This window comes from Enterobacter sp. JBIWA003 (assembly GCF_019968825.1).
In the GTDB taxonomy this organism is placed as follows: Bacteria; Pseudomonadota; Gammaproteobacteria; order Enterobacterales; family Enterobacteriaceae; genus Enterobacter; species Enterobacter quasiroggenkampii.
The window spans coordinates 2,172,289-2,400,067 of record NZ_CP074170.1 but is presented as its reverse complement, the minus strand read 5'-3'; the positions used below and the strand labels follow the sequence as shown (position 1 = coordinate 2,400,067).

The following is a 227,779-nucleotide window of genomic DNA, read 5'->3' as shown; positions in this document are numbered from 1 at the left end:
TTGCCGGCGAGAGCATTCACCTGCGCGGCGAAAAAGTGATTAACGGCGACCAGCGCATCACCCGCACGCCGCTGCTGGGCGCGTTATAGGGTATAGATCCGGCCGTAGATATTCACATCGTCAAAGCGGCCATTCAGGTATTCCGCTTCCCGCAGGCACCCTTCCAGCGTAAAACCGTTGCGCACGGCAACGCTGTTGCTGTGCTGATTCGCCACCCGACACTTGATCACAAAACGACGGATCTCACCGCGTTCAGCGTAGTAGCGCATAAACGCCTGCAGTGACTGAGAGAGAATGCCCTGACCCTGGTGAGCTTCATCCAGCCAGTAGCCGATGTAGCCGGCTTTGTTGGTCGGTTCAATGGTGTTGAACGACAGGACGCCAACCAGCGCATCATCCTTGAAGATCAGAAACATTTTGGCGTAGCCGCGCTGGTGCAGCATCTGGTTGCTCTGCACGTTGCGGCGGGTATCCTCTTCGCTGCCCACGTGCTGTGCCCAGTCAAAGGCGGTTTGCAGAAAGGCTCTGTTTTTGACGACGAGATTGTGCAGGTCGGCGGTGTAGCGCTCTTCGACAGCGCGAAGCTCGATATCCTGGGTGACGGGGATGATTTCTGAAGACATGGTGCCTCTCAATTGCCGGGTGGCGCTAGCGCTTACCCGGCCTACAGTATCGAAACACAGGCCGGGTAAGGCGAAGCCGCCACCCGGCACAATCCCACAAAAGTTAACGCATTACCCGGTCGTCAACATACTGACGTTTATCCGGCGCCGGTGGGAAATACTGGTACAGCCAGGTTTCACTGATGGCGTCGCCCTGGCAGCGCAGGAACAGGCGCATATCCACCGGTTCCGTCGAATCCGACGTTGGGTACCAGTCAAACAGAATGCGATATCCGTCAAACGGCTCAACGTAGAGGATCTCCACCTGCTTCGCTTCACCGCTGGAGAGCGTAATCACCGGCTCGATGCCTTTTGGCGCAGCAGCCTTCAGGTCGCCGCCGACGAAGTCGATGGCAAAGCGACGGGCCCACACTTTCGGGTAGTTTTCGCCCGGCGCCCAGCCTTCCGGGAAGCCGCCCATGCCGGTGCGGGTGGCGTAGACGTTGGCCAGCGGGGAGCGCACCGGCGGCATCGCGCTCCAGTAGAGGCGATATTTGAAGTCCAGCTCGTCGCCCGCTTTGACGGCTTTTTCCGGCTGCCAGAAGCAGACCACGTTATCCAGCGTTTCACCGGTGGTCGGGATCTCCATCAGGCAAACCGCGCCTTTACCCCAGTCGTTACGCGGTTCCACCCACAGGCTTGGACGCTTGTTGTACCAGCCCATCACGTCCTGATAGTGCGAGAAATCGCGATCGAGCTGCAGCAGACCGAACCCTTTCGGGTTTTTGTCCATATAGGCATTGAACTGCAGCTTCTGCGGGTTGTTCAGCGGACGGCAGATCCACTCCCCGTTGCCGCGCCACATCGCCAGGCGGTCGGAGTCATGGATTTGCGGGTGAATAGTGTCACACATGCGGCGTTCGTTATTACCGCAGCTGAACATGCTGGTCATCGGCGCAATGCCGAGCTGCTTGATGTCCTTACGCGCGTAGAGGTGGTTTTCCACCTCCATGATCACCTGGCTCTTCTCGCAGTGGATCACGAATTTATAGGCACCGGTGATGCTCGGGCTATCCAGCAGCGTATAGACGGTAAAGGTCGTGTCGCCGGGCTTGACGGTCTCAAACCAGAAGGAGGTAAAGTCCGGGAACTCTTCCGGCGTGTCGGTAAAGGTATCTACCGCCAGGCCGCGGGCGGAAAGGCCGTACTGGTAAGTGTCATCCACTGCGCGGAAATAGCTCGCGCCCAGGAAAGAGACGATATCGCGACGCGCCAGCTCCGGCGCCTTAAACGCGCGGAAGCCCGCAAAGCCGAGATCGCTTTGCCCTTCCAGCTGTTTGGTATCCACCCCCGTTTCACCGTAGCTGAACAGCTCCGGACGGAAGTGGATCTCGCGCGCCATAGCGGTGGACTGGTCCAGTGAGAACATCCGCACGCGACGGCGGAACCCCATTCCCATATGGAAGAACTGCACGTCCAGCTGACGCCCTTCAATGTTGTTCCACAGTGACTGCTTTTCATCGTAGCGGATGGCGTTGTACGCCTGCGGCGTCATCGTGGCCAGCGTCTCCGGCAGCGGGCGCGGCGCGCCACCCCACGGGGTTTTCGCCAGGTCATGCGCCATGGATTGCAGGACGGAGAAGTCAAAACGACGGCTCTGGCCGTCAGCAATGTCAGAGTCAGCAGCGTATGCCGCTTTGGAAAACAGGGAAGCAAGGCCGGATGTGCCGCTCAGGGCTGCCACTGCCAGCGAGCCTTTTAGAAAACGTCTGCGATTCATGCCTGGAAAAACGTCCTTATGGTCGTGTGAATGTGTTTCGCGCTCGGCGAAATGACGGCAAGAAAGAACGCACAGCCTAAACAAAAATGGTTAAGAATCCAATTGTTGGCCGGTGATTATCTGAACAAAGTGAGAAATATTTTCTGTCGACCAGAACGGCCCGAAAGTGGTGTAAAGAAAGCCTGGAAAATGTGTATAAAAATGCCCCGTCAGGACATCAGCTGACGGGGCGAATGAGGCGGTTATTTTACGCTGACATCGATACCCGGGAAGTACTTATCAGCGAGTTTGGCGATCGTGCCGTCGGCACGTACTTTATCAATTGCGGCATCAAGCTGCTTTTTGGTGGCCTCGTCACCTTTACGCAACCCAAAGCCGATCCCACTGCCGAGTATAGTGTCGTCAGACACCGGCTTGCCGATGAAGCCAAACCCTTTCCCCTGCGGCTTGCTGAGGAAACCTGCCTGTCCGGCCGCGGACATGACCAGCGAGGCGTCGATACGGCCATTCAGCAGATCGCCCCAGGCCATATTCTGATCTTTATACGACACCACGGTGACACCCTGCTTTTCCCAGTGCTCTTTGGCATAGGTTTCCTGAATGGAGCCCTGCAGCACGCCAATGGTTTTCCCCTTCAGCCCTTCTGGGGTTGCCTCAACCGCCGTGCCGGCCTTGCCGACCAGCTGCGACGGAATACGGTAAATCGGCTGGGTAAAATCAATGCTCTTGCGGCGCTGCTCGGTGATATTCATCGCCGAGTTGATGGCGTCGAATTTCTTCGCCACCAGGCCCGGGATCAGCGCATCAAACGAGGTTTCCACCCAGCTGCACTTCAGCGCTGCCGCTTTGCAGATGGCATTCCCCAGCTCAACGTCAAACCCTTCCAGTTCGCCTGCCGCATTGCGGCTTTCAAACGGCGGATATTCGGCTTCCAGACCGTAACGCAGCTCGGACGCCGCGAAGGAGGAAAAGGTACACAGCAATCCCATGCCGACAACTAGCGCGCGTATTTTCATCTCAAACTCCTCAGAGCCTATCTCAGCGTGGTTTAACCCGACACAGGGCTTGGGCACCTGCCCGTAACGTCGCCTCATCTTTCGCAAAAGAGAGACGAATCAATTTATTATCCGTACCGTCCGCATAAAACGCCGACAGCGGAATGGTAGCTACACCGTACTCAACGATAAGCCGTTTCACCAGCTCGCTGTCGCTCTCGTTGCTGAATTGGCTGTAGTCCGCCAGCATGAAGAACGATCCGGCGCTGGGCAGCAGCGTGAACGGCGAATCGGCCAGCAGACTCTGCAGCAGATCGCGCTTGCGCTGGTAAAACGCCGACAGCGACAGCCAGGTTTGCGGGTCGACCATATGTTCAGCAAACGCGTGCTGCATTGGCGTATCGGCAGAAAACATTAAAAATTGATGGACTTTACAAATCTCGTCCATCAGCACCGCCGGTGCAACACAGTAACCCACGCGCCAGCCGGTGACGTGATAGGTTTTTCCGAAAGAAGAAATAATCACGCTACGCTCCGCCAGCTGCGGGTGCGTGGCCATCCCGTGGTGCGGCTCACCGTCAAACACCACGTGTTCATACACTTCGTCAGACAAAATAATGATGTCGGTATTGCGCGTCAGCGCCGCCAGCTGCTGCAGGTCGTTGGCTGAAAAAACCTGGCCGCTCGGGTTGTGCGGCGTATTGATGATGATCATGCGCGTGCGCGGGGAGATGGCAGCCCGGACTTCGTCCCAGTTGACGGCAAAATCCGGCACGGTGAGCTTGATGGCAATCGGCGTTGCCCCCTGCAGACGGACAATCGGCGCGTAGCTGTCAAATGACGGCTCGAAGTAGATCACCTCATCACCCGGGTGCACCAGCCCGCTGATTGCCGAATAGAGCCCTTCGCTGGCGCTGGCGGTCACCAGCACCTCGCTGGCCGGGTCATAGCGCGTGCCGTATAGGGTGGCAATTTTATCGGCAATGCGCTCTTTGAGCGGCTGCAGACCGGTCATCGACGCATACTGGTTATGCCCCGCCTCCATTGCGCGGGTAACGCCCGCAACAAGCTTTGGGTCGCAGGAAAAATTCGGTGCGCCCTGAGAAAGGTTAATCGCGTTATGCTGCGCCGAGAGCTGGCCGATAACGGTAAAAATGGTGGTGCCCACATCGGGCAGTTTAGAGCGCGTTTGAACTGGCGTTCGTAAAGTCATCCTCTTTCCCTTCTCATGGACATTGCATAACTATTCAAACAACATCTCTGTTGTCGGGACAATCGAATTGTTGTCATAATAGCCATGAGAAAAATGCATAGCTGAGGTGTTTCCATGTCGCGCCGTTCGCTCCCGCTTAATGCCATCGACGCATTTTTAGTCACCGCGCGTCACCTGAATCTGACCCATGCTGCCGCAGAACTTTGCCTGACGCAGGGGGCCGTGAGCCGCAAGATAGCCTCCCTCGAAGCGTGGTTTGGCTTTCCGCTTTTTGAACGCCACGCGCGCGGCCTGCGTCTCTCCTCGCAGGGCAGCGCCCTGCTCCCGGAACTGCAGTCTGCTTTCGAACACTTGCTGACCGTGGCCGACCAGGCCCGCAGCCAGCAGACCGTGATCCGGCTCAAGGCGCCCACCTGTGCCATGCGCTGGCTGGTGCCGCGCCTGCTGGAGGTGGAGCGTGAGCAGCCGGATCTGCAGATCGCCCTGACCACCACCACCGATCACAACGTCAACTTCAAAACCGAATCTTACGACGCGGCCATCGTGTTCGGTACGCACATGAGCGCAGGCGACCTGCTGTTCGAAGAGGCGCTCACCCCGGTGATAAGCCCGGTACGGGCGGGTGCAGCGCTGGGATCGCTGACGTTCCTGCACCCAACAAGGGATAAGACAGACTGGTCGCTGTGGCTGACGAAACAGGAAGGTCCGGGCTTTGCCATGCACAAAAATCAACACTTCGACACGATGGATCTCGCCATCACGGCCGCCATTCAGGGGCTGGGCGTGGCCATTGCCGACGAAACGCTGGTGGCCGAAGATGTCCGCGCGGGAAGACTGATGAGGCCTTATGAAACCAGCATAAAAACCGGCGCGAGCTACCGGCTGGTGCTGCGCGAAACGCCAGGGGAGGAAAATGGACTGGCGGCGTTTCGCGCCTGTTTGCTTAATCGAGGCTGACGTGGTGCTTCATTACCCGTTTGAAGAGGCTCATGCGGGCGCGCATAAAGCGGTTTTCAAGCCGGAAACCTGCATGTTTATTCACGCCAATGCGTAACAAAACATCCCGCCCTTTTCGGCATGCGGGCCAGTGCGTCGGCCCTGGCAGGATCTCACGAGGCCCTGCGTCTCGCGCAAAGCTCACCCAGTAATCGGCCACGTGGGCAGCAAACTGTAAATCCCGTTCGTTGACATACTGGCGTGAAGGCTCCACCTGGCCGAGGGTATCGAAGACGTAGGGCACCTCATTGCCGTGCCAGGTGCCGTTGATATAGGTGGCATGTTCCGCTTCCGCGACATAGTCAAACCAGTATCGCCAGCACAGTCCGCAGACGCGCTGCTGCGCCTGCATCACGACGTAGCCCATCGTGGTGAACGCCATGTCGCGGCACACCTGCCTGCCCAACTCCTCATCGCCTTTGACGCCCGGATAGAGCAGCTTAATCAGCCCCAGCCCGAAGCGTCGCTCCCGGCGGAGCTTCTGGATTTGCCCGGCGAGATCGATGCCAAACACCGCCATCACGCTGGCCTCATCGCTGTTCGACCCAATCATCACCGGTACGGGATGCTGGCGGGCAGCGAAAAAGACGTCCAGCATCGCTTCGGGCAGAACGCAGTCCCCGACGATGGGCGCCGGGGCGACGTTCAGCGGCGCGGTTAACGGCCAGAACGCGTCCGGCGGAATGGCGCGCAGCTGCTCAGCAGTCTCCTTCTCCAGGCCAAAATGGGCGGCCAGCGCCTCCCCTTTTTGCTGCGCCTGTTCACGCGGCGTGTCCGGCAAGGTATACCCGCTTTGCACAATCGCCTTGTGGAACAAGCCAGCCGCCAGGGGTGATGCCAGCAGAGAGAGCACGCTGCGCGCACCGGCGGATTCGCCAAACAGGGTCACGTTAGCAGGGTCGCCACCAAATGCGGCGATATTGTCCCTAACCCATTCGAGGGCCGCGATCTGATCCAGCAGGGCAAAATTATGCACCACGCGATCTTCCTCGCCTTCCAGCGCGGGATGAGCGAAAAAGCCGAGATGGCCGAGACGGTAGTTGATCGTGACCACAACCACCCCGCGTGTCGCCAGCGCTTTGCCGTTATAAGGCGGCAGGCCGCCTGCACCAATCGTAAACCCGCCCCCGTGCAGCCAGACCATAACCGGAAGCGTCCCGGCGCGCTCTTTGGGGGACCAGACGTTCAGATAAAGACAGTCTTCCGAGAACTGACCGGGATCGCCCCCGCCCAGCTCCTGACAATATTCGCTGCTTTGCCAGCTTGAGGCCGAAAAGGTAGTAGCCTGGCGAACGCCATCCCACGGCTCAGGGGGCCGCGGGGAGCGCCAGCGCCACTCGCCCACGGGCGGTGCGGCGTAGGGAATGCCGCACCAGACGTGGACATTTTCATCGGTTAAACCAGACAGTGCGCCCTGGCGCGTTTCAACCACAGGGGCGGAAGGATTTTGCATAACGACCTTATTTTTTCCATCACACCCCAGCAGAGTAACGATTTCAGAGCAAACCGCAACGCTGTTTGCTGCGGGTTTCTGCCTCCTGGTAGAGCGTGAACTCGTCATACACCGGGCAGCCCAGCGCGTCTTCAAACGCATCGCGGCTGGCGTTGCCGTGGCTACGGGCCTGGGTTTCATTCCCGAGATTGGACTGGAAAATCCCCGCGGCGCTGACCGGGAGGAAATCTTCGTAGGTGATCGGCTGGGCGACCACCCATCCGCGCTCTATTAGCGGCTGCGGATCGTCTCCCGGCCGGAACGCATGGCGATGCGCTTCACCCGCTGGCGTCAGACGGTAGCGGAAATACGCCAGCTCCTGACGGCGCATTAGCAGTTCACTGTCCGGGAAGGCGCTAAAGATCTCCCGCAGATGCAGCTGATGCGTCAGGTTATCTTTGCCGGTACCGGCCTGGGAAAGCAGGCTATCGTACAGTTCACGCCCTTTCGGGGTCAGCGCCACGCCGCGCTGCTCAATCTCACCGAAGCGCGCAGTGTGGGTGCCCTTATGTTCCCCGGCAAACAGCACCGGCTCTTCCAGGGCTTTAAAGCTGGTTTGACGCAGCAGGACGGGCACCTCGCGACGCGGCGGGCCTTCAATCAAAATTTTCGGCTCGATACCGTACTTCGGCATCAGCTCCTGCACCCGGTCAATATCCAGCGTGCGCGGCGTGAGGTGGTTAATATGGCAGCCCGGGAAGCAGACCACGTCGGCAATCAGGCGATGCTCGTTATGCAGCGCCTGATTGGTTTCCTGATCGACCGTCGCATGACGGTGCCAGCGGAAGGTTTCCAGCGCTTCCTGCACAAATTCGTGCGCCTGTTCGTCAGTAAACTGCCCCTCAGATTCATACAGATCGAGCAGCGCCAGGCAGCGCGGGGTAAAGATGTTCCGGTGAGAGAGGATTTCCGCCGCCCGTTCGCGCAGCGCGACGTTGTCAATCAGCTCAAGGCGCAGCAGCGACGTAAAGATACGGAACGGATTACGGCACAGCGCCGCATCATCGATCGGGCGAAACGCCGTTGAGTGGACCGGCACCCCCGCCTGGGAGAGATCGTAATAGCTGACCGGGTACATCCCCATAATGGCAAACATACGACGCAGGGTTGAAAGTTCATGTGCTGTGCCAACGCGGATCGCCCCGTGACGCTCCACGTTCAGGCGCGCAAGCTCATCGGCGTTTGCCAGTTGTTCATGTAATAGTGGGTTATTTTCCAGCACCGCCAGGTTTACGTCCGCAACCAGTTCGAGCAAGGTGCCGTACTGCGGAACTTCCTGCTGGTACATCGCCGACATAGCCTGCGAAAAGTGTTCCCGAATGTCATCAGCCGTGATGGTGTTCGCCATGATGTCATGCCTCCAGTGAATATTACCTGGAGTGTAGAGAAACCCGTTCCTTCCGGGGGGAAGAATTTCTGATTTGTGATCTTAAGACGACAGTGGTCAAACCGTGTGCTACTAGCCCCTGAACAGGTCCGAACGAAACCGCCCTTTCGACCTGAACGCTTTTATCCAGGATTTTCCTTATAATTATTTAGGGTTTCGCTTTCTAGCTATAAAGGAGTATTTTTTATTTTCCCCTGACTACAAATCAACCAATTTGAGTTCGCCATTATTTTTATCCTCACCTTTCAAATTTTTAGCTCTAAGTTAGGATTAATCTGAATGGTTGTTTACAAGTCCTTCCTGCCTATCCATATTTCCATTTCAAGCGAAGCGTAAATTTACAAATATTTAAAAATAACGCAGCCGCAAATAGCAAAACGCATTTGACGGATGACGCACAGCGACTAGAGTTATTACTCGAACGACGAGTGATACGGAATATTTTCGTATCGTACTGACATAACCAATATATGACTATGAGGTTTAATATGGCAGAGCATCGTGGTGGTTCCGGTAATTTCGCTGAAGACCGTGAAAAAGCATCAGAAGCTGGACGTAAAGGTGGCCAGCACAGCGGTGGTAATTTTAAAAACGATCCGCAACGCGCATCTGAAGCGGGTAAGAAAGGGGGACAGAACAGTCACGGCGGAGGCCGTAAGTCTGATAACTCCTGATCTTATTTAGTACTCTTTTAATAAAACCAGAGAGCATGCTGCGGGCTGAAAAGCTCGCAGTACCCTTTCATTATTTTACCGGAGCGTAATTATTATGAATATGAAAAGTGTTGAGGATGTATTTATTCATCTTCTATCGGATACCTACAGCGCAGAAAAGCAGCTTACCCGAGCGTTAAGTAAACTTGCTCGTGCCGCCTCCAGCGAGAAGCTGAGTGCCGCCTTTACCGCACACCTTGAAGAAACGCAGGGTCAGATTGAGCGTATCGACCAGATCGTCGAGCAGGAAGACGGTATTAAGATCAAACGCATGAAATGCGTGGCGATGGAAGGCTTAATTGAAGAAGCCAACGAAGTCATCGAAAGCACGGAAAAAAATGAAGTGCGTGATGCCGCGTTAATTGCTGCTGCACAAAAAGTTGAGCATTACGAAATAGCCAGCTACGGTACCCTTGCCACATTAGCAGAACAACTGGGCTATAAAAAAGCCGTTAAACTTCTTGCCGAAACGCTGGAAGAAGAAAAAGAGACCGACCTTAAACTCACCGACCTGGCCGTTGGAAATATTAACCAAAAAGCGCAGAAATGACGCAATAACACAGGTTAAATAAAATGAGCATCAGTCCCAGGACAATTAAACGGTGCCATTTAACGGCAGCTATAATATGGTTCATACTCGCTATCCCTTCCGTAATATGGTGGAAGAACAGCGTGCTATGGGTCATTATCATCAGTATCTATGCCAATATTGTCGGCCATTTATCTGGCTACAGTGCTGCACGTGCCGATCAGGCTGCTGAAAGTGAGACCAAATAAGCGAACCCCTAATGAGGATACAATGATGAATCACGTAGAACATTACCATGACTGGCTACGCGATGCCCATGCGATGGAAAAGCAAGCCGAATCTATGCTGGAATCCATGGCCAGCCGTATCGATAATTATCCTGATGTTCGCGCCAGAATTGAACAGCATATTAATGAGACAAAACGGCAAATCACATTGCTGGAGGAAATCCTCGACCGTAATGATATTTCTCGTTCGGTCTTAAAAGACTCGATGAGCAAAATGGCGGCGCTGGGGCAATCCATCGGCGGCATGTTCCCTTCAGACGAAATCGTGAAGGGCTCGATCAGCGGATATGTTTTCGAACAGTTTGAAATCGCCTGCTATACCTCCCTGCTGGCAGCGGCCAAAAAAGCCGGGGACACCGCTTCGATACCCGCTATTGAGACGATCCTCGCAGAAGAGCGCGAAATGGCCGACTGGCTGATTCGCCATATCCCGCAAACGACGGAACAGTTCCTGCTGCGCTCAGACGCATCGGGTGTCGAAGCGAAAAAATAATCCACAGGAGAGTGCCTATGTTTCGACACGTCAAACAGCTGCAATACACGGTTCGCGTCGCCGAACCGAATCCCGGCCTGGCCAACCTTTTACTGGAACAATTTGGCGGACCGCAGGGTGAACTGGCCGCCGCCTGCCGCTACTTTACGCAAGGGTTGAGCGATGACGATCCGGGCCGCAAGGATATGCTGATGGATATCGCGACCGAGGAGTTAAGCCATCTCGAAATCATCGGTACCCTGGTCGGTATGCTGAATAAAGGTGCCAAGGGCGCGCTGGCGGAAGGGGTGGAAAATGAGGCCGAGCTGTATCGCTCCATGACCGAAAACGGCAATGACAGCCACATCACCTCCCTGCTCTACGGCGGCGGTACCCCGCTCACCAACTCGGCGGGCGTGCCGTGGACGGCGGCCTACGTCGACACCATTGGCGAGCCGACGGCGGACCTGCGCTCAAACGTGGCGGCCGAGGCCAGAGCCAAAATCATCTATGAACGGCTGATCAACGTGACTGACGATCCCGGCGTTAAAGATGCCCTGGCGTTTCTGATGACGCGTGAGGCGGCGCATCAGCTCTCCTTTGAGAAGGCGCTGCAGTCCATCCGTAATAATTTCCCGCCGGGAAAACTGCCGCCAATCGAGGAATTCACCAACAAGTACTACAATATGTCTGAAGGTGGAGAGGTTCGCGGAAGCTGGAACAGCGATAAACACTTCGATTACGTTGAGTCCCCCCAGCCTGCGGTGGATGGCGGCGATGGCAGTGCCAGCGTCACGCTCACAACCGAGCAGGCAACCCTGGTCAAGGCGATGTCTGCCCGCACGAAATCCGATCCACATTCCGACCCGCTGACCGGTGCCGAGCTGGGTGCCGGAAAGACTAAACCGTAATCGGTTTGCCGGGCAGGCCTGAACTGCCCGGCAATTCGCGTGCCCCATCGTCTCAGAGGTACGGACCATGTTCGAACTCGATGCGTTTCATCTGGCCAGAATTCAGTTCGCTTTTACCGTCTCGTTCCACATCCTGTTTCCCGCGATCACCATCGGTCTCGCCAGCTACCTGGTGGTGCTGGAGGGCATGTGGCTGCGCACCAAAAACGACGTCTGGCGATCGTTGTACCACTTCTGGCTCAAGATATTTGCCGTTAACTTCGGCATGGGCGTCGTTTCCGGGCTGGTGATGGCGTATCAGTTTGGCACCAACTGGAGCGGGTTCTCCCAGTTCGCGGGCAGCATTACCGGCCCGCTTCTGACCTATGAGGTGTTAACCGCCTTCTTCCTGGAGGCCGGATTCCTCGGCGTCATGATGTTCGGCTGGAACAAGGTCGGCCCGGGGCTGCACTTCTTTTCGACCTGCATGGTGGCGCTCGGCACGCTGATGTCGACCTTCTGGATCCTCGCCTCCAACAGCTGGATGCACACGCCACAGGGTTTTACTATCGAGAACGGCCAGGTGATCCCGCAGGACTGGCTGGCCATCGTCTTTAACCCTTCCTTCCCTTACCGTCTTATTCATATGGCTATCGCCGCGTTTCTGAGCAGCGCGCTGTTTGTCGGAGCATCGGGGGCATGGCATCTGCTGCGCGGTAACGATACGCCCGCCGTTCGCACCATGTTTTCGATGGCGATGTGGATGGCGCTGCTGGTCGCGCCCATTCAGGCGGTGGTGGGCGATATGCACGGCCTGAACACGCTTGAACATCAGCCAGCAAAAATTGCCGCCATTGAGGGCCACTGGGAAAATCCCCCCGGTGAGGCCACCCCGCTGCTGCTGTTTGGTCTGCCGGATATGGAGGAAGAGCGCACCAAATACGGCCTGGAGATCCCCGCGCTCGGCAGCCTGATCCTGACGCACAGTCTGGACAAGCAGGTCCCGGCGCTGAAAGACTTCCCGAAAGAGGATCGCCCAAACTCGACCATCGTTTTCTGGTCGTTCCGCGTGATGGTCGGGATGGGACTGCTGATGATTACTCTCGGTCTTGTCAGCCTCTGGCTACGCTATCGCCATCGACTTTACCAGTCGCGTCCGTTCCAGTGGTTTGCCCTCTGCATGGGGCCGGCCGGGCTGCTGGCGCTGCTCGCCGGATGGGTGACCACCGAAGTGGGGCGTCAGCCGTGGGTCGTCTATGGCTACCTACGCACCATCGACGCGGTATCGCTGCATAGCACCCTGCAGATGAGCATCAGCCTGCTGGCGTTCTTCGTTGTCTACTCATCCGTATTTGGCGTGGGCTATGTTTATCTCATCCGGCTGATTAAGAAAGGACCTCAGCCCGTCGAGACGCTGACGTCAAACACCTCGGGCACGCCTGCCCGTCCGCTGTCTGCCGCGGAGTCTGTTCCGGAAGAGGAGAGAATCTGATGGGCGTCGATATCTCAGTGATTTGGTTTGCCATTATCGTGTTTGCCACGCTGATGTACATCATTATGGATGGCTTCGATCTGGGCATTGGCCTGCTGTTTAACTTTGTGGGCGATGCGAAAGAGCGCGATGTGATGGTCAACAGCGTAGCGCCCGTCTGGGACGGCAACGAGACCTGGCTGGTGCTCGGCGGTGCGGGGCTGTTCGGCGCGTTTCCGCTGGCCTACGCGGTGATTATTGATGCGCTGACGATCCCCCTCACCGCAATGCTGATCGGTCTCATTTTTCGCGGCGTCGCCTTTGAGTTCCGCTTCAAAGCCACCCCCTCACACCGCCGGTTCTGGGACTACTCCTTTGCCGGCGGCTCCCTGCTCGCCACCTTTAGCCAGGGCGTGGTGGTGGGGGCGGTGATCAACGGCTTTGACGTGGAGGGCCGACGTTTTGTCGGCTCGGCGCTGGACTGGCTCACGCCTTTCAACCTCTTCTGCGGCATCGGTCTGGTCGTCGCTTACACGCTGCTGGGCACCACCTGGCTCATTATGAAAAGCGAAGGCGCGCTGCAACAACGCATGCGCGAGCTGACCCGCCACGTGCTGCTGGCCCTGATGGTGGTTATCGCGGTAGTCAGCGTCTGGACGCCGCTCGGCTGGCAGTACGTCGCCGACCGCTGGTTTACCCTGCCCAACTTCTTCTGGTTCCTGCCGGTTCCTCTGCTGGTCGGTATCTTCAGCGTGCTGATCTGGCGCCTGACCCGCAATCCGGACAGCCACTCTCGCCCTTTCCTGCTGACGCTGGGGCTGATTTTCCTCGGGTTTAGCGGGCTAGGCATCAGCCTCTGGCCAAATATTATTCCGCCGCGCATCACCCTGTGGGAGGCCGCAGCCCCGCCTGCCAGCCAGCTGTTTATGCTGGTTGGGACGTTACTGATTATTCCGGTGATCCTGGTGTACACCGCCTGGAGCTACTACGTTTTCCGGGGCAAGGTCTCGGATACTGAAGGCTATCACTGAGGAACGCTATGACGGACTGGCATACACGGGCCATTATTTACCAGATTGATACCGCACTCTTTTATGATTTGAACGGCGATGGCTGCGGGGACATCGCCGGGATAGCGGCCAAGCTGCGCTACATTCGCCGGATGGGGGCGACGGTTATCTGGATCACCCCGTTTTATCTCACCCCCTTTCTCGATGAAGGCTATGACGTCAGCGACCATCTTCAGGTGGACCCCCGCTTCGGAAAGCTGGCCGATATCATCGCCCTTATCGAACAGGCCCGCGAGCTGGGCATGCAGGTCATTATTGAGCTGCTGATCCAGCACACCTCCGACGCGCACCCCTGGTTCCAGCAGGCCCGCCGTAACCCGGCGTCACCCTACCGGGATTACTACCTCTGGTCAGATACTGACGAGGACGATACGCCCCCGATGTTTCCCGGCGTGGAGGAGAGCATCTGGAGCTGGGACGACGAGGCGGGACAATACTACCGGCACATGTTCTATCGCCATGAACCGGACCTGAACCTGACCTCACCCGCGGTGCTGAAAGAGATTGAGAACATCATCCTCTTCTGGCTCAAGCTGGGCGTATCGGGGTTCCGCCTGGATGCCGCCTCCCACCTGACCACGCAGGCGGGAAACGGTAATGAAAAAAAGGGTCTGTGGATCCTCGAGCATATGCGCCGTCTTATTGAGGAGCATAATCCGGAGGCGATCCTGCTGGGTGAAGTGGACGTCGAGGTGGAGGCCTATCAGGACTACTTTGGCAATAATGACCGCCTGAATCTGGTGCTCAATTTCTGGCTCAACAAGTATTTTTACGTCAGCCTGGCCCGCAAAAGCGCCCGTCCGCTGCGCAACGCGGTGAAGAAGATGATCGTCCCGCCCGATTCATGCTGTTTTGCCAACTGGCTGCGCAATCACGACGAACTGGATCTGGAGGGCATCAGCCAGAAAGACAAACAGTTTGTCCTCGATACCTTCGCCCCTGACGACGAGATGAACGTCTACCAGCGCGGGATCCGCCGTCGCCTGTCCCCGATGCTCAACGGCGATCTGAAGCGGCTGGCGTTCTGCCACGCGGTACTCTTTTCCCTGCCTGGCGTTCCGGTGATGCGCTATGGCGATGAGATCGGCATGGGGGATGACCTCGATCTGGAGGAGCGCTACGCCGTCCGCACGCCGATGCAGTGGGCGGGATCGCAAGGCGGCGGTTTTTCGGCAGCCGACCCGGAAAAATTTATCGCGCCGATTATCGACCGCGGCCCTTATCGCTATCAGAAAATCAACGTCGCCGATTCGCTGCTCCACCGCAACTCGCTTCTGCACCGGATCATTGATATCACCAATACCCGCTCGGAGTTCCCCGAAATCGCCGTTGCGCCCTTTCGGCTCCTCACGATCGATAGTGACGCGGTGCTGGGGATCTATTACGAGACCGAAGAACGCAGCATCCTGACCTTTGTTAACTTCAGCGACCAGCCGGTACGGTTCACCGTCAAGGGGATCCGCAACGCCACCTGGACCGCCTGTCTTGCGGACAAACGCTACGATGACGCGCTGGTTTGCGGTAAAACCGTCGAGCTCAGCCTTGGCGGCTACGGCTATCGCTGGTTCTGGACGCACCGCAGCGCGCTGCGCTGATTACGGTTTCCGGCGGGTGAGCAAACGCGTTAATACAATCCCCGCCAACGCCAGCCCTCCTAACGCCACTTTGCCCGGCATACCGGAGGTCACGGACGTCGCGCGGGTTTTCGCTTCGTCAGTGAAACGGCCATGGATTCTGTGCAGGTCGTTAACCGGCTGGTCGAGATAATCCCGGCGGTCCGGCGCGTTCAGATCGTCCGTCATCTGACCTTCCCAAGCTTTCTTCACCATCAGCCGGTCCAGAAACCCCGGGAAGAGGAACTGCCCGACAATCGACTGGATGGTGCTGCTGCCTACCCACAGCTCACGCACCGGCTTTTGCGCCACCCTGAAGATGGCGCTGGCGGCGACTTCAGGCTCGAACACCGGCGGTACCGGACGCATCGCCCACGCGAACTTGTTCCTTGCCCATTCAAACTGCGGCGTGTTAAGCCCCGGCATCTGCACCATCGAAAGCTGAACCCGGCTGTTCTCATGCATCAACTCGGTACGTACCGCGTCGGTAAACCCGCGGATCGCCGCTTTGGCCCCGCAGTAGGCGGACTGCAGGGGAATGGAACGGTAGGCCAGCGCGGACCCTACCTGGATAATCACCCCCCTGTCGCGCGGAACCATAAGCTCGAGCGCCGCGCGGGTACCGTTCACGTAGCCGAGGTACGTCACCTCAGTCACGCGACGAAACTCGTCCGGCGTAAGGGTGCGAAACGGCGCCAGCACAGCCCCCATGGCATTGTTAACCCAGACATCAATCGCACCGAGGCGATACTCAATGTCGTTAGCCGCGTCCACCACCGCCTGACTGTCGGCGACGTCAGCCTGCACGGCGTGTGCATTTACGCCGAAGCGGCGCAACTCTTCCTGGGTGGAGTGCAGGCTTGCCTCATCGCGGGCGATGAGGCCGACATCGTAACCTGCTTTTGCAAAGTGCAGCGCCGTGGCTTTTCCCACGCCCGCCGTCCCACCGGTAATTACTATGACAGCCATAGAACCTCCACGTGAAATCAACCGTTATGCCCGTCCGACAATGCTGTCACCAGCTCGGCTAGCGAAAAATGCACCGCTTTTTCCACCACGTCCTGACAGTCGCCGGAGAAAAGTACGGTGCGGGTTTGCGTCTCGCCCTGGATGTTCCACGCAAAGCAGACGGTCCCCGCCGCCGTGCCATCGTCGCCCCCTTCCGGGCCAGCATAGCCGCTGATGGCGATACTGATATCCGCCTTGGCGATGTCGCGGATGCTGGCGGCCATCTCGGTCACCGTCTGCTCACTGACGGCGGTATAGCGCGCGAGCGTCTCAGGACGAACGCCGAGGATCCGCGCTTTGGCTTCGTCGCTGAATACGACCAGGCCAACATCATAAAAATCGGCCGTGTTCTCTTCGGCGCAAAGTGCTACCGAGAGCTTTCCGCCGGTGCAGGATTCCGCCGTGGTTAAGCGAAGCCCGAGATCGGTTAATTTGCTCGCCAGTTTTTTCGTCAGTTCACCCACGGTATAATTGTTGTCGTGAAAAAGATTGCTCATCTTTTCGCCTCTTATTTCTCGAAAGGAATGATTGAAATATGTCCATTGCGCTCAAGTATGGCATATTTAATTTGGCTTATTTCGGTAATACCATTATTTTGACGCGCTGACACCAGAATATCATCGCAAGAGACATCGACCTTTTTGAGTTTATCCGCCAGGGGTACGCCGTTTTCCACCAGAATCACGGGAGTGCCGTCCAGAATATTCTCCACCGGGGAAAAATACTTCTTCATAAGGCCAAAAATAATATCCACCACCACCAGAGTGGTAATCGTAATCATCGCACCGGTGACGGAAAAATCTTGTCCGAGAAGCGCCTGCTGCGTAGCTTCACTAATTATCAGGAGCAGAATGAGATCGAAGCTGGTCATCTGTAGCAGCGCACGCCGCCCGGCCACTTTAAATACCACCACGAGGAACAGATAAATCGCCAGCGCACGAAAGACCATATCCATATCAGCCTCCTAGGGGTAAATAAATTGCCAGAGGGTTATCTCCGGTTCGTTGTTTACACGAACGGTCGTGTTCCATTTACCGGCTCTCGAAGGCGTGGTGAAAAGTAACACCGCGAAGCGGTCTGACTTTTTCAGGTTGTTATAGACAAAATAGAGGGTCTTGCCACGGCTGAACATGCTGTCCGGCTGCGGCCAGACGCTGCCAGGCTCGTAAACATCGCTGCTCTCGCTGGCCATGCTGAGAACATACTTTCCCTCTGTTCGCACCGGGAACGACAGCTCCATTCGCGTCTCCGTCTCCCGGCGGCCAAACCGTTCATAGCTTATGGTCAGTGATTTAGCGGAATTGGTTTTAACCGTATCGCTGACCCACCCGCTTGAAAACAGACCGGCGATAGCGGCGATGATAATAGCCAGCAGAACAATAAAACCCACCTGACGAAACGCGTATTCAAACGTCAGCAAGCGATAACTCTCATCTATCCCGGGCAACTTTTCATTTTCACGCTTCATGGTCATCGTCACCGTTTCGCTTATTATCCGATAAGTTTGATTTTTCACGCGAATGTTTTTAGGACTTATCACATTTGCCACATAAAGAAATAGCAACAATACTTAATAAGTCAAGACACCCAAAATGAAGGATATCCGATGAAATTATCGCTTATTTCCGCTTTTATGATATTTCTGGTTCCGGCCGCCTTCGCAGATAATAACGGCGGGTTACAAAAAGGTGAAGCTCCGCCGCCACCCCATGCGCTGGATAGCGGATATCGCGGAACCGATGATGCGCGTATTATGACCATCGATCAGGCAAAACAACTGCACGACGGTGCGACCATTTCATTACGCGGTAATCTTATTGATGGTAGCGGCGATAAGTTTGTATTTCAGGATAAAACCGGAAAAATCGACGTTATTATTCCCCAGGCAGTCTTCGACGGCAGAACGGTAAAACCCGACCAGATGATCAGTATCAACGGTTCGCTTGATAAAAAATCATCCCCTGCCGTCGTCCGTGTTGATCGTTTGCAGAAATAATTCAGCGAAGCGTTAACGCTGCAGTTATCCATCAAATCTCACCCCTTGGCTTAAGGAGTCAGCTATGAGTGATACTAAACAACGTACGAACGCTTACCCGCAGCCCCCGTTCCCGGAACAGCCACAAACGCCACCGGGACTGGCATCCGAAATGCAACCCGTACCCGACCACGGGGAAACCAGCTATAAAGGGCATGGCCGCCTGGCGGGCAAAAAAGCGCTGATCACCGGCGGTGACTCGGGTATCGGTCGCGCTGTAGCCATCGCCTATGCCCGTGAAGGCGCGGACGTGGCCATTAACTACCTGCCTGAAGAGGAAAAAGACGCCGCCGAGGTTATCGACCTGATCAAAGCCGAAGGGCGGAACGCCGTCGCGCTGCCGGGGGACGTCCGGGACGAAACCTTCTGCCAGGACCTGGTCGAAGAAGCCGTCTCGAAGCTGGGCGGGCTGGATATTCTGATTAACAACGCCGGTCGCCAGCAGTTCCGTGAATCGCTTGAAGAGCTGACCACCGAAGATTTTGACGCGACGTTTAAAACTAACGTGTACGCGCCTTTCTGGATCACGAAGGCGGCTCTGCGCCACCTGAAAGCCTCGTCCGTGATCATTAATACCTCCTCTGTTCAGGCGGTGAAGCCCAGCCCGGTGCTGCTGGACTACGCTCAGACGAAAGCCTGTCTGGCGGTATTTACCAAATCCTTAGCCAAGCAGCTGGGTCCGAAAGGCATTCGCGTCAACGCGGTCGCTCCCGGTCCCTACTGGACGGTGCTGCAGTCCAGCGGCGGCCAGCCGATGGAAAAAGTGAAGGAGTTTGGCGGAGATACGCCGCTGGGACGTCCGGGTCAGCCCGTCGAGATTGCCCCGCTGTACGTCACGCTGGCCTCGGATGAATGTTCATTTACGTCCGGCCAGGTGTGGTGTTCTGACGGCGGTGACGGGGTAATCTAACCGCATAACCCTTTCCCCTCAGCAATGAGCAATAAATGAACAAGGATGTTCGCTCTTATTCCCCTGCCGAAAAACATGTTGTAACTCAAACAGATCAAATGTTAAAAATATTTTGCTATCAGGTTATCAAAATTAAACAACTTAACTTGTCACCCGCATCGCTCTGTTTTTAACATCGCCTATGGAAAAAAATGGTCTGTTCAGTCAGCGCATACGCTTGCGCCATTTGCATACATTTGTGGCCGTCGCTCAACAGGGAACGCTGGGGCGTGCGGCTGAAACTCTTAACCTGAGCCAGCCTGCGCTCTCGAAAACCCTCAACGAGCTGGAACAGCTGACCGGCGCCCGTCTTTTTGACCGCGGTCGGCTGGGCGCGCAGCTTACCATCGTGGGCGAACAGTTCCTGACGCACGCCGTTAAGGTGCTGGATGCGCTCAATACCGCAGGCCAGTCCCTGCATCGAAAAGAAGAGCACAGCAGCGAGGTCGTCCGCGTCGGGGCCCTGCCTACCGCCGCGCTCGGCATTCTTCCGCCGGTGATTGGCCAGTTCCACAAGCAGCAACGGCATACCACGATCCAGGTTGCCACCATGAATAACACCATGCTGCTCGCGGGGCTGAAATCGGGCGAGCTGGATATCGGTATCGGCCGCATGTCCGACCCTGAACTGATGGGGGGTCTCAATTACGAACTGCTGTTCCTGGAATCCCTGAAGCTGGTGGTTCGTCCCGATCACCCTCTGCTGCAGGACACGGTGACGTTAAGCCGCGTGATGGAGTGGCCGGTGGTGGTGTGCCCGAAAGGGACCGTCCCACGTCAGACCGCCGAAACCTTGCTGCAAATGCAGGGGTGTACGCTGCCCTCAGGGTGCATCGAAACGCTGTCGGCCTCGCTTTCACGCCAGCTCACGCTCGACTATGACTACGTCTGGTTCGTTCCCTCCGGGGCGGTGAAAGATGATTTGCGCCAGGGCACGCTGACCGCTCTCCCGGTAACGGCCCCCGGCGCCGGTGAACCTATTGGTATTTTGACCCGGGTAGATACTCCACTTTCCACAGGCGCGCAGACGCTGCTGAGCGCCATCCGCAAATCGATGCCGGTCTAAAACCTTTTTGCCCTCCCCCTAACCCTCTCCCCTCAGGGTCGAGGGGGCTGTCCTGTGCGTTAATCAAATAATGCGGAATAAATCATTAACAATTGCGTAAAACAATTTAACAGTTTTATCATAGCGGCGAATTCACCAAATGGTTCGCTAATTATTTGACAGAAACGAATTCACCGGTATTAACCATCAATCCCACCGCATTTATTACCCAACTGGTACATACCCGACACGGCGGGGGATCTAAGGAGACAGAAATGGCATTTGGCAGCGCGCCGCGCGGGATACCTCGTATTCTGCAGTGGCTTCTTGCCGGACTGATGATGCTCATCGGTCTGGCCGTCGGCGGGTTGGGCTTAAAGCTCGCCACCGTGGGCGGAAGTAGTTACTTCCTGATAATGGGCGTGGTAATGGTGATTGCCGCGATCCTGATTTTCCTCAACCGCACCAGCGGGATCCTGCTTTACGGCATCGCGTTTATTGCCTCGCTGTTCTGGGCGGTAAGCGATGCAGGCTGGGATTTCTGGCCGCTCTTCTCCCGCCTGTTTACCTTTGCCGTGCTGGCGTTCCTGTGCGCCATCGTCTGGCCCTTCCTGCGCGCAGCAAACCACACTGCCCCGAACAAGGCGCCCGCCTTTGGCGTCGCGGCCCTGCTGGCGGTGGCCATGCTGGTCAGCCTGGGCTGGATGTTTAAGCCGCAAACCCTCGTTGCAGCGAACGAGCCCGTTCCGGTGAAACCCGTTGCACCCGGCGAGCAGCAAAAGAACTGGGAACACTGGGGCAACACCACCCACGGCGACCGTTTCGCCGCGCTGGACCAGATTAACAAGCAAAACGTCAACTCGCTGAAAGTCGCGTGGGTTGCGCACACCGGCGATATTCCGCAGAGCAACGGCTCGGGTGCGGAAGATCAGAACACCCCTCTGCAGATTGGCGACACGCTGTATGTCTGTACGCCGTACAGTAAAGTGCTGGCGCTGGATGTGGATTCCGGTAAAGAAAAATGGCGTTATGATTCGAAAGCCACCGCGCCGAACTGGCAGCGCTGCCGCGGCCTGGGCTACTTTGAAGATCATGCAAACGTGACGGCGTCACAGACCGGAACATCGCCAGCGGCATGCCCTCGCCGCCTGTTCCTGCCCACCACCGATGCCCGTCTGATTGCCATCAACGCGGATAACGGCAAGGTCTGCGACGACTTTGGCGACCATGGCATCGTGGATCTGAGCGTCGGCATGGGCGAGATCAAGCCCGGATATTATCAGCAAACCTCCACGCCGCTGGTTGCCGGGAACGTTGTCGTCGTCGGCGGTCGCGTCGCGGATAACTACTCTACCGGTGAACCGCCGGGCGTGGTGCGCGCCTACGACGTTCACACCGGTAAACTGGCCTGGGCGTGGGATCCGGGTAATCCGAACCTGACCGGCCTGCCGCCAGAAGGCCAGACCTACACCCGCGGTACGCCGAACGTCTGGTCTGCGATGTCTTACGACGCCAAACTGAACCTGATCTACCTGCCAACCGGCAACGCCACGCCAGACTTCTGGGCGGGCGAGCGTACCGCGCTGGACGATAAGTACAGTTCCTCCATCGTCGCCGTCGACGCGGCCACCGGCCAGGTCCGCTGGCATTTCCAGACCACCCACCACGACCTGTGGGACTTCGACCTGCCTTCCCAGCCGCTGCTGTACGACCTGCCTGACGGTAAGGGCGGCACCACGCCGGTGCTGGTGCAGACCAGCAAGCAGGGCATGATCTTCATGCTTAACCGCGAAACCGGTAAGCCGGTGGCGAAGGTAGAGGAACGCCCTGTCCCGGCGGGCAACGTTGAAGGTGAACGCTACTCCCCAACCCAGCCGTACTCCGTTGGCATGCCGATGATTGGCAACCAGACGCTGACCGAGTCCGACATGTGGGGCGCCACGCCTGTTGACCTGCTGCTGTGCCGTATTCAGTTTAAAGAGATGCGTCATCAGGGCGTCTTTACCCCGCCTGGTCTCGACCGTTCCCTGCAGTTCCCTGGCTCACTCGGCGGGATGAACTGGGGCAGCGTCTCGGTTGACCCGAACAACAGCCTGATGTTCGTCAACGATATGCGCCTGGGGCTGGCGAACTATATGGTGCCGCGCGCGAACGTGGCGAAAAATGCCAGCGGCATCGAGATGGGGATTGTTCCAATGGACGGCACGCCGTTCGGCGCGATGCGTGAACGCTTCCTGTCACCGCTGGGTATTCCGTGCCAGAAGCCGCCGTTTGGCACCATGTCAGCCGTCGACCTGAAAACCGGCAAGCTGGTGTGGCAGGTTCCTGTCGGCACGGTGGAAGATACCGGCCCGCTGGGCATTCGCATGCACATGCCAATCCCAATCGGTATGCCGACCCTTGGCGCGTCGCTCTCTACCCAGTCCGGTCTGCTGTTCTTTGCCGGTACCCAGGATTTCTACCTGCGCGCGTTTGATACCGCCACCGGGAAAGAGATCTGGAAAGACCGCCTGCCGGTTGGCAGCCAATCCGGCCCGATGACCTACGTGTCCCCGAAAACCGGTAAGCAGTACATCATCATTAACGCCGGGGGCGCCCGCCAGTCGCCGGACCGCGGTGATTACGTTATCGCGTACGCATTACCTGATAAGAAATAAGATGTGAAAAAGGGACCGAAAGGTCCCTTTTTTGTAGGTCAGTTTTTGTAGGTCGGGTAAGCGAAGCGCCACCCGACGCAACACGCCACTCAGAACGTCTCCCAGTTATCCCCGGAAACCGTCGCCGCCGGGCGTAAAGGTACGTTCTGCGGCACCGGCGCAGCCGTCACCACGCGGCCCTGCTTTGCGCTATTCAACCGAAACGCGCCAACCGCCTCGGTCAGACGCGCGCCCTGTTCTTCCAGAGACGCCGCCGCCGCGGAAGCTTCTTCCACCAGCGAGGCGTTCTGCTGGGTCACTTTATCCATCTCAGAAATCGCCTGGCTCACCTGCACAATACCGCGGCTCTGCTCATCGGACGCCGCGGCGATCTCCAGCATGATGTCGGTAACGCGTTTCACCGCGTCGACAATCTCATTCATGGTGTTACCGGCGGCCACAACCTCGCCGGAGCCCTGGTCGATCAGCGATACCGATTCGTTGATCAGGCTTTCGATCTCTTTTGCGGCATTCGCACTGCGGCTTGCCAGAGTGCGCACTTCACTTGCCACCACGGCAAATCCGCGCCCCTGTTCACCCGCACGGGCCGCTTCTACCGCCGCGTTAAGCGCCAGGATATTGGTCTGGAAGGCAATGCTGTTAATCACGGCGGTGATTTCAGAGATCTTCTTCGAGCTGCTGGAGATATTGCCCATGGTTTTCACCACGCCGGAGACCATCTGGCCGCCGCGGGTCGCTTTGCCGGAAGCATCTTCCGCCAGCTTGCTGGCATGATGGGCGTTATCGGCGTTCTGCTTCACCGTCGCGGTCAGCTGTTCCATGCTCGCGGCGGTTTGCTCGATGGCGGCAGCCTGCTGCTCGGTGCGGGACGAGAGATCGGTGTTACCGGCAGAAATTTCGCTGGTGCCACGGTAGATTTCCTCCGCCCCCTGACGTACGGTGCCCACGGTGTTTTCAAGCGAGTGCTGCATGGTTTGCAGATCGCGCGTCAGGCGACCAATTTCGCTGCGCCCCGCCACGTCGTCCGGCATCGTCAGGTCGCCCTTAGCGATATTCTCGATACGTTTCGCTGCCCGCTGCAGCGGATTGATTACCGTGCGGCGCAGCACGACAAAGGTCATCGCCGTCAGCACCAGCGCCAGCGCAAACGCGCCCACCATAAACATCAGGCCCAGCTGCGTGCGGCTGTGCGCCTGCGCCGTCAGCGCATTGGCACGGTCGGTACGGATCTTAATCGCCTTCAGCAGTACGGCGTTATAAGCGTCATCCAGCGGACGCGCCGTTTCGTTTTCGTGATTGATGATCGCTTCGAACATGCCGTTTTTGGCGAATTTGACCATCGGCTGCATGCCAGCGATATAGGCGTCGTAACGCGCCTTGAGATCCGCGTCCAGCGCTGCGCCCTCGGCGGTGCGCACGGCACGATTCATGTAGGCGGTAAAGCTCTCCTGGGACTGCTTAATGCGTGTTTCCGCCTCGCTGATGTTCTGCTTCATGGCGTCCATCTCCGCGATACGGCTTGCCGCACCGGCGTGGATCAGATTGATACGCGCGGTTCGCAGATGGTTTGAGCTGTTCGACAGCCCCATCCGCACCTGAATTTCAGCTGTGACATCCTGCTGATCGTTATCGGCCTGCAGCAGGAAATAACCCGCAAGACCCGAGCTCAAGGCAAACAGAAGAATAATGCCACCGAGAATGGAGGAAAACAGCGGAACCAGCCTGATGTGATGCAAGAAGCCCAGCTTGCGCTGCGCCAGCATCGAAGTAGTGTTGTCCATGACCGTCGACTCTCTTGTAGGTAAGATGCGTAAAAACACGCCTGTTAAATAGTCATCGGCACGGCAGAGATTTAGATTACGGCTAAAAACGCCGCACTGGTCACACTTTAGAGAAGATTATTAAAGAAATGCCAGCGGCGAAAAACCGCTGGCAGAAGAGTTACTTGTCGCCGAAATGGATAACGGTACGGATGGATTTTCCTTCGTGCATCAGATCAAACGCCTCGTTGATCTGCTCCAGCGGTAAGCGATGGGTAATGAACGGATCGAGCTGAATCTTGCCGACCATGGCATCTTCAACCATACCCGGAAGCTGGGTACGCCCCTTCACCCCGCCAAACGCGGAACCGCGCCATACGCGCCCGGTGACCAGCTGGAATGGACGGGTTTTAATCTCCTGACCCGCTCCGGCCACGCCAATGATGATGCTCTCGCCCCAGCCTTTGTGGCAGCACTCCAGTGCGGAACGCATCACGTTCACGTTGCCGATACACTCAAAGCTGAAGTCCACGCCGCCGTCGGTCATCTCAACAATAACGTCCTGAATCGGCTTCTCGTGATCTTTCGGGTTCACGAAATCGGTCGCGCCCATTTCACCCGCCAGCCTGAATTACTCCGGGTTAGTGTCGACCGCGATGATACGACCGGCCTTCGCCTGCACCGCGCCCTGAATCACCGCCAGACCAATGCCGCCGAGACCGAACACCGCCACGGTATCGCCCTCTTTGACTTTTGCCGTGTTATGCACCGCGCCAATACCGGTGGTCACGCCGCAGCCCAGCAGGCAGACTTTGTCCAGCGGCGCCTGCGGGTTCACCTTCGCCAGCGAGATCTCCGCGCAAACGGTGTATTCGCTGAAGGTGCTGGTGCCCATGTAGTGATAAACCGGCTCGCCGTTGTAAGAGAAACGGGTCGTCCCGTCCGGCATCAGCCCTTTCCCCTGGGTGGCTCGAACCGCCTGGCAGAGGTTAGTTTTGCCGGATTTACAGAACTTGCATTCGCCGCATTCCGCGGTGTACAGCGGGATCACGTGATCGCCCGGCTTCAGGCTGGTCACGCCTTCGCCCACTTCCACCACAATCCCGCCGCCTTCATGACCGAGCACTGCCGGGAAGACGCCTTCCGGGTCATCGCCCGAGAGCGTAAACGCATCGGTATGGCACACGCCGGTATGGGTGATTTTGATCAGCACTTCGCCTTTCTTCGGCGGTGCCACGTCAATTTCAACGATTTTGAGCGGCTGGCCGGGGCCAAATGCAACTGCAGCGCGAGATTTCATATGCCTTCCCTTTTTTGTCAGGTATGTGGATTTATTTTAGATAAGAGCGCAGTAAATGGCCGACTTCCGCCATGCGTACGGCTCGCTGATCCGGCGTGGTGTCCCCCGCTACCAGCTCATCTTTGAGGTGAATTTCAACCATTTCGCCCATCAGGCCATTGGCAGCCCCGCGCACGGCGGCAATTTGCTGCAGGATGGCCAGGCAGGGGTCGCCCGACTCCAGCGCGCGTTCAAGGGCATCAACCTGGCCCCGAATGCGACGGACGCGGGTAAGAATACGTTTTTTATCTTCGGGTGAATGCGGCATACGCCCTCCTGATACTATAGGGGGGTATGGTACCTATTTTGTTACCGCTGTGTAAACCTAAAGATTAGAGGGTTGAGGTTTTGTACAAAACTCGGGGGAGGCATTGAATACGCCAGATAACGAAGCAAAATAAAAAAGCGTAAAGTCTCATCCTGATAAGCCGATAAAAATAGGGTCTTTTTTTAATATAGGGATATTACATGCGTAAACTCATCTCCTCCATTGGGCTCATAGCAGGTATGGCTGTAGCCACACCCGCGGTTCACGCCAGCACGTTGACACAAACGTTGACCCGCTGCGACTCAACCTTTTTCAACGAGATTTATCATCAGCGAGCCAAACTCAGCCACGTAGCCCCCTTAACGCTAAACAAGCATTCGCAGGCCTGGTTCAAAGCCCCTGAAGACGGCAATCGCACCATCTGGTTTGCTCAACCGCTGCATGAATTAAATCTGACGGTATCGGGATATTACCTGCAAACCAGCAATCTCGATGAAATCAATTACGGTAAGTACTATTACTGGGGACTCATTTTCAAAGAGTCACAAGAAGAAGTGATGTCCAGACTTGATCATTTGTCCTGGAAAAAGGCGGGAGACGATTATGTTTCTCAGACGATGATTAAAATCAACCCAAACAGTGAGTGGGAAGATAACGCGCAGGCGGTGACAGGTATTGCTCCGGCAAAAGAAAGTACCGAAAAGCTGTTAATGCTCAGCAAAAGCAAAGACGGGACATTATTGCTCTGTACCGTTCAGGGAAATGTAACGCCTGACATGCTGACGACATTACGGCCTGATTTATCCGCAGGGGATGCGAAATGAAAAAGCTAACATGGCTGGTATTACTTATGCTGACAGGTTGTACCGGGACAAGTAAACCCCAGCCCCAGTCTACCCCCAAGCCACCGGCAGGCGTCATAAAAATCCTTGAAGATAAAAGAATTGCTTCGTATATCGATTTTCGGGTGATTTCAACTTATCAGGGTAACGATCACTTACGCCGCTTTTATTTCATCAATAACTACGCCGAGCAGACACTCATTATAAAAAATCCTCCCGTCTACATAGCGAGCTCACGGGCAATCGACGTGATTAACTGCGACAAAAACCAGCGTGCCGTTATGGCGCGAACCTATTTTTCGAAACCGTTCGCGGAAGGCGATGTCGTACATGTGACACAGGATGTGGGACAATGGGAAAGTTATCCGAAAGACTCTCTTTTTGGGACAATAGCGGAAAGCATGTGCAGTATTCCCGTTGAAAAACTCAAGCCAGAGCCAGCGAAAGATAATCGCATACCGTTATTAGATTAATACAGGTGAGGCAGAGACGCAGAGCGTAGGCTCTGCATCTCTATGTTATGGTTCACAATACAGTATTAAATTGCTGGACCAGATTGTGTGATATCCGCTCTGCCCCCACGTCATTAGGATGCAGATTATCCAGCGTAAAGACTGACAGGTTATACAGATTAACCCCGCTTTCATTAAACAGATCACAGACCGGTACGGAGAATAATGAGCAGACGTCTTTGATTGCTTGTACATATTCTATATCCTGCTTGTTTGGCGCACCAAATGGTACATAGTCTGAAGGCATTTCATTGCCATGCAGCACCATAAGCACATCAGCAGTGTTCAGCGGTGTGGCATGCATCCGAATGAAGGCCGCACTCGCTGGCGTGGTGAATGGCGTGTTGGTGTGAATGCTAAGAACATCAATGTTCTTCAGGTTCACATCGTAGCAACAGACCACATTACTGGCTTTATTGCAGATATACGTTGTTAGGGGAGCTACTTGGATAAAGTCCGTCACAAAATAGCTGGCGTTGCTTGTCACTGAGCCATTCGTTGACAGGGCATACCCCATCAGTACCTGGTCACGATTAACCAGATTGGCCCCCCGGGAAGTTTCTGTTGAACAGTTCAACAGTCTGTTGGTGGGATTTCAGATCCCGACTATAACAGCCACGCCAACCGTAACCCATATACACAGAAGGTTTACTGGTACCTTTGGTCAGCATCAGGGTATCCGCGCCGGTCGAAAGGCTTTGGGAAAAGCGGACAAAAAAAGCATCCTCAGGCGTCGAAAACGGCGTGACAGCCCCTACAACAGCATAGCTAATGAATTTCTTGTCAAAGCCATAAAATAGCTCCTTTTTCATGGATGCGCTTACCTCTGTGCAATGCATATACATTGCGCCTGAGGAATTATTGTAAATTATGAGTTAGCTATTACTCCGGTCTAAACCCGGGTTTACCATTTACTGCTCGCCATTCTTTGATTTCTTTTACAACCCCCTCAGGGGTATCTTCACGAGTTTTTGAAGGGTAAAAAATAAGGTCAGAACCATCTGGATGTTCTGTTATCTCTTCAAAATAAAGCACATTCTCAACGTCTTTACTTTCAGAGGAATTTGCTGGATTAAAAATTCCGCGAACAAACTCTAAAAACTCAGCTTCAGAATAATCAGTGATTCTTTTTTTATGGTCCATACCAGGTACCTCACTCCTTTTTATGAATTTCAACATGGCGCTTAGGTGTTAACACCCTTAAATTATCAATATCATATACCTCGCCACCATCTTGTATTGATTTTTTATGGTGAAGTTCATGTTTTAACCTCTTGCCCCTCGCTCGCCTTTTTTCACAAAAGTTGTTTTCCCTAATTTTGTCTGACCAAGATTAGCATTATTTAATTGCTTCGCTAATCCAACTTTATTCACGAGGTGCCGGAACACGCGCTGCAAACGGATATCTACCTGCCGTTAAATTGACGATCCGTTACAGACCGTCCTTTCTGCCGGGTGGCACTGCGCTTACCCGGCCTACCGTCCCCTACAGCCTGCGCCAGCATCTGCAGTTCCTCCTTCAGCCAGCGGGTCGCGCCCCGCTGGCCGCTGCGTTTATGCGAGTAAATTTTCACTTCAAACGTGCGTATCGGAAACGGTAACGCAAAAATCCTGAGATCCGCTGTCCTAATCAGCTTCTCCGCGGCATAGCGGGGGATCGCCATCAGCAGGTCACTTTCCGCTACGATAAACGGTGCGCTTAGCATCGACGGCGTTTTGATCGCGATTTGTCGGGTAAAGCCCAATTGTTCAAGCCGCACATCCAGAACGCCCTGCTTCTCATTCCACGGCGTCACCACCAGGTGCCGTGCCGCGAGATAATCCTCCAGCGTCAGCCGGGTCCGGCTTGCGTTGCTGATGACCACATACTCATCTTCAAACCAGCCGATCTCTTCCAGTTCCGGATGACGGATATCCTCCGGCGTGCTGAAGCCCAGCGCCAGATCCACTTCGCCCGCCAGCAGTTCCGTCAGCGCCGGGCTGTGCGGCAGATAGCGCAATTCAAAGCGTAAACCCGGGGCTGTAAGCTGCAGCCTGTGCATCGGAGCCGGAAAAATGCAAAGCGCGGTAAAGTCCGTTATCGCAATCTGCAGGCTCTCCGTACTGCTGGCTGCATCAAACTCCGGCTGCGGGGTCAGCTCATGATTCAGGAACGATAGTGCAGAAGCAATCGAAGGCGCGAGCTGAGAGGCATACACGCTGGGGGACATGCGATGCCCTTCACGAAAAAACAGCGGGTCATTCAGGGTGGCGCGCAGGCGCGACAGCGCATGGCTGAGCGCGGATGTGCTCATCGCCAGCTCGTCAGCGGCCAGCCGAACGGAACGGTGGCGGTATATCGCGTCGAAAACGGGCAGCAGGTTTAAATCAAGACGCCTCAGTACCGGATGCATAATATTCATCATTTGTTGATTTCATTGCACTTAATTCTTCAGACAATACGCCGTATGCTTAATGCCATCAATCAGGACACACGCTAAAAGCAGGTAAAACAATGAGTATCACCCTTCGCCAGGCCCGCCCCGAAGATGCGGCGGCCATTTACGCCATGATTTACGAGCTGGCGGTGTATGAAAAAGCCCCGGAAGAAGTGGTTACCACGCCGGAGGAGATCCGGGAAACGCTCTTTGGCGCAGGTACTAAAACCGAGGCATTGATCGCGGAGTGTGAAGGCAAGATCGCGGGCTATGCCGTGTTCTTCACCAGCTATTCAACCTGGCTTGGCCGCAACGGGATTTATATGGAAGACATGTACGTTTCTCCGGCGTATCGCGGCCTGGGGGCGGGAAAAGCACTGCTGAAACATATCGCCCAGCTCGCCGTACAACGGCAGTGCGGTCGCCTTGAATGGAGTGTGCTGGACTGGAACCAGCCCGCCATCGACTTTTACCTGAGCATTGGCGCGCTGCCGCAGTCCGAATGGGTGCGCTACCGTCTTGACGGAGAAGCGTTGCTCAAATTTGCCGAATAGCGGCACGCGCTACCCGAGAAGATCCCGCCCCGCGGGATCGCGCTTTCCTGCATCGCTCCCGTCTCAACAGTTTCTGAATTTATGCTACCCTTCCATAAATTTCATCAACATAGTGCAGAACGCCATGACGACAGCCCCTTTTATCCGCCCTCAACTCACCCTGCCCAACGGCGCTGACAAGCTGCTGCTTCACTCCTGCTGCGCCCCCTGCTCGGGTGAAGTGATGGAGGCTATCCAGGCGTCGGGCATTGAGTACACCATTTTCTTCTATAACCCCAATATCCATCCGCAAAAGGAATACCTCATTCGTAAGGAGGAAAATATTCGCTTTGCGGAAAAGCACGGCGTGCCGTTTGTTGATGCCGATTACGACACCGATAACTGGTTTGAGCGTGCGAAAGGCATGGAATGGGAACCCGAGCGCGGCGTCCGCTGCACCATGTGCTTCGATATGCGTTTCGAGCGCACGGCGCTCTATGCGGCAGAAAATGGATTCAGAGTTATCAGCAGCTCGCTGGGGATCTCCCGCTGGAAGAACATGCAGCAAATAAACGACTGCGGCCAGCGTGCGGCCGCGCGCTATCCGGGTATGGTTTACTGGGACTATAACTGGCGCAAACAGGGCGGCTCCTCACGCATGATTGAGATCAGCAAGCGGGAACAGTTTTACCAGCAGGAATATTGCGGGTGCGTTTATTCGCTGAGGGACAGTAACCTGCACCGTAAGTCTCAGGGTCGCCCGCTGATCCGCATCGGGAAACTGTATTACGGTCAGGATGACAATGAGAAATAACGGGTTCCCGGTATAGAGATATATCCGAAAACCGCCCTGTCAGGTGCCGAATTTAGCCTTGCGTCTCCCACATCCGCAAAGAGCGGCTATCCTTTAACTATCAACAAAAGGAGGCAAAAATGTCTGATATCGGTACTGATAAAAACACCCAGTTTGCTGAAGACAAGGCAAAAAATAAATTTGATGAACTTGCAGGTTCAGCGCAGCAGCAGTTTGGTGAATTCGTCGATTCACCAAAACATCAGGTTAAAGGTGCCGCGAAAAAATACGCCGCTCAGGCCAGCGATGCCGTTTCCGACGTCACAGAAGCGGTCAGAAATAATCCCCTCACCGGCCTCATCGCCGCGGGTGCTGTCGGTATTGTTCTCGGCCTGTTGCTGGGTCGAAAATAAATCAGAGCCCTTCGGGGCTTTATTTTTCTCATCAGCTAAATAACCGTACCATGCGGTCTAACTCATCCTCTTTCACGGCACGTGAAAGATAATATCCCTGAAAGTTTTTAACGCCCAGCGCGACGAGTTTCTCGAACTTTTCTTCGCTATCAACCCCTTCTGCAATACAGTCAGTGCCGGTCATGTCGCTATAAATCTGAATCGCTTTTATTAGATTGTAGTCATTGTCATTTGCCACAAAGTGATCGACGATGTCCCGATCCAGCTTGAGTCCATCGAAATGGACCTGGCGTACCGGGAACATAGTTTGATGGTTAGAAAAGCAGTCATCCAGAAATAAACGACACCCCGTTTTGCGTAAATGCCGCATGGTTTCAGGGATCCTTTTATCCTTCGTCACGTCAATATCCTCTGCAAATTCAAAGACCAGCTTTTCCGCCCACTGCGGTTTGAGCAGCATATCGATGGCCTTTCGTGCCATATCAGGCAAGGCATTTCCGGATGCCAGACGAGGCGGGATATTCACAGAAAAATAATATTTCCCGTTATACTTATTAATCCCTGAAACGGCAGCATGGATGACCAACGCCGTTATTTGCAACCATATTTCATGATTGGTAATATCCGTTAAAAAACTGGCAGGCTTGACAATTTTACCGTTTTTATTCCAGCGAATCAGTATTTCAAACCCAACACCTTTTTTATCCCGATCGGTAATGATCTGATATGCCGGAAATATTTCGCGATTTCGTAGAGCATTAAAAATGTCGGTTTCCTTCTCCGTAAGCCCCGTTTTTTGACGTGGGTGTTTAGCAGGCATTTCTGCTTTAAAATTATGCGGATCGTGTAGCCAACGCTTAATTAAGTGTAATTTAAGCACACCTTCCTTACGGTGGGTATACACCGTTTTATTCGACAAACCCATTCTATCGCACATTTCTTTTACGGACATGCCGCGGTAGAAACTTAATAATACGTCAATTTCTCTTCGTGTTAACCACTTGAGATTTTCTTGCGAGGAAATATCAATGTAGCGTTCGCGTAATGCGCGAGAGCGATCCTTAAAACTTTTGTAATGGGTATGAAAGCAGGCGATTACATCAGAAACGCTGGCTACGCGAATCAATGATAGTTGATAGCGGTTATTTAAAAGACTGCCCAGCGTGCGGTACAGCCAGCCATCGGGAATATCACCATACAGGGTGACGTGCCGAATGACGGGCAGTGCATTGAGTATGGATGCCAGTCGCTTCAGGCTTTCCAGGAGGTTGACCACGCCTTTCCCGAGAAACACCACGATATGCGCATCCTGATTTTTAAGGATATTTTCAATATCCTGTTGAGATGCCTCATCTCCGTTAAAGTGGATCCGGGTAGCATGGATTCCGTATTTATTAAGGATCGAACAATATCCCTGGAATGTGAAACCGCAGGCTGAGATGACAAACTTATGTTCATCGCACGCCCCATTTCTGAGAGAAATTTTGTGGGTCATAACCTGCTCCTGGGCACCAAAGCGCCATTTCCATTTGAGTATGCGTAAAATTTATTGCATCTGTTGCGAAGTATAATTTTACAGTAGCACTCAGGGTTAAGAAACTGTTATCAGCCTAATTCACCGGAACATCTTTGCGTTAATCACCCGCGTTTAAATATACTTTTCTTTTCAAATAACCACGGCAAATGTTTTATTCTCAGGGTATAATGAAAATTCCGAAAAAGAAGACTGGATACTTCATCTATCGGCTCATTCAAATACGAGAAAAATGCTATGGATAATCATATCTCATCCAGGGCCTTGCTACATCGAAGGGATGTCATAAAGAGCAATCCACGATTCGGTGAGGCAATATTAGAGCACTACACAATTAATGACACCATCTACAAAAAACAACCTTTGTTCTACAAGACAATGCTGCAGGAATCCCGGTTCAACATTATCCTCTCCATGTGTTGTTTTATTTTTGGAAATCAGGCCGAGTCAGTTTCTGAAATTAAAGAGTTATGTTCTCGCTATAAGATAGCCAGCCCCAACAGTGTTATTGCGATCATCACGATACTCAGAACTACCGGGCGCATCAGGACCTGGCGCTGTACGGAAGACAGACGCAAAACGAGAATCGCGCCAACCGAAAAAGGTCTGAATGAACTTAAGCGATATATGTCCGGCGCTTTTTTGCCCGTCAGTATTCTTTACCCGACATTCAATATTAACGTGAACCTGCTGGATAATGATATTTTGAGAAATAACTTTTTCCGCCGCGCGGCAGAATATCTTTTTCGGGGATTAACGTTCAGAAAGGTGTTGCCTGAAGTGGGATTATTTATCGATAAAGATGGTGGACGTATGATTATGCTTTATCTTTACCTGCAGGCTATGAAAAATAAATCTGCCCATGGTGCCGTCATCGACTATTCAGCCAGCACGCTCGCAAAAGAATTTTTTGTATCGCGTATCCACGTCAACCGGATTATCAAATCGGCTCAGGAGGCAGGCTATCTGAAAGATCGGGGTGATGGTCGGCTATCGGTCTATCCGGCGTTTATCGAACTCGTCGAAAATTATGCCGGGTTATATTTTGCGTATGTTACGCATTACATCAACGTTGTTCCTAAAGAGCGACGCCACGCTCACAACGTGACGTCAACTGTATAATCCACCAGGCGTTCGGTATCCCGAACGCCTTTCACTTATCTTTCCCGCAGCGCCTCTTTTGCCTTGTTCAGCGGTTTCAACAGATAATCCAGAATGGTTTTGCTGCCGGTTTTAATATCAACGGTGGCAATCATGCCCGGAAAGACCGGAAATTCCTGACCTTGCTTATTGGTCAGATGGTTACTGTCGGTACGAATATAGACGCGATAGTAATAAACATCTCTTTTCACCTCATCCTGCAGGGTGTCCGGCGAAATCATGGTCACTTCCCCTTCCAGCCCACCGTAAATGGAGTAGTCATAGGCCGTCACTTTCACCAGCGCCTTCTGGCCGGGATGGATAAACGCCACATCGCGCGGCGAAATTTTCGCTTCTACCACCATCTGATCGTCAAGCGGAACCAGACTCATCAGCTTGCCGTTCGGCGGGATGACGCCGCCCACGGTCGTGACGTCAATATCCTTCACGATCCCGCGAACCGGCGCATTGAAGGTCAGTCGGGTCAGGGAGTCTTCCCGACCCTTCATCACCGAACGCTGGGCTTCAATCTCCGCATTGGCTTTCGCCAGCTCTTCGCGGGCGCGGACGTAATACTGGTTTTTCATCTCGGTGATTTTATTCTCAAGCTCATTTTTTTGACGCTCAAGACGCAGCACCTCCACCTTGCTGGCCGCCCCCTGGGTCACCAGCGGACGGGTCAACGACAGCTCGCGCTGCACCAGCTCGGCACCCTGACGTAAACCCGCCAGCCCTTTTTCAAGGCTCTCGCGACGGGACTGATAGAGCGCCGTTTCCTGCTTAACCAGCTCAACGTCGTCATCCAGCTCCTCGGGAAACGTCAGCTCCGTGTCGTTAACTTCGGCCTTCAGGCGTGCCGCCGTGGCCAGCGCCGCATTCAGACGCGACTCGCTCTCCAGCACGCTCGACTCGGTTTTTGTCCGATCAAGCTGCGCGAGCTGCTGGCCGCGCTCGACGATGTCGCCTTCGCGCACCATCAGGCTGTGGATAATGCCGCCTTCCAGGGACTGGATGACCTGCTCATGCGAAGACGGTATCACCTTGCCGCTGCCTGTCGTCACCTCATCAAGATGGAACAGGCTCGCCCAGGCGATAAACACCACCAGCAGGGCGAACAGGGACCATGCCACCAGGGTAGAGCGCGGAAGGCGAGGCTCCTTCAGTCGGCTATTAAAACGGGAGAAATCATTCATGCCGCCCCCTCCTCTGCAACCGCCGCCGGTTTCATGGTCACGGTGCGCTGTGCTGTCTTTTGCGGCGCCATACCATGCTGGTGCAGGATGGCGTCGCGCGGGCCGTCCATCACCACCTTGCCGTTTTCCAGCACGATGATGCGGTCGACCAGGTCCAGAATCGGCAGGCGATGCGTCGCCACCACCAGCGTCCGGCGCTTACCCAGCCATGTGTGAAGATGCTGAATAAACTGCTTCTCGCTCATTTCGTCCAGCCAGGCGGTAGGCTCGTCCAGCAGCAGAATAGTCGGCGAGGTGATCAGGGCGCGCGCCAGCAGCAGCGCCTGACGCTGTCCGCCCGAGAGTCCCGTTCCGCCCTCGTTGATGATAGTGTTCAGCCCCATTTTCTGTTTGCGCACAAACTCCAGCGCGCCACTGTTGACCAGCGCCTGGTGAATCTCATCGTCGGTCGCCAGCGGGTTCCCCATCAGGATGTTGTCCCGCACGGAGCCAAAGAACAAACGGGCCTGCTGGCTCAGCAGCTGCATGTCGCGACGCACGTCGGCCGGATCAAGGTGATTGAGGGCAATATCGTCCAGCAGAATGCTGCCCTGCTGCGGCTCCTGCATGCCCGCCAGAAGCTGTAACAGCGTGCTTTTGCCGGAGCCATTGCGCCCGAGCACCGCCACGCGTTCTCCAGCGCGGATCTGCAGTTTGCTGATGTTGAGCACGGTGAGTTTCTCTTCCTCGTCGTAGTAAAACCCGATGTCCTCAAGGGCATAGTCGCCGCGCAGGTGGGCTTTGTGCACCTTCTTGCCGTGCTGCGGATCGTCAATCGGCCGCTGCATCAGGTCGTCCAGCCCCTTGCGGGCCACTTTTGCCGACTGCCAGCGCGAGAGCACGCCTGAGATCTGTGACAGCGGCGCAATGGTCCGCGACGCCAGAATCGAGGTCCCCACCAGCGCACCGGTGGTCATGTCGCCGCTGATGACCAGATAGCAGCCCACCAGCAGCACCACCGCGTAAACAATCGACTGCACCTCCTGGGTCCAGGTAAGCAGCAGGCCCGTCAGCCAGCGCTGCTTCATGCCGACGCTGGCGGCAACGTCGTTGGTGTTATTCCACTGATTCTGGAAACGCTGCTCGGCGCGCATCAGCTTGATGTCTTCAATGCCCTGCACCGCTTCCACCAGCGTGGCGTTACGAATGGCGGATTCACGCATCCCTTCGCTGGAGAGTTTCCCCAGCGGGCGCTGCACCAGCAGGCCCGGAATAAGCAGCAGCGGCACGGCGAGCAGGACCACCAGCACCAGCGGACCACCAATCATCCACAGAATGAAGACGAACAGCAGGAAGAACGGCAGATCGGAGAGGGCCGCAATGGTCGTCGAGGTGATCAGCTCGCGCACCGACTCCAGCTCGCGGATCTGCGCGATAAACGATCCGGTGGATTTCGAGCGTGCGCCGTTTTTAATCCGCAGCGCGTGGGCAAAGACGCGTTCAGAGATGCGCAGATCGGCGCGCTTCCCCACCACGTCAGAAATGTGTACGCGCAGCATGCGCATGATGAATTCGAACACGATGGCAATCATCACGCCGCCAAACAGCACCCACAGCGTGGCTTCTGACTGCGACGGTACCACCCTGTCGTAGACCTGCATGGAGAAGACCATGCCGGAAAGCGCCAGCACGTTGGCGACCAGCGCCACCAGCATAATGTCGCTGTAGCGTCGCCAGTCCTTCAGCGCCAGCTGCCAGAACCAGTTTTTCTCATACGGTTTGATGTAGTCATCCACGCGGGCATCCGGCGTGGACTCGAGCGGGCGCAGCACCATCAGGCCCTTTAATCGCGACCCGAGCGCCTCGCGCGTCAGCGTCGTCTCAAGGCCGCCGTCGCCGCTGAACTGCAGGCTGACGTTGCCTTCGTTGTCCATGCGGTTGATCACCGCAATCTGCCCGCCAGTGAATTCCGCCAGCAGCGGCAGACGCCACGGATCGAGGGAGACCGCTTCCGCCGCCACCACACGCATCCCCAGCCCAAGCTGGCGCGCCATCTCCTCCAGCACCAGCTGGCGAGGCGACTGGCTTTCATGGTTAATCGTGACCCGAACGTGCTCCACCGAAAAGTCCAGCCGGTAGTGCTTCGCGATGATGAGCATGCCCTGCAGCCAGGGTTCGTACTGTGGATGTGTCTTCATAATCTCCGGGTTAACGCAATTCGTGTAAAGAAACGCCAAAAGGCCGCGGGGATCGCTCCCCGCGGCGTTGTTTTACGCAATTAACAGTTGATGGTTCGCCAGCAGCGTCGCCAGATCCGTCTGCACGCCGTTCAGCGTCACCAGGGTGGTTGGCGAGAACTGACCGCCGGTACCGTCCAGGTCAACCTGGATCTCGGTATTGCTGCCGTTCTGCACCACGCGGATGTAGTCGCTGATATTGCCCGCGCTGCTGTCCAGCGTGGCCACGCCGTTCACGTAGCTCGCCGAGCCCGTGCCGGTATAGCCGCTGCCGGAAAGCAGATCGCGCAGGTCAATACGATCCGTGTCCGCCGTCCCTTCCCAGGTGCCGACCGTAAAGCCGTTCACCACGTCGTGACCGTTACCGCCCGTGGCATCCGAGGCGTTGATCAGCTTGTAGAGCAGCGTATCGTGACCGCCGCTGCCGATGTTGAAGGTGTCATTTCCGCCGCGGCCTTCGAACCGGTTATCACCACTGTTGCCGGTGATGACGTCGTCGTAATCCGAGCCGTTAATCCCTTCAATGTTCAGCAGACGCGTGGTGCCGAAGCCGGTGTTCTGCGCGGTTGAGAGGCGCAGATCCACGGTCACGCCAGAGGTCGCGTTGCGGTAATCCACCACGTCCATCCCACCGGTGTTGCTCCAGGTGTCATGGTCGGAATGGGTAGTCCAGCCGCCGGAACCGTTGTAGGTATAGGTACCCTGCTCTGCGATAAAGGTGTCGTTATACCCGGTCCCGGTAATGGTGCCGCTGTGGCCGCCGGTGGCCGCTTCGGCCGTCAGGACGTAGCCCTCCTTGCCGTTGCCCGCCTCCAGGCCGCTCCAGGTGACGTTATCCGACACGCCGTTGGTGATCTTCAGGATCTCGGCCGAATAGATTTCATTCGGATCCAGCCCGTAGAAACTCACCAGCGCGGAGGTGTCGTTCGACCCAATACCGGACTGGGCGTTAATGATCTGCGAGGCCACCAGCACACCCGCGGCGTTGTACAGGTTGACCGTATTGCCGTAGTAGGCGTTGATGCCCTCGCTGTCGACAATGTGCAGATGCATCGCGGTGCCATCAGCAATGGTTTTGCTGTTTTGCACCAGCACCACCTTGCCGTTCTGCTGAGAGACCAGCAGATCCTGCGCGCCGTCCCAGTTGTAGTCCACTGCCGCCACGCCGGTGGCGTAAGCAATGCCGGACGCCAGCTGGCTTGAGGTCCAGGTAGAGCCGTAGCCGTTGTTGGTGAACAGGGTCGCCGTCTGCGAGCCGCCGTAGGTGCTGAGCTTGACGATGTCCATCTGCCCGTCACCGTTCCAGTCCACCGCCACCGACAGATAGCCCGCCGAGGCGTTAGAGGCCTCGACCGCGCTCTTGGTGGCCGAGAGCTTCCCGGTGCCGTCGTTGTAGTAGATCACCCCGCCGTTGTTGTTGTAGCTGCTGCCCAGGTACAGATCCATGTAGCCATCGCCGTTGAAGTCTGCCCACGTCATGGACGCCGCCGTGGTGGTATTCGAGGCGTTAGCCACAAACACGTTCGTCAGGTTCTGACCGATGGATAACGTCCCGTTGCCGTTGTTGTTGATCACGGTTAACGAGTACGCGCCGCTGCGGTTGGTGTGCTGAACCACATCCACGGTGCCGTCATTGTTAATATCGACGCCGGAGATTTCACGCATGGTGGTGAACTGTCCCCAGAACCCCGCGCCGCCGTAGGTGCCGTCAGGCGAGAGTACCCCGTTGTTGTTGATCAGATAGGTAATGGAGTCCGCGCCGGAGTCACCGTACGCCAGATCCAGATACCCATCCCCGGTTTTATCGTACGCAATCACGCCGCCGTACCAGATGGTGGTCCCCATTGCCAGCTGACTGGCGTTATAGGTGCTGCCATCGTAGGTCCACATCACCTGCGTGGATCCTGAGTAGGTGGTCTCCGTGGCGAAAATGTCCTGCGTGCCGTTACGGTCAAAGTCGGCGGCGGTCTGGCTCACCACGTAGTAGTTACGGGTGTTAGTCAGCGTATTGCCGGCATAGGTCGAGCTATCGCTGCTGGAGTAAGACTGGCCGTTAGCGATGATATTCCACAGACCGCTGCTGTTCATGCCGAGGGTCATGGTGGAGTTGTTGCTGTTCCCCGCCGTGGTTGCCCAGTCGGTGTTCACCGAGGTGGTATCAATCACCAGGCTACCGGTCGCCGTACCCGTGGTATTGCCGTTACCCGCGCTGCTCTTCACCTGCGCGGTCACGCTGTAGCTCGCCACGCTCAGCACATCGCCGTCCGGGATCTGCAGATACCAGGTGTTGTGATCCGGGTCGACCACCACCGCACCGCCCGTCTGGGAGGTGTAGGTTTTGCCGTTCACCGTCACCACCAGATATTCACCGTTCACCAGGTCAGCGGAGACGGTACCGGTGACGATCGGCGTGGTATCAGACGTGGTCTGCGCGGTAATCGCCGCCGTGGTGGTCGGGATGCTGGTATCAACGTTCAGCACGAAGCCGTCGGATTCCGTGTAGTTTCCGGCCCTGTCGGTGACGCGCACGATGTAGGTGTGATTCCCGTCGCTCAGGCCGTTGTCCTGGAAGGACCAGCTTGCGCTGCCGTTCATGGTCACCTGGCCGAGCAGAACCCCGTCACGGTAAAGCTGCACGATCTCGCCGTCATCCGGGGCGCGGTTAAGCGTCCCGTTGATCAGCGGCGAGTTATCGTCCGTTGCCACCGCGCTGCCAAAGGTGCCCTGACGCTCGCCTTCGCCGTCGGTGTAGCTCACGACCGTGCCAACCGTGGTCGGCGGCGTGGTGTCTACCGTGACGACCTGAGACGCGGTGGAACCCACGTTGCCCGCCTGGTCGATAATCCGCACCTGGTAGGTGTAGTCCCCGTCAGGCAGATCGCGAGTATCGGTGTAGCTCCAGCGCTGGTTGGTGACCGTGGTATCAAGCCAGGTATTCCCGCCGTCGAGGCTGATCTGTACGCGCTCGTCGCTGGCCAGCGCGCTGCCCAGCGAACCGTTGATGGTCAGCGTGGTGTCCATGGTGATGAAATCACTGCCGGACTGGCCGGTATCTTCGCTGATGCTGTCGATGGTGACGCCATACTGCGGCGCCTGCGTATCCACCGTCACCGCCTGCGAGGTGGTGGCCCCAACGTTACCCGCCAGATCAACGACCCGCACCTGGTAGTTATGGCTGCCGTCGGTCAGGGTACGCGTGTCGCTGTAGCTCCACTGCGTACCGCTTACGGTGGCGTATACCCAGGTCGTGCCGCCGTCCATGCTCACCTGCACGAATTCACCCGCGCCGAGTTCTGCGCCGAGCGTTCCGTGCAGCGTGTACGAGGTCGAACTGGTCAGGAAGTCGTTATTATCGAAGCCGGTATCCACGGTAATGTTATCCACGGTCACCGTAATCGCCGCATCCGGGGCGACCGTATCGACAGTCACCTGCTGATGGGCGCTGGCCCCCACGTTACCGGCGGCATCCACCACGCGGACGTAGTAGTCATAGGTCTGGTTACCCAGCGTGCGGCTATCGACGTAGTACCAGGTGTTGCCGGTGACGATCACGTTCTGCCAGGTGACGCCGCCGTCGATGCTGATCTGGGCGTATTCGCCGTCGGCCAGCGTCGCGCCGAGCGAGCCGTGCAACGTCAGGGACGTGTCGCGAGTGATAAAGTCGCTGTTGCTCAGGCCAGTATCGTCGCTGATGCTGTCGATGGCGATCGTTTTGCTGGCGTCCGGCGCAACGGTATCAATGGTCACCACCTGAGAGGCGGTGGCGCTGATGTTGCCCGCATCGTCAATCACGCGCAGCTGGTAGTTGTAATCCCCGTCGGCCAGCGTACGGCCATCGACATACGTCCAGCTCAGACCGCTGACGCTGACGTCGGTCCAGGTGACGCCCCCGTCAAGGCTGATCTGCGCGTGGTCGCCGCTGCCCAGCGCCGCGCCCAGCGTCCCTTTCAGGCTGATCTGGTTGTCGCTGGTGATAAAGTCGCTGCCGGACAGGCCGGTATCCTGCGTAATGGAATCCACGGTAATGGTGGTTGCCGCAGGCTTCGTCAGGTCAATCACCACGTCCTGGCTGTCCGTGGCCCCCACGTTGCCCGCGTTATCAATCACGCGGACCTGGTACTGATACGTACCGTCCGTCAGGGTGCGGCCATCGGCGTAGCGCCACGTGGTGCCGGTCACGGTCAGGTCAATCCAGGTGACGCCGCCGTCGAGGCTGATCTGCGCCTTCTCGTTATTGCCGAGCTGCGCGGTCAGCGAGCCGTTGACGACGACCTGGCTGTCGTTGGTGATGAAATCCGTTGCGCTCAGGCCGGTGTCGTTTTGCAGCGAATCAATAGCGATACCCATCGACGGCGCAGTCAGATCGACCGTGACGGTATGGTTATCGCTGGCGCTGTTGCCGATGGTATTGCTGACCTGCGCGTTAATCACGTACGAGCCGCCGTCTGCCAGCGCGGTCACGTCAGCGCTTCCCACCGTGTAGCTCCAGGTACCGTCATTCTGGACGGTAGCCGCATAGGTTTTACCGTTCAGCGTGATGGTCACCGTCTGGCCTGCCGGCGCGTCGGTGGTGCCACTGATGACCAGCGGCGTGCCATGCTCGGCGGCGTTGACGATGTCGTCCTGCGCAAAGGTGTTAATGGTGATGGTTGGGACATCGCCATTCAGCGTCACGTCGTGCGTTGCGCTGCCCGGGTTGCCCGCCTTATCGTTCACCGAAGCGGTGATGGTGTACTCCCCGTCGCTCAGGCCGAGGAAATCACGGCCCGGCACGAAGACCGACCACGATCCGTCTGCCCCGACGGTCGCCTGGTAGCTGTGCCCGTTGAAGGAGACGGTCACCGTCTGGCCCTGTTCCGCCGTGGTGGTGCCGCGGATGGTCTGGCCCGCCTGCTGCTCCGCGTTGTTGACGATATCGTCATCGGCCACAGTGCTGATGGTTACGGTTGGCGCAACGGTATCCACCGTTAAGGTGTGCGTGGTCTGGCCGTTATTACCCGCTTTATCGTTGACCGAGGCAGTGACCGTCAGCGCGCCCTGGCTCAGGGCGGCCAGGTCGGCTGCCGGCACGTCGAGCGTCCAGGTGCCGTCGCTGCCGACAAGCGCAGTGTAGGTTTTGCCGCCCAGCGTCACGGTAACGGTCTGACCCGCCTCCGCGCTGGAAGATCCGTGCACGGTCAGCGGCTGCTGCGCTTCCGCGGCGTTCAGCATGTCGTCAACCGACAGCGTCCCAATGCTCACCACCGGCGCAGTAGTATCCACGCTGATGCCGTGCGTTGCCGACGCGCTGTTGCCCGCGCTGTCCTGTGCCGATACGGACACCTGATAGCGTGCACCATCGGCCAGGGCGCCCACGTCGGCGGCCGGTACGGTTGTCGTCCAGGTGCCGTCGTTCTGTATCGTGGCGGTATAGGTCTTGCCGTTCAGGGTCACGGTGACCTGGGTCCCGCTGGCGAACTGCGCGCTGGAGCCGTTAATCACCAGTGACGAACCGGCTTCAGCCGCGTTGATGACGTCGTCACCGCTAACGGTGTTCACCGTCAGCGCCACGGAGGCGGTGTTGACCACCACGTCATGGGTCTGGGTGCTGCTGTTACCCGCGCTGTCGGTAATGGTCGCGCTGAGGGTCACGGTGCCGTCGGTCAGCGCGGAAATCACGCTGGCCGGAACGCCCACGCTCCAGTTGCCGCTGGCGTCAACGGTAGTGGTGTACTGGTGCGAACCGAGGGTGATAACCACTTTATCCCCGACGTTCGCGCCGGTTGCCGACCCGCTGACGATCTGCGCCTGGCCGTGCTCCACGCTGTTAATCACGTCATCGCCCGCCACCACGTTAAAGCTGACGGTCGGCGGCGTGGTATCAAGCGTAATCGTCTTACCCGCGCTGCCCGGGTTCCCCGCCGCGTCGCTCACGCTCACCTGCACGGTGTAGCCGCTATCCGCCAGTGCGGCCAGATCGCTGCCCGGAACGTTCACGCTCCAGACGCCGCCCTGCTGCACCTGCGCGGTATAGCTCTTACCGCCCAGCATCACGGTGACCGTCTGCCCGGCTTCCGCCGTGGTGGTGCCGGAGATAGCAACGCCCGCAGCCGCTTCGCTGCCGTTAATCACGTTATCGCCTGCGACCGTATCAATGGTCACGGTTGGCGCAGTCGCGTCCACGCTGTACTCCCGGCCCGCCGTGGCGCTGTTGCCGTGCGCGTTGGTGACGCTCACCTGCACGCTGGCGTCACCGTCTTTCAGGCCCGCGAGATCCGCGGACGGCACGGTGGCCGTCCAGTTACCGTCAGCATCCACCTTCGCGGTGTACGTCTTGCCGCCGAAGGTAACCGTAACGGTCTGGTTTTCCTCCACGTTCGAGGTGCTGCCGGAGAGCACCAGATCCGCACCTTTCTCCGCCGCGTTAATCACGTCGTCGGTGGCAATCGCATCGATGCTGATAGCCACCGCCGCCAGATCGACGGTCACGTCATGGCTGATGGTCACCGGGTTGCCCGCCGCGCTCTGGCCTGCAACGGTCACGGTGACCGTACCTGCTGCGAAGGCCGCGACGTCTGCCGCCGGGATCGCCGCGCTCCAGGAACCGTCTGCCAGCACGGAGGCCGCATAAGTTTTGCCATTGACGGTCACGGTGAGCGTTGTGCCTGCCGCCAGCCCGTCGCTGGTGCCGGAGACGATCAGGTTTTGAGTATGTTCGATGCTGTTGATCACATCGTCGCCCGCCACGGTATCAACGCGCAGGCCCGGCAGGTTAGCGTCGATCGCGATGTCGCGCTCGCCGGTCCCGGTGTTGCCATGGCCGTTGGTGACGGTTGCTGACACGGTCAAATCGCCATTGCCCAGCGCCGTCAGGACGGACTCCGGCACGTTCACGGACCAGGTCAGATCGCTCTGCACCGTCGCGGTGTAGGTGTTACCGCCAATGGTCACGGTGACGGTATTGCCCGCTTCCGCGTTCGTTACCTTGCCGCTGAGGGTCTGGCCCGCGGCCACTTCCGCCGCGTTAATGACGTTATCGCCCGCCACGGTGTTGATGGTGACGCCCGGCAGCGCGGTGTCTACCAGCAGGTTCGCGGTGTTGCTCACGCTGTTGCCCACGCCGTTGGTGGCGGCCGCGCTCAGGGTGTAGTTGGCTTCGCCCAGGCTCGCCAGATCCGCCGCCGGGACCGTCAGGCTCCAGGTGCCGTCTGCCGCGGTCGTCGCCGTGTAGTTTTTGCCGTTCAGGGTCACGGTCACCACGGTGCCTTCCGCCAGGTTGGCGCTGGTGCCGCTCACGCTCAGATCCTGACCTTTTTCCACCGCATTCAGCACGTTGTCACCGCTGATGGCGTTGAAGCTGACCGATGGCAGACCGGTATCGACGGTCACGTTATGCGTGCCGATGCCGGTGTTGCCCGCCGCGTCGGTGACGGACGCAGTCACGGTCACGGTGCCGTCGCTGAGGCCGGAAATGACGCTCGCCGGAACGCCCACACTCCAGTTCCCCGCCGCGTCCAGCACGGTGGTGTACGTCTGGCCGCCGATGGTGACGGTCACCTTATCGCCCGCGGCCGCGCCGGTGGCGGTACCGCTGATGATGTGCGCCTGGCCATGCTCAACAAGGTTAATCACATCGTCACCCGCCACGCTGCTGATGGTCACCGCCGGAACGGTGACGTCCACCGTCAGGTTGTGATCAACGGACGCCGGGTTGCCCGCCTTGTCGCTTACCGATGCGGTCACGGTTACACTGCCGTCCGTCAGGGCCGCAACATCGGCCGCCGGAACGTTCAGCGTCCAGCTGCCGTCCGCGCTGACGGTGGTGGTGTAGTCTTTGCCATTCAGCGACACGGTCACCGTCTGGCCCGCTTCGGCAGAGCTGCTGCCGGACACGGTCAGTTCGCTATTCGCTTCGGCGGCATTGAGAATGTCGTCCGTCGCCAGGGTGTTGATGGTCACGCTCGGCGCGGTCGCATATACGCTGTACTCGCGGCCCGCCGAGGCGCTGTTGCCGTTCACGTTGGTGACGCTCACCTGCACGCTGGCATCGCCGTCCTTCAGGCCAGCCAGATCCGCAGACGGTACGGTACAGGTCCAGTTGCCGCTGTCGTCCACTGTCGCACTATAGATTTTGCCGTTCAGGCTGATGGTCACGGTCTGCCCGGCTTCCACGTTGATGACCGCACCGGACAGCACCAGATCCGCGCCCTTCTCCGCCGCGTTAATCACGTCGTCGGTGGCAATCGCATTGATGCTGATGGCAACGGTCGCCAGATCTACCGTCACATCGTGGCTGATGGTAATCGGATTGCCCGCAGCGCTGTCGCCAGTGACGCTGATTTTGACGGTGCCTTCCGGCCACGCGCTCACGTCGGTAGACGGCACAGCCGCGCTCCAGCTGCCGTCCGCCAGTACCGTGGCCGCATAGTCTTTGCCGTTGATGGTGACGGTCAGCGCCGTGCCCGGTGCCAGCCCGTCGCTGGAGCCGGTAACAATGAGGTTCTGCGCATGCTCAATGCTGTTGACCACGTTGTCGCCCGCCACGGTATCAACGCGCAGGCCCGGCAGGTTAGCGTCGATCGCGATCTCGCGCTCGCCGGTGCCGGTGTTGCCGTGGCCGTTGGTAACGGTCGCCGTCACGCTCAGGCTGCCGTTGCCCAGCGCGGTCAGCACGTCAGACGGCACGTTGACGGACCAGGTCAGGTCGTTCTGCACCGTTGCGGTGTAGCTGTTGCCGCCAATGGTCACGGTCACGGTGTTGCCCGCTTCGGCATTCGCCACGGTGCCGCTCAGGGTCTGGCCTGCGGCCACTTCCGCCGCATTAATGACGTTATCGCCCGCCACGGTGTTGATGGTGACCGTTGGCAGCGCGGTGTCTACCAGCAGGTTCGCGGTGTTGCTGACGCTGTTGCCCACCCCGTTGGTGGCGGTCGCATTCAGGGTGTAGTTGGCCTGACCCAGACCGGCCAGATCCGCCGCCGGAACCGTCAGGCTCCAGGTGCCGTCTGCCGCGGTTGTCGCCGTGTAGTTTTTGCCGTTCAGGGTCACGGTCACCACGGTGCCTTCCGCCAGGTTGGCGCTGGTGCCGCTGACACTCAGATCCTGACCCTTCTCCACCGCGTTCAGCACGTTATCGTCGCTGATGGCGTTGAAGCTGACCGAAGGCAGACCGGTATCGACGGTCACGTTATGGCTGCCGGTGCCGGTGTTGCCCGCCGCGTCGGTGAGCGACGCCGTGACGGTCACGGTGCCGTCGCTGAGGCCGGAAATGACGCTTGCCGGTACGCCCACGCTCCAGTTCCCCGCTGCGTCCAGCACGGTGGTGTACGTCTGGCCGCCGATGGTGACGGTCACCTTATCGCCCGCTGCCGCACCGGTGGCGGTGCCGCTGATGATTTGCGCCTGGCCGTGTTCTGCGATGTTAATGACATCGTCGCCCGCCACGGTATTGATGGTCACCGCAGGCACGGTCACATCCACCGTCAGGTTGTGGTCCACGGACGCCGGGTTACCCGCCTTGTCGCTGACGCTTGCGGTCACGGTGACGCTGCCGTCCGTCAGGGCCGCAACATCGGCCGCCGGAACGTTCAGCGTCCAGCTGCCATCCGCGCTGACGGTTGTGGTGTAGTCTTTGCCGTTCAGCGACACGGTGACCGTCTGGCCCGCTTCGGTGGTACTGGTACCGGACACGGTCAGATCGCTCTTCGCTTCGGCGGCATTAAGGATGTCGTCCGTCGCCAGGGTGTTAATGGTCACGCTCGGCGCGGTCGCATCCACGCTGTACTCGCGGCCCGCCGAGGCGCTGTTGCCGTTCACGTTGGTGACGCTCACCTGCACGCTGGCGTCGCCGTCTTTCAGACCCGCCAGGTCGGCGGCTGGCACCGTGGTCGTCCATTTGCCGTCGGCGCCTACGGTCGCGGTGTAGCTCTTGCCGCCGAAAGTGATGGTAACGGTCTGGTTTTCCTCAACGTTTGAGGTCGCCCCGGAGAGCACCAGATCCGCGCCCTTCTCGGCGGCGTTAATCACGTCGTCTGCGGCAATCGCATCGATGCTGATGGCAACGGTCGCCAGGTCCACCGTCACATCATGGCTGATGGAGACCGGATTACCGGCGCTGCTCTGGCCTGCCACGGTCACGGTGACCGTGCCTGCATTCAGCGCACCCACGTCCGCAGCCGGGATCGCCGCGCGCCAGGTGCCGTCCGCCAGCACGGTCGCCGGATAGGTTTTGCCGTTGACGGTCACGGTCAGCGCCGCGCCCGCCGCCAGCCCGTCGCTGGTGCCGGTGATAATCAGGTTCTGCCCGTGTTCGATGCTGTTGATCACGTCGTCACCCGCCACGGTATCCACGCGCAGGCCCGGCAGGTTAGCGTCGATAGTGATATCGCGCTCAGCGGATCCGCTGTTGCCGACGCCGTTGGTCACGCTGGCCGACACCGTCAAATCGCCGTTACCCAGCGCAGTCAGCACGTCCGACGGCACGTTAACGGACCAGGTGAGATCGCTCTGCACCGTTGCGGTGTAGCTGTTGCCGCCAATGGTCACGGTCACGGTGTTGCCCGCTTCGGCATTCACCACCTTACCGCTGATGGTCTGGCCGGCAGCCAGCTCGGCGGCGTTAATCACGTCGTCGCCCGCAATGGTGTTGACGATCACGCCCGGCAGAACGGACTCCACGTTTACGGTGTGCGACGCGCTGGTGCTGTTACCGACGCTGTCCGTCGCCGAGGCGGTGACGGTGTAAAGCGCCTCGCCCAGCTGACCGACTTCGCTCGCCGGAACGGTGGTGGTCCATTTTCCGTTATCGTCCACCTGCGCACTGTACGCTTTGCCGTTCAGCATCACGGTCACCACCGCGCCTGCCGCCAGGCCGGAAGCCGTACCGGAGAGGGTCAGGTCCTGGGTTTTCTCGGTGCTGTTGATCACATCGTCACCGGAAACGGTGTCAATGGTCAGCCCCGGCGCGGTCAGGTTCACCGCCACGCCGTGCGTGGCGCTGTTGCTGTTGCCCGCTTTATCGGTCAGCGCCGCGGTAATGGTGTAATCCCCGGCGGCCAGCGCGGTGACGTCCGCCGCAGGCACGCCCACGCTCCAGTTGCCGGAGGCGTCCAGGGTGGCGGTGTACGATTTGCCGTTGAGGGTGACCGTGACCACGTCGCCCGCCGCCGCGCCCGTCACGGAACCGGTGACAATCAGGGCCTGCGCATGCTCGGCGCTGTTGATCACGTCGTCGTCGGACACGGTGTGAATGGTCAACTGTGGAACGGTGGTATCCACCAGCACGTCGCGATCCGCGGAGGCCGGGTTGCCCGCTTTGTCCGATACGGCGGCGCTGACGGTGTAGTTCCCGTCGGTAATACCGCTCAGATCCGCGGACGGCACGGTCACGCTCCAGCTGCCGTTAGCCTGCACGGTGGTGGTATAGTCCACACCGTTCAGGGTCACGGTGACGGTCTGGCCCGCTTCGGCGTTGGTGACGCCGTTAATCACCAGATCCTGCTGCGCTTCAGCCGCATTGATGATGTTGTTGTCGCTGATGATTTCAATAGACACCGTCGGCGCGGTCGCGTCCACGCTGTACTCGCGGCCCGCCGACGCGCTGTTGCCGTTCACGTTGGTCACGCTCACCTGCACGCTGGCGTCGCCGTCCTTCAGGCTGCCCACGTCGGCAGACGGTACGGTAGCCGTCCAGTTGCCGTCGGCATCGACCGTCGCGGTGTACGACTTGCCGCCGAAGGTGATGGTAACGATCTGGTTTTCTTCCACGTTGGTGGCGGAGCCGGACAGCACCAGGTCCGCGCCTTTCTCTGCCGCGTTAATCACGTCGTCAGAGGCAATCGGGTTAATGCTGATGGCGACTGCCGCCAGATCCACCTTCACGTCATGGCTGATGGTCACCGGATTCCCCGCGGTGCTTTGCCCCTCCACGGTCACGGTGACCGTGCCCGCAGCCAGCGCGCTGACGTCTGCCGCCGGAATGGCCGCCGTCCAGGTGCCGTCCGCCAGTACGGTGGCCGCGTAGGTTTTGCCGTTGACGGTGACGGTCAGCGCCGCGCCCGTTGCCAGACCGTCGCTGGTGCCGGTGATAATCAGGTTTTGAGCGTGTTCGATGCTATTGATCACATCGTCGCCTGCCACGGTATCGACGCGCAGGCCCGGCAGGTTTGCGTCGATGCTGATGTCGCGCTCGCCGGTGCCGGTGTTGCCGTGGCCGTTGGTGACGCTGGCTGACACTGTCAGATCGCCGTTACCGATGGCGGTTAAGACCGAGGACGGCACGTTGACCGACCAGCTCAGATCGTCCTGAACCGTCGCGGTATAGGTATTGCCGCCAATGGAAATGGTGACAGTGTCACCGCTCGCCGCACCGCTCACTTTCCCGCTCAGGGTCTGTCCCGCAGCCACTTCCGCGGCGTTAATGACATCGTCCGTGGCGATCGGGTTGATGGTGACCTGTGGCAGCGCGCTGTCGACCAGCACGCTGTGGCCGGTGCTCGCGCTGTTGCCCGCGGCGTCAGTCACGCTCGCCGTCACGACGTAGCTCGCTTCGCCCAGCGCCGAGACGTTTGCCGCCGGAACGGTCACGCTCCAGTTCCCGCTGGCGTCGGTGGTGGCCGTATAGCTGATTCCGTTCAGGGTCACCGTAATGGTCGTTCCGTCCGGCTGGTTACTGGTGCCGGATACCTGCAGATCCTGGCCTTTCTCGGTCGCGTTGATCACGTCGTCAACCGCCAGGGTATTGATGGCAATGACCGGCGCGGTCAGGGAGACGTCAAATTCGTGCGTCGCGCTGGCGCTGTTACCGGCTTTGTCGGTGAGGGTCGCGGAGATCGTCTGGTCACCATTGGCCAGCGCGCCCACGTCCGCCGCCGGAACGCCCACGCTCCAGCTGCCGGACGCGTCCAGCATGGCGGTGTAGTCTTTACCGTTCAGGGTCACGGTAATCACGTCGCCCGCCTGCGCGCCCGTCACCTTACCGGAGACGATCAGCGCCTGGCCGTGCTCGGCAATATTCACGATGTCGTCGCCGGCAACGATGTTGAAGGTGATCTGCGGCACGGTGGTGTCCACCAACACCGAGGATCCTGCGCTGGCCGGGTTACCTGCTTTATCGGACACGGTCGCCGTGACCGCCGCGTTGCCGTCGGTAATGCCTGCCAGATCCGCCGCAGGCACGTCGAGCGTCCAGCTGCCGTCCGCCTGCACCTGCGCGGTGTACTGATTGCCGTTGAAGGTCACGGTGACCGTCTGGCCTGCTTCGGCCGTAGACGTCCCGCTCAGGGTCAGATCCTGCGCCGCCTCAGCCGCATTCAGCATATTATCGCCGCTGATGGTGTTGATGGTCACCGTCGGCGCGGTGGTGTCAACGCTGAATGCCTGCGCCGAAGATGCCGTATTGCCGTTCACGTTGGTGACGCTGACCTGCACGCTGGCGTCACCCTCTTTCAGGCCGCTCAGATCGGCAGCCGGAACGGTCCAGGTCCAGTCACCGTTGCTATCCACCGTCGTGGTATACGTTTTCCCTGCGAAGGTGATGGTGACGGTCTGGCCCGCTTCAACGTTGGATGTCGTACCGGACAGCACCAGATCCTGGCCTTTTTCCGCCGCGTTAAGCACGTTGTCGTCGGTCACGCTGCTGATGGTGATGGCGACCGGCGCGAGATCGACGTCCACGACGGTCCCGATGGTTACCGGGTTGCCGGAGGCATCTTGCGCGCTTGCCTTGATATCCAGCGAGCCATCTGCCCACTGGGACACGTCCGCCGCCGGTACCGCCGCCTGCCAGGTACCGTCCGCCAGCACCGTTGCGGAATACGCTTTGCCGTTGATGGTCACGGTCACGGCGCTGCCCGCCGCCAGATCGGTGCTGGTGCCGGACACAATCAGGTTCTGCGCGTGTTCAATCACGTTAATCACGTCGTCGCCTGCGACCGTATCAATACGCAGCCCCGGAAGCTGGGCGTCGATGGTGAAGTCGAGAGAAGAAGAACCGGTATTGCCGTGGCCGTTGGTCACGCTGGCCGATACGGTGAGATCGCCATTGCCGAGCGCGGTGAACTGACTCTCCGTTAACGGCAGGCTCCACGTGAGATCGTCCTGCACGGTAGCCGTGTATGTCTGACCGCCGAGGATAATCGTGACAGTGTCACCTGCCGTCGCGTTCGTCACCTTACCGGACAGGGTTTGCCCTGCCGCCACTTCCGCCGCGTTAACGATATTGTCGCCCGCCAGCGTGTTGATCGTCACCACCGGCAGCGAGCTGTCCACCAGCACATCGTGTGTGGCTGAGGCGCTGTTGCCTACGCTATCGGTGACGCTCGCCGTCACGGTGTAATTCGCTTCGCCCAGCGCCGAGACGTTTGCTGCCGGAACGGTCAGGCTCCAGTTGCCGCTGGCGTCAGCGGTGGCCGTATAGTGAATGCCGTTCAGGGTCACCGTAATGGTCGTGCCTTCCGGCTGGTTGCTGGTGCCGGAAATCTGCAGAGCTTCGCCTTTCTCAGCCGCGTTAATCACGTCGTCTGCCGCCAGCGTGTTGATACCGATGACAGGCGTCACGGTATTCACCACCACATCCAGCGAAGTGCTTCCGGTATTACCGGACCTGTCGGTCACAGAGACGTCGATGGTCCAGGTGCCGTCCGTCAGCCCCTGTACGACAGACGCCGGCAGGCCAAGGCTCCAGTTGCCCGCTGCATCCACCACGGTGGTGTAATCGACGCTGTTAATGGTAATGGTCACAAGGTCGCCCGCTGCCGCACCGGCGACGGAGCCGCTCAGGATCTGCGCCTGTGAATGGGCGAGCTGGTTAACGGTGTTAGTGTCGGTGACAAAGTCGTTAATGGTCACCTGCGGCACGGTCGCGTCCACCAGACCCACGCGGTCCGCACTGCTGCTGTTGCCCGCCACGTCGCTCACGGTGGCCGTCACGGTCACGATGCCATCGTTGAGGGCGCCGACATCAGCCGCCGGTACGATCAGCTGCCAGGTACCGTCCGTCTGGACCGTGGTCTGGTACGTTTTGCCGTTCAGCGTCACGGTGACCGTCTGGCCTGCTTCCGCACTGCTGGTGCCGCTCAAGGCTAAATCCTGCTGCGCCTCAGCCGCGTTGATGATGTTGTCGGCGGTCAGATTATCGAGCGTAATCGCTGGCGGCAGCGTATCCACCGTGACCACGCGCGACGCGTCGGCACTGTTGCCGTTGACGTTCGTGACGCTGACGCTCACCTGCGCGCGCCCGTCGATCAGGGTTTCCATGGCGCTGGCAGGCACGGTCAGGCTCCAGGAGCCGTCCTGCTGCACCTGTGCGGTAAAGGTCTGGTCGGCGAATTTCACCACCACGGTCTGCCCCGCCTCCACGCCCTGCGTCTGGCCGGAAAGGGTTAAATCGGCGCCTTTTTCTGCCGCATTCAGCAGGTCGTCGCCGGAGACGGTATCAATGGTGACCGCCACGGCGTTCAGATCGAGTTCAATCGGGTGTTCAGCCGCAACGGTATTGCCCCAGGCATCTTCAGCGCTGACGCTTACCGTCACCTCTCCCGCCGTCCAGGCCTGCAGGTCCGCGGCCGGGACGCCGATCTGCCAGTGGCCGCTGGCGTTCACCGCGGTAACGTACTCAACGTTATTGATGGTGACGGTAATCTGCGTGCCGGCAGCCAGATGGGTGCTGGAGCCGGTGACGGTCAGATCCTGCTGCTGCTCAATGGCGTTGACCACGTCATCGCCGGAAATGGTGTTCACGCGCAGACCCGGCAACTGCGCGTTGATGTTGATATCGCGTTCGCCGGTGCCGGTATTGCCGTGCGAATTGGTCACCGACGCGGTGAAGGTTAAATCGCCGTCGCCGAACGCCTTAAGATCCGCTGACGGGATTTTCACGCTCCAGGTCAGATCGCTGCCCACCGTGGCGGTGTAGCTCTTGCCGCCCACGGTGACAGAAACGGTATCGCCCGCCGCCGCGCCGGTGACGCGACCGCTGAGCGTTTGATCCACACCCGCTTCGGCGTTATTGACCAGGTTGTCCCCCGCAAAGGTGTTGATGATCACCTGCGGCAGCACGGTATCCACCAGCAGCGTCGCCGCGGCAGAGCCGCTGTTACCCACGCTGTCAGTACCGCTGACGCTGACGGTGTAAAGGGTGTTCGCCAGATTCAGGACGTCGGAAACCGGCACCTGGACCGCCCAGATGCCGTTTTCAACGGTGGCCTGATAGCTGACGTTGTTCAACGTCACGGTGATGGCGCTGCCGTCAGGCAGGTTGCTGGTGCCGGTCAGGCTCAGCGGCTGCATTGCCTCCTGAGCATTCAACACGTTGTCCTGGCTGATGGTATCAATCGTAAATTCTGGCGGGTTGCCGCTCAGCGTAATGCCGTGTGTGGCGCTGCCGGTGTTGCCTGCCGCGTCGGTCACGGAAACTGAAATCGTATGGTTACCTTCCCCCAGCGCGCCCAGCACGGACGCCGGAACGCCTACGCTCCAGCTGCCGTCCGCCAGCACCACGCCGGTGAAGGACTGGCCGCCAACGGTCACGGTGACCACATCCCCCGCGGCGGCGCCGTTTGCCTGCCCGGAGATAATCTGCGCCTGACCCTGCTCGCTGATATTGAGAATATCGTCGCCCGCCACGGTATCGATGGTGACGACCGGCGCGGTGGTATCCACCGCAAAATCGGCGGTGACAGACGAGCCGTTACCCGCTTTGTCGCTGACGTTCACCGTCAGGGTGTGATTGCCCTCGCTGAGCGCCTGCACGTCGTTCGCGGCAAGCGTGACGGACCAGGTGCCGTCGCTGCCCACCGTGGCGTTGTAGTTTTTACCGTTCAGCGTGACTGTGACGATCTGACCAGCTTCCGCATTCGTTTTGCCGGTCAGCGTCAGCGGCTGGCTGTGCTCGGCGGCATTAATGATGTTGTCCTGCGCGAGGGTATCGACAGAGAGGGTTGGCGCGACGGTATCCACGCCGATTGTCTGGCTGCCGCTCACGGTGTTACCCGCCGCGTCTTTGCCGCTGACGTTGACCGTCCAGGTGCCATCGCCCAGCGCCTGCGCGTCGGCCGCGGGTACGTTAACGCTCCACGTCCCGTCAGCGCCCACCACGGCCCCGTAGGTTTTACCGTTCAGCGTCACGGTAAGTTCGGTGCCCTGCGCCAGATTCTTGCTGGCGCCGGAGAGCGTAAAGCCTGCGGATTGCTCGCTGGCGTTAAGCACGTTATCGCCCGCCGTGGTGGCCAGCGTAATGGCGGCCTCGGCGGTCGAGACCGTTACGGTGATATTGCCCGCATCGGTAGTCTTACTGCCGTCGATCTGCACCACCGACCAGGTGTGTTCCCCGTCCGTCTGGGTCGGTAATTTTACCGTCCAGGTGCCCTCTTTACTCACCATGGCGCTGGCGATGGTGCTGCCGCTGCTGTCTTTAATCTGGATCGTCGCGCCCGGCTGACCGGTACCGCTAAAGGTTGGCGTGTTGTCATCCGTGATCGCGTTTGCTGTCAGCACGCCCTGCTTGTCGCCCGCTTTATCCGACAGCAGGAAGGTTGGCGTGGCGCTTTCCACCTCTTTCGTATTATCAATAACTTTTGTTTTAGTATCGCCGTCGCCGCCGTTTGCCAGCAGCGCCCCGATGGCACCGCCGCCTAATGCAGCTCCCGCAATCCAGCCCCACGGCGCATCGCTTAAGACGCTTTCCTGCTCCAGGAAAGGTTGAATGCTGCTAATCGGTGTGGCCTGCGCGGTTAACTCGGTCACCGCCACGCCTGATGCTTCCCCGGCATCGGCAAAAGAAATATGCGTCAGTTCCTGACGATCGTTGAATACCAGCTCTGACTGAGTATGCGTTTCAGGATCTTCAACAAAATAGTTATTGCAGCGAATCACGCTGCCATCTTTCATATAAATGAGGAGGTCTTTCCCCTGACGGACATAACGCGCCACATCCTGAGCAGAACCCTGGATTTCAATCACGCTCGGGGATGAAATAGAGACCGACAAATTCCCTTCGCCGGTTAATTTCGTTTTCTCCGCCGTTTTGCGAATGATGACATCAACAACCTTTATGTTACTCATATTTCTCTCCTTGCAGGTGTACGGATTCCTGTGGATATGTCCACCAGACGGATGTAGCTATCCCTGGGAAAAAACACCCATTATTTTCAGACTTATTTTTCGCGACAATACGCGTCTTTTTTTAACTCAAATCGGGTAGTTTTGCGGCAGCGTTTTTCTCTATTCCAATAAGCGGCATTAAATTATCAACCGCGGAAGCATAATTAATTGCCGAACTCCAGCCATCATACTCAGCGATTATTTTCGCCGAGGTGGCCTGCCAGACATCCTGCTCAACGCTGAGCAGATCGTTAATGCTCCGCTTGCTCAGGGTGTACTCATTTTTATAGACATCACGGGCGCGCAGGGCATTTTCCAGCTGCTGTTTCCCGGCCTCCATTCTTCCCCGTGCACCGGTCCAGTCCGCCTGCGCGACGGAGGCTTTTTGCAGGACATCGAAACGCGCCTGATCGACCTGAGAGGAAGCCATCGCCCGTGCTCCTTCAGCCTGCCGCACGCGTGCAGAGACCGCGCCGCCCTGATAAAGCGGTGCGTCAATGTTGAGCTGGATCTGGTCGTCCCAGTACGAACGGTTGTCCGACTCGTAACGGGTACGTCCGCCCTTCAGGCTTAAGGTCGGCCAGTGCTGGGACTTCGCCGTTTCCACGCCATACTGGGCTGAGCGCTCCATGTTTTGCGCGGCCATGACCGCCGGTATCAGCGAATAATCAATGCGGTTGAGCGAATCAGGCTCAACAGCGAGATTTGCGGGTACAGGCGAAAAGTTATCGGCCTGCATTCCGGTTAATACCGCGAGCCTTGCACGGGCGCTGTTTAAGGCGGCGTGATACTGCGCGACCGTCGCCTGCATGCCGGCAATACGCGTGCGGGTCTGGAGCTCATCGGAGGTCGAGCTCACGCCCGCGTCGGCGCGCAGCTTTGCCAGCTGCTCAACATTTTTTAGCGCCTGAACGTTCTCCTTTGCCGCCTGCAGCAGATCGGCATAGCGTTTGACCTCGACATAGCTCAGCGCCGTTTTTTCCGCCACGTCAGAGAGCGTGCTCATCAGCTGGTAGCGGTAGCTATCGCGCTGGGCGGAAGACTGGCTGATGCTGTTATTGGTCTTGCCAAAGTCATATATCAGCTGCGTCAGGCTCAGCCCCCACGCGGCTGAATTCTTCAGCGACCCGCTGGAATCGGTGGTCTGGCTATGGCCCGTGCTGCCGTTCAGCGATTCGGCGGTAAATGGGACCATAAGCAGCGCCTGTTTGCCGGAAGCGCCACCTTGTCCTTGCTGTCCCGCTATCGGGCAGATATTGCCATCCTCGGGGCGTGCGCCATTCATGCTGAACTCGGTTTGAGCGCCGGTAAAGAAGCGGATGCCGAGGTTAAACGCGCGATGCTGGACGCAAGCCATGCGCACTGGATTGTTGCCGACCACCTGAAAGTCAACCGCTGCGAGCCGTATCTGGTTTCCGGGTTATCCAACATTCAACAACTCTTTTTAGATCGTCCCTGGCCTGAGCTTGGGGACCCTGGCGCATTGCAGGTCACGGTGTGCGCGAATTAACGTGGAGAAGTTCATGAGTACAGTTCGAACAATTAACATTGCGCTGATCGGGTATGGATTTGTGGGCAAAACCTTCCATGCCCCGTTAATCCAGTCTGTGGACGGGCTTAAGCTGGCCGTGGTCTCTTCTCGTGATGAAGAGAAGGTTAAACGCGATCTGCCGCATGTAGAGGTGGTCGCCACCCCTGAAGAGGCTATTCAGCATCCTGATGTTGACCTGGTGGTGATTGCCTCCCCCAACGCCACGCACGCCCCGCTGGCGACGCTGGCTCTGAACGCCGGCAAGCATGTCGTGGTGGATAAGCCTTTCACCCTCGACATGCAGGAAGCCCGCGACCTGATTGCGCTGGCGGAGGAAAAGCAGCGTCTGCTCTCCGTCTTCCACAACCGCCGCTGGGACAGCGATTTCCTCGGCATTAAGCAGGTTATTGAGCAGGGCACGCTCGGCAAGATTAAACATCTGGAGTCACATATTGACCGCTTCCGCCCGGAAGTGCGCGTGCGCTGGCGGGAGCAGAACGTCCCCGGAAGTGGCTTATGGTTTGACCTGGGTCCTCATCTTATCGACCAGACGCTGCAGCTCTTTGGCCTTCCGCAGTCGGTTCAGGGGAATATCGCGACGCTGCGCGACGGTGCAGAAATTAACGACTGGGCGCACGTGGTCTTAAACTACCCGGAGCATAAGGTGATTCTGCACGCCAGCATGCTGGTGGCAGGCGGTACGGCGCGCTTTGCCGTCCACGGGGACAAGGGCAGCGTGGTGAAGGCCAGAATCGATCAGCAGGAAGCACAGCTGCTCTCTGGGGTGATCCCCGGCAGTGAGGCCTGGGGCGAAGACAGCGACAGCATGGTGTTCTTTGGCGCTGACGGTGCATCGCAGACGATCCCTACCCCGAAAGGCGATCAGCGTCAGTACTACATCAACGTGCGTGATGCGCTACGCGGGGAAATCGCCAATCCTGTCCACCCTGTTGAGGCATTAGCGGTGATGGCCGTGCTGGAAGCGGCGGTGACGTCGTCGGAAACGGGGTCAACGCAGACGCTGGCGTTAACGGCTGAAGAGCGTGCTCTGTTGGGTTAAAAAACAAGCCGGGTGACGCGTAGCGCTCCCGGCCTACGATTCTGGAATTGCATCGTAGGCCGGGTAAGGCATAGCCGCCACCCGGCAAGCGTTAAAGACTACGAACGCTTTTTCGGCATCATGCGCAGCAGGGTATTATCTTTCCAGAAATAGTGGTGCATCAGCGCCGCCGCGGCGTGCAGGCCAATCACAAAATAGCCCAGATTTGCCAGCGTCTCGTGCCACTCTTTCAGCATATCTACCAGGTCAAAATTGGACTCCGCCGCATGCGGCATCGCCAGGCCAAAAGCAAACCAGTCGCTGCCCCGGTTATACATCATCACAATGCCAATCAGCGGCAGCGCAATAAACAGCAGATACACCACCAGATGCCCCAGATGAGACATCCCCGTCACCATCGCTTTTGGCTTCGGTTGAATCGGTGGTGCACGGAATTTCAGGCGAACCAGCAGACGCGTCACCATCAGCACCAGGATACTGATCCCACATGAGACGTGGATCATGTTGATCGTCGGGCGCGCGGTGCGCGGGAAGAAACCTCTGAACTCCATGGCGCAGTAGGCGACGATGATTAACAGAAACACCAGCCAGTGGATGCCAATTTGCAGGCTTGTATATTTAGTGCGCATGTGATTTCTCGATTAAAAACAGTTACCGCGCCAACATAATCTCCTTTCCTTAAAAATTCATTAACTTTTCTGTATGGTTTTTCAAATACATCCTCCCGCATGAAGCATCTTCAATTGCCGCCCTGCCCGTGATGGTCTAAGCCTGGATGAGTTCAAACTGTCACATCGACACGTTTACAGGAGAACACCATGAGTAAAATTGGCATTAACGGATTTGGACGCATCGGACGTCTTGTTCTGCGCCGCCTTCTTGAAACCCAGGACAGTAATACCGTCGTCGCCATCAACGACCTCACCTCTCCCAAAGTGCTGGCCTACCTGCTCAGGCACGATTCCAACTACGGTGGCTTCCCGTGGAGCGTGGATTTCACCGAGGATGCGCTGATCGTTGACGGTAAAACCATCGCGGTGTATGCCGAAAAAGAGGCAAAGCACATTCCGTGGAAAGCCGCGGGCGTGGATATCGTTGTGGAGTGCACCGGCTTTTATACGTCTGAAGAGAAATCACGGGCGCACCTGGACGCGGGCGCGAAGAAGGTGCTGATCTCTGCGCCCGCGGGGGACATGAAAACCATCGTCTACAGCGTGAACGACGAGACCATTGACGCCAGTGATACCATTATTTCCGTCGCCTCCTGCACCACCAACTGCCTCGCCCCGCTAGCAAAAGCCCTGAACGACGCGTTTGAAATTAAGGTGGGCACCATGACCACCATTCATGCCTATACCGGTACCCAGGCGCTGGTGGATGGCCCGCGCGGGAAAGATCTTCGCGCCTCCCGGGCGGCGGCAGAGAATATCATTCCGCACACCACCGGCGCCGCCAAAGCCATTGGTCTGGTGATCCCTGCGCTCAGCGGCAAACTGAAAGGCCACGCCCAGCGTGTGCCGGTTAAAACGGGCTCCGTGACCGAACTGGTGGCGATTCTGGGCAAGAAAGTGACCGTTGAGGAGATTAACGCCGCGCTGAAAAAGGCCACTCAGGGCAATAAATCGTTCGGGTATACCGATGAAGAGATTGTGTCGTCAGATGTGATTGGCTCGCATTATGGTTCGGTGTTTGACGCCACGCAGACGGAGGTGTCAGAAGCGGGAGACCTTCAGCTGGTGAAAGCCGTTGCCTGGTATGACAACGAGTATGGGTTTGTGACGCAACTGGTGCGGACGCTGGATAAGTTTGCGGCGCTGTGATTTTTCCCCCTCACCCTCTCCCCAATGGGGCGAGGGGATTGTTCCGTGCCTAAATTATTTTACGTGCGCCCTTCAGGACAGGATCCTGCTGTAGCTGTTTCCACGCGGCGGTGACGGCCTCGGGGAATTCAACGTGAGCAATATAATCCCGCCCGGCCGGGCCATAGCCGTTGGCGTCATCATACAGGCGCGGCAGCTCCCCCATAACCAGTGAAAGGTAACGGTCAACGGGCCACAGTCCGGTGTGGCCCTCGCTGAATTCCACGCCCTCGTTACCGTTTTGCAGCGTCGGCGTAAACCCGGGATGGCTTATCCACTGCGGTGAATCGGGCTCATCACGACACACGCGGGCAAACGTCGCCATCGTGCGGCGCTGCATCGTCGGATCCTGCACCACCAGCACCCGCCCGGTCGTTCGATGATGCTGTTTCAGCATGTTCCAGCTAAAGCGCGCGTTTTCACCGCAGTTGGTGGAGCGATCCTCAACCCACAGACGCGCCTCGGGGATCTGCCAGAACGCCCGCGCAATGTCGGCAAGAATGCTCGCTTCGGCCCGCCCGGTGACCGGTACGGTGTGGTAACGCGGATGATTGCCAATGGCGGTATATAAAAAGGGGGTCGAATGGCCGATGCCGCCGCTGATCAGAAGCGGTACATCTCTCTGGGCGGCAATACGGCAGGCCGCGTCAATGGTGGGGATCACCGCGTTTCCGGCCAGAATCACCGCATCGACTTCCGGGAGCGGACGCGTCGCGCTCAGGTCGTCCTGCGCCAGCCATTCACCGACAGTATTGAAAGCCGCCAGCGTGGCATCCGCCAGAACGGGAAAATGGGGCTGAACCATGGTGAACTCCTCACGTTGTTGAAGCGCCGAATTTATCATTTTTCTGAAATAACCAGAAACATCCAAAAATCATCGGGTTGCACCTGCCTATTATGCTTTTGATTTCCAGCCCTACAAAACATTGTATTGTGCAGGCGTCATGAAAAAGCACCCAACGCTGCTTATTTCGCCGTGATCTGACCAGTTTTATCCCCCCTGCGCTTGCCAAAGACAACATCCAACCCTAAGTTGCTTAACAATTTCACAACCTTTTTTATCAACACAGGTTGCACCTGAAGCGCGCCAGGTGACACCTCTCTCATCATCAACGTGGCGGGGTTTCAGGTCATGACAGAACATGAAAGTACGACGACGGTGTTACGTAAAAATAAAAAGGTGTTAATCGCCAGCCTTACCGGGAGCGCCATTGAATGGTTTGACTATTTTCTCTACGGTACGGCGGCCGCGCTGGTCTTCAATAAGATCTTTTTCCCGATGGTCGATCCGGTGATCGGACTCATCCTCTCTTATCTCTCTTTCTCATTAACCTTCTTTATTCGCCCCATTGGTGGGGTACTTTTCGCCCACATCGGCGACCGCATCGGACGTAAAAAAACCCTCGTGCTGACCCTCTCTTTGATGGGAGGTGCAACCGTTATGATTGGCCTGCTGCCCACGTATGAGATGATTGGCCTCTGGGCGCCTGCGCTGCTGATCCTGATGCGCATCATTCAGGGGATGGGCATCGGCGGTGAATGGGGCGGCGCGCTGCTGCTGGCCTATGAATACGCGCCAGAAAAACGTAAAGGCTTCTTCGGCAGTATTCCTCAGGCGGGCGTCACCATCGGCATGCTGATGGCAACCTTTATCGTTTCGCTGATGACCCTGTTCAGCGAGGCGGATTTCCTCTCCTGGGGCTGGCGCATCCCGTTCCTGCTGAGCTCGGTTCTGGTGTTGCTCGGCCTGTGGATCCGTAAAGATATTGATGAAACGCCCGATTTTCAGCGAGTCAAAGCGTCCGGTCAGGTGGCTAAGGCTCCGCTGCGCGATACGCTGAAACATCACTGGCGTGAAGTGCTGATTGCCGCCGGTTTGAAGGTGGTTGAAACCGCGCCGTTCTATATTTTCTCGACCTTCGTGGTGAGCTATGCCACCAGCACGCTGACGTATCAGAAATCGCAGGCGCTGGAAGCCGTGACGCTGGGTGCGCTAGTGGCGACCATTATGATCCCGCTAATGGGGCTGCTCTCCGATAAGGTAGGCCGTCAGCGCATGTACGCGATCAGCGTCTTCGTGCTGGGCCTGTTTATCGTACCGTGGTTTATGCTGCTCAATACCGGCACCACATGGGGTATCGTGCTCGCGACGGTCATCGCCTTTGGCGTGCTGTGGGCACCTGTCACCGCGGTACTCGGCACGCTGTGCTCTGAAATCTTTAGTGCAAACGTGCGCTACACCGGCATTACGCTCGGCTATCAATTGGGTGCCGCGCTGGCTGGCGGTACCGCGCCGTTGATTGCCACCGGACTGCTGGCAAAATACGACGGCGACTGGGTGCCGGTGGCCTGGTATCTTGCCGTCACGGTGACCATTTCTTTAATCGCGATTTTCTGCGCCAGCCGCGTTAAGCGCGCCACTCTCATCCAGGCGCAGCCCGAACGTCTCTGACCCTTCCCGGCCCGTCCTGCGGGCCGCTCTTTTTCCTTAAATTTCCCTTCACCATTTGATTAACATGCGTAAATCATATTCACTTGAATTATCATTTGCGGGAGTCGTAGAATCGCTAGCCCGCTAATTATTCAATCATTTCTAAGGTAAACGACGTTATGCGCCTGCCCGAACGCGACCCTTATGCTCCTCGCGAGTGGCAGCCACATGAGAAACCCGCCCTGTTGGGTTCGCCCTCCACGCCCGAACACAGTACGCCAAAACGCATTGCCTACGGCGTCGTGGGCCTGCTGGTCTGCCTGACGGGGGCGCTGGGGAATGCGGTGGTGACCGCCAACCTGCAAAATTTGCAGGGGACTTTCGGGGCCTGGTCCACCGAAATCGCCTGGCTGCCCGCGGTCTATGTGATGACCAACATCTCCATCAACCTGCTGCTGGTGAAATTCCGCCAGCAGTACGGTTTGCGCGCCTTTACGGAAGGTTTTCTGGTGCTGTACGTACTGGTCACCTTCTTCCATCTTTTCGTAAACGATCTCAGCTCGGCGCTGATGGTTCGCGCCGCGCACGGCATGGTGGCCGCCGCGCTCAGCTCGCTGGAGATTTACTATCAAATCCAGGCCTGGCCTGCGAAGCACCGCCTGAAGGCGCTGACCATCGGCATCACCGGATCGTCGCTCGCCATCCCGCTGGCCCGCCTGTTTTCGACCGAGCTGCTGCAGCTGGACGAGTGGCGCGGGCTCTATTTCTTCGAGCTGGGGCTGGCGCTGATCTCCCTGGCCTGCGTGATAGCCTTAAAACTGCCGCCGGGCGACCGGCGCAAGGTCTTCGAGAAAAAAGACTTTATCACCTTCTTTTTAATGGCTCCCGGGATGGCCCTCCTCTGCGCCGTGCTCTCTTTAGGCCGTCTGGACTGGTGGTTCGAAGCGCCGTGGATCGGCTGGTCGCTGGCGCTATCGCTGGTACTGATTGTCGCAGCCATCGTCTTTGAACATAACCGCAGCAACCCGCTGCTGAACACCCGCTGGCTGTCGAGCGGCAGCATCGTCCGCCTGGGGCTAATTATGCTGCTGATCCGAATCGTGCTGGCCGAGCAGAACACCGGCGTCATCGGCTGGCTGCAGTATGTGGGCTTACAGAACGAGCAGATGACGCACCTGGCGTGGTCTATTTTCGCCGGGATCGTCTGTGGGATCGTCACCAGCTGTCTCACCATCAAGCCAACGAAACTGGCGTGGCCAATCATCACGTCTCTGGCGCTGATGATTGTTGCCTCGCTGCTGGACAGCCAGTCCAACAACCTGACCCGTCCGGATCAGCTGATGGTAAGCCAGTTCCTGCTGGGCTTCGGCAGCGCCTTCTTCCTGGCGCCCGCTATGCTGGCCGCCATTGGCGGGGTGATCGCCGACCCGCGTAACCTGGTCAGCTTCTCGGTAATGTTTGGCATGAGCCAGAACCTCGGTGGCCTGCTGGGCTCCGCGATCCTCGGCACCTTCCAGACCTGGCGCGAGAAGTACCACTCCAGCCTGTTGGCGGACCAGCTCACCACGCTCAACCCGCTGGTCAACGAGCGAATTCAGCTTTATACCCAAATGTACAAAAGCCTGATTGGCGACAGCGCGCTGCTGGGTACCCAGGCGATAACGCAGCTACAAACGGTCACCGCGCTGGAGGCGAATATTCTGGCTTACAACGATACTTATCTGCTGACGGCGAGCATCGCTGCCGCCACGCTGGTCTGGATTTTATGGCGCTTGCTGCGCCTGCGCATCACTGCCCGTCTGGCGCTGAAGAACGCCACCGGCAACAAATAATTGAAAGAGTTCTGGAGAGTTTATGAGTCAGCAGGATGCCGCCAAAGAGCAGGCCAACACCCGCAAAAATGTGCGCATTGTTTCCGTTTTCACCGCCGCAGCCATCGGTATCGTCGGCGTACTGGTGATCCTTTATGCGTGGCAACTGCCGCCGTTCACCCGTCACGCGCAGTTTACCGATAACGCCTACGTGCGCGGCCAGACGACGTTTATCAGCCCGCAGGTGAACGGCTATATCACCGAGGTGAAGGTTCAGGACTTTGTGCAGGTCAAAAAAGGTGACCTGCTGCTGCAGATTGATGACCGTATCTACCGTCAGCGCGTGCACCAGGCCGAGGCGCAGCTGGCGATGAAAATTGCCGCCCTGAATAACAACCTGCAGCAGCGTAAAAGCGCCGAAGCAACGATCGCAAAAAATGACGCGGCGCTGAAAAATGCCCGCGCGCAGAGCCTGAAAAGCCAGGCGGATTTAAAGCGGGTGAAAGAGCTGACGTCTGACGGCTCGCTTTCCATTCGCGAGCGCGACGCGGCGCTGGCCAGTGCCGCTCAGGGTAGCGCCGACATCGACCAGGCGAAAGCTGCCCTTGAGATGTCGCGTCAGGATCTGCAGACGGTGATTGTGAACCGCGGTGCGCTGGAGGCGGATGTCGAAAACGCCAAAGCGGCGCTGGAGCTGGCGCAGATTGACCTGCAAAACACCCGCATTGTGGCGCCGCGTGACGGTCAGCTCGGCCAGATCGCCGTGCGTCTCGGGGCCTACGTGACCGCCGGGACGCACCTCACCACCCTGGTGCCGCCGCAGCACTGGGTCATCGCCAACATTAAAGAAACCCAGCTCGCGGAGCTGCGCGTCGGTCAGCCGGTGAAATTCACCGTTGATGCCCTGAACAACAAAGCGTATCAGGGACGCGTGGAGAGCATCTCCCCGGCAACCGGCGTGGAGTTCAGCGCCATCACGCCGGACAACGCCACAGGCAACTTTGTCAAAATAGCCCAGCGTATTCCGGTGCGCATTGAGGTGCTCGGTAAGCCAGAAGACTCCGCGCTGCTGCGTCCGGGTATGTCGGTACAGGTGACCATTGATACGCGGGAGGCGAAGTAATGATCCTTCGCCCGATAGCCGTGCTGGTGGCGGCGGTCATGCTGGCCGGATGCCAGTCCGTTGACGTCAAGCCAGCGCAGCCGACGCTGCACATCCCCACCCAGTGGCGCACCGTCTCCGGCCCTGCCAGCCCGACGGAGCAGCTCTGGTGGCGTAATTTCCATGACAACCACCTGAACCGCTATGTGGACCAGGCGCTACAGCATAACAGCGACGTGCTGATCGCCCGCGAACGAATTAACGAGTATCAGGCGCGGGTCTATGCGGCCGACGGCAGCCTGTTTCCCTCGCTTGATGCAGGCGTAACCGGGACGCGCGCCCGTTCACAATCCGCCGCGACCGGGCTGCCGGTTTACGGCACGCTGTACAGAGGGAGCCTGACGGCGAGCTATGACGTGGATATCTGGGGCGTCAACCGCAGCACCTCTCGCGCTGCCGAAGCCTCGCTGGCAGCGCAAAAAGCCGCCGCCGCGGCCGCGGATTTGACCGTTGCCTCGTCCGTTGCATCCGGCTACGTCACCCTGCTCTCGCTTGACGAACAGCTGCGCGTGACCGAATCCACGCTGAAATCGCGCGAAGAGGCGTTTAATCTTGCGAAGCGTCAGTTTGAGACGGGCTACAGCTCGCGCCTGGAGCTGATGCAGTCGGATTCCGAGCTTCGCTCAACACGGGCGCAGGTGCCCGTGCTGCAGCACCAGATTGCACAGCAGGAGAATGCCCTGAGCCTGCTGCTGGGAAGCAACCCCGGCGACGTGGCGCGCAGCGCAAGCTTCGCGGCACTGACGCCGCTGACGCTGCCGTCGCAGCTGCCTTCTGCGCTCCTGAACCGCCGCCCGGATATCGTCCAGGCCGAACGCCAGCTGGTGGCGGCGGATGCCTCGCTCGCGGCGTCGCGCGCCAGCCTGCTGCCGTCGATCAACCTGACCGCCAGCGGATCGGTTCAGGATCGCACCCTATCCGGCCTGCTGGACAACCCGCTTCAGCTCTGGAGCGTCGGGGGCAGTATTCTCGCCCCGCTGCTGAACCGCCAGGCGCTGAATGCGCAGGTGGACATTTCCCAGTCCCAGCGTAACCAGGCGTTGTACGCCTATGAAAAAACCGTGCGTAACGCGTTTGCCGAAGTGAACAACAGCCTTGATGCGATAAGTCGCTATCAGGAACAGCTGACGGAGCTGCTTGCCCAGCAGGATGTGGCGCAGGAGACGCTGCGCATTGCGCAGAATCGCTATCGCAACGGTTATTCCTCCTATCTTGACGTGCTGGACGCGCAGCGCACGCTGTTCTCGGTCCAGACCAGCGTCGTGCAGGTGAAAAATAACCTGCTGCTGGCGCAGATTGATTTGTATAAAGCGCTGGGCGGCGGCTGGGTCAATGTCTGAAGGCGCTTAACGGGCCTGGATTTCGTCACGTAGGCCGGGTAAGGCGCAGCCGCCACCCGGCGATTCCCCCTCAGGAGACAATCTATGCAACAACAGTGGTCTGCAGTTGATAATTTCATGATTTCTTCGCTGATTCCTGACGATGACGTACTGCATCAGGTGCTGGAAAACAACAAACGCGCCGGACTACCCGAACACGATGTCGCGGCCAATCAGGGGCAGCTGCTGGCGCTGTTCGTGCGCATGACGCAGGCAAGACGCATTCTTGAGATTGGGACGCTGGGTGCCTACAGCTCAATCTGGATGGCGCGTGCGCTGCCGCCGGACGGTAAGCTGATTACGCTTGAGGCCGATCCGACGCATGCCGGGGTTGCCCGCCAGAATATTCACCTCGCGGGGCTAGACGAACGTATTGAATTAATTGAAGGCCCGGCCCTGAGCTCGCTGGAGAATTTCGGTGAGGTTCCGCCGTTCGACCTGATCTTTATTGATGCCGATAAGCCAAACAATCCCGGCTATCTGGAATGGGCGCTGCACTACTCCCGCCCCGGCACGGTAATTATCGGCGATAACGTGGTGCGTGACGGCGAGGTAATCAACGGGGAAAGCGACGACGCGCGCGTGCTGGGCGTGCGGCGTTTTATTGAGATGATGGGGGATAACCCGCGCTTAACCGCCACCGCGCTGCAAACGGTGGGGATTAAGGGTTGGGATGGGTTTACGCTGGCGATTGTAGAACGATAACCAGCCGGGTGGCGGCTACGCCTTACCCGGCCTACCCGTTCTCCCGTAGGCCCGGTAAGCGCAGCGACACCGGGCAAGGGTTTAACCGGAAATCTGCTCCATCGCCTGCAGGATACGCTTATCCGAAATCGGATACGGCGTACCGAGCTGCTGGGCAAAGAAGCTGACGCGCAGCTCCTCGATCATCCAGCGGATCGCCTGCACGTCTTCATCGTCGCGGCGCGCTGGCGGCAGCTTGTTCAGCCACTGCTGCCACGCCTGCTGCACGCTCTCCACTTTCAGCATCTGCGCACGGTCGCGGTGCGGGTCGATAGCCATTTTCTCCAGCCGTTTTTCAATCGCCTGCAGATAGCGCAGCGTATCGCCAAGACGATTGAATCCGTTGCCGGTGACAAAGCCGCGGTAAACCAGCCCCGCCATCTGCGCCTTCACGTCAGACAGCCCCAGCGCCATGGTCATATCCACGCGCCCTTTCAGACGCTTGTTGATATTGAACACGGTGGTGAGGATCTGCTCGACCTGTTTGGCAATCTCCACCACGGTGTCGTTCAGCTCCGCGCGCACCTTTTCATGCAGCTGGGCAAAGCCCTCTTCCGTCCAGACCGGGCCGCCCGCCTCGTGGATCAGTTTGTCCACGCCGCAGGAGATGCAGTCGTCAATCAGATCCAGCACTTTGCCGTACGGGTTAAAGTAGAGCCCCAGCTTGGCCTTGTTCGGCAGCTTCTCATGCAGATACTTGATCGGCGACGGGATGTTGAGCAGCAGCAGGCGACGCAGCCCGCGCCACATCATCTGCTGCTGTTCCTGCGGGTTATCAAACAGTTTGATCGCCACGCTGTCGCGCTCGTCCACCAGCGCAGGCCAGGCTTTCACCTTATAGTTGCCGCGCTTCTGCTCGTAGCTTTCCGGAAGTTGGCCAAAGCTCCAGATGTGCAGCCCGCTCTGCTCGATGCCGTCGTCGGCCACCGCAGAGAGCGTCTCCTGGACTTTGCCTTTCAGCGCCTCTTTCAGCTCGCTCAGGGAACGCCCTTCCAGCAGCTTTTTATTTTTATCGTCCACCACGCGGAAGCTGATTTTCAGGTGATCGGGCACCTGATCCCAGTTCCAGTCGTCGCGGTCGATGGTCGTTCCGGTCATGCGGCGGAACTCACGCTCCAGCGCGTCCAGCAGCGGCAGCTCCAGCGGTGTGACGCGGCCCAAAAACGCTTCCGCGTAGTTTGGCGCAGGCACAAAGTTGCGGCGAACCGGTTTCGGCAGGGATTTGATCAGCGCAATCACCAGCTCGCGACGCAGGCCGGGGATTTGCCACTCGAACCCGCTCTCATCCACCTGGTTTAACAGCGGCAGCGGAATGTGGACGGTCACGCCGTCCGCGTCTGCCCCCGGCTCAAACTGATAGGTCAGACGCAGCTTGAGGTTGCCCTGATGCCAGAAGTTCGGGTAGTCGAGTTTGCTGACCGACTCCGCGCCCTCTTTAATCAGCATGCTCTTTTCAAAGTTGAGCAGGTCCGGCGTCTCTTTGCTGGCCTTCTTCCACCAGCTGTCGAAATGGCGAGCGGAGATGACGTCGTGGCTGATGCGCTGGTCATAAAACTCGAACAGCGCTTCATCATCCACCAGAATGTCGCGGCGGCGCGATTTATGCTCCAGCTCTTCCACTTCAGCACGCAGCTTCAGGTTTTCACGGAAGAAGGCGTGGCGCGTCTGCCAGTCGCCCTCCACCAGCGCGTGGCGGATAAACAGCTCGCGGCACAGGGCCGGATCGATCTGACTGTAGTTGACCTTACGCGCGGCGACCACCGGCAGGCCGTAAACGGTCACTTTTTCGGTCGCCATCACCGCGCCCTGCGCGCGCTCCCAGTGCGGTTCACTGTACGAGCGCTTGAGCAGATGCTGCGCCACCGGCTCCACCCATTCCGGATCGATACGTGCGGCAATGCGTCCCCACAGGCGGCTGGTTTCCACCAGCTCCGCGACCATGGTCCACTTTGGCGGCTTCTTGAACAGTCCGGAACCGGGGAAGATGGCGAAACGGGCGTTACGCGCACCGGTATACTCCTGCTTCTCGGCGTCCTTCATCCCAATGTGGGACAGCAGGCCGGTCAGCAGCGCGATATGAACTTCGCGGTACTCCGCCGGTTCACTGTTGACCGGAATGCCCAGCTCTTTCACCACCTGGCGCAGCTGGGTGTAGATATCCTGCCACTCGCGCACGCGCAGGTAGTTGAGGAAATCTACGCGGCACTGACGGCGGAACTGATTCGAGGAGAGCGCCTTCTGCTGCTCGCCGAGGTAGTTCCACAGGTTCACAAAGGCGAGGAAATCGGACTCTTTATCGTGGAAGCGGCGGTGCTTTTCGTCCGACGCCTGCTGTTTGTCCATCGGACGCTCGCGCGGATCCTGAATGGAGAGCGCCGAGGTAATGATCATCGCCTCGCGCACGCAGCCGTGCTTTTGCGCTTCCAGCACCATGCGTGCCAGACGCGGGTCGACCGGCAGCTGGCTGAGCTGGCGACCCAGCGGCGTCAGCTTGTAGACCGTCGCCTGCTCGTCGGTGGTGATCGCCCCGAGCTCTTCCAGCAGACGCACGCCGTCCTGGATGTTGCGTTTATCCGGCGCTTCGACGAACGGAAACGCCGCGATGTCGCCCAGCCCCAGGGCGGTCATCTGCAGGATAACGGACGCCAGGTTGGTGCGCAGAATTTCCGGGTCGGTAAATTCCGGACGCGACAGGAAATCGTCTTCGGAATAGAGACGAATACAGATCCCTTCCGACACGCGGCCACAGCGGCCCTTACGCTGGTTAGCAGACGCCTGCGAAACGGGCTCAATCGGCAGCCGCTGAACCTTGGTACGGTAGCTGTAGCGGCTGATGCGCGCCGTACCCGGATCGATCACGTATTTAATGCCCGGCACGGTGAGCGAGGTTTCCGCCACGTTGGTCGCCAGGACGATGCGGCGTCCGCTGTGCGGCTGGAAGACGCGGTTCTGTTCGCTGTTGGACAGGCGGGCATACAGCGGCAGGATCTCGGTGTGGCGCAGGTCGCGCTTGCTGAGCGCATCGGCGGTATCGCGAATTTCGCGTTCGCCGCTCATGAAGATCAGAATGTCACCTGCGCTTTCGTTACCCAGCTCGTCAACGGCATCAAAAATGGCCTGCAGCTGGTCGCGCTCGGTATCATCCGCCTCTTCCACAATCGGGCGATAGCGCACTTCCACGGGATACGTGCGACCTGACACCTCGATAATCGGCGCATTGTTGAAGTGCTTCGAGAAGCGCTCCGGGTCGATGGTCGCGGAGGTGATGATCACTTTCAGATCCGGGCGACGCGGCAGCAGTTCTTTCAGGTAGCCGAGCAGGAAGTCGATGTTCAGGCTGCGCTCGTGCGCTTCGTCAATGATGATGGTGTCATACTGCATCAGCAGGCGATCCTGCTGAATTTCCGCCAGCAGAATACCGTCGGTCATCAGTTTGACCATGGTGTTGTCGCTAACGTGATCGCTGAAACGTACCTTGTAGCCGATGCAGCCGCCCGGCTCCGTCTGCAGCTCTTCGGCGATACGGTTGGCAACGGTGCGCGCCGCCAGACGACGCGGCTGGGTGTGGCCAATCAGGCCTTTGATCCCGCGGCCCAGCTCCATACAGATTTTCGGCAGCTGGGTGGTTTTCCCCGAACCGGTTTCACCCGCGACAATCACCACCTGGTGGTCGCGGACGGCCTCAAGAATGTCCTGTTTCTTCTGGCTGACGGGCAGGTTTTCCGGGTAGGTAATCGCCGGGCGCGCAGCTTCGCGCAGCACAACCTTCCCTGCTGCCTGTTCAATCTCTTTCGCCATCTCCTGGTAAATGGCCTGTTGTGCATCAGGATTTTTAACCTTCTTGACGCCGTGCAGACGGCGGGCGAAGCGCTGTTTGTCGCGCAGCGTCAGAGAATCGAGCTGTTGCAGGAGCATCGGGAAGGTGAATTTTTGTTGTTCTGTCATAGCGTTAAAGGGCCGTACACGCCCTGATAAACTCTCTTTTTAATGATTGCTATAGAGTACCACACTGACGCCTTTTGCGCCTTATTCAAAAAATTCGAACATAGGCTTCGATATATTGCGCTATCTCTGTGGCAGGATTGTGAATAGAGTGTCAACAAGCAACGGGGCAACCCCCTTCAATCAAATGCAACAACAGGAATCACCCATGAGCAAAGTATTAGTTTTGAAATCCAGTATTCTGGCAGGGTACTCTCAGTCTGGTCAGCTGTCTGATTACTTCGTTGAACAGTGGCGTGAACAGCATTCTGCGGACGAAATCACCGTGCGTGACCTGGCTGCAAACCCAATTCCTGTGCTGGATGGCGAGCTGGTTGGCGCGCTGCGCCCAAGCGATGCACCGCTGTCTCCACGCCAGCAGGAAGCCCTGGCCCTGTCCGACGAGCTGATTGCTGAGCTGCAGGCGCATGACGTTATCGTCATCAACGCCCCAATGTACAACTTCAACATCCCAACCCAGCTGAAGAACTACTTCGACCTGGTGGCGCGCGCTGGCGTAACCTTCCGTTACACCGAGAACGGCCCGGAAGGTCTGGTGAAAGGCAAGCGTGCGATCGTACTGACCAGCCGTGGCGGTATCCATAAAGACACCCCAACCGACCTGGTTGCACCGTACCTGAGCCTGTTCCTGGGCTTCATCGGCATCACTGACGTGAACTTCGTGTTCGCGGAAGGTATCGCTTACGGTCCTGAAGTGGCGACCAAAGCGCAGACCGACGCGAAAGCCGCCATCGACAGCCTGGTTGCAGCGTAAGACTTCACCCTCTCACCGCCCGGTGGGAGGGTTTTTCTTTTCCCCGCATTTCGTTATCATCCGCTCCCACTCTCCAGCCGGGCGGCCTGATGTCTGCGATTATTGATTCTTTTATTGCCCCACCGTGTCACGATGACATTCAGATCCTCTGGCAGGATGAACATCTGCTGCTGATCGACAAGCCTTCCGGCCTGCTCAGCCTCTCGGGCAAAAATCCGCAAAACCTTGATTCCGTCCATTATCGTCTGGTCCAGACGTTCCCGGGCTGCACGCTGGTGCACCGTCTGGATTTTGGTACGTCCGGGCTGATGGTGGTTGCGCGCAATAAGGCCATCAACGCGGCACTGTGCCAGCAGTTTAGCCAGCGCAACGTGGAGAAAGTCTACTGCGCCCTGCTTTGCGGCCACGTGGAAAATGATGAAGGGGTCATTGATGCGCCGATTGCCAAAGACCCGGCGCTGTTCCCGCTGATGTCGATCTGCGCCATTACCGGGAAACCCGCCCGCTCCCGCTACCAGGTTGTGGAACGGTTTTATCAGGGGGCGGGATTACCGTTAACACGGGTGAAACTGATCCCGGAGACCGGGCGAACCCATCAGCTGCGTATTCACTGCCAGCAACTGGGGCACTCGATTCTGGGGTGCGATCTGTATGGCGGTCTTGACGTGCCGGGTGCTGAGGAAGCGCCCCGGCTGATGCTGCATGCCTGCGAGCTGAATTTTATTCATCCCGTGAGCGGCGAGCCGGTTAACGCCCGTCACGCCGCCCCGTTCTGAACGCGGTTTACCACATCAAATCGTCAGGGATTTTGAAGTCCGCGTACGGATCGTCTTCGTCCTGCTCTTCCTGGCTGAGCGCGCTATTTAACACGATGCTGTCGGCATCGCGCTGGGCAATTTTATCGGCCACCACTGCCGGAATGATCGCGTAGTCGCAGTCACCGTTAGCATTGAGCACCAGGCGAGCAATCGCCAGACGGCCGTTGATCAGCTGGGTCTGCGTTTGCTTATCGACTTCAATCTTTTTAATCAGCGTACCGTCGGTAAAGTTAAAGCTGATGTTGCCTTTCGCCACGGTGATGCGGTTCATCTCAATCAGCTGCTTCACCTGCGCCTTAAACTCTTTCGCCAGCACGGCCTGCTTCTGCTGCTCGCTCAGCAGCTTATCACGCTCGATCTGCGCCTTCTTGTTCTCTTCTACCGCTTCCCGAGCCTCACGCGCCTGAACGCGTGATTTCTTTGCCGTACGCTGCACTTTCGCCGCTTTCTTGCTGCTGACGAGGCCCGCTTTCAGCATCTGCTCTTGTAAGGTGAGTTTTGTCATGATTGTTTCTAAACCGGTTGGAAATTTTGGGGATTATAGCGGGAATTGCAGAGCGTGTGCCAGAGCAGTAGGCATGGCGTTTTGCTGCCGGAGTCTGGTTCATTCTTCATGCAGCTTCTACGAATGGTAATGCGTGAATAGTGGTTAAAAATCACCAGGTCATTTTCTTAAAAAATGAGCCGTTCATAAATATGATGTGAGGTTTATATCTGTACCCACTACAGGCGTTGGCATATTCATAGCGCATTTCAGGAGACTGTAATTTACATTTTTTGTCTGCTTCTATTCATGATCAGCACTGAATTGTTGAATATTCACTGTGTTCATCGGTTGATTTTTAAACTGTCGAGGCGGAGAATCCACACAAAAATAAAGGATAAGGATTTCATATGTTTCGACTCTACAGGTCACATGAATTAACACGGCGATTAGACCCTGAAGATTTTCAATATATTCTGACGCCTGCGGGCTCGCTGAGAGAGGCATGTATTTATTACGATCTCTCTTATGAAGCGAACGGTCACAGTCTTACTTTTGGTCTCCCCAAGAAAAAATATAGCGTATCCCCACATCAAAGACCGTATGAACGCAGGTATCGCAGCGACGCAGATCCCATTTATGACGAAGTAAAACACGAGCTGAAAATTGGTTGGCTTGTTGGTGTGGATACCTCCAGGCGCTGGAGCAGCGACCGGAACCCATTTTATATCGACAATAACGGCGAGCTAATTTTTACCCCTACTTCCTCATCGTGGCATGCATGGTATAAGGACGAAATCCTGAGTGCCTACCGGCACGTTATTGCCGATCGGCAAGGCAGGAAGCCTGCTCCTACTCAACGGATGCATTATGATTATTACGCGCCAACCACTGCACCGTCGGAGAAAACGCTGAACAATAAAGCTGTTGGTCGTCTGCTCGCCGCGGGTGGTATTTATAACGGCAATATTACAGGGTTTCATGAAACCGCGCTGCAGCTTGGCGGAGATGCTCCAGCAGGTTATGAGCAAGTCATGAACAACAAAGGGTTAATCATTGCGAGCGCCTCCGTTGCAGCAGGATTAACAATGGGCAGGTTAAATCCTTTAAGCGAAATAGATGAAATATCGGGGTTCAGTAAAATACCAGCACTTGAGAGCCCATATGTAAAAGGTTTCACCTCTCAGAGCGGCACACTAGTAAATGCTGAACACGCGGTTGTCGACCCGAAAAAACTCGCGGCTTATGCTTTAGATTCAACACATCCTACTGGAGGACACAAAGCCCGAGTGTTTGAGTCAGCGCTGGGATACAACCCAACTAATGCAGATGTTTTAGCCGCAAGAATTCAGGAAGGCATATTATTGGCCCCAGCAAAAGTGTTACAGGCAAATAGTTACGGTCAAACAATGGCTGTCGAAATGCCCATTTTAGGTGTCAACGGTGAAACAGCGATCGTGCGTACTGGCTGGATGTATGAAACAGACGCGTTAGTTCCTCGCCTGACAACCCTATTCGTTAAATGAGAAAATACAAATGAAAAGAGCCGAATTAGACGTTGTGGTTTTAGGAGAGGATTTACCGAATGAAGGGCTGGTAAAGGGGACTATTGGTACGATTGTTATGGTGTTCAATACCCCGACGCTGGCCTATCTTGTCGAGTTTTGCGACGAAGAAGGAAGAACAATAGCAATGCCTGCTTTGCTTCCCGCTCAGTTGAAGAGTTATTTCACCCCAAATATCCTTAAAACATTGCTGGTTGACAATAATTTCCCCGTAGCGAACCCAGTAGATCCAGACGTAATAGCAGATTTGATGCGCAACGCCGCCCCTGCTGAATGGGATGCTCAGAAGAGAAGAGTTTACGAGGATATCCAACGCCTGATGATTAACCGGCGGGACTACTCTGGTATGTTCGCAATCATGGATGGGTTTGAGTATAACGGTTTGACGCTGTACAGCCTGGTGCAGGCGAAAAACGGTGAACCCGTATGGTCGAATATCTACATTCGAAACGTTGAAATACGTGACAACGACATCTATGTTGATCCAAACCTTACTGACAAGGTACTCATTGGTGAAGATGCTATGTCCGTGTTTGCCTACAACTTCAAAGATGACTGTTTCGAGATCCGTGATAAGGCATCTACCGAATTTGCCATTGAATCACATGTTAACTTCAGCGAATTGTTGTCCGCGCTGATTGATACAATGAACTGAAATCCGCAACATCCATTGCTGGTTGTAATTGCAACCAGCCTATTTCTTCCCAGCGCCGCCCGAACAATCACGAAGCAGATAACCATCGCAGTCCGTTCATGAACTTCCCTCATGTTGCATTGAAATTAAGTCACTTCCCCTGCGCCGCGGGCTCAGGCATAAATTATGCATTGGTAACTTCTTAGCAACATGAACTTAGGATGCATAACCACAATGAGCAAAGCTTTCACATATACCCTTAAGCGCAGTTGCTTCGATGAGAATTACAACCCGTCAGAAAATACGCGTACGACCACCAACTTCGCCAACCTGGCCCGCGGGGAAAAGCGTCAGGAGAACCTGCGCAATACCCTGGTGATGATCAACAACCGCTTTAACGCTTTAGCGCGCTGGGATAACCCAAACGCCGATCGCTATGCGGTTGAGCTTGAGATCATCTCTGTCGATTTGAATATTGGCGCGGAAAAGCCGTTCCCGGCCATTGAGATACTGCAAACCACCATTGTCGACAAGAAAAACAACCAGCGTATCCCTGGCATTGTCGGGAATAACTTCTCGTCTTACGTGCGGGATTATGATTTCAGCGTCCTGCTGCTGGAGCACAACAAGAACCAGCAGCACTTCAGCATTCCGGAAAAATTTGGCGAACTGCACGGCAATATCTTCCGCCATTTTGTGAGTTCACCGGAATACAAAGAGAACTTCACAAAAGGACCGGTGATTTGCCTGAGCGTCTCCAGCAAAGATATCTATCGCCGCACCGGTAACCAGCACCCCGTGCTGGGCGTTGAGTACCAGCCGGATGGCGAATCGCTTACGGAGCAGTACTTCGCGAAGATGGGCCTGAGCGTGCGCTACTTCATGCCGGAACACAGCGTGGCGCCGTTCGCGTTCTTCTTTACCGGGGATTTACTGAGCGACTACACCGATCTCGAACTGATCGCCACCATCAGCACGATGGAGACGTTCCAGAAGATCTATCGCCCGGAAATTTATAACGCCAACTCGGCGGCCGGACTGTGCTACCGACCGGATCTGAACCAACAGGATCACTCCTTAACCAAAATTGTGTATGACCGGGAAGAGCGAAGCCGTCTGGCGATTGAACAGGGTCGATTTACCGAAGAGTACTTCATTAAGCCTTACAAACACATTCTTGAGCAGTGGTCTGATAACTACACGCTTTAATACATCAAAAAAGGTCTTTTATTATGAAAACATTGCTCCCGACTTCAACGGCTGGCAGCCTGCCTAAGCCGACCTGGCTTGCGCAACCTGAAACGCTCTGGTCACCCTGGAAATTGCAGGATCAGGAACTGCTGGCAGGCAAGCAGGATGCGCTGCGCCTGTCTCTGGATGAGCAGATCCGCGCGGGAATCGATATCGTCAGCGACGGGGAACAGACCCGCCAGCATTTCGTCACCACCTTTATTGAACACCTGAGCGGCGTCGATTTTGAGAACCGCCAGACGGTGCGCATTCGTAACCGCTATGACGCGAGCGTGCCAACCGTGGTCTCCGCCGTCGCGCGCCAGAAACCGGTCTTCGTCGACGATGCAAAGTACCTGCGCCAGCTCACGGACAAGCCGATCAAATGGGCTCTGCCGGGGCCAATGACCATGATCGACACCCTGTACGACGCGCACTATAAAAGCCGAGAAAAGCTGGCCTGGGAATTCGCCAAAATCCTCAATCAGGAAGCGCGAGAGCTAGAGGCCGCAGGCGTGGATATTATCCAGTTCGATGAACCGGCGTTTAACGTCTTTTTTGATGAGGTCAACGACTGGGGCATCGCCGCGCTGGAGCGCGCCATTGAAGGGCTTAAGTGCGAGACCGCGGTCCACATCTGCTACGGCTACGGCATCAAGGCCAATACCGACTGGAAAAAGACGCTCGGATCCGAGTGGCGCCAGTACGAAGAGGCCTTCCCTAAGCTGCAGACCTCTAACATCGACATCATCTCCCTGGAGTGCCACAACTCTCGCGTGCCGATGGATCTGCTTGAGCTGATCCGCGGCAAAAAAGTGATGGTTGGCGCGATTGACGTAGCAACCAACACGGTTGAAACGCCGGAGGAAGTGGCCGATACGCTGCGTAAAGCGCTGCAGTTTGTTGACGCAGACAAGCTGTATCCGTCAACCAACTGCGGCATGGCTCCCCTCTCCCGTCAGGTGGCCAACGGCAAGCTGAGAGCCTTAAGCGCGGGCGCTGAGATTATCCGCAAAGAGCTTGGCGCGTAATCCCCTTACCTTTGCCAGTAAAGCGGCGTACCAAAACGCTCGACGTAATAATCAATGACCGCCCTGACGTTCAGGGGCGGATGTCGGGCATCGGGGTAGATCGCCGCGATCGCCTGCTGTTCCGTATTGATGGCACACTCCAGCGCGGGCAGGAGCGGAATCAGCTCACCGCGCTGGAGCGGCTCGCTCACCAGCCAGTCCGGAAACAGCACAATCCCCATCCCGCCCCGCGCCGCAGCCAGCAGCGCTTCCGCATTATTCGAGGTCATCAATGGCGTCACGGGATAGTGTATCCACGCCTCGCCCGCCCTGCGCAACAGCCAGCGATTAGGCCCTGACGATCCGCGATAGACAAGACAGTGATGGCGATTCAGATCGTCCGGCCCTTCAGGTGCACCGTGTCTACGCACGTAATCTGGCGACGCGGCCAGATGATACACCTGCTGCCCGAACACCCGCGCCCGAAACGAGGAGTCCGTCAGTACGCCAATGCGGAAGATAAGGTCTGCCGCATCCCGGTGGGGGTCAATAAAATCATCGGTCAACGTCAGCTCTACGTTCAGGCGGGGATAGCGTTCCGACAGGCCGGGAAGTCCTGGAGCTATATGCTTCTGGCCGAAAAACACCGGTCCGTTAATGCGGATCGCACCGGACGGTTCCAGCGCACGCGCGTCCAGCTCCCGGCGCGCCTCTTCCAGGTTTTCCGCCATTGACCGGGCGTAACGGATAAACAGATGACCGCTTTCCGTGGGAATGACGGCCCGCGTATTGCGATAGAAAAGCTGCTGCCCGAGCGCATCCTCAAGCTGGTGGATCACGCGCGATATCTGCGAGGCCGATATCCCCTGCCGCCGCGCCACGACGGAGAAGTTCTGCGCTTCATACACGTCGATAAAGATCAGAAGCGCGCGGATGTTGATGTTGCTGGCGTCAACCATTAATGCATTTCCCGCAAAGGTGTTTACTGCATTATGGCATTTTTCTCATTGAACAACCCACGTAATCTTCTTCGCCTGAAAACGGAGGAAGAAGAATGCAGTTTGTTTTGATTTTACTGGTGATTGCTGGCGGGATGGGCCTCTCCGTCGAGGCGGGACTGCTGGGACCACTGGGGGGAAAGGTCGGGGATTTATGGGCGACGTTCAGCATTTTTGGCGTCGGCGCCGCGCTAACATTTCTGCTGATGCTGTTTTTCAGCCCGCGCAACAGCCCGTCGTTTTTCGCACAGCCCGGCTGGCAGCTGCTCGGCGGCGTGCTCGGTCCGGTATACGTGGTCATCCTGACCGTGGCGACACCCACCATCGGCATCGCCATGACCATGATTGGCATTCTGGCCGGCCAGGTCTTTAAAAGCCTGATCATTGATCATTATGGTCTGCTGGGTTCGCCGCACAGGAAGATAAACGCAAAGCGCATTATTGCACTGGGGTTCATTATTGCGGCACTGGTTCTGGTCGCACAGGGGTAGCGTATGACACTGATTATGATTCTTCTGGCCGTCTGCGGCGGCGCAACGCTAAGCATTCAGGCCGCCATTAACGGCCAGCTCGGCAGCAGCGTGGGGGTATTTAAAAGCGCGTTTCTGACCTTCTCCGTCGGCGCGCTGGTGACCGCCCTGCTGATTTTCTTCTTTGAGCCTAAGCAGGCCGTCAGCCTGCTGGACGTGCCGAAATGGCAGCTTCTCGGGGCAATGTTTGGCGTGCCTTATATTGTGATTATGGTCGTGGCGGTGCAGCGCATCGGTACCGCCGTCGCCACGGTGGCGGTGATCTTTGGCCAGCTCGCCATGAGCATGTTGATTGATCACTTTGGCTGGCTGGGTAATCCCGCCATTTCGTTCTCGCCGAGTCGTCTGGGGGCGGTAGTCTGCCTGGGGATTGCGCTTGTCTTTATTTACTCGGGTAGTAAAACCCGCACCGACAGGACATGAGATCGCATCTTTCGGACTGAGGGCTCCCCAGAAAATTTTTACCGAAAGCGATTAAGTTTTTTTAAAGTGAAGCAATTACTTGCAGCCATGCCCTGGTCCGGCTGTAAATCGCCGAAGCGTTTCCGTAAGGCCGGGGCGAGGCGCAGGGATGCGCCGAGAGGGCGTGGCCTGCAGGGATGCAGGCTCATGCCCGACCCGATAGCCTGAAGGAATAAGCTGAGGGTACCGCGAAGCGGCGATTTACCGCCGGGAGCCCGGGTCGCCAGGGTGGTGGCGACTGAGCCACCCTGGCACGTTCACCGGTCATGTCGTTACAGAGTAGCAAGGAACATAAAGTGAACGGAAATACCACCTTAGCCGTATGTTCCCCTCACCCTAACCCTCTCCCCATAGGGGCGAGGGGATTGTTCACTGCTCGTATCATCACTCTTTACGGGTAAAGAACAGCGTCACCGTGGCGACGGTGACGCCCAGTTTCTTCATCTCGGTTTTATTAAACAGATGGTTCTCATCCTGCAGGTACATCCAGTCGTCAAAGTTCAGTAGCCAGGTACAGCCGTTGGCCTTCACGTTCATGCTGTAATGCCAGTTGAAGGCGTTGCCTGCGGCCTGCCCAGTCGCAACCCCTTCGATATCCCCCGCCGTGCCCTCGTAGCGATCGTTCCCCAGGCGCCGGATATGCCAGACTCGCTGTTGCTTCTCGCCGTCGTCGTAAACGAAGTGCTCGTTCAGGGTCAGCGTATCGCCGATAACGTCCCCGGTAATCTCAACGTGAAAACGTCGGATCTGCTTGCCGCTGCGATCCTGCACCATCCCCCACGCTTCGGTTTTGCCCTGGAAGAAGTGGAAGATATCCAGCCGCGGCTGCTGGTGGCGGTATTCGGTCACCTCCGTGCTACAGCCCGCCAGCAGCATCGTTAATGCCAGCACCATCATCAGGAAACGTTTCATTTTTGGCCTCCGATTAACTGCTGACGCAGCTCAGGATATTGCGTACGGGGAGCCAGCCAGATGGCCAGAAAACGGGTACTGAACGCTTCTGACTGGCGTGGTCCCAGGGGAATAAAGGTTTTCTGAAGGGTCGGATCGCGGTACCAGAACTGCCCCTGCTGGTCATTAAGGACAAACGCCAGCTGTGAGCCCGGTCGAACATCGGGCCACAGCGACCGGAGCATCCGCAGCCAGGCTTCGCTTTGCGGTTCCTGCGCCAGGATCCCCTGCGCCTGCCACTGGTCGCGGGTCGCCTCGACCAGCTCATCGCGATCGATGTCGCGCGCATAGGTAATTATCAGCGCCTGATCCTGGTTCTCCCGACCGTAACGCCCGTCCGGCGTACGCAGCTGGGAGGTGTAGACGGTGAACGGCCCCCAGGTGAGCGTGGCATCGCCCACCTTACGCCACGCCAGCCAGTCGGCGGCCTGGGCCGCAGGCATCGCGATCAGCCAAAGCAGCAAAATCGCAGCTCTCATTTTTGTCTCCCCATCATCAGGTGGAAAAACAGCATCAACACCAGCCAACCCGGCGCCATCCAGCTGACGACGATAAAAGTCGGCTCCAGAAATGTGATGGCATCCAGCCGCTCGCCAATCAGATACGCCACCGGGCCACCCACGGCGGCCAGCAGGGTCAGCAGCCAGCCGGGCAACGTGGTGGTGCGCGTAAGCTGCGTCCAGACGGTGGCGAACATCAGCCACAATGCCACCATCCATAGCGGCATCAGGGAGTCGCCCGTGAAGGCTATCAGTCCCGTCAGCGCCCAGAGCGTATCCAGCAAACTGCCTGCCGCGGCCAGCCCGATGGCGTAAAAACGGTATACAGACGGCAAGAGCAGGCACGCCAGGATCGCCAGCGCGAGCCAGATAATCAGGCCCTTTTCGCGAAAGAGCACCACCAGCGCCCAGTAAAGATCGAACGCGACGGCCAGCAGAAAGACCTGAAGATATCGTTTCATACGCGCTCGGCGGTCAGCTGCACCACACTGATGGTGCGGGCGTTAAACCCGGCTTCGCAGTAGCCAAAGTAGTACAGCCACATGCGACGAAACCGCTCATCAAAGCCGAGCTTTTCAATCTCCTGCCAGGCGTGGACAAAGCGCTGTCGCCAGTGCGCCAGCGTGCGGGCGTAGTCCGGCCCCATGTCGAACAGATTGCGCACCACGAAATCGGTGTGGCGCGTCATCAGATCGTTCATCGCGGTGATGCTCGGCAGAAAACCGCCGGGGAAAATGTAGCGCTGGATAAAATCGACGCTTTTGCTGTAGTCGCGATAGCGCTGGTCCTGAATGGTGATGGCCTGAATCGCCATGCGTCCTCCCGGGCGCAGCCGCGCCTGGCAGGTACGGAAGAACGTGGGCAGATAGCGCTGCCCGACAGCTTCAATCATCTCTATCGAGACCAGCTTGTCATACTGCCCGGTGAGGTCGCGATAGTCGCAGAGCAGCACCTCGACCCGCTCCTGCAGTCCGGCGCGGGCAATTCGTTCGGTCGCCCAGACGTATTGCTCCTGCGATAGTGTGGTGGTGGTCACCCGACAGCCATAATGACGGGCCGCGTATTCCGCCATCGCTCCCCAGCCAGTGCCAATTTCCAGCAGATGATCGCCCGGTTTCAGCGCCAGCTGTTCGCACAGACGCGCCATTTTGGCCTGCTGGGCCGCCGTGAGATCCTGCTCGTCCTCTGTAAACAAGGCGCTGGAATAGAGCAGCTCCTTATCCAGAAAATGGGCATAGAAGGTGTTACCCAGATCGTAATGGGCGGCAATATTTTCACGCGCCTGCGCGCGGGAGTTTCGTCGCGTCCAGTGGCGTAGCCGCTCCAGCGGCCTGCCGAACAGACGGAACCCGTTTTCCAGACGGCCAAGCACCTCGCCGTTGAGCGCCAGAAGTTCCAGTAGCGGCGTAAGGTGCGTAGTTTCCCATTCGCCGTCCATCCAGGCTTCTGCCGCGGCAAGGCTCCCGCCCGTTAAGACGCGCCAGTAGACGCCGGGCGTCAGGATCTGTACGTCGGCATGCAGCGCGGAGGCTGACTCACCAAAATGAAAGGTCTGCGCCCCCTCTCGCAGCGTGAGCGAGCCACCGCGGATACCGCTTAACAGACGAAAAAGCAGCCAGCGCGCAAGGCGCACGTTGCGCGGGATATCGGGTTCTAACGCAAAGACGGGATCGGTCATGAGCGTTCACTCCTGCTGACGGGATGGTTATACAGCGGCACGCGCTTGAGCCACAGGCGCAGCGCCTGCCAGTAAATGGCGAAAACAGTTTTCAGGGTCATGAGCGGGATGCGCACCAAAAGCGAACGCAGCGCGGGGCGCGTCAGAGGCTCCCGGCGCAGCGCCAGCGTGGCGTCGAACACCTTCGCCTCCTGATGATTTTCAATGTGCATATGCAGCGTGTTATCCGGGTCGTTGAAGCGCCAGTGGTAGATCATGTCCATCGGGTTGAAGGGGGAAACGTGAAACGCTTTTTCCGTCGGCTGGGCATGTTGCCCGTCGACCGCGTAATAATGCCGCTCGTTCCACGGCGTGTTGCGGACCTCCGCCAGCAGCCAGCGCAGGGTACCCTTTCCGTCATAGCAGTAGTAAAAGTTGACCGGATTGAAATGGAACCCGAAATAGCGCAGCTGCGTCAGGAGCATCACCCGCCCGTCCGGACGTTCCCCGGTCAGGCTCTCCAGCCTGCTTAGCACGTTCTCTTTAAGCGGCGTGCCGAGCGGATAGTCCGCGTCATGGAAAGAGGCGGCAGCAAAGCGATTGCGCCGCACGCCGACGGACGCGAGCTGCGGCAGCTCATCGAGATCCAGCCAAGCCATAAACACGCTGTAGCGAAATTCATGGGTTTTCGGCTGCAGGCGGCGGTGGCGTAATACGCCGTGGTAAAGGCAGCTGTTCATCTCAGTTCCTCTCCCCGGCCGCTATCGCATTGACCACGTCCAGCGCGCTGCGCACCCCGTCCTCATGAAAACCGTTGTACCAGTAGGCTCCGCAGAACCAGCTCCGCCGGTGGCCGTTGATCTCGCCGCGCCGCGCCTGCGCCCGCCAGCTTTGCGGGTTAAACAGCGGATGCTCATAAACGAAGCGTTGCAGAACGAAGCGCTCATCCACCGCCGCGTCCGGGTTCAGGGTGACGCAGAACAGCGGGCTGCCCGCAGGCAGCCCCTGCAGGATATTCATGTTGTAGGTGACACAGGCGCTGGCCTGCGCCTGCTCGCTCAGGCGGTAGTTCCAGCTGGCCCAGGCGCGCGGCCGCACCGGCAGCCAGCGCGGGTCGCTGTGCAACACAACCTCGTTGCGCTGCCAGCCGATATCGCCCAGCACCTCGCGCTCTGCGGTGGTCGGGTCGTCAAGCATGGCCAGCGCCTGAGCGGAGTGGCTAGCAAATATCACCTGATCGAAGGTATGGCTGCCGTTTTCGAGCTGGAGCGTGACCCCGCGCTCGTGGCGGCTCACCCGCTGAACCGGCGTATTGAGATGCAGCGTCAGCCGATCGCCCAATTTGTCCAGCATCGCGCGGATATACTCCCGCGAGCCGCCCGGCACCACGTACCACTGCGGGCGATGGGTGATATCCAGCAGACCGTGGTTTTGGAAGAAACGTAAAAAGAGCGGCAGCGGGAAGCGCGTCATCTCCTGCAGCGACGATGACCAGATGGCGGCCCCCATCGGCAGAATGTAGTGGCGCGCAAAAAACGGCGTGAAGCCGTGCTGGTCCAGAAACGTCTGCAGCGTGGCGTTCGGATCCACTTCCTCGTCCAGCGCCTGTTTTGCCAGGCGGTTAAAGCGTACAATCTCGCCCAGCAGCCGCCAGAATGCCGGATTCACCAGGTTTCGACGCTGGGCAAACAGCGATGTCAGCGTGTGGCCGTTGTACTCAAACCCCGTCGCGGGGTCGTGCACCGAAAAGCTCATCTGCGTTTTTTGCCCGCTGATGCCCAGCTCGCTGAGCAGACCCATAAAGCGCGGGTAGGTACGGTCGTTGTAGACGATAAACCCGGTATCGATCGCGTATGTACCCTGTGGCGTCGTCACGTCAACCGTTGCGGTGTGGCCGCCCGGCGTGGATCCCGCTTCAAACAGGGTCACCTGATGGTGTCCGGCCAGCCGCCAGGCGCAGGTCAGCCCGGCAATGCCGCTGCCGATAATCGCAATGTTCATGAACGCACCATCCTGCGCAGCAGCGTGCGCTGAAGAAACGCAGGCAGCCCGGAGAGCAGCCGCAAAATGAAGCCAAACCCGGACGGAAACGCGATGTGCATTTTCCCTGCCGCCAGTCCGATACGGATCGCCTTGACCGCCTCGTCGACGGTCACCCTGCCCGGCATGGCAAAATCGTTTTTTTGCGTCAGGGGCGTATCGACAAAGCCCGGAGAGACAACCGTGATGGCAATCCCTTTTGGCTCCCAGTCCAGGCGCAAACTCTCGGCAAACCAGCTCAGCGCCGCTTTGGACGCGCCGTAGGCCTCTGCGCGGGGGAAAGGCAGCCAGTGGGCCATTGAGCTCACCAGCACCACACGGTTACCGGCAACCAGCTGCGATTGTAGCGCCTCAAGGCAGTTCACCGGCCCGAGGAAATTGGTGTTCATGACCCGCTCCACCAGCGCCGCATCCACCACGCCACCGTCGAGGTATTCGCAGGTACCCGCGCAGAGAATAATCAGGTCGGCGTAGCTGCCGGTCAGCGCCTGGCGACAGGCGTTCCTGTCCGTCATATCGAACAGGCGCACGGTGAGATTGGGGCAGATCTGATGCAGCGCTTCCAGACGCGCCGGATCGCGCCCGCAGGCAATCACATGGTAGCCGTCAGCAGAGAAGGATTTCGCCAGCCCGGCGCCAATCCCCGAGCTTGCGCCGGTAATCAACACCGTCTTCATGATTTCACCCTCCGCTTCACGCCGCGAACCGCCCAGCCCAGCAGAGGAAGATGTTCGTAGATCATCTCTCCCGCATCGTAGTAGTCCCGCTGGCGCGTGATGAGATCGTTTTCCGTCTCCACCACCGAGCACCCCGGCAGATCGAGCGGTTCGCCTCCGGCAATGCGCGGATGCGACCAGTGCATCACCCAGGTGACAACAAATCGGTTCCCGCTGCACAGCGGCGGATCGATAGAAAAACGGCAGTTCTCGACGTTGGCCAGCAGATGGGTGAAATAGCGCTGAAGCGCAAAAATACCGTTGTGCTCACCGAAGGGGTCGATAAGCGTGGCATTCGAATGATAAAGCCCCGCCAGCGCGGACGGCGGCTGGCTATCCAGTGCGGCGTAGTACTCGACAAACCGACTCACGACAGAGGGCAAAGTGCTCATGGGTCACATCCTGGCTGTAAACAACGTGGCGTAATCGCATAATTAAAACTTACACAATTAACGTTATTTGTCCAAGTTTGTGCGAATTTATTTTTTATTACTCAAAAATATCAATAGGTTGAAAGCTCATTCATTTGAAGGTTTTGTAGGCCGGGTAAGGCATAGCCGCCACCCGGCTTTCACTCACTTTCAGGTTATCCTTAAGGCAAATTCAGCGGTCATCTTCCAGGCTTATCCTTTTTATTCATAAGGATGCCTGACATGAAACGTTTCTTTCTCTCCCTATTCTCAAGCCCGGAATCCTTACTGCAGGTGATGAGTCAGCAGGAAATTATTGAAGCCGTGGAAGATGGCGACCGCATCATCATCGACCAGGACGGGAACGCCTCGGTGAACTACAAGAGCAACGAGGTGCGGCAGGACTTTCTGCGTCACGTTAACGCGCTGAAGAGGGCCTGATATGGGAACGGCGATATTTATGGTGCTGATGGTCTGCGGGTACTGGTACACCAGCCGCGACCTGTCGACCCGCTTTAAAATCAAGCGTTCCTTCGGCTGGGATGTCTATTTTCTCGTTGCGCTTTACGGCTGTATTTTCGTTCTGCAGGGGGTGATTGCCACGGGGTTGCTCTGGCTGCTGCTGCTTAGCCTTTCCGCCGCCAACAACGCTTTCCATTTTGCCTCACCGAAATACACCGACTGGCAAATCGACTTTATGAACTGGAGTTTTTTAGGCATTCAGGCGCCGGTGGTGGTAATGCTGGCGTTTGCCATCCTGTTTTGTCTCTACCGGTCTAACTGGGCAGGCAGCGCCAGGCTGGATGGCGAGAGTCGGAAAAAGCTCTACAAACGGCTTGCGCAGGCGAGCGGGATCGAGCAACTGCTCTATCAATGTATGGAGCAAGGCGAGCTGGCGCAGGTCACGCTCCGCTCGAGGCGGATATACGTGGGTATGATCCACACCGCGACGCTGGAATATGAAAAAACGGCCAATATCGTGCTGATCCCGATGTTGAGCGGGTACCGGGACGAGAAGACGATGAACCTGCGCATCGAGAATAATTACAGCCGGTGGTACGCCGAGCATGACATTACGCTCGACTCGGAACCCCGCAGCGCCATGTCATTCCGCAAGGTGATTTTACTCAATCAAATTGAGAGCATCTCGCTGTTCGATCCCGCCAGCGCCAGCGCGCTGTCGCTGGCACAGCGGGATGAGAGCCCTGGCCCTAAAGAGACATCCCCATAATTCTGAGTATGCTCTGCTGTGAGGCTGTTTCAAAAAGGACGTTCTTAATGCAGAGCATGCCCTGCTTCTGGTAGAACCGGTACGCTCCTCCGTTCTGCTCAAGCACTTCCAGCCAGAGATAGTCCTTTCCCCTGCTCCGGGCCATGTCGATAATTTTATTGAACATGTCCTGACCATAGTTCTTGCCGGTCTCGGCAGGATCGAGGTAGAGCTTGTTGAGGAGAACGCCCCTCTTGTCCGTTTCTGGAAGCATGGCGTCCCAGGTCACTTTCATGAATCCCACTGGCCGATCGGTCTCTGCAACATACCAGGAAACAGCGTTATCTTTCAGGCTCTGTTCAAGTACCGAAACGGCGTACTCGCCGTCCAGAAAGGCCTTCATCTCGGCGTCGGATACCCACAGATGCTGAAAATGGGCGGGGTATATGCGGTATCCAAGTTCACTTAAGAGCGCAGAATCGGCCCCGCTGGCCTGTCGAATTCGAAGAGTCATGGAAGGTATCCCTGGTCATCACCCGCGTTGGGCATGTTGATAGAGGTCCCAGCGGTTGCCGTAAATATCTTCAAACACCACCACCATACCGTACTCTTCCTCACGAGGTTCTTCACAAAAATGAACGCTTTTTGCTTTCATGGCATGGTAATCGCGCCAAAAATCATCCGTCTGAAGGAACAGGAAAACTCGGCCACCGCATTGATTACCGATAAAACCTTCCTGCCTCTCGTTAGACGCACGAGCCAGCAAAATATTGCAGTCGCTTTCCGGGTTGGGCGAGACGACTACCCAGCGTTTTCCCGGTTGGGGCGTATCCTCTACAAGGGTAAACCCCAGCTTGTCGGTGTAGTATTCAATGGCACGATCGTAGTCATCAACCACAATAGCCACGCAGCCGAGGCATCGTTTCTGTGTTCTCATTTCCGTTACCTTTACTCTAAATGGTTATGCTCAGCGCTTTTCCACTGAATACGCGCACATAAAAACAGCGATCGCATGCGTAACCCGACGAGCAATTTCTTCATCAGATAAGCTTTTTCTGGCGCCAAGCTTTATCTCAAGGCTTGTCATCCCGAGCCACAACCCGGCCAGGTCGTCAGCTGCTTCGCGCGGGGAGCACGCGATCAGTAAGCCCTTTTCAACGGCTTCACCGATAATTGTCTCCAGCATCTGCTGCGCCCTGCCGGGACCTGCCGCATAAAAACGCGCGGGTAACTCCGGATGACGAATAGCGGCGGAGGCAATTAAGCGGTCCCAGCCCGTCAGCTCGCGCTGGTTGATGAAGCGGACAAAACGGTTGCCAAACGCGGTTAAGACCTCGGTCAACGACAGATGATGCCGCTCGGAAAAATCACTGTCACTGATGGTCAGATCCGATTCCTTACGGAGTACGGCCTCAACAAGCAGATCTTTATCCGCGAAATTGGCATAAAGCGTGGCTTTTGCCACCCCGGCAACGCGGGCAATTTCTTCCGTCGTGACATCGAGGCCTTTCTCGAGAAACAGGCTTCTTGCGGCCTGCAGTATCGCCTGCTCCTTTGACGGATCTTTTGGGCGGCCTTTCTGCCGAACCTTTTCTCTCATCGTTTACGACCTGACAAAAGCATGCTCATCATGAGCCCCCCGATAACGGTTATGTGTTCAAGCGCGATATGAAACTCCTGGGTGCGCTGGGGCTCGCTAAATTTCCAGAATGGATGCCCCACCGGAATGGTGAGTAATGTAAACACAATCAGCATTGCCGATCCAATCCATCCGTAGCCCGCAAAATTCGAAATCACCAGAGCAGAGCCTACAAGCTGACAGAGAATGGTGCCTGTCGCGAATAAGACGGGCCAGGAGAGACCCACGTCCACCATTTCCAGCACAATCTCTCCAAAGTTGAACAACCCGTAAAAGCCTGCCATCCAGAAGAAAAAGGTCAGTAAAATTCTTGAAAGACAGAGTGTTGTGATAGATGACGTGATTTTTGACACTGAATTATCTCTTTGATCATTTAAAAGACTGGTGAGTCTACTTATTAATTAAAAGACCGACAAGTCTGATAAGTGCGATCAACGCCCTGACACACCAAAACGGGTGGGTGAAAATCAGTGTGAGAACGCGCTAGTCTGCCTCTGGTGAATGGATGGTGAGCGATGAAGACATATGGAAATTATTTTGATGCGCCACGGCGAACCCGAATACAGGGGCGCGGGAAAGGTGTCGTACAGGGAAATGGTGGGATGGATCGACAGCTATAACCGCTCTTCAACGGGCCGCGACAGACCTTCGGAGATGGCTCAAATCCTCGCGTGCCGCGCGCTGACGTTTCTCAGCAGCCCTCTCCCGCGAGCCCTTTCATCATTGAAATCGCTGGGGTGTGAACCGGGCTTAATCGATGAGGTTTTTCGGGAAGCAGAGCTGCCGGTGTTCCGTATTCCGGGGTTACGGCTATCGCCTTTTTACTGGACAGCGCTGTTTCGCGTTCTTTGGCTCTGCGGCCTGTCTGGCGAGTCAGAGCGCGTAAGCGCCGCAAAAGAACGTGCCGTTAAGGCGGCAGAAATCCTGGTGAATGTCGCGAAGGACTCTGACGGCCCCGTCTTGCTCATGGGGCACGGAATGATCAATCGGTTTATTGCGAAGGAACTGATCGCATCAGGCTGGAAAGAACAGACTTCCCCGGTAACCGGTTACTGGGGCGCGGGGGTTTACAGCCTTGTGTAAGGGCACATACTGACACCGAGGATTTTTTCATCCTCGGCGCTTGGGTCATAGCGTCTGGCCAAGGATAACGCGATCGAACAGACGGTCTCCCAACCAGAGACGCATGCGGATGAGCATCTTTGCATTCTTGCCGGCTGCATAACGTGTACGCGGATGAGGGCTTTTAACGGCGCTGGCAACCACGTCCGCAATCACCTTCGGGTCGCTGCCTCTGCCATTCCCGTATGCATTTTTGACCGATTTAGCCACCTTCTCCACGAGGCGAGCGTAAGGGCCATTTGCTGAGCGTTTAACTATATTGCCGCTGACCACATCACCAAAGCCTGTCTCGATTAAACCCGGTTCAACAATCACAACCTTAATGCCAAATTCTGCCACTTCAAGACGCAGACAGTCAGACCATCCCTCAAGCGCATGTTTCGTTGCGTGATACCAGGCTCCCAGAAGGGTGTAAATCTTACCCCCCATAGAGGTGATATTAATAATGTAACCGCTGCGTCTGGCGCGCATGGCCGGGATCAGCAGTTGCGTAAGGCGGGCCGCACCAAACACGTTAACCTCAAACTGATAGCGAGCTTCATCAATACCGATCTCTTCTACCGGTCCATAGAGCCCAAAACCCGCGTTGTTGACCAGCACGTCAACCCCACCTGTCTGCGACATGATGGTATTCACGGCAACCACAATGTCTTCATCACGTGAGATATCCATCCGCAGAGGGTACGCGCCAAGCTGGGCGAGATCGTGCATTTTCTCAACGCTACGGGCAGCAGCGTAAACCTGATAGCCATCCTGAATAAGACGACGGGCGATGGCTTTGCCCATACCTGACGATGCACCGGTGACCAGCGCAGTTTTTTTGTCCTGAGTAAACATAGATACCTCGGTGAGTAGACTGTGGCTAGTTTGCTCTCCTTTGACCTCATGTTAACTAGCGTATCGCGCCATTTGACTCGCAAACTGCGCCATCAGAGCGATAAATACGCACGTGTTTACTCAAGACGCATGGCTGTCCTGGCCGCTTCAGGAGTCTGGCCCGTCCAGGTCATAAATGCGCGATAGAATGAGTTAGGATCTTCGAAACCCAGCAAAAACGCGATCTCATACCCGGAAAGACGCGTATTGCGAAAATAATGACGGGCCAGGTGTTCTCGACACGCGTTGACAAGGTTGCGAAAGTTTTCCCCTTCCTGCTCAAGCCTTCGCTGCAGCGTGCGTTTGCTCATCCCCAGACGCTCAGCCGCTTTTTCAATAGTCGCTTCGTTACCGGGAACTAGCTCCAGGAGTACCGCTCGTACGCGCTCGGCGGTTGAAGCCCGTTCATTTAACTGACCGAGACGACGCTGCAGTTCCGGTTCAAATACCTGCCACATTCCCTCATTGACCGTTAAAAAGGGTCGAAGCGCATCGGCTGCGGAAAAGCTGATGGCGGGCTGTTCTCCGTATTGCACGTCAGTACCAAAGAAACGCGAAAAGTGGCTGTTCTGAACCGATGACGGTAGCGCAGAAACGCAGATCCGTAAGGGGTTAACCGGTTCGCGCGTTCCCAGTCGCAGAAGCTTGAGCAGGAAGCCCAACTCTGCCACCTGGAGAAACGGCGGAATAGTTGTCGCAAAAAGCCAGCGCGGTGAGACGGTAAGGTTGCCGTTTTGGTCGACCGTTGTCTCCAGAACCATGGGAGCAATAAGCTGTTTATATCTGGCCAGACGCTGGACAGCCTGCATCATATTGCTGCTACACAGTGCGGCAAAAAGGGGCGGATCAAACACATCCGCAGAGATCAACTCAATGAGCGGGACGGGAAAGGCAGGATCGTTCGTTTCAGCCTCCAGCGCGTTCCAGAAGCGAATGTATTCATTCGTATCGAGTCCCCGCGCTTTTTGTAAAAAGAGATCGTCAGGTAATCCTGCCCTGCGGAGAATGCGTTCTGGCTCAAGCCCCGCGTCTTTCAGCAGCGTTTTCCAGCTTATATCGAGAGCGAAAGTACGGTTATAGGCCATTTGCTTATTCCGGTGTGAAGGTTATTCAACGCTTAGTGTTGTTGTGTTGCTGGCGTTTGTCAGTCGTCGCAGGTGTAAATATTATTTGCTTCCTAAAAACGCTGCTTCTAATGCCCTCTTCAACGACGTGATGACCTCATCCGTCTCCATGCCCATCTGCGCATGAATAATGGCGCCGTCAATGAGCAGCATGATTTCATTGACGACGCGCTCATCCGCGATGGTCGTCAGCGACGCAATAATATTCTTTGTTTCGATTTTATGATCGCGGCATATCGCTTTTATTTCACTTTCAATATCTTCGGATTTGGCTTCGGCGCTGGCATTAATAAACGCGCAGCCGTGGAACTCCGGCGAAATAAACCATTCACAGAGCGTTGCAGAAATCGCATCAGCAGGTATTTCGCCTTCATCGAGATGTCGGCGCAGCGTGGATTCAAACCAGTTAATCCATATTTCATGCCGATAGTGCAAATAGGCGAGAATAAGTAAACTTTTGCTCGGAAAATGGCGATAAAACGTCACCTTCGTCACTTTCGCCTCTTTAATCAGCGTATCAACCCCCGTCGCCCTGAAGCCCGTGGAATAAAACAGATCGTGCGCCGTGAGTAATATTTTATCCCGGACGCTAATTTTTGTTTCGTTGCCTGCGTGTTCGGTTTTCATTTTTTCGACAGCCTCAAAAAGGGTGTTGACAGCGTTATTTTTCAGGCATAGATTACCCCAAGTAGACAGACCTGTCTACATAAAATCACACTGAGGTAACCGCCATGAACACACGTCCTCCTTTACCGCCCTTCACCCGTGAAAGCGCCATCGAAAAAGTCAGGCTGGCAGAAGATGGCTGGAACAGTCGCGACCCGGCGAAAGTCGCGCTGGCCTATACGCTGGATACCCAATGGCGCAACCGCGCAGAGTTCGCCACCAACCGTGAAGAGGCCCGGGCGTTTCTGGAGCGGAAATGGAAAAAAGAGCTGGATTATCGTCTGATTAAAGAGCTGTGGGCCTTTACGGATAACCGCATCGCGGTCCGCTATGCCTATGAATGGCATGATGATTCAGGCAACTGGTTCCGCTCGTACGGCAACGAAAACTGGGAATTCGCCCCGGACGGCTTGATGAAGCGTCGTTTTGCCTGCGTAAACGATATGCCGATAAAAGAATCCGAGCGACTGTTCCACTGGCCGCTGGGCAGACGTCCGGACGATCACCCGTCGCTAAGCGATCTGGGCTTATAGGATTTTTGCATCACTCCGGGGCGCCCCGGAGTGATGGGTTTAGAGTGCGCCCAGCTGTTTCATCAGCGTCAGGTTGTCCTCAATATGCCAGTTTGCCGCAATTTTACCGTCGCGGACTTCATAAATATCCGTAGCGATGAAATCTATTTTCTGCCCTTTTCCTTTCAGCTTGCCGAATGTCCCGGTGAATGTGCCGTAAAAATGCAAATGCGAAACCACGCGAGTGCCTGAAATAATCATCTGCTCAACGTCGCAGCGCAAATCGGGCACGGCCGTGCGAAACGCACGCGAGGCTAAAATAGCGCCTTCAGGCCCCTGCTTACGACCTTCCGGGGGCGTTTTATCGATGAAATTCACCGCCAGCGCATCACGCGCCAGGGATTCTTCTCCCGTATTCCAGAACGTTGCATATTCTCTGGCAACGGCTTCATTCGCCCTTAATTGCGCCTGGGGCAAGCTCTTATCAACAATAAGCTGTTTCGGCTGAAGCCATTCCAGCTGCGCCGAAAATGTGGTGCCGGACAGACCGGCAAGAATAAGCGCCGCGATAGCGGGACGAAAACACGTCGTATATTTCATGATGTCTCTCAACAGAGTATTACGTTACCCGCAGACGATTTCCTGCGGTTCAAACCGGTGGGGGTTCAGTTAATTAACGCCCCGCCCTCAATATCAATGACCGACCCCGTGACAAAGGGATTGTCCATGGCGAAAAGATATCCTTGCGCGATGTCCTCCGCCCTTCCCCAGGCTTTGGCTGGCAGGGTTTCCGCCGCGCCGGCGAGCATTTTTTCCCGCGCGGCGGCGTCCATCCCCGCATACGCTTCCGTGTCGGTCAGCCCCGGACTCACGACGTTGACGCGCAGCGGGGAAAGCTCCTTCGCCAGCACTTTTGTCGCGGCCTCAATGGCGGCATTCATCGTGGTTTTTACGATGGCGCCCGCCACGGTGCGGCGCGCCACAAAGCCGCTGGTGAAGGTCAGCGTACCGCGGGGAGCGATGTTCCCGCTGAGATAGCGGGCGACATTGAGGCTTCCCCAGAATTTTGTATCAAAGGCATGTCTTGCCGCACGGAGATCCAGTCCGGAAAGCAGCCCGCCCGGCGCCTTTGAACCCGCCGTGACGACAATATTATTGACCTCGCCCAGCGTTTCACTGAGCGCAACAAGCTCTGCCTCACGGCTGATATCGAGCACGAGAGTGCTAACAGACGCGGCATGAGCGCTCAGTCGTTGACGTGCAGCGTCCAGTTTCGCGCTGTCGCGTCCCGCAAGAATAATCTCCTCGCCGCGCCCGGCAAGCAGGGTGCCCACGGCGAAACCGATGCCGGAAGCGCCGCCGATAATTAAGGTTTTACGGGTCATAACGTTTCCTCCTCCAGGGTGTACGTTGGGTAATCGGTATATCCCGTGGCGGTCCCGCCAAACAGCGTGGCGGGGTCGCGCACCTGGGCCAGCGGCAAGCGGTGCGCCAGCCGGTGAGGCAAATCCGGGTTGGCAATAAACGGTCGTCCGAAGGCAATCAAATCGGCATAGCCCGCCGCCAGAATTTCTTCGGCTTTGGCAAGGTCATAGTTGCCCGCGACGATCAGCGTTCCGCTGAAGGTCTCGCGAAGGGATTGACGGAAACGCTCGGGTATCTGCGGCGCGTCGTCCCAGTCGGCTTCCGCCAGGTGGATGAACGCAATCCCCTTTTGTTCGCACCAGGCCGCAAGCGCGAGTATGGCTTCAGAGACCTGCGGGTCGTTCATCCCGCGCTGGGTAATAAACGGCGAAAGACGGATGCCCGTACGTTCGTGACCAATCGCCTCGGCAATCGCGCTTAACACTTCCTGGGCGAAGCGGATCCGGTTAGCCACCGTACCGCCGTACTCGTCCGTGCGTTTGTTGGAGGTTTGGCGCAGGAACTGGTCAATCAGATAGCCGTTTCCGCCGTGGATCTCCACGCCATCAAACCCGGCCTGGACGGCATTCAAAGCGGCCTGGCGATAGTCCGCGACGATGTTCTGAATGTCCTTGCGTGAGAGCGTTCTCGGCTGCGGGCAGTCAACCATCTGGCCTTCCCCACGCTCATTCACCACCCACACCTGCGCGTCTGGCGCAAGGGCAGACGGGGCGACGGGCTGACCGTCCGGGTGAAAACTGGCGTGCGACATTCGCCCAACGTGCCAGAGCTGAGAAAAAATGACGCCGCCCGCCTGATGCACGGCCCCCGTCGTGAGCTGCCATCCTGAAACCTGCTCCGGCGAATGGATGCCGGGCGTCCAGGAGTATCCCTGACCCTGAGGCGAGATCTGCGTGGCTTCGGTGATGATTAACCCCGCGCTGGCCCGCTGCCGGTAATACTCGGCCATCAGCGCGGAGGGAATGTTGCCCGGCTGAAGGGAGCGCGCGCGGGTCATCGGTGCCATGACGATACGATTTTTCAGCTCTAACTGACCCAGCCTGTAACGTTCAAAGAGTGAGGTAGGTTTCATGTTTTCATCCCTTATGGTTTGGATGAAATCACTTTACAGTCGGCATCTGATTTTGATAATTACGCTAAAAATAGATGCACTTTTCGGAAAAAATGAATAATGGGTAAACTCGAAGACATGGCCTTACTGGTGGAAGTCGCCAGGGCCGGAAGTCTTTCCGCCGCCGGACGACGCCTGTCGCTTTCCCCTGCCACCATGACGGCCAGGCTGAAGGCGATTGAGGAGCGTTACCAGACGCGGCTGTTTCATCGCTCCACGCGATCCCTCACCCTGACCCGCGCAGGCGAAGAGTTTTACCACGCCGCGCTGCGCGTGCTGGAAGAGGTGCATCACGCCGAGTCGCTGCTGACGCAAAAAGAGGGCGTGCTCAGCGGCAACATTCGCCTTTCCTCTCCCTCGGACTTTGGCAGACAGTATCTCAGCCCTGCCGTGATTGAATTTTCCCGACGCCATCCTGCCGTAAAATTTTACATCTCGCTAAAAGAACACGTTGAGGATCTGGTTGCTAACCGGCTGGATATGAGCGTGCGTTTCGGTAACCTGCCGGACAGCAGCCTTGTCGTCAGAAACATCCGCCCGAACCATCGGGTGCTGGTTGCCTCCGGGGCGTATCTTAACGACCACGGCATCCCCGCCACGTTTGCAGATTTAGCCCGACACCGGTGCCTGGCGCTGGAGTCTCAGGGCGTGGTGATGAACGAATGGCGTTTTGAAAAAGAGGGAGAGGAAAACATTGTGCGCGTCGAGCCCGCCATGGTGTGCGACGACGGGGCAGTGCTTCGTCAGTGGGCGCTCAGCGGGGCCGGCATCGCGGGGAAATCGTGGTGGGACGTCAAAGACGACGTTGAGGCCGGAAGACTCACGGTGCTGTTTGCCGACAGCTTCACCGGCTTTAGCCGATACGATCGCAAAGATGTCGGGCTGCAGTTTGTTTATCCGCAGCGCAAGCTGCAGCCGCTTCAGGTTACAGCGTTCAGCCAGTTTTTTCTCGACTGGCTAAAAGAAAATTAATTTGTCGCCAAAATAAGAGACAGCGCCCATTTCGGTGCCCCCCTCAGGACTACCCTGAGAGCGGTTTTCAGGAGGAACAAAACATGAAAAAGCTTCTGATATGTTGTTTGTTTGGTAATACCGCAAACTCCCTCGCCAAAAAGATGCAGTCTCTGGCAGAACGCGAAGGCTATCCGCTGATGATTAGCGCTGTAGGGCTGGATAACTTCGCCAGCGTCGCTCCCGCCTTCGATGGGTTTCTCATCGCACCGCACATTCAGTACAAACTCGATGAAATAAAAGAAACGGTGGGTAATACGCGTTCACTCGCCATCGTTGAGAGTCTTCCCTATGCCTCTCTGGACGCGAGGAAGGTATTGGATTTCGTAAAGGAACAGATGCCTGAACTGGCTGCCTGAAATATAAGGCCGCATCGGTTCTGCGGCCTCCTCTCACCCGCCGATCAAAACACGGTTTCCTCGGACATTCTGATCATATTGCGTCCACTCTCGGCTTAAGCAAAAAACGTCTTTGTTCAGCGCAAGGGAACTGCGCTGAAACCCTCGCTTATCGTCGGCAGATAGATGCCTTCGTGCGTGAAAAACAGTGATACACTTACCCCACCGGGTTGATCGTCCCATCTGAAGGGCTCATGATCAATGACGGTAACCAAAGCACGAAATGGTCACTCGTTGTTAATCGTCGCCTGTCACGCTAAGCTTACATAATGACTAAAACTATGAACGCCCCATCAATACGTGGTCCACTTGACCATTCTGTCAGAGAGCAAATCGTCGAAGCGGCTTTTGAGCACTTCGGTCACTACGGCTATGAAAAAACCACCGTCGCCGAGCTGGCGAAATCGATCGGTTTTTCAAAGTCCTACATTTATAAGTTCTTCGATTCCAAGCAGGCTATCGGCGAGGTGATCTGCGCTAACCGCCTGGAGCTGATCATGGCGGCAGTGCTTTCCGCCCTTGAGGGTGCACCGTCAGCAAGCGAAAAATTACGCCGGCTCTTCAAAGCGCTTACCGAGGCAGGAAGCGAGCTGTTTTTCCACGATCGCAAGCTTTACGACATCGCCGCCGTCGCCGCGCGCGAGCAGTGGCCGTCGACAGAACGGTATGCTGAAAGCCTGATGAAGCTGATTGAGAGCATCATTATTGAAGGCAGGCAGGCCGGAGAGTTTGAAAGAAAAACGCCGCTGGATGAGGTCACTCAGGCCATCCACATGGTGATGTGTCCTTTTATCAACCCCGTTCAGCTGCAGTACAACCTTGAAATGGCCCCCGCTGCCGCGGTGCTTCTCTCCTCACTGATATTAAGAAGCCTGGCCCCCTAATTTGTGACCATTGACATTATTGGTCACTAGTCAGAGAATGCGGATACCGTCCTGTTACTTCAATAAGGTTTCCCATGCTCAGGCTCACTTCAGCCCGCGTTGCCGTATGTCTTCTGCCGTTTGCCCTTGGGGCGTGCGGCGATAATTCCGCGAGTGACGATCCGCGCACTAAGCCACCGCTTGTCAGATCCGCCTCCGTCGAGATGGCGAACCCTGCCGCCCGCGCCTTCACGGGCGTGGTGGTGGCAAGAACGCAAAGCGACCTGGGCTTCAGGGTTCAGGGAAAAATCCTCGAACGCCTGGTGGATACCGGGCAGACCGTCAGACAGGGACAGCCTTTGCTGCGTCTCGATCCTGTTGACCTGAAATTACAGGCCCAGGCGCAGCAGCGCGCGGTGGATGCTGCCCAGGCGCGGGCGAGAAAAGCCACCAGCGACGAGTCGCGTTATCGCGGCCTGGTGGCGTCCGGCGCGGTGTCCGCCTCGGAGTACGATCAGATTAAAGCGGCGGCCGATACGGCCCGGGCGGATCTCAGCGCTGCCCGCGCGCAGGCCAACGTGGCGCAAAACGCCACGGGCTATGCCGTACTGCTGGCGGATTCAGACGGCGTGGTGATGGAGACGCTCGCCGAACCCGGTCAGGTCGTTAGTGCCGGGCAGGTCGTCATCCGCCTTGCCAGAGCGGGACAGCGCGAAGCGCTCGTCCAGCTTCCGGAGACGCTGCGCCCTGCCGTCGGCAGCGAAGCGCAGGCCACGCTTTATGGCAGTGAACAACACCCGGTCACCGCGACGTTGCGCCTGCTGTCTGACTCCGCGGATGCCACAACCCGCACGTATGAAGCCCGCTACGTGCTGGATGGTCAGCTGGCGAACGCGCCGCTGGGGGCGACCGTCACGCTCAGCATTGAAGACGCGAAAACGGAAGGTCAGGCGATGCAGGTCCCGCTGGCCTCACTCTACGATGCGGGTAAAGGGCCCGGCGTCTGGCGCATTTCCGCCCAGCCAGAAAAGGTCACATGGACGCCGGTTAAGGTGCTGAGCGTGGGCGAAGATGCGGTCCAGGTCACGGGCGGCGTGAAGCCCGGGGAGAAGATCGTTGCGTTAGGGGCCCATCTTCTGCACGAAGGTGAAGTTGTCAGGCTTGCAGAACAGCGCCATGCCGCTCCGGCGGAGAACGCGCCATGAGCCAACGTCGCTTCAACCTGTCAGCGCTGGCCGTCCGCGAGCGTTCCGTCACGCTCTTTCTGATCGTTCTGGTGACGATTGCCGGTATTTACGCTTTTTTTGGACTGGGACGCGCGGAAGATCCGCCCTTCACCGTGAAGCAGATGACGGCGATCGCCGTCTGGCCGGGCGCAACCGCACAGGAGATCCAGGATCAGGTGGCCGAACCGCTGGAAAAGCGCCTGCAGGAACTCAAGTGGTATGACCGTACGGAAACCTACACCCGCCCCGGCATGGCGTATATCACCTTGTCACTGCAGGACAAAACCCCGCCTTCTGAAGTGCAGGAGGAGTTCTATCAGGCGCGTAAGAAGCTTGGTGATGAATCCCTGCGTCTTCCGGCGGGCGTCATTGGCCCGATGATCAATGATGAATTCTCGGATGTCACCTTTGCCCTCTTTGCCCTGAAAGCAAAAGGCGAACCGCAGCGGCAACTGGTACGCGATGCCGAAGGCCTGCGACAGCAGCTTCTGCACGTTCCCGGGGTGAAAAAAGTGAACATTATCGGCGAACAGGCCGAGCGGATATATATCGCCTTCTCCCATGACCGTCTGGCCACATTGGGCCTCTCACCGCAGGATATTTTCAATGCCCTCAACAGCCAGAACGTCCTGGCCGCGGCGGGTGCCATTGAAACCCGGGGCGCACAGATTTTTATCCGCCTGGACGGCGCGTTCGATGAACTGCAGAAAATCCGCGATACGCCTTTAGTCGCCCAGGGCAAAACGCTCACGCTGTCTGATGTGGCAACGGTTGAACGAGGCTATGAAGATCCCCCGACGATGCTGATACGCAATCAGCATGAACCCGCCCTGCTGCTGGGCATTGTCATGCGTGAGGGCTGGAACGGCCTGGCGCTGGGTAAAGCGCTGGATGCGGAAACGGCGAAAATCAACGATAGCCTGCCGCTTGGCATGACCCTGACCAAAGTCACCGACCAGTCCGTGAATATCCGCTCGTCTGTCGATGAGTTTATGATCAAATTCTTCGTCGCCCTGCTTGTGGTCATGGTGGTCTGTTTTGTCAGCATGGGCTGGCGAGTGGGGGTGGTGGTTGCCGCGGCGGTACCGCTGACGCTGGCGGTCGTTTTCGTGGTGATGGAAGCCGCGGGAATAAACTTTGACCGCGTCACGCTGGGCTCCCTGATCCTCGCCCTCGGTCTGCTGGTTGACGATGCCATTATCGCCATCGAAATGATGGTGGTGAAGATGGAGGAAGGTTACGACAGAATCAAAGCCTCGGCCTACGCCTGGAGCCACACCGCCGCGCCGATGCTGGCCGGTACCCTGGTGACGGCCATTGGCTTTATGCCGAATGGTTTTGCCCAGTCGACCGCCGGGGAATACACCAGCAATATGTTCTGGATTGTCGGCCTCGCCCTGATAGCCTCATGGTTTGTGGCGGTGGTGTTCACACCGTATCTTGGGGTGAAGATCCTGCCAGCGATCCCCAAAGTGGAAGGGGGTCATGCCGCCATCTATAACACGCCTCGCTATAACCGTTTTCGCCAGCTGCTTGGCCGCGTTATCGCCAGAAAATGGCGCGTGGCCGGGTCCGTGGTCGCCATTTTCATTCTGGCCGTGCTTGGCATGGGGCTGGTAAAAAAACAGTTCTTCCCGACCTCCGATCGCCCGGAAGTGCTGGTTGAAGTACAGATGCCTTATGGCACCTCGATTGCGCAAACCAGCGCCGCAACCGCAAAAATAGAAGCATGGCTGGGCCAGCAGCCGGAAGCCAAAATCGTCACGGCCTATATTGGTCAGGGCTCGCCCCGTTTCTATCTGGCAATGGCTCCCGAGCTGCCCGATCCCTCTTTTGCGAAAATCGTGATCCTGACGGACAGCGAGACGTCACGCGAGGCGCTTAAATTCAGGCTCAGGGAGGCCGTCGCCAGCGGTCTTGCGCCCGAAGCCCGCGTGCGGGTAACACAGCTGGTGTTTGGCCCCTACTCGCCCTTCCCGGTTGCCTGGCGCGTGTCGGGGCCGGACGTCAAACAGGTACAGGACATCGCCGAACGGGTGAAAGCCGTGCTTCAGGCAAGCCCGATGATGCGAACCGTCAACACTGACTGGGGGTCACGCGTTCCGGTATTGCATTTCACTCTCGATCAGAACCGTCTGCAGGCGACCGGCTTAACCTCCAGCGCCGTTGCCGAGCAGCTTCAGTTCCTGTTATCAGGCGTACCTGTCACCTCCGTGCGGGAAGATATTCGATCGGTAGACGTCGTTGCCCGCGCGGCGGGTGATATCCGCCTTGACCCGGCAAAAATCGAAGGCTTTACCCTGGTCGGCAATGCGGGACAGCGCGTGCCGCTGTCTCAAATCGGCAGGATTGAGATCGGCATGGAAGACCCGATCCTGCGCCGCCGCGATCGCACCCCCACGATTACCGTACGGGGCGATATCGCCGACAATCTTCAGCCGCCGGACGTGTCGGTCGCCATCATGAAGCAGCTCCAGCCGATCGCCGATGCGCTACCGGCCGGCTACCGTATCGACATGGCGGGTTCGATTGAGGAATCGGGTAAAGCCACGCAGGCCATGTTACCACTGTTCCCGATCATGATTGCCCTGACGCTACTGATCATCATTTTGCAGGTGCGCTCACTCTCCGCGATGGTCATGGTGTTCTTAACCGCGCCGCTGGGGCTGATTGGCGTCGTGCCGACCCTGCTGATATTTAATCAACCGTTTGGCATCAACGCGCTGGTCGGTTTGATCGCCCTCTCCGGCATTCTGATGCGCAATACACTGATTCTGATCGGTCAAATCGATCATAACCAGAAGGACGGCCTCGATCCGTTCCAGGCGGTGGTCGAGGCGACGGTCCAGCGAGCGCGACCGGTCTTACTCACCGCCATGGCGGCCGTGCTGGCGTTCATTCCCCTGACGCATTCGGTGTTCTGGGGAACGCTGGCCTGGACGCTGATCGGCGGTACGCTGGGCGGGACGATCATTACCCTCGTCTTCCTGCCCGCGATGTATGCGATCTGGTTCCGGATCCGCCCGGTTGAACAACGCGTTCAGCACGGCACGGAAAACGTGTAAACTACCATTGGTAGATAACTAATCTGAGGAAAGCATGGTTGTTAAGCGCTTAAGAAAAGAGGACCGCCGCGTGCAGCTGCTGGAGGTTGCGCGTGGAATCGTGCGTCAGCAAGGCACCGAGGCGTTGACCCTTGGCTATCTGGCAGAACGGGCCAACGTGACCAAGCCCATCCCCTACGACCACTTTGGCGATCGCGAAGGGCTGCTGATGGCACTGTATCAGGACTATAGCGATCGGCAACTGGCGAAATTCCGCGAGACGCTGGCGGTTGACAGCAAAACGCTGGAGAAGACGATCCGCTTTTTCAGCGCGGCCTATATCGACTGTGCCATTGCCGCCGGGCCTGAAACCGGGCCAATCGCCGCGGCGCTGTCCGGTTCTCGTGCGCTGCAGACGTTCCGGGAAGCATGCGTGGCCGAATGTGCCGACTGCCTGCGCACCGCGCTTTCGCCTTTTATCGTCTTAAAAGGCGTTCAGGGAGAAGCGGTACTGACGGCCATCATTGGCGCGGCGGAGGCGCTCAGCACCGCGGCGGGCAACGGCGTGCTCGCCCGAAATGTGGCAGAAGATACGCTCAGCGGCGCCATGACCGGCGTGCTTGCGACCTACGCGAATAGCACAAAATGATCGCCGGGGGTGGATTGACACTTAAGTTACCAATAGTAACATAGGCATCTCTTCTCCCCCATTTTGAGGTTGCTATGTCTGCTACAAACGCCATGAGTAACGCGCTGATCGTGACGGCTCACCCTATCGACACGTCCTTGTCCCATTCACTGGCCACCCGCATTGCCGGAAAATTACGCGAGGAAGGTATGCAGGTTGAGTTCGCCGATCTGCATGCTGAAGGGTTTAATCCGGCCATGTCTCGCGCCGATCTTGACTTGTATCACGGGGATCCGAGCGCCCTCCCCGACGATATTCTGCGCGAGCAGCAGCGCGTCGAGCGTGCGGATATGCTGGTGTTTGTCTTCCCGGTGTACTGGTGGTCGGTTCCCGCGCTGTTGAAAGGCTGGTTCGATCGCGTGTTAACCCTGAACTGGGCGTATAAGGTGGCTGACGACGGCCGGATTGTGGGCAACTTACGGGATGTTCCCGTCCGCCTGATTGCCACTGGTGGTAGCGATCTCACCGGATTTGATAAACACGGCTATTCGACGGCGATTCAGACACAGATAATCGAAGGGGTATTTGGCTTCTGCGGGTTGAAGAACGTTAAGCTCGATATCCTTTACCAGGCAGACACGGCGACGCCCGAGCAGGTTGACGAATTTCTGAGCGAGATCGGCAACCTAAAATAATATCGGCTATCCATCCAGCAACGGCGTGCCTCCTTCGCCATAAGGAGGCACGAGTTCTCGATGTTACTAACCGTCAGGGATCCTGCTGGCAAACCGGAACTCTCTTTCTTGTGATTATTCAAAAAATAACGAGAAAAGGCCTATCGTCATCACTACACTCATAATCACCTGAATCAAAATAATAAAAAAAGCGATCCCACCTAATACCGTGATTTTTCGACGCAGAATGAAAGTTATGCCCGAAAGTACAGCACTGAACAGAATGGCTTTAAGTATATAGGAAAGCGGCATCATGGCCGGATGACCGGTCTGCACTCCAGCAAGCCCAATGAGACCCAGTAGAAAATTACCGCAAATTCCCCATCCCCAGAAAGTCATCGGTAAGCTCATCTGTCCCGCGACTAATCTTTTCAACATTCGCACATCCTTTTTGTGATTTTTTATCGAAACACTACGGTTTTTATCCAGTCTCTCGCACAGTTGGATTGTGCAATAAGTCGAGCCGACAAATACGCAACTACCAAATATGCTGATATGATTTTGTTCATCTTTACATGCATATTGATGGTATTGAAAAGAACTATCGGCAGCAAATTTTTAAAGTTTAACGGCTCGTCCGGATATGATTTAAAAGATATATCAGCGAAGGTCATAACATGTTTACGTCAGTTCAGCCAACAACCACCCTCACCACCACCGGACCCTTCGGCGGTGAGAGCGTATCTGTAGTGAACGACTGACAAACAGAACCTCAATCCCCGCCGACATGGACGGGGAAATCTCTCTCCGTTCACCACCCTCTGAATGGAGAAAGAAAATGGTTTCATCTGACAATGCTCTCTTGATTATCGACATGCAGCAGGGCCTCTTTCGGGGCCCGGTTTCCCCTCGCTCCGCCGATGCCGTTCTGGCCAATATCCGCTTGTTAATCGCCAACGCCCGAGACGCGCAGGTGCCCGTCTTTTTTGCCCGCCATATTGGGCCTGACGACTCCCCCTTCTCAGAAAAGGGGCCGTTAACACAGCTGATACCTGAACTGGACGTGAAGGAGCAGGACGTTGTTTTCACCAAGCGCTATCCCAGCTGTTTTCGGGATACGGTATTGCTGCGAGAACTTAATCAGCGAGGTATTAAACAGCTGGTCATTGCCGGGATGAAAACAGAGTTTTGCGTCGATACGACCTGCCGGGCCGCACCGGAGCTGGGTTTCAGGACGGTATTAATTTCAGATGCGCATACAACAATGGATAATGACTATTTATCCGCCAGCGACATTATTGCCCATCACAACAACACACTGGCAGGCCCGTTTGTGACGCTGTCGACTGCTCGTGACTGGCTTTTTAATACGGTGAGTTGACTCGCGTGAGCGCTTATCTCTTTACCCGGCTCGCCTTTCCGCGCGCCGGGCACATAAGAGAATAATTACAGGGTAAAACCACCGTCACCCACCTGTGCCTGAGCGTACCATTGCATCAGCTTCTCGGTGCCAGGCTCGTTTTCTGCCGGTGACCAAGGGGCGGTATCATGCTCGGGCACGGGCTGATACCCCCCGTGTTTAACCTCAAAAATGACGCCACCTTTATCCAGCGACAGCACGGCATGCCAGGTTCCGGCATCCATCTCCAGCACTTTACACTCTTCACCTAACACCACACGCCGGGTCACGTTGCCGCTGTCGTCAAAATTCAGCACCAGAAAGCGACCGCTCAGCGCCGTCAGCAGTTCAAAGGTGTGAGGATGGCGATGGGGGCGAACATAGGTACCAGGTTCCATTGCAATGGCCAGGCGCTGCACCGGGTCGCTCAGTTCAGGGTGTAAATTACGATGGGCGCGTAAGCGAGGAGAATGTGCGGCCTGCTCGCTTTGCTGCTGCAGGTCACTGAAAGTAATTTGTTTCATATACACCTTTAGGAATGTGGGCTGTCTACGGCAACCCGATTGCCGCAAGACGTTATACCATCCTGAACGGTCGAGGAGCGATGGGATTTGTGAAACAAATCGCTGCCTGCGTTATCGCCCCGAAGGCTGATATAAGGCATTAAAGAGATGAGACGGACTCTTCAAGCCAATCAGGGAGGTGTTTTCTGTACCAGTTAAGGTATAGATTCAAATCAGGCTTTTTCCTTTCGTGCAGTAATAACACCACTTCTGTGACAATCCATGCTTTGGCGATAGTGATTTCCCTGGCTAGTTGATATGCATCAGAATGCGTGGCAAAAAAACAGTAGCGCTCGGCAAGTTGTAAAATGCTTTGTTTTGAGCCCATCCCCTGAACCAGCGGAGCAAGGTCGATAGCCGGACTGCCAGTACCGAATCTTTCCCAGTCGAAAAGGATCACATCGCCGTTTTCTCTTCTGCCCCAGTTACCCGCATTGGTATCACCAGAAATTAAACATTCCTGACTAAACAAAACGCAGGCCGCTTGTTGAAAACATCGCATCTGCTGCTCAGCACGCATGGGTAATTTCAAAAGAGACAAGGATTTTTCAAGCGCTGACTCAGACCAGGTATGGGTGTGATAAATCCATGCAGGATCGGCAGGATAATCATGAAGGCGGACAAGGCGTCTCAATATCTCATCCCCGGAAATCTCATCCTGAGAGAGCTTATGAGGAACATATTCGATCCTCAGGCAGCGTCGATGCGGGTCGGCGTGCAACAGTCGCGGGGATTCAACAACGCGACGTAGCGGGTCCGCAGCACGCTCATAAAAGCCGTATTCAACATCGCTAACAGGGTATTTTTCTATCAACGTATTGTCATGTTGATCCATCACCTGGCGGACTTTTGCAGCGCCCATTCTGGATAAATTCTCGGCGGTCATACCATCCTCATGCCACGCGTTCGGTTTCAGGGCGTAAGTATAGTGTGGTTGTTCAACATTTGACGTTGAGTAAAACTCACATTGATTCCCACTATTTCTCGTTTTTCAAACCCGATCGCATTGAAATACCATCCCTTCATTCCCAATCTCTTCCTGACCTGGAACAGAGAGCGAAATTCAAAAAATAAATACACCTGCATGCATATGGAGTACGTATGACACTCGATGTTTTATTTCATCTAATGAAAATGATCTCACCTGAAAAAAACATCGCGGGTGAAAATATACATGCGTTAATAACGTTACTTTCGTCAGAAGACGATAGCACTGAGCTGCTTTCACCCTTTATTCATCGCCTGCATCTTCTGTCTTTCGCCCAAAGCAATCCGGGTAACGCCGAAGAGTTGCTCTCAGCACATTTGCCCAAAGAAGATGGGCTCCTTCCGCTTCTGGACTTCGCGGACTGGCCCCGGGTGCGCTACGCCGCTTCAGGCGAAGTTCAGACGCCTGAATCTGAGGAGTACTTCCGTGAAATGACATCGGCTACCAATCTGTTACGTTCTGCGCTGATCGAAGCTGAACGCGCAAAGGGAACGCCCGCTCTTTATATACTGGATAAATTACTCAATCTGAACAGCGCCCTGCCGGAAAGATATAAAAAGATGGCAAATATTCCCTACGCATAAATACGTTCACTATGCGGAATATCTCCCTGTTAATATTCCGCTATTTATTAAATCCGCTTTTCATTGAAATCAAGACAGACAATATCCAAAGAGGGCACCACTGGTGCATTAAGGTTAAGCCAGGTCAGCAACCGTTCAATACTCTGTCCTCTGAGCGAATTTTTCGGCCAGACAAGGTAGTAACCATCTCCTGTTGCTATCGCCTCCCTGAAGGGCAGCGCGAGAAGGCCGCTTTTCAACGCGTCGAGCGTGAGCCGGAGATCGGCCATCGCCACGCCGTGTCCGTGCATGGCCGCAAGGCTTGCCTGCTCCAGGGTGTCGAACACGATCCCACCGCTCATGTCGAGGCCGGGGAATAAGCCCGTCCTTTTCAGCCAGCGCTTCCAGTCCCGTCTGTCCGGTGACGGATGAATAAGATCGCATTCTGGAAGCTGATGCCGGGCAGGCTCCAGTAAAGACGGCGTACAAACCGGAATAAGCCATTCGCTGAACAGCAGTCGACTCTCAGTTGACTCGCCGAAATAACCGTTACCGAGGAGGATCGCACAATCGTAGGGCTCGCGGCTGAAGTCAACGGTGTCGAAGTCCATCCAGACGCTGGCGATTTCGATTTTCGGCTTCGCGTGGTTCTCGCGAAAGGATTTAAGCACATTGAGGAGCCATCGCATCGTCAGGGTGCTGGGGGCTTTGAGGCGCAGAAGGTGGTTTTCACTTTTGAATGCGCGACAGGCCCACTCAATATTCGAGAAGCTTTCGCTAAGCTGCCCGGCCAGCATGCGCCCGGCGTCGCTGACCTCCACTCTCGGACCCTGCCGCTTAAACAGCTCGCAGTCAAACCACATCTCAAGCGTCCGGACATGCCTGCTGACCGCCCCCGGCGTGATGTTCAGGGCTTCAGCCGCTTTGCTAAAGGAGTTCAGCCGTGCGGCAACTTCAAACGCGCGCAGCGCATACAGTGGCGGTAAAGACATACGTTCCCTTTTTGTCAGGTGTAATCATGCAGTTTTTGTATTATCGGCACTCGGTGACGTTTCACCCCATTCCTCAGCCGGAAACGTTAGCAGCAGCCCTCTGAGCAGAGATTCAAGCTGCGCGCGCTGCGCCTCAGAGAGGTTTCTCAGCAGCGCATTTTGCGTTTCCGTGTGCACGAGTAGCGCCTGTTCGATACGAGCCTGCCCGTGCGGCGTCAGGCTGACGAGCGAGCTGCGCTTGTCATCAGGATCGGCGATCCGCCTGATAAGGCCTTGCTGTTCGAGATGGTTGAGCCGGTTCGTCATCGCCCCTGAGGTGATCAACAGGGATGTATACAGCTGCGTGGGCGAAAGGCAGTACGGCTCCCCGGCGCGACGCAGCGTGGCGAGGACGTCAAACTCGCCCTCGCGAAAGCCAAACGGCGCCATGGCCTGCGCGCGTTCTTTTCCCAGGTGCTTCATCAGCCTGAGCATTCGGCCAAAAATTTTCATCGACGAGGCGTCCAGCTCAGGCATGGCGCTGCTCCACTGGCCGACAACGAAGTCTACATGGTCTTTCATCTTCACCCCGGATAGCGTGGGAATTTATCGAGTTGTGCGGTACATCTTACACAAAAACAGATTTTATCTTAACGTTAAGATAAATGCTCGCGGCAATTTGCCTGGGCCATTCACAACCGAAAAGGATGCCATGTTGAAACGCACATCACCGTTACTCTTCGCCGTTATCGCTTTTATCGTCGGGCTGAACCTGCGCCCCATTCTGGCCTCGGTCGGCCCTCTTTTCTCCGTGCTGCAGCGCGAAGCGGGGCTGACCGCGACGCAATTCAGCCTGCTGACTACCCTGCCGGTGGCGATGATGGGACTGGCTGCCCTGTGTGGTCCCTGGCTTTTAGCCAGGGTCGGTGCCGTCAGGGGAATTATGCTCGGGCTGTTCATCCTGCTGGTAGCCTGTTCATTACGCGGTTTTAGCACCTCGCTGACGGGTTTGATGGGTACCGCGTTACTGGGTGGGGCCAGCATCGGCACGATCCAGGCGTTAATGCCTGCCCTGATAAAAAAGGCGTATACGCAAACGGCCAGCACGATCATGTCGCTATTCAGCACGGGCATTATGGCCGGTGCGGCAGTCGCCGCCGCCAGCGCCGAGCCGCTGTTTTCATGGCTCACGCTCAAACCCGCGCTGGCTATGGCAGGCGTGCTTGCGCTGCTGGCGCTGATGCTGTGGTTACCCCTGGTTAAGCAGCCTCAAGGGGAACAAGCAGCACATGAATCCGTTACGCTCTCTTCCTCCCGGACTGGACTCCTTCTGCTCTTTTTTGGCGTGGGGACGGGTGCCTACACGCTGGTCTTAGCCTGGCTGCCCCCGCTCTATATTCAGGCAGGATGGTCCGCACGCAGCAGCGGCTATATGCTGGCCTGGCTGACCTTAACCGAGGTGGCCGCCGGGTTTGCCGTCTCCGCGCTGATCGGTAAATTCCCCGACCGCCGTGTTCCGCTGATAACAGTACTGTTACTGCTGCTGGCGGGATTACTGTGTCTGGTCTTTGCGCCGGGCACCACGCCGGTCTTATCAACCTTGCTGCTTGGCATCGGTATCGGCGCCCTCTTCCCGCTGTCGCTTATCGTCACGTTCGATCATGCGCGAACGCCCGCGCAGGCCGGGAAGTTACTGTCTAAAGTTCAGGGAGGAGGATATATGATCGCCGCGCTCATGCCGCTAGTTGCAGGGATCGTTCGCGACAGTTCGGTCTCGCTGACCAGCGCCTGGCTGGTGATGAGTGCAGGAGTCGTGCTGTTGATCGTTATCGCGTTCACTTTCAAACCCACCGTGAACGTGCAGGCGCGGTGAATGCGATACCATAATTGAGAGTCGTATTTCAGACGGCTCTACGCTAAATTCCATCATTTCAGGCTATTAAGGAGTGGATATGTCGCAGACGTTACCGGGAATTGATGTCATGTTCGTCGCCGGGTTCGGGCCCATTTCACAGGATACAGCGTCCAGCACCGCGTTTTATATCCAGACTCTCGGACTGCCGCTGAAGCCGATGGAGGGCAATGCCGATTATCTGCTCACTGAAGAGGGACACTTACCGGGCGTGAAGCATTTTGCCGTCTGGCCGCTGTCACAGGCGGCAACGTCCTGTTTTGGTGAAGCGCAGTGGCCCGTGGAGCATCCGATACCGCAGGGATGGATTGAATACGAGGTGCAGGATCTCGATTCCGCTACCCGTGTTCTGAGTGAAAAAGGCTATCGGTTATTGGTCGCCAACCGCACAGAACCGTGGGGGCAGACAGTCACTCGCCTGCTCAGCCCGGAAGGTTTGCTGACCGGTCTGACGATTACGCCGTGGCTGCGTGGATAGAGGATGTTATAAGGTGCTGGCTTATATCACGATAGGGACAAATGACTTTCAGCGCGCCGTGAACTTTTATGACGCTATTTTTAACGTACTGGGCTATTCACGTCTGCCCGCCTGGACTGATAGCTGGGCGATGTGGGGAAACGAAAATCATCCGGATGACGAATTTAGCTTCTGCATTTGTCCTCCTTTTGACCAGCAACCCGCGACGGCGGGAAACGGGACAATGTTCGCATTCAGAGCCGATAACGCGGAAATTGTCAGACGCTTCCATGCAGCGGGCCTCCGTGCGGGAGGAAAGGATGAAGGCGTGCCCGGTACACGAACCGCCTACGGCCCCGATTTTTATGTTGCCTATCTGCGCGATCCTGACGGGCATAAACTGGCATGCGTTTACCGGAATTATTCACCTGATGCAGATACGCTCTCAGGAGAGGAAGAGTCACGTCACTAATAAAGTTTTAAAGTATGGTCCGCTTTTAGCGAAGGGCGGACCTAAAGAACTTGTGTCAAACATCTGATGATTGATCCCCCACCAGGTTTCAAAAGGACCGGTAGACACCCCGTCCTGCGGAGAGATCACTTCAGCTCCAGCATGCTTATCACATGGGCAATATCCGCGATATCACCAGCTGACAATGGTTGCAGAGGTCGAGGCAGGCAATCCATGTCGGTAAGCCCAAGCACACCAGCAGCAGCGGCAATAACGCGAATACTTCCCCCATGTTTCCGGAAGAGCGACCACAACGGCTCGAGGCGGGTTGTCAGGGCTGTAACGCGTTGATGATCGTTTGCCGCCGCAGCTTCGGTGATTTGTTTCGCCATCTCAGGGAACAGACCGCCACACACGGAATACCACACTTCACAACCGGCGTTTAATCCCAGCCCCGCATAAGCGTCGCCACTAATACCGATTGTTACGCCAGGGCGCAAATGTTGACGTAACGTATTCACCCGCTCAATCGCTGCAGCGGGGCTATCCGGGACGCCAGGGATCTTGACCGAGCGAACCCCCTCAAGTGAGGAGAGACGACCGTGGAGTTCATCCGTAAAGGTAAAATGCGTAGTGCCCGGATTATCATAGATACACACCGGTACAGAAACGTGCCGGGTAACGGTCTCAAAGAGTGAGAAGACTTCTTCGTCACGGAGTGGCTGGTAACTGACCGCCGGGAGTAACAGCGCATTCGCACCAGCTGCCTGTGCATCATCTGCCAGATGCAGAATGGCATCGGTACTGACCGCTCCCACACACACCATAACGGGGATGTTCCCTGCATGCTGTTTTGCCAGCGTTGCTACGCGCTTGCGCTGCTCCCGGGTCAGATAGGCGTAGCTTCCGGTTGACCCCAGGATGCCCATAGAATCAACCCGAGCGTCTGTAAGACGGGAAAGAATATGGCTGAAACCCTTTTCATCCACGCCGCTGGCAGTGACTGGGGTTAATGGAAACGCCGACAAACCGGTAAACATAACTGTTTCTCCTGAAGGGTATTACTGCTGTTGTTCTTCGATGAGAGCAACTTCAAACCACAGACCGGGCATCATTTTTTCCAGGCCGTCGGTCAGCATCTTCCCGGCTTCGTGAAGTCTATCCAGCGGCATCTGCGGGAGACTCTCCAGAATAAACCACATTTGCTGAGCTTCCAAGCCTAAGCGGGTTCTGATCCCCTGTCGCCAGTTCCAGCGACGGCAGGTCACGCCGATATCATCACACCAGATAACCTCGCCTTGTGAAGGATACTCAACGGTGGCCTCTCCCTCTTTGACGGTATCAAAAGGCTCTGTTCCTTTTGCCACAGTCAGACGCGGCGCCCCCTGATAGGCAGAGAGATTCTCTCCACCAACCGGAACGGCATAGCGGAGACTAACGGCATTATAAAGATCAACGATAGGATCGAGCGCTGGCATCGTTCCGTCACGTAACACGCGCTTGCGTAACGCATCCGCTGAGCAAGGAGTGCGTTTAGGTTTAGCACCAAACTTTTGAAAAACGTCGGCCCATGCCGCCAGATGAGAGTCCGCCCACTCTGGTTCACCGGCCAGAACGGCTTCACAGGCTTCACGCAGCGCCATTTCTCCAGTGTCGGGATTAAGCACTGGCGCAGCTTTTACGCAGATGCTGAGTGCCCGAAAACCGGGAGCAATACGATAAATTTCAGGGGCAATTGACGGCGATACTGTTAGCACGTGATAATCCTGTAATGACCACTTTATTCCATGATAATGACCAATGACCAAAAAAGTCAATTTAATGACCGATGCAATTTCGATCGCCAGTTCCGTGAATGAAGCCGTATCGCAGCGAATAAAACTGTATCGTAAGCAAAAGAAAATCTCCCTTGATGAACTCTCGCGTCGGGCAGGCGTCAGCAAGGGAGCGCTGGTTGAGATAGAGGGATGCCGGGCGAATCCCAGCATTGCTCTGTTATGCCGCCTGGCTGCCGCAATGGGGGTTTCGGTGGCTGATTTTGTGGATGTCAGTTCAAAACCGACCGTGCATCTCATCGCTGAAGATGAGATCCCTGAATTGTGGGAAGGTGAAAAAGGCGGGAGAGCAAGATTGCTCGCAGGGTCAGGTGGCCCTGATATGACCGAGCTCTGGATGTGGGAAATGCAGCCGGGGGAAAAATTTGCGTCCCCCGGCCACACGGAAGGTACGCTTGAACTGTTTTATGTGCAGTCGGGCACGCTCACACTCGGCGTACAGGAACACGTGTATCGGGTAAATACTGGCTGTTCGGCAACCGCCAGAACGGACGTTCCTCATTTCTATGAAAACCAGGGGGAGAACCCGCTGGTATTTATCATGACAGTACATGAAAAAGCATCCTGAGCATTCCCCGGCACCGAAACGTGCTCCCAGCCTTCCCCTTCGCTGGCGATAACAGTGAGGTTTTGCTTCGAGCCGTTCCCGCGCGGAATGACGAAAAGGCCATTGTTACCATCAGCTGCAGACGTGCCCAATGGGCCGCTGGAAATACGAAAACTTTCAGGAACCTTCATAAGCTAACTTCTTAATTTTGATTAAAAAATATCAGGTCATTATCTGAAAATGACAATTCTGGTCATAAACATGATCTGGTTAGTACTTCGATGACTGTTACAGGCATAGGCTTGCCTTCAATAATCTCATTGAATGCATGGAATATGAATGAAGATTTCAAGCGCGGTAATGGCACTGGCGCTGCTGGTGCCGGTAGCAGGGAATGCAGCGAAAGATCACTCGATTGAGCTGAAGTGCGAGAAGATAAAGGTGACGCTGTACGACAAAATGAGACCAATACGCTCTTACGAATGTTCGAACCCAGTCGAGAAGGTGCAGGCCATGCCTAACATCCAGTCCATCGGTGAGATGAGATGCCAGTAAGCTTGGCCCGAGTATGGATAGAGGTGGTTGACGGTGGTAATGCAGGCACTTGTCCGTAGAGCGGTGAAGACGGTCTGCTTTATCGCGTTATCCCTCCCTGTAGGACGCGCGCTGGGCCCCGCTGACGGGTGGTTTAGCTATATCTGGGCTAACCGTATTGGCGAGGTGTTGTATGGGCCCGACGAGATAGGCCAGGACAGTTTATACGAGATCTATACTTATATCGGAATGTTGAACATTCTTCTCATTACGACGGGTATATATCTCCTGACAATCACGTTATTGAACGAGATAAGGAAATAGGGAAATGGCTATACCAGCTTACTTATGGCTTAAGGACGACGGCGGCGCATTAATCAAAGGCGGGGTTGATGTCCAGGACAGAGATTGCAGTATCGAGGTGAAAGGGTTCCACCACAACCTCATGATCCCAACAGATAACGCCACCGGCAAAATAACCGGCACCCGCATGCACTCGCCTATGCTGATCATCAAAGAATTCGACTGCTCAAGCCCATATCTCTATAAGGCTGTGGCCACCGGTCAAAGTCTGGTGTCAGCTGAAATAAAATGGTACCGGATCAACTACCACGGGCAGGAGGAAGAGTACTTCAACATGCTGCTTGAGGGGGTACGGATTGTTTCTATCTCCCCTGCAATGGCACCAGGCGATAACCCGAACGAAAACCACATGGAGACGGTGGAGCTGCGTTACGAGAAGATCACCTGGAAGCATAACGACGGGAACATCATCTTCAGCGATGCCTGGAACGAACGCCAGTCTGCGTAGAGAACGTAAGGGGCGCTAAGCCCCTTAATCATACAGCCAGCGCCCCGCTTTGGCGGACTCAATAATCATTTCAAGCGTTAGCGGCTTGTACTGCCGATCACGAAACTTCTTTCTAAGCCCAAACTGGAACCAAAACAGCTCAGGCTCAAAGTAGTTATCCAGGACAAAGTTGCTGTGCTCTATTCCATACCGGGTGAAAAGGTCGAGTAGCATGTCCTCCAGATCTTCAGGGACGAGGTTGAAGTGCTCCTGAAAGGTCCAATCCTTCCTGGCGGGTTGCTTACGCTCACTGTAGTTCTCAGTGATGTAATCTAAAAACTCTTGCTCATCAGGCAACAACATTAGAAATATGTCCAGGCGATCCGATGTTCCGGTCGTGCTATGAGGTTGTACTTGTTCCGGGTTTCTCTGGCCACAATGGCAAAGACAATCACTGCCTGAGCATAACCAATATACGGAACGGCTCTTCCTACTACCGCCCCTACGCTGTTCGTGTATCGTACTTTACCCACACCGATAATGGTCTCCACCCTCACCCCAGAAGAGAAGCGTACGCCCTTCAAAATACGACGAGCTACTTTGGAGGCAATGCTTGTGCGGGAGCCTGACGCCCCCAGCACCTTACGCTTGGGAATAATAGGCTGTCCTGCGAGAATCGTAGCAGCTGTCTCCACGGATATTCCCGTATGGTCTGCCAGACATTCAGCGAAGATTAGCATGAAGAGCTCATGCTGGGTTAAGTTCTCGTTACCGTGATAATTGTATGTCCCGCCCTGTTCACCTAATGCGCCCATTGCTTAATCCCTTGGTCAAATAAGCGCAAGGTTAAACCCTTAATATTTTTAAGAGGTAATGCGGATGTACCACTTTCGAAAAATTCAGAATAAAGCCCGATGTGACCGGGGTACGAACACCTTTAACCCAGTTGGGCCCTATCCTGACATACAGCATGAAAAAAACTGTTTTAACTCGTTGGGTCAACCACTGGGAAACCCACGGTTTCGGAAACTGGGCAATCTCTTTGAAGGATAGCCCTGATAGAATCATTGGTTTTGGCGGTCTGAGTATCAGCAGTTATGCTGATATAATAATTAATAACTTAGGATATCGTTTCGCCACAGAGGCATGGGGAAAAGGTCTGGCGACAGAGTTCTCGAAAAACTCTGTCAGATATGGTTTTTGTGAGTTAAAGCTGACCGAGATCTCTGCCGTAGTTAGAGGTAACCACGTGGCATCGCAGAAAGTTCTTCAAAAAGCTGGGTTGAAATACATAAAAGAGATTTATGATGTGAAAGACGCGCCGCCGAGCCTGCTTTTCTCTCTCACGCATAGTGAATGGTTAAGACAATCAATGTGAGAGTACTTACTCTACATCATTTAAATAAAAGAATCATTCTGCGGTGTTCAGAAAAAAACCAATGTACGTCACTGGCACTGAGCGGACATGCTAACTGAGCTAAAGGTCAGCGGTGAGCAAGAATCGGATCTTTAGTTTTCGAATTGAACGTATGTGATGGGTATTATATGCTCATCCATATACACTACAAAAAGAGACTGTTAATGACCACGTTCGGTGCTATTTTAAAAGCCCACCACATTGACTATAAACCTACTAATCGTTCATCTTTGGATGAGTGGTTTTATTCTATTTTGGATATACCAATCGATGAGCTCAGTATTTTTGACATATCCAGATCAATCAGACAAGATGTCTTTTTGGAGTATGTTTTACCAAGAGCTGAGGTTTTTTTATACGAAGATCCTTTAGCTGGAGATTATGACGGGCAACTTCTTTACGATATTTCGATGCTGACTGAAGCACAGCCCCCTTCGATAATGGCGATTTTGAAGCGGATTAGCACCTATTTGAGTCAGTTGGATAAGCATAATTTTGACAGCCAATCAATTAAATCTATTGAAAAAATATCAGCACTTGCTCACAATTGATATTTTTAAGCATTGAGAGAAATTCATCCATAATTAAGATGTTACAATGTTAGCAAAATCTGCTTCTGCCAATTACTGTGGGATAATTACTTCTTCAAATCAGGATACCCGTTTTAAGGTCAAGCTTAAAAGGTTCCCAGCCTCCTGGCGGGTCCCACTCTCCCTGTCCAAGCACTGTATCATTCTCTATTGATGTTATGATTACACCATCAATGGCACACTGCCTGGATTTCCAGATAACGCCCGCAGCAATATCCACGAGGAAAACGTGGCAGTAAGTGGCGACCAGAACCCGGTCATGTAGCTTGTCTGCATGGATGTCAGGAACTGAATAAATATGTCCAACGTAATCATCTAGTGGATGGCTTTTGAACATGTGTGTGGCCATGTCAAAAACATGAAAATGGTCGCCACAAATAATAGCCACGTGAGATTCATTCAGAAGAAACTCAGAAAAGGCGCTGGAAATAAGCCAGCCATCCTCATCTGCACGTATATATAACTGTAAAATCAGAAGGGGCTCGCCGTCGTTACTCATTAGCAACCGCCGATCTTTTTCTCCCTTAGAGCCAAAAGGATTGACGTCTATTATCGAAACACCTTCCGTTTCATCGCCGGGCGTGGCCTGTTCAAGATAAGTCGCTTGTAATGTCATGGAGTATTCCGAGTGTATAATGCAGAAGTATTCATACTACTTTACAAGCTGAGGTCATGACAGCAACATATCCCCAACAAACGGATGGCTCTGGCGACAAAATACTCACCTTCCCAGTGCCGCAACAATTGCCCCCTCCATTTTCTCTGGCGTAGTCATTGGTGCAAAGCGCTTGAGGGGTTTACCGTCACGCCCGACAAGGAACTTGGTAAAGTTCCACTTAATCCGCCCACCCAGCACGCCGGACAATTCGTCTTTCAGATAACGAAACATCGGATGTGCTGCGGCACCGTTAACCTCGACTTTCTCGAACATGGGAAAGCTGACGCCGTAGTTAATGTAACAGGTCTTTGAGATGTCGTCGGCTCCGCCAGGCTCCTGCTTACCGAACTGGTTGCAGGGGAAGCCAAGCACCACCAGCCCTTGATCGGCGTATTTTTTGTACAGCACTTCAAGACCCGCATACTGGGGCGTAAAGCCGCACTGGCTGGCCGTATTAACAACCAGAACCACCCTACCCGCATAGTCGGCCATAGAGATCGGTCGGCCATCAAGGCTGGTAGCGGTAAATTCGTAAAAGCGCGTCATCTGTGTGGTACCTGTTCTGCTAAATCGAGAGGTGGATACAAAAATACGAGGTTCAGGACTGACATTCCAGATCTTCGCGAGTGGGCCCCTGAAAGTAGACGGTACCAATATGGCAGCTACGGGGCTGAGTCAGCACAAAACGCACCGTTTCCCAGACAGATCGTCCATTCATTAAGCGCTCCCCCATTCGTGAGCGATCGTCGACAAGCGCGTCTAACCCGGTAAGTTCAAAATCGGGTGGATACAAGCCGGTCACCCTTATATTTTCCCGGGACAATTGTTTTGACAGTTTGGTGATAAAGCCGCTCATTCCATGTTTGCTGGCAAAAAAAGCGGGATGGGCAATGGAATCTGTAAAGTTCGGAATACTGCATGCGGATATAATCGCAATGATGTCTGCGCCGTCTGAACGTCGCAATCCTGAAAGCAAAGCCTGGGTGAGCAGGATTGAACCTGTCAGGCCTGAACTGACGGTATTGACGATTTCTGTGCTCGATTGTTCGTCTAGAGTCCCTGACAGCCACTGAGCAGCATTCAGTAGTAAAATATCAATTGGCCTGTCTGCATGTAAGACCTGCGAAGAGAACTGAGAAACGGATTCCGGCTGGGCTAAATCGCAAAGATACCCTCTTGCCACACCCCCTTCAGCCGCGATGAGGGCGCAGGTTTTTTCTATATCCTCGACCCGACGGGCGCTAAAATCCACGTCAACGCCCTCTCGCGCCAGCCAGACGCACAGCGCCTGACCAAATCCCCCGCCGCCACCCGTGATAACAGCGCGTTTTCCTCTCAGCATAACTCTGCGTCCTTTATCGTGATGAGTCTGTGTCGGAGGATTTATAGCATGACGGGGCGGGGTAACATCTTCCCGTTAGTGCCGTGGCGCGAACTTCCCGTCCTACACCGCCGACTTCGGCCGTAAATTCTCGTCAAACGTCAGCCTCTTGCGTTCAGGCTCAACCTCGCGCAGTGGCTCTACCTGATGCATCGTCAGCTTGCAGCGCTCCACCAGTACCTGATATTCCCGCGTGCCCTGCTGCTTCCAGGCCAGCTCCTGCTCGCTCAGCTCACGGATCGCCTTTGCCGGGCTGCCGATGATCAAATGGTTGGCAGGCATCTCCGCTTTGGCCTTCACGAACGCCGCCGCGCCGACGATGCTGTTTTCACCAATGACCGCCCCGTCCATCACCACCGCGTTCATGCCCACCAGCGCATTGCGGCGGATCACGCAGCCGTGAAGAATGGCGCTGTGGCCGATGTGCCCGTCCTCTTCCACCACCGTGTCCTGCTCCGGGAAACCGTGCATCACGCAGTTATCCTGAATGTTCGCCCCGTCTTTCACCACGATACGGCCAAAATCACCGCGCAGGCTGGCATTGGGACCGACGTAAACGCCTTTGCCCAGAATCACGTCGCCAATGAGCACCGCTGTGGGGTGAACATAGCTCTCGTCAGGCACGACCGGCGTCAGGCCGTCAATTTGATAAACAGGCATCTTCCCTCCTTATGCGCTTGTAAGACCACCAAAGCGTTGATAGTAGAGCGTGCCGGGCACGGGCAGTTCGCCGACAGAGGTTTCGCCCTTCTCGCTGACAAACGCCAGCGCCCCCGGCGCGACACGCTGATAGATATTAATGCAGAGCTGTCGGGCGCTTTGTCCTGCCCAGTGCGCAGGCAGTAACTCTTCCGGCAGCAGCGGGTCCTTCAGCACCACGCGACGATAAAAGTGAATCAGCAGCAGCTGGATCTGGAAGCAGCGTTCCGGCGTCAGCTCCTCCGGCGCGGCCTCTTTCAGCAGCGGCAGCAGCGGCCGGAACGAGCTGATAAACGACTCGTACATCGCGTTTTGCTCGGTTAACTGCCAGCACTCTTCTACGCGTGAACGCAGCGCGGCGCGCGAGAGCGCCAGCGGCGAGTGGGCTTCAAAGAAAATCACGTTTTCCGCTACGCCGGCATCGTGAAGCAGGGACTGCACGTCCGCCAGATGCTGTGACGGCGAGGCCATCAGGCTCGGCGCCAGCGTGCCAAACCCCTGCCAGATCAGCTGCTTTTTAACGTCGGCCAGGGTGGTTTTATCCAGCCCCTCGGAGAGCAGCAATAACCATTTACCGTCCCAGGCGGGCAGTTCCGCGCGGTAGATCTTATTCTCCGCGCGACGCGTCAGGCGCAGCCCCTTATCGCTCAGGCGGTAAAAGCTGCGTCGCCCGATGCGCGAAACGTCCAGCCAGCCCTCTTTGTTGAGGCGAAACAGCGCGGTACGCACGAACCGTTCGCCAAACCCCATGCCTTCCAGTAAGGCAGCCAGGCTGCCGAGCCAAATCTCACCGCCGCGATGGGAAAGCGCGTCACCGTATAACGAGGAGATAAGCGAGGTCCCGCTGACGGGAACGGAGCTGACCGCGTGCTGGATAAAGGCGTCGAGTTTATTCATGTGATTCATTCTGTTGTTATTTTTGTCCTGGATGAATCATAGCATAGGACCCTCACCCTGACCCTCTCCCCAGAGGGGAGAGGGGAAAATGCCACACCGAGCAGTCCCTTCGCCCTTTCTGAGGAGGCAAAAGACCGCACCGTACCGTCCCTTCTCCCCTTCGGGGGGAAGGCCAGGATGAGGGGGGTGTTGTTTTAACCGTTGGCCGCAACTTTACGCAGGTCAAACACCCGGCAGGCTTTGCCCTCCGAGCGCGGGATGCTGCCGCAGTTCACGATTGTCACGTCGGTGGAAATCCCCACCATCGACTTAATACGGTGGCGCAGCTGGTGGCACACCTGGCAACGCTGCTCGTGCGTCAGCATCAGGCTGCTCTCTTTCAGCTCCACCTTCACAGAAAGTGAATCAAGATGTCCGCGACGGTTCACCTCAAGCTGGTAGTGCGGAGAAAGGTGTTCGAACTTCACAATCTCCTCTTCCAGCTGCGACGGGAAGACGTTGACGCCGCGAATGATCAGCATATCGTCGCTGCGGCCGCTGATCCGATCCATACGGCGCATGCTGCGCGCGGTTGCCGGGAGCAGACGCGTCAGGTCGCGGGTGCGGTAGCGGATCACCGGCAGCGCCTCTTTGGTCAGCGTAGTGAACAGCAGTTCGCCCTGCTGACCGTCATCCAGCGGCGTGCCGTCGTTCGGGTTGACGATCTCCGGGTAGAAGTGATCTTCCCAGATGGTCGGGCCGTCGACGGTTTCGATACACTCCATCGCCACGCCCGGCCCCATCACTTCGGAGAGGCCATAGATGTCCAGGGCCGTAATGCCTAAGCGTTTTTCAATTTCACGGCGCATGGCCTGCGTCCACGGCTCGGCGCCGAAGACGCCCACGCGCAGGGAACAGGTGCTGGCATCGCCGCCCATCTGACGTTCCAGCTCCTCAATCAGGTTGAGGCAGTAGGATGGCGTCACCATGATCATGTCCGGCTGGAAATCGCGGATCAGCTGCGCCTGTTTCTCCGTCTGGCCGCCGGACATCGGGATCACCGTCGCGCCTAAACGCTCGGCCCCGTAGTGCGCCCCCAGCCCGCCGGTAAACAGGCCATAGCCATACGCCACGTGAATTTTATCCTTCGCACTGCCGCCCGCGGCGCGCAGGGAGCGCGCCACCAGGTTGGCCCAGTTGTCGATGTCGCCCTGGGTGTAGCCGACCACCGTCGGTTTGCCGGTGGTGCCGGATGATGCGTGAATGCGCACCACCTGCTCCATCGGCACGGCGAAGGTATCGAACGGATAGTTATCCCGCAGATCCTGCTTGGTGGTGCACGGGAACTTACGGATATCCGCCAGCTCTTTGAAATCGTCAGGATGAACGCCCGCAGCATCAAACTTGCGTTTGTACATCGGCACGTTGTTATAGGCGTGATGCAGCGTCCATTTCAGACGCGTGGTCTGCAGCGCCTGTAACTCGTCAAGGGAGGCCGTTTCAATCGGATCAAGCTTTGTTGTATTTGTCATTGTAGGGTACTCACATTGTTTTTATGCTCAAACACGCTCAAGGATCATGGCAATGCCCTGACCCACACCGATGCACATCGTACACAGCGCGTAGCGCCCGCCGCGTCGGTGCAGTTCGTTACTCGCGGCCAGCGCCAGCCTGGCGCCGCTCATGCCCAGCGGGTGGCCCAGCGCAATCGCGCCACCGTTCGGGTTGACGTGCGCGGCGTCATCCGGCAGGCCCAGTTGACGCAGCACGCCCAACGCCTGCGCGGCGAAAGCTTCGTTAAGCTCAATGACGTCCATATCGTGAATACTGAGTCCGGCGCGCTCCAGCACCCTGCGGGTGGCCGGCACCGGGCCGAGCCCCATCAGACGTGGCTCCACGCCCGCCGTCGCCATCGCCACGATCCGCGTGCGAGGAACTACCCCCTGCGCCAGCGCCATCTTCTCGCTGGCGACGATCAGCGCCGCCGCGCCGTCGTTAACCCCGGAGGCATTTCCGGCCGTGACCACCCCGTTTTTACGGAACGGCGTTTTCAGCCCGGCAAGCTGTTCGAGCGTGGTGTCCGCGCGCGGATGTTCATCCACGCTGAACTCAGTGATCGCCCCTTTTTTACCCGGCACCGGCACCGAGACAATCTCCTGCGCCAGAACGCCGTTCTGCTGCGCCTGCGCGGTACGCTGCTGGCTGCGCAGCGCGAAGGCGTCCTGATCGGCACGGCTGATATTTAACAATTCAGCTACATTCTCTGCCGTTTCCGGCATACTGTCAGTTCCGAATTGCTGATGCATGAGCGGATTCACAAATCGCCAGCCGATGGTGGTATCGAACATCTCCGCCTGTCGCTGAAACGCCGCGGTAGCTTTGCCCATCACAAACGGCGCGCGGGACATCGACTCCACGCCGCCCGCGATCAGCAGGTCGCCGTCGCCCGCCTTAATGGTGCGCGCGGCAAAACCAATCGCGTCCAGCCCGGAACCGCACAGGCGGTTGATCGTCGTGCCGGAGACCGTCTGCGGCACACCGGCCAGCAGCGACGACATGCGCGCCACGTTGCGGTTATCTTCCCCCGCCTGGTTGGCGCAGCCGAAAATCACGTCGTCAATCCGCTCCAGGTCGAGCTGCGGGTAGCGGGCCAGCAGCGCGCGCAGCGGCACAGCACCGAGATCGTCAGTTCGAACAGCGGAAAGCGCGCCGCCGTAACGGCCCACCGGGGTTCGAACGCCATCACAAATAAATGCGTCACGCATCAGGCCTCTCCTGTCACGCTGCCGCCGATGCGGTGAGATTTTCCGCGAAAAAGGGCGACGGTTTTCTGTTGTTGGTTATGGATTTCAATGTCATACACGCCGGTCAGCTTGCCCTGATGCTTCACCCGCGCGGTGGCGGTGAGCGTGTCCCCGGCGAAGCCCGGACGCAGAAAGTCAATCGAGCAGCCGGAGGCTACCGCCGCCAGCCCCTGACTGTTGCAGGCGTAGGCAAAGGCGGTATCCGCCAGCGAAAACAGCTGGCCGCCGTGGCAGGTCTTGTGGCCGTTCAGCATCTGCGGGGTGATGGTCATGGTCACCACCGCGTAGCCCTCGTCCATCTCGACAATGTCCATTCCCATCGCCTGCGCACAGGCGTCCCGTTCGTACATGGCGCGGGCGTTATGCCAGGCGTTATGACTCATAGCTACTCTCCAGAAGCGCGCGCTGGCGCAGCAGTGAACAGGGGCGATAGCGCTCTTCGCCGTAATGACGCTGCAGGTTCTCCAGCAGCGTCAGCAGGCGCTGCCAGCCCAGACGCTCGCCCCAGGCGATCGGCCCGCTCGGGTAGTTCACGCCCAGGCGCATGGCCGTGTCGATGTCCTTCTCGCTGGCGACCCCTTTTTGCAGGGCATCCAGCGCCTCGTTGGCAATCATCGCCAGCGTCCGCCAGATCAACAGGCCGGGATAATCGGCAATTTGCACCACCCGATGCCCCTGCTGCTGCAGGTAGCGGATGACTTTTTGCGTCGCGGAATGCGGGTTGCTGGCAGCGGCGGCAATGACCGCCACGTCACGCTCAATCCGGTCGACCACCACCACCGGGCCGTTGAGCCGCAGCGTCAGCGCCTGCGCAGTCTCGCCCTGCGTTTCAACCAAATAGACATCATCTATTTCCGTGACACCGTCACGTCTTTTTTCCACGCGCATCGGGCTATAGCTGTCGTTCACCGACTCAACCCACTGCACGTCAGGTTTTTCACCCTGCCAGTCGTACACGCCCTTCCCGCTCTTTTTGCCCAGCCTTCCTGCCAGCACCAGTTCCTGCTGAACCAGCGAAGGCAGAAAACGACGCTCCTGCCAGAAGGCGTTAAATACCGAGCAGGTCACCGCAAAGTTGACGTCCTGACCAATCATGTCGGTCAGCTCCAGCGGCCCCATCGGGAAGCCGCCACCTTCACGCAGGGCGGCGTCAATCACCTCCGGCGGAGCGACCTGTTCTTCCAGCGCGCGCCAGGCTTCGGAATAGAACGGACGCGCGACGCGGTTGACGATGAACCCCGGCGTTGACTGGCAGCGAACGGGCTGTTTGCCCCAGTTCAGCGCCAGCTCGCACAGCGCGTCGGCCACTTCCGGGGAGGTCGCCAGCCCGCTGACCACCTCCACCAGCTTCATGACCGGCGCCGGGTTAAAGAAATGCAGGCCTGCGACGCGTTCCGGGTGGTGGACGTCCGCCGCAATCGCCGTGACGGAGATGGAAGAGGTATTGCTGGTCAGCACCGTCTGCGGCGGGCAGATCTCCGCCAGCTGGGCAAACAGCGCCTTTTTCACCTCCAGCCGCTCCGAGGCCGCTTCAATCACCAGATCGACCGCGGAAAGCGCGTCGATATCGGTGACGGGAACCAGCCGGGCAAGGATTTGGCTCCCGGCATCGGCGGAGAGCTTTCCGCGCGTTACACGGGAGTCCAGACGCTGGCGGATCCCGTCGATGGCACGTGATATCGCATCGCTGGAGATGTCGTAGATCAGCACCGGATGACCATGGCTGGCGGCGACTTCGGCAATCCCTGCGCCCATCGTGCCGCTGCCGATCACGGCGACAGTCCGTATGTTCAGCATCTTATTTCCCCGTAAAGTTCGGCGCGCGCTTCGCGAGGAAGGCGCTGACGCCCTCGCGGTAGTCGTCGCTGCGCCCGGCCAGGCGCTGATAGTCGCGCTCGAGATCGAGCTGAGCGTCCAGAGTATTGGTTTCCGCAGCGTTGATCGCCTGCTTGATCAGCCCCAGGCCGAAGGTCGGCTGCGACGCAAAATGCAGGGCCATCTGCTGTGCCGTGGTGGAGAGCTGCTCGTCATCCACCACCTGCCAGATCATGCCCCACGCCTGCGCCTGTTCAGCGCTGAGTTTGTCCCCGAGCAGCGCCAGCCCCATAGCGCGGGCGCGTCCGGCCACGCGCGGCAGCAGCCAGGTGCCGCCGCAGTCTGGCACCAGGCCGAGCTTGCTGAATGCCATCACGAAGTTGGCCGAACGGGCGGCAATCACCATGTCGCACCCGAGCGCCAGCGTGGCGCCCGCGCCCGCCGCCACGCCGTTAACGGCACAGATGACCGGCTTCGGCAGCTTTGCCAGACGGCGCACCAGCGGGTTGTAGAAGGTTTCAACGGACATGCCCAGATCGGGCGCCGGGCCGTTGGGGTCGACGTTGCGGTCATTCAGGTCCTGACCGGCGCAAAAGCCGCGTCCTGCGCCGGTGAGCAGCAGACAGCGAACGGTGTCATCGCGCTCGGCCTGTTTCAGGCACTCGGCCAGCTGCTGATGCATCACGTCGTTAAAGCTGTTCAGACGCTCCGGACGGTTCAGCGTAATGGTCATCACGCCCTGTTCTACATGACTGAGAATAAATTCCACAATTAGCGTCCTTTAAAGTCGGGGGTGCGTTTTTGTAAGAAGGCGTCGATGCCTTCCCGGCGGTCTTCAGTGGCGGAAAGCAGCGTAAACAGCTGGCGCTCCTGGGCCAGACCGGCCTGGAGCGGCACCTCCTGTGACTGCCGCAGCGCCTGTTTGGCCGCCTGCAGCGCCAGCGGCGAGTGGCGCGCCATCAGGGCCGCCTGCTTCAGGGCATACTCCAGCGTCAGCGCCGCCGGGAAAACATCGCTCACCAGCCCGGCGTTCAGCGCCTGCTCGGCGGAAATGCTCTCGCCGGTCAGCACCATTTTGCTGGCCAGCGATTTCCCGACGCTGCGGATAAGGCGCTGGGTGCCGCCCGCGCCGGGCATGATGCCGAGCGTGATTTCCGGCAGGCCGAAACGGGCGTTGTCACCGGCAATCACCACGTCGCACAGCAGCGCCAGCTCGCAGCCCGCGCCCAGCGCGAAGCCGTTTACGGCGGCGATCAGCGGTTTAGGAAAAGCGTTGATACGCGCCCACAGCTGCGGGCGAATATCGTTCAGGGTGGCAGGCAGGTCTTTCTCCGCCATCTCATTGAGATCGGCCCCGGCGGCAAAGCAGCGCTCGCTGCCGTAAATCACGCAGACGGCGATGTCGGCATCCACAGCGGCGGCCTCAAGCTGTTCCGCAAGCTGGGTCAACAGCGCGTTGTTGAGGGCGTTGCGCGCCGCCGGACGGTTTAGCGTCAGCTGCAGCACGCGGCCATGACGGGTAACAGTCAGCTCGCTCATGCCATCCCCTTCGCGTCGAAGTCGACGATCACGTCGGCGGTTAACGGTAAAGACTGGCAGCTCAGCACATACCCGGCGGCCAGCTCGTCCGGCTCCAGGCTGTAGTTGGTCGCCATGTCCACCTTCCCGCGCAGCACTTTGCATTTGCAGGTGGCGCAGACGCCGCCCTTGCAGGCATACGGCAGATCTGCCCCCTGACGCAGGGCGGCATCAAGAATGCTTTCGTCGTCCGCCGTCAGGGTAATTTCACGGTCGCGCCCGTCCTGGCGAACGGTCACTTTCTGTCCGCCCGCCTGCACGTGTACCGCGCGCTTAACGGTGATTCCGGAGGTGTTAAAGCGCTCAAGGTGAATGGATTTGTCCGGCATCCCCAGCGCCTTCAGCGTGGCTTCCGCGTCATCCATCATTGCGGACGGGCCGCAGATAAAGGCCTCGTCATACTGGCGGAAGTTGATCAGGGTTTTCGCCAGTGCCTGCAGTTTTTCCCCATCGATGCGGCCATAGAGCAGATCGCTGTCCAGCCGCTCCTGGCTGAAGATGGAGACCAGCTGCAGCCGCTGCGGGTATTTGTCTTTCAGGTCCGCCAGCGCCTGGCGGAACATCATGCTCTGGCTGCTGCGGTTGCCGTAGATCAAGGTGAAATGGCTGTTGGGTTCGGTCGCAAGCGTCGCGGAGATAATCGCCAGCATCGGGGTGATCCCGGAGCCTGCCGCAATTGCCAGGTAGTGGCCTTCGCGTTCGGCCTGTGGCTGGTAGCCAAACTGCCCCTGAGGAACCATCACCTCCAGCGCCATGCCCGCTTTGATCTCATCCCGGGCATAGCGGGAAAAGCGCCCGCCGTCGATGGCTTTGACCGCCACGCTGATTTCGCCCGGAGCGGTACTCCGGCAGATGGAGTAGCAGCGGCGCAGCTCGTCTCCGCCAAGCGTCGTTTTTAACGTCAGGTGCTGGCCGGGACGGAAGCGGTAGGCCTCCTGCAGCGCCTGCGGCACCGCAAAGGTAATGGTCACCGCGTCGCGGGTTTCGGGTTCCACTTTTGCCACTGTTAATGAATGAAACGTTGTCATGGCAGCCTCAAATACATTTGAAATAGTCGAAGGGCTCACGGCAGGAATTGCAGCGGTAGAGCGCTTTGCAGGCCGTCGAGCCAAATTCACTGATAAGCGAGGTGTCGGTGCTGGCGCAGCGCGGACAGCTCACCTCCACCGGCGTGTGCGCGTGACAGCTATGCCCCACCGGCGGACTGATGCCGTACGCCCGCAGGCGCCCACGCGCGTCGGGGGTCATCCAGTCGGTGGTCCAGGCGGGTTCAAGCTGGAGCACAATGTGCACCGGAGTAAAGCCGTGCGCGGTCATCGCCTCGCGGATAGCCCCCAGCAGATGTTCCGTCGCCGGACAGCCCGAGTAGGTTGGTGTGAAGCCAATGACCCAGCCTTCCCCCTGCGCCTTCACGCTGCGCACCATGCCTAAATCGGTGATGGTTAACACCGGCACTTCCGGGTCCGGGATCTGGCTGAGCAGCGCCCAGATCTGCGGGATTTGCGCGGGCGCGATGTCGACGAGGCGTTGCATAGCGTTCTCCTTTACCACTGCTGACCGGGATACGCGCGCTGGAGATACTGCATTTCCGCCAGCATCGGACCCAGATGTTCGGTATGCAGCCCCTGCTTGCCCCCGGTGCGGTACGCCACCTCGGCGGGCACCTGCAGGCAGGCTTCATTCAGACCGGCATACACTTCGCTTTCCCACGGCTGACGCAGGAGGCGCGGGTCAACCGCCACGCCGGACTCAATCAGCTCCCGCTCGACCTCGTCGGCCTCAAACAACTCGGCCGTAAAACGCCACAGGTTGTCGATGGCCTGCTGCATTTTTTGCGCAGACGTTTCGGTCCCGTCGCCCAGACGCACCAGCCAGCCGCGGCTGAAGCGCAGGTGGTAGCGCGCCTCTTTAATCGCTTTGGCGGCAATGGCGGCAAGCTGGCCGTCGCGGCTTTGGATCAGGCGTTCATACAGCGCCACGTTCCAGGCATCCATCAGGTACTGGCGGGCAATCGTGTCGGCGAAGCTGCCGTTCGGCTGCTCCACCAGCAGGACATTGCGGAACTGGCGCTCATCGCGGCCAAACGCCAGCGTGTCTTCATCGCCCTGGCCTTCCCGCTCCGCGGCATAGGTCAGGAAATTGCGCGCCTGTCCCAGCAGGTCGAGGCCGATATTGGCGAGCGCGAGATCGATCTCCAGCTCCGGCGCGTGGCCGCACCAGGCGCCGAGACGCTGGGAGAGGACCAGACCGTTATCGCCCAGACGCAGGGCATAGGCAGTGACTGAATTCATTCTTTGCCTCACATGTGCTCGATGCCGTCAGGGATGGTGTAGAACGTCGGATGGCGGTAAACCTTGCTTTCCGCCGGGTCGAAGAATTCGCCGCGCTCTTCCGGCTGGGAGGCGACAATCTCGCTCGCCTTAACCACCCAGATAGAACAGCCTTCGCTGCGGCGGGTGTAGGCATCACGTGCATTTTCCAGCGCCATGCGATCGTCGGCGGCATGCAGACTGCCCACGTGACGGTGGGATAACCCTTGTTTGCTGCGTACGAACACTTCGTACAGCGGCCAGTAGACATTGCTCATCGTGATTCCTCTTAAGCCACTTTGCGGGCGTGTTGTTTTTCCGCGTGCGCCAGTGCGGCTTCCCGCACCCACGCCCCCTCTTCCCAGGCTTTACGTTTGGCGGCCAGGCGTTCGTGGTTGCAGATGCCGCGCCCGTTAATGACCTCGTCAAACTCGTGCCAGTCGATCTCGCCGAAGCGATAATGACCGCTCTCTTCATCAAAACGCAGGTCGGGATCGGGCACCGTCATGCCCAGCATCTCCACCTGCGGCACCGTGTTGTCGACAAAGCGCTGGCGCAGCTCGTCGTTGCCGAAGCGTTTGATTTTCCACGCCAGGCTGCGGGCGCTGTTCGGCGAGTTGTCGTCGTTCGGCCCGAACATCATCAGCGCCGGCCACCAGAAGCGGTTGATGGCGTCCTGCAGCATCTGGCGCTGGGCTTCACTGCCCTGCGCCAGCGCAATGCAGGCTTCAAAGCCCTGACGCTGGTGGAAGCTCTCTTCTTTACAGATTTTCACCATCGCGCGGGCATACGGACCGTAGGAGGTTCGGCACAGCGCCACCTGGTTGACGATGGCCGCGCCGTCCACCAGCCAGCCGATTACGCCGATATCGGCCCAGCTCAGGGTCGGATAGTTGAAGATGGAGGAGTATTTCATCTTGCCGTCGAGCATCTTCTGGTAGATGTCTTCCCGTGCGCAGCCCAGCGTTTCCGCCGCGCTGTAGAGGTAAAGCCCGTGTCCGGCTTCGTCCTGCACCTTCGCCAGCAGGATTGCCTTACGGCGCAGCGTCGGGGCGCGGGTGATCCAGTTCCCTTCCGGCAGCATGCCGACAATTTCGGAGTGCGCATGCTGGCCAATCTGGCGGATCAACGTCTTACGGTAGGCGTCAGGCATCCAGTCCTGAGGCTCAATCGCCGTCTCCTGCGCTATGCGCTGCTCAAACCGTTGTTCTTGCGTCACGTCATCACCTTTATGATTCGTTAGTTTGCAAATCAAAGCGTAATGTTGAATCACTTTGTTTTTTAAAAGTTACACAAAGGTTAAATATAACCCCAAGAATTGTTTCCTGATTATGTGACGTTGCTCGCAAGGCTTTTACTACAGGCACGCTGAAGAGCGTCCTGGCGCGCCGCGTTTCATCAGAGCGGATCACAATGTTAACAATTCATTAAAACTCAGCTTGATTTTTATGATTCATGATCAAACTATTAATGGGTAAATTACGTAACATTTGGAGATAAGCGATGCAGCAGTTAGCCAGCTTCTTATCCGGTACCTGGCAGTCTGGCCGGGGCCGCGAACGCACTATTCATCACGCCATCAGTGGCGAAGCGCTGTGGAGCGTGACCAGCGAAGGGCTGGACATGGCGGCCGCCCGTCGCTATGCGATTGAGCGCGGCGGCGAAGCGCTTCACGAGATGACCTTTATCGAACGCGCGGCCATGCTGAAGGCGGTGGCAAAGCACCTGCTTAGCGAGAAAGAGACGTTTTATGCCTTATCCGCCCAGACCGGGGCGACAAAATCAGACAGCTGGGTCGATATCGAAGGTGGGATCGGCACCCTCTTCACTTACGCAAGCCTGGGCAGCCGCGAGCTGCCGGATGACACCGTGTGGCCGGAAGACGAGCTGATCCCGCTGTCAAAAGAAGGCGGCTTTGCCGCGCGTCACGTCCTGACCTCCAAATCCGGGGTGGCGGTGCACATCAACGCCTTTAACTTCCCCTGCTGGGGAATGCTGGAAAAACTGGCCCCGACCTGGCTTGCCGGCATGCCCGCCATCATCAAACCCGCCACCGCCACCGCACAGGTGACGCAGGCGATGGTGAAATCCATCGTCGACAGCGGGCTGGTGCCGGACGGCGCCATCAGCCTGATCTGCGGCGGCGCGGGGGATCTGCTCGACCAGCTCGACAGTCAGGACGTGGTGACCTTTACCGGCTCCGCCAGCACCGGGCAAAGCCTGCGCGTGCACCCGAATATTGTGGCGAATGCCATTCCGTTCACGATGGAAGCCGACTCCCTGAACTGCTGCGTGCTGGGGGAAGACGTCACGCCGGAGCAGCCAGAATTTGCCCTGTTCATTCGGGAAGTGGTGCGCGAGATGACCGCCAAAGCCGGGCAAAAATGTACGGCCATTCGCCGCATTATCGTCCCGCAGAGCCAGATTGACGCCGTGAGCCAGGCGCTGGTTGCCCGGCTGGAAAAGGTCGTGGTGGGCGATCCGGCGCAGGAAGGGGTAAAGATGGGCGCGCTGGTCAACGCCGAACAGCGTGCGGACGTGCAGGAGAAAGTGGAGCAACTGATCGCCGCAGGCTGCCAGGTCCGCCTGGGTGGCAAAGCGGATTTGCAGGCCGCTGGCGCGTTCTACCCGCCGACCCTGCTGTTCTGCCCGCAGCCGGATGAAACTCCGGCAGTGCACTCAACCGAAGCCTTTGGCCCGGTTGCGACGCTGATGCCGTATCGCAACGCGCGCCACGCAATGGAGCTTGCCCGCGCGGGCGGCGGCAGCCTGGCGGGTACGCTGGTCACCGCAGACCCGGACATTGCCCGCCAGTTTATTACCGGTGCAGCGCGCGCCCACGGGCGTATTCAGATCCTCAACGAGGAAGCCTCGAAAGAGTCCACCGGCCACGGTTCCCCGCTGCCACAGCTGGTGCACGGTGGCCCGGGGCGCGCGGGCGGCGGCGAAGAGCTGGGTGGCCTGCGCGCGGTGAAGCACTACCTGCAGCGCACCGCCATTCAGGGCAGTCCGACCATGCTGGCGGCCATTGGCAAGCAGTGGGTGCGTGGCGCAGCGGTGCAGGAAGATCGTGTGCATCCGTTCCGCAAATACTTTGAGGAGCTGCAGCCGGGCGACAGCCTGCTGACGCCGCGCCGCACCCTGACGGAAGCGGACATCGTGAACTTTGCCTGCCTGAGCGGCGACCACTTCTACGCCCATATGGACAAGATTGGCGCGGCAGAGTCGATCTTTGGCGAGCGCGTAGTGCACGGCTACTTCCTGATTTCCGCCGCAGCAGGGCTGTTTGTTGATGCGGGCGTCGGGCCGGTGATCGCCAACTACGGCATGGAAAACCTGCGCTTTATCGAGCCGGTTAAACCGGGCGATACCATTCAGGTGCGTCTGACCTGCAAGCGTAAAACGCTGAAGAAACAGCGTACCGCCGAGGAAAAACCAACCGGCGTGGTGGAATGGGCGGTTGAGATCTTCAACCAGCACCAGCAGGCCGTGGCGCTCTACTCCATCCTGACGCTGGTGGCGCGCCAGCAGGGGGATTTCTGACACCTTCCCTTCACCGCCTTTCCTGCCGGGTGGCGCGATGCTTACCCGGCCTACGACGACCAGCCGGGGTGTGACATCGCCCCGCTCTTTTTTTAACCAGGCAAGACTGGCAAATAATCTGGCAGATGCAGGCAAACGCTTTTCTCAGGCGCCTGTCAGGATAAGGCTGTCACAACACAATAAACACAACAAGATGAGGTCTACGATGGGAAGCAATTCTTCTTTTTCTGCCCGTAGAACGGCGCTGGCTATGGCCGTTGCGCTGTGTTGCGCCTGGCAATCCCCTGTTTTCGCCCACGGCAGTGAGGCGCATATGGTCCCGATGGACAAAACGCTGCAGGACTTTGGCGCCGACGTTCAGTGGGATGATTACGCACAGATGTTCACCATTGCGAAAGACGGCGCCTTTGTGAAGGTCAAACCGGGCGCTAAAACCGCCATCGTCAACGGGAAAACCCTCAAGCTCGAGGTGCCGGTGGTGATGAAAGGCAAAAAAGCCTTTATCTCTGACAGCTTCATCAACGATGTTTTCCAGTCCGGTCTTGACCAGACTTTCCAGGTTGAAAAACGCCCTCACCCGCTAAACGCGCTGACGGCAGACGAAATTAAGCAAGCCGTTGAGATTGTCAAAGCCTCAGCGGATTTTAAACCGAATACCCGCTTTACCCAGATTGCCCTTGCTGAGCCAGAGAAAGCCAAAGTGTGGGACTTTGTGCTTAACGGTACGGCGGTGGATGCCCCGCGTCAGGCAAAGATTGTGATGCTCGATGGAAAGCACGTTATCGAAAGCCTGGTGGATCTGAAGGATAAAAAAATCCTGCGCTGGGAGCCGGTGAAAGATGCGCACGGCATGGTGCTGCTGGATGATTTCACCGCGGTACAGCAGATCATCAACGACAGCACGGAGTTTGCCGAGGTGCTTAAAAAACACGGCATCACCGACCCGAAAAAAGTGATTACCACGCCGCTGACCGTCGGCTATTTCGACGGTAAAGATGGCCTGAAGCAGGAAGATCGCCTGCTGAAAGTGGTGAGCTATCTGGATGTCGGCGACGGCAACTACTGGGCGCACCCGATTGAAAACCTGGTGGCCGTGGTCGATCTTGAGCAGAAGAAAATCCAGAAGATTGAGGAAGGCGCCGTTGTTCCGGTTCCGATGACGCCGCGCCCCTACGATGGCCGCGACCGTATAGAGACGCCGAAAAAACCGCTCGACATCATTGAGCCGGAAGGCAAGAACTACACCATTACCGGCGATATGGTGCACTGGCAGAACTGGGACTTCCACCTGAGCCTGGACTCCCGCGTCGGCCCGATGATTTCAACCGTCACCTATAACGACAACGGCAAAAAACGCCAGATTATGTATCAGGGGTCGCTCGGCGGCATGATCGTTCCTTACGGCGATCCGGACGTGGGCTGGTACTTTAAGGCCTATCTTGATTCCGGCGACTACGGCATGGGCACCCTGACCTCGCCGCTGGTGCGCGGTAAAGACGTGCCGTCCAACGCGGTGATGCTCAATGAAACCATCCCGGACTACACCGGCGCGCCGATGGAGATCCCGCGCGCAATCGCCATTTTCGAACGCTACGCAGGCCCGGAATATAAGCATCAGGAGATGGGCCAGCCTAACGTCAGCACCGAGCGCCGCGAACTGGTGGTGCGCTGGGTGAGTACCGTGGGCAATTACGATTACATCTTCGACTGGGTGTTCCATGAAAATGGCACCATCGGCATTGACGCCGGTGCGACGGGTATCGAAGCGGTGAAAGGCGTGCAGGCGAAAACCATGCACGATGCCACCGCCAAAGACGATACAAAATACGGTACGCTGATCGACCACAACATCGTGGGCACCACGCACCAGCACATCTACAACTTCCGTCTTGATATGGACGTGGATGGTATCAACAACAAGCTGGTGGCCATGGATCCGGAAGTGAAGCCGAATACCGCCGGTGGCCCGCGCACCAGCACCATGCAGATCAATCAGTACGATATTGATACCGAGCAGCAAGCAGCGCAGAAGTTCGACCCGGGCACGATTCGCCTGCTGAGCAACACCCGTAAAGAGAACCGCATGGGCAACCCGGTATCGTACCAGATCATCCCTTACGCGGGCGGCACGCACCCGGTGGCAACCGGCGCGAAATTTGCCCCGGACGAGTGGATTTACCATCGCCTGAGCTTTATGGACAAACAGCTGTGGGTGACCCGCTACCATCCTGATGAGCTCTACCCGGAAGGAAAATTCCCTAACCGCTCCGTGCACGACACCGGCCTGGGGCAGTACAGCAAGGATAACGAGTCGCTCAACGATCAGGATGACGTGGTCTGGATGACCACCGGCACCACCCACGTGGCACGTGCGGAAGAGTGGCCGATCATGCCAACGGAATGGGTGCATACCCTTCTTAAACCGTGGAACTTCTTCGACGAGACGCCAACGCTCGGAAAGAAAAAAGACGAAAAATAACCATCCACCGGGCAATTGCCCGGTTTTTTTTGCCCTGAAGTTTGAGGATCGCCCTGGCTTGCTTATAGTTACTGATATCTCACCTGCATGATTTATCCCCCGGACGGGAAAGGCCTTTATGGAAAAAAGAAAACAACCGACGCTGGAATGGGCAACCTGGTCCACGCGCCATGCCATGGTCATGCATGGGCTGGCGATGAACCTGCCGTGGCTGGCCTTCGTCAACGTCAGTTTCGCGGTGATGATCCTGCTGCGACACATCCTGCTTAAGGCCAGCGATCCCCTTTATCCCCACTCGCCGCAGCTGACGAGAATGGTCGATGCCTCCATGCTCGGCATTATTATTCTCTCTGCTGCGCTGATCCTGATGGCCTGGCGGCGTATCGCCGGAATCAGCGTGGTGTTATTTATCTGTAGCGCCATCTGGTCGGTCTCCTGTTTCTGGTTCATCACGCAATTGCTGCTGCCCCACGTCTGGCCGCTGTGCGTCATTCTGTTACTCGCCGGGTTAACGGCGCTCTATTTTTACCCTGAGGGGCTGCTCGCCTTTGTGCTCCCGCTCTGGATCACCCTGCCGGTTGCAAGCTGGGTACGCAATGATGGCCTAAACCTGCACTTCATCATCATCTGGAGCGTGTTTACGCTGATCCTGGTCTGCGGGCGTTTCATTCTGCTGAGCTGGTTTGACGAAGCCTGGCGACGTAACCAGCAAAATCAGCTGCTGATATCACGGCTGGACGCGCTGGCGCACCAGGACCCGTTAACCAAGACCGCCAATCGCCGGAAAATGGAGGTGGTGCTGGAGAACGCAGTTGAGCAGAAAAAAACCTTCTCGGTGATCATGCTGGATATCGACTACTTCAAGCGCTACAACGATACCTACGGGCACCAGGCAGGCGACGACTGTCTGACCCGCGTGGCGCGCGTGCTAAAGCAGTCGGTGCGCACACCTGATGATGTGGTGTCACGCTACGGAGGTGAGGAGTTCGTGGTCATCCTCTTCAATTGCCCGGCAAACATCGCGGAAAAGGTTGCCCTGCGTATTCAGGACGGCCTGCGTACGGAAGCCATACCGCACGACGCCTCCACGGTCAGCGACCATGTCACCGTAAGCATGGGGATTGCGAGCATGGCGGAGGGGCTGGCCGGCACCGAGATCATCGCTCGCGCCGATGCGGCGCTTTATCGCGCGAAAGAGGCCGGACGGGATCGGTGGTCGCTCTAAATAAAAGCCGGGTAACGCTGCGCTTACCCGGTCTACGGTTCGAGGTGTTGTAGGCCGGGTAAGGCGTAGCCGCCACCCGGCTTGCTTTTTAATACCGTACGCAAACCGACTTGGTTTCACACCAGCCGTCCAGCCAGTCCGGACCAAAGTCGCGCCCTGTCCCGGACTGCTTCATGCCGCCGAACGGCAGGTTGGCGTCGATCAGCGTATGGCTGTTGACCCAGACGGTGCCCGCCTGCAGCCGGTCGGTATATTCCAGCGCCTTGCTGATATTCTGCGTCCAGACGCTCGCCGTCAGGCCATAGTCGCTGTCGTTTGCCAGCTGCAGCGCATCTTCCCCGTCGGCGACGCGCACCACGTTGACCACCGGGCCAAACACCTCTTCGCGGGTCAGGCGCAGCGAGGCATCCGGGTTCACCACCAGCGTAGGCGAAACGTAATAGCCTTTGCCTTCCGGCCCACGGTTACCGACAATCAGCTCCGCGTTGCGCGACTTCGCCTCATCGAGGAAGCTCTGCACCTTGTCACAGTGCGCACGCGACACCAGCGGGTTGATAAACGCCTCCGGCGACATGCCCGGCCCGACGCTGAGGGATTTCACCGCCTGTTCAAACCCGCTGACCAGCGTGTCGAACAGCGGCGCTTCAATATAGATGCGGGAACTTGCCGCACACACCTGCCCCTGGTTCAGGAAGCTGCCGGTCATCAGGCCTTCGATTACCCACGCCGGGTCCGCATCCTTGAGCACAATTGCCGGGTTTTTCCCGCCGAGCTCCAGGGTCACGCCGGTGAGCGTGTCCGCCGCCGCGCGGGCGATTTGCTTACCCGTCGCCGTTGAGCCGGTGAAGCTCACCTTTGCAATATGCGGATGCGAGGTCAGCGCTGCGCCACACACCGCGCCGCTGCCGGTCACCACGTTGAACACCCCGTCCGGGATGCCCGCTTCACTGGCCAGTTCCGCCACGCGCAGCATGGTCAGCGGCGTGGTTTCAGACGGCTTGATGACAATAGAGCAGCCCGCGGCCAGCGCTGGCATCACTTTCCACATCCCGATCATCAGCGGGAAGTTCCAGGGCACAATCCCGGCCACCACGCCAACCGGCTCTTTTCGCGTCCACGCCTGATAGCGGGCGCCCTGCGGTAACGGGATGGAGAGGTCGAGGGTCTTACCCGTAATTTTGGTGGTCAGCCCGGCGGTATAGCGCATCCAGTTCAGGGTGCAGCTGACTTCAAACATACGGGAGATGTTGATGGATTTGCCCTGTTCCAGCGTTTCAAGCTGGGCCAGCTCCTCGCTGTGCTGTTCCACCAGATCGGCGAAATGGAGCAGGATCCGCTCGCGCTCCGCCGGGAGTTTTCCGGCCCAGGTACGGGCCACAAAGGCGCGCCAGCCGGACATGACGGCACGATCAACGTCGTCGACGCTGGCGTCGGCAGTCGAGGCGATGACCTCGCCCGTGGCCGGGTTGTAGACATTCAGCCGCTTTTCACTGTCCGATGCGGCCTGACGCCCTTCAATCCACAGGCCATGCTGTCGGTCTAAAAATTGTTGCACGGCAGGCTGAATAGCTACCAGTGATTCAGACATAGGATACTCCTTCGTTATTCTTCGCAGGGTGTTCATCCAGTCTAAGTGGGGTTTTGCATTCTCGCTTTTGTCTCTGTGACATTCGCTTTGCCACCTGTGACAGGCTCCGCAAATCGCGATAATTGCCGCTTATATCGCTGTTACCGGTGAGTGTTCTTTCCTATAGTCAGCCTCATAGCTCTGACAAAATGCAACACAAATGCAACAATGCGAAAACGTTGACGGTGCAGTGAGAGAAACGATGGCGTGTGCAAGCGAGCAGGAACAGTATCAGCAGTGGCTGGCGCAAATTAATCAGGTTTGCGGGCGTTTTAACGCACAGCCCACCGAGGGAAAATTCTACGGCGAGCTGGAGACCAGCTATGCGCGCAGCCTGAAGCTCAGCACCGTCACCGCCGGCGGCGTGAACCTGTTCCGCTCCCGTCAGGAGATCAAACAGAGTAACGATGCCTGGTTCTATACCGTGTTCCAGCTCGAAGGGAGTGCGGAAATTGAGCAGGATGACCGCCGCGCGGTACTCAGAACCGGTGATATTACGCTGATTGATGCCTCACGCCCCTGCTCGATCAACTGGCAGGAAAAATCCCGCCAGATTTCGCTCCTGGTTCCCCGTCAGATTATTGAGCAGCAGTGCCGCTTTCAGGAGATAAGCTGCGCCACCGCTCTTTCCCGCACGCTGCCCACGGTCCAGCTGAGCCATCGCCTGTTGATGGAGAGTATGAGCAATACCAGCCTGAGTGACCGGGAGAGCGAAGCGGCGCTCGAAGCGATGATCTGCCTGCTGCGCCCCGCTTTCCAGCAGCGCGAAATCATTCAGCCGCGTAAGGAACGCCAGTTCCAGCATGTGGTGGCGCTGATTGACGACCACATTCAGTCTGAATCGCTGCGCCCGGAATGGATTGCCGCCGAGAGCGGTATGTCCGTGCGCAGCCTTTACCGCATGTTTGCCGAGAAGGGGCTGGTGGTTGCACAGTACATTAAAAACCGCCGTCTGGATCGCTGCGCAGAGGTGCTGCGCGCTGCCGGTGATGACGAAAAGCTGGCGGGCATTGGCTACAGCTGGGGGTTCACCGACCATAGCCATTTTTCAACGGCGTTTAAGCAGCGCTTTGGCGTTTCGCCGGGTGAATACCGCAAGCGCTACCGCTAGCTATTTTTTGAGCCACTTTCCGTTAATGCCCTTCACGTACTCGCCCGGCTGCGCGCGGGCAACCAGTTTCTGCCCTGCCATTTTGGCCACTTCATCGACCGGCAAATTATTGCTGTCAGCCAGCTTCTGGTAGCTTTCCGTGCGTGCCGCGTTGATGCGATTAACCAGCGCCAGCGTTTCGGCGTCCTGTTGAATCGGGGCGAGATAACCGCTGAGGGTTTCCCCCACGCGCCCCTGTGCCCGGGCGTCATTTAGGGTGAGCGTAGCCGCCTGCACGTTCATCCCCAGCGCCAGTAAAATCAGAGCTACTCGTTTCATGGCGTCCTCAGAACAGATCGCTGCGCGTTTTCAGCAAAGTTTCAACGTCTTTATCGACCTTAATGTGGATCTCATGTTCGATTTTGACATTCATATTGATGGTAATCGGCTCCTTTGGTGCAGCGACTTCAATGCGCGGCGTACAGCCGGACAGTAGCGCGGCAACGGCAACGGTGAGCGCACCAGCCATCTTTTTCATTGTTGTTCCTCACTTTCCTTGCCAGTCGAACTGCGGAGACCGGGTATCGCCGCGTGTTGCTCAAACCAGGTTTGCAGATTGTCTCCAAAACGCAGGCTGCGCCAGAGGGTAAAGACATTCTCGTCATGGGTATAGTTCAGGTTAACGGAGCTGCTCTTGCCATCGACCCGGCTGGTCCCCTTGATGGTCGCCTGCATGGTTAATTCACCCAGGTTATCTAAATTGATTCTCGTCCACGAACGCGAAATTTCCATGTAGCGGAGCCAGTTAATCGCGGCGCCCGCGACCATATTGTCTTTGACGATGGCGTCGGCCGTATCTTTGTCGATGCGCAGCGTCATTGGGCCCGGGTTAGTCAGCCAGCCATCCTTAATGATCCATTTTTCGTTGTCCAGCCAGAACGGCAGCGCCCCGCTGACGGGACCCGACATGGCAAACTGTTTTGGATTGACGGCGCTAATCAGCTCGCTCGAAGAGATATTGTCCACCCGCAGCAGGGCCGGATCGTGCTGCGGCATCCGCAGCTGCTGCATGGTGATCTTCCCGCCGAGGGTTTCCACCTTCACGTTGGTGAGCAGCAGCGGATTGTCCTCCGTCCAGGGATAATCGCCCTGTAAATCCGCGGTAATGTTGCGCGCGGTCACCAGGTTTACCACTTCGCCAATGCGCAACGTGACCGGTCCGCGCTTGCCCAGAGACCAGGTTCCCTCGCTGAAGCGGAACGGCAGCACAAAATCGACGCCATTAATCTGGTTGTCCGGCATCCAGGCGCTGCCGGATTTCAGTACCCCGTGACCACCCGCTTCAAAGCCCTGATCGGCCGCCGCCGAGAAGGCAACCTGCGCATAAAGCTCACCGTCGCGCAGCGTCATTTTCCAGTCCGGCGGAATAAGCGGCTGGAATACGGTGAGGGACTGTTTCGGCCACCAGGCCTGCCCGCGAAGGCGCACGCCATCCCACCTTCCGTTGACCTGTACCGGGCCGATGTTGTCCGCATGGAGGTCGCCCTTAAACTGAAAAATTGTCGGGTCGGTGCCGTCGACGCTGAAGGTCAGAACCGAGGGAGGCAACACGCTGCCGCCGGAGAACCGGGTTTGCCCGGCTTTCAGCGACAGCGCGCCGCTGAAGGCCGGTTTTTCGGCATCGCGCAACCAGCGTACAGGCTGATCCAGCACCAGACGCGGCTTGCTGACCTCCATCGTGCCGTACTGAAGCTTGTCAAAACCGGTGGAGAGCGCCGTCAGCTCAATAAGGTTGTCGCGCCACTCGCCTTTCCCGGCGACATCCCAGCGGGCATGCATCGGCGTAAAGCCGCCTTTCCCCCAGTATCGCCACTGCCACAGGCCGTTATCAGGTAAAAAGTCGTTGGCCTGACCGTCCAGGTGGAGTTCAAAATCGCCCATCTCGTTTTCATGAGCGCGCAGAATCGCCTGTAAACGACCGTCCACGCCCTTCTGGGTGAGCTTCACGCCCGCCAGTGGCCAGCGGATTTCATCGATATCGAGTGAGTTAATGATGCGTCCGCGCGAGCGAAGCAGCGCGCCCGGCTCAAAGGCCAGCTGCGGTTCATACAGGCTGCCGGTCAGCGTGGCGGGCAATTTGGCGTAAAGAATGAGATCGTTTTGCTTCGCCTCGCCGCTCAGATGCAGCGGCATGTCGCTGTTTTCCATGCTGAGCCTGCCGGGCCCGATATTCAGTACCGCGTTGCCTTTCCCCGCATCGCCTTGCGTCAACACGTTCAGTCGTCCGGTCAGGGTGGCTTTCTCCAGCCCCTGCTGCCAGTTGTCGGCGCGAAGGGACACCCGCCCGCTCAGCGGCATACCCGAGAGATCCCAGTTCCAGCGTCCGTCGCTGATGTTCAGCTGTTCCGCCGTGATCTGCCACGGCAGGTCGAGAAGCGGATCGGGGTTGTCTCTCGCCATCACCACCAGCTGTCCCTGATTGTCTTCCCAGTCGAGATCGGCATCGACCAGAGACGTTAACTGTGGCACGTTAAAGGTCGCCACCGCGTGGCCTTTCACCGGCACGCCGTCCGGCACCAGCGGCAGGGTAAACTCGCCCACCAGCTTAACAGGCTGCGGCTGGTCAGGGAGCTGAACATCGAACTGGCTGACCGAGAGCGTCTGACCGCGAAGCGTGCCTTTAATGCTGACCTGCTCGCCTTTATAGGCGATCTCCTGGCTGGACGGGGTCAGGGACGCGTGAAGCTCACCCTGCCACTGCTGCCAGGGCGACAGCGTCAGGCGGTGAACCGTAAGCCAGGTATTGGGCAATACCGCCTGCCATTCCGCCAGCGTTTTCGGGGCGACCGTTGAAGGCGCTGACTGGGGAATTTTGCTCAGGCAGACGGAGTTAAGATCCAGTGCGCCGATATCCAGCTTCCAGCGGCTGGGATGTGACAGCGTCACGTTATCGATGCGGGCAATTTCGCAGTCTTCCACCAGATAGCGAAGGTCGGGGATTACCAGCGCGTGGCGAGTCAGTTTCGGGCTCTCTTCGAAAGCGATGCGCGTCCCGACGGGAAGCCAGATCCCAGCGAGCGTCGGCACCCACTGGGCGAGCGTCATCAGCAGCGTCAGCGGCAACAGTATGAACAGCAGTAAAAGCGCAAGAGCGGCTTTGTATTTACCCTTCATGGGCAGTTAATATCCTGATTTAGCGAAAGAATTAAGCCAGCAGTGCCGATCATTGTCGCATGTTTAGCGGTTGAGTTGAAGTTAACGCCAAGATTAAGGATAGATGCTGTAAATAGTATGAGGTAACTTTTTTGCTATGCGTAACCTAAAGAACACAATTTAGATTCAGTGGGTTACGCATAATTTCAGGCGAAGACGCCGGAATAACTGCGTAATTAATACCTGTTCCTAGGCATTGCCAGCAGGTAAAGCATTGCGAATATCAATGACCCCCAGTACACCGAGTCGTACCGCCAGGGATCAAAATCGATATGTAAAAAACCGCGAACAAAATCATAGCCGTTGGCAAAAACGTTAATCTGGATGGCTGCAATGGCTATCACAAACAGCGTATAGGCAATGAACAGTGGGTATTTTCGTAGCCGGTTAACCTTCTGTTTCCCGATATATAACAAGAAAAAAACTACTATAGATACAATGAAATAGTACAAAGCGGGCAGCATTGGCGGAGATAAGGACAACCCCAGTTGTTGCGACATGCATCATTCTCCCTCTTTATCAGAAACTCACCCGGTTCCTGATATCGTCCCATCACATCCAGAAGGATTGCAGTTTTCACACCCTCTTGCCATTCTTTAACGTAATTCAGACAGGCTTTTTTCGCATCCTCAACCCACTGTATTTTTCTCTACACGCCCTGAACAGATTCACGCCAAAGATTCCTCGTAGCAAGAATATCATGGAGTTAGGGTGGACATATGCTCTAGAATAATTGATAGAACTTATTGAATTCAATAATATTTTAGAAATTGTAAGATAATTTTAATCATGCTAACGTGAATGCAAAATCACTGGAGAAAGTCTTATGAAACTCGCGGTATACAGCACAAAGCAGTACGACAAAAAGTATCTGCAACATGTTAACGAGGCTTACGGGTTTGAGCTTGAATTTTTCGACTTTCTGCTGTCCGAAAAAACCGCTAAAACGGCGCACGGCTGTGAAGGCGTCTGCATTTTCGTAAACGATGATGGCAGTCGTCCGGTGTTGGAAGAGTTGAAAAAACAGGGGGTGAAGTACATTGCCCTGCGCTGCGCGGGCTTTAACAACGTGGATCTCGACGCGGCAAAAGAGCTGGGTCTGAAGGTGGTGCGCGTTCCGGCGTACTCCCCGGAAGCGGTGGCGGAACATGCGATTGGCATGATGATGTCGCTCAATCGTCGTATTCACCGTGCTTATCAGCGCACCCGTGACGCCAACTTCTCGCTGGAAGGGCTGACCGGCTTTACCATGTACGGCAAAACCGCTGGCGTGATCGGGACCGGTAAAATTGGCGTGGCTGCCCTGCGCATCCTGAAAGGCTTCGGCATGCGTCTGCTGGCATTCGATCCGTACCCAAGCGCCGCAGCGCTGGATCTGGGCGTGGAGTACGTCGACCTGCCAACGCTGTTCTCGCAGTCCGACGTGATCTCCCTGCACTGCCCGCTGACGCCGGAAAACTACCACCTGCTTAACCAGGCGGCATTTGACCAGATGAAAGATGGCGTGATGATCATCAACACCAGCCGCGGCGGACTGGTTGACTCCCAGGCCGCTATCGAAGCGCTGAAGACCCAGAAAATTGGCGCGCTGGGGATGGACGTCTATGAGAACGAACGCGACCTGTTCTTTGAAGACAAGTCTAATGATGTCATCCAGGACGACGTGTTCCGTCGCCTCTCTGCCTGCCATAACGTGCTGTTTACCGGACATCAGGCGTTTCTGACTGCCGAAGCGCTGATCAGCATTTCGGAAACCACGCTGGGCAACCTTCAGCAGTTAGAAAAGGGTGAACCGTGCCCTAACGAGCTGGCTTAAGAGCTACACCGGGTGGGGTTAAGCCTCACCCGGCGCGTTTGTTTCCCAACTCCGGTGCGCAACGCGCCACCAGAGCAGAACGGCGGCCAGGGCAATGGCGCTCAGGACACTGAATGCCGTCGCAAACGAGTAATGTCCGGCGATCGTCCCGGTTAACGCCGGGCTCATGGATGCCCCTACTCCCTGCATCAACATCACCACACTCTGCCCGGCATTGACGTGCCCGCTTCCACGCAGCAGCACCACAATAAACGACGGTACGACGACTCCCAGGATCCCAGCAGCCAGGCCGTCGAGAATTTGTACCGGGATCATCATTAACGGCGCGTCCGTGGATGCCGCCAGCGCCGCGCGCACCGGCATAACCAGCAGCGCCAGCATAATCAAGCGCCAGTAACCATAGTGTTCGATCCGGCGCGAGGCCCAGATGGCGACGGGGATCATCACGGCCTGAGAGATGATGACGGTACCGGCCGCATACAAACCGGGGTTGATCGCGGCAGGTGCCGCAGCAACCCTCATGCTTAGCATCGGCAGCAGCGCGGCGTTCGCCAGGTGGAACAGCAGCAGCGTCAGTCCGGTCACAAACAGCGCCCGGTTTTTTATTAGCACGGCAAAACCGGGGACCGGCAGGCTCGCTGAAGAGGACAGCCCGCGCGCCGCGTCGTTATCGATATCGCTGTTGCGAATGGCAAGCAGCGCACACAGCGTTAGCAGCGTGGTGCTGGTCATCAGCAGGAAAATCCCGCCCACGCCCCAGTACCACGCAATGCCACCCGCAATCAGCGCGGTGACAAAATTTCCGCCGTGATTGAACGCCTCGTTTCTGCCCATCTGCGCGCTGAAGCCGCTCTGCCCGGTCAACCCCAGCGTAATCCCGGCGATCAATGGCCCGACAAATGCCGCACAGATACCGGTGACGATTTGCGACACGGCGACAACGCCGCTCTGCTGGCTAAACCAGAGCAGAAGCGTGCTTAGTGTGATCAGAATGCACAGCAGCGCGAGTACAGCACGCTTGTTGCGGGAGGTGTCGGTGATGAACCCCGCCGGCAGCGTGGCCAGTAACCCCGCCAGCCCGCCGGCCGTCATCAGGATGCCGATATCATCCGGGGTCCAGTGGCGTTCGGTCAGAAAAATACCGAGAAAAGGCCCCAGGCCATCGCGGACATCTGCAATGAAAAAACTTGTCAGGCATAGCGCCCGCAGCGAACGAAGAGACATACTTCCTGCCTTGCCTGTTATCGCCTGAAAAAAAGAAAATGTAGTATACCGGGTATTTTTGAAAATCAGATGACGTCTTAAAAAACATGCCTTCCGAACTTAAACAATTCATAACGGACGATGTTTTTTCACTTTACTCATAATCGGCCCTGACTATACTGGCAATAAATTTTCACAGGAGTCCTTCGTTGGAAAGTTATTTTATCGTCGATACGAAGGTAAGCTGACGCGATTTTCTCGCTGCTTACCTTAAGGGTGGGCAGCAATCCTCTTGACGTGATTGCATCCCAATACATAAGAACGACCAAATTTTTGGGGCATCGCGATGTTCATGTTTCATCATTCACTCTTTCCACCGCCCTCGCGCTGACATGCTTTGCGTTTTAACGGCGTCCTACTGTGCTTTGTGAAGCGCTGACGCTTATCGTTTAATCATGTTAACAGGCGACAGGCTGATGTTCCCTTATATCTCTCATCTGCTCGCAGCGATGCTGCTGGGCGCAATTATTGGCGCGGAAAGACAGTGGCGCCAGCGTATGGCCGGGCTTCGTACCAATGCTCTGGTTGCAACGGGTGCGGCCGTGTTTATTTTAAGTTCCCTCTCGACCTCACCCGATAGCCCGGGGCGCATCGCAGCGCAGATCGTCTCCGGCATAGGTTTTCTTGGCGCAGGCGTTATTATGCGTGAGGGAATGAATATCCGGGGTCTCAATACCGCCGCAACGCTGTGGTGTTCGGCCGGAATTGGCGTGCTATGCGGATTAGGTCAATTCTGGAATGCCGGTATGGCCAGCGTGATTATTCTGTGCGCCAACATTCTGCTTCGCGAAGCTGCGCAGCGGATTAATCAACTGCCCGCGCTCCATGAAGGCGAAAAATGCTATGTCCTTAAAATCACCTGTAATGACGAGCATGAAGATGCGGTGCGGCAGAATATTGTCAACATGGCGAAAGAATTGACGTTAAGTCTGAAAGCCATTTATTGCGATACGGCGCAAGCAGAAGGTAAAACCGAAATACGGGCCGAGGTGATGACTCGTGAGGAATACCGGAAATTACTCGAGCTAATTATGGGTAATATTGGCGGGAATAAAATTATGGCATCCGTAAGCTGTCACGCAATATGAATACGATACCGGGCATTGCGCCCGGTTGAGGCTTTGCTGTTTTGCAGAAATGGGCAGTGACGCGGAGAGAATCATACAGAAGCGCTGATTCTGGCCAGACTTTTCATCATCTTCGTCGTAAGGCTAAGCTGCTCGCTGCCCATAAGTTGGGACAATTCCTGCTTAGCGGATTGCCATACCGGAATGACCTGTTCAAGCAGACGCCAGCCTTCCCCCGTCAACATGAGTCGTTTTCCTGAACGTCCACGCCCTCCAGTAGAGCCAATAATGCCTCGGGACTCCAGACTACGGATATTACGACTCAGTGTTGTCGCATCCACCCCTGCTCTGGCGGCGAGTTCCGCAACGGTTTCATTAGGAGAACCCCCGATGCCAACTATCAGACTGAACTGCTCAGCGGTCAGATCAAACGGTCTGAAGCAGGCGTTGTAATAGCGCGTAATAGCCCGAGCAGTAGCGCGCGCCTGAAACGCCGGGCAGACTTCCGGAATGGCCTTCAACAACGTCACATCAATGTTGCTCATCATTTCATCTCGACATTCAATGTTAAATTTAATACTGTATATACACTATTAAGCATGTTTGAGGATCGGTTATGCCAGCCTTTGTTCATATCAACTTACGCGTTATTGACCCAGCCAGACAGGCCAGCCTTGCCCCCCGCTTCACGTCAGCATTAGAGGAAGCAGGCGGTAAAATTGTTCATTTTGGTGCTGTCGCACAGGTACTGGAAGGTGATGAAGAGCCGTTACCCTATGCGGGCATTTTTGAATTCCCGACGTTAGATCAGGCCCTTGCCTTCTATCATTCGGAAAAATATGCGCCGATTAAGGCTGAACGCCAGCTCGCCCAGGAAGCAAGAATGTTCATTGTCACGACGGAATGACAGGCAGGTTCAACTGTACCTAAATCACAGAACCGAAATTTGTCCCCGTTATGACAACCTGCTCTCTGTTTTGCTGGAAATAACGGTTTACCCTGAGTTGTGCAAAAAATACTCAGGAGGGACACATGTACAATTCAATTTTGGTTCCCATTGATATCTCCGAGGATAGCCTGACGCACATGGTTATCCCTTTCGTTCAGGCACATACCGCACTTAACACGGCCAAAGTCCACTTTCTTACCGTTATTCCTTCGCTTCCCTATTATTCATCGTTAGGTTTGGCCTACCCCGTAGAAATGCCGAAGATGAAAGAATTCCAGCACGCGGCCTTGGTAAAACTGGATGAAATAGTTAAGCAATTCAAAATTCCTTCAGACAAGATACAGACGCATGCCGTGACGGGGTCTCCGAAGGATCAGATCCTTAAGCTCGCAGATACGATCGGCGCCGACCTGATCATCATTGCCTCCCATAAGCCGGGCATCTCGACCTATCTGTTGGGCTCAAACGCTGCGGCAGTGGTTCGGCATGCGAAATGCCCTGTGCTGGTGGTAAGATAAAAAAACCGGGCGTAACGCCCGGTTTTTCATTTACGCTTCCCTGAATGAAAGCACGCTTTAGAGATTTACGCTGTTTGCATTTAAATTTAGGTCCGTAATAGCGGCTGGTTTTCCCAGCAAGTAGCCCTGTACTTCATCACATTTATTTTTTTTAAGAAAAGAGAGCTGTTCGACGGTCTCCACCCCTTCTGCGGTTACCGCCATCGAATAGGCTTTACCCAGATCGATAATTTTCTCTACGACTGACTGGTTCTGGGGCGAATCGCCCAGGGTAAAAATAAAACTCTTGTCGAGCTTGAGCCCGTCAAACTGAAACTTCCGCAGATAGCTCAGGGATGCATAGCCGGTACCGAAGTCGTCAATCAGGATGCGGATGCCCATTTTTTTGAGAGCCTTCATTGTCTGCAAGGTTTTTTCAGGATCGGAAAGCGTGACATTTTCAGTCACTTCTATTTCCAGACGGTTAGGTTCAAGCCCTGTTTCGTGCAGTATCTCTTTTATCCTTTCGGCAAGATCGCTTGCCTGAAATTCGATGGCCGAAATATTTACGGATACCGATAACCCCGGCAATTTCTCTTTTGTCTCCGCACAGGCTGTGCGTATAACCCAGTTGCTGAGGTTAATAATCAGGCCTGTTTCTTCCGCCAGAGTGATGAACTGATCGGGCATCATCATCCCTCGCTGCGGGTGCTTCCAACGTACCAGCGCTTCGACGGCATCTATTTTCGAGTATCGGAGGTTATAACGCGGCTGGTATACCAGGTAGAGCTGCTCTTCACGAATTGCAGTCTTCAGTTCTAATTCCAGTTTTCTCCGTTCGGTCAACTTTTCCGACATATCCGGACGATAATAGACCCATCTGTTTCTACCGGATTGTTTCGCCTGGTAAAGCGCGATATCTGCATAGCGTAAAAGATCGTTAGCGCTGAGGCTATCCTGGGGAGCCAGCGCAATACCCATGCTTACGCCTATCGCCACATCATTGCCCTCAATGGAGAAAGGACGGTTAAGTTCTTGCACGATACGGTGACAGACCTCCTCAATTTGCGCTTTTTGGCTGCTGTTGCCGAGGAGCAGCATAAATTCATCTCCCCCCTGCCTTGCGACAAAATCACCTCGACGAACACAATTTTTTAGACGTAAAGCGACCTCGCCAAGCAGAGCATCGCCCGCGGAATGCCCAAAAATATCATTAACGGGTTTAAACTTGTCTAAATCGAGGCAAATCATGGCAAAGGGGTAATGACTGACGCCTTCTTTAGCGAACTGGCCTGCAAGAAATTCCTTAATATGATACCGGTTCGGCAGACCGGTTAATTCATCATGGCGTGAAAGGAACTCCACACGTTTTGTTGCTTCAACTTCCTGAGAGACGTCGGTTGCCGCGCCTCGCAAAACCACCGTTCCATCAGGTTGAGTCGAAAACTTTGCCAGAAGCGTGCAATAGGACGTGGAATGTTGCGCGTGTGTATAAGGACAGTTCTTAAATTCAAATCGTTCAGTTAACTCGCGGCGGCTGACACAGCCATGTAATAATGCGCTTGTCGAGGAAAAAAGGTCATCTAACTTACGGCCTATCCATTCGCTATTTTCATATCCCGTCACTGTAGAAAAACGACCTGAAAGCCAGGTAATCTTTAACGATAAATCTGTTTCCCAGAACCAGTCGCTGGTTGTTTCACTGACGTCCCGGAATCGTTTTTCACTGGTGATAAGATTCAACCGCGCCTGATCGAGGAGAAAGGTATTTTCATCAAGCATTCTTGCCTTCTGCATAATATGACGCATGAGAATAACCGTCATTGATACCGTCAGAATGACTGAAAGGATGAGTAATGGTAAAAAATAAACAATCAACGCCTGGCCGGGGTTTTCGCTGTCCCAGATAATTTGTACATCGCCATTCTGAGTCCTTAAGGTAAATGCTGTCTGATTGTTTATTGTAGAACTGATTATTGAGGGTGAAGTACGAACATTTTTGATTCCGGCATCCTGCCCAATCGTAAGGAGTTTTTCAGCCGTTAATTTGTCGATAAACACCATTGTCGAAGGTTTCCCCGGTAAGGGTTGCACGCTCGTATCATCGCCCGTCGTTATCCATTCTGCAGAAACAATGGCCGGAACGGAGTCGATGAGCACGAGCATAGAAACCGGCAATCCATTTCTTATGCTCACATCATGGAGTAAACGGTCTTTGGTTGATTTATCTAACCAGCGCTCAGGATCCTGAAGCTTCAGTTTCCCGTCAACCACGCTGTATCGCGTGGTGCCTGCCGGGGACAGAACAAACACCCCTTCGTAACCAAAGTTGTCATAAAGGGACTTACCCAGGTTTTGCTTATCCCATGCCCAGTGAACGTCAGTGTTCAGATGAAGATGTTTGTAGGCATCTCCCCACTCTGCATTGTCTTTCAAATGACTTCGCATGCTTTCCTGACGGGCATCCAGCGCTTTCCTTAACAAAAATTCATCATGTTTGTCGCTGATTTCATTAACATTATTTTTTATTATTAGCAGAGATATTATTGCTGCGATGAAAATACTAATCAACAGCGTTACTATATAGGTAAAGGTTTTATTTATCAGGCCTTTAGAAGGCTCGGTATCCGTGAAGCCCGGAGTGTTCAGAGGTAGAGTCATCTTTCGCCTTCTTAACAACTATTACGACAATTCTTATGCCACCTTCATTTATCGGCAAAAAATAATAAAATTTTATAGCTAAAAGCATGAAGCTAAAGAACATGTAATTTTTACAGTCAAGATCTAATTATTAATCATTAATTCTTTTACAGCCCAAACCCGGTTAATTAAATATACCGGTAAAAGTAACTGTTAACCTCAGCGGTTGTATTTCCTCAGAATGGATATTAAGGCTATTTTTGTTATCGTGGTCACAGGAACGATGAAACGTATAAAAAACCGGGCATAAGCCCGGTTCTGTTTTCTGACGAGACTGACTCTATTCGCTCAGCCCGCGATTCTCCAGCATCGGCTCAATCTGCGGATCGTGCCCGCGCCAGTTGCGATACAGTTCGGCTAAATCCGTGCTGTTACCACGGGACAAAATCGCCTCGCGGAATGTCTGCCCATTTTCACGGGTCAGGCCGCCGTGCTCAACAAACCACTGGTAGCCATCGTCCGCCAGCATCTGCGTCCACAGGTAGGCGTAATACCCCGCCGCGTAGCCGCCGCCAAAAATATGGGCAAAATAGCTGCTGCGGTAGCGCGGCGGCACGGCTGGCAGATCCAGCCCCTCTTTTTTCAACGCAGCCGCTTCAAAATCCTCCACGCTCGAAACGGCCTCGCCGATGCCATGCCAGTTCATGTCCAGCAGCGCGGCAGCCAGCAGTTCAGTCATGTCATAACCCTTGTTGAAATGGGTCGCGTTGAGCATGCTTTCCCGCAGCGCGTCCGGCATCGGCTCACCGGTTTCGTAATGGCGCGCATAATGGGTAAACACCTGTGGATGGCTGGCCCAGTGCTCGTTGATTTGCGACGGGAACTCAACAAAATCACGCGGCGTATTGGTGCCGGAAAGCGTGGCGAACCGCTGGCTGGCAAAGAGACCGTGCAGCGTATGGCCAAACTCGTGGAACAGGGTTATCACGTCATCCCAAGAGAGAAGCGCGACACCGCCATTCGCCGGTTTTTGATAGTTACAGACGTTGTAGATCACCGGACGGGCAGCAAACTCGAAGGATTGCTCGACGAAATTCCCCATCCATGCCCCGCCCTGTTTGGAATCACGGGCAAAGAAGTCACCGTAAAACAGCGCCATGCCCTCACCTGTGTGGTCGAAAATTTCCCATACGCGGACGTCCGGGTGATATACCGGGATATCGAATCGTTCGACGAAGCGAATGCCAAACAGCTGGCTGGCTGCCCAGAATACGCCATCCTGCAGCACGGTATTGAGCGCAAAGTAGGGCCTGATCTGCGACTCATCAAGGGCATATTTTGCCTGGCGCACGCGCTCCGCATAAAAGGCCCAGTCCCAGGCCTCCACGGTGAAACCGCCCTGCTCATCATTGATAACGTTCTGAATGTCGGCCTGCTCGCGTTCCGCGCGGGCGCGAGCGGCAGGCACAATGCCGCGCATAAATTCCAGCGCGGCGACCGGGGTTTTCGCCATCTGATCGGCGATGCTCCAGCTGGCGTAATCCTCAAAGCCCAGCAGACGGGCCTGTCGCGCACGTAGCGCCGTCAGACGCAGGATCAGCGCGCAAGTATCGTTTTCATCCCCTTTCTGGGTACGCGTCCAGCCTGCGTTGAAGAGGTTTTCGCGCGTCTGACGATTGCGCAGCGCGGAAAGCGCGGGCTGCTGGGTGGTGTTCAAAAGCGGGATCAGCCAGCGATCGTTTAGCCCTCGCTCCGCGGCAGCCTGAGCCGCATCAGTAATCTCACCGGCGCTTAGCCCGTCAAGCTGGTGCGCATAGTCCACCACCAGCCCACCCGTTTTATCGGCCGCCAGCAGACGCTGGTTAAACTGGCTGGTCAGGGAGGCCGCCTCGGTATTCAACGCCTTTAGCTCGGCCTTTTCTGTCTCATTCAGACGCGCGCCGGCCAGAATAAACCGCTGATACGTCTCTTCGACCAGACGGCGGGATTCGGCGTCAAGCGCGGCACGGTCCTGCCAGACGCTCTCCACGCGGGCAAACAGCACGTCATTCAGCCAGATATCGTTTGCCAGCGCGGCAAGCTCGGTGGAGAACTGTTCCTCCAGCTCCTGTAAATACGGATTGGTGTGCGCGGAAGTCATGGCGAAGAACACGCTGCTGACGCGCGCGAGCAAAGCGCCGCTTTTCTCCAGCGCCAGCACGGTGTTAGCAAAGTCAGGCGCAGCGGCCTGAGCGACAATCGCGTCAATGTCCACCCGCTTCTGGCGAAGGGCTTCATCGAAGGCCGGACGATAGTGACTGTCGTTGATCTCATCAAAATGGGGGGCCTGGTAAGGCAGCAGGCTGATGTTAAAAAAAGGATTCGTGGCCGTCATCTTTCGCTCCTGAGTACGGGTATCCTCCCAGAGTAGGCCAGGCCGCCTTCCCCTGCAACGCTGTCATACAAATGTTGCCTTAACGCACCCTCTACGGCCGTGCTATGTTAGTACAACACAAAAAGCGTTGAGGAACAGTGAGATGATTATTTTAGTTACCGGGGCAACGGCAGGTTTTGGTGAAAGCATCACGCGTCGCTTCGTCGCCAACGGGCACAAGGTTATCGCGACCGGCCGCCGTCAGGAACGTCTGCAGGAGCTGAAGGACGAACTAGGCGACAGCATTCTGACCGCGCAGCTGGACGTGCGTAATCGCGCGGCGATCGAAGAGATGATTGCGAATCTGCCAGCAGAATGGCGCGCCATCGACGTGCTGGTCAACAATGCCGGTCTGGCGCTGGGCATGGAGCCTGCCCACAAAGCCAGCGTGGAAGACTGGGAAAACATGATCGACACCAACAACAAAGGGCTGGTCTATATGACCCGCGCGGTGCTGCCGGGCATGGTCGAGCGCAATCGTGGCCACATTATCAATATCGGCTCCACCGCCGGAAGCTGGCCCTATGCAGGCGGTAACGTCTACGGGGCGACAAAAGCGTTTGTGCGCCAGTTCAGCCTTAACCTGCGGACCGATCTGCACGGCACCGCCATTCGCGTCACCGACATCGAGCCGGGCCTGGTGGGCGGCACCGAGTTTTCCAACGTGCGTTTCAAAGGCGATGACGCGAAAGCAGACAAAACCTATGAAAACGCCAACGCCCTGACGCCGGAAGATGTCACCGAAACGGTCTGGTGGGTGGCGACGCTGCCAAAACACGTCAACATCAATACCGTAGAAATGATGCCGGTCAGCCAGAGTTTTGCCGGACTTAGCGTCCATCGTGGCTAACGCTGCCCTTCCCGGCCTGCGGGCCGGGTCTGTTTCGGGTTATAAAAGAATGGTAGTATGTTCAGGCTAACTCTCTGAGAAATGACAACTCATGGCCGCAGAATCGCAACTCAATCCCACCCAGCCCGTAAACCAACAAATCTATCGCATTTTGCGACGTGATATTGTCCATTGCCTGATCCCACCGGGAACGCCGCTTTCTGAAAAAGAGGTGTCCGTGCGTTTTGACGTTTCCCGTCAGCCGGTGCGTGAAGCGTTTATTAAGCTTGCGGAAAACGGTCTGATTCAGATCCGCCCGCAGCGCGGCAGCTACGTGAACAAAATTTCACTCTCTCAGGTGCGCAACGGCTGTTTTGTTCGCCAGGCCATTGAATGCGCGGTGGCGCGCCGTGCCGCAACGCTCATCAACGACAAGCAGTGTTACCTGCTGGAGCAAAACCTGCATCAGCAGCGGATTGCGATTGACCGTAAGCAGCTGAATGATTTCTTCCAGCTTGATGATGAATTCCACCAGAAACTGGCGCAGATTGCGGATTGCCAGCTGGCCTGGGACACCATCGAAAACATCAAGGCCACCATCGACCGCGTGCGTTATATGAGTCTCGATCACGTCTCCCCGCCGGAAATGCTGCTCCGACAGCATCACGATATTTTCAGCGCGCTGGAAAAACGCGACCCGGACGGCGTGGAAAAAGCGATGACGCTGCATCTGCAGGAAATTAGCGAATCCGTGCAGCTGATTCGTCAGGAAAATAGCGAGTGGTTTAGCGAAGAGTAATATTACGCCGCCCCCTTTCGGACGCGGCGATAGGTTTAGCGAACGACTAACACCGGAATTGTGGCGTAGCGCAGGATAGATTCCGCATTTGATCCCAGCAGATGGGTGGTGATGCCCGGATTTTTCGACCCGATGACAATCACGTCATATTCCCCCTCCTTGCTCAGCCTGATGATTTCATCGCGGACGTTGCCAAAGCGCACCAGGCTGTCAATTTTCTCCGGCGAGATATCGAACAGTCTTTTTAACGCGTTCATTTTCTTACCGGATTCCTCGGTCATATACTCTTCGAACTTTTTAATATCGGCATTAAATCCGCGCAGCAGGGATCGGCTGCTGGCCGGCAGAATATTGACCAGGGTAATCGAGGCGCGCTCTGCCTTCGCAAGGTTTGCCGCGTGGCGAACCGCTTTGTCGCTCAAATCCATTTCAAACACATCAACAGGCATCAAAATCTTCTTATACATAAGCCTGACTCCTTATTCCGATGAAAGGGTTATTTCCTGTACCCAGAATGGCACCGGGAATATAAACCAACCCTCAACGCTTCCCTTCTGAAACTATCAATAAATGAAAATAACGGTCTGCTTTGTCAATTGCTGTCGTGAACCGTCAGCGCCCGGCACAATAAAGAAAAAAGTGTGAGTTTGATCAAAAACAAAAACATGTGATGCAGACAGGCGTATTTATATGCTCCGTGAACGGCAACCCTGAAATAACGCCGTAACGAACAGGTTAGAGAGGAGAAAATACCATGATGACATACGACCGTAACCGCAATGCAATCACCACCGGCAGCCGCGTCATGATTAGCGGCACGGGCAAAACTGGCGTGATTAAAGCGATCCACAGCGACGGGCTGGATGCCGCGCAGGTGCGCCGCAGCAAAACGGTTGAAGTGGAAGGATGCGAAGGTAAGTTCGAACCGATTGAGCTGATTCGCCTGGGTATGCACTAAACGGTGCGCAGACATGCCGCCGCGAGCGGCGGCATGTGCTGAATTACTGTTGAGACACGTACTGTGCCACGGTCGCTTTCGCACCCTTTTGCAGCAGCGTCTGGTACGCCTTCATCACCGCATCAACAAAGACGGCTTCACGCGGTAATTCCTTGCCGAAGATGGCCTCGATGCCGAGCAGCGCCTTGACCCGGTTTTCCCCTTCCGTACTGCCTTTAACCGCCGCCTGAATCACTGCCAGCTGCGGATCACTCACGTCAATCGCATTACCCTGCTCGTCCACGCCGCCGACATAGCGCATCCACCCTGCCACGCCCAGCGCCAGCAGCGGGAAAGGCTTCTGATGCACCAGGTGCCAGCGCACGGAATCCAGCATGCGCTGCGGAAGCTTCTGGCTGCCGTCCATCGCAATTTGCCATGTCCGATGGCGCAGGGCCGGGTTGCTGTAGCGGGCAATCAGGAGATCGGCATAACGACCTAAATCAACGCCTTTGACCTTCAGCGTAGGCGCCTGCTCGTCAAGCATCAGCGCGTGCGCGGCGAGGCGGTAGTTCTCATCTTCCATACAGTCGTTGATATGCTGGTAACCGGCCAGATAGCCCAGATACGCCAGGAACGAGTGGCTGCCGTTGAGCATGCGCAGCTTCATCTCTTCAAACGGGATCACGTCCGACACCAGTTCGGCCCCGGCTTTTTCCCACGCAGGACGCCCTGCCACAAAGTTATCTTCGATCACCCACTGGCGGAACGGTTCACAGGCCACCGCCGCCGGATCGCGCACGCCGGTCAGCCGTTCAATTTTATCCAGCGTGTCGGGGGTGACCGCAGGCACGATGCGATCCACCATGGTTGACGGGAAGGTGACGTGGGATTCGATCCAGTCCGCCAGCTCACCGTCTACCGCACGGGCGTACGCGCAGGTGACATTGCGCATCACGTGACCGTTCTCCGGCATGTTGTCGCAGGACATCAAGCTAAACGCCGGCAGACCCGCCGCTTTGCGACGCGCCAGCGCTTCCACGACGACACCCGGCGCAGATTTTGGCTGGTGCGGGTTTTGCAGGTCGGCGACGATAAACGGATGATCGAGCATCAGTTGCCCGGTCGCCGGCGAGTGGCAGTACCCTTTCTCGGTGATGGTCAGAGAGACAATCGCAACCTGCGGGTCACACATCGCCGCCAGCACCGTCTCCAGCCCGTCAACCTGCGCATGAAGGGCCTTTTTGACCACGCCAACTACGCGGGAGGTCCACGCATCGGCAGACATTTCCGCCACGGTATAGAGGTTATCCTGCGCGTTCAGATCGGCAATCTGCTGCTCACCGCCAATCAGGTTAACCTCCCAGTAGCCCCAGTCGCTGCCGTGCTCAGCGGCGAGGATATCGGCATACACTGCCTGATGCGCCCGGTGAAATGCGCCAAAGCCTAAATGAACGATGCGAGCTTTAAGGCTGTCGCGATCGTACTGAGGCAGCGTCGCATTGGCCTGTAATAAGGTATTTTCCATGATTAAGACTCGTTAATTAGAAAGCTGTGGATCGCTGCCGCTCTTTCTGAAGCGGCAGCGCCTGCTGACTACACCAACTAGAATGGCAGTTGGGGTAAAAAATTACTGCCATCAACCATACTGATACTGCCGTTTGAGATTTTGATTTATATTAACTTTTGGTCATGTGGTGTGACATAAAAACAAAGTTGTGTGATAAGTCACGCAAGCTATAAACCACTAGCGTCGCGAGGAGACAGCGCCGTAACCGACCGTCTCTTTTGGCGCAGACTCAGCTGCGTCATGCGCCGCGCTCAAATCACGATCGCGCACTTCCGGCATCAGGATCGCCGAGACCAGTCCAATCACGGAATAGGCCACCAGCATGGCAACAATCGGCCACCAGGAACCGGTCATATTGCAGAAAATCCCTGCCAGCACCGGACCAAAACCCACCGCCACCAGACCGCCCGCCTCTTTGGAGATGGCCATACGTGTAAAGCGATTTCGCGAGCCAAACATCTCCGCCATGGTGATATTTTCCAGCGCGAAGAGCCCCAGAACGGCGAAGTTATGGATAACGATGATAGAGAGCATGATCGTCCCCGGCGCATAGCTCTTATCGACGATGATCGACAGCATCGGGTACGCGAGCAGAATGGCGGAGATATTGAGAATAATGTACGGCAGACGGCGCCCCACTTTATCGGAAAGCCAGCCCAGCAGCGGGATGGAGATAAACCCGAGAATGGAGCTTATCATCAGCGCATCGGTAGGGATGGCTTTATCGAACAGCAGCGTCTGGACCAGATAGCCCGCAAGGAAGGTCTGGATCAGCCCCGAGTTGCCCGCCTGGCCGAAACGCAGACCTGTCGCCAGCCAGAAGGATTTGCTTTTCACCATGGAACCGAGCGACGTGTCCGGCTGCACGGTTTGTGCATCGTTCACTTTCTCAAAGACCGGGCTCTCCTTGAGATTCATACGCAGCCAGATGGCAAAGATCATCACCACGACGCTGGCGAGGAACGGTACGCGCCAGCCCCAGGCGAGCAGCTGTTCACGGTCAAGGGCAAAGAACATGATGGCCCAGATCGCCGTTGCGCTCAGCGTCCCGCAGTTCGTGCCCATCGCCACCAGCGAGGAGATGATGCCGCGTTTTCCTTTCGGCGCGTACTCCGCCAGCATGGTCCCCGCCCCCGAGATCTCAGCCCCAGCGCCCAGGCCCTGAATGATGCGCAGCGTCACCAGCAAAACCGGGGCAAAAATCCCGATCTGCGCGTAGGTCGGCAGGACGCCAATCAGCGTGGTGCAGATCCCCATCATAGTGATAGTGATAAACAGCACCTTCTTACGACCAATGCTGTCGCCCATTCTGCCAAAGATAAAGGCCCCGACGATGCGCGCAATATAGCCTGCGCCGTAGGTCCCCATCGCCAGGATCAGCGCCATCGCGGCAGACTGTTCGGGGAAGAAGATCTCATGAAAGACCAGGGCGGCCCCCAGCGAGTAAAGCTGAAAGTCCATGAACTCCAGAGCGGTGCCAAGCCAGCCGGAAACGGCGGCTTTCACCAGATCGGCGGTGGATCGTTGCGGTTGTACTTGTGTCATGATGGCTATCTCTGAAAGGTAAGATGCGAACCACATAGAGCCTGTCTGCGCAGGCTCTTAATCGCGTAAATGATTATTGGCCGAACGTGAGTAAGACTTTGCAGCACTGCCGCTGATCTTTCTCAAACAGTTCGATGGCGTCTGTTACGTAGTGATAGTCAAAAGTATGGGTGATCAGTTTTTCCGGATCGATCAGCCCCCTCTTCAGCCAGTCGATGACGACCGGGAATTTGTTGGTATTCAGGCGCGAGGAGAAGATCGCCAACTCTTTGCCGGTAATGCCCTGCTGAACAATCTGGCTCGGCTCGCTGGAAAAGCCCATCAGCACGATGCGCGCCGCTGGCGAGGCCAGGGTTATCGCTTCCTGCAAAATAGATGGATGGCAGGCGGCATCAATGATTAACGTCGGTTTGATGCCTTTTTCCTCCAGCGCGGCCTGCAGCGACTGCTCGCCGTTATTAAAGACCCAATCCGCGCCGCTGCGCCGCGCCATCGCCAGGCGCTCGTCTATGCGGTCAACCACGATAACCTGCTTCACCTGATAGACGCCTTTCAGCGCCTGCACGGTGACCAGCCCCATCGGGCCAGCGCCGTAAATCAGCGCGACGTCCTGTTCCGTCGGTTTCGCCTGCCCGGTTACGTTGGCGGCAATGGTAAAGGGCTCAACCATGACGGCGTGTCGATCGGGAATGTCATCCGGAATGGCCCAGGCATTTTGAGCGGGCACTGCCGCATATTCACTGAAGCCGCCGTCACGGTGCACCCCCAGCACCACCAGCGAGGTGCAGACGTTCGGTTTTCCCACGGAGCACGGGTAGCAGTGCCCGCAGCTGATCACCGGGTCAACCGCGAGGCGCTGGCCCAGGCGGGCAGCGTCAACCCCTTCGCCTGTGGCGTCAATCACGCCAAAGAACTCGTGGCCAATCGTGCGTGGATATTTCGCAAAAGGATTATGGCCGCGATAGATGTGGCTGTCCGACCCGCAGATACCCGCCAGCGTGATTTTCACGCGGACTTCGCCTGCGCCTGGTTCCGGGCGTGGCCGCTCTTCAATCACCAGTTGGTTTGGCTGCTGAATCACTACGCTTTTCATCGTTCGCTCCTCGCTTACCAGTTCCACAGCGTGCCGTCTTCAAGGCGGGCCACCGGCAGATAGGCCGGATCGTAGGGGTATTTCGCCGCCAGCTTTTCATCAAACTCAATGCCCAGCCCCGGCTTATCGCCCGGATGCATATAGCCGTTATCAAAGCGCCAGCTGTGCGGGAAGACCTCCAGCATCTGTTCGGAGTAGCCCATGTATTCCTGCACGCCAAAGTTAGGTACCCACAGGTCGAAATGCAGCGCGGCGGCATGGCAAACGGGCGACAGATCCGACGGACCGTGTGAACCGGTACGCACCTGATAGAGCGAAGCAAAGTCGGCGATGCGACGCATCCCGGTAATGCCGCCCGCGTGGGTAATGGTGGTGCGGATATAGTCGATAAGCTGCTCTTCGATAAGCTGCTTGCAGTCCCAGATGCTGTTAAACACTTCGCCTACCGCAATGGGGGTGACGGTGTGCTGGCGGATCAGGCGGAAGCAGGCCTGGTTTTCCGCAGGCGTTGGATCCTCCATCCAGAACATGCGGAATGCTTCGATGCTCTTGCCGAAGCGCGCCGCTTCAATTGGCGTCAGGCGGTGGTGCATGTCGTGCAGGAGGTGCTCATTGAAGCCAAATTTACTGCGCACCGCGTCGAACAGCTTCGGCGTGAAATCGAGGTATTTTTCGGTAGACCAGAGCTGCTCTTCCGGCCAGTCGCCTTTGGTCGCAGGCTCATAGGCTAGCCCCTTCCCTTTGGCCATGCCGTAGGTGGTTTTCATGCCCGGCACGCCGCACTGCACGCGGATCGCCTTGAAGCCCATCTCTTTATGACGGGCGTAATCTTCCAGCACGTCGTCAATGGTGTGGCCGGTAGTATGGCAGTAGACCATCACCCCTTCCCGGGAGGCGCCGCCCAGCAGCTGGTAGAGCGGCATGTTGGCCGCTTTGGCTTTGATATCCCACAGCGCCATATCCACGGCGGAGATGGCCGACATGGTAACCGGACCGCGACGCCAGTAGGCGCCTTTATAAAAGAACTGCCAGATGTCTTCGATGCGGTGCGCATCGCGGCCAATCAGCTGGGGGCAAAGGTGATCCTTCAGGTAAGAGGCCACGGAGAGCTCGCGTCCGTTTAGCGTAGCGTCACCGAGACCGACAATCCCCTCATCGGTGGTGATTTTAAGGGTGACAAAGTTCCGCCCCGGGCAGGTAACAAACACGTCAGCCGCGACAATCTTCATAATTCCTTTCCTTACATCGTTCGTTGTGATGCTGGAAATTTACCCATCAACCCTACTACCATACAAGTATAATGATCATAAAATCAGCTAACGATCACAAAACCAGGGGGCTCATGCGCGCCCCCATCCCGCCACAATAATCAGCATACCGCACAGGGCAATCAGCGCCCCGGCCCAGTCGTATGCGCTGAGTTTGACGCCGTCCACTACGCGTAACCACAGCAGCGCCGTGCAGACATAGACGCCACCGTAGGCCGCGTAAACGCGCCCACTGGCCGCCGGATGCAGCGTTAACAGCCAGACAAACAGGGCCAGCGCGACGCTTGCCGGGATGAGCAACAGTACGGATCCTCCCTTCTTCAGCCAGAGCCAGGGGAGGAAGCAACCGATGATTTCGCATAGCGCAGTGGCAAAAAAAAGCAGCGTCGTTTTAAGCATTTTTCACGTCAGGTGAGGATTTATTTAACCATCATACCTGATGATGCCCTTTACTTTTCCATACTTGCTCCGCGGGTATGCCGTCATTTCGCTTTAGTGTAGAATCTGTACGGGGTAACTTGATTATCTGCACCCATTTAAAAGGAAACGCTATGACCACATTAAGCAAACGCCTTTGTCTGACAGCCCTGCTGGCGCTGTCATCGTTCGCCTTTGCCGCCTCTGCGACAGCGGAAACCAGCAAGCTCATTATTGAGTCTGGTGACAGCGCGCAAAGCCGTCAGAACGCCGCCATGGACAAAGAACAATGGAATGACACCCGTAACCTTCGTCAGAAGGTCAACAAACGTGCTGAAAAAGAGTGGGACAAAGAAGATGTCGCTTTTGACGCGCGCGATAAGTGTCAGCAAAGTGCAAACGTCAATGCCTACTGGGAGCCAAACACCCTGCGCTGCCTGGATCGCCGCACTGGCCGCACGGTAGCCCCATAATGTCGGTGTCCTGCGACGTTAAACTCCGTCCGCTGGAGCGTGAGGACCTGCGCTTTGTCCACCAGCTCGACAATAATGCCAGTGTGATGCGCTACTGGTTCGAAGAGCCTTACGAGGCGTTTGTCGAGCTGTCCGATCTCTACGATAAGCACATTCACGATCAGAGTGAACGTCGGTTTGTGGTGGAGTGTGAAGGTGAAAAAGCGGGTCTTGTGGAGCTGGTTGAGATCAACCACGTTCACCGCCGGGCGGAGTTTCAGATCATCATCTCCCCTGAGCATCAGGGAAAAGGCCTTGCGTCACGGGCGGCTAAGCTGGCAATGGATTACGGATTCAACGTTCTGAATCTCTACAAGCTTTACCTGATTGTGGACAAAGAGAACGAGAAAGCGATCCATATCTACCGTAAGCTGGGCTTCATGGTGGAAGGCGAGCTGATTCACGAGTTCTTTATTAACGGTGAATACCGCAATACCATCCGCATGTGCATTTTCCAGCATCAGCACCTGGCCGGACACAAACCGTCAGGCGCCAGCCTGCTGAAACCTACCGCGCAGTGAGATTGATGACAAACCTTGTCATGAACCATTGCGCTGTCTTTCTTGCCGGGTGGCGCTGTGCTTACCCGGCCTACAAGGTGCTTCATTGTAGGCCCGTGCAAGCGTAGCGCCGCCGGGCGAAACGTACAAAATGCACGTTACTCTCAGTAATATTCAATCGTGTTCTTGATGGTGTACTTGCGCTCAACGGCAGGTTTGACGCTGTCGTCCGTGATCGTCAGATCGCAACTCACCGGGTTATTGTGGCGGTCGTAATCGCAGCTCTGCTTCACGTTGCCCAGCGGCTTATCATTCAACATGCTCACTGCCGAGTAATCCATTCTTTTGCGAAGATCTTTAGACGGCGTCGACTGGACGGACAGATGCTGATCCCCGGAGACGGTGGTTTTGCCCAGCGGGTAGCCATCCGCGTCGTAGCGATACTTCACTTCCATCTCTTTGCCGTGCGCCGCCACCACAAAACCGTTGTCGTCGGTATCCCACGTCACCCCGGCTGACGGCAGTTCGGCCAGCTGGCATTTCCCCTGCAGCTTCACTTTGCGCTGCTGGGTTTCTGCGTCAAGATAGTAATTGGCATCCAGCACCAGCGCCACGCCGGTGTTGGCCTCCAGGTCGTGCAGCTCCAGCGTATCGAAACACCCTTCCGTCGAGACGGTGCCGGTGACCCGTTTGGACACTTCGCCCTTCTCGTTGAACAGCGTCTGGGTAAAGTCTTTGACCGGTCCGCGCAGCGGATCAAAATCAAACTCGTTTGAAAAACTCGCCATCTCGGGCGTAAACGACAGCGGCGCGGAGCTGTTGTCGCACCCCATCAGTGTTGCTGCCAGTAGCGTTATCGCTGCGTATTTCTTCACATTTATTACCGTAGAGGGAGATTATTCCCAATCATATTAGCAAATACAGTTGTTTACACGAAGCCTGCTAAAATTAATCTCTACACAGAGAAAAGGAGCTACAGATGAAACGGTTACCCTGGATTACCGCCCTGCTGTTAATGAGTGCCTCAACGGTCGCGCTGGCGGCACCGGATTCCTGCGAGCGCGTGAAAAGCGACATTCAGCAGAAGATTATCAACAACGGCGTGCCTGAATCAGGGTTTACGCTGAGCATTGTGCCGAACGACCAGGCCGACCAGGCGGGCACGCAGGTGGTAGGCCACTGCGCCAACGACACCTTCAAAATTTTATACACCCGCACAGGCAGTGGTGCGGCAGCTGAACCTCAGTAATTGCCCCTCAATCCCCTTTGATTTGATGAGGATTAAGATTTAATACCCCCAAATAAGTAACACTCACCCCATCATTAGCCCGGATATCATTTCGGGAAAAATAATACGCAATTATAATGATGGGGTGAGCCATGTCCGATATTGAACATCACGGCGGAATTAGCCGTCGAACTCTCGTGAAATCTACGGCGATAGGTTCTCTGGCGCTTGCCGCTGGTGGGATCTCGCTGCCTTTTGGTTTAAAAAGCGCCGCCGCGGCGGTGAAGCACGCCGTCCAGCCGCCTGAAGATACCGTGGTGTGGGGCGCCTGCTCGGTCAACTGCGGCAGCCGCTGTGCGCTGCGTCTGCACGTGCGTGACAACGAAGTGTACTGGGTCGAAACGGACAACACTGGTGAGGATGTGTATGGCGATCACCAGGTGCGCGCCTGCCTGCGCGGACGTTCAATTCGCCGCCGAATCAATCACCCTGACCGTCTGAACTACCCGATGAAGCGCGTGGGCAAACGCGGCGAAGGTAAGTTCGAACGCATCACCTGGGATGAAGCGCTCGACACGATCGCCGCCAGCCTGAAAGACGTGGTGGCCGACTACGGCAACGAAGCGGTGTATATCAACTACTCCTCCGGGATTGTCGGGGGCAATATCACCCGCTCCTCCCCTTACGCTTCGCTGGTGGCGCGTCTGATGAACTGCTACGGCGGTTTCCTGAGCCACTACGGCACATACAGCACGGCGCAAATTGCCTGCGCGATGCCCTACACCTACGGCAGCAACGACGGCAACAGCACCTCGGACATCGAAAACACCAAACTGGTAGTCATGTTCGGCAATAACCCGGCAGAAACGCGCATGAGCGGCGGCGGGATTACGTACTATCTGGAAAAGGCTCGCGAGCGGTCCAACGCGCGCATGATTGTTATCGATCCGCGCTACACCGACACGGCAGCCGGACGTGAAGATGAGTGGATCCCAATCCGTCCGGGTACCGATGCCGCGCTGGTAGCGGGTATTGCCTGGGTATTAATCGACGAAAACCTGGTCGACCAGCCGTTCCTCGACAAATACTGCGTCGGCTATGACGAAAAAACGCTGCCGGAAGGCGCGCCCGCTAACGCTCACTACAAAGCGTATATTCTCGGCCAGGGTGATGACCACACGGCGAAAACGCCGGAGTGGGCCTCACGCATCACCGGCATTCCGGCGGATCGCATCGTTAAGCTTGCCCGCGAAATCGGCTCCGCGAAGCCGGCCTACATCTGTCAGGGCTGGGGACCACAGCGCCAGGCAAACGGCGAGCTGACCTCCCGCGCCATCGCCATGCTGCCTATTCTGACTGGGAACGTGGGGATCAACGGCGGGAACAGCGGCGCGCGTGAGTCCACCTACACCATCACCATCGAACGTATGCCGCTGCCGGATAACCCGGTCAAAACGCAAATTTCCTGCTTCAGCTGGACGGACGCTATCACCCGCGGTCCGGAGATGACCGCCCTGCGCGACGGCGTGCGCGGCAAGGATAAGCTGGACGTGCCGATTAAGTTCATCTGGAACTACGCGGGCAATACCCTCATCAACCAGCACTCCGATATCAATAAAACCCACGATATCCTGCAGGATGAAAGCAAGTGCGAGATGATTGTGGTCATCGATAACTTCATGACGTCGTCAGCGAAGTATGCCGATATCGTGTTGCCAGACCTGATGACCGTCGAACAGGAAGACATCATTCCTAACGATTATGCGGGTAACATGGGCTACCTGATATTCCTTCAACCCGTGACCGCGCCGAAATTTGAACGCAAGCCCATCTACTGGATCATGAGCGAAGTGGCGAAACGCCTCGGGCCGGATATCCATCAGAAATTCACCGAAGGACGGACGCAGGAACAGTGGCTGCAGTATCTGTATGCCAAAATGCTCGAAAAAGACCCTCAACTGCCGTCCTATGACGAGCTGAAAAAAATGGGTATTTACAAGCGTAAAGATCCGAACGGCCATTTTGTGGCCTATAAAAAATTCCGCGAAAACCCGGAAGCCAACCCGCTGAAAACGCCATCGGGTAAGATTGAAATATACTCCAGCAAGCTGGCGGAGATTGCGGCCACCTGGGAGCTGGAAAAAGATGAGACCATCAGTCCGCTGCCCGTCTACGCATCAACCTTCGACGGCTGGGATGCGCCCGAGCGCGCGCAGTTCCCGCTGCAGCTGTTTGGTTTCCACTTTAAGGCCCGTACCCACTCGAGCTACGGTAATGTAGACGTGCTGAAAGCCGCCTGTCGCCAGGAGGTCTGGCTTAATCCTGTCGATGCCGAAAAACGCGGCATTAAGAACGGCGATACGGTGCGCGTCTTTAACGAACGCGGCGAGGTGCGAATTGAAGCAAAAGTGACGCCGCGCATCATGCCCGGCGTGAGCGCTATGGGCCAGGGTGCCTGGCACGACGCCAATATGAGTGGCGATCGCATCGACCACGGCTCATGCATCAACACCCTGACCACACACCGCCCTTAACCACTGGCAAAAGGCAACCCGCAACACACCAATCTGGTGCAGATCGAGAAGGTGTAGCGGGTGAATGGCGTGGTCGTGGTTTATTCTATGGTTTGTATTATCGGTTAACACAGTCGCGCGGACACCCTCCGCGCGAACAAGGAAGATGTAATGAAAGATGTCTCACATCGTGAATCGTTCGCATTCAGCGCCCGGGTGCTGGGCGCGCTGTTTTATTTCGCGCCAGACAGCGAGCAGGCCGCGCCGCTGGTGCAGGCCCTCACTGCAGGGGATTGGGTTCAGGACTGGCCCCTGCCCCCGGAAACGCTGCAGCCTGTAGCTGACACCTTTGCCGCGTCTGCCGATGAGCCGCTGAAGGACGCCTGGCAACGGCTGTTTGTTGGCCCTTACACCCTACCCGCGCCACCGTGGGGCTCCGTCTGGCTTGATCGCGAATCCGTACTGTTCGGCGACTCGACCCTCGCGCTGCGCCAGTGGATGCGGGAGAACGCTATCGCATTTGAAATGCAGCAGAATGAACCGGAAGATCACTTCGGGACGTTGCTGCTGCTGGCGGCATGGCTGGCCGAGAATGGCCGCGATGCGGAGTACGCTCAACTTCTGGCGTGGCACCTGCTGCCGTGGAGCACCCGCTTCCTGTCCGTGTTTGTCGACAACGCCGGGCATCCGTTTTATACCGCGCTGGGTAAGCTTGCGCAGCTGACGCTCGCGGAATGGCGATCCGGGCTCCTTATTCCGGTTGCGGAAAAGACGCTGTATCGCTAAGGGGTGTGGCTTGCTCGCGGGTAGCGGGCAAGCTGCACTCAGAAGATAGCGTTTAAAAATTCATATCGAAACATGAGTCATGTTAAGATTGATGATATATAATGGCCTTTCCTAAAAAAATGATGCTATCTGTTGATACATACAAAATAAAAAATGACTGGAAAACACCCTTCCGAAAATAAGTTTAAAAGGCTACTTATAACAGCCATAACATTTACCATTTTAGGTGCATGGATCTGGTATATGTCATGGACAACAAGCATCTCCAATTATACCATTTTGCAAAAATCGATTCCTGAATTGACCACGTATATTTCTGTTGGAGTCGTGATTGGCGCGCTTTTGGTTATACGTTCTTTTTTTGTGCACGCCTTTAACCAAACTTTAAAATACTTTGCCAATACTTTCTTATGCGGCTTTTGCCTTGGGTTTGTATTGAGCTTAAATTGTTATGATATTTATGTCTATCTCTTCCCGGACAAAATAATTGGCTATGAATCTGAATATGAGGTTGTCTTTCCGGGGCCTTCGAGAGGTAAGCATGGCCATTGTGAAGCGGGTCTCTGGTTAAAAGATCAGAACACCAACAGATGGATTCAGCTTTGTACAAACAAAGAATATCTGCACAGCCACCGTAAGCAGGGAATGACTGGGGTATGGGTAACGGCTCGTGTGAATAATATTGGAAGTTATATTGTGAATTATGAGTTTATTTATTTGTAGGCACTACCCTATCTATTTTTGTTCCGGTGAATATGAATGGCGCTCAATGTCCGCTCCTTGCTTATAGCCGTCAGCCTGATACGTCGCACCACAGATTGCGCATTCACAGCGGAGAAACCGACTATGGGCAGGGTCATCTCAAAATCGAATCAGGGTAAATTTCATTCAGACCCCCACATTTAGTGGTGGATACGTGACGACTGTTCATCTATTCTGCTTTTTCAGCGAGCAAGCCGGAGTCATTTTTAGTGGATAATCCCATATTTCTGAAAACCATCATTATCTTTATTCTCATCCTGTGGGTAATAGACATAGGCAGGAGAAAGAAAAAAAAGCGTTATGACTCCGCTATAGCAGAGGCTAATGCCAGAGAACGCTATGAATGGCGCTATCTCAGATGGGGTTGGCAGGCAATACGAGTGGCGGCGGCAGTGTATATCTTTGTTCAGCTGATTCAGTTTTTACTGAGATAGATGGCAGAAGAAGGTAAGACAGGCAAGGAACATCTCACTGTCCAGGCCAACTGTAGTTGCGCCTCGGTGGTAGAAAGTGTGAGGGTTCCCTGTCTGCCAATAGCATGCGTTACAAGCCTTTAACCAGTATTTGGTTATGTATCACCGACTGATTCCCCCTCACTCGCACTCTCTTTACTTTGAATGAACCGAAGTGCCAGGTAGAGGTCTGGCGCCAGAATCATGTCATCATCATTCATTGTTGGCCGACTGTCTTTAAACCAGCGTGTTAATTCCGTTTTCCTGCCCGCAAGGATTAATTTAATCTGTCGGCCTTTCAGGTCACGCTTTAACTCATTAATGGTTGCCAGGACGCTGATGTCTGAATAGGTGAAGCAGGCAACGGCATCAATGACCACCCATTTAGGTTGTATGGCTGCCCCATCAACCAGGTTCAATACCCGACGTTTAAAATAAGCCACATTAAAATAGGTCAACGGTGAGTTAAATCGATACATCAGCACGCCCGGGACCATTTTAATATCGGTGGTATTCCCTAACGAATGAATCATTCCATCTTCGTCAGTGCCCAGCAGGTGCTCAGAGGGACGAAATACTGTACGAAGGAATTGTAACAACCCAAGCAACACCGCAAGGCCAATCCCCTGGATAACGCCGATAATTAAAACACAGCCAAACGTGAAGAAGGCCAGGCGAAATGCCTGTTTATTTCTGCGTCTCAGGTTCCATAGTCCACGTAAATCAATCAATGACCACGATGCATACATTAGAACAATACCTAACGCAGATACCGGAATGTATTGTAATGGCTGTGTGAAAAACACCACGACAATACCGATGATCAAGGCGGCGACCACGGAAACCAGCTGGCTTTTCCCCCCAACCGAATCATTCACCGCGGTCCGGGAATCGGCGCCACTGATAGCAAACCCCTGAGATAACCCCGACATAATGTTCGCAATACCCAGCGCACGGAACTCTGCATCCGCATTAATTTCGTAGCCATTTTTCGCGGCAAAACTGCGGGCGGTCAGCATCAGACTGACAAAACTGACCAACGCCAGGTTCAGCGCCGGGATCACCAAATCACGCATCGGCCCCGGCTGGAACACCCCCCAGTGAACGACCGGTAAACCAGGCTGGAAGCCATCTCCCCCTATCGTGGCAATACCGTACTGTTGCGCAGAGGTCACCCATACCAGTGCCGTTGTTATTACAATGGCGATTAAAGGTGCTGGCCACTGGCTGCGATACGTTTTGATCACCATTAAAATAATTAACGTAAAAAGGGATATTCCTACGGTTAATAAATGGCTATCTGAAAGTCGACCTGGCAAGGCGATTATTTTTTCAATAACCTGCGCCTCATCAAGCTTGATCCCCAATACCTTGCCTAATTGCCCGACGATAATCGTCACGGCTACGCCATTAAGTAAACCGGTAAGAATGGGATGAGAAAGCAGATCGGCAAGCGCGCCCAGGCGAAATTTACTGGCAAGGAGGCACCACCCGCCCATCATCAATGTCATGATGATCGTCAGTTGCCAGTGCAGTTCGGGATTACCTGCAGAAAGCGGAAATACGACGGCCGCAATCACCGCACAGGTTGTGGCATCAGGGCCCACAATAAGCTGGCGAGAAGAGCCGAACAGTGCGTAAGCTATCATTGGTAAAACGCAGGAATAGAGCCCTACAATTGCCCCCACACCCGCCAGCTCAGCGTAAGCAATCGCAACAGGGAGCGCGACAGCCGCAACGGATAATCCCGCTTTAACATCATGTTTTAGCCAGCTTTTATCGTAGGCCAACAAATTTTGTAGCCCTGGCATGTAGTTCAACAATAGCTTTCCGAACACGTTATTCTCCGGACATGAATATTACCCACGAAATGTTGCCACACTTTTAAGTGAGGTTCTGGCTTTCAAATGCTCCGGAGGGAGGCCCCGCCGCTCAGGTCCTGTAAATACTTAATCATTTTATTATTCTGACTGGTGTTAAACATAGTTCAAAAACGAACGGTTAGTCGGAGATGGAACCGGTAGCATGGTCGCCGACGTTGTAACCCGTTATTGGTAGTTGAAAAGAGGCCAGGAAGTGCGGAAGAATATTTAAACATTACTGAAGCTAAAATGGATTGCGGGGTAAGAGATGGGAATGTCTCAAGCAGTAAAGAAAATCGCTGTGGTGGCTATAGTGGTGAACCTGGCCGCCGGATGCGCGCCGCTACACCCTTCCGGCTGCCATAAGACCACGGCAACGGGTAATTGCGGTTCAGGACGCTGGGACGATCAGGATGAATGGGGCGCGCAGGCGCGGGCAATCAGGGCGGCAATAAACGCCGAAATTGAAGAGCCGCAACACTGGAAAGGGAAACAATGCAGGTTGCATATTGAATTTGCTCAGGATGGCACACCTTTAAGCATCTCAACCAGTAACGGCAATAGCGCCTATTGCGAAGCGATAAAATCAGCCGCCCATAAAGCCAAATTCCCGGCCTTCAGCAATCCGGAAGTTTATAGAGATTTTCAAAAATCAGGCTTCGACATGCGCGGTTAGCTTCAAGATTATGTCTTGAATGGCGCGCTTTGCTAAACTCCGCCATGCTGCTTCAGGCCATGTTCTCTTTGTCATGAGCGGATTTTTGGGTAGTTTCAGTAGGACGGTATTTCAGCATAATGCGACTGTCTGTAAGCATGGTTGTTTTTAATACAGCCACACACTACTGAATCTAGCTCCGGCAGGCGCTACCGCCCCACAAAAGAAAGGATGCACGAGATCGAGCTATGCGTACTCATCAACAGAATAAGTCCCGTAAGCTGTATCGCAGCGTCAACACCACTACACGACACCAATCTAATAATCCTGGTGCTGAGTATCGCTGGGAACGCAACGGTAAAAAAGTCGGAAATGAGCTAATGGCAAAGCGCGGGACAATGCATGGCAGACAGAAGCGTGGCCGAGATTACACACCCTTGTTTTATTTCCTGATCAAACACAATGGCAAACCATGGGATGAAATATTCAGTGAAGTATGTGGGCGTCTTGATACTACCGAGCCTGTATTCTGGTTAGTCGCACGACATGAGCATCAGCGAAGAGATTTAGTCTGCATTGGTGAAAGTAGTTTTTATCCGGGTCTGTTTGTTGATGAGAATGGAATTCTTCAACAGGTAAATCCTTCAATTTCGGGAAAGGACGTGAAAGTAACTTGCCGCTGCTGCACACACACCTATATTGGTGAACCTGTCCCCTGGATAGAGTAACTGACAACATTTCCTGGGCTGACATGAGTGCCGCTGACACCAGCTATGAGAGCGATTGCAAACTTCCGCTCCTCGATCCAAACTGACCTACTATTTCTGCAATGTCAGTTTTGTGCCAGGGGCGGACATTAAGAACAAGAGTCTTAGTTGGTCAACGGGGAGCAGGTCAGCGGTTGTTGTCAATGCCAGGCTTCAAAGTTTTAAATATTGCATTCATAATGGTAGGGACTCTACACATGAAAAAACAATTGTTACTGCTTATATTGCTCGTCACTTCCCAATCGTGGGCAAATCAATCCTCCCCTGGGGAGCAAGCTAAACAAATGGCTGAAGCAGCATGTCTATACCAATACAATGTTATCTACTCTCGCTTTACTTTGGGTTTTTCTGAGGAAAAAGCAATTCAAGTATCTTCTCAAATACTAACTAATTATTTGGAAATTCATAAAGAAAATGCAGGGGACTTTTTTCTTTCCTCGATTCGTAGAAGCACAATCGCACAATTACGGGAGTTAGAAGTAAATAAAGCGGCAGTGCAGCAACTAAAAACTCCCCCATCAGATTTTAAAGATAATTTTTTATCCTCTTGTAATGCAATAAAAAAAGAGCAATTGGAAACTATGCATGTTTTTGGTTAAATCCACCATACATGCTGATGAGCTTATTTTTCGGCCATCGCATTTGTTACTTTTAGCCGGCCCTCATAGCATATTTCGCGGCGCTTCAGGCGGTCCGTTGCAAGCCAAAAGCAGACGTTGATAACGTTGAGATATGTTAATTTATGGGGATCAGGTCAACACATAAAAGGAGAAGAAGATGCAAATCAAGTTTGGGGTGTTGTTACTCGTGGTGCTTGTGCCATTGACATCGACTGCAGCAAAAGGGAGTTTTGTTTTTTCGGTCGGTAATGAGAAAACTTCGTTTGACTCTGGATGTGTAAAGTCAATTGATTATGTAGAGAAGGATGAGACAGGAGCGGAGAATTTAGTCTTTAGATTCTCCGATGAATGTGGCAAAAGGTTGTCGGACATGACCCGACAGAATATCGGAAAGCATATGACCGTCACCTACGATGATAATAAAATTACTTCCGCCATGATTGCCTCGCGCCTGAGCACCAGTTTCAGAATATCCACAAAAGACATACCAAGAATAATATTAATGCAAATACTTAATGATTATGATGGTGTTCGTGATTAACCAGAAAAAAGCGGCAAATAATAATTTATTTGGCAATGTAAAAGTCATTCATAAATACAATTTCCGCTCTTCGCTCAGAGCGGATATCGATCTTCGAGTCGATCCGCGCCGTGACACGATCGGATCTTTCTATGGCTATTGCGTGTCAAAAAATTGAGCGCATGCCGCATCAGCATATCATATCTATAAGTCAATTTCTCTATCTGCAACATAAATCACACCTTTCACTTCATTTGGCAATGTTTCATATTTCAATGGTGTTTTTGGTTGCGAAATTAATTTATACCCACCTTGTTCATAGTTGTAGCTGAACAATCCTTTACTTGACATCTCAACAAATGAGCGCAGATAGCAAGAACGTTGATTTTCATTTGAAAAAGCAGGCAGATTGCCTTCTATCACATAGACCTCTGACAAGGGTTCCAATGAGTAAATATAATCAAGAATAAAATTATAGTCCTCGACAGATGACTTGATCCTTTCAGGAATCGGCCCCTGACCTGCTGTTGCAAAATGCGCTAAGTACCCTTCCTGGCTGGATAAAAACCAGTCCAGATCATATTCTAAAAAGTCATCGTCCATTTTCGTCATTTTTTAACACCAAATATCTTTGTTCATTTCTTACACCGTAGAATCACATCGCCACTACCTGACCAGATGCGATGACCTACCCCGGTAGATTATCACATGCTAGTGTTAGTCCTGCATCTGATACAGAATGGATTAAAGGACCGTTTTTCGCTCACTGCGAACCTTAAGCTCAGTCAGATCGTCCGCATCGAACCAGAGGGGGACTGTGCCAGCCGTGTACTGAATTGAGATGACTCGCATGGAACTGTCTGACAAGGTCCGCGTTGTCTGCACCGAAAGCGAACATTGTCCCGTTCCCGTGACGCAAGATCTCAACTTTCCGTATGTATGCTAAAATTTGTACAGCTGCAGGCCAAAAATTAGTTCTTATAAATTCAGTACGTTAGCCAAAGTGAGCGGATATGGATAATATTCCACATAAGCAGACAGCCCGTAAGAGATACCCCGCATGGCTGTGGTGCGGAAGTTTTTGTCTGGTTACATGGAATTGCTCTGCAGATGAAATAAATTTGTATTCTATAAACACGGGCTCATACGTTTATCATCTGACAAATAATCACGGACAATACACGGAGAACTTTGAAAACAAGTTTATATCCGTGGAGAGGAAATTTTCGGACACATCGAAATATAGTGTTGTGCTAGGCACAATGAAAAACAGCTTTAATGACAGATGTCTGGCTGCCGGCGTAAGAAGAGACTGGGCTGGGTGGAATAACGGTTGGGTTTTTAAGGGAATCTATGGATATGTAGGCGAATTTTTCTTTGATACATTCGATGATTGTGGTGATCATGGTTCATACCATGATTTTAAAAAAGTAACCGGGATAGGATTTTCTCCCTACATATATCACGGATTCCAGTATAATTTTACGTCTTATTTTGGCATGGATGTGGGTATTATCATCCCTTCCGTGTTTGTCATCACAGCCCAATGGAGCTTTAGATAAATCCGTCAACCACATGTGCTGTAACTGTCAGCAAGAGGTTCCGCCCCGCCATCTAAACCGGAGCGGCTTATATACGGCTCAAGACCACCAGCCGCCGTAACCCACTATTAAAAACTGTACGTCACCTTCAAACTCCCCGTAGGCGACGTTTTGCGTTGCACAATGGGACTATCACCCGCTTCCCCCGTCAGTTGCGTCACGCCCGCAGAGGCAAGCACGCTCCAGCGAGAGGTGAGCTTGTGGGTCCAGTCAAGGTTCATCGACCAGGCATAAACCCCGGCCCCGGCGTCATGTCGGGCAAAGCCCGATGCGGCCGACTGGACGGCGTTGACCCCGTAATACGTCTGCATATACTTGTCGGATCCCCAACTGCCGGTCAGCGCCAGCGTCACCGCATTTGTTGGTGAAGTATAGAGCGGGCTGCTCAAGCCGAAATGCACCGCCTCTCCGTTGTCTCTCTCAGACACCGGAACCTCAGCCTGCAGCTGCAGATTCAGCCAGTCGGCCACCCTGTACCCCAGCCCGGGCACGATGATTGCCGAGCCTTTAATCTCTCCCATCCCTCGCAGCTCGTCGCTACCGGAGCTGATCGAATCGCTGCTCACGTCTTTATCTTTACGGCCAACTCGATAGCTCAGCGCTGCGCTGTAATCCAGGTTGCCAACGTTGTTACCGTAACCGATCCCTCGCGTGGTGCCGATAAAGAAGCCATTTGCCATGGAATAATCCACTACCTGAGCCGCTGAGACGCGGGTTTTATCTGAACCCGAGTAGCGCGGCCCCACATCCACGCCGCCCCCCAGGGTTAAGACGTTACCCTGACGCTGTTCTTCCGCCAGTACAGGCGTAGCCAGTAACGCCAGAACGACGCCCGGCACGAGGGTTTTCAGGCAGCGGTCCGAAAGTAAATGAGGGAACGTATGACGCAGTTCAATATTTCTCATTAAGGAAGTCCTTATGGATTCAAATGATGACGATGCAGGCGGTTAAACGCCGGAACGCCCATTTTGAAGAGTGACCCTAAGGTTCTTATGAGCCGAAAATGAAGAAACACTGAAGCGCGGCCAGGTGCTGTCATCCGGACAGATTTCCTGCTACCGTTTTTTTCTTAAGTTATTCTTCATTCACGGTTGATACCGTTACCAATGTGAAAATTCTACTTATCGAAGACGACCTGGATCTCGGCAATGGCGTACGTATCGCCCTATCAGATCAAGGATTTGACGTCATATGGGTTCGCCGTAAAGAGGATGCGCTGCATCAGCTTGACGTCTGCGTGCCGGAACTTATTTTGCTCGACCTGGGGTTGCCCGACGGCGATGGCATGAGCCTGATGACGCGTTTGCGTCAGCAACTCAAGGGGATCCCCGTCATCATCCTGACGGCGCGAGGGACGCTGCAGGATCGCCTGTGCGGGCTGGATGCCGGCGCGGACGACTATCTCGTCAAACCCTTTATTCTCGCCGAGCTGCTGGCGAGAGTGCGAGCCCTTGCACGGCGCAGCTACGGTTTTGAAAATGAGGCGATAGAAATTCGCGGGCTATCCCTTCATGTTCCGACGCGCCGCGTGACGGTGAGTGCGCGGCATATCGATTTAACGGCCAGTGAATACGCGCTGCTGGAAACGTTGATGCTGCGCGCGGACCGCGTGCTGACCCGGCGGTTTCTGGAAGAAAGGATATTCGGCAACAAAGAGAACCTCAGCAACGCGCTCGACGTGCATATGGGAAATTTACGGCGAAAAATCGGCGATGGCTATGTGCGAACGGTCCGGGGCGTCGGGTACGTTATTGATACCGTCTCAATACAAAAGGTGACCGGTTAATGCAAAACGTCTGGTATCACCTGAGGCGTCCGACGCTGGTACGGCGAATTATCATCGCCCAGATGCTGCTGCTTACCCTGCTGTGGTGTCTTTTTGTAACTTTCATTCTTTGGGAGGACCTGCGCAGCCCCCCTATCCTCACGGGCAGTAAAACGTACGAAACCGTTTTTACCCTGGCTGAGCGTATGGACGGACGCCCGCAGGATCGTACCGCCGTGCTGGAGGCCTTCAGCAAGGCGCTGCGTGAAGGTTACGGCGGAGGGGAAGATCCCGTGCTGTCGATTAACCTCATCGTTCGCAAAAATAATACCGTTATTTTTGCCTCCGACGGTGCGCCCGCAGGGATAACAAATACCCGGTTCGGCGAACTGGAGCATGTTCAGCGTGGAGATCGTACCTGGACCAGCCGCACCCTCAAATCTCCGCACTCCGACGTGGAGGTTACCCTTTTCACCCCGGCCAGCGGCTGGAACTTCTTTATTTACCTGAACTCACGCGGGTACTACATCCTGCCGCTGCTGGTCTGCTTCCCTTTTCTGCTGTTTCCCGCGTGGCTGTCAATACGCATTGCGATGCGTCCCTGGAATAAGGTGGTCAATGAGATTACGTTACGCACGCCGGACGATCTCTCCCCGTTAAAAGCCGTACCGAAGCACAGAGAGCTTCGCCAGATGGTGGACGCGATCAATGACTTTCTTGCCAGGGTGCGTGAAAGCGCGGAAAGGGAGCGGGTTTTCATCGCGGATGCCGCGCACGAGCTGCGTACGCCCCTCGCGGCGATGCGCATCAACGTGGAGGCGCTGCAGTCCTGGGTCATCAGCGAAAGCCAGCAGGAGCTGCTTGCCGGCGTGATCCGCAGCAACAGCCGCGCCGCGCGTCTCGTCAACCAGCTGCTGCTGATGATGCACAGCGAAGCGCGTATTGATACGGCCATGGAGCCCGTGCCGCTGACGACGCTCATCCAGGCGCGCATGGCCGAGCTGGAGCCCTTAGCGTCTGCGCGGAGGATCGAGCTGGAATTCTTTGCGGAGGATGAAGTGTGGATCTCAGGCGTCAGGGAACGCCTGGTGTCGCTGATTGATAATCTCATTGAGAATGCCGTGAAGTACAGCCCCGAGGGCGGGCGGATTCAGGTCGACGTGTGTGCAGGCGATCGCGTCGTTCAGCTTCGCGTCTCCGATGCGGGCCCCGGTATTCCGGTCGAGCTGCAGGAGCGCGTGTTCGACCGCTTTTTCCGCGATCCCAATCAGGTGCAAAGCGGCAGCGGGCTGGGGCTTGCCATCGTCAAAGCGGTGGCGCAGCAACACAACAGCAGCGTAAATCTGGGTTCATCTGCAGAAGGTGGCCTTCTGGTCACGGTTGACTTCCCGAACCGCACGTTTAGCTAAAGCAGAACAGGGGGTTTGATCGCAAATGCCGCAGATTGCTTCAAAATAATTACCGTATTTGTTATATTGTTGTTTATTGCTTATTCACCTCTGCGGTGCCAAAAAGAACAAGATTCACCGCAACCCAGGACAGAGAAATGTTAGATTACCGCTTCCCGACAGCTTTGCAGATGGTTCTCAGCGTAGCGATGGCGGAGCAATTGGGTGAACGTTCAACGAGTGCGATTCTGGCCTATGGCCTGGAAGCGAACCCGAGCTTCATCCGCAAATTGATGGTTCCGCTGACGCGAGACGGCATTATCGTCTCAACGCTTGGCCGTAACGGCTCCATTCATCTTGGTCGCCCGCCGGAAGAGATCACCCTGCGCGACATCTACCTGTCGGTCATCGAAGATAAAAAGCTGTGGGCGTCGCGCCCTGACGTACCGGCCCGCTGCGTGGTCAGCGCTAACGCATGCTGGTACTTTAAATCAATTTCCGAAGAGGCCGAGCAGGCGTCGTTAGCGGTACTGGCCCGCCATACCGTAGCAAGTGCCCTGGAAGCGGTGAAAAACGCCGACAGCAGCGGCTGGGATCCGCTCCCCGACCTCATCGCCCAGTATCAAAAAACATCGTAACGTTTTACCTGATGCGAAAAAAAACCGCCTTCACTGTGAAGGCGGTTTTTTATTATCAGCAACGTCCTTAAGCGGGCAGCACGTCCCTTTCCTCTTTCTTCCCACGCGTGACGAACTTACGCAGCGTCACGTAGAACACCGGCGTCAGGAACAGACCAAACAGCGTCACCCCCAGCATACCGGAGAATACCGTGATCCCGGTGACGCCACGTACTTCTGCGCCCGCGCCGTGGCCGAGGATCAGCGGAATGGTCCCGGCAATAAAGGCGATGGAGGTCATCACAATAGGGCGTAAACGCAGGCGGCACGCCTCCAGCGCGGCCTCCATGATGCCTTTACCCTGAATTTCCAGCTCGCGGGCAAACTCCACGATAAGAATGGCGTTTTTACAGGCCAGCCCCATCAGCACCACCAGCCCCACCTGCACGAAGACGTTGTTATCGCCCCCGGTCAGCCAGACGCCAAACAGCGCGGAGAGCATGGTCATCGGCACGATGAGGATCACCGCCAGCGGCAGCGTCCAGCTTTCATACAGCGCCGCCAGGACCAGGAATGCCAGCAGCACCGCGACCGGGAAGACGATCAGCGCCGTGTTGCCCTGGGTGGCTTGCTGGAAGCTCAGATCCGTCCATTCAATGTTCATCCCGTTCGGCAGGATCTGTTTAGACATCGCGTCCAGCTGCGTCATCGCCTGCGCAGATGAGAGCACGCGCGGGTCGGCATCGCCAATCAGGTCCGCCGCCGGGTAGCCGTTGTAGCGGATCACCGGATCCGGCCCGTAGGTGGTCGTGATGTTTACCATACTGCCAATCGGTACCATTTCGCCCTGGCTGTTACGGGTGCGCAGATTCGCAATATCTTCCACGCTGTCGCGGAACTGCCCGTCGGCCTGCGCCATCACGCGCCAGGTACGTCCGAACTGGTTGAAGTCATTGACGTACGACGAGCCCAGATAGGTTTGCAGCGTCCCGAAGAGATCGGTCAGCGACACGCCCTGCGCTTTCGCCTTATCGCGGTCAACCTGCACGTCCAGCTGTGGCACGTTAGCCTGGTAGGTTGAGATCGGGAAATGCATCCCCGGCGTCTGCATAATCGCACCGGACATGGTGTTCACCGCATTTTGCAGCGCGCCATAGCCCAGACCACCGCGGTCCTGGATGTACAGGGAATAGCCCGACCCCTGACCCAGCCCTAAAATCGGCGGCGGCAGGATGGAGAAGCCAAAGCCCTGCTGGATTTGCGCGATTTTCGCGTTAATCTCCGCATTAATTTCCGCCGCGGAATGTTTACGCTGGTCGAACGGCTTCAGGCCGAAGAAGACCGTCCCGGTATTCGGCGTATTGGTGAACTGCAGCGCATTCAGCCCCGGAAACGCGACCGCATAGTCCACGCCTTCGGTATTCATCCCGATTTCGCTCATTTTGCGGATCACCGCATCGGTGCGGGCCAGCGAAGAGCCTTCCGGCATTTTCACACCGCCGATCAGGTAAAGCTTGTCCTGCGTCGGAATAAACCCGCCGGGCACCGCTTTAAACATGACGCCTGCGGCACAAAGCAGCAGCAGATAAACCACGAATACCGCGCCGCGTCGTCCCAGCGTTTTGCCCACCAGCCCCTGATAGCCGTTTGAGCTACGGAGGAAAAAGCGGTTAAACGGACGGAAAATCCAGCCGAACAGACGATCGATAAGCCGGGTCGGGAAATCTTTCGGCGCGCCGTGCGGCTTTAACAGCAGTGCCGCCAGCGCCGGAGAGAGCGTCAGCGAGTTAATCGCTGAAATCACCGTAGATATCGCGATCGTCACCGCAAACTGCTTGTAGAACTGGCCGGTAACGCCCGACAGAAACGCCATCGGCACAAACACCGCGCACAGTACCAGCGCAATCGCGATAATCGGCCCGGACACTTCACGCATCGCCTGGTGCGCAGCCGCAAGCGGCGCAAGCCCCTCTTCGATATTTCGCTCGACGTTTTCCACCACCACGATGGCGTCGTCCACCACGATACCGATGGCCAGCACCAGCCCGAACAGGCTGAGGGTATTCAGCGAGAAGCCCAGCAGGTAGAGAATGCTGAAAGTACCCACCACCGACACCGGCACCGCGATCAACGGAATGATCGACGCGCGCCAGGTTTGCAGGAACAGAATGACCACCAGCACGACCAGCACCACGGCTTCCAGCAGCGTCTGTACCACCGCACGGATCGAATCACGCACGAAGACCGTCGGATCGTAAGGTGCCGCCCACTTCATGTCTGCCGGGAAGCGCGTGGACAGTTCGTCCATTTTCGCGCGCACCGCGTTAGACAGATCGATGGCGTTCGCCCCCGGCGACTGGAAGATACCAATCCCGACCGCGTCTTTATTGTTCAGCTGGGAACGCAGCGCATAGCTCCCGGAGCCCATTTCAATCCGCGCCACGTCGCGCAGGCGGACGACCGTACCATCCTGCGTTGTTTTCAGGACAATATTGCCAAACTCTTCTTCGGTATGCAGGCGGCCCTGGGCGTTAATGGAGATGAGGAAATCACTCTCTTTCGGCAGCGGCTCGGCGCCAAGCTGACCGGCGGAGACCTGTACGTTTTGCTCCTGCATCGCCGTGACCACGTCCGAGGCGGTCAGCCCGCGCGCCGCCACTTTATTTGGGTCCAGCCAGACGCGCATCGCGTATTCGCCGGAGCCGAAAATCTGGATCTGGCCGACGCCGGGCAGGCGCGCCAGCTCATCTTTCACCTTCAGCGTGGCGTAGTTGCGCATATACAGCGAGTCGTACTTACCGTTGGGCGAAAACAGATGCACCACCAGCGTCAGCGTCGGGGACTGTTTCTGGGTGGTAATGCCCAGACGCCGCACGTCCTCCGGCAGACGCGCCTCGGCCTGCGCGACGCGGTTCTGCACCTGAACCTGCGCCTGATCGGGGTCAGTTCCCGGACGGAAGGTCACGGTAGTCACCAGCACGCCGTCCGAACCCGCGACGGATTTCATGTACATCATGTTCTCAACGCCGTTGATCGCCTCTTCCAGCGGCGTCGCCACGGTCTCGGCAATCACTTTCGGGTTGGCGCCCGGGTACTCCGCGCGCACCTGCACGCTTGGCGGCACGACGTCAGGGTATTCGCTCACCGGCAGCAGCGGGATGGCGATTAACCCTGTGATAAAAATCAGAATCGACAGGACGGCAGCAAAGATCGGCCTGTCGATGAAAAAGCGGGAAAAGTCCATGGGTTGGATTCTCAGGTCAAGGGATCAGTTGAGGGCGCTGGTGGCGGTCATGGCAACGGTTTTGGCGTTAACCGGCATACCCGGCATAAACACTTTCTGTAAACCCTCGACGATGACTTTGTCGCCAGGGTTCAGCCCCTGCCGCACAATGCGTAAACCGTCTGCCAGACGTCCCGGCGTAATGTCGCGACGCTGCGCTTTCCCCTCTTTATCCACGATATAGACGTATTTACGATCCTGATCGGTCAGCACCGCCTTGTCGTCGATAAGCGTGGCTTTGAACTCCGCGCTGCCCGGCAGGCGTACGCGGGCAAACAGTCCCGGCGTGAACTGACGCTGTGAGTTATCCAGCAGCGCGCGCATGCGGATGGTCCCGGTGCTCGGCGTGAGCTGGTTATCCAGGAAATCCACTTTGCCCTGGTGGGGATAGCCCTCCTCGCCCGTCAGGCCAATCTCAACCGGCAGCGCCGTGTGATTGCTGGACGCCCCCTGCCCGCTGCGGGCCAGGTTTTGATAGTGAAGATAGGTTGACTCGTCCACGTCAAAGTAGACGTACACCGTCTTCTGCGAGACCAGCGTGGTGAGGACGCTGGCAGTGTCGCCCGCAGTCACCAGGTTCCCGCTGGTGATCAGCGCCCGGCTGGCGCGACCATCGATAGGCGCGGTCACTTTGGTGAAGTCCAGGTTGAGCTGGGCTGCGTCAACCGCCGCCTGCGCGGCGCGAATGTCGGCCTGCGCCTGAACGGCAGCCGAACGTCGCTGCTCCCACTCTTCCCGTGAGACCAGATGGGTATTGATCAGCTTATCGGTACGGTTAGCCTCACTTTGCGCGAGGCTGGCCTGCGTTTTGGCTCTCGCCAGGTTCGCCTGCGCCTGTTCCAGCGCGGTGCGATAGGTACGATCATCAATGGTGAACAGCACCTCGCCCTTCTTCACTTCCTGGCCGTCGGTGTAATTCACCTTGTCAATGTAGCCGGACACGCGCGGGCGCAGCTGAACGCTCTCCACCGCTTCAATCCGGCCGTTAAAGCTATCCCACTGGCTAATCGATTTCACCACCACGTCAGCGGCACTCACGGCAGGCGCAGGTGGCGCGGCATTTTGCGCGACGCTGTTATCGCATCCGACGAGCAGCACGGAGAGCAACATTGCCCCCAGCGCGCTCAGATGAGAATTACCCCAGGTTTTTTGCAGGCTCATTATTTTTATTCCGATAATTGTCGCCACCGGGCAAGACGCAGCAGGAGGCACCGCGCCACTTCCTTTGTCCGGGGGCTGTCTTAAGGCCATTTGTGTCGTTCATCGCCACAAAACTGTAACAGTTGCGAATACACTATTCGCGGCGATTGTAGGAAGGCGCTTAACTAAGTGCAAGAATAATTGTTGCACTTTATGTGCTATTTGAGTGGATGTGAAAAGACCCGTTTCGGTCAGGGATTTAAATGCAACAATAAAACTTGCAATTACTGCAAAAACGCGCCACCTTTAAATGCAACAGACAAAGATACTTTTTCATCCGCTGCGTGGGGGTAACCAGATGAACACTGGCGCATTTATGCATGATTTACTCGACTGGATCGACAACAACCTGGACAGCCGACTGGACATTGAGACCGTCGCCAGGCGTTCCGGCTACTCGAAATGGCACCTCCAGCGCCTGTTCAAAGAGCATACGGGCTATCCCCTCGCCGGGTATATTCGCGCGCAAAAGCTGCAAAAATCGGTTGAGCGGTTATCCCGCAGCGATGAACCGATTCTGAACGTGGCGATCGCGCTGGGCTTTGACTCCCAGCAATCCTTCAACCGCAGCTTCAAGCGTCAGTATGGTCAGGCGCCTGGGGCATGGCGACGCAGTATGGGTGGCCCGGAAACACAGCAGCTTCGCCAGTAATGCATATTTTGCTGCAACATCGATCTGTTGCTGCTATACTGTATATAAATACAGTATAGCGAGGTGCACGATGGCTGTTGAAACAAAATTTGTTGTCGTAAGAAAAGGTGAAGAGAAAATGACATTTGCCAGTAAGAAAGAGGCTGACGCTCACGACAAGCTGCTCGATATGGCCGACGCGTTCACCGACTGGCTGTTGCAAAGCGGAATGCAGATGGATGAAACGCAGGCTGAAAATCTTGGCCTGTATCTCGCCGAGCAGAAAGAGACCGTGCAGCATATTCTGCGTACCAGCAAGCTTCCCGATCTCACTGCTCCAGCTGTAGCGGATAAAACAGAATCCGACGCGGCTGACGCAAAAAAAATCAGGGCTGTGAAAGCGGCCTGATTGCCAGAACAATCATCACTCATTTTGAACTCTTCACCAGGCCCGGCAGCCAATTCCGGGCTCCCCCTTTGCCAGAGATTCCCTACTTAATAATTGCTCTTTCATTCTTCAATGACAGTCATTGCACGTCATGCCTGCGATCGTTTTTAAACTGATGGTTTTATCAGGTATAAATATCGCTGATGTCTTATGAAACATTTTAATAATGAAGGAATTAGCTGCAGTCCGTAGTGATCTTCATCCTGGGATGAGATATAACCTGCTGCTGAAATTAACATTCTTGTAACGTTGATAAGGCTAAACAAATGAAGCAGGTTGGTATTGTTGGTTGGCGAGGAATGGTCGGTTCTGTTTTATTACAGAGAATGGTCGAAGAGAACGACTTCGACGATATCTCAGCGCATTTTTACAGTACTTCAAGCCCCGGGGCCGCCGGTCCAGTCATTGGCGGCGTCAGCTACACACTCAAAGATGCTAATTCCATCAGTGATCTGGCCGAAATGGATATCATCATTACCTGTCAGGGCGGTGATTACACAAAAGCAATCTATCCTGCTTTGATTAATCGTGGCTGGCAAGGCTACTGGATTGACGCGGCCTCAGCGCTACGGATGGATGAGAAAGCCTGCATTATTCTCGACCCCGTCAATCGCCCGACTATTGATCGTGCCGTTAAAGAGGGAATTAAACTTTTTGTCGGTGGCAACTGTTCCATCACGCTGAGTCTCATGGGGCTGGCAGGGTTGATTAAGGCTGACCTGATCGAATGGATGAGCGTTATGACCTATCAGTCTGCATCAGGTGCGGGGGCGCAATATGTCAGGGAATTAATTGTTCAAAGTGCCTGGATCAGTAAGCATTTGTCCTCTGATGAACTGGCATCATCAGGTTCAGTGCTGCCTTTAGTCAATAAAGTCAGTATGTTAATTAACAGCGCTGACATGCCGATACAGAATTTCGGCGCACCTTTAATGGGCAGCATTATACCGTGGATTGACAGCGATTTGGGGGATGGGAATAGCCGTGAAGAGTGGAAAGGTGAAGCCGAAACAAACAAAATTCTTGGTTTGTCTCCTGGTGCGATCCCGGTAAATGGATTGTGTATTCGTGTTGGCGTGATACGCTGCCACAGCGCCGCAATCACCCTGAAACTCAGGCGTGACGTCAGCGAAGAAGAATTCGCAGCGTTAGTGACGCATTCTCATCCCTGGGTTAACTATGTGCCCAATAACAAAGTTGAAAGCGTCAGTAAATTGACCCCGGCTTATATCAGCGGTTCGCTTCAGGTTGGTATTGGCCGTTACAAGAAAATGTCACTCAACAACGATCCAATATATTCGGTTCTGACGGTTGGCGATCAGCTATTGTGGGGCGCGGCGGAGCCCTTGCGCCGCATGTTGAATATTCTGCTGGGCAAAATCTAAGACATATTTTCTGAATAAAAGCATCTACTGAACAGGTGCTTTTATTGTATTGTCTCAGCGGGTTCGTGCCAACGCCGCCAAAATCATTTCACGCGCGTGACGCAATACCGATTTTATTTCGTCTGCCGGGATATCAGCGAGCCCCAGTCCGCGTAGCAGGAATATGCCTTCTACAGCGAGAAACGCGTGCCTGACATCGGCCGTCTCCTCTCCAGCCTCGCGTAGTGGTTCGAGGAGTGAGCGATACAGGTTGCGAACGGGTTCCAGCATACCTGGCGCATGCACGAGAGCCGTGATAAGAAACGCCGCCATCTGTGTTACAGCATCCTCCTCCTCCAGCGCTTCCTCGATGTGCGCAAGAATTAATTCTCGTGGTCCTGCGGCGGTATCTTTAAGACGCTGGCTGACTGCCTGCTGGAAACGCGTCACTTCGCGCTCAAGCACGGCGTATATCAGGCCATCCTTTGATGAAAAGGTATACACAAGGCCGCCTTTACTGATGCCAGCACGCTCCGCGACGGCATCCAGCGTAAATATCCGCCCTCCAGACTCAAGGATGATGCTTTCAGCAGCATCTAAAACGTGCTCTCTGTCGATCTCTTTTTTACGTGTCACAACTTCCCCTTGTCTTTTTCGACTGATCAGTCGCATAATGTTTTCGACTGGCCAGTCAGATTAGCACTGCGATCCTGGTACGACAAGATCGCTCCTGTAACTTTCCACCACTAAACACATATAAGGCAATGAAATGGAAGAGTGTTTCCCATCTGCAGCCATCGCACACTTTGTCATGAAAGTGAAAAATATTGAGTCGAGTTACGATTTTTATCAGGGGTTAGGTCTTCGCGGATTCGACAAATTTCCCGGAATGGCAATCATCGAACTACGCGGCGGCACACATTTATTGTTAGCGGCAAAAGACGATCCAATGACCGATACGCTTCACGACAGCCGTGTCGGCCAGCGCTCTGATTTTATTTCCGAAAAAATTGATCTGATGATCGCGGGTCATTCCAAATCAGATCTTGAGACTTATCGAACCGGATTGATTGAAAAAGGGTATTCCCCTTTGGAAATTGCAGAAGGTTCGCTGTATGGACATTATTACTTCTCAATGCAGGACCCTGATGGCAATGGCGTGAGTTTCTATACCAGCCACTGTGACGATAAGCCTGTCTGACATATCGTCTGGGTTTTATGATAATACTGGCGCAACCAGCTTATTGGCGCCGTTGTTCAACGCAGCCTGGTGGAAGTTACAGCAGGCTGCTTTGCGTTATCAACCATCGGAAATGATGTCCGCTGTTCGTTCACAGCAGACCTAACGTTATCTCCCCCCTCAACTTTCCCACAACACCCCGCCATAAAACCTGGTAGCTATACAAACACACCAGACTGTTATGTTAATACGCGTTACCCACTACAACGAGGAAACGCGCACGACCCCACATCCGCTACGCCAGATCATCGAATCCTGTGACCACGCCATCACCACCAAAAACTATGACGCCCTGATGGAATAGCAGGTGATCGAAGGCGGTGACAATGCCCTCGTTATCATGGAAACCGTTCTGCGTTTTCCTGATGGTCAGGGTGGAATAACGCAAATGTCGCGCCGCGCGACCTATGTTTTTCGGCTGGAAAGCGACGGTCGCTGGCTTTGTACTATCGACAACTCCTACGGTACGTCGCTTCTGGATACCGGGAACCGATCGCGTTAATCACGGCTTCAAAGGGGCGCTGCAGCCCCTCCACGCCAGCCCCTTAATGCGCAGTAATGCGCGGCTCCTTCACAAACTCAGCCAGCAGCCACACCATATCGTGCAGCAGGCCCGTCAGCTCTTTCGCTACCTGAGCGGGTAGCGTTCCCCCCATAACGGCTTGCGTCAGCGCCAGAACATAGTCCACCTGCGTTAAGGTGTCCTGCCAGCAGTCGGGCACGCAGGAGTTGATTTTCTCACCCATGATCAACTGTTCAATCAGGTATGGCGGAAGATCGACATCACAGAGTTCACGCAGCCTGCGCAGAGCCTGAAGGAGACGCTCGCACAGCGCAGTACGGCTCGCGACATCATCGGTTTCGACCAGCACGCTCACCAGCGCGGCGCAGTTGTCGGCGACGTCAAAGAGATCGGCATCGGCCGGAAGCGGCCGGGAGAAAAGTTGCAGAATGACGTTTTCGTCAGATGGAAGGTAAGTCAGGGTTGGGATAGTCGCCATCGTAAGGCATCCTCAGTGTATAAATTGGGTGAACCACCCGATGAGTTCCTACGCTCGAGGGGGTAGCGCTGACAGAGGTAGGAATACCGCCCACAGAGAAAACGGCCAGCCTTGCGGCTGCTCCGTCAGCGCCACCGCAATTTTAACGAGATCGGCGCTGTCGCGACATATAAATATCGCTCTGTATATGCGGGTTCCTACGCCCGGTTGCGGATGTGCCGCAACGCAGGCACTTTACGACCGCGCCCCGTAGAGGAAAAGACATAACGCTGAATTTCATAAGGTTACTTTGCGGTTTGCGATGCGCCTTCCAGAATGACAACGCTGCCCTAAATTTTAAGGGTATCAATCACCGCTCTCGCTGGGCTTTGACTCCCGGCAGTCCTTCAACCGCAGCTTTAAGCGTCAGTATGGTCAGGCGCCTGGGGCATGGCGGCTAAGTATTGGCTGTCGTGAAACGTTAACCGAACGTTTTTAGGGTCAACGAACTTACCGTCGGCGGTAACATAGGCGCAATTCACCACTTCTCCACTTTCTTTGTCTGTTAACGCAATATGCGGTGCGTCGTGCAGTATGTTTTTATGACCCCACTCCATCAAAGAGAAAAGAATCGGCGCAAGGCTGCGGCTTTTGGCGGTGAGAACATACTCATACCGTTCACGCGCCCCTTCTTCCTGATAAGGGATTTTGCAAAGCAGGCCGAGTTCAGTCATTTTTTTTAACCGGTTCGCCAGCGTCTGCCTGGTGATTTTTGTATGATCACGTATTGTTTCAAAGCGTGTTACCCCATAAAACGCCTCTCTCAGAATCAACAAAACCCATTGATCGCCAAGAAGCTCAGCGGCCGCCGCTAACCCACAAAGCTCAGGTAATAAGTACGGTAATGATTTATTTTTTGACATCTCTTCGTTTGCCTCGTAACCTGAGTATGATTTAAAGACTCAGTTATTTAAGGAGAATACAATGCCCTTCGTAAATGTGCAAACCATTAAAGGAATTATGAATTCGGAGCAAAAAAAAGAACTGCTACGTCGTATGACTGACCTTATTGTTGAAATTGAGGGAAACGGCGATCCTGAATTCCGGCGTTCAGTATGGATCCGTATTGACGAGCATGAACCGGAACAGTGGAGTCTTGGGGGAATACAGCCCACATCTGAAATGATTGCTGCAAAATTTGCCTCACCACAGCGGTCCTGATTTATTTTTAGTCATAGCTCACCGGCGAGCAGTTTGAATGTCCGCTCTCGTGATGTTATGCAGCCCTAAATTTTCAGCGTATCGATCACAGCCCTCAGGGCAGGCGACACGTTGCGGTGCGGATAATAGAGATACAGCCCGTCCATGCGCAGGCTATAGCGCTGCAACACCCGGATAAGCGTTCCACGCTCCAGATCGTCAGCCACCAGCTCCACCGGGACATAGGCCAGCCCAAGCCCCAGCCGGGCGGCCTCGGCTTCCATGTAGCTGTCAGACAGCGCCCATTGCCCCTCTGGCCGATGGGTGATTTTTTTCCCGTCCTGCACCAGTTCCCACTGATAGTCACTACCGTCGGCAAACTGGTAGGCAATGCACGGATGCGCCACTAAATCCGCAGGCGTCAGGGGAAAACCGTAGCGTCTGAAGTGTTCCGGGGCAGCCACTGCGGCCATTTCCATATCAGGCGTGATACGCACGGCAATCATTCCCTGCCCCACTTCCGGCCCCAGTCTGACACCCGCATCGAACCGCTCGGCGATAATGTCGACGAAGCGGCTTTCATTCATCAGTTCCAGCCTGATGTCCGGGTAACGCTGTTTAAAAATGGCGAGCTTTGGCAGAAGACATTTATCGATAGCGTGCTGGCTGGCATTAATACGCACCGTGCCGGACGGCGTCTGACGATAGTGTGCCAGGGTCGCCAGACCCGTATCGAGCGTATCGAATGCAGACTCGGCGGTCTGATAAAGCTGTTCCCCGGCATGGGTGAGCGAGAGCTTGCGCGTGGTGCGGACCAGAAGTTGAACGCCCAATCGCTCTTCCAGCTCGCGGACCGAGCGGCTGATCCCGGATTGCGCCAGTCCAAGCCGCTGCGCAGCCGCCGTGAAGCTCCCCTCCCGTACCACCTGCATGAACAGGTACAGCTCATTATAGTTTTCACGTTTCGCCATCATCCCCACCAATTTATAACAATATGATATGAATTCTAGCAGCTTTCGCCCTCTAATCAGCACTATTTCTGCTAACTATAATGACCGCAACACAACAACCCAGGGTTCATTTCTATGAAAACATTTACCCAAAAACTGTCCGTTGCGATGCTGCTATGTGCATCATTAAGTGGAGTGACAACAATGAGTTATGCAGAAACCACCAACCCAAACGCGCCTGTTTCGATGGTGAGCACATGGGATAAAACCTTCGCCGAAAGTGACAAAGTCGATCACCGTAAAGTGTCCTTCCAGAACCGATACGGGATCACTTTGGTAGGCGATCTGTATCTTCCCAAAAACCGCGGCGACCGCAAGCTGGCGGCGATTGCGGTCAGCGGGCCATTTGGCGCGGTCAAAGAGCAGTCCAGCGGCCTGTATGCGCAAACCCTGGCAGAAAATGGGTTTGTGACCCTGGCGTTCGATCCGTCCTATACGGGCGAAAGCGGTGGCCAGCCGCGCAACGTAGCGTCTCCGGATATCAACACCGAAGACTTTAGTGCGGCGGTGGACTTCCTCGGGTTGCAGAAAGAGGTTGATCGTAACCGCATTGGTATTCTCGGCATCTGCGGCTGGGGCGGTATGGCGCTCAACGCAGCATCCATGGACACCCGCGTGAAGGCGGTCGCCACCAGCGTGATGTATGACATGAGCCGGGCGATGGGCCACGGCGTGGGCGACGGGAAAGATCGCTATTCAACGTCTGACCGCCGTGCCGTTCTGCAGTATCTGAACGCACAGCGCTGGAAAGATGCTGAGAACGGTACCTTCGCGCACGGCGGCCATGACATTTATGTCGATGAGAACGGCAAGGTGACGGCAGCTGAACGTATTCTGCCGGAGGCGTTACCTGACAACCCGAATCCGGTACTCAAAGAGTTCTTTGACTACTACCGTATGCCGCGCGGCTTCCATGCGCGCTCCGTCAACTCCACCGGCGCGTGGACCGCGACCACGCCATTATCATTTATGAATATGCCGCTGCTGAGCTACGCCGGGGAAATTACTATCCCAACGCTTATCGTAACCGGTGAAAAGGCACACTCCCGCTACTTTGCTGAAGATGCGTTTAAAGCGGTCGGCAGCAAGCAGAAGGAACTGGTGATTGTTCCGGGCGCAAACCATGTCGATCTCTACGATAATGCTGCCGGGAAGATCCCCTTCGGCCAGTTTGAGCAGTTCTTCAAAACCAACCTGAAATAAACCTCTACGCCACCTGCCCTATACGGGTGGCTCTTTGTGAAATCTGACTATGTCTACACTGAGCCGCACCACATCACAGAACACAGAGCATGCACACTGGAGTGGCGTTTTTGCCATGACCCTGTGCGTATTTGTCCTGATTGCCTCGGAATTTATGCCCGTCAGCCTGCTTACCCCCCTTGCCAGAGATTTGGGCGTTACGGAGGGTCTCGCTGGCCAGGGGATCGCGATTTCCGGCGCGCTGGCGGTGCTGACCAGCCTCTTCCTTTCCCGGCTTGCCGGGAATATAAACCGCAAACACCTTCTTCTGGGCATGACGCTCCTGATGGCGCTCTCGGGGATGATTATCGCTTTCGCCCCAAACTATCTGGTTTACATGACAGGCCGCGCGCTGATCGGTATCGCTATAGGCGGGTTCTGGTCCATGTCTGCCGCAACGGCCATTCGCCTTGTTCCGCCGCATGAGGTTGCGCGCGCGCTGGCCATTTTCAACGGCGGTAACGCGCTGGCAACGGTGGTGGCCGCCCCGCTTGGCAGCTATCTTGGGGCCACTATTGGCTGGCGCGGCGCATTTCTTTGTCTGGTGCCCGTGGCGATAGTCGCGTTCATCTGGCAGTGTTTAAGCCTGCCTGACATGAACGCGCGTAAAAACGGTACATCACGAGGAAGTGTTTTTCGGTTATTCCGCCAGCCTGCCGTTTCCGTTGGTCTGCTGGCCTGCGGCCTGTTCTTTATGGGGCAGTTTGTGCTGTTTACCTATCTGCGCCCGTTCCTTGAAACCGTCACCCGGGTGAGCGGAGCCGGGCTGTCGCTGATTTTGCTCACCATAGGCGTTGCGGGTTTTGTGGGCACCCTTTTCGTTGCCCTGGTGCTTAATGCCGCGTTTTACATAACGCTGATCGCGATCCCTCTACTGATGGCGGCCATCGCAGTCGCGTTGATTCTCGCCGGGCATAACGTGTGGATTGTGGCCCTGCTGTCAGGCCTATGGGGGATGCTGGCAACATCAGCGCCGACGGGGTGGTGGACGTGGATTGCGCGAACGCTGCCGAAGGATGCTGAAGCCGGCGGTGGACTGATGGTCGCGGTGATCCAGCTCGCCATTGCGCTCGGTTCAACGGCGGGCGGTATAGCGTTCGATCGTTATAGCTGGCAGAGCACGTTTGCCCTGAGTGGCATCGTGCTCATCTGTGCGGCAGCGCTAACGTTTCTGCTTTCGCGTCTTCACAAATAACGCACCGGATGATTTTTTGACGCTTTTCTTCACCGTTCGTGTATTGTTTTTAAACAATAACATCCCTTAAAGGACACCTGCGCAATGATCAGCATCCTCGGCAAAACCACCTCCATCAACGTTCGTAAAGTACTCTGGACCTGCGAAGAAGCGGGCATCGCGTATCAACAGGAAGATTACGGCAGCGGTTTCGCCTCGACGGAAACGGATGCCTTCCGCGCCCTGAACCCCAACGCCATGGTGCCGGTGCTGATTGACGGTGATTTCGTGCTGTGGGAGTCCAATTCCATCTGCCGTTATCTGGCGCGCAAGGCCGAACGTCACGATCTGCTGCCCGCAGAACCGCAGGCCTGTGCCAACGTTGAGCGCTGGATGGACTGGCAGGCCACTGAATTTAACAACGCCTGGCGCTATGTCTTCCCGGCGCTGGGGCGTAAAAACCCGGACTTTAACGACCCCGAGCGCATTGCGGCAGGAATCAAAGAGTGGAACCATTGCATCACCATCTTGGAAAACCAGTTACAGCGCACCGGGGCCTTTGCGGCGGGCAAGACGTTTACCCTCGCGGACGTGGTGCTTGGGCTGTCGGTGAATCGCTGGAAAATGACGCCGTTTGATAAGCCAGACGTGCCCGCCATTGAGGCCTGGTTCGAGCGCCTTAACCAGCGTCCGGCATTTTTGCGTCACGGCAATAACGGCATGGTGTAAATCTTAATGACTGAATGAATACCGCAACGAGGCTGTTTTTTTTAATTACGAAACCCTGATTGTCGTCAGACGGAATAATAATTAAGCCATATCCTGGACAGCCCGTTGCACCGCTTTGCTAGCCTGAATAGTCAGGCAAAGCTCAACCCGGAGGTATTCTTGCTGATTAAACTCAAGAAAGAACGAACGCATCAGGAGGATCGCCGGCTTGCTCTCTGGCTGGCGACCTCAGCAGGTTTGCTGAACGCCATCGCCCTCGGGGCATTTGGCTTTTTCCCCTCACACATGACCGGCAACACCTCACAATTATCCAGTGAAGTTTCTTCTACCGATCTGAGCGATATTATTTTCTTCGGCTCGATAATTCTCTCTTTTGTGGCTGGCGCCATTATTGCGCGCACGATTGTGATATGGGGAATTATCCATAACATCAGGCTGGTTTTTTGCCAGATCCTTTTTGTCGAGGGGATATTACTGACCGGCGTTTCTTTCTACGAAATGTATTTCCATGCGCTCACCAGCAATCGCGAGATTATTCTTTTTCTCTGCTTTCTGATGGGCATTCATAATTCCACCTCCACACAGCTTTCCGGCGGACGGGTAAGATCGACGCACATTACCGGCACGCTAACGGACGCGGGGATTTCCCTGGCCTCCGTAATGGTGGCGATGCTGCGCCGGGATTACTCCAAAGATACGGCGGCGCAAAAAAGTCAGCTAAAAACCCACTTAACCACCCTGTTTTCGTTCATTACGGGCGGTATTGCGGGGCTGCTGCTGTTCAGATGGATTGGCTTCAACGCCATGCTGGCGCTGGGGTTGATGCTCGCGGTTGTCGCCACCGTCTCAATTATCACCGTCTCGTCGCGGGTTCGACGGGTTCGCGCTGGCGTCTGAGGGTTGCAACTGCCCCAGCAGGCGCTGCATGTTGTCATCACAGGTGATGCCCTCCGGCCTGTGGGTGATACTCGTGACCAGGTCCAGCAGCTCCCTTCGGTTTTCCTCCAGCTGCTTCTGCATCGCCTCTATTTCAGCAATGCGTGTCTTCAGGGACTGGATCAGTCCCTCATGATCCCAGCGCTGTTGCGGCTGCGGCAAGAAGCGCCGTATTTGCTCAAGGGTGAACCCGGTCCGTTGCGCATTGTCGATAATGTTCAGCAGCGCAACCGCATCAGCGGAATAGGTACGGTACCCGTTCCCCTGCCTGACGGGTCGCGGCAGTAAGCCTTCCGCCTCATAAAACCGAATGCGCGACGGGGTAATTCCCGTCATTTTCGACAGCTCGCCAATTTTCATTTCGTCCGCTCTGGCATATTGACCTTAAAGTTAACTTTAAGCTTAAACTTTTTATGCGGTCAACCGGATCGTCATCTCATCAGGAGCTAAAATGCACACTATTCTGGGCGCCAGCGGGCAAATTGCCCGTGAACTTGCCCGCGAGCTTAAACGCGAATATACCGACGAGATCAGGCTGGTCAGCCGACATCCGCAGAAAGTCAACGCCAGCGATAGCACGGTTGCAGCCGATCTCCTGGATGCGCAGCAGACGCAGGTGGCGATTAACGGTAGCGATACGGTCTATTTTACCGCCGGTCTGCCACCTGATTCCACGCTGTGGGAGCGTCATTTTCCGACCATGCTGGACAATGCCCTGGAGGCCACGCGTAAGGCGGGGGCAAAATTCGTCTATTTCGACAACACCTATATGTACCCCCAGAATAACGTGCCGCAAACCGAAGAGACGCGCTTTGCGCCCCGGGGGCGGAAAGGCCACGTGCGCGCCCTGATGGCAAACCGGGTGCTTGACGAAATGCAACGGGGCGACATTCCCGTCCTCATCGGTCGGGCCCCGGAGTTTTACGGGCCTGAGAAAACGCAGAGCTTCACCAATACGCTCATTATCGACAGGCTGAAGCAGCATAAGCGTCCGCGCGTTCCGGTACGTGACGACACGCTTCGCACCCTCATCTGGACGCCGGATGCCAGTCGCGCGCTCGCTCTGCTGGGCAATACCCCTGAGGCCTACGGGCAGACGTGGCACTTGCCCTGCTGCGATGAAAGGCTGACGTACCAGCAGTTCGTCACTCTCGCCTGTGAGGTCTTTGGACAGCCAACGGACTACTCCGTCCTCGGCAAGTTGGCCTTCGCCGCGACGGCGCTGTTTTCGCAAGGCGCGCGCGAAATGCGCGAGCTGTTGCCCCGGTACGAGGCTGACAACCTGTTTGATTCGACGAAGTTTAAAGAGCATTTCCCTGCGTTCACCGTTACGTCATACCGGAAGGGACTCGAGAACATCTGGCAAGAGTGGAAATCAAAAGAGCCCGGTGCAGCGTAATTACGGCGCCGCGTCACCGGGAATGCGGTGTATTATTCGTGACAACGTCACATTCAAATCTCTTCTTTAGGACTATTCTGCCCGCCCCACAATCAGGCCTTACGCCATAAGGCCTGACCTGAGGTTGCCACTAGTTTCATAGGGTTACTGATTTTCCCCCTTCGCTGGAACCCTTCCCAAACGCTTGCTATAGGTCATCTACCCCTGCCGAAACATGGCATAACAACAGGCAACCAGTGGTTGCTATAACGCATGCGCACAGGGAGACACACCGCAATGCACCCATTACTCAAACGTTCGCTGCTGTTTGTCGGCGCTATTATCGTGGTCCTCGCCCTCCTCGTCTGGGGGATCGGGCTGGAGACCATCAAAGCGCGTCGGGTTGACCTGATCTATCTCGGGCAACAGCATATGATTCTGGTTTTCTCATCGATGTTCTTTGCCCTGCTGGTGGGTATTCCGGCGGGTATTCTGCTGAGCCGCCCGGCCGCGCGGGGTATCGCTGAATATGTGATGCAAATCTTCAACGTCGGCAATACGCTGCCGCCCCTGGCCGTGCTGGCCCTGGCGATGGTGGTGATCGGCATCGGCGATACGCCCGCCATCATCGCCCTGTTCCTCGCCTCGCTGTTGCCGATCGTGCGTAATACCTATGCCGGGCTGTGCTCGGTCCCGCCGTCGCTGCTGGAAGCGGCAAACGGCATCGGGATGACCAAATGGCAGCGTCTGCGCCAGGTTGAGCTGCCTGCCGCCTGGCCGGTTATGCTCTCAGGGATCCGCATCGCCACCGCCATTAACGTCGGTACCGCACCGCTGGCGTTCCTGATTGGTGCCAGCAGCTACGGCGAGCTGATTTTCCCCGGCATTTATCTGAACGATTTCCCGACCCTGATCCTCGGCGCGGCGGCCACTGCTCTGTTCGCCCTGATCCTCGATACCCTGCTGGCGGCGCTGGGTCGCGTGATGAGTCCCCATCTCGCTCGATAACAATAACAAGGAGCTTTTATGAGACTGTTTTCCGGCCTGACGGCGCTGTGTGCCGCGGCGCTGTTCACCAGCCAGGCGATGGCGGCCCCGCTGATTCTGGCAACCAAGAGCTTTACCGAGCAGCATATTCTCTCGGCGATGACCGTGCAGTACCTGCAAAAGAAAGGATTCCAGGTTCAGCCGCAAACCAATATCGCCACGGTGATTTCCCGTAACGCGATGATCAACAAGCAGATTGACATGACCTGGGAGTACACCGGCACGTCATTAATCATCTTTAACCACATCAACAAGCGCATGTCGCCAGAGGAATCTTACGAGACGGTGAAACGCCTGGACGCGAAGCACGGTCTGGTCTGGCTCAAGCCCGCCGACATGAACAACACCTATGCGTTCGCCATGCAGCGCAAGCGCGCCGAGGCGGAACATATCAACACCATGTCGGAGATGGTGGCAAAGATTGAGCAGATCCGTAAAACCAACCCGGACAAAAACTGGCTGCTGGGCTTAGACCTTGAATTTGCCGGGCGCAGCGACGGCATGAAGCCGCTTCAGGCCGCCTATAAGATGGACCTGGACCGTCCGCAGATTCGTCAGATGGACCCCGGCCTGGTCTATAACGCGGTGCGCGACGGCTTCGTCGACGCCGGGCTGATTTATACCACCGACGGGCGCGTGAAGGGCTTCGACCTCAAGGTGCTGGAGGATGATAAAGGCTTCTTCCCGAGCTATGCGGTCACCCCGGTGGTCCGCAAGGACACGCTGGAGGCCAATCCGGGCCTGGAAGAGGCGCTGAACACCCTCTCTGCCCAGCTCAATAACGACGTTATCACCGAACTGAACAAGAAGGTTGATATCGACCATCAGTCACCGCAGCAGGTCGCCCGTGATTTCCTGCGTAGCAAACAGCTGCTGTAGGAGGCGCTATGGAGACGATTCACTACATTCTGGACAACTGGGACTACCTGTTAACCCTGACGCTGCAGCATCTGTGGCTGGTGGCGCTGGCCGTGGGCTTAGCCATTCTCATCGGCGTACCGCTCGGCATTCTGATTGTTCGCCACAAGTGGCTGGCAACGCCGGTGCTGGGGATTGCCACCATCGTGCTGACCATTCCGTCCATTGCGCTGTTTGGCCTGATGATCCCGCTGTTTTCGCTGATCGGTCAGGGGATTGGTGCCCTGCCCGCGATCACGGCGGTGTTTCTCTACTCGCTGCTACCGATTGTGCGTAACACCCATACGGCGCTCGACAGCCTGCCGCCTGGCCTGCGTGAAGCCGGACGCGGCATCGGCATGACCTTCTGGCAGCGCCTGCGCTGGGTCGAAATCCCGATGGCGCTGCCGGTGATTTTCGGCGGGATCCGCACCGCCGTGGTGATGAACATCGGCGTGATGGCGATTGCCGCGGTGATCGGCGCGGGCGGCCTGGGCCTGCTGCTGCTCAACGGCATCGGCGGAAGTGATATCCGCATGTTGATCGCGGGCGCGCTGATGATTTGTCTTTTAGCGATTGTGCTCGACTGGCTGCTGCACCGTCTGCAGGTGGTTCTGACTCCAAAGGGGATTCGATAATGATAAAACTGGAAAATCTCACCAAACACTTTTCACAGAAGCACGGCCAGACCTTTAAGGCCGTCGACAACGTCAACCTGAACGTACCCGAAGGGGAAATGTGCGTCCTGCTCGGCCCGTCCGGCTGCGGGAAGACCACAACCCTGAAGATGATCAACCGCCTCATTACCCCAAGCAGCGGGACGATCCTGATTAACGGTGAAGACACCAGCGGGATGGACACCGTCACCCTGCGCCGCAACATCGGCTACGTGATCCAGCAGATTGGCCTGTTCCCGAACATGACTATTGAAGAGAACATCACCGTCGTACCGCGCATGCTGGGCTGGGATAAAGCACGCTGTAAAACCCGCGCCGAAGAGCTGATGGATATGGTGGCGCTGGATCCGCATAAGTTCCTCAATCGCTATCCGCGTGAGATGTCCGGCGGTCAGCAGCAGCGCATCGGCGTGATCCGCGCCCTGGCGGCGGATCCTCCGGTACTGCTGATGGATGAACCCTTCGGCGCGGTGGACCCGATTAACCGCGAGGTGATCCAGAACCAGTTCCTGGAGATGCAGCGCAAGCTGAAAAAAACCGTCATGCTGGTGAGCCACGATATCGACGAAGCCCTGAAGCTCGGCGACCGTATTGCGGTGTTCCGTCAGGGGAAAATCGTGCAGTGCGCCAGCCCGGACGAACTGCTGGCGAAACCGGCGAACGAGTTTGTCGGCTCGTTTGTCGGTCAGGACCGCACCCTGAAGCGCCTGCTGCTGGTCTCGGCGGGCGACGTCACCGACCAGCAGCCGACCATTACGGTGCGGGGCTCTACTCCGCTCCCTGAAGCCTTTGCGACCATGGATGATAACGATATTCGCGCGATCACCGTAGTTGACGAACACGGCAAACCACTGGGCTTTGTGAAGCGTCGCGAAGCGCGTAACGCCAGCGGAACCTGCGCCGACATCCTGCATCCGTTCCGCATGACCGGCAAAGCGGAAGACAACCTGCGTGTGGTCCTGTCACGCCTGTATGAGAGCAACACCAGCTGGATGCCGATCGTGGATGAGGACGGTCGCTACAACGGCGAGATTTCTCAGGACTATATTGCCGAGTATCTCAGTTCAGGGCGTACGCGCCGGGCGCTGAATATTCATAGCGACAGCTAACCTTTCTGGCCGGGCATCGCCCGGCTTTTCGCACGCATACCTTTTGCTAACCCCGCGATTTCCCGCCACAATATTGTATCGTCCCCGTTTATTCGCGACCCATGCAACGTCTTCATACGTACCCCGACATCCGCGCGATGTTTCGTCGACTGCTGATTGCCACCGTCACCGGCGTGCTGGCCGCGCTGGCCGTTGCAGTATTCCGCCACAGCATGTACCTGCTGGAGTGGCTGCTTCTCAGCAACGACAGCGGCAGCCTGGTGAATGCCGCCGCCTCGCTCTCACCCTGGCGGCGCGCGCTGACGCCCGCGCTGGGCGGGCTGGCTGCCGGACTGTTGCTCTGGGGATGGCAACGGCTGACCGCCCAGCGGCCTCATGCCCCCACCGATTATATGGAAGCGCTGGAGACCGGCGACGGCCAGTTTGATTACGGCGCCAGCCTGGTGAAATCCCTTGCCTCGCTGCTGGTCGTGGCCAGCGGAAGCGCCATCGGGCGTGAAGGGGCGATGATCCTGCTTGCTGCCCTCGCCGCCTCCTTTTTTGCCCGGCGCTTTACGCCCAAATCCGAATGGAAGTTATGGATCGCCTGCGGCGCCGCGGCCGGGATGGCCAGCGCCTACCACGCTCCGTTAGCCGGAAGCCTTTTCATTGCGGAGATTCTGTTTGGCACCCTGATGCTGGCCTCGCTCGGGCCCGTGGTTATCGCGGCGGTGGTGGTGCTTCTCACCACGCAGCTCCTGGCACCGGGTGCCGGCACGCTCTACGCGGTCCACCTGAGCGGCATCCTCACCGCGGCCGATTATGCCCTGCTGGTCGCGATGGGGCTGGTGGCGGGTCTCTGCGGGCCACTGCTGATGTGGCTGATGGCGTTCAGCCACGGTCTTTTCCTGCGCCTCAAACTTTCGCCGCCGTGGCAGCTGGCGCTCGGCGGTGCGATCGTCGGGCTGCTATCTCTTCTGACGCCGAAGGTGTGGGGGAACGGCTACAGCGTGGTGCAGGCTTTTCTGCTCGCGCCGCCGCTGCTGTCGGTGATTGCCGGGGTGTTCATCTGTAAATTGCTGGCAGTACTGGCGAGCAGCGGGTCGGGCTCGCCGGGCGGCGTGTTCACGCCGACGCTGTTTGTTGGCATGGCGACAGGCATGCTGTTTGCACAGCTTTTCGCGCTGTGGCTGCCGGGTTCTGAGACGGCAATTTTGCTGGGGCTGGCAGGGATGGCAACGCTACTCGCCGCGACCACGCACGCGCCCATTATGTCGGCGCTGATGGTCTGTGAAATGACCGGACAGTATTTTTTACTGCCCGGTTTGCTGGTCGCCTGCGTGCTGGCGTCCGTGCTGTCGCGGACGTTACGCCACGACTCTGTCTACGGTCAACACGCCACCGAGGGCAGAGAGATCGATGTACTGCGCTAGGTCGCGCTGCTCGGCACGAGGCAGATAAGGCAGTTCACCCACCAGCGGTCCGGGCAGTTTAGCGCTCAGCACGTCGATGATCTCCGCATAGTGCGCGAGGCCCGGGTTGATGCGGTTGGCCACCCAGCCCATCAGCGGCAGGCCGTCATTGGCAATCGCCTGCGCCGTCAGCAGCGCGTGGTTGATGCACCCTTCCTGGATCCCCACCACCATCACCACCGGAAGCTGTTCCTGCACCACCCATTCCGACAGCGGGCGCAGGTCGTTCATCAGGCTGCGCCAGCCGCCCGTCCCTTCGACCACCACGTGATCCACCTTCTCGCTCAGGTTCGCCAGGCCGTCGGACAACAGGGGATAGTTAATCAGGCCGCTGTGCGCCACGCTGCTCTCCTCTTCGCTTAACGCGATGGGATTGACCGCATGATAAGGCAACTCCAGTGACGAGACGCTTTGCAGCACCAGGGCGTCTTTATTACGCAATCCCTCTGGCGTCTCTTTACTCCCTTTTGCGACCGGTTTGTACCCTGCCACGCGTTTACCGCTTGCTGCCAGCGCCTGCAGCAATGCGCGGGATACGACGGTCTTGCCGACAGAGGTATCAGTACCAGTAACAAAGAAACGCTTAAGCATGACTCACTCCACCTCTTGGGTATGCTTCGAAAATATAAACCAGGTAAATAATTCAGTGGAGGAAGTCTACGGGATGCGTGCGCTACCCGGCTTGAGATAGCGCAATTTTTCTTACATCTGCGGAAAAGAGTTAGCCCTGTAACAGGCGGATCAACAGCGAACCGTTATACATGGCATCTTTGACCAGCGCCGCGCCGGCCATCGTGCCCTGATTGGAAAACTGGGTGCTTTCTACCGCAATGTTCCGGCTGTAGGCGGGAAGCGACTGCTGCTGAATACAGGCGGTAATCGCCGGGAAAAGGATCTCCGCCGCCTGGCTGAGCGGTGAGCCAATGAGGATTTTTTGCGGGTTGAAGAGGTTCACCATAATTGCCAGAATGCGGCCAACGTTATTCCCCACCCCGGTAATAATGTCCTTCGCCAGCAGATCGCCCTGACGCGCGGCGGCGCAAAGAGAATCCACCGTTAAGGGTTGTCCGTGCAGCGAGGAGCTCATGGACTGGCTGAGCCTGACCTGCGCCAGCTCCAGCACGCTTTCCACGCTGGCAATGGTCTCCAGACAGCCGTGGTTGCCGCAGTAGCAGCGCTTGCCGTACGGGTCGACCTGGGTGTGGCCAATTTCCACCAGGCTGCTGCTTCCGGCGTGGAGAAGACGTCCGTCGGTGATCACCCCCGCCCCGACGTTATGATCGATAACCACCTGAATCACATCCCGCGCGCCGCGGGACGCGCCGAAGAGCGCCTCCGCCATCGTCCAGGCGCTGATGTCATGCTGAATGTAGACCGGCACGCCGGTATGGTTTTTCAGCACCTCTCCCAGCGGCATCTCTTTGACATCGTCATAAAACGGCATGCGGTGGACAATACCATTTTCGGTATCAATAATGCCCGGCATGGTGATGGCAATCGCCGTTAAGCGTTCAAGCTTCTGCTGATGGCGGATAAAGAAGCGATCGATGTGCGAGACAATCGCCTCGAGGAGCGATTCCTCGGCGTTGAGCGGCAGTTCAAGACGGTCCTCTACCACCAGCTTGCTGCTCAGATCGCGCAGCGCAAGGAAGATCTCGCCGCGGCTGATGCGCAGCGACAGGTAGTGCCAGGCTTCCGTCTCCACCACCAGCCCAACTGCCGGACGGCCACGGCTGCCCGGCTCCTGAATTTCCGTCTCCTGAACCAGGTGCGCTTCCAGCATCTCGCGGACAATCTTGGTGATACTGGCGGGTGCCAGCTGTGCCAGGCGCGAAAGATCGATACGCGAAACCGGACCAAGCTGATCGATCAGGCGATATACCGCGCCAGCGTTGGTCTGCTTAATCTGATCAATGTGCCCAGGCTGACTATCAGCGACCACCTCGTACTCCCTTATTTTCGAGCTTCGAAATAAACTGTTGGCTATGGTGAAGCACTTGCATGGCTGCCGTCAAATATTTACTTAGCCATGTGATTTACTGCACATTTTTGACCACTTTTCCCTGAAAATAGCCCCCGGCGGAGGCGTTCATCAACTGCTGTTTGAAGCGCTGTGCGGCATGGCTCTGTTCGCGATGTTTTGCCCAGACCAGCCACATCTCTGAAACGGCATCCCCTTCGGCGATGGTCACCCAGCGCATTTCGCGCAATTGTACCCGTTTAAAGGAGGCTGGAAGAATAGAGACGCCCAGCCCGGCGGCGACCAGCCCGATAATGGTCATCGCCTCCCCGACTTCCTGGGTAATGACCGGGGCAAGATCGTAGCGGCGCATCAGCCCCAGGATATCGTCATACAGACCCGTTCCGACCTGCGGATCAAAAAAGACAAACGGCTCTTTTGCCAGCTCTGCCAGCGACACCGTCGGACGCGACGCCAGCGGGTGATCGTGTGGGATCATGGCCATCAGCGGCTCGCGCAGGATCACCTCCCACGCCAGCGAGTCCGGCAGTTGGGTATTACGCATCAGGCCCAAATCCAGCGAACCTTCATTTAGCGGCGCAATCTGCTCGCGGGTATTGATCTCGCGCGTCTGAATATGAACATCCGGGAAATGGCGGCGGAATGACGACAGCGTTTCCGAGACGGCACTGATAAACGGCGCTGACGAGGTAAACCCGATGCGCAGCTCTCCGGCCTCCCCGAGATACAGCCGTTCTGCCCGAGCGGCGGCGTCCTCAACCATGCTCAGAATTTGTCGGCTGTCGATGAGAAATTGCTTGCCCGCCGCCGTCAGGCTCACGCTGCGGTTGGTGCGGGCCAGCAGGCGCGCGCCGACCTGCTGCTCCAGGATCTGAATCTGCTGGCTTAACGGCGGTTGAGAGATATTCAGCCGTGCTGCCGCGCGGCCAAAATGCAGCTCTTCGGCGACGGCGACAAAATAGCGAAGATGACGCAGCTCGATATTCATATTTCTAAAGTATCATTTGAGATTATTAATATATTAGACAGAATATTTACATTTTCCTACCCTGAAGAGGTGGTCATACCCGTCACCAGAAATCACGGGGATGTTTAAGCAAGGAAACTGTGTGAGTCGTACAACTACCATTGATATCGATCCGGCAAGCGACATCAATGATTTACCTGCAACATCGCAGCCGGTTCAGTTCATTAAACGTGGTACCCCCCAATTTATGCGCGTCACGCTGGCGCTCTTTTCCGCCGGTCTGGCCACCTTCGCCCTGCTCTATTGCGTTCAGCCGATCCTGCCCGTGCTCTCCCATGAGTTTGGCGTATCGCCTGCCAGCAGCAGCGTTTCACTCTCCATTTCTACCGGGATGCTGGCGATTGGCCTGCTCTTTACCGGCCCTCTTTCCGACGCCATTGGGCGTAAACCGGTGATGGTAACCGCGCTGATGCTGGCTTCGGTCTGTACGCTACTCTCGACCATGATGACCAGCTGGCACGGCATTCTGGTGATGCGCGCGCTGATCGGACTCTCGCTCAGCGGCGTGGCGGCGGTCGGGATGACCTACCTCAGCGAGGAGATCCACCCGAGCTTTGTTGCCTTCTCTATGGGGCTATACATCAGCGGGAACTCGATTGGCGGGATGAGCGGACGTCTGCTGAGCGGGGTATTCACTGACTTCTTTAGCTGGCGGATTGCGCTGGCGGTCATCGGCTGTTTCGCGCTGGCATCTGCCCTTATGTTCTGGAAAATTCTGCCGGAATCGCGTCATTTCCGCCCGACATCGCTGCGCCCGAAAACGCTGTTTATCAACTTCCGTCTGCACTGGCGCGACAAGGGGCTGCCGCGCCTGTTCCTGACCGGCTTCCTGCTGATGGGCGCCTTCGTCACGCTGTTTAACTATATTGGCTATCGCCTGATGCTCTCACCGTGGCATCTGAACCAGGCTATTGTCGGTTTACTCTCGGTGGCTTATTTGACCGGTACGTGGAGTTCACCGAAGGCCGGGGCGATGACCGCACGCTATGGACGCGGCCCGGTCATGCTGTTCTTCACGGCGGTGATGCTGGTCGGCCTGCTGCTGACGCTCTTCTCCTCCCTGTGGCTGATTTTTGCCGGCATGCTGCTCTTTTCCGCGGGGTTCTTCGCCGCCCACTCGGTCGCCAGCAGCTGGATTGGCCCGCGCGCGCGTCGCGCCAAAGGTCAGGCATCGTCTCTTTATCTGTTTAGCTATTACCTGGGGTCCAGCATCGCCGGGACGCTCGGCGGCGTGTTCTGGCATAACTACGGCTGGAACGGCGTGGGCGGGTTTATCGCGCTGATGCTCTGTGCCGCACTGCTGGTGGGCGCAAGTCTTCATAAACGTCTGAAATAATATGCTTGCGGGCGGATGTCCGTTTCCCGAAAAACGGCACCAGCGTACTGGTGCCGTTTTTCGTTCAGGAATCCCAGGCCTGTTCTATCTTACCGGCTTCAAACTGCGGAGGCGGTTTTCGGAAACGGCGCGTGAGCCATGTCAGGTAAAGGATCCCCAGTGCCGCCCAAATGAGGCCAAGCGTCAGGGACGTCGCTTCGAGGTTTATCCACAGTACGCCGACCGTGACGGCACCAATGAGCGGCAGCAGGAGATAGTGGAACCGATCTTTCCACGTTTTGTTCAGCCCCTTACGCCGCCAGAAATGGTTGTACACCGAGAGATTAACAAACGTAAACGCCACCAGCGCGCCAAAGTTGATCAGCGCCGTTGCGGTCACGAGATCAAAGTACAGGGCCGACAGCGCCACTATCCCAACCATAATGACGTTCAGGGCCGGCGTACGCCATTTCGGATGCACGTAGCCAAACACCCGTTCCGGAAAGACGTTGTCACGTCCCATCACATACAGTAAGCGCGAGACGCTGGCGTGCGAGGCCAGGCCTGAAGCGAGCGTATTCACAAACGTGGTACACAGAAACACCGACTGGAAGAGCTTGCCGCCCACGTACAGCGCGATTTCCGGCAGCGCGGCGTCCGGGTTCTTGAAGCGGGCGATCGTCGGGAAAAAGAGCTGCATGAAAAACGAGGCAACAATGAATATCAGCCCGCCATACAAAGCGGTGAGGAAAATGGCTTTTGGGATCACCCGCGCCGCATTTGGCGTCTCTTCCGACAGCGTGGTGACCGCGTCAAAGCCGAGGAAAGAGAAGCAGACGATAGTCGCGCCGGTAATAATCGGGATCAGGTGCGCGTTCTCGCTGATAAACGGCTGGAGCGACCAGACGGTGCCGACGCCCTCCCCCTTGTGCAGGCCGTGTACCACGAGGATGATAAATACCACCATGATGGCGATCTGCACCAGCACAAACAGGGTGTTGAAGTTGGCGACCAGATTCACGCTCTTCAGGTTCGCCAGCGTCAGGATCGTCACAAACCCCACCACCCAGACCCACGGCGGAACTTCAGGGAACAACGCGGAAAGGTAGATCTTCGCCAGCAGCACGTTAATCATCGGCAGGAAGAGATAGTCCAGCAGCGATGACCAGCCGACCATAAAGCCTAAGTGGGGGCCGATCGATTTCTGCGTGTAGGTATATGCGGAGCCCGCTTCCGGGAACTGCCGTACCAGTTTGCCGTAGCTAATGGCGGTAAACATGACGCCAGCCAGCGCCAGGAGATACGAGGCGGGCACGTGGCCGTTGCTGATGTAGTGCGCCCCAAAAGTTAGACACCAGATCAAAAACTGAGGGCGCATGGCAAAATTTTCATTGGAATTCAAAAAGGAAGTGTCAGAGAAGTATCTGGAAGATGAGTTGAGTCTGAAATCTGTAGCCAGGATGTACGACATAAGCCCTTGCACGGTAAGAAAATGGGCTTATGCCTACCGGGAGCATGGGATCGGTGTGCTTACGGGTAAAAAGGGACGCTACTCTGCTGATTTCAAACTTATGGTAGTAAAAGAAGTTGTGGATGATGGCTTCTCTGTTCGTGAAACTGCGGTAAAACATGGGATACCAGCCTTTGGTACTGTATGTACCTGGCTTGAAAAATATAGAAAACATGGCGAGGATGCTTTCACCCGAAAAAATCAAAAGATCATCCCAGTGCCAGATAAAAGCATCACGCCAGTCCCACCACAGCCAGCATTAACCGATGTTGAGCGAGAGGAACTTGAACAACTCAGGGTCGAGAATGCCTACTTAAAAAAGCTGAAGGCCTTGGTTCAGCAGAAAACATGCTCAGCGCCCAGGAAAAAGTGAGCATTGTAAGTGAACTAAGGCAGGAATGGCCATTGTCCCGATTGTTAATCGTTGCTGGGCTGCCCCGGAGTACATTTTACTATCATGTAAAACGTCTTGCGGCTCCGGACCGATACCAGTCTGCCAGAGCGCTTGTGCTGAAAATTTATCACCAGCACAAAGGTCGCTATGGTTACAGACGCATCAGGCTGGCATGTCGTAACGAGGGGGTTTTACTTAATGGCAAAACCGTTAGAAAACTCATGAAGGAACTGGGTATTAGCAGCCTGATTCGCGTCAAAAAGTACCGTTCATATAAAGGAGAACAAGGACGAATTTGCGATAATCTCCTGAAACGCCAGTTTGACGCAGAACGCCCCAACGAGAAGTGGGTCACAGATGTCACTGAGTTTAAAGTGAATGGCAAAAAGCTGTATTTGTCGCCCATCATGGATCTTTATAATGGCGAAATCATTGCTTATAACCTCGCTAACCGCCCTCTACCTTCAATGGTGCAGACTATGCTCACGGATGCGCTGAAACAGTTGCCGAAAGACGAACACCCAATATTGCACAGCGATCAAGGCTGGCAATATCAGATGTCACGCTGGCAACGATGGTTAAAAGATAGTGGCATCGCCCAGAGTATGTCTCGTCGGGGAAATTGCCTTGATAATGCAGTGATAGAGAGTTTTTTTGGAACATTGAAATCAGAATGTTATTACCTCAATGAATATAAAAATGTGGATGACTTAAAGCGAGACATTATCGATTACATTGATTATTATAACCAATTGAGGATAAAGGAAAAACTTGGCGGTCTTAGTCCGGTACAATATCGATTGAGTCAGGCTGCATAAGTTGTCCAAGATCTGGGGCGCAGATCACTGATACCGGACACAATGCCGAAGGTATCAAACACGGTCATGGGGGTGAGGTAAGCCAGCCCCATCATGACCACCTGCCAGAGCTTGAGGGAACTGCGCAGCCGGGTTCTTCCGGCCATGCGCGGCGAGTCAAGAGAGGTGTTAGTCGCCATAAACCATCCCCCCCATGCTTACCGTGGTTTGCAATCGCGCTGTCCTTAACGCAAACCTGCTTAGCAAAGGGGGAAGTTGTAAAGAACACACGCGATCGTACCAGCGCACCGTCTCTGGCTCGCACTCACAGCAGGTGCCTGACTGGCCCCCTTCGCCCTGCGGATAGTTGAACATCTGCATCATTTCCTACCTCGTCACACAGTGTCGTTAAGAAAATCCCTGTGCCGCCTGCGCTCCATAACGCGACTCCCGGGAGATAGCTGGCGTGCCAGCAAACAGTTAGGCCAGGCTCCGCGCAGGCCGTTTGGTGATACGTATGAGATGGAACAAAGCGGCCCCTTACCGGGGCACGTCATCAGGCGTTTTTGAGCATCCACTCAATTTCAGTTTCGGTAATCAGGCGTTCAAACTGCAGTAATTCATCATTTTTGCAGGCGTGATAGACGTGGCAGAAACGTTCGCCCAGCCGCTCGCGAAGGCTATCGTTTTGCATAAATTCCCACAGCGCATCGCTCTGACGAATCGGGAACGGCAGTCCGTCCTGCTCCAGACCATTGCCTTCCACTTCTTCCTGCAGGGGCAAATCGTTATCCAGCCCATGTAAAATACCGGCAAAAATCGCCGCCATCACCAGATACGGATTCGCGTCAGCGCCCGCCACCCGGTACTCGACCCGATGGTTATGGCGATCGCCGCAGGGGATACGCAGAGCAACGGTGCGATTATTGTGTCCCCATGACGCCTGCGTCGGCACGTACATTCCCGGCTGGAAACGGCGGTAGGAGTTAACGTTCGGTGCCAGCAGCGCCATGGATGCAGGCATCAGATCGATCATCCCGGCCAGCGCGCGTTTCAGCAGCGCGGAATCCTCGCCGTTGGCGTCCGCGAGCACGTTTTCGCCTCGGTTGTTTTGCATGCTGATGTGGATATGCATCCCGCTGCCCGCATGCTCTTCATACGGCTTTGCCATAAACGTGGCGTGCATCTTATGTTTTTCCGCCATCTGCCTGACGAGACGTTTTAGCGCCAGCGCATCGTCGCAGGCATCAAGCACGTTTTCCGTATGGTGCAGGTTAATCTCAAACTGGCCCGGAGAGGCCTCAGCCACAGCCCCGTCGGCGGGGATCAGCTGCAGCTGCGCCAGTTCGTCAATGTCATTCAGCACGTCAGCAAAATGGTTAAGATTATCAACCGAGTAGACCTGACTCTGCGTGTTGCGCACGTCGGTGCCCGGCGCACAGGGTGGCTGCAGGTAGCCGTCGGCATCGCGTTTACGGTCAAGTAAATAGAACTCCAGCTCTACCGCTACCACGGGGAACAGACCGCGCTGGCGCAGCTGCTGCCAGAGTCGGTTGAGTACGTTCCGCGGCTCAACGTCAAAGGGAGCGCCATCTTCATCGACCATGGTGAGTTGCACCTGACCAATGTATTCCGGGTCGGCGGCGGACGGCGTCAGGGTACCCGGTACCGGCACGCAGATGCAGTCCGGCTCGCCGAGCTCCTGCCCCAGGCCCGCCTCTTCCACGACGTTACCTAAAATGTCCATGGCGAAAACCGATGCCGGGAAATAGCAGCCTTTTTCAAGCTTGCTCAGTCCGGCAACCGGGATGCGTTTGCCGCGAAAACAGCCGTTCAGGTCGGTCAGGAGGACATCAATAAACTGGGTGTCAGGATACTTTTCTAAATAGCGCTTCACTTCCTGCGTAAAGGCGCTGCCCCGCCTCTCATCCGTGTGCTGCACAAAGTTCTCAACTTCTACGATATTGGTTTCCATGATTTACCACCGTTTTTGGATTTGCGTTCGCTGCTCTGGACTGTCAAATATAATGTCCACCCTATGGAATCTGTATGCAAATAAATTGTTTGTCAAATGTTAAATTAAGTTTGCAAAAGGCAGATCGCGTTGCTAGATTGAGAAAATATTGAACGAAAAGGCCGTTTTGCAGGCGATAATGGCCTAAATTTAGTCCACTTTGTGAGGGCGATCATGGAAAATATAATGAACAAGCCAGTTATTGGCGTGGTGATGTGTAGAAACAGGCTTAAGGGTCATGAGACCCAGACCCTGCAAGAAAAGTACCTGAATGCCATTATTAACGCGGGAGGCTTACCGATTGCTTTACCGCATGCGCTGGCAGAGCCAGAGCTCCTTACCGCTCTGCTCCCAACCCTCGACGGGATTTACCTGCCGGGCAGCCCAAGTAATGTGCAGCCGCACCTTTATGGTGAAAACGGCGATGAGCCTAACGCCGATCCCGGGCGAGATCTTCTGAGTATGGCGCTGATTGCCGCCGCGCTCGAAAGGCGCATCCCCATTTTCGCCATCTGCCGGGGGCTGCAGGAACTGGTTGTTGCAACGGGAGGGACGCTGTATCGCCGCCTGTTCGAGCAGAACGACCTGCTCGAGCACCGGGAAGATCCTGAACTGCCGGTTGAGCTACAATACGCCCCGTCTCATGAAGTTCAGGTTCAGGAGGGAGGACTGCTGTCTCAATTAATACCAGGCTGTAACACATTTTGGGTAAACTCGTTACACGGGCAAGGTGCACGGACGTTAGGACCACGGCTTCGCGTGGAGGCCCGCTCGACGGACGGGCTGGTCGAAGCGGTCAGCGTTCATGACCACCCTTTTGCCCTCGGTGTGCAATGGCACCCCGAATGGAACAGCAGCGAGTACGCCCTGTCACGTATGTTGTTTGAAGGTTTTATCACCGCCTGTCAAAGCCACATTGCTGAGAAGCAGCGGCTTTGACCACTACCGTAAAGGAAATGCAACTATGAGCGATGACGGACTGGCGCCAGGGAAACGTCTGTCTGAGATCCGCCAACAGCTGGGTCTCTCGCAGCGGCGTGCCGCCGAACTGTCTGGGTTAACACACAGTGCCATCAGCACCATTGAGCAGGATAAAGTCAGTCCTGCCATCAGTACGCTACAGAAGCTGCTGAAAGTTTATGGGCTGTCGCTCTCGGAATTCTTTTCGGAACCGGAAAAACCTGATGAACCGCAGGTGGTTATTAATCAGGAAGACCTTATCGAAATAGGCAGTCAGGGGGTTTCGATGAAGCTGGTTCATAACGGAAATCCGAACCGTACGCTGGCGATGATTTTTGAAACTTACCAGCCTGGAACCACGACCGGAGAGAGGATCAAACACCAGGGTGAGGAGATCGGTACGATACTGGAAGGTGAAATATTGTTAACCATTAATGGCCAGCAATATCACCTGGTTGCGGGGCAGAGCTATGCCATCAATACCGGCATACCACACAGCTTCAGCAACACCTCGGCAGGCATCTGCCGCATTATCAGTGCCCACACCCCTACCACGTTCTAATTACCACTCAGTCCCGGCGTAAGCGCGCTTACGCCGGGAAATATAAAAACGATCGCTGTCGGCATTTAACGGGTTAATTCCCGGGACGCCCCACGGCTTCGTATTGCCTGAAACGGCCATGCCTTTATTTATCTGATTGCGAAAGAAAGGAGTGAATATGCATTTTCAGCACCTGACTTACTGGCAGGATAAAGCAAAAAACAGCGCCATTGAGACCCGGTTATTTATTAACGGCGTCTATTGTGACGCCGCCGATAACACCACGTTTGAAACCGTCAATCCCGCGACCCAGCAGACGCTGGCGAACGTCGCCCGGGGCAAGCAGGCGGACGTGGACCGCGCGGTTCAGGCCGCGCGTGAGGTATTTGAGCGCGGTGACTGGTCGCAGGCGTCTCCGGCGCAGCGCAAGGCCGTGCTAAATAAGCTCGCCGATTTGATGGAACGCCATAGCGAAGAGCTGGCCTTACTGGAAACGCTGGACACCGGTAAACCCATCCGCCACAGCCTGCGCGACGATATTCCCGGCGCGGCGCGCGCCATTCGCTGGTACGCCGAAGCGGCGGATAAAGTCTACGGCGAAGTGGCGCCTACGGGTCCGGGCGAGCTGGCGATGATCGTGCGCGAGCCCATCGGGGTTGTTGCGGCCATCGTCCCCTGGAACTTCCCGCTGCTGCTGGCCTGCTGGAAGCTGGGCCCGGCGCTGATCGCGGGCAATAGCGTGGTATTGAAACCGTCGGAGAAATCACCGCTCACCGCCCTGCGGCTGGCCGGGCTGGCGAAAGAAGCGGGCCTGCCGGACGGCGTGCTGAATGTGATAAGCGGCTACGGCCACGAAGCGGGCCAGGCGCTGGCACGTCATCCGGAGGTCGAGGTGCTGACGTTTACCGGCTCTACCCGTACCGGCAAGCAGCTGTTGAAGGACGCGGGAGAAAGCAACATGAAGCGCGTCTGGCTGGAGGCAGGCGGCAAAAGCGCCAATATTATCTTTGCCGACTGTCCGGACCTGGACAAGGCAGTGAGCGCGACCGCCGCCGGGATTTTTTACAACCAGGGGCAAGTCTGTATCGCCGGTACCCGCCTGCTGCTCGAAGAGAGCATCGCCGATGAATTCCTGACAAAGCTGAAAGCGCAGGCCCGTCACTGGCAGCCGGGCGATCCGCTCGATCCTGACAGCACGATGGGCATGCTCATCGACGCTGCGCACGCCGATACCGTCCACACGTTTATTCGCGAGGGAACCCGGAAAGGCTCGCTGCTGCTGGACGGGCGGGAACAATCATGGCCTTCCGCAGTCGGTCCAACCATTTTTGTCGACCTCGAGCCCGACTCCCCGCTGTGCCGGGAAGAGATTTTCGGGCCGGTGCTGGTCGTCACCCGATTTAAAACCGAAGAGGACGCCTTAACGCTGGCCAACGACAGTGAATACGGGCTTGGCGCGGCGGTATGGACCCGCGATCTCTCCCGGGCGCACCGCATGAGCCGCCGCCTGAAGGCAGGCTCGGTCTTCGTCAATAACTATAACGACGGTGATATGACCGTTCCCTTTGGCGGCTATAAGCAGAGCGGCAACGGTCGCGATAAGTCCCTGCACGCGCTGGAAAAATTTACTGAACTGAAAACCATCTGGATTGCCCTGGAGCCTCAATCATGACCGAACATACCACCAGCTACTACGCGGCCAGCGCGAACGCTTACGAACCTTTCCCGACGCTTAACGAGTCGATCAGCTGTGACGTGTGCGTGGTAGGCGGCGGCTATACCGGCCTCTCCTCCGCGCTGCATCTCGCCGAAATGGGCTATGACGTGGTGCTCCTTGAAGGGGCGCGCATCGGCTTCGGCGCCAGCGGACGCAACGGCGGCCAGCTGGTTAACTCCTACAGCCGCGATATCGACGTGATCGAGAAAAACTACGGACCCGATGCCGCCAGAATGCTCGGGAGCATGATGTTTGAAGGCGGGGAAATCATTCGGGAGCGAATCCAGCGCTATCAGATCCAGTGCGACTATCGTCCTGGCGGGCTGTTTGTGGCGCTAAATCACAAGCAACTGGAGACGCTGGAGGAGCAAAAAGCCAACTGGGAACGCTACGGCAACACGCAACTCGAGTTGCTGGACGCCAGCGCCATCCGCCGGGAGGTCGACAGCGAACGCTATACCGGCGCGCTGCTGGACCGCAGCGGGGGACATATTCACCCGCTGAACCTGGCGATCGGCGAAGCGGACGCCATTCGCCTGAACGGCGGGCGGGTATATGAGCAGTCCCCGGTGACCGCCATTCAGCACACCAGCCCGGCCGTGGTGAGCACGCAGCATGGCCAGGTGACGGCCCGCTACGTGATCGTCGCCGGGAATGCCTATCTGGGCGATAAGATCGAACCGGAACTGGCAAAACGCAGCATGCCCTGCAGCACCCAGGTGGTGACCACCGCCCCGCTGCCGGAAGAGGTCGTCCGCACGCTGATCCCGAATAACTACTGCGTGGAAGATTGTAACTACCTGCTGGATTACTACCGTCTCACCGCCGACAACCGCCTGCTGTACGGTGGTGGCGTCGTCTATGGCGCGCGCGATCCGGACGATGTCGAGCGCCTGGTGATGCCAAAGCTGCTCAAAACCTTCCCTCAGCTGGCAGGCGTCAAAATCGACTACCGCTGGACGGGCAACTTCCTGCTGACCCTGTCGCGTATGCCGCAGTTTGGTCGTCTGGATAAAAACATCTATTACATGCAGGGCTACAGCGGCCACGGCGTGACCTGCACCCACCTGGCCGGACGGCTGATCTCGGAACTGTTGCGCGGTGACGCTGAGCGCTTTGATGCGTTTGCTAATCTTCCGCACTACCCCTTCCCGGGCGGTCGCAGCCTGCGGATTCCATTCACGGCGATGGGTGCGGCGTATTACAGCCTGCGCGATCGTCTTGGCGTATGATCGTTTTCGACAAAAGGGTATCTGATATGAGTAACCAGGAATTTCATCAGCGCAGACTTTCTGCCACCCCGCGCGGCGTTGGCGTAATGTGTGATTTCTTTGCCCGCTCGGCGGAGAATGCCACGCTTACCGACGTGGAAGGCAACGACTATATTGATTTCGCCGCCGGGATCGCGGTACTGAATACCGGCCATCGTCATCCTGAACTGGTGGCCGCGGTGGAAAAACAGCTTCACCAGTTCACCCACACGGCCTACCAGATTGTGCCGTATGAAAGCTACGTTTCATTGGCCGAAAAACTTAACGAGCTGGCCCCGGTGCAGAGTCCGGCCAAAACGGCGTTCTTCACCACGGGCGCAGAAGCGGTGGAAAATGCCATTAAAATCGCCCGGGCCCACACCGGCAGACCGGGTGTGATTGCCTTCGGGGGAGGTTTTCACGGCCGAACCTATATGACCATGGCGTTAACCGGCAAGGTCGCGCCTTACAAGCTCGGATTTGGTCCCTTCCCGGGGTCGGTTTATCACGTGCCGTATCCCTCCGAGCTGCACGGCATCACGACGCAGGATGCCATCACGGCGATAGAACGCCTGTTCAAAGCAGATATTGAGGCGAAACAGGTGGCGGCGATTATTTTTGAACCCATTCAGGGTGAAGGCGGATTCAACGTCGCCCCGCCAGAGCTGGTGGCCGCCATCCGCCGCATCTGTGATGAGCACGGGATCGTGATGATCGCCGACGAAGTGCAGAGCGGCTTCGCCCGTACGGGTAAGCTGTTTGCCATGGAACACTACGCGGACAAACCCGACCTGATGACGATGGCTAAAAGCCTGGCAGGCGGAATGCCGCTGTCCGGCGTGGTGGGTCGCGCCGACATCATGGACGCTCCGGCTCCCGGCGGCCTGGGGGGAACCTATGCCGGCAACCCGCTTGCGGTGGCCGCCGCGCACGCGGTGCTGAAGATTATCGACAACGAGTCGCTGTGCGCGCGCGCCCGTCAGCTGGGCGATCGGCTGAAAGCCACGCTGGAGGAGATTCAGGGCACCTTCCCTGCGCTCGTGGCGATAAGGGGAAGAGGATCGATGATTGCGGCGGAGTTTTTTGATCCCGAGAGCCGTGAACCTTCAGCCGCCATCGCGCAGGCGATCCAGCAAAAGGCGCTCGCTCAGGGCCTGCTGTTATTGATCTGCGGCCAGTACGGCAACGTGATCCGCTTCCTTTATCCGCTGACCATTCCGGATGCCCAGTTCAACCAGGCGCTGGCGATCCTGCAACAGGTTATGCGCGATAAGTCCTGAGTGCCCACCGAAAACCGTCTCCCGGAATGCCGGGGACGGTTTCAACGGAGGAGATCTGCACAGATTTCCTCCGCGTGGGAAATGTTGGGGAATTTGGTCTGTTTCATTGTATGCTCCCTGAAACACATCCCCGGCATGAGGAAATAAGAATTGGAAAAAACATCAGCCTATCAGTCACTTGTGAAAACCTTCCAGCGCCTCTCCCGCTTCTCGCACCTCTCCTCCATCGCCAGCTGGGACATGTTCACCATGATGCCGCCCGGCGGCAGCGCCGCGCGCGGCGAGGCGCTGGCGGAAATGAGCGTCCTGCAGCACCAGCTCCTGACCGATAAAAAAGTCGGCGACCTGTTAGCCGCGGCGGCAGGGGAAGATCTGAATGACGTCGAACAGGCCAACCTGCGGGAAATGACGCGCCACTATCAGCAGGCCTCGCTGCTGCCGGAAACGCTGGTGGAAGCAAAATCCCTGGCGGGCAGCAGGTGTGAACACGCCTGGCGCACACAACGTCCCGCCAACGACTGGCAGGATTTTTCCGCCAACCTGAAAGAGGTGGTCAAACTCAGCCGTGAAGAGGCGCGCCTGCGGGCGGAAGCCAAAGGCTGTACGCCGTACGATGCGCTGCTGGATATTTTTGAACCCGACATGACCAGCGCCCGTCTGGACGTGCTGTTCGGCGACATGAAGTCCTGGCTGCCGGACCTGCTGGCAAACGTCGTGGAAAAACAGGCTCAGCGATCGTTTGTTCCTCCTCAGGGGCCTTTCCCGACGGCAACACAGCGTGAACTGGGCCTGGAAGCCATGAAAATGCTCGGCTTCGATTTTAACGGCGGTCGCCTCGACGTAAGCGCGCACCCGTTCTGCGGCGGCGTACCGGAGGACGTGCGCATCACCACGCGCTATGACGAGGATGAGCTGCTCAGCGCGCTGTTTGGCGTGATCCACGAAACCGGACACGCGCGCTACGAACAAAACCTGCCGCGCGCGTGGGCAGGACAGCCGATTGCGCTGGCCCGCTCAACCGCGATCCACGAATCCCAGAGCCTGTTCTTCGAGATGCAACTGGGACGCAGTGAAGCCTTTCTCAAGCATCTTCTCCCTGCGGTGCATGCCCGCTTTGGCAGCCAGGCGGCGTTCAGCGAAGAGAACTTTATCGCCTGGAACCAGCGCGTGAAGCCGGGCTATATCCGCGTCGATGCGGACGAAGTGAGCTACCCGGCGCACGTGGTGCTGCGCTATGAGATTGAGCGGTCGCTGATCAACGGCGAGATCGAAGTGGACGATATCCCTGCCCTGTGGGACGAGAAAATGCAGGCCTGGCTCGGGTTATCCACCAAAGACAACTACCGCAACGGCTGTATGCAGGATATTCACTGGACCGACGGCGGTTTTGGCTACTTCCCATCCTATACGCTGGGGGCCATGTATGCCGCGCAGCTGTTCCATGCCGCGAAAACGGCGCTTCCGGGTCTGCAGGCCTCCATCGCTGAGGGCGATTTTTCCGCACTCTTTGACTGGCTGCGTCAGAACATCTGGCAGCACGGCAGTCGTTTCAGCACGTCGCAGTTAATCACCCAGGCGACGGGCGAGGATCTGAACATTCGTTACTTCCGCGAACATCTGACCTCCCGCTATTTGTAATCTGTTTGGCCGGGGGTGAGGGATCTCAGGTAAAAGAGCCGTATGTTCCCCCTCACCCCAACCCTCTCCCTCAATGGAGAGTGGGCCGTCTGTGCTAGCCCCCCGGCAATGTACATATGGTTACACGCCGATACCAATCACTCACGGAAACCCCGAGTTTACAGGGATATAGTTATTTCAACGGCCCCGCAGTGGGGTTAAATGAAAAACCAAATTCGAGGGTATGAGAATGAATAAAGTATTAGCTCTGGTTGTTGCCGCTGCTATGGGTCTGTCTTCTGCTGCATTTGCTGCTGACACTACCGCAACTGCTGCACCGGCTGCCGCACCTGCTGCAACCACCACCGCTGCCCCAGCAAAAGCGGTTCATCATAAGAAACACCACAAAGCTGCAGCGAAAAAAGAAGCCGCTGCACCGGCAACCGCAGCGCCAACCGAGCAGAAAGCGCAGGCTGCCAAAAAGCACCACAAAAAAGCCGCTAAACCCGCTGTAGAGCAGAAAGCGCAGGCCGCTAAAAAGCACCACCACAAAAAAGCCGCTAAACCCGCTGTAGAGCAGAAAGCGCAGGCTGCTAAAAAGCACCACCACAAAAAAGCCGCTAAACCGGCTGTAGAACAGAAAGCTCAGGCTGCTAAAAAGCATCACAAAAAAGCAGTAAAACACGAAGCTGCTAAACCAACTGCACAGCCAGCTGCGTAAGAGTACAAGCTAAACCGTGCCCTTCGGGGCACGTTGGTAAACCGGCGCCGAACCGGAACAGGTTCCGCGCCGTTTTTTTTATCCGGAGGGCGTATGCTGCGACGCTATCGGTTTGAGCTGATTCTGATCCTGCTTATTTTATGCGCGCTCATCGCCAGCCACTTTTATCTTTCCTGATTGTAGCACGCTGATTTTACTCCCACTTTAGCGCTGTCCCGTCTATAGTATTTTCATAGGGTTCACTTTTAATAATCATAATTACCCCCACCAGAGTGTGATATGCGTAAATCTGTTGTGTTGTTACTGGGAACGTTTGGTCTTTTTTCTGGATTCTCACATGCGGATGATGGCGGTGATGACACCATTAGCGCGAAAGAGCTAAAGACGCTTTTTTTCGGTCATGACGATCGCACGCGCGTCGCCGATCCCACCCAGGCGCCCTGGGATGCTATAGGTCAACTGGAAACCGCCAGCGGTAACTTATGTACTGCGACGCTAATTACCCCACAGCTTGCCCTGACGGCAGGCCATTGTCTGTTAACGCCGCCAAACGGCAAGCCGGATAAAGCGGTTGCCTTGCGGTTTGTGTCGCAAAAAGGCACCTGGCGCTATGAAATCCACGGCATTGAAGGCCGGGTCGATCCGTCTCTCGGCAAACGCCTGAAACCGGATGGTGACGGCTGGATCGTGCCACCGGCGGCCGCCTCATGGGACTTTGGCCTCATCGTTTTACGCTATCCCCCTTCCGGCATTACACCGCTGCCGTTATTTGACGGCGACAAAGACGCCCTCACCGCCGCGCTGAAAGCCGTCGACCGGAAAGTGACGCAGTCCGGCTATCCTGTCGACCATCTGGATACGCTTTACACGCACTCCGACTGTATTGTGACGGGCTGGGCGCAAACCAGCGTACTCTCGCACCAGTGCGATACGTTGCCGGGTGACAGTGGCTCACCGCTGATGCTGAAAACAGATAACGGCTGGCAGTTGATCGGTGTGCAGAGCTCTGCACCGGCGGCGAAAGATCGCTGGCGCGCAGATAACCGGGCCTTGTCCGTGACCGGTTTTCGCGACAAGCTGGAAGCGCTGGCACAGCAGTAAATCAGCATCGTCTGACCTGATGTAATGCCCTGATTGACTCAATCGGCATCGGCTGGCTGAACCAAAAACCCTGCAGTTGATCGCAGCCAGCCAGCCGCAGCAGTTTCATTTGTCTTTCGGTCTCGACTCCTTCGGCGACCACCGCCATCCCCAGCGCGTTGGCGATCCGCACCGTGCCGCTTACCAGCGCGGCCGCCTGTTCATCGTTGTCCACCAGCCCGGCCAGCGATTTATCAATCTTGATCGTGTCGAAGTTAAAACGCCGCAAATAGCCAATGCTGGAATAGCCGGTGCCAAAGTCATCCAGCGCCACCGCGGTGCCCAGCGCTTTAAGATTGGCTATCGCCATGCGGGCGCGCTCCGGGTTTTCCAGCACATAGGACTCCGTGACCTCCAGTTGCAGTCGGTTAGCAGGGAAATGAGTGGTCTCCAGCACGCTGGCCACTTTGTCTTCGAAGGCGGGATCGCGGAATTGCGCGGGAGAAATGTTAACGGAAAGCGTTAAGTCACCGTACGGCTGGAGATCCTGGCAGGCGCGCTGCAGCACAAACTGGCCCAGCTTGTAAATCAGACCGCTGGTCTCCGCAATGGCGATGAAGGTATCCGGGCCCAACGGCCCGTCCGGGCGACGTGGCCAGCGGACCAGCGCTTCGACACTGCTCATTTTCTGGCTGCGGGCGTCAATAATCGGCTGATACCAGACCTCAAACTCATCGCGCTCCAGACCGTTACGGATCTGATTTTCAATCGCCAGCTTGCGCTCCCGGGCGCTGTTCAGCTCGGCGTCGTAGTGGGTGATACGCCCTTTCCCGCTCATTTTGGCATGGTACATGGCAATATCGGCGCGGCGAAACAGCTCGGAGCTGGTGCATTCAATCAGGGTTCCGCTGGCGATACCGATACTGGCCCCGATATGGATCGTGCGTTCCCCCAGCTGAATCGGGGTGGTGAGAAAATCCAGCACCGAAACGGCAAAGGCGGTGGCCTGTGTTTCTGCCTCATCACCGCCGATGGTCATGGCAAACTCATCCCCGCCCATACGCGCCAGCATTCCCCCTGGCGGCACGCGTTCACTCAGCGTTTTCGCAATCGCCACAATGAGATCGTCTCCCACGCTGTGGCCGTAGATGTCATTCACGTCTTTAAAACCATCCAGATCGATAAACACCACGCTTTTGACGTCGATATCCCCGCGTAGACTCACCCGATCCAGCGCTTCGATGAGCGCTCGTCGGTTCGGCAGATGGCTTAGCCAGTCCGTTCTCGCCACCAGACGCGCCTGGCTTTCTCCTCGCGCAAGCTTGTACAGCCCCACGCTGCTCACCAGAATAAAGAGCAGGATCAGGGCCGATGCCAGCACAACAATTTGCGTGATATCAGAGGATGCCGCCCGGGCGGCCTGCGCCCCCGGAAGCCGTGCCTGCCAGTTAAGATAGCCCAGCAGCTCCCCTGCCGAACTGCGCAGCGGCATACTCATTTCGTTAATTTTTTCCGGCGTAAAGTGCAGGTTATCGATCTGAAAGGTCGCCCCCAGGTCGGCTAAGATTCTGGCGTTCAGATGACGGGTGATCACCAGATAGCGGCGCGTTTCGTCGGTCACCTGTAATCTTCCGACCATCGGGCGAATCAGCCCAATGCCCACAAAGGCGACGCCGCTTCGCGTTTTGCTGATCCCGGCATAGATATTTTTGTCGCTTGATAAGGCGCGCGCGTGCTGAGCAATCAGGGCTTTCAGCCCCTTACCGAAAAAATCGAGATTCGTCTCCTGAAAAGGCTGACTTTGAAACGATCCCCAGATGACATTGAAATGCTCATCAAGCACGAAGGTGCCGTCATAGAGGTTGTTGATTTTAAAGCCGGCGCCCCAGGTGTTATACAGCCAGTCGGTATCGAGCGTGGGACGGTAGGCCTCCCGCACCGCATCGTCCCAGACGGCGTTATCCAGCACCAGCGAGGAGACGCGGTTAACCGATGTCTGAATGGCCCCCTGCACGGAAAGCGCCGTGCGGTGTTCATCAATTTCATTGGTTTTGGTGCTGATAAGATGCAGGGAAAGATAGAGGAGTGCGACGACGGAGATGATTAAGCCGATGCCCGCCATAAAGACCATGGCAAACAACGTTCTCGCGGTGGGAATATTGCGCCAGCTTAATGTGCGATACATCAGCCATCCTCTTTAAGGTTTTGCTTTTCTAAGCGTAATACAGGCAGCGAATTTCGCTGCCTGTAAAGGATGGCTTTATGAACGTCAGGCAAGTTTTATCATAATCATACCTGCAAGCAGCAAGATGAGTCCCATCCAGCCCTTGTTATTTAAACGCTGACCGAAAAGCACCCAGCCTGCAGCCAGCGTCGCGGCGATACCAAAACCGCCCCACAACGCATAGGCGACCGAAAGATCGATTCCTTTTACCGCCTGGGACAGCGCGCTGAACGCCCCCAGAACCGCGGCAATCGACATCAGGCCGTAGAATTTACGGCGAAAACCATCGGAGAATTTCAGCAGAACGTTCGCCAGAATTTCCAGCACGATGGCGAACCCCAGCCAGGCCGCATGAACCCACTCAAACTGTTGCATGGTTCTGCTCCTTCTGCACTTTAGACGGCTTACGGGTACCTGATTTAATCAGCACAATACCCGCGACCAGCGTCGTTAACCCGGCGACCTTCATTGTTGTTAATGTTTCGTCAAATATCAGCACGCTGAACAGCGTAATCAACAAAATACCGATCCCTTCCCACAGGGCATACGCGACGCCCAGCGCAATTTTTTTCACCGCGAACGAGAGGAAAATATACGAAAGCGAAATCATCACCAGCATCAAAATAAAACCGGTGTTGCCATCGCTGACGCTAGCCCACTTCATCGACAGCGTGCCGGTAATTTCAGCGATAATAGCCAGGGCTAATAAAATCCAGTAAAACATGTTTTTCTCCTGCTTGAGAATATAATCCATCATGGCCCGCTGCGTGCAGCAAACCCAAAAATACGAATTGAAATCAGTCAGCTAAGCGCTTAGCGCCAGCTCAGGCAGAAGAAATGACTATAGTGCGGTGCGCCAGTGTTGCTCACCAGAAAGCAGGCAGAAAGAGGTGGAGTATACAGCAGTATTGTTTGAAGAGTACGTCCTGAACATATTGTCCATAAAATTACAATTATCCGCGTTGTTGCTTCTCGTCTTTGCGGATGAAAATTGTCCTCGGTAGTTAAACACACCGAATTTGTACCATAAGCCAGGATTTTACTCAAAGTCTTTGCAATTCTTTACCCACTCCGTTTGATTTTGGTTAGTTTATTGCAATGCCTTTCACCTTTATTATAAATATAAAGAAAATTTCGGAGTCACCATGGCTAAACCCATCATTACCCTGAACGGGTTAAAAATTGTCATCATGCTGGGCATGCTGGTGATCATATTGACAGGCGTGCGCTTTGCCGCCGACATTATTGTGCCCTTTATTCTGGCCCTGTTTATTGCGGTGATCCTCAACCCGCTGGTGCAGCGCATGACGCGGCTACGCATCCCACGCGTGCTGGCCATCACGCTGCTTATCAGCATCATTATTGTGGCGATGGTACTGCTGGTGGCTTATCTGGGGACCTCGCTCAATGAACTGGCGCGAACGCTGCCGAAATACCGCTCTTCGCTGGCAATACCGCTGCTGCAGCTGGAGCCCTGGCTGCAACGCGCGGGTATCGAAGTCTCAGTTGAAGAACTGCTGAAATATATCGACCCCAATGCGGCGATGACGATCGTCACCAGCCTGCTGGCTCAGCTTTCCAATGCCATGACCTCCATTTTCCTGCTGTTTTTAACGGTGGTGTTTATGCTGCTGGAGGTGCCGCAGCTTCCTGCAAAGCTGCAGCAGATAATGGTCCGTCCGGTCGAAGGAATGGGGGCGATTCAACGCGCGCTGGACAGTGTCTCCCGCTATCTGGTGCTGAAAACGGCCATTAGCCTGGTGACAGGCGTTGTCGTCTGGGTGATGCTTCTGGCGCTGGACGTCCGCTTTGCGTTCGTCTGGGGGTTACTGGCGTTTGCGCTTAACTACATTCCCAACATCGGCTCCGTGCTGGCGGCGATCCCCCCTATTCTTCAGGTGCTGGTTTTCAGCGGGCTTTATGACGCGCTGATCCTGCTGGCCGGATACCTGGTCATCAATCTGGTGTTCGGTAACATACTGGAACCCCGCATGATGGGCCGGGGCCTGGGGCTGTCCACGCTGGTGGTCTTTTTGTCCCTGATATTCTGGGGCTGGCTGCTCGGGCCCGTTGGGATGCTGCTCTCCGTTCCGCTCACCATCATCGTCAAGATTGGTCTGGAGCAGACGGCGGGCGGGCAAAGTATCGCCGTGCTGCTGAGCGATATGAGCCATCACTAGCCGTCATTCCGCCATCGACAGGAGGGGCTTGCGGGTCCTTCCACCTTCACGATAAGCGCTGAGCGCCCTTCGCCACTCTGCCAGCGGGTACACCGTAACGTCGCTGTACTCACTGTCGGGCAACCTCAGCCAGATGCGCTCGAACTCCGCGCGCCACGCCTCAACGCTGAGCGCATCCAGACCGTTTCGGATATGGAACCACACCACGCGCGGCGCAGGCCGCCGTTGTGTGAAGGTTTGCCCGGAGAGCAGCCCGTAGCAGACAAACATGCCCTGCTCGGGCATCACGCTGAGGATCGTTTCCGCAAGCGGCCCGCCGGTGGCATCGTAGACGATATCGCTACGGGCAGCGACGGTACCGATTCTGTTTGCGTCATGCTGTGCGACAGGCGTGATGCCCATCGCCTCCAGCCGTTCAGCATGCACGGCAGAACGGTGAATGCCATACACCGCTTCCGCCCCCGCCTGACGCGCCCACTGCCCCAGCAGAATGGCGCAATCCGATCCGGCAGCCGTGAGCAAGACTCGCTTTCCACGCGGCGGGTAGCGGGTCAGCATCATCTGCGCCGCCAGCGGGTTAATATAGGCCCGCGCGGCCAGATGTGCGTCGACGGTGTCCGGAACGGGTATCGCATACTCTGCCGAGCAATCCACATAGCGCTGCCAGGTGCCCTGACCGCGCAGCGGCAGGACGCGCTTGCCCACCAGATGCTTAAACGAGGCGGGCGCCTCGGTGACAACACCGACACCTTCATACCCCGCGACCGCCGGTAACGGGGTTCTGTGGCGATAGGCACCGGTGATGGGGATAAGATCGGACGCGTTGACCGGAGAAAACAGCATTCGCACGCGGAGCTGTCCCGGCGCAAGCGCGCCCGGCGGCGCGGTTTCAGGTTGCAGAACAGATTCTGGCTCGCCAAACCGGCGATACCAGAGGGACAGATTTTCCATTACGATCTCAAGGCTGATAGCGGAACTACTCGCGCCAGCCCATTGCCGGTGCGACATGTTTGAGAATAGACTCAATCACGTGCGCATTATAATCCACACCCAGCTGGTTCGGCACGGTCAGTAAGAGCGTGTCCGCCTCGGCAATCGCCTCGTCCTTTTTCAGCTGTTGAACCAGCTTTTCCGGCTCCGCGGCATAGCTGCGCCCGAAGATGGCGCGCGTTTTCTCATCAAGATAACCCACGCTATCGCTGTCGTTGCGGCTGGCCCCGAAATACATCCGGTCACGGTCGTCCATCAGCGCAAAAATACTGCGGCTGACCGACACCCGCGGCTCACGCGTATGCCCCGCCTCTTTCCAGGCCTGACGGTACGCGCGGATCTGTTTTGCCTGCTGAATATGGAACGGCTCACCGGTTTCATCGTCCTTCAGCGTTGAGCTTTGCAGGTTCATGCCCAGTTTTGCGGCCCATACGGCCGTCGCATTGGAACCCGCCCCCCACCAGATACGCTCGCGCAGCCCTTCTGAATAAGGCTCCAGGCGCAGCAGCCCCGGCGGATTCGGGAACATGGGCTGCGGGTTCGGTTTGGCAAACCCTTCCCCACGCAGCACCTCAAGCAGCACCTCGGTATGACGACGCGCCATATCCGACTCGTTTTCCCCTTCCTGCGGGACATAGCCGAAATGACGCCAGCCATCAATAACCTGCTCCGGGGAGCCACGGCTGATGCCCAACTGCAGGCGACCACCGGAAATCAGGTCCGCCGCGCCCGCATCTTCAGCCATGTACATCGGATTTTCATAGCGCATATCAATCACGCCGGTGCCGATTTCGATGGTCTTCGTTTTTGCGCCAATGGCGGCCAGCAGAGGGAACGGCGAGCTAAGCTGTCGCGCGAAGTGATGCACGCGGAAATAGGCGCCGTCTGCCCCCAGCTCTTCAGCCGCCACGGCTAAATCGATGGACTGCAGCAGCGTGTCAGCCGCCGAGCGCGTGCCGGACTGCGGCGAAGGCGTCCAGTGACCAAACGATAAAAACCCGATCTTTTTCATAACCCTGTGTCCTGATAATGCATTGCGTTCTGTCCACTTTACGCATTACCCGGTAAGAATAAATGCCGTTTATTTAACGGAATGATTCAAATAAATTGATTGAAATAGTTTCATGTCCCTCAGGTAAAAACCCGTTGGTTATCCGTTTGAATTAACGCTACTACTATAGGTCGGGACCTTTCACACTGGATAAAAAATGAAAAGACGCTATGTTGTGGCGGATGTTTTTACTGACACGCCGTTTCTGGGTAATCCTGTTGCCGTCGTACTCGATGCGGAGGGCATGAGTAAAGCACAAATGCAGCAGGTCGCCGTTGAGTTTGGTTACAGCGAAACGACGTTTGTGCTGCCGCCAGACAACCCATCCAATACAGCACGCGTCCGAATTTTTACGCCCTCGCGCGAGATCCCCTTCGCCGGGCACCCGAATGTGGGTACCGCCTACGTGCTCGCTCATCACACTGCGATGAATCATCAGCACCTGCCTGATACACTGCACTTCGAGGAAATCGCTGGCCTGGTGCCCGTGCGCCTGCTGCGTGACAACGATACGGTGACGGGTGCAGAACTCCTGGTACCAGAGGCACTCTCCTGCCGCTCTGAAGTTAGCCCGGAAAACGTGGCTGCCTGCTTGTCCCTGAACGCAGAAGATATCCGTACCGAGGTACATATGCCCGTCGTCGCGTCGGTGGGTCTGCCCTTCCTGATAGCCGAGCTGGCCTCTCGCGAGGCGCTCCGTCGATGTGTGCCCAATTTACAGGGTTTTCGTGCGACGTTACCGCTGGACGGTGCAGTTTCACTCTATGCCTATACCCTGGATTCAGATTCCGATGCGCCCTGCGATGTGCAAGCACGCATGTTTACGCCCCGAATGACGGAAGATCCTGCAACAGGCAGCGCGACCGCCGCTGTTACGGCGCTACTGGCATTACACCGCGATAAAACGACGCTTGACCTGACAGTCAGTCAGGGGGTCGATATGGGACGAGCAAGCGTACTGTTCACGGGATACGATGCCACCTCAGGAAAGGCGGTGGTTCGCGTCGGCGGAAAATGCGTCATTACGCTTGAAGGCACATTCTCACTCTAACGGAGGAAGCGTATATACATTTACAGTGCCTGATGAGATATATTGGCTCACTATTTTTATGACAGGTAAAACCGGCAATGGCTTTGATCCCCAAAAACTACGCGCGGCTGGAAAGCGGCTATCGCGAAAAAGCATTAAAAATCTATCCATGGGTGTGTGGACGCTGCTCGCGCGAGTTTGTCTATTCCAATCTGCGTGAACTCACGGTTCACCATATCGATCACGACCATACCAACAACCCGGAAGATGGCAGCAACTGGGAGCTGTTGTGCCTGTTTTGCCACGATCACGAGCATTCGAAATACACCGAAGCAGATCAGTACGGCACCACCGTGGTGGCCGGGGAAGATGCGCAAAAAGACGTGGGCGTTGCCACGTTTAACCCGTTTGCCGATTTAAAGGCGATGATGGATAAGAAGAAGTAATCCTCTCGCCCCCTCGCTCACATCGTGCTCTGCGAATTTAAAATGTCCAGGTGATAGCGGCGGTTGCAGACCCCTCATTGCGCCGCATCACGATCGGGCTTTCATTGGCATGGTCGCCAAGCCAGGTATAGTCCGCGCTGAGGACAGTTCCCCAGTGAGCATCGAACTGATGGCTCCAGGTCAGGCTGGTATCGACGCCATAAAATCCACCCGGCGCTGAATAGCGGCGATAGCCGGTGCGGCGGCTCTGCTGCTCACTGACGCCATACCAGGTATTCAGGTAACGGCTGTCGCCAAACAGGGCCGCAGACTGAAAGGCTATCGTGTCCTGGTTATTTTGTACCGGGATCAGCGTAATGGAGGCCTGATAGCTTGCCCCCTGACTGTCGGTTAACGGCAGCGTCGTTTTGCCTTCCATGCTCAACCATGGCGCGGCCTGCCAGCCGACGGCAAGGCCGGTATTCAGGGTGGCATTAATGTCCCCCATCCCTTTCAGGTTGTTTGCACCCTCACGCCAGCCAGAATTTTTATCAGCCCTTCCGGGGTCGTAGCCCAGCGTATGTTCGAAATACCAACCGCTGTCGTTTTGCAGGTCATATCCCACCCCTTTTTGTGCATCAACAAAGAAAGCGCCTTTGCGTCCCTGCAGCACAGGAACCACCTGCCACACCTGCTTGTCTGAGCCTGAGTAACGCGGGGCATATTGCCCTCCCAGCCCGACGGTTAAGGAATCGGACGCGGTGCCATCATCCGCTTGCGCGGCGGATGCCACGACCATCAGAAGCGGGACGGACATATACAGGACTTTTTTTATCGCTATCATACTGCTCTCCTTACAGACGCTGGCGTCTCCTGAGACAGGGACAGCCATACAATGTTGGCGCAGTATGATTTGGCTGAATCAATGAATCGTCGGGATAGTGTTAAGAAATGGTCAAGGTGAACGGATGTTATCCAGAAGAGTGCTGATTATTGAAGATGACGCCGACGCAGCTGGCGTGCTCGAAGCCTATTTACGGCGTGAAAATTACGACGTGACCATTACCGGAGACGGTCTTTCCGGGCTGGATATGGCGCAGCGGTGGAAGCCCGACCTCATCCTGCTGGACGTAATGCTGCCGGGACTTAACGGCACCGAGGTGCTGGCGGGCCTGCGTCGTAAAAGCGATGTGCCGGTGATCATG

At 56.3% G+C, this 227,779-nt stretch carries 215 protein-coding genes and 7 pseudogenes (2 of these 222 running past the window's edge); 113 read left to right on the top strand and 109 right to left on the bottom strand.

All coding sequences use genetic code 11. The features are described from left to right. Positions 1-89: the end of a YdcK family protein gene (gene ydcK, locus KGP25_RS11500; RefSeq protein WP_223540484.1), read on the top strand. It extends 892 nt beyond the left edge of the window; 89 of the gene's 981 nt are visible here — the last part of the coding sequence; the start codon falls outside the window, past its left edge; it ends in the stop codon at positions 87-89. Here the strand turns inward: ydcK and rimL are convergent. The 4 genes from rimL to KGP25_RS11480 form a co-directional block, all read right to left on the bottom strand. Further along, positions 84-623, bottom strand: a complete 540-nt coding sequence (gene rimL, locus KGP25_RS11495; protein WP_039025093.1) for a 50S ribosomal protein L7/L12-serine acetyltransferase — start codon at positions 621-623, stop codon at positions 84-86. The genes ydcK and rimL overlap by 6 nt on opposite strands. Positions 624-726: 103 nt before the next feature. Next, positions 727-2,382, bottom strand: coding sequence for a glucan biosynthesis protein (locus KGP25_RS11490; RefSeq protein ID WP_223540483.1), 1,656 nt, complete (start codon positions 2,380-2,382; stop codon positions 727-729). Positions 2,383-2,624: 242 nt separating this feature from the next. Continuing rightward, a complete protein-coding gene (locus tag KGP25_RS11485) occupies positions 2,625-3,398 on the bottom strand; it encodes a transporter substrate-binding domain-containing protein (protein WP_048030514.1) in 774 nt (257 codons plus the stop codon). Positions 3,399-3,420: 22 nt separating this feature from the next. After that, positions 3,421-4,590, bottom strand: coding sequence for a pyridoxal phosphate-dependent aminotransferase (locus tag KGP25_RS11480; protein ID WP_223540482.1), 1,170 nt, complete (start codon positions 4,588-4,590; stop codon positions 3,421-3,423). A 114-nt stretch (positions 4,591-4,704) separates the two neighbouring features. On the opposite strand from KGP25_RS11480, the gene KGP25_RS11475 reads away from it, so the two are divergent. After that, positions 4,705-5,547: a LysR family transcriptional regulator gene (locus KGP25_RS11475; protein ID WP_063621593.1), complete on the top strand. Its 843-nt coding sequence runs from the start codon at positions 4,705-4,707 to the stop codon at positions 5,545-5,547. On the opposite strand, the gene KGP25_RS11470 is transcribed toward KGP25_RS11475, so the two are convergent. Both KGP25_RS11470 and KGP25_RS11465 read right to left on the bottom strand, forming a co-directional pair. Further along, positions 5,534-7,039: a carboxylesterase/lipase family protein gene (locus KGP25_RS11470; RefSeq protein ID WP_223540480.1), complete on the bottom strand. Its 1,506-nt coding sequence runs from the start codon at positions 7,037-7,039 to the stop codon at positions 5,534-5,536. The two genes, KGP25_RS11475 and KGP25_RS11470, sit on opposite strands and share 14 nt — an antisense overlap. A 43-nt stretch (positions 7,040-7,082) precedes the next feature. After that, a complete protein-coding gene (locus tag KGP25_RS11465; RefSeq protein WP_223540479.1) occupies positions 7,083-8,426 on the bottom strand; it encodes a VOC family protein in 1,344 nt (447 codons plus the stop codon). Positions 8,427-8,953: 527 nt separating this feature from the next. Between KGP25_RS11465 and KGP25_RS11460 the strand changes: the two genes are divergently transcribed. The 8 genes from KGP25_RS11460 (at position 8,954) to KGP25_RS11425 (ending at position 15,492) form a co-directional block, all read left to right on the top strand. Next, the gene (locus tag KGP25_RS11460; RefSeq protein ID WP_004150795.1) at positions 8,954-9,139 is read left to right on the top strand and encodes a general stress protein; all 186 of its coding nucleotides are present in this window, start codon (positions 8,954-8,956) and stop codon (positions 9,137-9,139) included. Positions 9,140-9,233: 94 nt separating this feature from the next. Continuing rightward, positions 9,234-9,728, top strand: a complete 495-nt coding sequence (locus tag KGP25_RS11455; RefSeq protein ID WP_023311678.1) for a ferritin-like domain-containing protein — start codon at positions 9,234-9,236, stop codon at positions 9,726-9,728. A 23-nt stretch (positions 9,729-9,751) separates the two neighbouring features. Continuing rightward, the gene (locus KGP25_RS11450; RefSeq protein WP_013096662.1) at positions 9,752-9,955 is read left to right on the top strand and encodes a hypothetical protein; all 204 of its coding nucleotides are present in this window, start codon (positions 9,752-9,754) and stop codon (positions 9,953-9,955) included. Between the two features lie 25 nt (positions 9,956-9,980). After that, the gene (locus KGP25_RS11445; protein ID WP_014883791.1) at positions 9,981-10,487 is read left to right on the top strand and encodes a ferritin-like domain-containing protein; all 507 of its coding nucleotides are present in this window, start codon (positions 9,981-9,983) and stop codon (positions 10,485-10,487) included. Positions 10,488-10,504: 17 nt separating this feature from the next. Next, the gene (locus tag KGP25_RS11440) at positions 10,505-11,377 is read left to right on the top strand and encodes a manganese catalase family protein (RefSeq protein WP_008502274.1); all 873 of its coding nucleotides are present in this window, start codon (positions 10,505-10,507) and stop codon (positions 11,375-11,377) included. 67 nt (positions 11,378-11,444) lie between these two features. Next, positions 11,445-12,848 (top strand): cytochrome ubiquinol oxidase subunit I, encoded by a 1,404-nt coding sequence (locus tag KGP25_RS11435; RefSeq protein WP_223540478.1) that lies wholly within the window; start codon positions 11,445-11,447, stop codon positions 12,846-12,848. Continuing rightward, the gene (gene cydB / locus KGP25_RS11430) at positions 12,848-13,858 is read left to right on the top strand and encodes a cytochrome d ubiquinol oxidase subunit II (RefSeq protein ID WP_048030525.1); all 1,011 of its coding nucleotides are present in this window, start codon (positions 12,848-12,850) and stop codon (positions 13,856-13,858) included. Before KGP25_RS11435 ends, cydB begins: the two co-directional genes overlap by 1 nt. Positions 13,859-13,866: 8 nt before the next feature. Further along, positions 13,867-15,492, top strand: a complete 1,626-nt coding sequence (locus tag KGP25_RS11425; protein WP_223540477.1) for an alpha-amylase family protein — start codon at positions 13,867-13,869, stop codon at positions 15,490-15,492. On the opposite strand, the gene KGP25_RS11420 is transcribed toward KGP25_RS11425, so the two are convergent. From KGP25_RS11420 to KGP25_RS11405, 4 genes are read right to left on the bottom strand one after another with little or no spacing between them, the layout of a single operon-like run. Beyond that, positions 15,493-16,479 (bottom strand): SDR family oxidoreductase, encoded by a 987-nt coding sequence (locus tag KGP25_RS11420; protein WP_196364597.1) that lies wholly within the window; start codon positions 16,477-16,479, stop codon positions 15,493-15,495. It abuts the gene before it with no gap. Positions 16,480-16,496: 17 nt separating this feature from the next. Further along, positions 16,497-17,015 (bottom strand): 2-oxo-tetronate isomerase, encoded by a 519-nt coding sequence (locus KGP25_RS11415; protein ID WP_223540476.1) that lies wholly within the window; start codon positions 17,013-17,015, stop codon positions 16,497-16,499. 11 nt (positions 17,016-17,026) lie between these two features. Further along, positions 17,027-17,473: a YetF domain-containing protein gene (locus tag KGP25_RS11410; protein WP_008502280.1), complete on the bottom strand. Its 447-nt coding sequence runs from the start codon at positions 17,471-17,473 to the stop codon at positions 17,027-17,029. 9 nt (positions 17,474-17,482) lie between these two features. Continuing rightward, a complete protein-coding gene (locus KGP25_RS11405; RefSeq protein WP_048030755.1) occupies positions 17,483-17,986 on the bottom strand; it encodes a hypothetical protein in 504 nt (167 codons plus the stop codon). Positions 17,987-18,124: 138 nt separating this feature from the next. On the opposite strand from KGP25_RS11405, the gene KGP25_RS11400 reads away from it, so the two are divergent. The 4 genes from KGP25_RS11400 (at position 18,125) to KGP25_RS11385 (ending at position 23,204) form a co-directional block, all read left to right on the top strand. Then, on the top strand, positions 18,125-18,514 hold the full coding sequence (locus KGP25_RS11400) for a YdeI family stress tolerance OB fold protein (protein WP_045910503.1): 390 nt from the start codon (positions 18,125-18,127) through the stop codon (positions 18,512-18,514). A 64-nt stretch (positions 18,515-18,578) separates the two neighbouring features. Continuing rightward, positions 18,579-19,463: an SDR family oxidoreductase gene (locus tag KGP25_RS11395; RefSeq protein WP_126533903.1), complete on the top strand. Its 885-nt coding sequence runs from the start codon at positions 18,579-18,581 to the stop codon at positions 19,461-19,463. A 181-nt stretch (positions 19,464-19,644) separates the two neighbouring features. Beyond that, the gene (locus KGP25_RS11390) at positions 19,645-20,568 is read left to right on the top strand and encodes a LysR substrate-binding domain-containing protein (RefSeq protein WP_045910501.1); all 924 of its coding nucleotides are present in this window, start codon (positions 19,645-19,647) and stop codon (positions 20,566-20,568) included. 254 nt (positions 20,569-20,822) lie between these two features. Then, positions 20,823-23,204 (top strand): glucose/quinate/shikimate family membrane-bound PQQ-dependent dehydrogenase, encoded by a 2,382-nt coding sequence (locus tag KGP25_RS11385; protein WP_126533904.1) that lies wholly within the window; start codon positions 20,823-20,825, stop codon positions 23,202-23,204. 89 nt (positions 23,205-23,293) lie between these two features. Here the strand turns inward: KGP25_RS11385 and KGP25_RS11380 are convergent, their stop codons facing one another. From KGP25_RS11380 to KGP25_RS11370, 3 genes and pseudogenes are all read right to left on the bottom strand, one after another. Then, the gene (locus tag KGP25_RS11380) at positions 23,294-24,985 is read right to left on the bottom strand and encodes a methyl-accepting chemotaxis protein (RefSeq protein ID WP_223540475.1); all 1,692 of its coding nucleotides are present in this window, start codon (positions 24,983-24,985) and stop codon (positions 23,294-23,296) included. Positions 24,986-25,145: 160 nt separating this feature from the next. Continuing rightward, positions 25,146-26,264: pseudogene (locus tag KGP25_RS11375) on the bottom strand (S-(hydroxymethyl)glutathione dehydrogenase/class III alcohol dehydrogenase). A 31-nt stretch (positions 26,265-26,295) separates the two neighbouring features. After that, positions 26,296-26,571: a metal/formaldehyde-sensitive transcriptional repressor gene (locus tag KGP25_RS11370; protein WP_008502288.1), complete on the bottom strand. Its 276-nt coding sequence runs from the start codon at positions 26,569-26,571 to the stop codon at positions 26,296-26,298. Between the two features lie 200 nt (positions 26,572-26,771). Here KGP25_RS11370 and KGP25_RS11365 point away from each other — a divergent pair, with 200 nt between their 5' ends. Further along, entirely contained in the window at positions 26,772-27,395 is a 624-nt protein-coding gene (locus KGP25_RS11365) for a hypothetical protein (RefSeq protein WP_223540473.1), read from the top strand. Continuing rightward, the gene (locus KGP25_RS11360; protein WP_223540472.1) at positions 27,392-27,886 is read left to right on the top strand and encodes a surface-adhesin E family protein; all 495 of its coding nucleotides are present in this window, start codon (positions 27,392-27,394) and stop codon (positions 27,884-27,886) included. The genes KGP25_RS11365 and KGP25_RS11360 overlap by 4 nt, the downstream gene beginning before the upstream one ends. A gap of 52 nt (positions 27,887-27,938) precedes the next feature. Here KGP25_RS11360 and KGP25_RS11355 read toward each other — a convergent pair whose 3' ends face one another. The 5 genes from KGP25_RS11355 to KGP25_RS11340 form a co-directional block, all read right to left on the bottom strand. Continuing rightward, positions 27,939-28,442 (bottom strand): SGNH/GDSL hydrolase family protein, encoded by a 504-nt coding sequence (locus KGP25_RS11355; protein WP_223540471.1) that lies wholly within the window; start codon positions 28,440-28,442, stop codon positions 27,939-27,941. Between the two features lie 16 nt (positions 28,443-28,458). After that, complete coding sequence (locus tag KGP25_RS11350; protein ID WP_223540470.1) at positions 28,459-28,737, bottom strand: hypothetical protein; 279 nt, start codon at positions 28,735-28,737, stop codon at positions 28,459-28,461. A gap of 70 nt (positions 28,738-28,807) precedes the next feature. After that, positions 28,808-29,068, bottom strand: coding sequence for a bacteriocin immunity protein (locus KGP25_RS11345; protein WP_223540469.1), 261 nt, complete (start codon positions 29,066-29,068; stop codon positions 28,808-28,810). 10 nt (positions 29,069-29,078) lie between these two features. Then, entirely contained in the window at positions 29,079-29,165 is an 87-nt protein-coding gene (locus tag KGP25_RS26790; protein WP_324252045.1) for a hypothetical protein, read from the bottom strand. 166 nt (positions 29,166-29,331) lie between these two features. Further along, a complete protein-coding gene (locus KGP25_RS11340) occupies positions 29,332-30,330 on the bottom strand; it encodes a LysR family transcriptional regulator (RefSeq protein ID WP_223540468.1) in 999 nt (332 codons plus the stop codon). 89 nt (positions 30,331-30,419) lie between these two features. Here KGP25_RS11340 and KGP25_RS11335 point away from each other — a divergent pair, with 89 nt between their 5' ends. The 3 genes from KGP25_RS11335 (at position 30,420) to KGP25_RS11325 (ending at position 32,081) form a co-directional block, all read left to right on the top strand. Continuing rightward, on the top strand, positions 30,420-30,896 hold the full coding sequence (locus tag KGP25_RS11335; protein ID WP_223540466.1) for a GNAT family N-acetyltransferase: 477 nt from the start codon (positions 30,420-30,422) through the stop codon (positions 30,894-30,896). 124 nt (positions 30,897-31,020) lie between these two features. Continuing rightward, the gene (locus KGP25_RS11330) at positions 31,021-31,689 is read left to right on the top strand and encodes an epoxyqueuosine reductase QueH (protein WP_223540464.1); all 669 of its coding nucleotides are present in this window, start codon (positions 31,021-31,023) and stop codon (positions 31,687-31,689) included. A 119-nt stretch (positions 31,690-31,808) separates the two neighbouring features. Continuing rightward, positions 31,809-32,081 (top strand): CsbD family protein, encoded by a 273-nt coding sequence (locus tag KGP25_RS11325; protein ID WP_045910495.1) that lies wholly within the window; start codon positions 31,809-31,811, stop codon positions 32,079-32,081. 31 nt (positions 32,082-32,112) lie between these two features. On the opposite strand, the gene KGP25_RS11320 is transcribed toward KGP25_RS11325, so the two are convergent. Continuing rightward, entirely contained in the window at positions 32,113-33,576 is a 1,464-nt protein-coding gene (locus KGP25_RS11320; protein WP_223540463.1) for an EAL domain-containing protein, read from the bottom strand. A 276-nt stretch (positions 33,577-33,852) separates the two neighbouring features. Here KGP25_RS11320 and KGP25_RS11315 point away from each other — a divergent pair, with 276 nt between their 5' ends. Beyond that, positions 33,853-34,737, top strand: coding sequence for a MarR family transcriptional regulator (locus tag KGP25_RS11315; RefSeq protein WP_111966707.1), 885 nt, complete (start codon positions 33,853-33,855; stop codon positions 34,735-34,737). A 35-nt stretch (positions 34,738-34,772) separates the two neighbouring features. Here KGP25_RS11315 and KGP25_RS11310 read toward each other — a convergent pair whose 3' ends face one another. From KGP25_RS11310 to KGP25_RS11295, 4 genes and pseudogenes are all read right to left on the bottom strand, one after another. Next, complete coding sequence (locus KGP25_RS11310) at positions 34,773-35,948, bottom strand: HlyD family type I secretion periplasmic adaptor subunit (RefSeq protein WP_045910492.1); 1,176 nt, start codon at positions 35,946-35,948, stop codon at positions 34,773-34,775. Continuing rightward, on the bottom strand, positions 35,945-38,125 hold the full coding sequence (locus KGP25_RS11305; protein ID WP_223540462.1) for a type I secretion system permease/ATPase: 2,181 nt from the start codon (positions 38,123-38,125) through the stop codon (positions 35,945-35,947). The genes KGP25_RS11310 and KGP25_RS11305 overlap by 4 nt, the downstream gene beginning before the upstream one ends. A gap of 72 nt (positions 38,126-38,197) precedes the next feature. Further along, positions 38,198-56,203, bottom strand: coding sequence for an Ig-like domain-containing protein (locus KGP25_RS11300; protein WP_223540461.1), 18,006 nt, complete (start codon positions 56,201-56,203; stop codon positions 38,198-38,200). A 121-nt stretch (positions 56,204-56,324) separates the two neighbouring features. Continuing rightward, a pseudogene (locus tag KGP25_RS11295) lies at positions 56,325-57,416 on the bottom strand (TolC family outer membrane protein); the annotation flags it as partial. Between the two features lie 3 nt (positions 57,417-57,419). On the opposite strand from KGP25_RS11295, the pseudogene KGP25_RS11290 reads away from it, so the two are divergent. Then, positions 57,420-57,752 (top strand): annotated as a pseudogene (locus tag KGP25_RS11290) (DeoR/GlpR transcriptional regulator); the annotation flags it as partial. Between the two features lie 13 nt (positions 57,753-57,765). After that, positions 57,766-58,833 (top strand): oxidoreductase, encoded by a 1,068-nt coding sequence (locus KGP25_RS11285; protein ID WP_223540459.1) that lies wholly within the window; start codon positions 57,766-57,768, stop codon positions 58,831-58,833. A gap of 98 nt (positions 58,834-58,931) precedes the next feature. Here the strand turns inward: KGP25_RS11285 and cybB are convergent, their stop codons facing one another. Next, positions 58,932-59,462, bottom strand: coding sequence for a cytochrome b561 (gene cybB / locus KGP25_RS11280; RefSeq protein WP_021242559.1), 531 nt, complete (start codon positions 59,460-59,462; stop codon positions 58,932-58,934). Between the two features lie 189 nt (positions 59,463-59,651). Here cybB and gap point away from each other — a divergent pair, with 189 nt between their 5' ends. Then, complete coding sequence (gap, locus tag KGP25_RS11275; protein WP_023327422.1) at positions 59,652-60,653, top strand: type I glyceraldehyde-3-phosphate dehydrogenase; 1,002 nt, start codon at positions 59,652-59,654, stop codon at positions 60,651-60,653. A 49-nt stretch (positions 60,654-60,702) separates the two neighbouring features. Here gap and KGP25_RS11270 read toward each other — a convergent pair whose 3' ends face one another. Beyond that, positions 60,703-61,497 (bottom strand): YdcF family protein, encoded by a 795-nt coding sequence (locus KGP25_RS11270; protein ID WP_223540458.1) that lies wholly within the window; start codon positions 61,495-61,497, stop codon positions 60,703-60,705. Between the two features lie 327 nt (positions 61,498-61,824). On the opposite strand from KGP25_RS11270, the gene KGP25_RS11265 reads away from it, so the two are divergent. From KGP25_RS11265 to KGP25_RS11245, 5 genes are all read left to right on the top strand, one after another. Then, on the top strand, positions 61,825-63,144 hold the full coding sequence (locus KGP25_RS11265) for an MFS transporter (RefSeq protein ID WP_046092563.1): 1,320 nt from the start codon (positions 61,825-61,827) through the stop codon (positions 63,142-63,144). Between the two features lie 158 nt (positions 63,145-63,302). Continuing rightward, positions 63,303-64,955: an MFS transporter gene (locus tag KGP25_RS11260; RefSeq protein WP_223540457.1), complete on the top strand. Its 1,653-nt coding sequence runs from the start codon at positions 63,303-63,305 to the stop codon at positions 64,953-64,955. Between the two features lie 22 nt (positions 64,956-64,977). Further along, entirely contained in the window at positions 64,978-66,057 is a 1,080-nt protein-coding gene (locus tag KGP25_RS11255) for an HlyD family secretion protein (RefSeq protein ID WP_048223106.1), read from the top strand. Beyond that, positions 66,057-67,436, top strand: a complete 1,380-nt coding sequence (locus KGP25_RS11250; protein WP_223540456.1) for an efflux transporter outer membrane subunit — start codon at positions 66,057-66,059, stop codon at positions 67,434-67,436. Before KGP25_RS11255 ends, KGP25_RS11250 begins: the two co-directional genes overlap by 1 nt. Positions 67,437-67,520: 84 nt before the next feature. Then, the gene (locus KGP25_RS11245; protein WP_223540455.1) at positions 67,521-68,180 is read left to right on the top strand and encodes an O-methyltransferase; all 660 of its coding nucleotides are present in this window, start codon (positions 67,521-67,523) and stop codon (positions 68,178-68,180) included. A gap of 81 nt (positions 68,181-68,261) precedes the next feature. Here KGP25_RS11245 and hrpA read toward each other — a convergent pair whose 3' ends face one another. Continuing rightward, positions 68,262-72,164, bottom strand: a complete 3,903-nt coding sequence (gene hrpA / locus KGP25_RS11240) for an ATP-dependent RNA helicase HrpA (RefSeq protein ID WP_223540454.1) — start codon at positions 72,162-72,164, stop codon at positions 68,262-68,264. A gap of 205 nt (positions 72,165-72,369) precedes the next feature. Here hrpA and azoR point away from each other — a divergent pair, with 205 nt between their 5' ends. Further along, complete coding sequence (gene azoR / locus KGP25_RS11235; RefSeq protein WP_008502313.1) at positions 72,370-72,975, top strand: FMN-dependent NADH-azoreductase; 606 nt, start codon at positions 72,370-72,372, stop codon at positions 72,973-72,975. Between the two features lie 89 nt (positions 72,976-73,064). After that, positions 73,065-73,751 carry an RluA family pseudouridine synthase gene (locus KGP25_RS11230; RefSeq protein ID WP_223540453.1) on the top strand — a complete coding sequence of 229 codons (687 nt, stop codon included), beginning with the start codon at positions 73,065-73,067 and terminating at the stop codon, positions 73,749-73,751. Between the two features lie 7 nt (positions 73,752-73,758). Here the strand turns inward: KGP25_RS11230 and KGP25_RS11225 are convergent, their stop codons facing one another. Next, the gene (locus KGP25_RS11225; RefSeq protein ID WP_128302211.1) at positions 73,759-74,298 is read right to left on the bottom strand and encodes a DUF2058 domain-containing protein; all 540 of its coding nucleotides are present in this window, start codon (positions 74,296-74,298) and stop codon (positions 73,759-73,761) included. A gap of 389 nt (positions 74,299-74,687) precedes the next feature. On the opposite strand from KGP25_RS11225, the gene KGP25_RS11220 reads away from it, so the two are divergent. The 4 genes from KGP25_RS11220 to KGP25_RS11205 all read left to right on the top strand — a co-directional run bounded on the left by KGP25_RS11220 (position 74,688) and on the right by KGP25_RS11205 (position 78,737). Then, on the top strand, positions 74,688-75,803 hold the full coding sequence (locus KGP25_RS11220) for a DUF6883 domain-containing protein (protein WP_223540452.1): 1,116 nt from the start codon (positions 74,688-74,690) through the stop codon (positions 75,801-75,803). Between the two features lie 10 nt (positions 75,804-75,813). After that, positions 75,814-76,497: a YrhA family protein gene (locus KGP25_RS11215; RefSeq protein WP_223540451.1), complete on the top strand. Its 684-nt coding sequence runs from the start codon at positions 75,814-75,816 to the stop codon at positions 76,495-76,497. A 213-nt stretch (positions 76,498-76,710) separates the two neighbouring features. Next, positions 76,711-77,685, top strand: a complete 975-nt coding sequence (locus tag KGP25_RS11210) for a DUF1852 domain-containing protein (RefSeq protein ID WP_021241378.1) — start codon at positions 76,711-76,713, stop codon at positions 77,683-77,685. Between the two features lie 23 nt (positions 77,686-77,708). Further along, positions 77,709-78,737 carry a methionine synthase gene (locus tag KGP25_RS11205; RefSeq protein ID WP_048030571.1) on the top strand — a complete coding sequence of 343 codons (1,029 nt, stop codon included), beginning with the start codon at positions 77,709-77,711 and terminating at the stop codon, positions 78,735-78,737. Between the two features lie 5 nt (positions 78,738-78,742). Here the strand turns inward: KGP25_RS11205 and KGP25_RS11200 are convergent, their stop codons facing one another. After that, positions 78,743-79,675 (bottom strand): LysR family transcriptional regulator, encoded by a 933-nt coding sequence (locus KGP25_RS11200; protein ID WP_223540450.1) that lies wholly within the window; start codon positions 79,673-79,675, stop codon positions 78,743-78,745. 95 nt (positions 79,676-79,770) lie between these two features. Here KGP25_RS11200 and KGP25_RS11195 point away from each other — a divergent pair, with 95 nt between their 5' ends. Both KGP25_RS11195 and KGP25_RS11190 read left to right on the top strand, forming a co-directional pair. After that, a complete protein-coding gene (locus KGP25_RS11195; protein ID WP_045910475.1) occupies positions 79,771-80,205 on the top strand; it encodes a DMT family transporter in 435 nt (144 codons plus the stop codon). Positions 80,206-80,208: 3 nt separating this feature from the next. Then, on the top strand, positions 80,209-80,667 hold the full coding sequence (locus KGP25_RS11190) for a DMT family transporter (RefSeq protein ID WP_045910474.1): 459 nt from the start codon (positions 80,209-80,211) through the stop codon (positions 80,665-80,667). Positions 80,668-81,090: 423 nt separating this feature from the next. Here the strand turns inward: KGP25_RS11190 and KGP25_RS11185 are convergent, their stop codons facing one another. The 8 genes from KGP25_RS11185 to KGP25_RS11150 are packed head-to-tail and all read right to left on the bottom strand — an operon-like array spanning position 81,091 to position 86,962. Beyond that, on the bottom strand, positions 81,091-81,618 hold the full coding sequence (locus KGP25_RS11185; protein WP_223540449.1) for a DUF3833 domain-containing protein: 528 nt from the start codon (positions 81,616-81,618) through the stop codon (positions 81,091-81,093). Continuing rightward, positions 81,615-82,136, bottom strand: a complete 522-nt coding sequence (locus KGP25_RS11180; RefSeq protein WP_223540448.1) for a hypothetical protein — start codon at positions 82,134-82,136, stop codon at positions 81,615-81,617. Before KGP25_RS11180 ends, KGP25_RS11185 begins: the two co-directional genes overlap by 4 nt. Next, positions 82,133-82,618, bottom strand: a complete 486-nt coding sequence (locus KGP25_RS11175; RefSeq protein ID WP_024908367.1) for a DUF2878 domain-containing protein — start codon at positions 82,616-82,618, stop codon at positions 82,133-82,135. Before KGP25_RS11175 ends, KGP25_RS11180 begins: the two co-directional genes overlap by 4 nt. Beyond that, positions 82,615-83,835, bottom strand: a complete 1,221-nt coding sequence (locus KGP25_RS11170) for a cyclopropane-fatty-acyl-phospholipid synthase family protein (protein WP_167210493.1) — start codon at positions 83,833-83,835, stop codon at positions 82,615-82,617. The genes KGP25_RS11175 and KGP25_RS11170 overlap by 4 nt, the downstream gene beginning before the upstream one ends. Continuing rightward, on the bottom strand, positions 83,832-84,554 hold the full coding sequence (locus KGP25_RS11165; protein ID WP_223540447.1) for a DUF1365 domain-containing protein: 723 nt from the start codon (positions 84,552-84,554) through the stop codon (positions 83,832-83,834). Before KGP25_RS11165 ends, KGP25_RS11170 begins: the two co-directional genes overlap by 4 nt. A gap of 1 nt (position 84,555) precedes the next feature. Beyond that, entirely contained in the window at positions 84,556-85,815 is a 1,260-nt protein-coding gene (locus KGP25_RS11160; protein ID WP_223540446.1) for an FAD-dependent oxidoreductase, read from the bottom strand. After that, complete coding sequence (locus KGP25_RS11155; RefSeq protein WP_223540445.1) at positions 85,812-86,531, bottom strand: SDR family NAD(P)-dependent oxidoreductase; 720 nt, start codon at positions 86,529-86,531, stop codon at positions 85,812-85,814. Before KGP25_RS11155 ends, KGP25_RS11160 begins: the two co-directional genes overlap by 4 nt. Beyond that, positions 86,528-86,962 (bottom strand): nuclear transport factor 2 family protein, encoded by a 435-nt coding sequence (locus KGP25_RS11150; RefSeq protein ID WP_045910466.1) that lies wholly within the window; start codon positions 86,960-86,962, stop codon positions 86,528-86,530. Before KGP25_RS11150 ends, KGP25_RS11155 begins: the two co-directional genes overlap by 4 nt. Before the next feature lie 261 nt (positions 86,963-87,223). On the opposite strand from KGP25_RS11150, the gene KGP25_RS11145 reads away from it, so the two are divergent. Together KGP25_RS11145 and KGP25_RS11140 are read left to right on the top strand one after the other, a co-directional pair. Further along, the gene (locus KGP25_RS11145) at positions 87,224-87,421 is read left to right on the top strand and encodes a hypothetical protein (protein ID WP_008502331.1); all 198 of its coding nucleotides are present in this window, start codon (positions 87,224-87,226) and stop codon (positions 87,419-87,421) included. A 1-nt stretch (position 87,422) separates the two neighbouring features. Further along, a complete protein-coding gene (locus KGP25_RS11140; RefSeq protein ID WP_045910465.1) occupies positions 87,423-88,211 on the top strand; it encodes a hypothetical protein in 789 nt (262 codons plus the stop codon). On the opposite strand, the gene KGP25_RS11135 is transcribed toward KGP25_RS11140, so the two are convergent. From KGP25_RS11135 to KGP25_RS11120, 4 genes are read right to left on the bottom strand one after another with little or no spacing between them, the layout of a single operon-like run. Further along, the gene (locus tag KGP25_RS11135; protein ID WP_223540444.1) at positions 88,192-88,704 is read right to left on the bottom strand and encodes a GNAT family N-acetyltransferase; all 513 of its coding nucleotides are present in this window, start codon (positions 88,702-88,704) and stop codon (positions 88,192-88,194) included. The genes KGP25_RS11140 and KGP25_RS11135 overlap by 20 nt on opposite strands. An 18-nt stretch (positions 88,705-88,722) precedes the next feature. Then, positions 88,723-89,127: a VOC family protein gene (locus KGP25_RS11130; protein ID WP_223540443.1), complete on the bottom strand. Its 405-nt coding sequence runs from the start codon at positions 89,125-89,127 to the stop codon at positions 88,723-88,725. A 30-nt stretch (positions 89,128-89,157) separates the two neighbouring features. Then, on the bottom strand, positions 89,158-89,790 hold the full coding sequence (locus tag KGP25_RS11125) for a TetR/AcrR family transcriptional regulator (protein ID WP_021241367.1): 633 nt from the start codon (positions 89,788-89,790) through the stop codon (positions 89,158-89,160). Next, entirely contained in the window at positions 89,787-90,182 is a 396-nt protein-coding gene (locus tag KGP25_RS11120) for a DoxX family protein (RefSeq protein ID WP_223540442.1), read from the bottom strand. Before KGP25_RS11120 ends, KGP25_RS11125 begins: the two co-directional genes overlap by 4 nt. Before the next feature lie 172 nt (positions 90,183-90,354). Between KGP25_RS11120 and KGP25_RS11115 the strand changes: the two genes are divergently transcribed. Further along, positions 90,355-90,912: a histidine phosphatase family protein gene (locus tag KGP25_RS11115; protein WP_223540441.1), complete on the top strand. Its 558-nt coding sequence runs from the start codon at positions 90,355-90,357 to the stop codon at positions 90,910-90,912. Between the two features lie 45 nt (positions 90,913-90,957). Here the strand turns inward: KGP25_RS11115 and KGP25_RS11110 are convergent, their stop codons facing one another. The 3 genes from KGP25_RS11110 to KGP25_RS11100 all read right to left on the bottom strand — a co-directional run bounded on the left by KGP25_RS11110 (position 90,958) and on the right by KGP25_RS11100 (position 93,578). Then, positions 90,958-91,788 (bottom strand): oxidoreductase, encoded by an 831-nt coding sequence (locus KGP25_RS11110; protein ID WP_223540440.1) that lies wholly within the window; start codon positions 91,786-91,788, stop codon positions 90,958-90,960. Between the two features lie 116 nt (positions 91,789-91,904). After that, positions 91,905-92,912: an AraC family transcriptional regulator gene (locus KGP25_RS11105; RefSeq protein ID WP_223540439.1), complete on the bottom strand. Its 1,008-nt coding sequence runs from the start codon at positions 92,910-92,912 to the stop codon at positions 91,905-91,907. 81 nt (positions 92,913-92,993) lie between these two features. Then, positions 92,994-93,578, bottom strand: a complete 585-nt coding sequence (locus tag KGP25_RS11100; RefSeq protein WP_223540438.1) for a TetR/AcrR family transcriptional regulator — start codon at positions 93,576-93,578, stop codon at positions 92,994-92,996. Between the two features lie 104 nt (positions 93,579-93,682). Between KGP25_RS11100 and KGP25_RS11095 the strand changes: the two genes are divergently transcribed. Further along, complete coding sequence (locus KGP25_RS11095; protein WP_032674724.1) at positions 93,683-94,150, top strand: nuclear transport factor 2 family protein; 468 nt, start codon at positions 93,683-93,685, stop codon at positions 94,148-94,150. 39 nt (positions 94,151-94,189) lie between these two features. On the opposite strand, the gene KGP25_RS11090 is transcribed toward KGP25_RS11095, so the two are convergent. From KGP25_RS11090 to KGP25_RS11080, 3 genes are all read right to left on the bottom strand, one after another. Further along, the gene (locus KGP25_RS11090) at positions 94,190-94,729 is read right to left on the bottom strand and encodes an ester cyclase (protein WP_048030600.1); all 540 of its coding nucleotides are present in this window, start codon (positions 94,727-94,729) and stop codon (positions 94,190-94,192) included. Between the two features lie 65 nt (positions 94,730-94,794). Then, complete coding sequence (locus tag KGP25_RS11085; protein ID WP_048030601.1) at positions 94,795-95,514, bottom strand: SDR family oxidoreductase; 720 nt, start codon at positions 95,512-95,514, stop codon at positions 94,795-94,797. Beyond that, positions 95,511-96,626, bottom strand: a complete 1,116-nt coding sequence (locus KGP25_RS11080) for an alkene reductase (RefSeq protein ID WP_223540437.1) — start codon at positions 96,624-96,626, stop codon at positions 95,511-95,513. Before KGP25_RS11080 ends, KGP25_RS11085 begins: the two co-directional genes overlap by 4 nt. Before the next feature lie 99 nt (positions 96,627-96,725). Here KGP25_RS11080 and KGP25_RS11075 point away from each other — a divergent pair, with 99 nt between their 5' ends. The 7 genes from KGP25_RS11075 (at position 96,726) to KGP25_RS11045 (ending at position 104,530) form a co-directional block, all read left to right on the top strand. Next, the gene (locus KGP25_RS11075) at positions 96,726-97,637 is read left to right on the top strand and encodes a LysR family transcriptional regulator (RefSeq protein ID WP_223540436.1); all 912 of its coding nucleotides are present in this window, start codon (positions 96,726-96,728) and stop codon (positions 97,635-97,637) included. An 83-nt stretch (positions 97,638-97,720) separates the two neighbouring features. Further along, a complete protein-coding gene (locus tag KGP25_RS11070; protein ID WP_045910457.1) occupies positions 97,721-98,035 on the top strand; it encodes a PTS cellobiose transporter subunit IIB in 315 nt (104 codons plus the stop codon). A 308-nt stretch (positions 98,036-98,343) separates the two neighbouring features. After that, the gene (locus KGP25_RS11065; protein ID WP_045910456.1) at positions 98,344-98,958 is read left to right on the top strand and encodes a TetR/AcrR family transcriptional regulator; all 615 of its coding nucleotides are present in this window, start codon (positions 98,344-98,346) and stop codon (positions 98,956-98,958) included. A 74-nt stretch (positions 98,959-99,032) separates the two neighbouring features. After that, entirely contained in the window at positions 99,033-100,142 is a 1,110-nt protein-coding gene (locus KGP25_RS11060; RefSeq protein WP_223540435.1) for an efflux RND transporter periplasmic adaptor subunit, read from the top strand. Then, positions 100,139-103,228, top strand: a complete 3,090-nt coding sequence (locus KGP25_RS11055; protein ID WP_223540434.1) for an efflux RND transporter permease subunit — start codon at positions 100,139-100,141, stop codon at positions 103,226-103,228. Before KGP25_RS11060 ends, KGP25_RS11055 begins: the two co-directional genes overlap by 4 nt. Before the next feature lie 34 nt (positions 103,229-103,262). Then, positions 103,263-103,856 (top strand): TetR/AcrR family transcriptional regulator, encoded by a 594-nt coding sequence (locus tag KGP25_RS11050; protein WP_045910453.1) that lies wholly within the window; start codon positions 103,263-103,265, stop codon positions 103,854-103,856. A gap of 74 nt (positions 103,857-103,930) precedes the next feature. Then, positions 103,931-104,530, top strand: coding sequence for an NAD(P)H-dependent oxidoreductase (locus KGP25_RS11045; protein WP_223540433.1), 600 nt, complete (start codon positions 103,931-103,933; stop codon positions 104,528-104,530). 114 nt (positions 104,531-104,644) lie between these two features. Here KGP25_RS11045 and KGP25_RS11040 read toward each other — a convergent pair whose 3' ends face one another. After that, entirely contained in the window at positions 104,645-104,947 is a 303-nt protein-coding gene (locus KGP25_RS11040; RefSeq protein WP_048030616.1) for a hypothetical protein, read from the bottom strand. 400 nt (positions 104,948-105,347) lie between these two features. On the opposite strand from KGP25_RS11040, the gene KGP25_RS11035 reads away from it, so the two are divergent. Continuing rightward, complete coding sequence (locus tag KGP25_RS11035; protein ID WP_223540432.1) at positions 105,348-105,890, top strand: cysteine hydrolase family protein; 543 nt, start codon at positions 105,348-105,350, stop codon at positions 105,888-105,890. A gap of 65 nt (positions 105,891-105,955) precedes the next feature. Here KGP25_RS11035 and KGP25_RS11030 read toward each other — a convergent pair whose 3' ends face one another. Next, on the bottom strand, positions 105,956-106,432 hold the full coding sequence (locus KGP25_RS11030) for a WbuC family cupin fold metalloprotein (protein ID WP_063621553.1): 477 nt from the start codon (positions 106,430-106,432) through the stop codon (positions 105,956-105,958). A gap of 139 nt (positions 106,433-106,571) precedes the next feature. Next, positions 106,572-107,357, bottom strand: a complete 786-nt coding sequence (locus tag KGP25_RS11025) for a phosphotransferase (protein WP_196352321.1) — start codon at positions 107,355-107,357, stop codon at positions 106,572-106,574. A 215-nt stretch (positions 107,358-107,572) separates the two neighbouring features. On the opposite strand from KGP25_RS11025, the gene KGP25_RS11020 reads away from it, so the two are divergent. Beyond that, the gene (locus KGP25_RS11020) at positions 107,573-108,043 is read left to right on the top strand and encodes a hypothetical protein (RefSeq protein WP_196352322.1); all 471 of its coding nucleotides are present in this window, start codon (positions 107,573-107,575) and stop codon (positions 108,041-108,043) included. A gap of 47 nt (positions 108,044-108,090) precedes the next feature. On the opposite strand, the gene KGP25_RS11015 is transcribed toward KGP25_RS11020, so the two are convergent. Next, a complete protein-coding gene (locus tag KGP25_RS11015) occupies positions 108,091-109,014 on the bottom strand; it encodes a LysR substrate-binding domain-containing protein (protein ID WP_223540431.1) in 924 nt (307 codons plus the stop codon). Positions 109,015-109,038: 24 nt separating this feature from the next. After that, positions 109,039-109,575: a MarR family transcriptional regulator gene (locus tag KGP25_RS11010; protein ID WP_048030625.1), complete on the bottom strand. Its 537-nt coding sequence runs from the start codon at positions 109,573-109,575 to the stop codon at positions 109,039-109,041. Positions 109,576-109,705: 130 nt separating this feature from the next. Between KGP25_RS11010 and KGP25_RS11005 the strand changes: the two genes are divergently transcribed. The 3 genes from KGP25_RS11005 to KGP25_RS10995 all read left to right on the top strand — a co-directional run bounded on the left by KGP25_RS11005 (position 109,706) and on the right by KGP25_RS10995 (position 111,834). Next, a complete protein-coding gene (locus KGP25_RS11005) occupies positions 109,706-110,866 on the top strand; it encodes an MFS transporter (protein ID WP_223540430.1) in 1,161 nt (386 codons plus the stop codon). Positions 110,867-110,945: 79 nt separating this feature from the next. Continuing rightward, positions 110,946-111,383, top strand: coding sequence for a VOC family protein (locus tag KGP25_RS11000; protein ID WP_167210433.1), 438 nt, complete (start codon positions 110,946-110,948; stop codon positions 111,381-111,383). Positions 111,384-111,396: 13 nt separating this feature from the next. After that, positions 111,397-111,834 carry a VOC family protein gene (locus KGP25_RS10995; protein WP_111966742.1) on the top strand — a complete coding sequence of 146 codons (438 nt, stop codon included), beginning with the start codon at positions 111,397-111,399 and terminating at the stop codon, positions 111,832-111,834. A 125-nt stretch (positions 111,835-111,959) separates the two neighbouring features. On the opposite strand, the gene KGP25_RS10990 is transcribed toward KGP25_RS10995, so the two are convergent. Both KGP25_RS10990 and KGP25_RS10985 read right to left on the bottom strand, forming a co-directional pair. Next, positions 111,960-112,853 (bottom strand): dihydrodipicolinate synthase family protein, encoded by an 894-nt coding sequence (locus KGP25_RS10990; protein ID WP_223540429.1) that lies wholly within the window; start codon positions 112,851-112,853, stop codon positions 111,960-111,962. A gap of 21 nt (positions 112,854-112,874) precedes the next feature. After that, entirely contained in the window at positions 112,875-113,570 is a 696-nt protein-coding gene (locus KGP25_RS10985; protein ID WP_223540428.1) for a B3/4 domain-containing protein, read from the bottom strand. A gap of 43 nt (positions 113,571-113,613) precedes the next feature. Here KGP25_RS10985 and KGP25_RS10980 point away from each other — a divergent pair, with 43 nt between their 5' ends. The 3 genes from KGP25_RS10980 (at position 113,614) to KGP25_RS10970 (ending at position 115,540) form a co-directional block, all read left to right on the top strand. Then, positions 113,614-114,216, top strand: coding sequence for an XRE family transcriptional regulator (locus KGP25_RS10980; protein ID WP_223540427.1), 603 nt, complete (start codon positions 113,614-113,616; stop codon positions 114,214-114,216). Positions 114,217-114,534: 318 nt separating this feature from the next. After that, positions 114,535-114,750: a hypothetical protein gene (locus KGP25_RS10975; RefSeq protein ID WP_196346267.1), complete on the top strand. Its 216-nt coding sequence runs from the start codon at positions 114,535-114,537 to the stop codon at positions 114,748-114,750. Positions 114,751-115,057: 307 nt separating this feature from the next. After that, positions 115,058-115,540, top strand: a complete 483-nt coding sequence (locus tag KGP25_RS10970) for an Hcp family type VI secretion system effector (protein ID WP_196346266.1) — start codon at positions 115,058-115,060, stop codon at positions 115,538-115,540. 24 nt (positions 115,541-115,564) lie between these two features. On the opposite strand, the gene KGP25_RS10965 is transcribed toward KGP25_RS10970, so the two are convergent. Both KGP25_RS10965 and KGP25_RS10960 read right to left on the bottom strand, forming a co-directional pair. Next, positions 115,565-115,882 carry a DUF1493 family protein gene (locus KGP25_RS10965; RefSeq protein ID WP_063401427.1) on the bottom strand — a complete coding sequence of 106 codons (318 nt, stop codon included), beginning with the start codon at positions 115,880-115,882 and terminating at the stop codon, positions 115,565-115,567. Further along, positions 115,882-116,334, bottom strand: coding sequence for an STM2901 family protein (locus tag KGP25_RS10960; RefSeq protein WP_223540426.1), 453 nt, complete (start codon positions 116,332-116,334; stop codon positions 115,882-115,884). Before KGP25_RS10960 ends, KGP25_RS10965 begins: the two co-directional genes overlap by 1 nt. Before the next feature lie 112 nt (positions 116,335-116,446). Between KGP25_RS10960 and KGP25_RS10955 the strand changes: the two are divergent. Next, a pseudogene (locus tag KGP25_RS10955) lies at positions 116,447-116,897 on the top strand (GNAT family N-acetyltransferase); the annotation flags it as partial. 203 nt (positions 116,898-117,100) lie between these two features. Next, the gene (locus tag KGP25_RS10950) at positions 117,101-117,487 is read left to right on the top strand and encodes a contact-dependent growth inhibition system immunity protein (protein WP_223540425.1); all 387 of its coding nucleotides are present in this window, start codon (positions 117,101-117,103) and stop codon (positions 117,485-117,487) included. A 94-nt stretch (positions 117,488-117,581) separates the two neighbouring features. Here KGP25_RS10950 and KGP25_RS10945 read toward each other — a convergent pair whose 3' ends face one another. The 16 genes from KGP25_RS10945 to paaA all read right to left on the bottom strand — a co-directional run bounded on the left by KGP25_RS10945 (position 117,582) and on the right by paaA (position 130,865). Then, complete coding sequence (locus KGP25_RS10945; protein WP_048993101.1) at positions 117,582-118,142, bottom strand: hypothetical protein; 561 nt, start codon at positions 118,140-118,142, stop codon at positions 117,582-117,584. A 105-nt stretch (positions 118,143-118,247) separates the two neighbouring features. Further along, positions 118,248-118,730, bottom strand: a complete 483-nt coding sequence (locus KGP25_RS10940; protein ID WP_223540424.1) for a glutathione peroxidase — start codon at positions 118,728-118,730, stop codon at positions 118,248-118,250. Between the two features lie 52 nt (positions 118,731-118,782). Then, complete coding sequence (locus KGP25_RS10935; protein WP_223540423.1) at positions 118,783-119,526, bottom strand: SDR family NAD(P)-dependent oxidoreductase; 744 nt, start codon at positions 119,524-119,526, stop codon at positions 118,783-118,785. A 102-nt stretch (positions 119,527-119,628) separates the two neighbouring features. Next, complete coding sequence (paaY, locus tag KGP25_RS10930) at positions 119,629-120,225, bottom strand: phenylacetic acid degradation protein PaaY (RefSeq protein ID WP_025757959.1); 597 nt, start codon at positions 120,223-120,225, stop codon at positions 119,629-119,631. 9 nt (positions 120,226-120,234) lie between these two features. Then, positions 120,235-121,170 carry a phenylacetic acid degradation operon negative regulatory protein PaaX gene (gene paaX / locus KGP25_RS10925; protein ID WP_028016008.1) on the bottom strand — a complete coding sequence of 312 codons (936 nt, stop codon included), beginning with the start codon at positions 121,168-121,170 and terminating at the stop codon, positions 120,235-120,237. Between the two features lie 185 nt (positions 121,171-121,355). Continuing rightward, positions 121,356-122,672 carry a phenylacetate--CoA ligase PaaK gene (gene paaK, locus KGP25_RS10920; protein ID WP_223540422.1) on the bottom strand — a complete coding sequence of 439 codons (1,317 nt, stop codon included), beginning with the start codon at positions 122,670-122,672 and terminating at the stop codon, positions 121,356-121,358. A 27-nt stretch (positions 122,673-122,699) separates the two neighbouring features. Next, positions 122,700-123,905, bottom strand: a complete 1,206-nt coding sequence (gene pcaF / locus KGP25_RS10915) for a 3-oxoadipyl-CoA thiolase (RefSeq protein WP_223540421.1) — start codon at positions 123,903-123,905, stop codon at positions 122,700-122,702. Beyond that, entirely contained in the window at positions 123,905-124,327 is a 423-nt protein-coding gene (paaI, locus tag KGP25_RS10910; protein ID WP_044596350.1) for a hydroxyphenylacetyl-CoA thioesterase PaaI, read from the bottom strand. Before paaI ends, pcaF begins: the two co-directional genes overlap by 1 nt. Continuing rightward, entirely contained in the window at positions 124,317-125,741 is a 1,425-nt protein-coding gene (gene paaH / locus KGP25_RS10905; protein WP_223540420.1) for a 3-hydroxyacyl-CoA dehydrogenase PaaH, read from the bottom strand. The genes paaI and paaH overlap by 11 nt, the downstream gene beginning before the upstream one ends. A 1-nt stretch (position 125,742) precedes the next feature. Continuing rightward, positions 125,743-126,531, bottom strand: coding sequence for a 2-(1,2-epoxy-1,2-dihydrophenyl)acetyl-CoA isomerase PaaG (gene paaG, locus KGP25_RS10900; protein ID WP_086374926.1), 789 nt, complete (start codon positions 126,529-126,531; stop codon positions 125,743-125,745). Continuing rightward, positions 126,531-127,298 carry a 2,3-dehydroadipyl-CoA hydratase PaaF gene (gene paaF / locus KGP25_RS10895; RefSeq protein ID WP_196346257.1) on the bottom strand — a complete coding sequence of 256 codons (768 nt, stop codon included), beginning with the start codon at positions 127,296-127,298 and terminating at the stop codon, positions 126,531-126,533. Before paaF ends, paaG begins: the two co-directional genes overlap by 1 nt. Further along, a complete protein-coding gene (gene paaE / locus KGP25_RS10890) occupies positions 127,295-128,365 on the bottom strand; it encodes a 1,2-phenylacetyl-CoA epoxidase subunit PaaE (RefSeq protein ID WP_223540419.1) in 1,071 nt (356 codons plus the stop codon). Before paaE ends, paaF begins: the two co-directional genes overlap by 4 nt. Before the next feature lie 7 nt (positions 128,366-128,372). Continuing rightward, complete coding sequence (gene paaD / locus KGP25_RS10885) at positions 128,373-128,870, bottom strand: 1,2-phenylacetyl-CoA epoxidase subunit PaaD (RefSeq protein WP_223540418.1); 498 nt, start codon at positions 128,868-128,870, stop codon at positions 128,373-128,375. Between the two features lie 11 nt (positions 128,871-128,881). Further along, complete coding sequence (gene paaC / locus KGP25_RS10880; RefSeq protein ID WP_223540417.1) at positions 128,882-129,628, bottom strand: 1,2-phenylacetyl-CoA epoxidase subunit PaaC; 747 nt, start codon at positions 129,626-129,628, stop codon at positions 128,882-128,884. A gap of 8 nt (positions 129,629-129,636) precedes the next feature. After that, on the bottom strand, positions 129,637-129,924 hold the full coding sequence (paaB, locus tag KGP25_RS10875) for a 1,2-phenylacetyl-CoA epoxidase subunit PaaB (RefSeq protein ID WP_008502380.1): 288 nt from the start codon (positions 129,922-129,924) through the stop codon (positions 129,637-129,639). A gap of 11 nt (positions 129,925-129,935) precedes the next feature. Then, positions 129,936-130,865 carry a 1,2-phenylacetyl-CoA epoxidase subunit PaaA gene (gene paaA, locus KGP25_RS10870; protein WP_245405057.1) on the bottom strand — a complete coding sequence of 310 codons (930 nt, stop codon included), beginning with the start codon at positions 130,863-130,865 and terminating at the stop codon, positions 129,936-129,938. Between the two features lie 284 nt (positions 130,866-131,149). Here paaA and paaZ point away from each other — a divergent pair, with 284 nt between their 5' ends. The 3 genes from paaZ (at position 131,150) to KGP25_RS10855 (ending at position 136,893) form a co-directional block, all read left to right on the top strand. Beyond that, positions 131,150-133,189 carry a phenylacetic acid degradation bifunctional protein PaaZ gene (gene paaZ, locus KGP25_RS10865; protein ID WP_223540416.1) on the top strand — a complete coding sequence of 680 codons (2,040 nt, stop codon included), beginning with the start codon at positions 131,150-131,152 and terminating at the stop codon, positions 133,187-133,189. Between the two features lie 205 nt (positions 133,190-133,394). Next, the gene (gene tynA / locus KGP25_RS10860) at positions 133,395-135,668 is read left to right on the top strand and encodes a primary-amine oxidase (RefSeq protein WP_045910426.1); all 2,274 of its coding nucleotides are present in this window, start codon (positions 133,395-133,397) and stop codon (positions 135,666-135,668) included. A gap of 118 nt (positions 135,669-135,786) precedes the next feature. Then, the gene (locus tag KGP25_RS10855; protein ID WP_223540415.1) at positions 135,787-136,893 is read left to right on the top strand and encodes a GGDEF domain-containing protein; all 1,107 of its coding nucleotides are present in this window, start codon (positions 135,787-135,789) and stop codon (positions 136,891-136,893) included. Positions 136,894-136,981: 88 nt separating this feature from the next. On the opposite strand, the gene KGP25_RS10850 is transcribed toward KGP25_RS10855, so the two are convergent. Beyond that, on the bottom strand, positions 136,982-138,481 hold the full coding sequence (locus tag KGP25_RS10850; RefSeq protein WP_223540414.1) for an aldehyde dehydrogenase family protein: 1,500 nt from the start codon (positions 138,479-138,481) through the stop codon (positions 136,982-136,984). A gap of 241 nt (positions 138,482-138,722) precedes the next feature. On the opposite strand from KGP25_RS10850, the gene feaR reads away from it, so the two are divergent. Next, positions 138,723-139,631, top strand: a complete 909-nt coding sequence (gene feaR / locus KGP25_RS10845) for a transcriptional regulator FeaR (RefSeq protein ID WP_045910621.1) — start codon at positions 138,723-138,725, stop codon at positions 139,629-139,631. Here feaR and KGP25_RS10840 read toward each other — a convergent pair whose 3' ends face one another. From KGP25_RS10840 to KGP25_RS10825, 4 genes are all read right to left on the bottom strand, one after another. Continuing rightward, complete coding sequence (locus KGP25_RS10840) at positions 139,632-139,949, bottom strand: YdbL family protein (RefSeq protein ID WP_008502387.1); 318 nt, start codon at positions 139,947-139,949, stop codon at positions 139,632-139,634. It abuts the gene before it with no gap. Between the two features lie 7 nt (positions 139,950-139,956). After that, positions 139,957-140,148, bottom strand: a complete 192-nt coding sequence (locus tag KGP25_RS10835; protein ID WP_045910423.1) for a YnbE family lipoprotein — start codon at positions 140,146-140,148, stop codon at positions 139,957-139,959. Further along, complete coding sequence (locus tag KGP25_RS10830) at positions 140,145-142,784, bottom strand: YdbH family protein (RefSeq protein ID WP_223540413.1); 2,640 nt, start codon at positions 142,782-142,784, stop codon at positions 140,145-140,147. Before KGP25_RS10830 ends, KGP25_RS10835 begins: the two co-directional genes overlap by 4 nt. A 215-nt stretch (positions 142,785-142,999) precedes the next feature. Continuing rightward, on the bottom strand, positions 143,000-143,323 hold the full coding sequence (locus KGP25_RS10825; protein ID WP_111966755.1) for a hypothetical protein: 324 nt from the start codon (positions 143,321-143,323) through the stop codon (positions 143,000-143,002). Positions 143,324-143,649: 326 nt separating this feature from the next. On the opposite strand from KGP25_RS10825, the gene KGP25_RS10820 reads away from it, so the two are divergent. Next, positions 143,650-144,639: a 2-hydroxyacid dehydrogenase gene (locus tag KGP25_RS10820; RefSeq protein ID WP_028013015.1), complete on the top strand. Its 990-nt coding sequence runs from the start codon at positions 143,650-143,652 to the stop codon at positions 144,637-144,639. 18 nt (positions 144,640-144,657) lie between these two features. Here the strand turns inward: KGP25_RS10820 and KGP25_RS10815 are convergent, their stop codons facing one another. Continuing rightward, the gene (locus tag KGP25_RS10815) at positions 144,658-145,863 is read right to left on the bottom strand and encodes an MFS transporter (protein ID WP_223540412.1); all 1,206 of its coding nucleotides are present in this window, start codon (positions 145,861-145,863) and stop codon (positions 144,658-144,660) included. A gap of 434 nt (positions 145,864-146,297) precedes the next feature. On the opposite strand from KGP25_RS10815, the gene KGP25_RS10810 reads away from it, so the two are divergent. After that, positions 146,298-146,990 (top strand): MgtC family protein, encoded by a 693-nt coding sequence (locus KGP25_RS10810; protein ID WP_111966757.1) that lies wholly within the window; start codon positions 146,298-146,300, stop codon positions 146,988-146,990. Between the two features lie 71 nt (positions 146,991-147,061). Here the strand turns inward: KGP25_RS10810 and KGP25_RS10805 are convergent, their stop codons facing one another. Further along, positions 147,062-147,517, bottom strand: coding sequence for a MarR family winged helix-turn-helix transcriptional regulator (locus KGP25_RS10805; protein ID WP_223540411.1), 456 nt, complete (start codon positions 147,515-147,517; stop codon positions 147,062-147,064). Between the two features lie 68 nt (positions 147,518-147,585). Between KGP25_RS10805 and KGP25_RS10800 the strand changes: the two genes are divergently transcribed. Beyond that, positions 147,586-147,876: a DUF1330 domain-containing protein gene (locus KGP25_RS10800; RefSeq protein WP_032674687.1), complete on the top strand. Its 291-nt coding sequence runs from the start codon at positions 147,586-147,588 to the stop codon at positions 147,874-147,876. A gap of 125 nt (positions 147,877-148,001) precedes the next feature. After that, positions 148,002-148,436 carry a universal stress protein UspF gene (uspF, locus tag KGP25_RS10795; protein WP_223540410.1) on the top strand — a complete coding sequence of 145 codons (435 nt, stop codon included), beginning with the start codon at positions 148,002-148,004 and terminating at the stop codon, positions 148,434-148,436. Between the two features lie 57 nt (positions 148,437-148,493). Here uspF and KGP25_RS10790 read toward each other — a convergent pair whose 3' ends face one another. Together KGP25_RS10790 and dcp are read right to left on the bottom strand one after the other, a co-directional pair. Further along, positions 148,494-151,076, bottom strand: coding sequence for an EAL domain-containing protein (locus KGP25_RS10790; protein ID WP_048030658.1), 2,583 nt, complete (start codon positions 151,074-151,076; stop codon positions 148,494-148,496). Between the two features lie 319 nt (positions 151,077-151,395). Further along, entirely contained in the window at positions 151,396-153,429 is a 2,034-nt protein-coding gene (gene dcp / locus KGP25_RS10785; protein ID WP_223540409.1) for a peptidyl-dipeptidase Dcp, read from the bottom strand. Positions 153,430-153,571: 142 nt separating this feature from the next. Between dcp and ydfG the strand changes: the two genes are divergently transcribed. Both ydfG and KGP25_RS10775 read left to right on the top strand, forming a co-directional pair. After that, entirely contained in the window at positions 153,572-154,318 is a 747-nt protein-coding gene (gene ydfG, locus KGP25_RS10780; RefSeq protein WP_023292548.1) for a bifunctional NADP-dependent 3-hydroxy acid dehydrogenase/3-hydroxypropionate dehydrogenase YdfG, read from the top strand. Positions 154,319-154,409: 91 nt separating this feature from the next. Continuing rightward, positions 154,410-155,096 carry a GntR family transcriptional regulator gene (locus KGP25_RS10775; RefSeq protein WP_008502405.1) on the top strand — a complete coding sequence of 229 codons (687 nt, stop codon included), beginning with the start codon at positions 154,410-154,412 and terminating at the stop codon, positions 155,094-155,096. A gap of 35 nt (positions 155,097-155,131) precedes the next feature. Here KGP25_RS10775 and KGP25_RS10770 read toward each other — a convergent pair whose 3' ends face one another. Continuing rightward, a complete protein-coding gene (locus KGP25_RS10770; protein ID WP_045910417.1) occupies positions 155,132-155,563 on the bottom strand; it encodes a universal stress protein in 432 nt (143 codons plus the stop codon). 287 nt (positions 155,564-155,850) lie between these two features. Here KGP25_RS10770 and ydfZ point away from each other — a divergent pair, with 287 nt between their 5' ends. After that, positions 155,851-156,054 carry a putative selenium delivery protein YdfZ gene (gene ydfZ / locus KGP25_RS10765; protein ID WP_014883679.1) on the top strand — a complete coding sequence of 68 codons (204 nt, stop codon included), beginning with the start codon at positions 155,851-155,853 and terminating at the stop codon, positions 156,052-156,054. Positions 156,055-156,097: 43 nt separating this feature from the next. On the opposite strand, the gene KGP25_RS10760 is transcribed toward ydfZ, so the two are convergent. The 5 genes from KGP25_RS10760 to KGP25_RS10740 form a co-directional block, all read right to left on the bottom strand. Continuing rightward, positions 156,098-157,561, bottom strand: a complete 1,464-nt coding sequence (locus KGP25_RS10760; protein ID WP_223540408.1) for a mannitol dehydrogenase family protein — start codon at positions 157,559-157,561, stop codon at positions 156,098-156,100. Positions 157,562-157,780: 219 nt separating this feature from the next. Continuing rightward, complete coding sequence (locus KGP25_RS10755) at positions 157,781-159,148, bottom strand: MFS transporter (RefSeq protein WP_045910620.1); 1,368 nt, start codon at positions 159,146-159,148, stop codon at positions 157,781-157,783. A gap of 73 nt (positions 159,149-159,221) precedes the next feature. Further along, positions 159,222-160,241: a Zn-dependent oxidoreductase gene (locus KGP25_RS10750; protein WP_223540407.1), complete on the bottom strand. Its 1,020-nt coding sequence runs from the start codon at positions 160,239-160,241 to the stop codon at positions 159,222-159,224. 14 nt (positions 160,242-160,255) lie between these two features. Next, positions 160,256-161,470: a D-mannonate dehydratase ManD gene (gene manD / locus KGP25_RS10745; protein ID WP_023292552.1), complete on the bottom strand. Its 1,215-nt coding sequence runs from the start codon at positions 161,468-161,470 to the stop codon at positions 160,256-160,258. A 111-nt stretch (positions 161,471-161,581) separates the two neighbouring features. Next, the gene (locus KGP25_RS10740) at positions 161,582-161,908 is read right to left on the bottom strand and encodes a YnfA family protein (RefSeq protein ID WP_021241222.1); all 327 of its coding nucleotides are present in this window, start codon (positions 161,906-161,908) and stop codon (positions 161,582-161,584) included. Positions 161,909-162,060: 152 nt separating this feature from the next. On the opposite strand from KGP25_RS10740, the gene KGP25_RS10735 reads away from it, so the two are divergent. Then, positions 162,061-162,399 carry a DUF1283 family protein gene (locus KGP25_RS10735; protein WP_023335541.1) on the top strand — a complete coding sequence of 113 codons (339 nt, stop codon included), beginning with the start codon at positions 162,061-162,063 and terminating at the stop codon, positions 162,397-162,399. Continuing rightward, on the top strand, positions 162,399-162,959 hold the full coding sequence (speG, locus tag KGP25_RS10730) for a spermidine N1-acetyltransferase (protein ID WP_048030664.1): 561 nt from the start codon (positions 162,399-162,401) through the stop codon (positions 162,957-162,959). Before KGP25_RS10735 ends, speG begins: the two co-directional genes overlap by 1 nt. Positions 162,960-163,102: 143 nt before the next feature. Here the strand turns inward: speG and KGP25_RS10725 are convergent, their stop codons facing one another. Beyond that, a complete protein-coding gene (locus tag KGP25_RS10725) occupies positions 163,103-163,813 on the bottom strand; it encodes a YnfC family lipoprotein (protein ID WP_072052294.1) in 711 nt (236 codons plus the stop codon). Positions 163,814-163,917: 104 nt separating this feature from the next. Here KGP25_RS10725 and KGP25_RS10720 point away from each other — a divergent pair, with 104 nt between their 5' ends. The 5 genes from KGP25_RS10720 (at position 163,918) to KGP25_RS10700 (ending at position 168,661) form a co-directional block, all read left to right on the top strand. Further along, positions 163,918-164,187: a DUF1161 domain-containing protein gene (locus tag KGP25_RS10720; protein ID WP_223540406.1), complete on the top strand. Its 270-nt coding sequence runs from the start codon at positions 163,918-163,920 to the stop codon at positions 164,185-164,187. A 131-nt stretch (positions 164,188-164,318) separates the two neighbouring features. Continuing rightward, positions 164,319-166,700, top strand: coding sequence for a selenate/tellurate reductase subunit YnfE (ynfE, locus tag KGP25_RS10715; RefSeq protein WP_223540405.1), 2,382 nt, complete (start codon positions 164,319-164,321; stop codon positions 166,698-166,700). Positions 166,701-166,850: 150 nt separating this feature from the next. Then, positions 166,851-167,465 carry a Tat proofreading chaperone DmsD gene (dmsD, locus tag KGP25_RS10710; protein ID WP_223540404.1) on the top strand — a complete coding sequence of 205 codons (615 nt, stop codon included), beginning with the start codon at positions 166,851-166,853 and terminating at the stop codon, positions 167,463-167,465. A 153-nt stretch (positions 167,466-167,618) separates the two neighbouring features. Then, positions 167,619-168,188, top strand: coding sequence for a hypothetical protein (locus KGP25_RS10705; RefSeq protein ID WP_348984751.1), 570 nt, complete (start codon positions 167,619-167,621; stop codon positions 168,186-168,188). A gap of 248 nt (positions 168,189-168,436) precedes the next feature. Next, complete coding sequence (locus KGP25_RS10700) at positions 168,437-168,661, top strand: hypothetical protein (protein ID WP_223540402.1); 225 nt, start codon at positions 168,437-168,439, stop codon at positions 168,659-168,661. Positions 168,662-168,795: 134 nt separating this feature from the next. Here the strand turns inward: KGP25_RS10700 and KGP25_RS10695 are convergent, their stop codons facing one another. Further along, positions 168,796-170,517 (bottom strand): SulP family inorganic anion transporter, encoded by a 1,722-nt coding sequence (locus KGP25_RS10695; RefSeq protein ID WP_223540401.1) that lies wholly within the window; start codon positions 170,515-170,517, stop codon positions 168,796-168,798. A gap of 298 nt (positions 170,518-170,815) precedes the next feature. On the opposite strand from KGP25_RS10695, the gene KGP25_RS10690 reads away from it, so the two are divergent. From KGP25_RS10690 to KGP25_RS10675, 4 genes are all read left to right on the top strand, one after another. Then, positions 170,816-171,217 carry a cell envelope integrity TolA C-terminal domain-containing protein gene (locus KGP25_RS10690; protein WP_223540400.1) on the top strand — a complete coding sequence of 134 codons (402 nt, stop codon included), beginning with the start codon at positions 170,816-170,818 and terminating at the stop codon, positions 171,215-171,217. Positions 171,218-171,444: 227 nt separating this feature from the next. Next, positions 171,445-171,924, top strand: coding sequence for a hypothetical protein (locus KGP25_RS10685; protein WP_126534437.1), 480 nt, complete (start codon positions 171,445-171,447; stop codon positions 171,922-171,924). Between the two features lie 236 nt (positions 171,925-172,160). Next, positions 172,161-172,562 (top strand): hypothetical protein, encoded by a 402-nt coding sequence (locus KGP25_RS10680; RefSeq protein ID WP_126534436.1) that lies wholly within the window; start codon positions 172,161-172,163, stop codon positions 172,560-172,562. A 178-nt stretch (positions 172,563-172,740) separates the two neighbouring features. Further along, complete coding sequence (locus tag KGP25_RS10675; protein WP_069719327.1) at positions 172,741-173,124, top strand: Insecticidal toxin complex protein tccz; 384 nt, start codon at positions 172,741-172,743, stop codon at positions 173,122-173,124. Positions 173,125-173,307: 183 nt separating this feature from the next. On the opposite strand, the gene KGP25_RS10670 is transcribed toward KGP25_RS10675, so the two are convergent. Then, positions 173,308-173,715 carry a hypothetical protein gene (locus KGP25_RS10670; protein WP_223540399.1) on the bottom strand — a complete coding sequence of 136 codons (408 nt, stop codon included), beginning with the start codon at positions 173,713-173,715 and terminating at the stop codon, positions 173,308-173,310. A gap of 401 nt (positions 173,716-174,116) precedes the next feature. On the opposite strand from KGP25_RS10670, the gene KGP25_RS10665 reads away from it, so the two are divergent. Continuing rightward, positions 174,117-174,665: a hypothetical protein gene (locus KGP25_RS10665; protein WP_223540398.1), complete on the top strand. Its 549-nt coding sequence runs from the start codon at positions 174,117-174,119 to the stop codon at positions 174,663-174,665. 107 nt (positions 174,666-174,772) lie between these two features. On the opposite strand, the gene KGP25_RS10660 is transcribed toward KGP25_RS10665, so the two are convergent. Further along, positions 174,773-175,609, bottom strand: coding sequence for a MipA/OmpV family protein (locus tag KGP25_RS10660; RefSeq protein WP_223540397.1), 837 nt, complete (start codon positions 175,607-175,609; stop codon positions 174,773-174,775). A gap of 203 nt (positions 175,610-175,812) precedes the next feature. On the opposite strand from KGP25_RS10660, the gene KGP25_RS10655 reads away from it, so the two are divergent. The 3 genes from KGP25_RS10655 to KGP25_RS10645 all read left to right on the top strand — a co-directional run bounded on the left by KGP25_RS10655 (position 175,813) and on the right by KGP25_RS10645 (position 178,495). Beyond that, positions 175,813-176,490 (top strand): response regulator transcription factor, encoded by a 678-nt coding sequence (locus KGP25_RS10655; RefSeq protein ID WP_025911426.1) that lies wholly within the window; start codon positions 175,813-175,815, stop codon positions 176,488-176,490. Then, positions 176,490-177,878 (top strand): ATP-binding protein, encoded by a 1,389-nt coding sequence (locus KGP25_RS10650; RefSeq protein ID WP_223540396.1) that lies wholly within the window; start codon positions 176,490-176,492, stop codon positions 177,876-177,878. Before KGP25_RS10655 ends, KGP25_RS10650 begins: the two co-directional genes overlap by 1 nt. Positions 177,879-178,015: 137 nt before the next feature. Beyond that, complete coding sequence (locus KGP25_RS10645) at positions 178,016-178,495, top strand: Rrf2 family transcriptional regulator (protein ID WP_025760257.1); 480 nt, start codon at positions 178,016-178,018, stop codon at positions 178,493-178,495. Positions 178,496-178,562: 67 nt separating this feature from the next. Here KGP25_RS10645 and oqxB read toward each other — a convergent pair whose 3' ends face one another. Together oqxB and KGP25_RS10635 are read right to left on the bottom strand one after the other, a co-directional pair. After that, positions 178,563-181,718 (bottom strand): multidrug efflux RND transporter permease subunit OqxB, encoded by a 3,156-nt coding sequence (oqxB, locus tag KGP25_RS10640; RefSeq protein WP_021241210.1) that lies wholly within the window; start codon positions 181,716-181,718, stop codon positions 178,563-178,565. 24 nt (positions 181,719-181,742) lie between these two features. Beyond that, positions 181,743-182,918: an efflux RND transporter periplasmic adaptor subunit gene (locus KGP25_RS10635; RefSeq protein ID WP_223540395.1), complete on the bottom strand. Its 1,176-nt coding sequence runs from the start codon at positions 182,916-182,918 to the stop codon at positions 181,743-181,745. A gap of 337 nt (positions 182,919-183,255) precedes the next feature. Here KGP25_RS10635 and KGP25_RS10630 point away from each other — a divergent pair, with 337 nt between their 5' ends. The 3 genes from KGP25_RS10630 (at position 183,256) to asd (ending at position 185,421) form a co-directional block, all read left to right on the top strand. After that, positions 183,256-183,609 carry a helix-turn-helix domain-containing protein gene (locus KGP25_RS10630; protein WP_196346236.1) on the top strand — a complete coding sequence of 118 codons (354 nt, stop codon included), beginning with the start codon at positions 183,256-183,258 and terminating at the stop codon, positions 183,607-183,609. 70 nt (positions 183,610-183,679) lie between these two features. Further along, on the top strand, positions 183,680-183,997 hold the full coding sequence (locus KGP25_RS10625) for a YebG family protein (RefSeq protein ID WP_024909116.1): 318 nt from the start codon (positions 183,680-183,682) through the stop codon (positions 183,995-183,997). Positions 183,998-184,302: 305 nt separating this feature from the next. Then, positions 184,303-185,421: an aspartate-semialdehyde dehydrogenase gene (gene asd / locus KGP25_RS10620; RefSeq protein ID WP_216356878.1), complete on the top strand. Its 1,119-nt coding sequence runs from the start codon at positions 184,303-184,305 to the stop codon at positions 185,419-185,421. A 54-nt stretch (positions 185,422-185,475) separates the two neighbouring features. Here the strand turns inward: asd and KGP25_RS10615 are convergent, their stop codons facing one another. Next, positions 185,476-186,036, bottom strand: coding sequence for a TetR/AcrR family transcriptional regulator (locus KGP25_RS10615; protein ID WP_216356879.1), 561 nt, complete (start codon positions 186,034-186,036; stop codon positions 185,476-185,478). Positions 186,037-186,169: 133 nt separating this feature from the next. On the opposite strand from KGP25_RS10615, the gene KGP25_RS10610 reads away from it, so the two are divergent. Then, positions 186,170-186,601, top strand: a complete 432-nt coding sequence (locus KGP25_RS10610; RefSeq protein WP_111966777.1) for a VOC family protein — start codon at positions 186,170-186,172, stop codon at positions 186,599-186,601. Positions 186,602-186,821: 220 nt separating this feature from the next. Next, positions 186,822-187,142, top strand: a pseudogene (locus KGP25_RS10605) (hypothetical protein). 43 nt (positions 187,143-187,185) lie between these two features. Here KGP25_RS10605 and KGP25_RS10600 read toward each other — a convergent pair. Further along, on the bottom strand, positions 187,186-187,641 hold the full coding sequence (locus KGP25_RS10600) for a hypothetical protein (RefSeq protein WP_223540394.1): 456 nt from the start codon (positions 187,639-187,641) through the stop codon (positions 187,186-187,188). A gap of 398 nt (positions 187,642-188,039) precedes the next feature. Beyond that, on the bottom strand, positions 188,040-188,543 hold the full coding sequence (locus KGP25_RS10590) for a helix-turn-helix domain-containing protein (protein ID WP_223540393.1): 504 nt from the start codon (positions 188,541-188,543) through the stop codon (positions 188,040-188,042). A gap of 61 nt (positions 188,544-188,604) precedes the next feature. On the opposite strand from KGP25_RS10590, the gene KGP25_RS10585 reads away from it, so the two are divergent. Then, on the top strand, positions 188,605-188,841 hold the full coding sequence (locus tag KGP25_RS10585; RefSeq protein WP_032674674.1) for a tautomerase family protein: 237 nt from the start codon (positions 188,605-188,607) through the stop codon (positions 188,839-188,841). 65 nt (positions 188,842-188,906) lie between these two features. On the opposite strand, the gene KGP25_RS10580 is transcribed toward KGP25_RS10585, so the two are convergent. After that, positions 188,907-189,791 carry a LysR family transcriptional regulator gene (locus KGP25_RS10580; RefSeq protein ID WP_223540552.1) on the bottom strand — a complete coding sequence of 295 codons (885 nt, stop codon included), beginning with the start codon at positions 189,789-189,791 and terminating at the stop codon, positions 188,907-188,909. Positions 189,792-189,905: 114 nt separating this feature from the next. Between KGP25_RS10580 and KGP25_RS10575 the strand changes: the two genes are divergently transcribed. The 4 genes from KGP25_RS10575 (at position 189,906) to KGP25_RS10560 (ending at position 193,872) form a co-directional block, all read left to right on the top strand. After that, entirely contained in the window at positions 189,906-191,033 is a 1,128-nt protein-coding gene (locus KGP25_RS10575; RefSeq protein ID WP_048222916.1) for an alpha/beta hydrolase, read from the top strand. A 49-nt stretch (positions 191,034-191,082) separates the two neighbouring features. After that, positions 191,083-192,267 carry an MFS transporter gene (locus tag KGP25_RS10570; protein WP_223540392.1) on the top strand — a complete coding sequence of 395 codons (1,185 nt, stop codon included), beginning with the start codon at positions 191,083-191,085 and terminating at the stop codon, positions 192,265-192,267. An 84-nt stretch (positions 192,268-192,351) separates the two neighbouring features. Beyond that, positions 192,352-192,975: a glutathione S-transferase family protein gene (locus KGP25_RS10565; RefSeq protein ID WP_223540391.1), complete on the top strand. Its 624-nt coding sequence runs from the start codon at positions 192,352-192,354 to the stop codon at positions 192,973-192,975. A gap of 159 nt (positions 192,976-193,134) precedes the next feature. Then, positions 193,135-193,872, top strand: coding sequence for a YoaK family protein (locus KGP25_RS10560; protein WP_223540390.1), 738 nt, complete (start codon positions 193,135-193,137; stop codon positions 193,870-193,872). On the opposite strand, the gene KGP25_RS10555 is transcribed toward KGP25_RS10560, so the two are convergent. After that, positions 193,822-194,271 carry a MerR family transcriptional regulator gene (locus KGP25_RS10555; RefSeq protein ID WP_045910390.1) on the bottom strand — a complete coding sequence of 150 codons (450 nt, stop codon included), beginning with the start codon at positions 194,269-194,271 and terminating at the stop codon, positions 193,822-193,824. The two genes, KGP25_RS10560 and KGP25_RS10555, sit on opposite strands and share 51 nt — an antisense overlap. A gap of 91 nt (positions 194,272-194,362) precedes the next feature. Here KGP25_RS10555 and KGP25_RS10550 point away from each other — a divergent pair, with 91 nt between their 5' ends. From KGP25_RS10550 to clcB, 6 genes are all read left to right on the top strand, one after another. Continuing rightward, complete coding sequence (locus tag KGP25_RS10550; RefSeq protein WP_223540389.1) at positions 194,363-195,310, top strand: NAD-dependent epimerase/dehydratase family protein; 948 nt, start codon at positions 194,363-194,365, stop codon at positions 195,308-195,310. Between the two features lie 276 nt (positions 195,311-195,586). Next, on the top strand, positions 195,587-196,297 hold the full coding sequence (gene osmY, locus KGP25_RS10545; RefSeq protein WP_167213022.1) for an osmoprotectant ABC transporter permease OsmY: 711 nt from the start codon (positions 195,587-195,589) through the stop codon (positions 196,295-196,297). Positions 196,298-196,315: 18 nt separating this feature from the next. Continuing rightward, the gene (gene osmX / locus KGP25_RS10540) at positions 196,316-197,215 is read left to right on the top strand and encodes an osmoprotectant ABC transporter substrate-binding protein OsmX (protein ID WP_048030685.1); all 900 of its coding nucleotides are present in this window, start codon (positions 196,316-196,318) and stop codon (positions 197,213-197,215) included. Between the two features lie 8 nt (positions 197,216-197,223). Further along, positions 197,224-197,871 (top strand): osmoprotectant ABC transporter permease OsmW, encoded by a 648-nt coding sequence (osmW, locus tag KGP25_RS10535; RefSeq protein ID WP_014169860.1) that lies wholly within the window; start codon positions 197,224-197,226, stop codon positions 197,869-197,871. Further along, positions 197,871-199,019: an osmoprotectant ABC transporter ATP-binding protein OsmV gene (gene osmV / locus KGP25_RS10530; RefSeq protein ID WP_045353850.1), complete on the top strand. Its 1,149-nt coding sequence runs from the start codon at positions 197,871-197,873 to the stop codon at positions 199,017-199,019. Before osmW ends, osmV begins: the two co-directional genes overlap by 1 nt. 101 nt (positions 199,020-199,120) lie before the next feature. Then, positions 199,121-200,431, top strand: coding sequence for a voltage-gated ClC-type chloride channel ClcB (clcB, locus tag KGP25_RS10525; protein WP_223540388.1), 1,311 nt, complete (start codon positions 199,121-199,123; stop codon positions 200,429-200,431). On the opposite strand, the gene bioD is transcribed toward clcB, so the two are convergent. From bioD to KGP25_RS10510, 3 genes are all read right to left on the bottom strand, one after another. Beyond that, complete coding sequence (gene bioD, locus KGP25_RS10520) at positions 200,366-201,061, bottom strand: dethiobiotin synthase (protein WP_223540387.1); 696 nt, start codon at positions 201,059-201,061, stop codon at positions 200,366-200,368. The two genes, clcB and bioD, sit on opposite strands and share 66 nt — an antisense overlap. A gap of 130 nt (positions 201,062-201,191) precedes the next feature. Beyond that, positions 201,192-202,412, bottom strand: a complete 1,221-nt coding sequence (gene mlc / locus KGP25_RS10515; protein WP_069719339.1) for a sugar metabolism global transcriptional regulator Mlc — start codon at positions 202,410-202,412, stop codon at positions 201,192-201,194. Positions 202,413-202,506: 94 nt separating this feature from the next. Then, entirely contained in the window at positions 202,507-203,439 is a 933-nt protein-coding gene (locus tag KGP25_RS10510; RefSeq protein WP_223540386.1) for a LysR family transcriptional regulator, read from the bottom strand. Between the two features lie 121 nt (positions 203,440-203,560). On the opposite strand from KGP25_RS10510, the gene KGP25_RS10505 reads away from it, so the two are divergent. Beyond that, entirely contained in the window at positions 203,561-204,814 is a 1,254-nt protein-coding gene (locus tag KGP25_RS10505; protein ID WP_048030688.1) for an MFS transporter, read from the top strand. Positions 204,815-204,878: 64 nt separating this feature from the next. Here KGP25_RS10505 and KGP25_RS10500 read toward each other — a convergent pair. Next, positions 204,879-206,123, bottom strand: a pseudogene (locus tag KGP25_RS10500) (APC family permease); the annotation flags it as partial. 46 nt (positions 206,124-206,169) lie between these two features. Here KGP25_RS10500 and KGP25_RS10495 point away from each other — a divergent pair. Beyond that, positions 206,170-207,515 (top strand): IS3 family transposase gene (locus tag KGP25_RS10495; RefSeq protein WP_123060779.1). Its coding sequence is split into 2 segments (ribosomal slippage): positions 206,170-206,652 and positions 206,655-207,515, totalling 1,344 coding nucleotides; the frame shifts between segments, so codons are not numbered across the junction. Between the two features lie 23 nt (positions 207,516-207,538). Here KGP25_RS10495 and KGP25_RS10490 read toward each other — a convergent pair. Continuing rightward, positions 207,539-207,694: pseudogene (locus tag KGP25_RS10490) on the bottom strand (Putrescine importer PuuP); the annotation flags it as partial. A 356-nt stretch (positions 207,695-208,050) separates the two neighbouring features. Next, positions 208,051-209,469 (bottom strand): glutamine synthetase family protein, encoded by a 1,419-nt coding sequence (locus KGP25_RS10485; protein WP_008502452.1) that lies wholly within the window; start codon positions 209,467-209,469, stop codon positions 208,051-208,053. A gap of 213 nt (positions 209,470-209,682) precedes the next feature. Here KGP25_RS10485 and puuD point away from each other — a divergent pair, with 213 nt between their 5' ends. The 8 genes from puuD to KGP25_RS10445 all read left to right on the top strand — a co-directional run bounded on the left by puuD (position 209,683) and on the right by KGP25_RS10445 (position 218,695). Further along, positions 209,683-210,447, top strand: coding sequence for a gamma-glutamyl-gamma-aminobutyrate hydrolase (gene puuD, locus KGP25_RS10480; RefSeq protein ID WP_045910614.1), 765 nt, complete (start codon positions 209,683-209,685; stop codon positions 210,445-210,447). Positions 210,448-210,472: 25 nt separating this feature from the next. Continuing rightward, a complete protein-coding gene (puuR, locus tag KGP25_RS10475) occupies positions 210,473-211,030 on the top strand; it encodes an HTH-type transcriptional regulator PuuR (RefSeq protein WP_008502454.1) in 558 nt (185 codons plus the stop codon). Between the two features lie 157 nt (positions 211,031-211,187). Continuing rightward, positions 211,188-212,681: an aldehyde dehydrogenase PuuC gene (gene puuC, locus KGP25_RS10470; RefSeq protein ID WP_223540385.1), complete on the top strand. Its 1,494-nt coding sequence runs from the start codon at positions 211,188-211,190 to the stop codon at positions 212,679-212,681. Beyond that, on the top strand, positions 212,678-213,958 hold the full coding sequence (locus KGP25_RS10465) for an FAD-binding oxidoreductase (RefSeq protein WP_223540384.1): 1,281 nt from the start codon (positions 212,678-212,680) through the stop codon (positions 213,956-213,958). Before puuC ends, KGP25_RS10465 begins: the two co-directional genes overlap by 4 nt. A gap of 26 nt (positions 213,959-213,984) precedes the next feature. Continuing rightward, positions 213,985-215,256, top strand: a complete 1,272-nt coding sequence (gene puuE, locus KGP25_RS10460; protein ID WP_223540383.1) for a 4-aminobutyrate transaminase — start codon at positions 213,985-213,987, stop codon at positions 215,254-215,256. A gap of 150 nt (positions 215,257-215,406) precedes the next feature. Next, entirely contained in the window at positions 215,407-216,894 is a 1,488-nt protein-coding gene (locus KGP25_RS10455; protein WP_223540382.1) for a carboxypeptidase M32, read from the top strand. A 229-nt stretch (positions 216,895-217,123) separates the two neighbouring features. Then, positions 217,124-217,594, top strand: coding sequence for an acid resistance repetitive basic protein Asr (gene asr / locus KGP25_RS10450; protein WP_223540381.1), 471 nt, complete (start codon positions 217,124-217,126; stop codon positions 217,592-217,594). Positions 217,595-217,873: 279 nt separating this feature from the next. Then, positions 217,874-218,695: a serine protease gene (locus KGP25_RS10445; protein ID WP_223540380.1), complete on the top strand. Its 822-nt coding sequence runs from the start codon at positions 217,874-217,876 to the stop codon at positions 218,693-218,695. A gap of 1 nt (position 218,696) precedes the next feature. Here the strand turns inward: KGP25_RS10445 and KGP25_RS10440 are convergent, their stop codons facing one another. The 3 genes from KGP25_RS10440 to mdtJ form a co-directional block, all read right to left on the bottom strand. Next, positions 218,697-220,859, bottom strand: coding sequence for a bifunctional diguanylate cyclase/phosphodiesterase (locus KGP25_RS10440; protein ID WP_063621493.1), 2,163 nt, complete (start codon positions 220,857-220,859; stop codon positions 218,697-218,699). Positions 220,860-220,943: 84 nt separating this feature from the next. Next, entirely contained in the window at positions 220,944-221,273 is a 330-nt protein-coding gene (gene mdtI / locus KGP25_RS10435) for a multidrug/spermidine efflux SMR transporter subunit MdtI (protein ID WP_045910373.1), read from the bottom strand. Continuing rightward, complete coding sequence (gene mdtJ, locus KGP25_RS10430) at positions 221,260-221,622, bottom strand: multidrug/spermidine efflux SMR transporter subunit MdtJ (RefSeq protein ID WP_008502463.1); 363 nt, start codon at positions 221,620-221,622, stop codon at positions 221,260-221,262. The genes mdtI and mdtJ overlap by 14 nt, the downstream gene beginning before the upstream one ends. Positions 221,623-222,043: 421 nt before the next feature. Between mdtJ and KGP25_RS10425 the strand changes: the two genes are divergently transcribed. Next, a complete protein-coding gene (locus KGP25_RS10425) occupies positions 222,044-223,078 on the top strand; it encodes an AI-2E family transporter (protein WP_032651092.1) in 1,035 nt (344 codons plus the stop codon). Between the two features lie 3 nt (positions 223,079-223,081). Here KGP25_RS10425 and KGP25_RS10420 read toward each other — a convergent pair whose 3' ends face one another. Further along, on the bottom strand, positions 223,082-224,029 hold the full coding sequence (locus KGP25_RS10420) for a zinc-dependent alcohol dehydrogenase family protein (protein ID WP_223540379.1): 948 nt from the start codon (positions 224,027-224,029) through the stop codon (positions 223,082-223,084). Between the two features lie 25 nt (positions 224,030-224,054). Continuing rightward, positions 224,055-225,080, bottom strand: coding sequence for an LLM class flavin-dependent oxidoreductase (locus KGP25_RS10415; protein WP_223540378.1), 1,026 nt, complete (start codon positions 225,078-225,080; stop codon positions 224,055-224,057). Between the two features lie 196 nt (positions 225,081-225,276). On the opposite strand from KGP25_RS10415, the gene KGP25_RS10410 reads away from it, so the two are divergent. Then, positions 225,277-226,170 (top strand): PhzF family phenazine biosynthesis protein, encoded by an 894-nt coding sequence (locus KGP25_RS10410; RefSeq protein ID WP_196346222.1) that lies wholly within the window; start codon positions 225,277-225,279, stop codon positions 226,168-226,170. 77 nt (positions 226,171-226,247) lie between these two features. Next, positions 226,248-226,595 carry an HNH nuclease YajD gene (gene yajD / locus KGP25_RS10405; protein WP_003857471.1) on the top strand — a complete coding sequence of 116 codons (348 nt, stop codon included), beginning with the start codon at positions 226,248-226,250 and terminating at the stop codon, positions 226,593-226,595. Positions 226,596-226,632: 37 nt separating this feature from the next. Here the strand turns inward: yajD and KGP25_RS10400 are convergent, their stop codons facing one another. Next, on the bottom strand, positions 226,633-227,418 hold the full coding sequence (locus KGP25_RS10400) for a MipA/OmpV family protein (protein ID WP_223540377.1): 786 nt from the start codon (positions 227,416-227,418) through the stop codon (positions 226,633-226,635). A gap of 124 nt (positions 227,419-227,542) precedes the next feature. On the opposite strand from KGP25_RS10400, the gene KGP25_RS10395 reads away from it, so the two are divergent. Beyond that, positions 227,543-227,779: the 5' portion of a response regulator gene (locus tag KGP25_RS10395; RefSeq protein WP_045910368.1), read on the top strand. The gene runs 459 nt beyond the window's last position; the window shows 237 of its 696 coding nt (coding positions 1-237); it begins with the start codon at positions 227,543-227,545; its stop codon lies beyond the right edge, outside the window.

What these genes read in the sequence shown, in the direction of transcription:
- rimL (WP_039025093.1), bottom strand. Translation starts at nt 623, where the DNA reads ATGTCTTCAGAAATCATCCCCGTCACCCAGGATATCGAGCTTCGCGCT.
- KGP25_RS11490 (WP_223540483.1), bottom strand. Translation starts at nt 2,382, where the DNA reads ATGAATCGCAGACGTTTTCTAAAAGGCTCGCTGGCAGTGGCAGCCCTG.
- KGP25_RS11485 (WP_048030514.1), bottom strand. Translation starts at nt 3,398, where the DNA reads ATGAAAATACGCGCGCTAGTTGTCGGCATGGGATTGCTGTGTACCTTT.
- KGP25_RS11480 (WP_223540482.1), bottom strand. Translation starts at nt 4,590, where the DNA reads ATGACTTTACGAACGCCAGTTCAAACGCGCTCTAAACTGCCCGATGTG.
- KGP25_RS11475 (WP_063621593.1), top strand. Translation starts at nt 4,705, where the DNA reads ATGTCGCGCCGTTCGCTCCCGCTTAATGCCATCGACGCATTTTTAGTC.
- KGP25_RS11470 (WP_223540480.1), bottom strand. Translation starts at nt 7,039, where the DNA reads ATGCAAAATCCTTCCGCCCCTGTGGTTGAAACGCGCCAGGGCGCACTG.
- KGP25_RS11465 (WP_223540479.1), bottom strand. Translation starts at nt 8,426, where the DNA reads ATGGCGAACACCATCACGGCTGATGACATTCGGGAACACTTTTCGCAG.
- KGP25_RS11460 (WP_004150795.1), top strand. Translation starts at nt 8,954, where the DNA reads ATGGCAGAGCATCGTGGTGGTTCCGGTAATTTCGCTGAAGACCGTGAA.
- KGP25_RS11455 (WP_023311678.1), top strand. Translation starts at nt 9,234, where the DNA reads ATGAATATGAAAAGTGTTGAGGATGTATTTATTCATCTTCTATCGGAT.
- KGP25_RS11450 (WP_013096662.1), top strand. Translation starts at nt 9,752, where the DNA reads ATGAGCATCAGTCCCAGGACAATTAAACGGTGCCATTTAACGGCAGCT.
- KGP25_RS11445 (WP_014883791.1), top strand. Translation starts at nt 9,981, where the DNA reads ATGAATCACGTAGAACATTACCATGACTGGCTACGCGATGCCCATGCG.
- KGP25_RS11440 (WP_008502274.1), top strand. Translation starts at nt 10,505, where the DNA reads ATGTTTCGACACGTCAAACAGCTGCAATACACGGTTCGCGTCGCCGAA.
- KGP25_RS11435 (WP_223540478.1), top strand. Translation starts at nt 11,445, where the DNA reads ATGTTCGAACTCGATGCGTTTCATCTGGCCAGAATTCAGTTCGCTTTT.
- cydB (WP_048030525.1), top strand. Translation starts at nt 12,848, where the DNA reads ATGGGCGTCGATATCTCAGTGATTTGGTTTGCCATTATCGTGTTTGCC.
- KGP25_RS11425 (WP_223540477.1), top strand. Translation starts at nt 13,867, where the DNA reads ATGACGGACTGGCATACACGGGCCATTATTTACCAGATTGATACCGCA.
- KGP25_RS11420 (WP_196364597.1), bottom strand. Translation starts at nt 16,479, where the DNA reads ATGGCTGTCATAGTAATTACCGGTGGGACGGCGGGCGTGGGAAAAGCC.
- KGP25_RS11415 (WP_223540476.1), bottom strand. Translation starts at nt 17,015, where the DNA reads ATGAGCAATCTTTTTCACGACAACAATTATACCGTGGGTGAACTGACG.
- KGP25_RS11410 (WP_008502280.1), bottom strand. Translation starts at nt 17,473, where the DNA reads ATGGATATGGTCTTTCGTGCGCTGGCGATTTATCTGTTCCTCGTGGTG.
- KGP25_RS11405 (WP_048030755.1), bottom strand. Translation starts at nt 17,986, where the DNA reads ATGAAGCGTGAAAATGAAAAGTTGCCCGGGATAGATGAGAGTTATCGC.
- KGP25_RS11400 (WP_045910503.1), top strand. Translation starts at nt 18,125, where the DNA reads ATGAAATTATCGCTTATTTCCGCTTTTATGATATTTCTGGTTCCGGCC.
- KGP25_RS11395 (WP_126533903.1), top strand. Translation starts at nt 18,579, where the DNA reads ATGAGTGATACTAAACAACGTACGAACGCTTACCCGCAGCCCCCGTTC.
- KGP25_RS11390 (WP_045910501.1), top strand. Translation starts at nt 19,645, where the DNA reads ATGGAAAAAAATGGTCTGTTCAGTCAGCGCATACGCTTGCGCCATTTG.
- KGP25_RS11385 (WP_126533904.1), top strand. Translation starts at nt 20,823, where the DNA reads ATGGCATTTGGCAGCGCGCCGCGCGGGATACCTCGTATTCTGCAGTGG.
- KGP25_RS11380 (WP_223540475.1), bottom strand. Translation starts at nt 24,985, where the DNA reads ATGGACAACACTACTTCGATGCTGGCGCAGCGCAAGCTGGGCTTCTTG.
- KGP25_RS11370 (WP_008502288.1), bottom strand. Translation starts at nt 26,571, where the DNA reads ATGCCGCATTCACCCGAAGATAAAAAACGTATTCTTACCCGCGTCCGT.
- KGP25_RS11365 (WP_223540473.1), top strand. Translation starts at nt 26,772, where the DNA reads ATGCGTAAACTCATCTCCTCCATTGGGCTCATAGCAGGTATGGCTGTA.
- KGP25_RS11360 (WP_223540472.1), top strand. Translation starts at nt 27,392, where the DNA reads ATGAAAAAGCTAACATGGCTGGTATTACTTATGCTGACAGGTTGTACC.
- KGP25_RS11355 (WP_223540471.1), bottom strand. Translation starts at nt 28,442, where the DNA reads ATGGGGTATGCCCTGTCAACGAATGGCTCAGTGACAAGCAACGCCAGC.
- KGP25_RS11350 (WP_223540470.1), bottom strand. Translation starts at nt 28,737, where the DNA reads ATGAAAAAGGAGCTATTTTATGGCTTTGACAAGAAATTCATTAGCTAT.
- KGP25_RS11345 (WP_223540469.1), bottom strand. Translation starts at nt 29,068, where the DNA reads ATGGACCATAAAAAAAGAATCACTGATTATTCTGAAGCTGAGTTTTTA.
- KGP25_RS11340 (WP_223540468.1), bottom strand. Translation starts at nt 30,330, where the DNA reads ATGATGAATATTATGCATCCGGTACTGAGGCGTCTTGATTTAAACCTG.
- KGP25_RS11335 (WP_223540466.1), top strand. Translation starts at nt 30,420, where the DNA reads ATGAGTATCACCCTTCGCCAGGCCCGCCCCGAAGATGCGGCGGCCATT.
- KGP25_RS11330 (WP_223540464.1), top strand. Translation starts at nt 31,021, where the DNA reads ATGACGACAGCCCCTTTTATCCGCCCTCAACTCACCCTGCCCAACGGC.
- KGP25_RS11325 (WP_045910495.1), top strand. Translation starts at nt 31,809, where the DNA reads ATGTCTGATATCGGTACTGATAAAAACACCCAGTTTGCTGAAGACAAG.
- KGP25_RS11320 (WP_223540463.1), bottom strand. Translation starts at nt 33,576, where the DNA reads ATGACCCACAAAATTTCTCTCAGAAATGGGGCGTGCGATGAACATAAG.
- KGP25_RS11315 (WP_111966707.1), top strand. Translation starts at nt 33,853, where the DNA reads ATGGATAATCATATCTCATCCAGGGCCTTGCTACATCGAAGGGATGTC.
- KGP25_RS11310 (WP_045910492.1), bottom strand. Translation starts at nt 35,948, where the DNA reads ATGAATGATTTCTCCCGTTTTAATAGCCGACTGAAGGAGCCTCGCCTT.
- KGP25_RS11305 (WP_223540462.1), bottom strand. Translation starts at nt 38,125, where the DNA reads ATGAAGACACATCCACAGTACGAACCCTGGCTGCAGGGCATGCTCATC.
- KGP25_RS11300 (WP_223540461.1), bottom strand. Translation starts at nt 56,203, where the DNA reads ATGAGTAACATAAAGGTTGTTGATGTCATCATTCGCAAAACGGCGGAG.
- KGP25_RS11285 (WP_223540459.1), top strand. Translation starts at nt 57,766, where the DNA reads ATGAGTACAGTTCGAACAATTAACATTGCGCTGATCGGGTATGGATTT.
- cybB (WP_021242559.1), bottom strand. Translation starts at nt 59,462, where the DNA reads ATGCGCACTAAATATACAAGCCTGCAAATTGGCATCCACTGGCTGGTG.
- gap (WP_023327422.1), top strand. Translation starts at nt 59,652, where the DNA reads ATGAGTAAAATTGGCATTAACGGATTTGGACGCATCGGACGTCTTGTT.
- KGP25_RS11270 (WP_223540458.1), bottom strand. Translation starts at nt 61,497, where the DNA reads ATGGTTCAGCCCCATTTTCCCGTTCTGGCGGATGCCACGCTGGCGGCT.
- KGP25_RS11265 (WP_046092563.1), top strand. Translation starts at nt 61,825, where the DNA reads ATGACAGAACATGAAAGTACGACGACGGTGTTACGTAAAAATAAAAAG.
- KGP25_RS11260 (WP_223540457.1), top strand. Translation starts at nt 63,303, where the DNA reads ATGCGCCTGCCCGAACGCGACCCTTATGCTCCTCGCGAGTGGCAGCCA.
- KGP25_RS11255 (WP_048223106.1), top strand. Translation starts at nt 64,978, where the DNA reads ATGAGTCAGCAGGATGCCGCCAAAGAGCAGGCCAACACCCGCAAAAAT.
- KGP25_RS11250 (WP_223540456.1), top strand. Translation starts at nt 66,057, where the DNA reads ATGATCCTTCGCCCGATAGCCGTGCTGGTGGCGGCGGTCATGCTGGCC.
- KGP25_RS11245 (WP_223540455.1), top strand. Translation starts at nt 67,521, where the DNA reads ATGCAACAACAGTGGTCTGCAGTTGATAATTTCATGATTTCTTCGCTG.
- hrpA (WP_223540454.1), bottom strand. Translation starts at nt 72,164, where the DNA reads ATGACAGAACAACAAAAATTCACCTTCCCGATGCTCCTGCAACAGCTC.
- azoR (WP_008502313.1), top strand. Translation starts at nt 72,370, where the DNA reads ATGAGCAAAGTATTAGTTTTGAAATCCAGTATTCTGGCAGGGTACTCT.
- KGP25_RS11230 (WP_223540453.1), top strand. Translation starts at nt 73,065, where the DNA reads ATGTCTGCGATTATTGATTCTTTTATTGCCCCACCGTGTCACGATGAC.
- KGP25_RS11225 (WP_128302211.1), bottom strand. Translation starts at nt 74,298, where the DNA reads ATGACAAAACTCACCTTACAAGAGCAGATGCTGAAAGCGGGCCTCGTC.
- KGP25_RS11220 (WP_223540452.1), top strand. Translation starts at nt 74,688, where the DNA reads ATGTTTCGACTCTACAGGTCACATGAATTAACACGGCGATTAGACCCT.
- KGP25_RS11215 (WP_223540451.1), top strand. Translation starts at nt 75,814, where the DNA reads ATGAAAAGAGCCGAATTAGACGTTGTGGTTTTAGGAGAGGATTTACCG.
- KGP25_RS11210 (WP_021241378.1), top strand. Translation starts at nt 76,711, where the DNA reads ATGAGCAAAGCTTTCACATATACCCTTAAGCGCAGTTGCTTCGATGAG.
- KGP25_RS11205 (WP_048030571.1), top strand. Translation starts at nt 77,709, where the DNA reads ATGAAAACATTGCTCCCGACTTCAACGGCTGGCAGCCTGCCTAAGCCG.
- KGP25_RS11200 (WP_223540450.1), bottom strand. Translation starts at nt 79,675, where the DNA reads ATGGTTGACGCCAGCAACATCAACATCCGCGCGCTTCTGATCTTTATC.
- KGP25_RS11195 (WP_045910475.1), top strand. Translation starts at nt 79,771, where the DNA reads ATGCAGTTTGTTTTGATTTTACTGGTGATTGCTGGCGGGATGGGCCTC.
- KGP25_RS11190 (WP_045910474.1), top strand. Translation starts at nt 80,209, where the DNA reads ATGACACTGATTATGATTCTTCTGGCCGTCTGCGGCGGCGCAACGCTA.
- KGP25_RS11185 (WP_223540449.1), bottom strand. Translation starts at nt 81,618, where the DNA reads ATGAAACGTTTCCTGATGATGGTGCTGGCATTAACGATGCTGCTGGCG.
- KGP25_RS11180 (WP_223540448.1), bottom strand. Translation starts at nt 82,136, where the DNA reads ATGAGAGCTGCGATTTTGCTGCTTTGGCTGATCGCGATGCCTGCGGCC.
- KGP25_RS11175 (WP_024908367.1), bottom strand. Translation starts at nt 82,618, where the DNA reads ATGAAACGATATCTTCAGGTCTTTCTGCTGGCCGTCGCGTTCGATCTT.
- KGP25_RS11170 (WP_167210493.1), bottom strand. Translation starts at nt 83,835, where the DNA reads ATGACCGATCCCGTCTTTGCGTTAGAACCCGATATCCCGCGCAACGTG.
- KGP25_RS11165 (WP_223540447.1), bottom strand. Translation starts at nt 84,554, where the DNA reads ATGAACAGCTGCCTTTACCACGGCGTATTACGCCACCGCCGCCTGCAG.
- KGP25_RS11160 (WP_223540446.1), bottom strand. Translation starts at nt 85,815, where the DNA reads ATGAACATTGCGATTATCGGCAGCGGCATTGCCGGGCTGACCTGCGCC.
- KGP25_RS11155 (WP_223540445.1), bottom strand. Translation starts at nt 86,531, where the DNA reads ATGAAGACGGTGTTGATTACCGGCGCAAGCTCGGGGATTGGCGCCGGG.
- KGP25_RS11150 (WP_045910466.1), bottom strand. Translation starts at nt 86,962, where the DNA reads ATGAGCACTTTGCCCTCTGTCGTGAGTCGGTTTGTCGAGTACTACGCC.
- KGP25_RS11145 (WP_008502331.1), top strand. Translation starts at nt 87,224, where the DNA reads ATGAAACGTTTCTTTCTCTCCCTATTCTCAAGCCCGGAATCCTTACTG.
- KGP25_RS11140 (WP_045910465.1), top strand. Translation starts at nt 87,423, where the DNA reads ATGGGAACGGCGATATTTATGGTGCTGATGGTCTGCGGGTACTGGTAC.
- KGP25_RS11135 (WP_223540444.1), bottom strand. Translation starts at nt 88,704, where the DNA reads ATGACTCTTCGAATTCGACAGGCCAGCGGGGCCGATTCTGCGCTCTTA.
- KGP25_RS11130 (WP_223540443.1), bottom strand. Translation starts at nt 89,127, where the DNA reads ATGAGAACACAGAAACGATGCCTCGGCTGCGTGGCTATTGTGGTTGAT.
- KGP25_RS11125 (WP_021241367.1), bottom strand. Translation starts at nt 89,790, where the DNA reads ATGAGAGAAAAGGTTCGGCAGAAAGGCCGCCCAAAAGATCCGTCAAAG.
- KGP25_RS11115 (WP_223540441.1), top strand. Translation starts at nt 90,355, where the DNA reads ATGGAAATTATTTTGATGCGCCACGGCGAACCCGAATACAGGGGCGCG.
- KGP25_RS11110 (WP_223540440.1), bottom strand. Translation starts at nt 91,788, where the DNA reads ATGTTTACTCAGGACAAAAAAACTGCGCTGGTCACCGGTGCATCGTCA.
- KGP25_RS11105 (WP_223540439.1), bottom strand. Translation starts at nt 92,912, where the DNA reads ATGGCCTATAACCGTACTTTCGCTCTCGATATAAGCTGGAAAACGCTG.
- KGP25_RS11100 (WP_223540438.1), bottom strand. Translation starts at nt 93,578, where the DNA reads ATGAAAACCGAACACGCAGGCAACGAAACAAAAATTAGCGTCCGGGAT.
- KGP25_RS11095 (WP_032674724.1), top strand. Translation starts at nt 93,683, where the DNA reads ATGAACACACGTCCTCCTTTACCGCCCTTCACCCGTGAAAGCGCCATC.
- KGP25_RS11090 (WP_048030600.1), bottom strand. Translation starts at nt 94,729, where the DNA reads ATGAAATATACGACGTGTTTTCGTCCCGCTATCGCGGCGCTTATTCTT.
- KGP25_RS11085 (WP_048030601.1), bottom strand. Translation starts at nt 95,514, where the DNA reads ATGACCCGTAAAACCTTAATTATCGGCGGCGCTTCCGGCATCGGTTTC.
- KGP25_RS11080 (WP_223540437.1), bottom strand. Translation starts at nt 96,626, where the DNA reads ATGAAACCTACCTCACTCTTTGAACGTTACAGGCTGGGTCAGTTAGAG.
- KGP25_RS11075 (WP_223540436.1), top strand. Translation starts at nt 96,726, where the DNA reads ATGGGTAAACTCGAAGACATGGCCTTACTGGTGGAAGTCGCCAGGGCC.
- KGP25_RS11070 (WP_045910457.1), top strand. Translation starts at nt 97,721, where the DNA reads ATGAAAAAGCTTCTGATATGTTGTTTGTTTGGTAATACCGCAAACTCC.
- KGP25_RS11065 (WP_045910456.1), top strand. Translation starts at nt 98,344, where the DNA reads ATGACTAAAACTATGAACGCCCCATCAATACGTGGTCCACTTGACCAT.
- KGP25_RS11060 (WP_223540435.1), top strand. Translation starts at nt 99,033, where the DNA reads ATGCTCAGGCTCACTTCAGCCCGCGTTGCCGTATGTCTTCTGCCGTTT.
- KGP25_RS11055 (WP_223540434.1), top strand. Translation starts at nt 100,139, where the DNA reads ATGAGCCAACGTCGCTTCAACCTGTCAGCGCTGGCCGTCCGCGAGCGT.
- KGP25_RS11050 (WP_045910453.1), top strand. Translation starts at nt 103,263, where the DNA reads ATGGTTGTTAAGCGCTTAAGAAAAGAGGACCGCCGCGTGCAGCTGCTG.
- KGP25_RS11045 (WP_223540433.1), top strand. Translation starts at nt 103,931, where the DNA reads ATGTCTGCTACAAACGCCATGAGTAACGCGCTGATCGTGACGGCTCAC.
- KGP25_RS11040 (WP_048030616.1), bottom strand. Translation starts at nt 104,947, where the DNA reads ATGTTGAAAAGATTAGTCGCGGGACAGATGAGCTTACCGATGACTTTC.
- KGP25_RS11035 (WP_223540432.1), top strand. Translation starts at nt 105,348, where the DNA reads ATGGTTTCATCTGACAATGCTCTCTTGATTATCGACATGCAGCAGGGC.
- KGP25_RS11030 (WP_063621553.1), bottom strand. Translation starts at nt 106,432, where the DNA reads ATGAAACAAATTACTTTCAGTGACCTGCAGCAGCAAAGCGAGCAGGCC.
- KGP25_RS11025 (WP_196352321.1), bottom strand. Translation starts at nt 107,357, where the DNA reads ATGACCGCCGAGAATTTATCCAGAATGGGCGCTGCAAAAGTCCGCCAG.
- KGP25_RS11020 (WP_196352322.1), top strand. Translation starts at nt 107,573, where the DNA reads ATGACACTCGATGTTTTATTTCATCTAATGAAAATGATCTCACCTGAA.
- KGP25_RS11015 (WP_223540431.1), bottom strand. Translation starts at nt 109,014, where the DNA reads ATGTCTTTACCGCCACTGTATGCGCTGCGCGCGTTTGAAGTTGCCGCA.
- KGP25_RS11010 (WP_048030625.1), bottom strand. Translation starts at nt 109,575, where the DNA reads ATGAAAGACCATGTAGACTTCGTTGTCGGCCAGTGGAGCAGCGCCATG.
- KGP25_RS11005 (WP_223540430.1), top strand. Translation starts at nt 109,706, where the DNA reads ATGTTGAAACGCACATCACCGTTACTCTTCGCCGTTATCGCTTTTATC.
- KGP25_RS11000 (WP_167210433.1), top strand. Translation starts at nt 110,946, where the DNA reads ATGTCGCAGACGTTACCGGGAATTGATGTCATGTTCGTCGCCGGGTTC.
- KGP25_RS10990 (WP_223540429.1), bottom strand. Translation starts at nt 112,853, where the DNA reads ATGTTTACCGGTTTGTCGGCGTTTCCATTAACCCCAGTCACTGCCAGC.
- KGP25_RS10980 (WP_223540427.1), top strand. Translation starts at nt 113,614, where the DNA reads ATGACCAAAAAAGTCAATTTAATGACCGATGCAATTTCGATCGCCAGT.
- KGP25_RS10975 (WP_196346267.1), top strand. Translation starts at nt 114,535, where the DNA reads ATGAAGATTTCAAGCGCGGTAATGGCACTGGCGCTGCTGGTGCCGGTA.
- KGP25_RS10970 (WP_196346266.1), top strand. Translation starts at nt 115,058, where the DNA reads ATGGCTATACCAGCTTACTTATGGCTTAAGGACGACGGCGGCGCATTA.
- KGP25_RS10965 (WP_063401427.1), bottom strand. Translation starts at nt 115,882, where the DNA reads ATGTTGTTGCCTGATGAGCAAGAGTTTTTAGATTACATCACTGAGAAC.
- KGP25_RS10960 (WP_223540426.1), bottom strand. Translation starts at nt 116,334, where the DNA reads ATGGGCGCATTAGGTGAACAGGGCGGGACATACAATTATCACGGTAAC.
- KGP25_RS10950 (WP_223540425.1), top strand. Translation starts at nt 117,101, where the DNA reads ATGACCACGTTCGGTGCTATTTTAAAAGCCCACCACATTGACTATAAA.
- KGP25_RS10945 (WP_048993101.1), bottom strand. Translation starts at nt 118,142, where the DNA reads ATGACATTACAAGCGACTTATCTTGAACAGGCCACGCCCGGCGATGAA.
- KGP25_RS10940 (WP_223540424.1), bottom strand. Translation starts at nt 118,730, where the DNA reads ATGACGCGCTTTTACGAATTTACCGCTACCAGCCTTGATGGCCGACCG.
- KGP25_RS10935 (WP_223540423.1), bottom strand. Translation starts at nt 119,526, where the DNA reads ATGCTGAGAGGAAAACGCGCTGTTATCACGGGTGGCGGCGGGGGATTT.
- paaY (WP_025757959.1), bottom strand. Translation starts at nt 120,225, where the DNA reads ATGCCTGTTTATCAAATTGACGGCCTGACGCCGGTCGTGCCTGACGAG.
- paaX (WP_028016008.1), bottom strand. Translation starts at nt 121,170, where the DNA reads ATGAATCACATGAATAAACTCGACGCCTTTATCCAGCACGCGGTCAGC.
- paaK (WP_223540422.1), bottom strand. Translation starts at nt 122,672, where the DNA reads ATGACAAATACAACAAAGCTTGATCCGATTGAAACGGCCTCCCTTGAC.
- pcaF (WP_223540421.1), bottom strand. Translation starts at nt 123,905, where the DNA reads ATGCGTGACGCATTTATTTGTGATGGCGTTCGAACCCCGGTGGGCCGT.
- paaI (WP_044596350.1), bottom strand. Translation starts at nt 124,327, where the DNA reads ATGAGTCATAACGCCTGGCATAACGCCCGCGCCATGTACGAACGGGAC.
- paaH (WP_223540420.1), bottom strand. Translation starts at nt 125,741, where the DNA reads ATGCTGAACATACGGACTGTCGCCGTGATCGGCAGCGGCACGATGGGC.
- paaF (WP_196346257.1), bottom strand. Translation starts at nt 127,298, where the DNA reads ATGAGCGAGCTGACTGTTACCCGTCATGGCCGCGTGCTGCAGCTGACG.
- paaE (WP_223540419.1), bottom strand. Translation starts at nt 128,365, where the DNA reads ATGACAACGTTTCATTCATTAACAGTGGCAAAAGTGGAACCCGAAACC.
- paaD (WP_223540418.1), bottom strand. Translation starts at nt 128,870, where the DNA reads ATGCAACGCCTCGTCGACATCGCGCCCGCGCAAATCCCGCAGATCTGG.
- paaC (WP_223540417.1), bottom strand. Translation starts at nt 129,628, where the DNA reads ATGAATTCAGTCACTGCCTATGCCCTGCGTCTGGGCGATAACGGTCTG.
- paaB (WP_008502380.1), bottom strand. Translation starts at nt 129,924, where the DNA reads ATGAGCAATGTCTACTGGCCGCTGTACGAAGTGTTCGTACGCAGCAAA.
- paaZ (WP_223540416.1), top strand. Translation starts at nt 131,150, where the DNA reads ATGCAGCAGTTAGCCAGCTTCTTATCCGGTACCTGGCAGTCTGGCCGG.
- tynA (WP_045910426.1), top strand. Translation starts at nt 133,395, where the DNA reads ATGGGAAGCAATTCTTCTTTTTCTGCCCGTAGAACGGCGCTGGCTATG.
- KGP25_RS10855 (WP_223540415.1), top strand. Translation starts at nt 135,787, where the DNA reads ATGGAAAAAAGAAAACAACCGACGCTGGAATGGGCAACCTGGTCCACG.
- KGP25_RS10850 (WP_223540414.1), bottom strand. Translation starts at nt 138,481, where the DNA reads ATGTCTGAATCACTGGTAGCTATTCAGCCTGCCGTGCAACAATTTTTA.
- feaR (WP_045910621.1), top strand. Translation starts at nt 138,723, where the DNA reads ATGGCGTGTGCAAGCGAGCAGGAACAGTATCAGCAGTGGCTGGCGCAA.
- KGP25_RS10840 (WP_008502387.1), bottom strand. Translation starts at nt 139,949, where the DNA reads ATGAAACGAGTAGCTCTGATTTTACTGGCGCTGGGGATGAACGTGCAG.
- KGP25_RS10835 (WP_045910423.1), bottom strand. Translation starts at nt 140,148, where the DNA reads ATGAAAAAGATGGCTGGTGCGCTCACCGTTGCCGTTGCCGCGCTACTG.
- KGP25_RS10830 (WP_223540413.1), bottom strand. Translation starts at nt 142,784, where the DNA reads ATGAAGGGTAAATACAAAGCCGCTCTTGCGCTTTTACTGCTGTTCATA.
- KGP25_RS10825 (WP_111966755.1), bottom strand. Translation starts at nt 143,323, where the DNA reads ATGTCGCAACAACTGGGGTTGTCCTTATCTCCGCCAATGCTGCCCGCT.
- KGP25_RS10820 (WP_028013015.1), top strand. Translation starts at nt 143,650, where the DNA reads ATGAAACTCGCGGTATACAGCACAAAGCAGTACGACAAAAAGTATCTG.
- KGP25_RS10815 (WP_223540412.1), bottom strand. Translation starts at nt 145,863, where the DNA reads ATGTCTCTTCGTTCGCTGCGGGCGCTATGCCTGACAAGTTTTTTCATT.
- KGP25_RS10810 (WP_111966757.1), top strand. Translation starts at nt 146,298, where the DNA reads ATGTTAACAGGCGACAGGCTGATGTTCCCTTATATCTCTCATCTGCTC.
- KGP25_RS10805 (WP_223540411.1), bottom strand. Translation starts at nt 147,517, where the DNA reads ATGATGAGCAACATTGATGTGACGTTGTTGAAGGCCATTCCGGAAGTC.
- KGP25_RS10800 (WP_032674687.1), top strand. Translation starts at nt 147,586, where the DNA reads ATGCCAGCCTTTGTTCATATCAACTTACGCGTTATTGACCCAGCCAGA.
- uspF (WP_223540410.1), top strand. Translation starts at nt 148,002, where the DNA reads ATGTACAATTCAATTTTGGTTCCCATTGATATCTCCGAGGATAGCCTG.
- KGP25_RS10790 (WP_048030658.1), bottom strand. Translation starts at nt 151,076, where the DNA reads ATGACTCTACCTCTGAACACTCCGGGCTTCACGGATACCGAGCCTTCT.
- dcp (WP_223540409.1), bottom strand. Translation starts at nt 153,429, where the DNA reads ATGACGGCCACGAATCCTTTTTTTAACATCAGCCTGCTGCCTTACCAG.
- ydfG (WP_023292548.1), top strand. Translation starts at nt 153,572, where the DNA reads ATGATTATTTTAGTTACCGGGGCAACGGCAGGTTTTGGTGAAAGCATC.
- KGP25_RS10775 (WP_008502405.1), top strand. Translation starts at nt 154,410, where the DNA reads ATGGCCGCAGAATCGCAACTCAATCCCACCCAGCCCGTAAACCAACAA.
- KGP25_RS10770 (WP_045910417.1), bottom strand. Translation starts at nt 155,563, where the DNA reads ATGTATAAGAAGATTTTGATGCCTGTTGATGTGTTTGAAATGGATTTG.
- ydfZ (WP_014883679.1), top strand. Translation starts at nt 155,851, where the DNA reads ATGATGACATACGACCGTAACCGCAATGCAATCACCACCGGCAGCCGC.
- KGP25_RS10760 (WP_223540408.1), bottom strand. Translation starts at nt 157,561, where the DNA reads ATGGAAAATACCTTATTACAGGCCAATGCGACGCTGCCTCAGTACGAT.
- KGP25_RS10755 (WP_045910620.1), bottom strand. Translation starts at nt 159,148, where the DNA reads ATGACACAAGTACAACCGCAACGATCCACCGCCGATCTGGTGAAAGCC.
- KGP25_RS10750 (WP_223540407.1), bottom strand. Translation starts at nt 160,241, where the DNA reads ATGAAAAGCGTAGTGATTCAGCAGCCAAACCAACTGGTGATTGAAGAG.
- manD (WP_023292552.1), bottom strand. Translation starts at nt 161,470, where the DNA reads ATGAAGATTGTCGCGGCTGACGTGTTTGTTACCTGCCCGGGGCGGAAC.
- KGP25_RS10740 (WP_021241222.1), bottom strand. Translation starts at nt 161,908, where the DNA reads ATGCTTAAAACGACGCTGCTTTTTTTTGCCACTGCGCTATGCGAAATC.
- KGP25_RS10735 (WP_023335541.1), top strand. Translation starts at nt 162,061, where the DNA reads ATGACCACATTAAGCAAACGCCTTTGTCTGACAGCCCTGCTGGCGCTG.
- speG (WP_048030664.1), top strand. Translation starts at nt 162,399, where the DNA reads ATGTCGGTGTCCTGCGACGTTAAACTCCGTCCGCTGGAGCGTGAGGAC.
- KGP25_RS10720 (WP_223540406.1), top strand. Translation starts at nt 163,918, where the DNA reads ATGAAACGGTTACCCTGGATTACCGCCCTGCTGTTAATGAGTGCCTCA.
- ynfE (WP_223540405.1), top strand. Translation starts at nt 164,319, where the DNA reads ATGTCCGATATTGAACATCACGGCGGAATTAGCCGTCGAACTCTCGTG.
- dmsD (WP_223540404.1), top strand. Translation starts at nt 166,851, where the DNA reads ATGAAAGATGTCTCACATCGTGAATCGTTCGCATTCAGCGCCCGGGTG.
- KGP25_RS10705 (WP_348984751.1), top strand. Translation starts at nt 167,619, where the DNA reads ATGACTGGAAAACACCCTTCCGAAAATAAGTTTAAAAGGCTACTTATA.
- KGP25_RS10690 (WP_223540400.1), top strand. Translation starts at nt 170,816, where the DNA reads ATGTCTCAAGCAGTAAAGAAAATCGCTGTGGTGGCTATAGTGGTGAAC.
- KGP25_RS10685 (WP_126534437.1), top strand. Translation starts at nt 171,445, where the DNA reads ATGCGTACTCATCAACAGAATAAGTCCCGTAAGCTGTATCGCAGCGTC.
- KGP25_RS10680 (WP_126534436.1), top strand. Translation starts at nt 172,161, where the DNA reads ATGAAAAAACAATTGTTACTGCTTATATTGCTCGTCACTTCCCAATCG.
- KGP25_RS10675 (WP_069719327.1), top strand. Translation starts at nt 172,741, where the DNA reads ATGCAAATCAAGTTTGGGGTGTTGTTACTCGTGGTGCTTGTGCCATTG.
- KGP25_RS10670 (WP_223540399.1), bottom strand. Translation starts at nt 173,715, where the DNA reads ATGACGAAAATGGACGATGACTTTTTAGAATATGATCTGGACTGGTTT.
- KGP25_RS10665 (WP_223540398.1), top strand. Translation starts at nt 174,117, where the DNA reads ATGGATAATATTCCACATAAGCAGACAGCCCGTAAGAGATACCCCGCA.
- KGP25_RS10660 (WP_223540397.1), bottom strand. Translation starts at nt 175,609, where the DNA reads ATGAGAAATATTGAACTGCGTCATACGTTCCCTCATTTACTTTCGGAC.
- KGP25_RS10650 (WP_223540396.1), top strand. Translation starts at nt 176,490, where the DNA reads ATGCAAAACGTCTGGTATCACCTGAGGCGTCCGACGCTGGTACGGCGA.
- KGP25_RS10645 (WP_025760257.1), top strand. Translation starts at nt 178,016, where the DNA reads ATGTTAGATTACCGCTTCCCGACAGCTTTGCAGATGGTTCTCAGCGTA.
- oqxB (WP_021241210.1), bottom strand. Translation starts at nt 181,718, where the DNA reads ATGGACTTTTCCCGCTTTTTCATCGACAGGCCGATCTTTGCTGCCGTC.
- KGP25_RS10635 (WP_223540395.1), bottom strand. Translation starts at nt 182,918, where the DNA reads ATGAGCCTGCAAAAAACCTGGGGTAATTCTCATCTGAGCGCGCTGGGG.
- KGP25_RS10630 (WP_196346236.1), top strand. Translation starts at nt 183,256, where the DNA reads ATGAACACTGGCGCATTTATGCATGATTTACTCGACTGGATCGACAAC.
- KGP25_RS10625 (WP_024909116.1), top strand. Translation starts at nt 183,680, where the DNA reads ATGGCTGTTGAAACAAAATTTGTTGTCGTAAGAAAAGGTGAAGAGAAA.
- asd (WP_216356878.1), top strand. Translation starts at nt 184,303, where the DNA reads ATGAAGCAGGTTGGTATTGTTGGTTGGCGAGGAATGGTCGGTTCTGTT.
- KGP25_RS10610 (WP_111966777.1), top strand. Translation starts at nt 186,170, where the DNA reads ATGGAAGAGTGTTTCCCATCTGCAGCCATCGCACACTTTGTCATGAAA.
- KGP25_RS10600 (WP_223540394.1), bottom strand. Translation starts at nt 187,641, where the DNA reads ATGGCGACTATCCCAACCCTGACTTACCTTCCATCTGACGAAAACGTC.
- KGP25_RS10590 (WP_223540393.1), bottom strand. Translation starts at nt 188,543, where the DNA reads ATGTCAAAAAATAAATCATTACCGTACTTATTACCTGAGCTTTGTGGG.
- KGP25_RS10585 (WP_032674674.1), top strand. Translation starts at nt 188,605, where the DNA reads ATGCCCTTCGTAAATGTGCAAACCATTAAAGGAATTATGAATTCGGAG.
- KGP25_RS10580 (WP_223540552.1), bottom strand. Translation starts at nt 189,791, where the DNA reads ATGGCGAAACGTGAAAACTATAATGAGCTGTACCTGTTCATGCAGGTG.
- KGP25_RS10575 (WP_048222916.1), top strand. Translation starts at nt 189,906, where the DNA reads ATGAAAACATTTACCCAAAAACTGTCCGTTGCGATGCTGCTATGTGCA.
- KGP25_RS10570 (WP_223540392.1), top strand. Translation starts at nt 191,083, where the DNA reads ATGTCTACACTGAGCCGCACCACATCACAGAACACAGAGCATGCACAC.
- KGP25_RS10565 (WP_223540391.1), top strand. Translation starts at nt 192,352, where the DNA reads ATGATCAGCATCCTCGGCAAAACCACCTCCATCAACGTTCGTAAAGTA.
- KGP25_RS10555 (WP_045910390.1), bottom strand. Translation starts at nt 194,271, where the DNA reads ATGAAAATTGGCGAGCTGTCGAAAATGACGGGAATTACCCCGTCGCGC.
- KGP25_RS10550 (WP_223540389.1), top strand. Translation starts at nt 194,363, where the DNA reads ATGCACACTATTCTGGGCGCCAGCGGGCAAATTGCCCGTGAACTTGCC.
- osmY (WP_167213022.1), top strand. Translation starts at nt 195,587, where the DNA reads ATGCACCCATTACTCAAACGTTCGCTGCTGTTTGTCGGCGCTATTATC.
- osmX (WP_048030685.1), top strand. Translation starts at nt 196,316, where the DNA reads ATGAGACTGTTTTCCGGCCTGACGGCGCTGTGTGCCGCGGCGCTGTTC.
- osmW (WP_014169860.1), top strand. Translation starts at nt 197,224, where the DNA reads ATGGAGACGATTCACTACATTCTGGACAACTGGGACTACCTGTTAACC.
- osmV (WP_045353850.1), top strand. Translation starts at nt 197,871, where the DNA reads ATGATAAAACTGGAAAATCTCACCAAACACTTTTCACAGAAGCACGGC.
- clcB (WP_223540388.1), top strand. Translation starts at nt 199,121, where the DNA reads ATGCAACGTCTTCATACGTACCCCGACATCCGCGCGATGTTTCGTCGA.
- bioD (WP_223540387.1), bottom strand. Translation starts at nt 201,061, where the DNA reads ATGCTTAAGCGTTTCTTTGTTACTGGTACTGATACCTCTGTCGGCAAG.
- KGP25_RS10510 (WP_223540386.1), bottom strand. Translation starts at nt 203,439, where the DNA reads ATGAATATCGAGCTGCGTCATCTTCGCTATTTTGTCGCCGTCGCCGAA.
- KGP25_RS10485 (WP_008502452.1), bottom strand. Translation starts at nt 209,469, where the DNA reads ATGGAAACCAATATCGTAGAAGTTGAGAACTTTGTGCAGCACACGGAT.
- puuD (WP_045910614.1), top strand. Translation starts at nt 209,683, where the DNA reads ATGGAAAATATAATGAACAAGCCAGTTATTGGCGTGGTGATGTGTAGA.
- puuR (WP_008502454.1), top strand. Translation starts at nt 210,473, where the DNA reads ATGAGCGATGACGGACTGGCGCCAGGGAAACGTCTGTCTGAGATCCGC.
- puuC (WP_223540385.1), top strand. Translation starts at nt 211,188, where the DNA reads ATGCATTTTCAGCACCTGACTTACTGGCAGGATAAAGCAAAAAACAGC.
- KGP25_RS10465 (WP_223540384.1), top strand. Translation starts at nt 212,678, where the DNA reads ATGACCGAACATACCACCAGCTACTACGCGGCCAGCGCGAACGCTTAC.
- puuE (WP_223540383.1), top strand. Translation starts at nt 213,985, where the DNA reads ATGAGTAACCAGGAATTTCATCAGCGCAGACTTTCTGCCACCCCGCGC.
- asr (WP_223540381.1), top strand. Translation starts at nt 217,124, where the DNA reads ATGAATAAAGTATTAGCTCTGGTTGTTGCCGCTGCTATGGGTCTGTCT.
- KGP25_RS10445 (WP_223540380.1), top strand. Translation starts at nt 217,874, where the DNA reads ATGCGTAAATCTGTTGTGTTGTTACTGGGAACGTTTGGTCTTTTTTCT.
- KGP25_RS10440 (WP_063621493.1), bottom strand. Translation starts at nt 220,859, where the DNA reads ATGTATCGCACATTAAGCTGGCGCAATATTCCCACCGCGAGAACGTTG.
- mdtI (WP_045910373.1), bottom strand. Translation starts at nt 221,273, where the DNA reads ATGCAACAGTTTGAGTGGGTTCATGCGGCCTGGCTGGGGTTCGCCATC.
- mdtJ (WP_008502463.1), bottom strand. Translation starts at nt 221,622, where the DNA reads ATGTTTTACTGGATTTTATTAGCCCTGGCTATTATCGCTGAAATTACC.
- KGP25_RS10425 (WP_032651092.1), top strand. Translation starts at nt 222,044, where the DNA reads ATGGCTAAACCCATCATTACCCTGAACGGGTTAAAAATTGTCATCATG.
- KGP25_RS10420 (WP_223540379.1), bottom strand. Translation starts at nt 224,029, where the DNA reads ATGGAAAATCTGTCCCTCTGGTATCGCCGGTTTGGCGAGCCAGAATCT.
- KGP25_RS10415 (WP_223540378.1), bottom strand. Translation starts at nt 225,080, where the DNA reads ATGAAAAAGATCGGGTTTTTATCGTTTGGTCACTGGACGCCTTCGCCG.
- KGP25_RS10410 (WP_196346222.1), top strand. Translation starts at nt 225,277, where the DNA reads ATGAAAAGACGCTATGTTGTGGCGGATGTTTTTACTGACACGCCGTTT.
- yajD (WP_003857471.1), top strand. Translation starts at nt 226,248, where the DNA reads ATGGCTTTGATCCCCAAAAACTACGCGCGGCTGGAAAGCGGCTATCGC.
- KGP25_RS10400 (WP_223540377.1), bottom strand. Translation starts at nt 227,418, where the DNA reads ATGATAGCGATAAAAAAAGTCCTGTATATGTCCGTCCCGCTTCTGATG.